The organism is Rhizobium sp. G21, assembly GCF_014158035.1.
Lineage (GTDB): Bacteria > Pseudomonadota > Alphaproteobacteria > Rhizobiales > Rhizobiaceae > Rhizobium_E.
Map to the genome: position 1 here is coordinate 4,095,477 of NZ_JACFXW010000001.1, position 197,747 is coordinate 4,293,223.

At 62.3% G+C, this 197,747-nt stretch carries 174 protein-coding genes, 29 pseudogenes and 2 riboswitches (1 of these 205 only partly in view); of the genes and pseudogenes, 109 read left to right on the forward strand and 94 right to left on the reverse strand.

Annotated features, from left to right (window positions below; translation table 11 throughout):
* Both H2O14_RS20315 and H2O14_RS20320 read right to left on the reverse strand, forming a co-directional pair.
* Positions 1-624, reverse strand: the 5' portion of a protein-coding gene (locus tag H2O14_RS20315) for an NUDIX hydrolase (RefSeq protein WP_312858633.1). Its footprint begins 216 nt before the window's first position; 624 of the gene's 840 nt are visible here — the first part of the coding sequence; the start codon lies at positions 622-624; its stop codon lies beyond the left edge, outside the window.
* Positions 621-1,726, reverse strand: a pseudogene (locus H2O14_RS20320) (endonuclease/exonuclease/phosphatase family protein). The gene H2O14_RS20315 and the pseudogene H2O14_RS20320 overlap by 4 nt, the downstream one beginning before the upstream one ends.
* Before the next feature lie 200 nt (positions 1,727-1,926).
* On the opposite strand from H2O14_RS20320, the gene H2O14_RS20325 reads away from it, so the two are divergent.
* Positions 1,927-2,298 (forward strand): DUF4189 domain-containing protein, encoded by a 372-nt coding sequence (locus tag H2O14_RS20325; protein ID WP_182829079.1) that lies wholly within the window; start codon positions 1,927-1,929, stop codon positions 2,296-2,298.
* Positions 2,299-2,576: 278 nt separating this feature from the next.
* A complete protein-coding gene (locus H2O14_RS20330) occupies positions 2,577-3,830 on the forward strand; it encodes an adenylate/guanylate cyclase domain-containing protein (protein WP_182829080.1) in 1,254 nt (417 codons plus the stop codon).
* A 34-nt stretch (positions 3,831-3,864) separates the two neighbouring features.
* Here H2O14_RS20330 and H2O14_RS20335 read toward each other — a convergent pair whose 3' ends face one another.
* The 6 genes and pseudogenes from H2O14_RS20335 to H2O14_RS20355 all read right to left on the reverse strand — a co-directional run bounded on the left by H2O14_RS20335 (position 3,865) and on the right by H2O14_RS20355 (position 8,529).
* Positions 3,865-4,506, reverse strand: coding sequence for a YdcF family protein (locus H2O14_RS20335; RefSeq protein WP_182829081.1), 642 nt, complete (start codon positions 4,504-4,506; stop codon positions 3,865-3,867).
* Positions 4,503-4,802 (reverse strand): hypothetical protein, encoded by a 300-nt coding sequence (locus tag H2O14_RS20340; RefSeq protein WP_182829082.1) that lies wholly within the window; start codon positions 4,800-4,802, stop codon positions 4,503-4,505. The genes H2O14_RS20335 and H2O14_RS20340 overlap by 4 nt, the downstream gene beginning before the upstream one ends.
* An 80-nt stretch (positions 4,803-4,882) precedes the next feature.
* Positions 4,883-6,142 carry an iron ABC transporter permease gene (locus H2O14_RS27810; RefSeq protein WP_312858634.1) on the reverse strand — a complete coding sequence of 420 codons (1,260 nt, stop codon included), beginning with the start codon at positions 6,140-6,142 and terminating at the stop codon, positions 4,883-4,885.
* 121 nt (positions 6,143-6,263) lie between these two features.
* Positions 6,264-6,857 (reverse strand): annotated as a pseudogene (locus tag H2O14_RS27815) (iron chelate uptake ABC transporter family permease subunit); the annotation flags it as partial.
* Complete coding sequence (locus H2O14_RS20350) at positions 6,854-7,570, reverse strand: ABC transporter substrate-binding protein (protein ID WP_182829457.1); 717 nt, start codon at positions 7,568-7,570, stop codon at positions 6,854-6,856. The gene H2O14_RS20350 and the pseudogene H2O14_RS27815, both read right to left, overlap by 4 nt.
* A 173-nt stretch (positions 7,571-7,743) precedes the next feature.
* On the reverse strand, positions 7,744-8,529 hold the full coding sequence (locus tag H2O14_RS20355) for an ATP-binding cassette domain-containing protein (RefSeq protein WP_182829083.1): 786 nt from the start codon (positions 8,527-8,529) through the stop codon (positions 7,744-7,746).
* A 138-nt stretch (positions 8,530-8,667) separates the two neighbouring features.
* On the opposite strand from H2O14_RS20355, the gene H2O14_RS20360 reads away from it, so the two are divergent.
* On the forward strand, positions 8,668-9,552 hold the full coding sequence (locus tag H2O14_RS20360) for an AraC family transcriptional regulator (RefSeq protein WP_182829084.1): 885 nt from the start codon (positions 8,668-8,670) through the stop codon (positions 9,550-9,552).
* 148 nt (positions 9,553-9,700) lie between these two features.
* A complete protein-coding gene (locus tag H2O14_RS20365; RefSeq protein WP_182829085.1) occupies positions 9,701-11,881 on the forward strand; it encodes a TonB-dependent siderophore receptor in 2,181 nt (726 codons plus the stop codon).
* Positions 11,882-11,965: 84 nt separating this feature from the next.
* Here H2O14_RS20365 and H2O14_RS20370 read toward each other — a convergent pair whose 3' ends face one another.
* The 3 genes from H2O14_RS20370 to H2O14_RS20375 form a co-directional block, all read right to left on the reverse strand.
* Complete coding sequence (locus tag H2O14_RS20370) at positions 11,966-13,129, reverse strand: AI-2E family transporter (RefSeq protein WP_182829086.1); 1,164 nt, start codon at positions 13,127-13,129, stop codon at positions 11,966-11,968.
* Between the two features lie 248 nt (positions 13,130-13,377).
* Positions 13,378-14,007: an EAL domain-containing protein gene (locus H2O14_RS27820; RefSeq protein WP_312858635.1), complete on the reverse strand. Its 630-nt coding sequence runs from the start codon at positions 14,005-14,007 to the stop codon at positions 13,378-13,380.
* Positions 13,962-15,542: a diguanylate cyclase gene (locus H2O14_RS20375; protein ID WP_246697466.1), complete on the reverse strand. Its 1,581-nt coding sequence runs from the start codon at positions 15,540-15,542 to the stop codon at positions 13,962-13,964. The genes H2O14_RS27820 and H2O14_RS20375 overlap by 46 nt, the downstream gene beginning before the upstream one ends.
* A gap of 239 nt (positions 15,543-15,781) precedes the next feature.
* Here H2O14_RS20375 and H2O14_RS20380 point away from each other — a divergent pair, with 239 nt between their 5' ends.
* Positions 15,782-16,186 (forward strand): response regulator, encoded by a 405-nt coding sequence (locus H2O14_RS20380; RefSeq protein ID WP_182829087.1) that lies wholly within the window; start codon positions 15,782-15,784, stop codon positions 16,184-16,186.
* On the opposite strand, the gene H2O14_RS20385 is transcribed toward H2O14_RS20380, so the two are convergent.
* The 5 genes and pseudogenes from H2O14_RS20385 to H2O14_RS20410 form a co-directional block, all read right to left on the reverse strand.
* A complete protein-coding gene (locus H2O14_RS20385) occupies positions 16,149-17,174 on the reverse strand; it encodes a sensor histidine kinase (protein WP_182829088.1) in 1,026 nt (341 codons plus the stop codon). The genes H2O14_RS20380 and H2O14_RS20385 overlap by 38 nt on opposite strands.
* Positions 17,167-17,619: a response regulator gene (locus tag H2O14_RS20390; protein ID WP_182829089.1), complete on the reverse strand. Its 453-nt coding sequence runs from the start codon at positions 17,617-17,619 to the stop codon at positions 17,167-17,169. Before H2O14_RS20390 ends, H2O14_RS20385 begins: the two co-directional genes overlap by 8 nt.
* Entirely contained in the window at positions 17,612-19,543 is a 1,932-nt protein-coding gene (locus H2O14_RS20395; RefSeq protein WP_312858636.1) for an ATP-binding protein, read from the reverse strand. Before H2O14_RS20395 ends, H2O14_RS20390 begins: the two co-directional genes overlap by 8 nt.
* Positions 19,544-19,701: 158 nt before the next feature.
* Positions 19,702-19,806, reverse strand: a pseudogene (locus tag H2O14_RS29555) (hypothetical protein); the annotation flags it as partial.
* Positions 19,807-19,893: 87 nt separating this feature from the next.
* The gene (locus H2O14_RS20410) at positions 19,894-20,484 is read right to left on the reverse strand and encodes a hypothetical protein (protein WP_182829091.1); all 591 of its coding nucleotides are present in this window, start codon (positions 20,482-20,484) and stop codon (positions 19,894-19,896) included.
* 347 nt (positions 20,485-20,831) lie between these two features.
* Between H2O14_RS20410 and H2O14_RS20415 the strand changes: the two genes are divergently transcribed.
* Entirely contained in the window at positions 20,832-21,173 is a 342-nt protein-coding gene (locus tag H2O14_RS20415; RefSeq protein WP_182829092.1) for a response regulator, read from the forward strand.
* Positions 21,174-21,226: 53 nt separating this feature from the next.
* Here H2O14_RS20415 and H2O14_RS20420 read toward each other — a convergent pair whose 3' ends face one another.
* Positions 21,227-21,415, reverse strand: a complete 189-nt coding sequence (locus H2O14_RS20420) for a hypothetical protein (RefSeq protein ID WP_182829093.1) — start codon at positions 21,413-21,415, stop codon at positions 21,227-21,229.
* Between the two features lie 309 nt (positions 21,416-21,724).
* Here H2O14_RS20420 and H2O14_RS20425 point away from each other — a divergent pair, with 309 nt between their 5' ends.
* The 3 genes from H2O14_RS20425 to H2O14_RS20435 all read left to right on the forward strand — a co-directional run bounded on the left by H2O14_RS20425 (position 21,725) and on the right by H2O14_RS20435 (position 25,040).
* Positions 21,725-23,227, forward strand: a complete 1,503-nt coding sequence (locus H2O14_RS20425; protein ID WP_246697467.1) for a phospholipase D-like domain-containing protein — start codon at positions 21,725-21,727, stop codon at positions 23,225-23,227.
* A 213-nt stretch (positions 23,228-23,440) separates the two neighbouring features.
* Positions 23,441-24,244 (forward strand): hypothetical protein, encoded by an 804-nt coding sequence (locus H2O14_RS28995; protein WP_312858637.1) that lies wholly within the window; start codon positions 23,441-23,443, stop codon positions 24,242-24,244.
* A 43-nt stretch (positions 24,245-24,287) separates the two neighbouring features.
* Positions 24,288-25,040, forward strand: coding sequence for an endonuclease/exonuclease/phosphatase family protein (locus H2O14_RS20435; protein WP_182829094.1), 753 nt, complete (start codon positions 24,288-24,290; stop codon positions 25,038-25,040).
* On the opposite strand, the gene H2O14_RS20440 is transcribed toward H2O14_RS20435, so the two are convergent.
* Entirely contained in the window at positions 25,033-26,799 is a 1,767-nt protein-coding gene (locus H2O14_RS20440; RefSeq protein ID WP_182829095.1) for an SLC13 family permease, read from the reverse strand. The two genes, H2O14_RS20435 and H2O14_RS20440, sit on opposite strands and share 8 nt — an antisense overlap.
* A 267-nt stretch (positions 26,800-27,066) precedes the next feature.
* On the opposite strand from H2O14_RS20440, the gene H2O14_RS20445 reads away from it, so the two are divergent.
* Positions 27,067-27,369: a DUF2934 domain-containing protein gene (locus H2O14_RS20445; RefSeq protein WP_182829096.1), complete on the forward strand. Its 303-nt coding sequence runs from the start codon at positions 27,067-27,069 to the stop codon at positions 27,367-27,369.
* A 175-nt stretch (positions 27,370-27,544) separates the two neighbouring features.
* On the opposite strand, the gene treY is transcribed toward H2O14_RS20445, so the two are convergent.
* Complete coding sequence (treY, locus tag H2O14_RS20450) at positions 27,545-29,881, reverse strand: malto-oligosyltrehalose synthase (RefSeq protein WP_246697468.1); 2,337 nt, start codon at positions 29,879-29,881, stop codon at positions 27,545-27,547.
* A complete protein-coding gene (locus H2O14_RS27830) occupies positions 29,824-30,201 on the reverse strand; it encodes an alpha-amylase family glycosyl hydrolase (RefSeq protein ID WP_246697469.1) in 378 nt (125 codons plus the stop codon). The genes treY and H2O14_RS27830 overlap by 58 nt, the downstream gene beginning before the upstream one ends.
* 496 nt (positions 30,202-30,697) lie before the next feature.
* Between H2O14_RS27830 and H2O14_RS20455 the strand changes: the two genes are divergently transcribed.
* From H2O14_RS20455 to H2O14_RS20505, 11 genes and pseudogenes are all read left to right on the forward strand, one after another.
* Positions 30,698-31,516 carry an AGE family epimerase/isomerase gene (locus H2O14_RS20455; RefSeq protein WP_312858683.1) on the forward strand — a complete coding sequence of 273 codons (819 nt, stop codon included), beginning with the start codon at positions 30,698-30,700 and terminating at the stop codon, positions 31,514-31,516.
* A gap of 75 nt (positions 31,517-31,591) precedes the next feature.
* Complete coding sequence (locus tag H2O14_RS20460; protein ID WP_182829097.1) at positions 31,592-31,954, forward strand: helix-turn-helix transcriptional regulator; 363 nt, start codon at positions 31,592-31,594, stop codon at positions 31,952-31,954.
* Entirely contained in the window at positions 31,951-32,460 is a 510-nt protein-coding gene (locus H2O14_RS20465) for an arsenate reductase ArsC (protein ID WP_182829098.1), read from the forward strand. The genes H2O14_RS20460 and H2O14_RS20465 overlap by 4 nt, the downstream gene beginning before the upstream one ends.
* Before the next feature lie 3 nt (positions 32,461-32,463).
* Positions 32,464-33,156: an MIP/aquaporin family protein gene (locus H2O14_RS20470; protein ID WP_182829099.1), complete on the forward strand. Its 693-nt coding sequence runs from the start codon at positions 32,464-32,466 to the stop codon at positions 33,154-33,156.
* Positions 33,153-33,580, forward strand: a pseudogene (gene arsC, locus H2O14_RS20475) (arsenate reductase (glutaredoxin)). The gene H2O14_RS20470 and the pseudogene arsC overlap by 4 nt, the downstream one beginning before the upstream one ends.
* A pseudogene (arsH, locus tag H2O14_RS20480) lies at positions 33,573-34,306 on the forward strand (arsenical resistance protein ArsH). Before arsC ends, arsH begins: the two co-directional pseudogenes overlap by 8 nt.
* Positions 34,303-35,514 carry an arsenite efflux MFS transporter ArsK gene (arsK, locus tag H2O14_RS20485; RefSeq protein WP_182829100.1) on the forward strand — a complete coding sequence of 404 codons (1,212 nt, stop codon included), beginning with the start codon at positions 34,303-34,305 and terminating at the stop codon, positions 35,512-35,514. The pseudogene arsH and the gene arsK overlap by 4 nt, the downstream one beginning before the upstream one ends.
* A gap of 60 nt (positions 35,515-35,574) precedes the next feature.
* The gene (locus H2O14_RS20490; protein WP_182829101.1) at positions 35,575-36,000 is read left to right on the forward strand and encodes a HEPN domain-containing protein; all 426 of its coding nucleotides are present in this window, start codon (positions 35,575-35,577) and stop codon (positions 35,998-36,000) included.
* Between the two features lie 38 nt (positions 36,001-36,038).
* Positions 36,039-36,380 (forward strand): hypothetical protein, encoded by a 342-nt coding sequence (locus H2O14_RS20495; RefSeq protein ID WP_210275483.1) that lies wholly within the window; start codon positions 36,039-36,041, stop codon positions 36,378-36,380.
* 114 nt (positions 36,381-36,494) lie between these two features.
* On the forward strand, positions 36,495-36,908 hold the full coding sequence (locus tag H2O14_RS20500; protein ID WP_182829103.1) for a HEPN domain-containing protein: 414 nt from the start codon (positions 36,495-36,497) through the stop codon (positions 36,906-36,908).
* Complete coding sequence (locus H2O14_RS20505; protein ID WP_182829104.1) at positions 36,887-37,261, forward strand: hypothetical protein; 375 nt, start codon at positions 36,887-36,889, stop codon at positions 37,259-37,261. Before H2O14_RS20500 ends, H2O14_RS20505 begins: the two co-directional genes overlap by 22 nt.
* 5 nt (positions 37,262-37,266) lie before the next feature.
* On the opposite strand, the gene H2O14_RS20510 is transcribed toward H2O14_RS20505, so the two are convergent.
* Positions 37,267-37,884 (reverse strand): helix-turn-helix domain-containing protein, encoded by a 618-nt coding sequence (locus H2O14_RS20510; protein WP_182829105.1) that lies wholly within the window; start codon positions 37,882-37,884, stop codon positions 37,267-37,269.
* A 156-nt stretch (positions 37,885-38,040) separates the two neighbouring features.
* On the opposite strand from H2O14_RS20510, the gene H2O14_RS20515 reads away from it, so the two are divergent.
* The 5 genes and pseudogenes from H2O14_RS20515 to H2O14_RS27835 all read left to right on the forward strand — a co-directional run bounded on the left by H2O14_RS20515 (position 38,041) and on the right by H2O14_RS27835 (position 45,929).
* Positions 38,041-40,488, forward strand: a complete 2,448-nt coding sequence (locus H2O14_RS20515) for an FAD-dependent oxidoreductase (protein ID WP_182829106.1) — start codon at positions 38,041-38,043, stop codon at positions 40,486-40,488.
* Positions 40,485-41,552: an alcohol dehydrogenase family protein gene (locus H2O14_RS20520; RefSeq protein ID WP_182829107.1), complete on the forward strand. Its 1,068-nt coding sequence runs from the start codon at positions 40,485-40,487 to the stop codon at positions 41,550-41,552. Before H2O14_RS20515 ends, H2O14_RS20520 begins: the two co-directional genes overlap by 4 nt.
* Positions 41,549-44,016 (forward strand): annotated as a pseudogene (locus H2O14_RS20525) (FAD-dependent oxidoreductase). The gene H2O14_RS20520 and the pseudogene H2O14_RS20525 overlap by 4 nt, the downstream one beginning before the upstream one ends.
* Positions 44,017-44,088: 72 nt before the next feature.
* The gene (locus H2O14_RS20530; protein ID WP_182829108.1) at positions 44,089-45,063 is read left to right on the forward strand and encodes a ParA family protein; all 975 of its coding nucleotides are present in this window, start codon (positions 44,089-44,091) and stop codon (positions 45,061-45,063) included.
* Positions 45,060-45,929, forward strand: coding sequence for an SIR2 family protein (locus H2O14_RS27835; protein WP_182829109.1), 870 nt, complete (start codon positions 45,060-45,062; stop codon positions 45,927-45,929). Before H2O14_RS20530 ends, H2O14_RS27835 begins: the two co-directional genes overlap by 4 nt.
* On the opposite strand, the gene H2O14_RS20540 is transcribed toward H2O14_RS27835, so the two are convergent.
* Positions 45,918-46,304 carry an Lrp/AsnC family transcriptional regulator gene (locus tag H2O14_RS20540; RefSeq protein ID WP_182829110.1) on the reverse strand — a complete coding sequence of 129 codons (387 nt, stop codon included), beginning with the start codon at positions 46,302-46,304 and terminating at the stop codon, positions 45,918-45,920. The two genes, H2O14_RS27835 and H2O14_RS20540, sit on opposite strands and share 12 nt — an antisense overlap.
* Positions 46,305-46,429: 125 nt before the next feature.
* Between H2O14_RS20540 and H2O14_RS27840 the strand changes: the two genes are divergently transcribed.
* Positions 46,430-47,215, forward strand: a complete 786-nt coding sequence (locus tag H2O14_RS27840) for a calcium-binding protein (RefSeq protein ID WP_246697471.1) — start codon at positions 46,430-46,432, stop codon at positions 47,213-47,215.
* A gap of 36 nt (positions 47,216-47,251) precedes the next feature.
* Here H2O14_RS27840 and H2O14_RS27845 read toward each other — a convergent pair whose 3' ends face one another.
* Positions 47,252-47,512, reverse strand: a complete 261-nt coding sequence (locus H2O14_RS27845) for an Lrp/AsnC ligand binding domain-containing protein (protein ID WP_312858638.1) — start codon at positions 47,510-47,512, stop codon at positions 47,252-47,254.
* Positions 47,497-47,685 carry an Lrp/AsnC family transcriptional regulator gene (locus H2O14_RS27850; protein WP_312858639.1) on the reverse strand — a complete coding sequence of 63 codons (189 nt, stop codon included), beginning with the start codon at positions 47,683-47,685 and terminating at the stop codon, positions 47,497-47,499. The genes H2O14_RS27845 and H2O14_RS27850 overlap by 16 nt, the downstream gene beginning before the upstream one ends.
* An 89-nt stretch (positions 47,686-47,774) precedes the next feature.
* Between H2O14_RS27850 and H2O14_RS20555 the strand changes: the two are divergent.
* Positions 47,775-48,718: pseudogene (locus H2O14_RS20555) on the forward strand (threonine/serine dehydratase).
* A gap of 230 nt (positions 48,719-48,948) precedes the next feature.
* Here H2O14_RS20555 and H2O14_RS29000 read toward each other — a convergent pair.
* From H2O14_RS29000 to H2O14_RS20580, 5 genes and pseudogenes are all read right to left on the reverse strand, one after another.
* Positions 48,949-51,435, reverse strand: a complete 2,487-nt coding sequence (locus tag H2O14_RS29000) for a mechanosensitive ion channel family protein (RefSeq protein ID WP_182829111.1) — start codon at positions 51,433-51,435, stop codon at positions 48,949-48,951.
* Complete coding sequence (locus H2O14_RS20565; RefSeq protein ID WP_210275484.1) at positions 51,432-51,584, reverse strand: hypothetical protein; 153 nt, start codon at positions 51,582-51,584, stop codon at positions 51,432-51,434. The genes H2O14_RS29000 and H2O14_RS20565 overlap by 4 nt, the downstream gene beginning before the upstream one ends.
* Before the next feature lie 91 nt (positions 51,585-51,675).
* Positions 51,676-52,689: an iron ABC transporter permease gene (locus H2O14_RS20570; protein ID WP_182829113.1), complete on the reverse strand. Its 1,014-nt coding sequence runs from the start codon at positions 52,687-52,689 to the stop codon at positions 51,676-51,678.
* Between the two features lie 334 nt (positions 52,690-53,023).
* Positions 53,024-53,955, reverse strand: a pseudogene (locus H2O14_RS20575) (ABC transporter substrate-binding protein).
* A 14-nt stretch (positions 53,956-53,969) separates the two neighbouring features.
* Positions 53,970-54,779, reverse strand: a complete 810-nt coding sequence (locus tag H2O14_RS20580; RefSeq protein WP_182829114.1) for an ABC transporter ATP-binding protein — start codon at positions 54,777-54,779, stop codon at positions 53,970-53,972.
* Between the two features lie 123 nt (positions 54,780-54,902).
* A riboswitch (cobalamin riboswitch) is annotated at positions 54,903-55,117 on the reverse strand.
* Positions 55,118-55,270: 153 nt separating this feature from the next.
* On the opposite strand from H2O14_RS20580, the gene H2O14_RS28550 reads away from it, so the two are divergent.
* Positions 55,271-56,590, forward strand: a complete 1,320-nt coding sequence (locus tag H2O14_RS28550) for a M10 family metallopeptidase C-terminal domain-containing protein (RefSeq protein WP_182829115.1) — start codon at positions 55,271-55,273, stop codon at positions 56,588-56,590.
* A gap of 127 nt (positions 56,591-56,717) precedes the next feature.
* The gene (locus H2O14_RS20590; protein ID WP_182829116.1) at positions 56,718-57,140 is read left to right on the forward strand and encodes a cupin domain-containing protein; all 423 of its coding nucleotides are present in this window, start codon (positions 56,718-56,720) and stop codon (positions 57,138-57,140) included.
* On the opposite strand, the gene H2O14_RS20595 is transcribed toward H2O14_RS20590, so the two are convergent.
* Positions 57,141-57,341: a hypothetical protein gene (locus H2O14_RS20595; protein ID WP_182829117.1), complete on the reverse strand. Its 201-nt coding sequence runs from the start codon at positions 57,339-57,341 to the stop codon at positions 57,141-57,143. It lies immediately after the preceding gene.
* A gap of 169 nt (positions 57,342-57,510) precedes the next feature.
* On the opposite strand from H2O14_RS20595, the gene H2O14_RS20600 reads away from it, so the two are divergent.
* Both H2O14_RS20600 and H2O14_RS20605 read left to right on the forward strand, forming a co-directional pair.
* Positions 57,511-58,155, forward strand: a complete 645-nt coding sequence (locus H2O14_RS20600; protein WP_182829118.1) for a DUF47 domain-containing protein — start codon at positions 57,511-57,513, stop codon at positions 58,153-58,155.
* Positions 58,155-59,158, forward strand: a pseudogene (locus H2O14_RS20605) (inorganic phosphate transporter). Before H2O14_RS20600 ends, H2O14_RS20605 begins: the two are co-directional and overlap by 1 nt.
* A gap of 14 nt (positions 59,159-59,172) precedes the next feature.
* Here the strand turns inward: H2O14_RS20605 and H2O14_RS20610 are convergent.
* Positions 59,173-59,937 (reverse strand): class I SAM-dependent methyltransferase, encoded by a 765-nt coding sequence (locus tag H2O14_RS20610; RefSeq protein ID WP_182829119.1) that lies wholly within the window; start codon positions 59,935-59,937, stop codon positions 59,173-59,175.
* Positions 59,938-60,022: 85 nt separating this feature from the next.
* Here H2O14_RS20610 and H2O14_RS20615 point away from each other — a divergent pair, with 85 nt between their 5' ends.
* Both H2O14_RS20615 and H2O14_RS20620 read left to right on the forward strand, forming a co-directional pair.
* Positions 60,023-60,793 (forward strand): helix-turn-helix transcriptional regulator, encoded by a 771-nt coding sequence (locus tag H2O14_RS20615; RefSeq protein ID WP_182829120.1) that lies wholly within the window; start codon positions 60,023-60,025, stop codon positions 60,791-60,793.
* Between the two features lie 79 nt (positions 60,794-60,872).
* The gene (locus H2O14_RS20620; RefSeq protein ID WP_182829121.1) at positions 60,873-61,367 is read left to right on the forward strand and encodes a hypothetical protein; all 495 of its coding nucleotides are present in this window, start codon (positions 60,873-60,875) and stop codon (positions 61,365-61,367) included.
* Between the two features lie 30 nt (positions 61,368-61,397).
* Here the strand turns inward: H2O14_RS20620 and H2O14_RS20625 are convergent, their stop codons facing one another.
* Complete coding sequence (locus tag H2O14_RS20625) at positions 61,398-61,628, reverse strand: hypothetical protein (RefSeq protein WP_312858640.1); 231 nt, start codon at positions 61,626-61,628, stop codon at positions 61,398-61,400.
* A 299-nt stretch (positions 61,629-61,927) separates the two neighbouring features.
* Here H2O14_RS20625 and H2O14_RS20630 point away from each other — a divergent pair, with 299 nt between their 5' ends.
* Positions 61,928-64,489, forward strand: a complete 2,562-nt coding sequence (locus tag H2O14_RS20630) for an FAD-dependent oxidoreductase (protein ID WP_182829123.1) — start codon at positions 61,928-61,930, stop codon at positions 64,487-64,489.
* Between the two features lie 291 nt (positions 64,490-64,780).
* Here H2O14_RS20630 and H2O14_RS20635 read toward each other — a convergent pair whose 3' ends face one another.
* Positions 64,781-65,488 (reverse strand): YafY family protein, encoded by a 708-nt coding sequence (locus tag H2O14_RS20635; RefSeq protein WP_182829124.1) that lies wholly within the window; start codon positions 65,486-65,488, stop codon positions 64,781-64,783.
* Between the two features lie 87 nt (positions 65,489-65,575).
* Between H2O14_RS20635 and H2O14_RS20640 the strand changes: the two genes are divergently transcribed.
* From H2O14_RS20640 to H2O14_RS20650, 3 genes are all read left to right on the forward strand, one after another.
* Entirely contained in the window at positions 65,576-65,977 is a 402-nt protein-coding gene (locus H2O14_RS20640; protein WP_182829125.1) for a VOC family protein, read from the forward strand.
* A gap of 335 nt (positions 65,978-66,312) precedes the next feature.
* Positions 66,313-67,143 (forward strand): response regulator, encoded by an 831-nt coding sequence (locus H2O14_RS20645; protein ID WP_182829126.1) that lies wholly within the window; start codon positions 66,313-66,315, stop codon positions 67,141-67,143.
* 383 nt (positions 67,144-67,526) lie between these two features.
* Positions 67,527-68,792, forward strand: coding sequence for a diguanylate cyclase (locus H2O14_RS20650; protein WP_182829127.1), 1,266 nt, complete (start codon positions 67,527-67,529; stop codon positions 68,790-68,792).
* A 28-nt stretch (positions 68,793-68,820) separates the two neighbouring features.
* Here the strand turns inward: H2O14_RS20650 and H2O14_RS20655 are convergent.
* From H2O14_RS20655 to H2O14_RS27875, 5 genes and pseudogenes are all read right to left on the reverse strand, one after another.
* Positions 68,821-69,869 (reverse strand): annotated as a pseudogene (locus H2O14_RS20655) (GlxA family transcriptional regulator).
* Positions 69,870-70,105: 236 nt separating this feature from the next.
* Positions 70,106-70,306 carry a hypothetical protein gene (locus H2O14_RS20660; protein WP_182829128.1) on the reverse strand — a complete coding sequence of 67 codons (201 nt, stop codon included), beginning with the start codon at positions 70,304-70,306 and terminating at the stop codon, positions 70,106-70,108.
* A 122-nt stretch (positions 70,307-70,428) separates the two neighbouring features.
* Positions 70,429-70,902, reverse strand: a complete 474-nt coding sequence (locus H2O14_RS27865) for an aldehyde dehydrogenase family protein (protein ID WP_312858641.1) — start codon at positions 70,900-70,902, stop codon at positions 70,429-70,431.
* 38 nt (positions 70,903-70,940) lie between these two features.
* On the reverse strand, positions 70,941-71,072 hold the full coding sequence (locus H2O14_RS29005) for a hypothetical protein (protein ID WP_312858686.1): 132 nt from the start codon (positions 71,070-71,072) through the stop codon (positions 70,941-70,943).
* Positions 71,073-71,863, reverse strand: a pseudogene (locus tag H2O14_RS27875) (aldehyde dehydrogenase family protein); the annotation flags it as partial.
* Positions 71,864-72,078: 215 nt separating this feature from the next.
* On the opposite strand from H2O14_RS27875, the gene H2O14_RS20670 reads away from it, so the two are divergent.
* The 3 genes from H2O14_RS20670 (at position 72,079) to H2O14_RS20680 (ending at position 75,202) form a co-directional block, all read left to right on the forward strand.
* Entirely contained in the window at positions 72,079-72,990 is a 912-nt protein-coding gene (locus H2O14_RS20670) for a LysR family transcriptional regulator (RefSeq protein WP_182829129.1), read from the forward strand.
* Positions 72,991-73,130: 140 nt separating this feature from the next.
* Entirely contained in the window at positions 73,131-74,594 is a 1,464-nt protein-coding gene (locus H2O14_RS20675; protein WP_182829130.1) for a hypothetical protein, read from the forward strand.
* A complete protein-coding gene (locus tag H2O14_RS20680; protein ID WP_182829131.1) occupies positions 74,540-75,202 on the forward strand; it encodes a calcium-binding protein in 663 nt (220 codons plus the stop codon). The genes H2O14_RS20675 and H2O14_RS20680 overlap by 55 nt, the downstream gene beginning before the upstream one ends.
* A gap of 255 nt (positions 75,203-75,457) precedes the next feature.
* Here H2O14_RS20680 and H2O14_RS29560 read toward each other — a convergent pair whose 3' ends face one another.
* The 4 genes and pseudogenes from H2O14_RS29560 to H2O14_RS29575 form a co-directional block, all read right to left on the reverse strand.
* The gene (locus H2O14_RS29560; RefSeq protein WP_409526963.1) at positions 75,458-76,453 is read right to left on the reverse strand and encodes an ASKHA domain-containing protein; all 996 of its coding nucleotides are present in this window, start codon (positions 76,451-76,453) and stop codon (positions 75,458-75,460) included.
* Positions 76,369-76,923 carry a hypothetical protein gene (locus H2O14_RS29565; RefSeq protein WP_409526964.1) on the reverse strand — a complete coding sequence of 185 codons (555 nt, stop codon included), beginning with the start codon at positions 76,921-76,923 and terminating at the stop codon, positions 76,369-76,371. Before H2O14_RS29565 ends, H2O14_RS29560 begins: the two co-directional genes overlap by 85 nt.
* 9 nt (positions 76,924-76,932) lie before the next feature.
* Positions 76,933-77,010 (reverse strand): annotated as a pseudogene (locus H2O14_RS29570) (hypothetical protein); the annotation flags it as partial.
* Positions 77,011-77,080: 70 nt separating this feature from the next.
* Positions 77,081-77,518, reverse strand: a pseudogene (locus H2O14_RS29575) (2Fe-2S iron-sulfur cluster-binding protein); the annotation flags it as partial.
* A 194-nt stretch (positions 77,519-77,712) separates the two neighbouring features.
* On the opposite strand from H2O14_RS29575, the gene H2O14_RS20690 reads away from it, so the two are divergent.
* Complete coding sequence (locus H2O14_RS20690) at positions 77,713-78,060, forward strand: hypothetical protein (protein ID WP_182829132.1); 348 nt, start codon at positions 77,713-77,715, stop codon at positions 78,058-78,060.
* A 25-nt stretch (positions 78,061-78,085) separates the two neighbouring features.
* Here H2O14_RS20690 and H2O14_RS20695 read toward each other — a convergent pair whose 3' ends face one another.
* From H2O14_RS20695 to H2O14_RS29015, 4 genes and pseudogenes are all read right to left on the reverse strand, one after another.
* On the reverse strand, positions 78,086-78,784 hold the full coding sequence (locus H2O14_RS20695; RefSeq protein ID WP_182829133.1) for an RES family NAD+ phosphorylase: 699 nt from the start codon (positions 78,782-78,784) through the stop codon (positions 78,086-78,088).
* The gene (locus H2O14_RS20700; protein ID WP_182829134.1) at positions 78,778-79,191 is read right to left on the reverse strand and encodes an MbcA/ParS/Xre antitoxin family protein; all 414 of its coding nucleotides are present in this window, start codon (positions 79,189-79,191) and stop codon (positions 78,778-78,780) included. Before H2O14_RS20700 ends, H2O14_RS20695 begins: the two co-directional genes overlap by 7 nt.
* Positions 79,192-79,371: 180 nt before the next feature.
* A pseudogene (locus H2O14_RS20705) lies at positions 79,372-80,342 on the reverse strand (methyltetrahydrofolate cobalamin methyltransferase).
* A 19-nt stretch (positions 80,343-80,361) separates the two neighbouring features.
* Entirely contained in the window at positions 80,362-80,760 is a 399-nt protein-coding gene (locus H2O14_RS29015; protein WP_312858642.1) for a hypothetical protein, read from the reverse strand.
* On the opposite strand from H2O14_RS29015, the gene H2O14_RS29020 reads away from it, so the two are divergent.
* Positions 80,747-81,235 (forward strand): hypothetical protein, encoded by a 489-nt coding sequence (locus H2O14_RS29020; RefSeq protein ID WP_312858643.1) that lies wholly within the window; start codon positions 80,747-80,749, stop codon positions 81,233-81,235. The two genes, H2O14_RS29015 and H2O14_RS29020, sit on opposite strands and share 14 nt — an antisense overlap.
* Positions 81,236-81,259: 24 nt before the next feature.
* Here the strand turns inward: H2O14_RS29020 and H2O14_RS20715 are convergent, their stop codons facing one another.
* The 3 genes from H2O14_RS20715 to H2O14_RS20725 all read right to left on the reverse strand — a co-directional run bounded on the left by H2O14_RS20715 (position 81,260) and on the right by H2O14_RS20725 (position 83,127).
* A complete protein-coding gene (locus tag H2O14_RS20715; protein ID WP_182829135.1) occupies positions 81,260-81,562 on the reverse strand; it encodes a virulence factor in 303 nt (100 codons plus the stop codon).
* Positions 81,563-81,746: 184 nt separating this feature from the next.
* Positions 81,747-82,421 carry an exopolysaccharide biosynthesis protein gene (locus H2O14_RS20720; RefSeq protein ID WP_312858644.1) on the reverse strand — a complete coding sequence of 225 codons (675 nt, stop codon included), beginning with the start codon at positions 82,419-82,421 and terminating at the stop codon, positions 81,747-81,749.
* Positions 82,422-82,512: 91 nt separating this feature from the next.
* Positions 82,513-83,127 carry a DUF1638 domain-containing protein gene (locus tag H2O14_RS20725; RefSeq protein ID WP_182829137.1) on the reverse strand — a complete coding sequence of 205 codons (615 nt, stop codon included), beginning with the start codon at positions 83,125-83,127 and terminating at the stop codon, positions 82,513-82,515.
* Positions 83,128-83,263: 136 nt separating this feature from the next.
* On the opposite strand from H2O14_RS20725, the gene H2O14_RS20730 reads away from it, so the two are divergent.
* On the forward strand, positions 83,264-83,410 hold the full coding sequence (locus H2O14_RS20730; protein ID WP_182829138.1) for an entericidin: 147 nt from the start codon (positions 83,264-83,266) through the stop codon (positions 83,408-83,410).
* A gap of 76 nt (positions 83,411-83,486) precedes the next feature.
* Here the strand turns inward: H2O14_RS20730 and H2O14_RS20735 are convergent, their stop codons facing one another.
* Positions 83,487-84,188: a corrinoid protein gene (locus H2O14_RS20735; RefSeq protein WP_182829139.1), complete on the reverse strand. Its 702-nt coding sequence runs from the start codon at positions 84,186-84,188 to the stop codon at positions 83,487-83,489.
* A gap of 208 nt (positions 84,189-84,396) precedes the next feature.
* Here H2O14_RS20735 and H2O14_RS20740 point away from each other — a divergent pair, with 208 nt between their 5' ends.
* The 5 genes and pseudogenes from H2O14_RS20740 (at position 84,397) to H2O14_RS20760 (ending at position 89,624) form a co-directional block, all read left to right on the forward strand.
* Positions 84,397-84,867 (forward strand): hypothetical protein, encoded by a 471-nt coding sequence (locus H2O14_RS20740; protein WP_182829140.1) that lies wholly within the window; start codon positions 84,397-84,399, stop codon positions 84,865-84,867.
* Positions 84,864-86,846, forward strand: a complete 1,983-nt coding sequence (locus H2O14_RS20745) for a bifunctional diguanylate cyclase/phosphodiesterase (RefSeq protein WP_182829141.1) — start codon at positions 84,864-84,866, stop codon at positions 86,844-86,846. The genes H2O14_RS20740 and H2O14_RS20745 overlap by 4 nt, the downstream gene beginning before the upstream one ends.
* A gap of 150 nt (positions 86,847-86,996) precedes the next feature.
* Positions 86,997-88,564 (forward strand): annotated as a pseudogene (locus H2O14_RS20750) (trimethylamine methyltransferase family protein).
* Positions 88,565-88,662: 98 nt separating this feature from the next.
* Positions 88,663-89,345 (forward strand): annotated as a pseudogene (locus H2O14_RS20755) (ferredoxin).
* 54 nt (positions 89,346-89,399) lie between these two features.
* Positions 89,400-89,624: a DUF433 domain-containing protein gene (locus tag H2O14_RS20760; protein WP_182829142.1), complete on the forward strand. Its 225-nt coding sequence runs from the start codon at positions 89,400-89,402 to the stop codon at positions 89,622-89,624.
* Here the strand turns inward: H2O14_RS20760 and H2O14_RS20765 are convergent, their stop codons facing one another.
* The 5 genes and pseudogenes from H2O14_RS20765 to H2O14_RS20785 all read right to left on the reverse strand — a co-directional run bounded on the left by H2O14_RS20765 (position 89,625) and on the right by H2O14_RS20785 (position 92,556).
* Positions 89,625-90,020, reverse strand: a complete 396-nt coding sequence (locus H2O14_RS20765; protein WP_182829143.1) for an EamA family transporter — start codon at positions 90,018-90,020, stop codon at positions 89,625-89,627. It lies immediately after the preceding gene.
* A 100-nt stretch (positions 90,021-90,120) separates the two neighbouring features.
* A pseudogene (locus tag H2O14_RS29580) lies at positions 90,121-90,501 on the reverse strand (EamA family transporter); the annotation flags it as partial.
* A complete protein-coding gene (locus tag H2O14_RS20775) occupies positions 90,498-91,373 on the reverse strand; it encodes a DMT family transporter (RefSeq protein WP_182829144.1) in 876 nt (291 codons plus the stop codon). The gene H2O14_RS20775 and the pseudogene H2O14_RS29580, both read right to left, overlap by 4 nt.
* 154 nt (positions 91,374-91,527) lie before the next feature.
* Positions 91,528-91,875: a hypothetical protein gene (locus H2O14_RS20780; RefSeq protein ID WP_182829145.1), complete on the reverse strand. Its 348-nt coding sequence runs from the start codon at positions 91,873-91,875 to the stop codon at positions 91,528-91,530.
* A gap of 15 nt (positions 91,876-91,890) precedes the next feature.
* Positions 91,891-92,556 (reverse strand): hypothetical protein, encoded by a 666-nt coding sequence (locus H2O14_RS20785; RefSeq protein WP_182829146.1) that lies wholly within the window; start codon positions 92,554-92,556, stop codon positions 91,891-91,893.
* A gap of 209 nt (positions 92,557-92,765) precedes the next feature.
* On the opposite strand from H2O14_RS20785, the gene H2O14_RS20790 reads away from it, so the two are divergent.
* Positions 92,766-93,521: a hypothetical protein gene (locus tag H2O14_RS20790; protein ID WP_182829147.1), complete on the forward strand. Its 756-nt coding sequence runs from the start codon at positions 92,766-92,768 to the stop codon at positions 93,519-93,521.
* Between the two features lie 199 nt (positions 93,522-93,720).
* Here the strand turns inward: H2O14_RS20790 and bmt are convergent, their stop codons facing one another.
* From bmt to H2O14_RS20825, 7 genes are all read right to left on the reverse strand, one after another.
* Positions 93,721-94,728, reverse strand: a complete 1,008-nt coding sequence (gene bmt / locus H2O14_RS20795) for a betaine--homocysteine S-methyltransferase (RefSeq protein ID WP_182829148.1) — start codon at positions 94,726-94,728, stop codon at positions 93,721-93,723.
* A 106-nt stretch (positions 94,729-94,834) separates the two neighbouring features.
* Positions 94,835-96,670: a calcium-binding protein gene (locus H2O14_RS20800; RefSeq protein WP_182829149.1), complete on the reverse strand. Its 1,836-nt coding sequence runs from the start codon at positions 96,668-96,670 to the stop codon at positions 94,835-94,837.
* A gap of 368 nt (positions 96,671-97,038) precedes the next feature.
* The gene (locus H2O14_RS20805) at positions 97,039-98,025 is read right to left on the reverse strand and encodes an aldo/keto reductase (RefSeq protein ID WP_182829150.1); all 987 of its coding nucleotides are present in this window, start codon (positions 98,023-98,025) and stop codon (positions 97,039-97,041) included.
* Positions 98,026-98,330: 305 nt separating this feature from the next.
* Positions 98,331-99,941, reverse strand: a complete 1,611-nt coding sequence (locus tag H2O14_RS20810; protein WP_182829151.1) for an ABC transporter ATP-binding protein — start codon at positions 99,939-99,941, stop codon at positions 98,331-98,333.
* A gap of 3 nt (positions 99,942-99,944) precedes the next feature.
* A complete protein-coding gene (locus tag H2O14_RS20815) occupies positions 99,945-100,778 on the reverse strand; it encodes an ABC transporter permease (RefSeq protein ID WP_182829152.1) in 834 nt (277 codons plus the stop codon).
* A gap of 1 nt (position 100,779) precedes the next feature.
* Complete coding sequence (locus H2O14_RS20820; RefSeq protein ID WP_182829153.1) at positions 100,780-101,736, reverse strand: ABC transporter permease; 957 nt, start codon at positions 101,734-101,736, stop codon at positions 100,780-100,782.
* A gap of 122 nt (positions 101,737-101,858) precedes the next feature.
* Positions 101,859-103,454, reverse strand: coding sequence for an ABC transporter substrate-binding protein (locus tag H2O14_RS20825; protein ID WP_182829154.1), 1,596 nt, complete (start codon positions 103,452-103,454; stop codon positions 101,859-101,861).
* 919 nt (positions 103,455-104,373) lie between these two features.
* Between H2O14_RS20825 and H2O14_RS20830 the strand changes: the two genes are divergently transcribed.
* From H2O14_RS20830 to cobO, 8 genes and pseudogenes are all read left to right on the forward strand, one after another.
* A complete protein-coding gene (locus H2O14_RS20830) occupies positions 104,374-105,831 on the forward strand; it encodes a cobyric acid synthase (RefSeq protein ID WP_182829155.1) in 1,458 nt (485 codons plus the stop codon).
* Positions 105,832-105,907: 76 nt separating this feature from the next.
* Positions 105,908-106,281: riboswitch (cobalamin riboswitch) on the forward strand.
* 177 nt (positions 106,282-106,458) lie between these two features.
* Positions 106,459-106,977, forward strand: coding sequence for a bifunctional adenosylcobinamide kinase/adenosylcobinamide-phosphate guanylyltransferase (gene cobU / locus H2O14_RS20835; protein ID WP_246697477.1), 519 nt, complete (start codon positions 106,459-106,461; stop codon positions 106,975-106,977).
* A gap of 3 nt (positions 106,978-106,980) precedes the next feature.
* A complete protein-coding gene (gene cobW / locus H2O14_RS20840; RefSeq protein ID WP_182829157.1) occupies positions 106,981-108,030 on the forward strand; it encodes a cobalamin biosynthesis protein CobW in 1,050 nt (349 codons plus the stop codon).
* A 408-nt stretch (positions 108,031-108,438) separates the two neighbouring features.
* Positions 108,439-109,041 carry a nucleotidyl transferase AbiEii/AbiGii toxin family protein gene (locus tag H2O14_RS20845; protein WP_246697478.1) on the forward strand — a complete coding sequence of 201 codons (603 nt, stop codon included), beginning with the start codon at positions 108,439-108,441 and terminating at the stop codon, positions 109,039-109,041.
* Between the two features lie 79 nt (positions 109,042-109,120).
* Positions 109,121-109,696 (forward strand): hypothetical protein, encoded by a 576-nt coding sequence (locus H2O14_RS20850; RefSeq protein WP_182829158.1) that lies wholly within the window; start codon positions 109,121-109,123, stop codon positions 109,694-109,696.
* 127 nt (positions 109,697-109,823) lie between these two features.
* A pseudogene (locus tag H2O14_RS29025) lies at positions 109,824-111,389 on the forward strand (cobaltochelatase subunit CobN); the annotation flags it as partial.
* Between the two features lie 182 nt (positions 111,390-111,571).
* Positions 111,572-113,192, forward strand: a pseudogene (locus H2O14_RS29030) (cobaltochelatase subunit CobN); the annotation flags it as partial.
* A gap of 85 nt (positions 113,193-113,277) precedes the next feature.
* Entirely contained in the window at positions 113,278-113,925 is a 648-nt protein-coding gene (gene cobO / locus H2O14_RS20865; protein ID WP_182829161.1) for a cob(I)yrinic acid a,c-diamide adenosyltransferase, read from the forward strand.
* Between the two features lie 49 nt (positions 113,926-113,974).
* On the opposite strand, the gene H2O14_RS20870 is transcribed toward cobO, so the two are convergent.
* Positions 113,975-114,760 carry a TSUP family transporter gene (locus H2O14_RS20870; protein WP_182829162.1) on the reverse strand — a complete coding sequence of 262 codons (786 nt, stop codon included), beginning with the start codon at positions 114,758-114,760 and terminating at the stop codon, positions 113,975-113,977.
* Between the two features lie 151 nt (positions 114,761-114,911).
* Here H2O14_RS20870 and H2O14_RS20875 point away from each other — a divergent pair, with 151 nt between their 5' ends.
* The 7 genes and pseudogenes from H2O14_RS20875 to cbiB all read left to right on the forward strand — a co-directional run bounded on the left by H2O14_RS20875 (position 114,912) and on the right by cbiB (position 121,831).
* A complete protein-coding gene (locus H2O14_RS20875) occupies positions 114,912-115,844 on the forward strand; it encodes a hypothetical protein (RefSeq protein WP_182829163.1) in 933 nt (310 codons plus the stop codon).
* Between the two features lies 1 nt (position 115,845).
* Complete coding sequence (locus H2O14_RS20880) at positions 115,846-116,235, forward strand: cobalamin biosynthesis protein (RefSeq protein ID WP_182829164.1); 390 nt, start codon at positions 115,846-115,848, stop codon at positions 116,233-116,235.
* Between the two features lie 77 nt (positions 116,236-116,312).
* Positions 116,313-117,263: a nucleoside hydrolase gene (locus H2O14_RS20885; RefSeq protein ID WP_182829165.1), complete on the forward strand. Its 951-nt coding sequence runs from the start codon at positions 116,313-116,315 to the stop codon at positions 117,261-117,263.
* Positions 117,264-117,706: 443 nt separating this feature from the next.
* Positions 117,707-118,548, forward strand: a pseudogene (gene cobA, locus H2O14_RS20890) (uroporphyrinogen-III C-methyltransferase).
* Positions 118,545-119,827, forward strand: a pseudogene (locus tag H2O14_RS20895) (cobyrinate a,c-diamide synthase). The pseudogenes cobA and H2O14_RS20895 overlap by 4 nt, the downstream one beginning before the upstream one ends.
* A 3-nt stretch (positions 119,828-119,830) precedes the next feature.
* Positions 119,831-120,850, forward strand: coding sequence for a threonine-phosphate decarboxylase CobD (gene cobD / locus H2O14_RS20900; protein WP_182829166.1), 1,020 nt, complete (start codon positions 119,831-119,833; stop codon positions 120,848-120,850).
* On the forward strand, positions 120,851-121,831 hold the full coding sequence (gene cbiB, locus H2O14_RS20905; protein WP_182829167.1) for an adenosylcobinamide-phosphate synthase CbiB: 981 nt from the start codon (positions 120,851-120,853) through the stop codon (positions 121,829-121,831). It abuts the gene before it with no gap.
* A gap of 6 nt (positions 121,832-121,837) precedes the next feature.
* Here the strand turns inward: cbiB and H2O14_RS20910 are convergent, their stop codons facing one another.
* Positions 121,838-122,566, reverse strand: a complete 729-nt coding sequence (locus H2O14_RS20910; protein ID WP_182829168.1) for a Crp/Fnr family transcriptional regulator — start codon at positions 122,564-122,566, stop codon at positions 121,838-121,840.
* A gap of 184 nt (positions 122,567-122,750) precedes the next feature.
* On the opposite strand from H2O14_RS20910, the gene hemN reads away from it, so the two are divergent.
* From hemN to H2O14_RS20925, 3 genes and pseudogenes are all read left to right on the forward strand, one after another.
* Positions 122,751-124,100, forward strand: coding sequence for an oxygen-independent coproporphyrinogen III oxidase (gene hemN, locus H2O14_RS20915; protein WP_182829169.1), 1,350 nt, complete (start codon positions 122,751-122,753; stop codon positions 124,098-124,100).
* A 233-nt stretch (positions 124,101-124,333) separates the two neighbouring features.
* Complete coding sequence (locus H2O14_RS20920) at positions 124,334-124,993, forward strand: PAS domain-containing protein (RefSeq protein WP_182829170.1); 660 nt, start codon at positions 124,334-124,336, stop codon at positions 124,991-124,993.
* A gap of 116 nt (positions 124,994-125,109) precedes the next feature.
* A pseudogene (locus tag H2O14_RS20925) lies at positions 125,110-126,032 on the forward strand (glutaminase).
* Between the two features lie 328 nt (positions 126,033-126,360).
* On the opposite strand, the gene H2O14_RS20930 reads toward H2O14_RS20925, so the two are convergent.
* On the reverse strand, positions 126,361-126,864 hold the full coding sequence (locus tag H2O14_RS20930; RefSeq protein WP_182829171.1) for a hemerythrin domain-containing protein: 504 nt from the start codon (positions 126,862-126,864) through the stop codon (positions 126,361-126,363).
* A 199-nt stretch (positions 126,865-127,063) separates the two neighbouring features.
* Here H2O14_RS20930 and ccoN point away from each other — a divergent pair, with 199 nt between their 5' ends.
* The 8 genes from ccoN to H2O14_RS20970 all read left to right on the forward strand — a co-directional run bounded on the left by ccoN (position 127,064) and on the right by H2O14_RS20970 (position 133,530).
* Positions 127,064-128,686 carry a cytochrome-c oxidase, cbb3-type subunit I gene (ccoN, locus tag H2O14_RS20935; RefSeq protein ID WP_182829172.1) on the forward strand — a complete coding sequence of 541 codons (1,623 nt, stop codon included), beginning with the start codon at positions 127,064-127,066 and terminating at the stop codon, positions 128,684-128,686.
* A 12-nt stretch (positions 128,687-128,698) separates the two neighbouring features.
* On the forward strand, positions 128,699-129,436 hold the full coding sequence (gene ccoO / locus H2O14_RS20940) for a cytochrome-c oxidase, cbb3-type subunit II (RefSeq protein WP_182829173.1): 738 nt from the start codon (positions 128,699-128,701) through the stop codon (positions 129,434-129,436).
* 12 nt (positions 129,437-129,448) lie between these two features.
* Positions 129,449-129,601, forward strand: coding sequence for a cbb3-type cytochrome c oxidase subunit 3 (locus H2O14_RS20945; protein ID WP_137157394.1), 153 nt, complete (start codon positions 129,449-129,451; stop codon positions 129,599-129,601).
* A 3-nt stretch (positions 129,602-129,604) separates the two neighbouring features.
* On the forward strand, positions 129,605-130,465 hold the full coding sequence (ccoP, locus tag H2O14_RS20950; protein WP_182829174.1) for a cytochrome-c oxidase, cbb3-type subunit III: 861 nt from the start codon (positions 129,605-129,607) through the stop codon (positions 130,463-130,465).
* Between the two features lie 355 nt (positions 130,466-130,820).
* Positions 130,821-131,384, forward strand: a complete 564-nt coding sequence (locus H2O14_RS20955) for a beta-1,6-N-acetylglucosaminyltransferase (RefSeq protein ID WP_182829175.1) — start codon at positions 130,821-130,823, stop codon at positions 131,382-131,384.
* Positions 131,321-132,571 carry a hypothetical protein gene (locus tag H2O14_RS20960; RefSeq protein WP_182829176.1) on the forward strand — a complete coding sequence of 417 codons (1,251 nt, stop codon included), beginning with the start codon at positions 131,321-131,323 and terminating at the stop codon, positions 132,569-132,571. Before H2O14_RS20955 ends, H2O14_RS20960 begins: the two co-directional genes overlap by 64 nt.
* 168 nt (positions 132,572-132,739) lie before the next feature.
* A complete protein-coding gene (locus H2O14_RS20965; protein WP_210275485.1) occupies positions 132,740-133,273 on the forward strand; it encodes a glycosyltransferase family 2 protein in 534 nt (177 codons plus the stop codon).
* Positions 133,228-133,530 carry a hypothetical protein gene (locus H2O14_RS20970; RefSeq protein WP_182829178.1) on the forward strand — a complete coding sequence of 101 codons (303 nt, stop codon included), beginning with the start codon at positions 133,228-133,230 and terminating at the stop codon, positions 133,528-133,530. The genes H2O14_RS20965 and H2O14_RS20970 overlap by 46 nt, the downstream gene beginning before the upstream one ends.
* A gap of 81 nt (positions 133,531-133,611) precedes the next feature.
* Here the strand turns inward: H2O14_RS20970 and H2O14_RS20975 are convergent, their stop codons facing one another.
* Positions 133,612-134,442 carry a sulfotransferase family protein gene (locus tag H2O14_RS20975; RefSeq protein WP_182829179.1) on the reverse strand — a complete coding sequence of 277 codons (831 nt, stop codon included), beginning with the start codon at positions 134,440-134,442 and terminating at the stop codon, positions 133,612-133,614.
* Between the two features lie 395 nt (positions 134,443-134,837).
* Here H2O14_RS20975 and H2O14_RS20980 point away from each other — a divergent pair, with 395 nt between their 5' ends.
* Positions 134,838-135,554, forward strand: coding sequence for a sulfotransferase family 2 domain-containing protein (locus H2O14_RS20980; RefSeq protein ID WP_182829180.1), 717 nt, complete (start codon positions 134,838-134,840; stop codon positions 135,552-135,554).
* A 60-nt stretch (positions 135,555-135,614) separates the two neighbouring features.
* Here the strand turns inward: H2O14_RS20980 and H2O14_RS20985 are convergent, their stop codons facing one another.
* Positions 135,615-136,772, reverse strand: coding sequence for a polysaccharide pyruvyl transferase family protein (locus H2O14_RS20985; RefSeq protein ID WP_182829181.1), 1,158 nt, complete (start codon positions 136,770-136,772; stop codon positions 135,615-135,617).
* A 218-nt stretch (positions 136,773-136,990) separates the two neighbouring features.
* Between H2O14_RS20985 and ccoG the strand changes: the two are divergent.
* From ccoG to H2O14_RS21020, 7 genes and pseudogenes are all read left to right on the forward strand, one after another.
* A pseudogene (gene ccoG, locus H2O14_RS20990) lies at positions 136,991-138,572 on the forward strand (cytochrome c oxidase accessory protein CcoG).
* Positions 138,569-138,949: a FixH family protein gene (locus H2O14_RS20995; protein WP_182829182.1), complete on the forward strand. Its 381-nt coding sequence runs from the start codon at positions 138,569-138,571 to the stop codon at positions 138,947-138,949. The pseudogene ccoG and the gene H2O14_RS20995 overlap by 4 nt, the downstream one beginning before the upstream one ends.
* Positions 138,950-139,054: 105 nt before the next feature.
* Positions 139,055-141,336, forward strand: a pseudogene (locus tag H2O14_RS21000) (cation-translocating P-type ATPase).
* Complete coding sequence (gene ccoS, locus H2O14_RS21005; RefSeq protein WP_182829183.1) at positions 141,333-141,488, forward strand: cbb3-type cytochrome oxidase assembly protein CcoS; 156 nt, start codon at positions 141,333-141,335, stop codon at positions 141,486-141,488. Before H2O14_RS21000 ends, ccoS begins: the two are co-directional and overlap by 4 nt.
* A gap of 79 nt (positions 141,489-141,567) precedes the next feature.
* Positions 141,568-143,010, forward strand: coding sequence for an NADP-dependent phosphogluconate dehydrogenase (gndA, locus tag H2O14_RS21010; protein WP_182829184.1), 1,443 nt, complete (start codon positions 141,568-141,570; stop codon positions 143,008-143,010).
* 90 nt (positions 143,011-143,100) lie between these two features.
* Positions 143,101-143,637 carry a YbhB/YbcL family Raf kinase inhibitor-like protein gene (locus H2O14_RS21015; protein WP_182829185.1) on the forward strand — a complete coding sequence of 179 codons (537 nt, stop codon included), beginning with the start codon at positions 143,101-143,103 and terminating at the stop codon, positions 143,635-143,637.
* A 52-nt stretch (positions 143,638-143,689) separates the two neighbouring features.
* Positions 143,690-144,502 carry a helix-turn-helix transcriptional regulator gene (locus H2O14_RS21020; RefSeq protein WP_182829186.1) on the forward strand — a complete coding sequence of 271 codons (813 nt, stop codon included), beginning with the start codon at positions 143,690-143,692 and terminating at the stop codon, positions 144,500-144,502.
* On the opposite strand, the gene H2O14_RS21025 is transcribed toward H2O14_RS21020, so the two are convergent.
* On the reverse strand, positions 144,490-145,539 hold the full coding sequence (locus H2O14_RS21025; RefSeq protein WP_246697479.1) for a LacI family transcriptional regulator: 1,050 nt from the start codon (positions 145,537-145,539) through the stop codon (positions 144,490-144,492). The genes H2O14_RS21020 and H2O14_RS21025 overlap by 13 nt on opposite strands.
* A 425-nt stretch (positions 145,540-145,964) precedes the next feature.
* Between H2O14_RS21025 and H2O14_RS21030 the strand changes: the two genes are divergently transcribed.
* From H2O14_RS21030 to H2O14_RS21070, 9 genes and pseudogenes are all read left to right on the forward strand, one after another.
* Positions 145,965-147,200: an ABC transporter substrate-binding protein gene (locus H2O14_RS21030; protein ID WP_182829188.1), complete on the forward strand. Its 1,236-nt coding sequence runs from the start codon at positions 145,965-145,967 to the stop codon at positions 147,198-147,200.
* Between the two features lie 154 nt (positions 147,201-147,354).
* Positions 147,355-148,257 (forward strand): carbohydrate ABC transporter permease, encoded by a 903-nt coding sequence (locus tag H2O14_RS21035; protein WP_182829189.1) that lies wholly within the window; start codon positions 147,355-147,357, stop codon positions 148,255-148,257.
* Positions 148,235-149,166 (forward strand): annotated as a pseudogene (locus H2O14_RS21040) (carbohydrate ABC transporter permease). The gene H2O14_RS21035 and the pseudogene H2O14_RS21040 overlap by 23 nt, the downstream one beginning before the upstream one ends.
* Positions 149,167-149,170: 4 nt before the next feature.
* Entirely contained in the window at positions 149,171-150,253 is a 1,083-nt protein-coding gene (locus H2O14_RS21045) for an ABC transporter ATP-binding protein (RefSeq protein WP_182829190.1), read from the forward strand.
* Positions 150,254-150,436: 183 nt separating this feature from the next.
* A complete protein-coding gene (locus tag H2O14_RS21050) occupies positions 150,437-152,875 on the forward strand; it encodes a beta-mannosidase (protein ID WP_182829191.1) in 2,439 nt (812 codons plus the stop codon).
* Between the two features lie 146 nt (positions 152,876-153,021).
* Positions 153,022-153,781, forward strand: a pseudogene (locus tag H2O14_RS21055) (sugar phosphate isomerase/epimerase family protein).
* Between the two features lie 13 nt (positions 153,782-153,794).
* Entirely contained in the window at positions 153,795-154,928 is a 1,134-nt protein-coding gene (locus tag H2O14_RS21060; protein ID WP_182829192.1) for a Gfo/Idh/MocA family protein, read from the forward strand.
* Positions 154,929-155,090: 162 nt separating this feature from the next.
* Complete coding sequence (mgrA, locus tag H2O14_RS21065) at positions 155,091-156,143, forward strand: L-glyceraldehyde 3-phosphate reductase (protein WP_182829193.1); 1,053 nt, start codon at positions 155,091-155,093, stop codon at positions 156,141-156,143.
* A gap of 202 nt (positions 156,144-156,345) precedes the next feature.
* Positions 156,346-157,960: pseudogene (locus H2O14_RS21070) on the forward strand (glycoside hydrolase family 43 protein).
* A gap of 57 nt (positions 157,961-158,017) precedes the next feature.
* Here the strand turns inward: H2O14_RS21070 and H2O14_RS21075 are convergent.
* From H2O14_RS21075 to H2O14_RS21095, 5 genes and pseudogenes are all read right to left on the reverse strand, one after another.
* Positions 158,018-158,257: a hypothetical protein gene (locus H2O14_RS21075; protein WP_182829194.1), complete on the reverse strand. Its 240-nt coding sequence runs from the start codon at positions 158,255-158,257 to the stop codon at positions 158,018-158,020.
* A 180-nt stretch (positions 158,258-158,437) separates the two neighbouring features.
* Positions 158,438-160,345: a tetratricopeptide repeat protein gene (locus H2O14_RS21080; protein ID WP_182829195.1), complete on the reverse strand. Its 1,908-nt coding sequence runs from the start codon at positions 160,343-160,345 to the stop codon at positions 158,438-158,440.
* 61 nt (positions 160,346-160,406) lie between these two features.
* Positions 160,407-160,601 (reverse strand): hypothetical protein, encoded by a 195-nt coding sequence (locus H2O14_RS21085; RefSeq protein WP_182829196.1) that lies wholly within the window; start codon positions 160,599-160,601, stop codon positions 160,407-160,409.
* Positions 160,598-161,813: pseudogene (locus H2O14_RS21090) on the reverse strand (GTP-binding protein). Before H2O14_RS21090 ends, H2O14_RS21085 begins: the two are co-directional and overlap by 4 nt.
* 71 nt (positions 161,814-161,884) lie before the next feature.
* Positions 161,885-162,946 carry a zinc ABC transporter substrate-binding protein gene (locus H2O14_RS21095; RefSeq protein WP_182829197.1) on the reverse strand — a complete coding sequence of 354 codons (1,062 nt, stop codon included), beginning with the start codon at positions 162,944-162,946 and terminating at the stop codon, positions 161,885-161,887.
* A 115-nt stretch (positions 162,947-163,061) separates the two neighbouring features.
* On the opposite strand from H2O14_RS21095, the gene H2O14_RS21100 reads away from it, so the two are divergent.
* The 5 genes from H2O14_RS21100 (at position 163,062) to H2O14_RS28560 (ending at position 168,789) form a co-directional block, all read left to right on the forward strand.
* On the forward strand, positions 163,062-163,982 hold the full coding sequence (locus H2O14_RS21100; protein WP_182829198.1) for a metal ABC transporter ATP-binding protein: 921 nt from the start codon (positions 163,062-163,064) through the stop codon (positions 163,980-163,982).
* Positions 163,975-164,787, forward strand: coding sequence for an iron chelate uptake ABC transporter family permease subunit (locus H2O14_RS21105; RefSeq protein ID WP_182829199.1), 813 nt, complete (start codon positions 163,975-163,977; stop codon positions 164,785-164,787). Before H2O14_RS21100 ends, H2O14_RS21105 begins: the two co-directional genes overlap by 8 nt.
* Complete coding sequence (locus tag H2O14_RS21110) at positions 164,787-165,188, forward strand: Fur family transcriptional regulator (protein ID WP_409526965.1); 402 nt, start codon at positions 164,787-164,789, stop codon at positions 165,186-165,188. The genes H2O14_RS21105 and H2O14_RS21110 overlap by 1 nt, the downstream gene beginning before the upstream one ends.
* Before the next feature lie 572 nt (positions 165,189-165,760).
* Positions 165,761-168,382, forward strand: coding sequence for a diguanylate cyclase domain-containing protein (locus tag H2O14_RS28555; RefSeq protein ID WP_182829201.1), 2,622 nt, complete (start codon positions 165,761-165,763; stop codon positions 168,380-168,382).
* Positions 168,334-168,789, forward strand: coding sequence for an EAL domain-containing protein (locus H2O14_RS28560; protein ID WP_182829202.1), 456 nt, complete (start codon positions 168,334-168,336; stop codon positions 168,787-168,789). The genes H2O14_RS28555 and H2O14_RS28560 overlap by 49 nt, the downstream gene beginning before the upstream one ends.
* A 131-nt stretch (positions 168,790-168,920) precedes the next feature.
* Here the strand turns inward: H2O14_RS28560 and H2O14_RS21125 are convergent, their stop codons facing one another.
* A complete protein-coding gene (locus H2O14_RS21125) occupies positions 168,921-169,322 on the reverse strand; it encodes a gamma carbonic anhydrase family protein (RefSeq protein ID WP_409526933.1) in 402 nt (133 codons plus the stop codon).
* Positions 169,323-169,474: 152 nt separating this feature from the next.
* Between H2O14_RS21125 and H2O14_RS21130 the strand changes: the two genes are divergently transcribed.
* The 3 genes from H2O14_RS21130 (at position 169,475) to H2O14_RS21140 (ending at position 171,920) form a co-directional block, all read left to right on the forward strand.
* The gene (locus H2O14_RS21130; protein WP_182829203.1) at positions 169,475-170,164 is read left to right on the forward strand and encodes a YjbE family putative metal transport protein; all 690 of its coding nucleotides are present in this window, start codon (positions 169,475-169,477) and stop codon (positions 170,162-170,164) included.
* Between the two features lie 11 nt (positions 170,165-170,175).
* Entirely contained in the window at positions 170,176-171,186 is a 1,011-nt protein-coding gene (dusA, locus tag H2O14_RS21135; protein WP_182829204.1) for a tRNA dihydrouridine(20/20a) synthase DusA, read from the forward strand.
* Positions 171,187-171,326: 140 nt separating this feature from the next.
* Positions 171,327-171,920, forward strand: coding sequence for a J domain-containing protein (locus tag H2O14_RS21140; protein WP_182829205.1), 594 nt, complete (start codon positions 171,327-171,329; stop codon positions 171,918-171,920).
* Between the two features lie 27 nt (positions 171,921-171,947).
* On the opposite strand, the gene H2O14_RS21145 is transcribed toward H2O14_RS21140, so the two are convergent.
* The 4 genes from H2O14_RS21145 to H2O14_RS21160 all read right to left on the reverse strand — a co-directional run bounded on the left by H2O14_RS21145 (position 171,948) and on the right by H2O14_RS21160 (position 177,167).
* Positions 171,948-172,946 carry a flagellin gene (locus tag H2O14_RS21145; protein ID WP_182829206.1) on the reverse strand — a complete coding sequence of 333 codons (999 nt, stop codon included), beginning with the start codon at positions 172,944-172,946 and terminating at the stop codon, positions 171,948-171,950.
* 333 nt (positions 172,947-173,279) lie between these two features.
* Entirely contained in the window at positions 173,280-173,771 is a 492-nt protein-coding gene (locus H2O14_RS21150) for a histidine kinase (RefSeq protein WP_182829207.1), read from the reverse strand.
* Between the two features lie 111 nt (positions 173,772-173,882).
* Complete coding sequence (locus H2O14_RS21155) at positions 173,883-175,220, reverse strand: M10 family metallopeptidase C-terminal domain-containing protein (RefSeq protein ID WP_182829208.1); 1,338 nt, start codon at positions 175,218-175,220, stop codon at positions 173,883-173,885.
* Between the two features lie 177 nt (positions 175,221-175,397).
* On the reverse strand, positions 175,398-177,167 hold the full coding sequence (locus H2O14_RS21160) for a hypothetical protein (protein WP_182829209.1): 1,770 nt from the start codon (positions 177,165-177,167) through the stop codon (positions 175,398-175,400).
* Positions 177,168-177,459: 292 nt separating this feature from the next.
* Between H2O14_RS21160 and H2O14_RS21165 the strand changes: the two genes are divergently transcribed.
* Positions 177,460-177,867: a hypothetical protein gene (locus tag H2O14_RS21165; protein ID WP_182829210.1), complete on the forward strand. Its 408-nt coding sequence runs from the start codon at positions 177,460-177,462 to the stop codon at positions 177,865-177,867.
* On the forward strand, positions 177,855-178,346 hold the full coding sequence (locus H2O14_RS21170) for a LytTR family DNA-binding domain-containing protein (protein ID WP_182829211.1): 492 nt from the start codon (positions 177,855-177,857) through the stop codon (positions 178,344-178,346). The genes H2O14_RS21165 and H2O14_RS21170 overlap by 13 nt, the downstream gene beginning before the upstream one ends.
* Before the next feature lie 139 nt (positions 178,347-178,485).
* Here the strand turns inward: H2O14_RS21170 and H2O14_RS21175 are convergent, their stop codons facing one another.
* From H2O14_RS21175 to moaA, 13 genes and pseudogenes are all read right to left on the reverse strand, one after another.
* Positions 178,486-178,959, reverse strand: a complete 474-nt coding sequence (locus H2O14_RS21175) for a DUF3828 domain-containing protein (protein ID WP_409526934.1) — start codon at positions 178,957-178,959, stop codon at positions 178,486-178,488.
* Positions 178,960-179,070: 111 nt separating this feature from the next.
* The gene (uvrB, locus tag H2O14_RS21180; RefSeq protein WP_182829212.1) at positions 179,071-182,010 is read right to left on the reverse strand and encodes an excinuclease ABC subunit UvrB; all 2,940 of its coding nucleotides are present in this window, start codon (positions 182,008-182,010) and stop codon (positions 179,071-179,073) included.
* A gap of 111 nt (positions 182,011-182,121) precedes the next feature.
* Positions 182,122-182,421, reverse strand: coding sequence for a PAAR domain-containing protein (locus tag H2O14_RS21185; RefSeq protein ID WP_182829213.1), 300 nt, complete (start codon positions 182,419-182,421; stop codon positions 182,122-182,124).
* A 55-nt stretch (positions 182,422-182,476) separates the two neighbouring features.
* On the reverse strand, positions 182,477-183,652 hold the full coding sequence (locus H2O14_RS21190; RefSeq protein WP_182829214.1) for a DUF1501 domain-containing protein: 1,176 nt from the start codon (positions 183,650-183,652) through the stop codon (positions 182,477-182,479).
* Positions 183,653-183,669: 17 nt separating this feature from the next.
* A complete protein-coding gene (locus H2O14_RS27895; RefSeq protein WP_246697480.1) occupies positions 183,670-183,948 on the reverse strand; it encodes a DUF1800 family protein in 279 nt (92 codons plus the stop codon).
* Between the two features lie 283 nt (positions 183,949-184,231).
* A pseudogene (locus H2O14_RS27900) lies at positions 184,232-185,209 on the reverse strand (DUF1800 family protein); the annotation flags it as partial.
* 67 nt (positions 185,210-185,276) lie between these two features.
* Entirely contained in the window at positions 185,277-185,630 is a 354-nt protein-coding gene (locus tag H2O14_RS21200; RefSeq protein ID WP_182829215.1) for a DMT family protein, read from the reverse strand.
* A 156-nt stretch (positions 185,631-185,786) separates the two neighbouring features.
* Positions 185,787-186,182, reverse strand: coding sequence for an acyl-CoA thioesterase (locus tag H2O14_RS21205; RefSeq protein WP_182829216.1), 396 nt, complete (start codon positions 186,180-186,182; stop codon positions 185,787-185,789).
* Between the two features lie 46 nt (positions 186,183-186,228).
* Entirely contained in the window at positions 186,229-186,762 is a 534-nt protein-coding gene (mobB, locus tag H2O14_RS21210) for a molybdopterin-guanine dinucleotide biosynthesis protein B (protein WP_182829217.1), read from the reverse strand.
* Entirely contained in the window at positions 186,759-187,400 is a 642-nt protein-coding gene (gene mobA / locus H2O14_RS21215; protein ID WP_182829218.1) for a molybdenum cofactor guanylyltransferase MobA, read from the reverse strand. The genes mobB and mobA overlap by 4 nt, the downstream gene beginning before the upstream one ends.
* Before the next feature lie 7 nt (positions 187,401-187,407).
* Positions 187,408-188,307 carry a DMT family transporter gene (locus tag H2O14_RS21220; protein WP_182829219.1) on the reverse strand — a complete coding sequence of 300 codons (900 nt, stop codon included), beginning with the start codon at positions 188,305-188,307 and terminating at the stop codon, positions 187,408-187,410.
* Positions 188,308-188,437: 130 nt separating this feature from the next.
* Positions 188,438-189,853, reverse strand: coding sequence for a diguanylate cyclase domain-containing protein (locus tag H2O14_RS21225; protein WP_182829220.1), 1,416 nt, complete (start codon positions 189,851-189,853; stop codon positions 188,438-188,440).
* A 246-nt stretch (positions 189,854-190,099) separates the two neighbouring features.
* The gene (gene moaA / locus H2O14_RS21230) at positions 190,100-191,137 is read right to left on the reverse strand and encodes a GTP 3',8-cyclase MoaA (protein WP_182829221.1); all 1,038 of its coding nucleotides are present in this window, start codon (positions 191,135-191,137) and stop codon (positions 190,100-190,102) included.
* A gap of 140 nt (positions 191,138-191,277) precedes the next feature.
* Here moaA and H2O14_RS21235 point away from each other — a divergent pair, with 140 nt between their 5' ends.
* Complete coding sequence (locus tag H2O14_RS21235) at positions 191,278-191,637, forward strand: gamma-butyrobetaine hydroxylase-like domain-containing protein (RefSeq protein WP_182829222.1); 360 nt, start codon at positions 191,278-191,280, stop codon at positions 191,635-191,637.
* Between the two features lie 25 nt (positions 191,638-191,662).
* Here H2O14_RS21235 and H2O14_RS21240 read toward each other — a convergent pair whose 3' ends face one another.
* Positions 191,663-192,127, reverse strand: coding sequence for a MarR family winged helix-turn-helix transcriptional regulator (locus tag H2O14_RS21240; protein WP_182829223.1), 465 nt, complete (start codon positions 192,125-192,127; stop codon positions 191,663-191,665).
* Positions 192,128-192,169: 42 nt separating this feature from the next.
* Between H2O14_RS21240 and H2O14_RS21245 the strand changes: the two genes are divergently transcribed.
* The 5 genes from H2O14_RS21245 to H2O14_RS21265 all read left to right on the forward strand — a co-directional run bounded on the left by H2O14_RS21245 (position 192,170) and on the right by H2O14_RS21265 (position 195,642).
* Positions 192,170-193,063: an alpha/beta fold hydrolase gene (locus H2O14_RS21245; protein ID WP_182829224.1), complete on the forward strand. Its 894-nt coding sequence runs from the start codon at positions 192,170-192,172 to the stop codon at positions 193,061-193,063.
* A 58-nt stretch (positions 193,064-193,121) separates the two neighbouring features.
* Entirely contained in the window at positions 193,122-193,730 is a 609-nt protein-coding gene (locus H2O14_RS21250) for a pyridoxamine 5'-phosphate oxidase family protein (RefSeq protein ID WP_182829225.1), read from the forward strand.
* Positions 193,731-193,842: 112 nt separating this feature from the next.
* Positions 193,843-194,232 carry a hypothetical protein gene (locus tag H2O14_RS21255; RefSeq protein WP_210275488.1) on the forward strand — a complete coding sequence of 130 codons (390 nt, stop codon included), beginning with the start codon at positions 193,843-193,845 and terminating at the stop codon, positions 194,230-194,232.
* Positions 194,222-195,007, forward strand: coding sequence for a M15 family metallopeptidase (locus H2O14_RS21260; RefSeq protein WP_182829226.1), 786 nt, complete (start codon positions 194,222-194,224; stop codon positions 195,005-195,007). Before H2O14_RS21255 ends, H2O14_RS21260 begins: the two co-directional genes overlap by 11 nt.
* An 11-nt stretch (positions 195,008-195,018) precedes the next feature.
* Positions 195,019-195,642 (forward strand): nucleoside 2-deoxyribosyltransferase, encoded by a 624-nt coding sequence (locus H2O14_RS21265; RefSeq protein ID WP_182829227.1) that lies wholly within the window; start codon positions 195,019-195,021, stop codon positions 195,640-195,642.
* 27 nt (positions 195,643-195,669) lie between these two features.
* Here the strand turns inward: H2O14_RS21265 and H2O14_RS21270 are convergent, their stop codons facing one another.
* Together H2O14_RS21270 and H2O14_RS21275 are read right to left on the reverse strand one after the other, a co-directional pair.
* Positions 195,670-196,734, reverse strand: coding sequence for a GGDEF domain-containing protein (locus H2O14_RS21270; protein WP_182829228.1), 1,065 nt, complete (start codon positions 196,732-196,734; stop codon positions 195,670-195,672).
* Positions 196,735-196,965: 231 nt separating this feature from the next.
* On the reverse strand, positions 196,966-197,747 hold a 782-nt coding region (locus tag H2O14_RS21275), incomplete at its 5' end, for a FumA C-terminus/TtdB family hydratase beta subunit (RefSeq protein ID WP_182829229.1).

Sequence of the window (197,747 nt, forward strand, 5' to 3'; positions counted from 1 at the left end):
GGCGGCGACATGGGCGGCGATGCGATCGAGCATCTCCTGCGCGGTCAGGTCGAAGAAGAAGCGCCGAAATACGGTGACGGTATTGTCCGATTGCACGGCGTAGGTTTGCGCATCGGCGCGGGCGGTCGCGATGTCGAAGCCGGTTTCCTCCAGCACCTCCCGGCGCATGTTGAAGTCGAGATCGCAACGGCCTGATACGACGTCGTTTTCGTCCATGGAGCCCGCCGCGCAATAAACCCTGCCCGGATTGGCGGTGTGGGCCCCCATGCGTATGGCGATCAGCGCGCCGTCCGACGAGATCGGCAAGGGCAGGGCGAAAAGGTGGTATCCGCCTGCCGGACGCGCCAGACGCCGCCAATGCAGGAAGGTGGCGAAGGGCGCCAGATAGGCTTCGCCTTCGATGCGACCGTCGACCAGGGACAAGCGGCGCTGGAAGACCATGCGGCCGTTGAACAAAGCGGGATTGGCTGCGACTTCGCGCGCCCAGTTTTCCTCGATCGCCGCCTGGTTTTCCAGAACCCAGGGATGATCGCCGTCATGCACGACGAGGGCATGGGCGGCGAGCGGAAACACCTGGCCGGCTGGCGGGAAACCGGCGTTTTCGAGATCGTGATCGATGTTCACGGCAGATGGAGCTCCATGACGACGGGGCAATGATCGGACGCCTTCGGCCGGTCCCAGCCGATGCGGGGATAGCGCTCGACCTCCTGTCCAGGCGGAAAGGGGTGCGGAACGGTTGACCGGACCTGACGATATCGGGCGCGGCCGCGGGATTGGCTTCCGACAGCGACGGCGACAGCCAGATGTAATCGAGCTGGCAGAGATGCCGTTCCTCGAGGCCCCGGGCGTGAAACAGGGTCCAGCGATCGTCGGGCGCGCGGCGCCTGACGACGTTCTCAGCGAAGCCGTCGCCGCTGAACACGTCGAGCGCGCTTTCGCGCTCTTCCGTCGGAGTGAAGGCGAAGCCCGTTCGGCGGTCGCCGGAGATCAGCAGCTTTTCCTGGTAGTCGTTCATGTCGCCGCAAATGACGAAGTTGCGATGGGTGACGCCCTGGCCGAACCGCGTCTCGATGATGCGCCTGACGGCGCGCGCCTCGGCGCGGCGCAGCGCCATGGTGGCCGTGCGGCCGTCCATTCCGTTGCGCGGGCTGGTCATGGACTTGAAATGGCTGACGAACACCGTCAGGCGCTTGCCGCCGATCCGGACGTCGAGCTCCAGACAGTCGCGCCGGAAGATTCGGTCGTCGGGCTTTTCCGTCGCGGTCAGAGCTTCGTCGTAGAGGCCGAAATCGCGGAAGGTCACGGCGGCGTGGCTGCGTATGTCGATGAATTCGATCGGCGCGCCGTCGCGGGTGCGTTCGCGCATCATCACCGCCACCTCGATGCCGCGGCTGTCGTTTCCCTTGATCAGATATTTCTGCCGATAGCCTTCGCCGACCATCTTGTAGAGATAGCCGTATTCAAAGGCGTTCAGCGCCTCGAGGCTTTCGACCTCCTGCAGGCAGAGAATATCGGCGTCCGCGTCGGCGATGGCCAGCGCCGAATGCTGTCGTGTGTCGTCGGTGGAGGCGATCATGCGCGCCTCCTCCAGCCGGCGATAGTCGGCTTCCGAATCGATCGTGTAGAGCCTGAGGGCGCGGTCCTGGCGGAGCTGATTGCGAAAGCCGGTGAAATCGAAGCGATTCAATAGGTTTTCGATGTTGAATGTTCCGATCCGAACGGCCATCACTGTCTCCGCTGATGCGCCGTGACGCTAGCACGGGGCCTGACGGCTAGGCAAACCGCCTTGTCCCGGCGCCTGCGCTGTAAACTTATTTTGGGTGCAGCTAAAATGTCGATTGAAGGTCTCGCGGCCGACGTGATTTACTGCCGGCCGGGTAGGGCAAGGCCCGTAAATTTTGGGAAAACAAAGGGGAGTTCTCCGCAATGAAACAGTTTCTTCTCGCTTGCGCCATCGCCTCGGCTGCGATGGCGAGCCCGGTCGCAGCGCTGGCTGACGATCTTTTCGGAGCGATCGCCTATTCCGGCAGCACGGGATCCTATGGCTGGAGCACGGGCTTCAGCACCCGCCGCGCCGCCGAGCGCGAAGCCCTGGGCAATTGCGGCGACCGCGCCAATGACTGTGAGGTCGCAACCTATTTCAAAAACGCCTGCGGTTCGCTGGCCGCCGGCGCGAATGGCGGCTGGGGCGCCAATTGGGGCGATCACATGGGCGAAGCCGAGCGCAAGGCCATGCGGGTCTGCAAGAAAAACGACAGCGGCTGCTCGGTCGTGGTCACCAAATGCGCCGACGATTGATCTGAAGATCTCGGCCTGAAACCTCTCGCCCGCCGTTCCGATCGGCGGGCTTTCCATTTCGATCGCCGATCGCATGACGACCCTCCCGCGCAATCGGGCTTGCGCCGCCGGCGGGGCGGTGTACCGTCTCGACCACAGCGAGTTTTTTTTTCAGATCCGCGGCCTTACAATCCGCTCCGAGGAAACTATGTCTGCTAAGCGATTGCCGACCCGGACTTTGGGGCTGTTTGTAGAACGGTTTTGGGCGGCGGTCGGACAGTCGAGAGGGCATACAGAGAATGACGATAGCGCAGGACGATCAAAGAGCCGCGCGACCAGACCATGACGGCGTGGGCGAACCCGTATGGCCCGTGGCGCGCAATCCGGTTTTGGACTGGCTGGTCGGCGAGACGCGCAGCGAGAGATTTCTGGACAACCTGTTTCTCGACATGTGTGAGCGCCTGAACGCCGCCGGCCTGATGATCGGTCGCGCGACCATTCACCTGAGGGTGCATCATCCGCAATGGCTCGGCGCGCGGATTCTGTGGCGGCGCGGCATGGTCGAGGCGGAAATCGACACGTTCGACTACGGCATCGAAGAGACGCCGCAATTCCAGCGCAGCCCGGCCCGGTTGCTCTATAGCGGCGTCAACGAGGTCCGGCAGATCCTCGGCGATCCCGCGCTCGACGAGCCTTTCCCATTGTATGGCGATCTCTACCGCCAGGGCCTCACCGAATATCTCGCCTGGCCGCTCGAATACACGCTGGACAAGAAGCACATCATCACCTTTTCCAGCGATCGGCCGGGCGGTTTCCGGGATTGGGAGATCGTCGCGCTCCGCGATATCCTGCCGATCTTCGCTCTGGCCTCCGAGGTCCGCGTCAAGAATCGCATGGCGCGCACGCTGCTCGAGACCTATGTCGGCCCGCACGCCAGCGAGCAGATCCTCGCCGGCGCCTCGACCCGCGGCAGCGGGGCGACGATCGAGGCGGCGATCATGATCTGCGATCTTCGCGATTTCACGTCGCTTTCCGATCTCTGGCCGCGCGACGACGTCATCGACATGCTCAACGCCTATTTCGATGCGCTGTCCGAGCCGATCGAGCGGCAAGGCGGCGAGATCCTCAAATTCATGGGCGACGGGCTGCTTGCGATATTTCCGCTGTCGGACCCGGAAGCCTGCGCCAAGCTGCTGCTCGCAATCCGCGACACTCGCCGGCGCATGGAGGCGCTGAACCTGGTTCATGAGGAGCGGGGCCTGCCCAATCTCCGCTTCGGGACCGGCGTGCATATCGGCGACGTCATGTATGGCAATATCGGCTCGCGTCGTCGGCTCGATTTCACCGCCATCGGTCCCGTGGTCAATATCGCGTCTCGGCTCGAAACCCTGACCAAGGATATCGGCCGAAGCGTTCTGCTTTCCGGTGATTTCGTCGAGCGCGCCGGTTGCCAAGACGAGGTCGACAGCGTCGGGCCGCATGTGCTGAAGGGTCTGAACCATCCGGTGGATGTCTATGCGCTGCAAACACCGACAAGGATCTCCTCGGACTGATCGAACAATCCGGCATCCTCTCGACGACACCGCTCTACCGGACCGCGAGCGATCTCGCACCGGGACGGACTCGGATGTCGATCACGAGCAGACGACCCATCCGACATTCGAACCGACCCGCATCGTGTTCGAAGGACACAACGGCTTCGGTCAGGCGCGCGGTTGAAGATGAAGGCTCAGGGGTGGGCATCAGCGTCTTGGTCCGCCCCGACAGCCAGTAACCGAAAAGGCCGATCCATTCATGGGCGGCGAGGTCGAGATTGGTCAGGCCGACCGCCGTCGAACGCGGACGGTTGAGCGGGTGGGCCAATCCCCGGGTGCGGTAGTCGACGGGGTAGGGGATGAAATCCAGCCCTTGTTCGCGAAACACCGCCACCGAACGCGGCATATGCGAGGCGGAGGTCAACAGCAGCCACCGCTCGCCGGGCTTCGGCGTGATCGCCTTCCTGGTCTCGACGGCGTTTTCGAAAGTCGTGCGGGAATTCTCCTCCATCTCGATCCGTTCGGGAGCGACGCCCATGCCGATCAGCGCCTGGCGCGCGAAGGAGGATTCGCTGACGCGACCCTTGTCGGTGTCCGAACTCCAGCCGCCCGAGAGAAAGACGCGCATGGTCGGGAAGCGATTGGCGAGCGCCGCCGTCTCGGTCACCCGTTCGGCGGCGTCGTTGAGAATCACCTGGCCCCGGGTGACGGACAGGGATGCAGGTCGACCGCGCCGCCGAGCATCACCACGCCGGTCGGCGGCTCGGTGATGTCGGGAACCGGGAAGCGATCCTCCAGCACGGCGACCGGCAGATTGCCGAGCGGGGTGAAGCCCGCGGCGAGCGGAATGGCGAGCGCCAGCGCGCCCGCGACATATCCGAGCCGGCGCCAGCCGACCAACAGCAACAACGCCGCGAGAGCGCCGAGCGCGACCATGATGTTGGACGGCAGGATCAGCGTGTCGACGAGCTTGGACAGAAAGAAGAACATGTCGGCTCCTGAATGGCGCGGGCGGTTGTGACAGCCCGACCCTATAGGCAAATCCTTTTCGAAATCGAAAGGCCGCGCCGTCAGCCGCGTCGGCGGTTCATCAGCAGAGCCAGCATCGGCGCGCCGATCATCGCCGACACCAGGCCGGCCGGGATCTGATATGGGAAGGCGAGCATGCGGCCGCACCAATCCGCCAGCGCCATCAGGGCCGCGCCGATCAGGGCCGCACCGAGCGTCTGGGCCCCGGCGTGGCGCAGGCCGGCTTCGCGGGCGAGATGCGGCGCCATTAGGCCAATAAAACTCATCGGTCCGACCGTCAGCGTCGCGGCGGCGGTGAGCAATGCCGCCAGCGCATAGAGCGCCAGTCTTATCTTCGGTAATGCGAGACCCAGCGCCTGCGCCGGCGCCGGGCCGAGCGGCAGGATCTGCAGCCAACGTCGCGCCAGGGTCGCCAGCGCGACGAGGGCGAGCATCGCGACCAGCGACACCACGGCGGTCTGAACGTCGACCGCATAGGTCGAGCCGCTCATCCAGCGCATCAGCGCCATGCCGCGCGGATCGCCCATCGCGCTCAGGGCGCCGGACAGGGCGTCCGCCATGGCGCTGATCGCCACGCCGGTCAGCAGCACCCGTTCGGCGGCGAAGCCCGATCTGCGCCCCATGGCGAGGATGCCGAGCAGCACGCAACCCGCGCCGAGGCCGGCAAAGCCGAGCTGCAGCGTCAGGACGGGAGTGGCCACCACCAACAGCGACAGCGCCATACCCATGGTCGCACCGGCGCTGATCCCCAGAACCTCCGGACTGGCCATCTCGTTGCCGGTCAGGCGTTGCAGGATGACGCCCGCGACCGCGAGCATCGCGCCCGCGCCGATGGCTGCGAAGATGCGGGGCGCGCGATAGGGCATCACATCGTAGAGCGCCTGACCCAGGGACAGCTCGAAGTCGCCGTCGAGGCCGCGGCCGACGAACAGGGCGATGACGATGATCAGGGTCGCCAGGACAATAGCCAGAACCGGCGTCCAGCCCGGGGTGGAGCGTTGCGAGGTCGTCGGAGCGGCGCCGGCGCGAAAACGCGTTTTCAGCCGCGGCAACAGCATGAGCAGCAGCGGCGAGCCGAAGACGGCGGTGACGGCTCCGGTCGGCAGCGAATCCGAGAGATCGCCGAGCATGGCCACCAGCGCCGCGTCGGTCAGAGTTAGCAGCGCCGCGCCGATCAGGCTCGACCAGACGAACAGCGACAGCGGCCGCCGCGCGCCGCTGATCCGGGCGAGCAGCGGCGCGACGAGACCGATGAAGCCGATCACGCCGACGGCTGCGGTGGCGACGGCGGCGAGCGTCACGGCGATGGCGACCGCTGCGAACCGGGCGTAAAGGATCGACAGGCCGCGGCCGGCGGCGCCCCTCCTCGCCGAGATCGAGCAGGCCGAGCGGCCGGATGACCAGAAAGGCGAGCGCCGAGAGGATTGCGAGTTTCGGCGCCAGCGCGAGCGGGACCGCCCAACTCTGCTGCGACAGCGAGCCGGCGCCCCAGACATACAGGCCGACCAGATAGCGATCGTTCATCAGAATCAGGATGGCCGACAAGGCGCCGCACCACAGGCTGATCACCATGCCCGACAGAACCAGCGAGAAAGGAGTGAGGCCGCGCCGGGCGCCGATCAGAAAGACGAGGCCCGCAGCGACGGCGCTGCCCGCCAGCGCGATCCCGTCCCGACCAAGGGAGAGGAGCGCGGGCGCATAGAGCATCGTGGCGGCGAGCGCCAGTTGCGCGCCGGCGGCGATGCCGAGCGTGGTGGGCGAAGCGAGCGGATTGCGCAGCGCCTGCTGGAGGATCGCGCCGGACAGCGACAGCGCCGCCCCGACCATCAGCGCGGTCGCGATGCGCGGCAAAGCGGCGTTCAGGAAGACGAGCCGCGCCATCTCGTAATCGACGGCGGACGGATCGAGCGCAAGAAACCGGTCGATCCTGATGAAGACCAGGAAAACTGCGAGCACCGTGAGCGTGACCGTGAGCGCAAGCGGGCTGCGGCGCGGGTCGAGAGCGGAAAGGGTCATGAGCGCGCCTCGATCGCCGATGTCAGAAGGCGCGCAAAACGCGTGGCCTCGCCCACCATCCCGAAGGCGAGCGCAGGCGGCAGGATGGACAGGCGTCCCGTGCGATTGAAGGGCAGCGCCTTCCAGATCGGGCTGTCGCCGATCCTGGTCATGACGTCCCGCGGCGTCGGCTCGAACAGGATGGCGTGGACGCCGTCGCCCGCCGCCGCGCCGAGGCCTTCGAGGCCGGTCGCGGTGAAACCCCAATAGTTGCAGGGCGATGTCCAGGCGTTGTTCAGGCCCAGGCGGTCGAGGGCGCCCTGATAGAGGCCCGGCGCGCCATAGACATAGGCGTGGCGATCGTCGATCAGATAGAACATCAGGACCTCGCGTTCCGGCAAGCGCGCGAGACGGGCGCGGCAGTCGGCGAACAGCCGATCGGACCGGTCGAGATAGGCCGACATCGAGGCGGACGCGCCGAGATAGTCTCCCATGCGCCGTGTTTCGGAAATCGCCTTCGGCAGCACCGGCTCGCCCGAACCGTCGAAGACGGAGATGCGCAGGCAGGACGCAATGTCCTTCAGCTTCGGCAGCAAGGCGTCGAGAAAAGGCGTGGTGATGATGAGATCGGGCTTCAGCGCCGCCAGCAGTTCGAAATTCACCTCCCAGGCGCTGCCGAGATTGACGACGCCGGCTGGCTGGCAAGGCAGGCGCGCCCATCCATTTGTCCCAATCGGCGGCTTCGGCGACGGCGGCGAGCGCGCCGCCCGTCTCGATCAGCGTCGAGGCGACGGCGTAATCGAGCGTGGCGATGCGGCGGAAGCGCGGCGTCTCGGCGCGAGCCGACAAAGCCAGGGGCGCGACGGCGAGGCTGGCGATCACCGCGCGGCGGCTGAGGGGAAGGCGATCAGGAAACATATGCGAGCGGAATGTCGAGGGCGGGATGCGGCATCACCGTCATGTCGACGCCGTAGATCATGCGCAGCGTGTCATCGGTCATGATGGCGCGCGCCGGACCGAAGGCGACCAGTCGGCCGCCCTTGAGGGCATGGATCTCGTCGGTGAAACGGGCGGCCATGTTGACGTCGTGCAATACGATGATCACCGACAGCGACTTTTCTCGCGACAGGCGGCGGATCAGGGCGAGAAGTTCGAGCTGGTGGGCGATGTCGAGCGCCGAAGTCGGCTCGTCCAGAAGCAGGCAGCGGCTGTCCTGGGCCATCAGCATGGCGATCCAGGCGCGTTGGCGCTCGCCGCCCGACAGGGTTTCCACCAGCCTGTCGCGCATGGCGGCGGTGTGGGTGATGTCGAGCGCCTCTTCGACCTTGGCGCGGTCGAGCGCCGTGAAGCGGCCGAGCGCGCCATGCCAGGGGTAGCGGCCCGCGGCGGCCAGTTCACCCACCGTCATGCCCGCGGCCGTCGTGAGGTCTTGCGGCAGGTAAGCCACCTCGCGGGCGAAGCGGCGGCCGCCCAACGCGGCGGCGCGTTCGCCCGAAAACAGGATGTCGCCGCCCGATGGCGCGATCTGCCGCGCCAGCAACTTGAGAAGCGTGGATTTTCCCGATCCGTTGTGGCCTATCAGCGCCGAGACGCAGCCAGTCTTAAAATCGATCGACACGTCGTCGAGGAGCTGGCGGTCCGAAACTTTGAAACTGAGGCCGCGTGTGGAGAAGACCGGCTTTGTATGGGACATGTCAGTTCCTTTCGCGCCGCCTGTTTTCCCGGTGGCCTGCGGCGTCACCCGCGTTGAAACGCCGCTATATAATATGATAAGGCAAGTCAAGTTAGCTTGCGGCCCGCGCCGCCGCCATGGAGAAGGTTTCGCGTCTCGATGAATTTCGTTCCCCGCATGAACAACCGCATCGGCGGCTACACCGTCGAGCGCTACTTCCATCGGCGATACTGGAACGGCATGGCGGCCGACCTCTGGGATGTGACCTGCGCGCCGGGGGCCGGCGGCTTCTACAGCGCCCGGGATCCTCGCCTGTTCGTGGCGCTCGCCGCGGATGGCGGCAGCGACGCGTTGTTTGAGATGCGGGAGATCGGCGGCGACAGTCGCGCGCGCAGCGTCGCGCCGTTCATCTCCTTCATTCCGGCCGGCATGGATATCGAGGCCTATTCGCACGGCATCCGCTCGGTTCGGCATCTCGATCTGCATTTCGACGCCGATACGCTGGAACGCAGATTGGGTGCGGATTACGCGGCCGCGGCCTTTCAGAGACCGCGATTGATGATGTCGGAGCCGCAGCTCTTCGCGCTGTCCGAGCTTCTCGCGCAGGAATGCCTGGCGGACGAGCCGCTGCATGATCTCTATGGCGACGGACTGGCTTTGTCGTTGCTGCTCGCCGTGATGAAACTGCCCGCTTCCGAACGGCGGATGGGCGGCAAGCTCGCGCAATGGCAACTGCGCCAGGTGACCGATTTCATCGAGGATAATTGCCTTCGGACCATCCGGCTCGATGAGCTGGCCACGATCGCCGGCCTGTCCGCCTGCTATTTCAGCCACGCCTTCAAGGCGTCCACCGGCCTGCCGCCGCATCAGTGGCAGATGCGGGCGCGGATCCGTCGCGTCAAAGCGAGGCTGATCGAGACGCGTCAGCCGCTCGCGGAGATCGCGGCGGAAATGGGGTTTTCGGACGCGGCGCACCTGACCCGGATGTTCCGCCGGCATGTCGGATCTCCGCCATCGGTCTGGCGTCGGGATCAGGCTGATTGAACGGCGCGGCCGTCAATGCTGGTGATTTTGCGCAAAAACGTTCAAGCCCGCAAAAGAATGGTCAAGCGGCTCGGAATAAGATGACTTATGGAGTCATCTTATCATCAAGCGAGAAGCAGGCGCGTGAGCGCCCGCGAAGGGGACAGGCATGACACGAAGAATCAGAAAGGCGCGTCTTGCGCCTTGGCTTGCGGCCGGCGTCGCGGCGACCGCGATCCTTTCGGCGCAAGGCGCCCTCGCGCAGGAAGCCACCCAGCTCAAGAAGCTCGTCGTCGAGACGGACAAGGCCGCCGAAGCGACCGGTCCGGTGGATGGCTACGCCGCCGAGGCGACCGAAGCCGGCACCAAGACCGCGATGCCGATCAACCGCGTGCCGCAATCGGTCAGCGTGATCGGTCGCGAGGAGATCGAGGATCGCGCCGTATCCGGCAAGATCGACGAAGCGCTGCGCTACGCCTCGGGCGTCACCGCCCAGCCGTTCGGCAGCGATCCCGACACCGACTGGGTCTATATTCGCGGTTTCGACGCCACCCAGACCGGCGGCTTTCTCGATGGCCTCAATCTCCAGAGCTATGGGTTCGGCGGTTTCCAGATCGATTCCTATTTCCTGGACCGGATCACCGTGCTCAAGGGGCCCTCGTCGGCGCTGTATGGCGGCGGCAGCCCCGGGGGCATCATCGACATGGTGCGCAAGACGCCGACCGCCGAGCCGCTCCTTTCGACGGAAGCCGGCGTCAACAATTTCGGCAACGGCTATGTCGCCTTCGACGCGTCCAACGCAATCAAGGACAGCGCTTTCAGCTATCGCCTGACGGCCAAGGTCTCGGGCGGCAACTACCAGACCGACTACGGCAACGATCTGCGCGCCGCGGTGATGCCGCAGCTGACCTGGAGCCCCGACGACGCCACCACGCTGAATGTCTTCGCCTATTATTCGACGCTCGACCAGCGCCACGGCGCCGGCAGCTTCCTGCCCTATTACGGCACGGTGAAGAACGCGCCGTTCGGCAAGATCGACCCGGACAACTTCTACAGCGAGCCCGACCTCGACGAGGGCTCCGCGCGCCAGACCCTGATCGGCTACAGCTTCAAGCACGAGCTGGAGAACGGCGTCACGCTCAAGCAGACGCTGCGCTACGGACATGTGAAGAAGTACGAAAACGCGCCTTACACCTATGGCTGCTATGACGCCGTCACCTATTTCAGCGATTGCTCGTCGGCGGATGCGGCCAATGCCGAATTCTACCGGATCGGCTTCGAGCATCGGACCAGCGTCGACTCCTTCAATGTCGATACGCATGCCGAGGGCTCCTTCGACACCGGCCCCGTCAGCCATGATCTGATGGTCGGGATCGACTATCGCTATTTCGGCATCGATCAGGTGCAGGCGTCGGGTTATGCGGCGCCGATCAGCGTGCTGGATCCCGCCTATGGGGCCGACATCGTCACCTCTCCCTACCTGGTCCAGGATCTCGTGCAGCAGCAGGTCGGTCTCTACGCGCAGAACCAGATGCGTTTCGGCTCCGGCTGGGTCGCCACGCTCAATGGTCGTTACGACTTCGTGCATACGGATTCGGATTACGACCTCGGCGGAACGGACTATGTCGCCGACAACAAGGCGCTGAGCGGCCGGGCCGGCCTCGCCTATGAATTCGCCAACGGCGTCACGCCCTATGTCAGCGCGTCGACCTTCTTCGATCCGGTGATCGGCACGACCGCGGGCGGCGATGGACTCGATCCCGAGGAAGGCTACCAGCTCGAGGCAGGCGTCAAATACCAGCCCGATTTCATCGAGGGGGTCTTCACAGCCTCGGTGTTCCAGATCGTCAAGCAGAACTGGACGCTCACCAATCCTGCAACTTACGCCAGCGAGCAGGTCGGCGAGGTGAGGTCCCGCGGGATCGAGCTGGAAGCCAAGGTCGATCTGACCGAGCAATGGCGGGCCGTGGCCGGCTTCACCTATCTCGATCTCGACATCACCAAGCACAACATCGCGACCTATGTCGGCAATTCGCCCTATCTGATCCCGGAAGTTTCCGCCTCGGCCTGGCTGGATTACAAGCTGCCGGCCGGCATGCTCGAAGGCGTCAGCCTCGGCGGCGGCCTGCGGTACCAGGGCAAGAGCTGGGCCGATATGGACAATACGCTCAGGGTGCCCGATGCGGTCGTCGCCGACGCCGCGATCCGCTATCAGAAAGACAATCTCGGCGTCTCCCTGACCGCGACCAATCTGTTCGACAAGGAGTATGTCACGGGTTGCCAGGGACCGCTGGTCTGCTCCTACGGGGCAGGGCGAACCGTGATGCTGAAGATCAACAAGCTCTGGTAAAACGAGTCCCAAACGGGCCGAGTTCGAAAAGAAAAGGCCGGCGGATCGAGCATCCGCCGGCCTTTTCAATGAGAATGCCGTCGTTCAGGGGCGATGCGGATCCGGGGTGATCTCGGGCATGGCCTCGTTGGCCTGCTTGGCCTCGTAGACCCATTCCCGCCAGATCGACACCAGCAGCGCCATCAGCACCGGGCCGACGAACAGACCGAGGAAACCCATGGTCTTGACGCCGCCGACCAGTCCGAAAAACGTCGGCAGGAACGGAAGCTTGATCGGGCCGCCCACCAACTTGGGTCGGAGCGTCTTGTCGACGATGAACAGTTCGACCGAACCCCATGTGATCAACGCCACGCCGGCCATGAAATCGCCGCTGGCGGCGAGATAGATCGACACCAGCGTGAAGGACAGCGGCGCGCCGCCCGGTATGAGCGCCATGACGCCGGTGATGAGCCCGAGCGTCACCGGGGAGGGAACCCCGGCCAGCCAATAGGCGACGCCGAGCACGATGCCCTCGCCGATCGCGATGATCGTCATGCCCGAAACCGTGGAGCTGATGGTCAAGGGAACGATGCGCGAGACGCGCCGCCAGCGACCGGGCAGCACCTGTTCGCCGAGCTGGTCGAGCTGGGCGACGAGATGTTCGCCGTCTCGATAGACGAAGAGCAGCGTGATCAGCATGAACAGCAGGCTGAGTATCTTCTGGAAGGCCGTGGCGCCGACGACGAGCACGCCCTGGCCGATATTGCCGATATTGGCGCCCGAGACCACCTGCACCAATTCGCCGAAGCCGCCCGGCTTGCCGAAATGCAGGGTCCATTGTTCGCTCAGGAAGTCGCCGACCAGCGGGATCTGCAGCAGCCAGGCGGGGGCGGGGGCTCCCGCGGCGTTGGCCGCCATAGCCCAGGCGCTCCAGACCTTGATTTCCTTGATGGCGGCGACGATGGCGAGCGACAAGGGCGCGATGATCACCACCATCACCAGCATCAGGGCGATGGAGGCCGCCAGCGTGCGCCGGCCATTCATGGCGGCGAGAATGCGCCTGTAGATGGGCCAGGTGGCGAAACCGATCACCAGGGCCGCCAGCACCGGGACGACGAAGCCATAGAAGAAATAGACGCCGGCAATCAGCACGAACAACAGCAACCAGCGCGCCGCCGATGTGGGGCCCACCAACGCCGAGCGCCGCGGCGTCCGCGCCGTCTGCTCCGCCGAAGGCGTGATGTCTGCCGGGTCTGTCACGATTGCCATGTCTTTGTCTCGCTAATGCCGTTCCAGCGCGATTCGCTATCCGAAGGCGGGGTGTTAGGAAAGCGTCTTAAAGGTCGCGATTGATGAAATTATTGCGAAAGACCGAATTGTGATCAGATTGAGGAACTTTGGCGACCCGGCCTGGCGTCGACGCACCTCGCCGGGGAAGCGCTTTCGCCGGTGGTGTTCGACATTGCATATGTCGGTTTCATCGGAGCAATCCGCAGCGCGGCGCTTGCAGTCCGGCGTCAGGCGACCCTGTCGGCGGGGCGCAGTTGGGGAAAATAGCGCGCGGCGATTTCCGAGGCCGTCACCGGGCGGGAGAAATGATAGCCTTGCAATTCGTCGCAGCCCGACAGTTTGGCGAAGGCGGCCTGCGTCTCTGTCTCGATCCCTTCCGCCGTCACCGCCACATTCAGCGCATTGGCCAGCGAAATCGTCGCTTTGAGCACCGCGCTGGCGTTTTCATCCGCTTCGAGATCGCTCACCAGCGAGCGGTCGATCTTCAGCCTGTCGAAGCCGAATTTTCGCAATGCCCCGATGCTGGCGTAACCGCAGCCGAAATCGTCGAGCGCGATCTTCACCCCCATCTCTCTCAAGGCGTCGAACGTCTTCTGCGCCTGTTCGGGGTCGGAAATCAGAACGCCTTCGGTGACCTCGATCGTCAGGCGGCTGGGCGAAAATCGGTTCCGCTGCATGACTTCGGCGAGATTGGCGACGAGGAAGGGATTCTTGAGCTGGATCGGCGAAATATTCAGCGCCAGCCCCGTATCGCCCCAATGAGCCGCGGCCCTGAGGGCGAGTTCGGCGATGCGCAGGCCGAGCTGGTCGATCAAGCCGGAGCGCTCCGCCGCGGGTATGAAGAGATCCGGCCGCACGAGCGATCCATCCGGTTTTTCCAGCGCGCCAGCGCCTCGACACCGCCCAGCGCGCCCGTGCGGGCATTGATCAACGGCTGGAAAGCGACGTCGATCTCTCCATCCGCCAGGCCCTGGCGAAGATCTTGCTCCATCTCCCGCTGTCGACGCGCATCGCGGTCGAGCCCCGCCTCGTAATCGACATTGACGCCGCGGCCCATTTCCTTGGCGCGATACAGCGCGAGATCGGCCCGGCGCAGCAATTCGTGAATATCGTCCGCGTTCGGGTCGGAGGAGGCGACGCCGACACTCGCGCCGATCTTGATCACGCGACCGTCGATATCGAAATGCGCCGACAGCGCTTGCTGGATCGACGCCCCGATGTCGGACGCCATGCGACGGTCGGAGAGAACGGCGAATTCATCGCCGCCGAGGCGGGCGATCGCCGCATCCGACGGGATCGTGAGAGCGATGCGGTTGGCGGCTTCGCGGATCAACTGATCGCCGACCGGATGGCCCCATATATCGTTGACGGCCTTGAAGCCATCGAGATCGACGAGATGCAGCGTCAGTGCGGGCTTGGTCGCGGCCTCGAAGCGCTTCAGCGCCGCCTCGTACAGCCCGGAGCGGTTGAGAAGACCGGTCAAAGGATCGTGCGCGGCCTGCCAGGCCAGGGATTTTTCCCGATGCCGGGCGTCACGCAGGAGCAACGCGGCCACGCCGATGATCGCCGCGACGATGGCGACGAAAACCCCGGCGGCCGTGGCCAGCATATGTTCGACCTTTTCGTAACTGGCGCTTCCGGGCTTCTGGCTCGGCCATACGAAATAGGCGATGCGCTCGCCCTTGATGTTGCGCAGTCCGATGGAGAGATTGTCCTTCACCGGCGCGTTGGCGAGTGTGAGACCGCGAATATTGAAGGTTCCGCGCACGTCCGCGATCATTCCCGGCGTCATATGCTTGGCGAACAACAACACATGCGACCGGCCGAAGGATTGTCCCGGCGTCACGACGCTCGGTTGGATGGGGGCGGCGCCGACCACGGCGACGCCGATCCTGGTGCGTATGAAACTGACGGACAAGTGATCGCGGTTGATCGCCACATCTCGGGCCCGCGCAAGGAGCGTCGACAGGGAGAGATCGAAGAACTGTTCCGCATGCGCAATCTCCACCCCCGCATGATATGCCACGACGGGTCTGTTGAAACCGTCATAGACGATAGCCGTGTCATAGAGGGGGTAATCCTCGGTGGTGGAGGCCCAGTTGTCGATGATCCACTGCCGGGCGTCAGGCGTCTTCATGACCTCGAAGGCGTCGTCCCAGAACGCGTTGTCGCGCAATGTAGCCGAGAGTCGCGAGCGCAACGCGTTGGAAGCGCCCTGGGCGGCGGTGACGGCGCGGGCGTCGTCCAGGCGGTCGGCGTTGTGATAAATGGAGGTGACGGACTGGACGACGAGGGCGGCCAGCGTCGCGCTCAGCGCCACGAGGAGAAGGCCGACGACCACCACCATGCCGGCATGGTTCAAGCCGTTTCTCTTGTCGGGCCAAATCCGCATATCGCCTCCGCGTATCCGCTGTCGTGGCGGTCGTTCTCTCCAGCTATATTACCTCCTTCGAATAATTCACAGTTAACGCGCCCGAGAAATCCAGGGGTTTTTGCGAAAAGTCTGGTTCGGCCGGGAAAAAGCCGGCATGCGGCGCAACCTCTCGGGCCGTGGGGCGTTGTGTCTCCGCCAGCGGCGGGCCCAGTGTCCGGCCGCGCCATAAACGCAAAAAGACGACATGGAGTGTGGTGATGAGTGGGTTCAACGGCGGTCTCAGGGGGCGGCGCGTGATGGTTCTCGAGGACGACGTTCTCATTGCCATGGATATGGAGGATTTTCTGCTCGGCCAGGGCTGTCAAGTCGTCGGGCCGATCTCCAACGTCGAATCCGCACTCGAGAAGGTGGAGACCGGCGGGCTCGATGGCGCCGTCGTCGATCTCAACCTGCGCGGTGAACTGTCCGTGCCCGTGATCGAAGCGCTGAAGTCGCGCGGCATCCCCGTCATCGTCTGCAGCGGCTATGCCGAGCTTTCGGGCGTCCGGGACATGCTCGCCGATGTGCCCATGGTGACCAAGCCTTGTGACTTCAACGCCCTGTCGAAAATCCTGGCCGACAGTTTCACTGCGGCCGCAGCCCCTCAGTCAGCGGAAAACTGAGCACGCAGCGCAGGCCGTCCCGGCCGAAGTCCATCATGGCGCGACCTTCCAGCTCGTATTCTATCAGGCTGCGGATCAACCGCGATCCCAGCCCGCCCTGGCCCGGCGCGGTGATGGCGGGCCCTCCCTTCTCGACCCATGTGAAGTGAAGCAGCGGCGCGTCGCCCTCGCGCGGCTCCAACGTCCAATCGACATCAACCCTGCCATGCTGCGACGACAGCGCGCCGAATTTGGCGGCATTCGCGATAAGTTCGTGAAACGCCATGGACAGCGACAGCGCGATGCGCGGGCTGATGCGCACATTCGGCGACATCTCCACCACGATCCGCTTTTCGAGATCGTCGAAGCTGGCCGCGGCGCGGGTCAGCACGTCGAGCAGTGCGGTTTCATTCCAATTGTTTTCGAACAGGAGCGCGTGCCCATCGGCGAGCGCGGTGACGCGAGCGCTCAGGCTTCTCTCGAAATCCTCGACGGTCTTGGCGACGCGCGCGGTGCGCCGCACGAGCGACAGCATCACCGCCATGTTGTTTTTCACGCGATGGCTGAGTTCACGCACCAGGATTTCGCGCTGCTGTTCGGCGTGACGCCGGCGACTGCGCTCGTTTGCTTCCGCAAGCGCGCGTTCGACGGCCGAGGGCAGTCGGTTCAGTCTCTGTTTCAGAACATAGTCGGTCGCGCCGCGGCGAAAAGCGTCGATCGCCGCGTCCTCGCCGAGCACGCCGGAGACGAAGATGAACGGTGTTTCAGGCGCCTGCGCCACCACGACGTCCAGCGCGGCCATTCCATCGAAATCCGGCAGCGAAAAATCCGACAGCACGAGGTCGTAGCGGCCGTTGGAGAGCGCATCGACGAAGGCCTGCCTCCCGGTGGCGATCGTCAGAGTCGGCCGCGGTTCGACGCGGTCGATCTGTTCGGAGATGAGTTCTGCGTCGATGACGCTGTCCTCGAGCAGCAATATGCTCGCGGTCGCGGCGGTATTCTCAGTCATGACGGCGATTTCCCGGTGGTGGTTCGTTGAGGAGCGCCCAGAAGACGCCGAGATCCTGGATCGCCTTGAAAAATTCGTTGAACTCGACCGGCTTCACCACGAAGGCGTTGACGCCGAGTTCGTAGCTGCGGATCAGGTCCTGTTCTTCGCGGGACGAGGTGAGCATGACGATGGGGATGTGGCGCAGCCGGTCGTTGCTCTTGACGCGCTCCAGCACTTCGAGACCATCGACTTTGGGAAGCTTCAGGTCGAGCAGCACCACGGTCGGATCGCCAGGCGTGCGCTCGGCTTGCACGCCTTCCCGGAACAGATAGTCGATCGCCTCGGCGCCGTCGCGCGCGATGACGATCTCGTTGGCCAGCTGACATTTTTCGAGAGCGGTCAGCGTCAGCTCAAGATCCCGCGGACTATCCTCCACGAGCAGAATGGGCCGAAGTTCAGGCAAGTTTCCTATCTCCTTTCGGATTTGTCGGCAAACGGAACTCGAATCGCGCTCCGGCGTCGGGTTCGCCGGTGGCCGATATTTCACCGCCATGCCGTTCGATGATGCGGCGTGTCAATGCCAGGCCGATGCCGGTTCCCTCGAAATCCTCTACGCGCTGCAAGCGCTGGAAGACGCCGAAGAGCTTGCCGTAATAGGCCATGTCGAAGCCCACGCCGTTGTCGCTGACGCTGAACGTGGAGATGTCGCCGATGCGCTGTCCGGAAATCTCGATAGACGCTTCGGCGCGCGGGCGGGTGTATTTCACCGCGTTTTCAATCAGGTTGAACCAGGCCTGGCGGAGGAGACCCGGATCTCCATGCGCCGGCGGCAGGTCTCCTATCGTCCAGGCGATCTTGCGATCCTCGAGGGACGGCTGCAGGCTGCGCACGACTTCGGCCACCAGCTTGTTCATGTCCACCGGTCGGGAGGCCATCGCCGTTCGCCCGAGCTGGGAGAAATTCAGGAGATCGTCGACCAGCCGTCCCGCCGCCATGGCGGAATCGGTGATCGTGGCGAGGTAGTGCCGGGACTTTTCATCGAGCCCCGGCGTTCTCTCGCGCAGCAGCTGGGCGAAGCCGACGATATGGCGAAACGGCGCACGCAGGTCGTGCGAGACCGAATAGCTGAAAGCCTCCAGCTCCTTGTTCGAGCGACGCAGTTCATCGCTCAGTTGGGCGAGCTCCTCGGCCTTCTTGAGCACGATGTTGATGATCGCGGCGCGCAACGCCCGGGCCGCCTCGATCTCCGTCATGCGCCAGGGGGCCGATTTGCCGCGCACCTGTTCTTTCCAGGCGTCGAACGAATGGCGGGGGTGGATGCGTCCGTTTTCCGACACCGTCTTGTGGGGTCGTCCGCCCCAGGTGACGGTCTGGACCACTTCCGGACGAAACCAGATCAGCCAGCTATGATGCAGTTCCGACACGCGCAGCGCCATGACGCCGCTCGCGACCTCGACCATTTTTCCGTCTGTATCGAAGATCTCCGACAAACGGTCGGTGACGACGACGTCACCGTCGTCGCGCTCCGACAGCCAGGCGATGAGGCGCTTGATGTCGCTGAGGGGCGGAACGCGGCCGACGGTCTTGACGTCGTCGCCGTCCTCGACGATCGCGGCGCCGCTCGCCGAGACGAAGGCGAGCAACTGGTCGGAAGCCCGCAACAGGCCCTCGCTCCAGGTCGCCGCCGACGTCGTGGCGCCGATCAAATGGCCGTGGACGCTGGCATGCCGGGCGCGCTGGGACGCGTTTTCGGAATCTCGTTGCGAGGCGATGCGGATCGCCAAGGATTGCACGGCGAAGTCGCAGGCGTCCCTGAGCGCCGGCGACACATAGTGAGCCGCGCGGCTGTGACAGGCCACCAGACCCCAGAGCTGGCCCGAAACCATGATCGAGATCGACATGGACGAGGCCGTGCCCATGTTGCGCATGTATTCCAGATGCACCGGCGAGACGCTGCGGATCTGCGAGAAACTCAGGTCCAACTGGTCGCCGGCGTCGGGATGCAGGGCGGCGAGATCCACCGGCGTATAGTCGATATCGGGAATGATGCGCGTGCGGTTCAGCGCGTAGAGACGACGGGCCTGCGCGGGAATATCGTCCGCCGGGAAATGAAGGCCGAGATAAGAGGGCAGGGCGCCGGAATTCCACTCCGCCAGCACCTGGCCGTTCCAGGCCTCGTCGAAGCGGTAGACGAGGGCGCGATCGAAACCGCTGAGCTGCCCGACGAACCGCGCCGTCGCCTCGAGCGCCGCATCGATATCGGCCTGGGAGGCGAGCAAAGGCGCGAAGTTTGCGAGATGCGACAGCAGTTCGTCGGTCGCATCACCCGACAGAGGTTCGAAATCGACGATCGCGACATCGCCGCTGCGATGAACGAAGCCGTGCACCCTGCCTTGGGCAGGGCCTTGCGCAGCGTCTTTTCCTCGCCGCGGCGCCAGGAGTCGATCGCGTCGCAGAGATCGGCCATGGCTCCCGTTGTGAAACTTTCCCTCTCTGGCCGGAACTTCAGTCTGGACTCGAAGTTCCGTGACGCCCAGAGCGGCGTCGAAGAGGTCATGTCGAGCGCAACCAGGGCCCCGTGAGGCTGGATTGCGCCGGGTATGTGTATGGGCTCGCGCGCACAGGCGTCGAGATCGGCTTGGGATGTCAACGTCGCCCGCTCCTTGTCGCGCCGAACGGCGCCGTATTGATCGTTTTCAGGCCGCCAGGGCCCTTCGGTGATTTCTTCATCGTCGGTTTATCGGGCCATCCAGCCATCGTTGCCGCGGGCATGGCCGCGATTGCGCATGGCCTCTGCCATATGCGCCTGCGGAGCGGAGGATTTTGCCTGTTCTGCGGCGCGATCGAACAACTGCGCCAGCCAGGCGCGATCCGGCTCGACCGCCGACAGCGCTCGTTCTATCCGTTCTACGGCCGAACTGTCGGGTTGGATGTAATCGGGCTCTTCCATCGCGACCGAAACCGCCTGGACCCGAAGCCTTGCTCCCACGCCGTCTTGATATTGCGACAGCAGCAAGCCGACCAGTTTGAGCTGCTCTCGGATGCGCGCGCGCGGCTCGTGCGCGATCAATCGCTGAAACGCTTCGATCATCTCGCGGCGCGTGGCCGGCAATTCCGCCGCGTCGAGGATGTCGTGGCCGATCGGACGGTCGCGCAAATCGGCAAGAAAACGGACGACGAGCGTTCGCGCCTCGGCCAGTTCGCTCGAAGATCTCTTTGCGCCGTGCATGTCACCGAAATAGGTCATACTCTCTGCCTGTCGTGTCATCAGGCGATCAACGCCGGATTGAGCAAATAGTTCACTGTCAGTTATTCCGCTGTTGCTCATCCGCAGCTCCCATCCGATCTTTCTTAACTGCAACGGCCTGAAGTTCAAGCGTGGCTGGGAAATGCGGTGGGTTCGTGGTCGCCACATCAATATCGACAGCAATCGAGCAAGCTTGCGCGCTGAATGTCGCCGTCATCGGATTGATTGCGCTCTGCAGAACATGCGGCGCAGGAAACGTGAGAAGGCTACAGCGCAGGTTGCCGGAGAAGACTTTTTCATGTCGTCGCGGGGGTTGAGGTCGGACCGTTCGGCGCTTAATCAGATCCCGGAGGTGTTATTTCCTTCGCCTAAGAACTGTCCGCAGCATCCAGGCGTATACGCTGTCGAGTGACTAGAAAGCATGCGCTATGGATCCCGCACGAGACGAAGCGAGAGACTTGTTCAACGGCAAGACTCTGCTGGTAATCGATCAAGACTTCTTTCTCTCCGACCAGACGCGGCGGATGGTGGAGGGCTGGGGCGGCGCCTTTGTCGTGGTCGGCTGCGTCGCCGAGGCTCACGAATTTTTGAAGAGCCGGCAGGTCGACGCCGCCGTCATCGACATCGAATTGGAAACGCGCGACGCGTTCCTTCTCTGTGAACGGCTGGACGCGCTCGGCATTCCCTTTGTATTCGCCTTCGGCGACAGCGCGCCGGACGCCGTTCGCGCTCATGGCGGCTTTTCGCTGCGGGGGCGGTCGACGCGTTGATCGATGTCGGGCATGGCCTCTTTCGTCGCAGCGCCGTTCCGCCGGTTCACTGATCAGCCGACGCCGCCGTCCGCGTCGCCGCCGACGCCATCCTTGTCGACCAGAGCGCCAGACCCGGGCGTCTTTTCATGATCGGTCAGATCCGGGCGCGCATGCGGCCCTTCCGCAGGACCTTTTTTCGACTTGTCCTTTACGCTCGCCGCCTCGTCGCGACCTTCGATGTCTTTCTGCGCCGTGCTCATCATCCGCTCCTATTCGATTGCCGCGATCAAACGTGAAGCGCTGCATTTCTGTTCCCTGGCGCCTCCGCTTCACGATCTTTTCGACAAACGGCCGGAACCGAGCGGAAGCCCTGGTGTTGTCCGTGTGCAGGAGAGAACCTCACGCGATCCTCTCGATCTCCTGCGAAAGGGCCGCTCCCCGGACGGAACGCTTGGCTGACCTCCGGAGCGTGAAGCCGGCGGAGCGGCTTCTTTGCGGAGAGACAACGGAACAAGTCGGCGGCTGCCGTGTTGATCCGCATCAGTCGCATGCGGATCAGGGGAATACACATGCCGAACCCGGACTACATTTCGCTCAACCCGGATCAGATCGTGAAAGTCGGCGTCAACGCGTGGCGCGCGGCCGTGGCCGAGCGCGTCGGCTTCATGGTCGACGGCGCGGCTTACTTCACCGCGCTCGACGAGGCGTTGCGCCAGGCGCGCCGAACGATCTGGATCGTCGGCTGGGACTTCAACCCCGACATCTATCTGCGGCCCGATCGCCCGAGCGAGACCTTGGGTGAGCTGCTTCGCTCGCTCGTGGAGTCGAACGACGACCTGGAGATCCGAATTCTCGTCTGGGCCATGGGGCCGATCTATTCCGGCAAGTCTCTCGCCTTGTTTTCCGAAAACAGTTGGTCGGCGCATCCGCGCATCCATCTGCGCTTCGACCGCCGGCATGCGATCCGCGGCTCCCATCACCAGAAATTCGTGACGATCGACGATCAACTGGCCTTCATCGGCGGCATCGATCTCACCCACAAGCGCTGGGACGACCCTCGCCACGATCCCGACAATCCGCTGCGCGTCACGCCGTCTGGCGAGACCTACGAGCCCGTTCATGATCTGCAGGCGGCGCTGTCGGGGTCTGCGGCTGCGATGATCGGCGATCTCGCCAGACGCCGCTGGCAGCACGCCAACGGCGAGGATATTTCGCCGGCGCCCATCGACAGCACCGACGCCGTCTGGCCGGGGAGCGTCTCGGACGACTTCGGCGGGTGTGAGGTGGCGCTCGCCCGCACAGAGCCCGGTATTCGCGGCCGCAGGAGTCGCCGCGAGGCGATGCGGTTGACGATGGACGCGCTCGCCTCCGCGCGGGATTCGATCTATATCGAAACGCAATATCTCGCCTCCTTCGAGGTCGGCCGACTGCTCGCCAAACGCCTTGCCGAACCCGACGGGCCCGAAGTGGTGGTGATCGTGACGCGTCTTTCGCACGGTTTTCTCGAGAAGATCATGATGGGAGCCAATCGCGACCGGTTGATCCGCCGTCTGAAACGCGCCGATCGCCATGGTCGCTTCCGCGCCCTTTATCCGGTCGTGCCGAATCGCAGGGGCGGCGAATGCGACATCCTCGTCCACGCCAAGCTCGTGGTGGTCGACGATCGTTTCATCCGGCTCGGTTCTTCCAACCTCAACAACCGTTCCGAGGGCCTGGATACGGAATCCGACATCGCCATCGAGGCCGAGAACGGCGCATGCAAGGGCGCCATCCTGTCGTTGCGCGATCGGCTGATGGCGGAACATCTGGATTGTTCGGAGCAGGACGTTCGCGCAGCCGTCACGCGGCGCGCCAGCCTGATCGGCGCGATCGAGGAGTTGAACACCAAACCGCGCGGGCTGCGCATCCTGGCGGTCGACGTCGAAAAAGGCCAGACCGGACCGGTGTTCGGGACCGGCATGGTCGATCCGCGCAAGCCCTTCACGCCCATCAAGGGCGCCCGGCGGCTCTGGGACGCGCTCACGGGGCGGCTGACCAGCCTGGTCGCGCCGCAGGCGCGCAAGGACATGTAACGGAAACGCCCCGGCGGCGATATGCGATCGGGGCGTTTGGGTGCAGGACGGATAATGGATCATTCGGCGGCGGCGGGTTGATAGCCCGCCGCCTTCTTTTTTCAGCAGAAGTTCGCTCATCGCCAGCAAGGCGAGGCCGAAGGCGAGCGGAATGAAATAGTAGACCACGCGGAAGGCGATGACGGCGGCGATCGACGAGGCGCCCGGCAGGATATGCACGATCGTGGCTTCCAACACGCCGAGGCCGCCCGGAACATGCGAAATGATCGCGGCGATATTGGCGGTGATCGAGGCGGCGGCGACTTTCAGATAGCTCGCCGGAGCAAAGGCCGTCAGCATCTGGTGCAGCGCGGCGGAGACGAAGGAGAAGTTGATCGTGCCGACCGCCACCTGCGCCAGCGCCAGCCGCATCGGCGGCAGCTTCATGCTCCAGGAGCGAATGCGCAGCGGTTTGCGCAGCACGGCGCAGAGCACGAGGTAGAGGACCGGGAAGACGGCGAAGGCCGCGGCCAGCATGCGGATCGTGCTCGTATCGAGCTTCATCATGTCGCCGGCGTCTTCGGGCCGCAAAGCCATGCCGATCGATCCCAGCGTCGACAGTCCGAGCGCGACGGTCACACCGCAGAACAGGATGATCTTGGCCACGGCTTCGCCATCGAGGCCCCAGCGGGAATAGAAGCGGTAGCGCACCGCTCCACTCGACAGCGCCGCCACGCCGACATTGTGGCCGATCGACAGGCTGACGAAAGACGCCAGCGCGGTCTGGCGGAATTTCAACGGTTTGCCGGCGTAGCGCGTCGCCAGCCAGTCGCCCACGGCGAGACAGAAATAGGAGCAGGCGGCGAAGCCCAGGCCGATCGCCAAATGGCTGACCGGTATCGAGGCGAGCGTCGTAAGGATTTCATCGAACGAATATTGCCGGAGCGTTCGCACGAGAAGGTATATCGCGCCGAGGATGGCGAGGACGAAAATGGCGCGCGCGAGATATTTAAGAAACATGGACCGCCGGTCTCCTGAAGTGTGGGAAGGGAACGAATCCGGCCGCAATGGGTTCCCCGGCATGCTTACGTCGAAGGACATTCCCGCCCGGCGCATTTTGCGCGCGCTCACCTATAATGTGCATAGCTGCCGCGGTTCGGATCGCCGACACGATCCGGAGCGCATCGCCGAGGTCATCGCCGAGAGCGGCGCCGAGGTCATCGCGTTGCAGGAACTCGATGTCGGTCGCAAGCGATCGGGCGGCATAGATCAGGCCGAGGTGATCGCGGCTCATCTGAAGATGCGGTCTCATTTCCATCCGGCGCTTCATGTCGAGGAAGAGCGCTATGGCGACGCCCTTCTGACGGCGCTGCCGTCGACGCTGCACCGCGCCGCGGCGCTGCCGTCCCGCGGAGAGCCGCGCGGCGCGCTGTGGATCGAGATCGACGTGCACGGCCGGAAGCTACAGGTGTTCAACACCCATTTCGGCCTGTCCTCGCCGGAGCGGACCTTGCAGGCCGAAACGCTTCTCGGTCCCGGATGGCTCGGCCATGAGCGCTGCCGCCGCGCGCCGACGCTGCTGCTCGGCGATTTCAACGCGGTTCCGAGTTCGCGCGCATTCCGGGTGATTTCACGTTCGATGACGGTCGCCGCGCCGCGCAGAGAGGGTCGTTGGCGGGCGACGTTTCCGGCGCGATGGCCGCTGCTGCGCCTCGATCATGTCTTTCACAACAACCGGCTGAAATTGATCGACGCGCGGGTGATCGATACGCCGCTGGCGCGAAAAGCCTCCGATCACCTGCCGATCGTCGCCGAATTCGAACTGCTCAGCTGACCGGCCAGACCCAGAGCAGCATCGGAACGCTCACGATCACCACGATGAACGACAGGGGCAGGCCGAGCCTCGGATAATCGCTGAAACGGTAGCCGCCGGGACCCATGACCAGCGTATTGCACTGGTGACCGATCGGAGTGAGGAAGTCGCAGCCCGCGCCGATCGCCACCGCCATCAGGAAGGCTTCCGGCTTGTAGCCGAGCGTGGTGGCGAAAGACGCGGCGATGGGCGCCATGACCAGCACGGTGGCGGCATTGTTGAGGAACGGCGTCACCGCCATGGCAGTCACCAGGATCAAGGTCAGCGCGCCCCAAGACGGCATGGTATGGGCGAGTTCGCCGAGATTATGGGCGAGGATTTCGCTCGCGCCCGACGTCCTCAGCGTATCGGCGACCGGGATGAGCGCCGCGAGCATGATCAGGATCGGCCCGTCGAAGGCTTTGTAGACATCGGCGAGCGGAATGACGCCGAAGACCACCATGGCCAGCGCCGAACAGAAGAAGGCGACGGGCACCGAGGCGATGCCGATCGCGGTCGCGCCCATGGCGGCCGCCAGAATGATCACCGGCAGATAGGCCTGGCGGGTGGAGCCCAGCAGAATGTCGCGCTGGGCGAGCGGCAGGCAGGCGAAATCCTGCAGCACGCTCGGCAGCGTGGCGCGGCTGCCCTGCAGCACGATGACGTCTCCTTCCTGCAGCACTAGTTCCGACAGGCGTTCCGACAGGCGGTGTCCCTGGCGGCTGACGGCCAGCAGATTGACGTTGCGCCGGTTCGACAGCGACAATTGCCGCGCCGACAGGCCGACCAACGAGGATTCCCGCGTGACGACCGCTTCGACGGAGATCAGGTCGGCGCGGTCCTTGACCAGCGCGCGGGATCCCTGCAGCTTCAGTTTCGCGCCGAGCACGGCGCGATCGAGATTGTTGGGGCTGCCTTCGAGAATGATCGTGTCGCCCGTATGCATGACCAGATCCGGAAACGGCGTCATGCGGGTATGGCCGCGTATCACGGCGGTGGCGACGATTTCGCGATCGCCATATTGCAGCAGGTCGCTCAGCGCCTTGCCGTTGATCGGCGACTCGTCGGTCACCGTCGCTTCCGTCGAATAGATCTTGCTGTCGAGCGATTCCTCGAGGGACGGGTTTTCGTTGCGCCGCTCGGGCAGGATCCAGTGGAAGAAGATCAGGAAGGCGGCGCCGACCACGGTCAGCGCCGCGCCCACCGGCGTGAAGTCGAACATGGTGAAGGTCTCGCCGGTCAACTCCTGGCGCAGCCGCGACACGACGATGTTGGGCGAGGTGCCGATCTGCGTCATGAGGCCGCCGAGCAGCGCTCCGAAACTCATCGGCATCAGATAGAGCGACGGCGATTTGCCGCTCTTGCGGGCGAACTGGAAGGCGGCCGGCATCATGATGGCGAGAGCGCCGATATTCTTGATGAAGGCGGAGAGGATCGCGACCGAAAGAATGAGCAGCGCGAGCTGCGCATGCACGGTCTGCAGGTTGGGAAAGAAGCGTTTGATGGTGAGATCGACGATGCCGGACCGTGCGACGCCGTAGCTGACCACCAGAGCCGATCCGACGATGATGACGATGTCGTCGCTAAAGCCCGAAAAGGCCTTGTCGGCGGGTACGATCCCGACGATGACGCTCAGCGCCAGAGCGCCGCAGGCCACCACGTCGTAGCGGACGCGATCCCAGATGAACACGGCCATCATGAGCGCGATGACGCCGAGAGCGAGCAGTTGGGGAGTTGTCATGCGTGTCCGATCCAGACCAATCGAGCTCAAGGCGTAAATGCGCGGGTCAACGCTGTCAATCCAGCAATGTTCCTGTCCAAAATCCGGCATTTTGCGGCGCCGCTGTTTCCATCTCGCACCTGCTAGCATATGCTCGATTCCACCTGGAGCGCATGAGTTGAGCGTGGAACAACTTCAGGCTTGAACCGTTAGCCGGCCGCGGCAGGCGGGAGCCGCCGCCGATAGCGACGACATCCTTTCAGAGCCCGACGATGGGGAGTTCACAGCATGACAGACACCAAAGAGGACCGTATCCGCAAGCGTGCTCACCAGATCTGGGAAGGCGCTGGACAGCCGGACGGCCTGCACGAAGCGCATTGGTCGCAGGCGGTCGCTGATGTAGAGGCCGAGGACGAGGCGGCGGCCAAGTCCGCCAAGCCGCGCGCCGCCAAGAAGCCGGAGGGGGCCGAAAAACCCGCGGCGAAGAAACCGGCCGCCGCCAAACCCGCCGCGGCCGCCAAGAAGTCCGACGAAGCGACGTCCACCAAAAAGCCTGCGTCTCGGAAGACCAAGGAAGCCCCCGCGACCTGATCGGATCACTTCTCAATCGCATTCCGCCGCGGCGCGCCCACGCCGCGGATCGGGCCATTTGTCGGCGCGCCGAACGATTGGCGCTCACAGCGCCGTATTCCCAACAAGACCATATCCTCACGCGAAAGGGGACCGCCCGTGACGGCGGTCCCCTTTCGTATGCATGTCGTCTTCGTCAGGGCACCGCCAGAAGCACGGCGTAGGGCGCGTCGTCGAACAGATGATTTAGCGACACCGCTCCGTTTTCGACTGCGACAGTCTCCCCTGACGTCATCGACGTGAATGTTAGGCTCGCCAAGTCGGCGGGAAGAGGCAATGTTGCCTCGCGGAACGCCCTTGCGCCGTCGCCGTCGCGCATCAGGACGAGCGGCAGGCGTGGCGCGACGACGATCAACGCCGTCTCTCCCATCATCCTGGCGAAAGCGACGGCATGGGCGCTAGCCGGCCCTTCCACCGACAGGGGCGCGTAATGACCGTCCGCAAACAGTGCCGGCGCCCGTTTGCGGAGCGACAGCATGTCGGCGACCAAGCGGTATTTCTGCGCCGCGAGATCCGCCGCCGTCCGGGGCCAGCCAGGCGGCGCGTCGGATGCCTCCAGCGCCGTCAGCGCGTCGACGTCGAGCGGACGGCGATTGTCGGGATCGACCAAAGAGAAGTCCAGCCCTTCCGATCCCTGATAGATGTCGGGAATGCCGGGGGCGGCCAGCTTGATCAAGGTCTGGGTGAGACTGTTGATCAGACCGGCGCGGGCGAAGGGCAGGAGCGTCGTCTCGAAATCGGCGCGGAAGGCGGCGGCCTCCGGTGAGAACAAGCCGGCGGCATAGGCGAGGACGGCTTTTTCATAATCGTTGCCTGCGTCGGACCAGTTGCCGCGCAGTTTGGCTTCCCGCACGGACTTCTCCACATAGGCGAGGAAACGGTCGCGGAAGGCGGAGAGGCTGGCTTCGCTTTCGCCGTCTTCACCGAGCAGCCATGCGCCGGCCAGCCCCTGATAGATCATCCATTCGACCTCGGGCTCCGGCGCAGGCCCATCCGGAAGCTGGACGACGCCGTTCGCATTCATCTTGCGCCAGCGCGAGACGGCGTCGGCCCAGACGTCGGGCGCTTCGGCGATCGCGAAGAGACGGGCGCGGGCGTCTTCGCCGCGCTTGGTGTCATGCGTCGAGGTCGCCGAAAGACCGTTCGGCTGGCGTAACGCGCGCTCCTTCATGCGGGCGTGAAAATGCTCGACGGAGCCGCCGGCGATGAAGGGGTCGCAACCGACCTCATTGAGAGCGAGCAGTCGGTGATAGCGATAGAAGAACGTATCCTCGAGCGCTTTTGCCAGCAGGGGGCCGGTGAGATGCTGAATGCGGGTGCGGAAACGGACGGCGTCTTCGAGGTTTTCCGGTCGCATGTCGCCGCGTAGAATGGCTTGGAGACAGCGCAAATTGGCCGCGTCTGTCCCGTCGGCCTGGCGATAGAGGCGCTCGAAGATCTTCAGCAGCACATCGGCGTCCTGCGCGCGAAGGCCGGACTTCGAGCCATAGGTGCGATAGACCGGAAAGGCGGCGAGCAGCTCGCGCAGAGCCCTGCTCATGCCCTCGGGGTCCGGCGTCGAACAGTCTTCCTCGCAGGCGGCGAGATCCACGGCCATGCGCTCGAGCGCCTTGACTTCGCCTTCGAAATTGACGTCGATCATCAACTGGCGCGCCGTCCGAAACTCGGCTTGCGGATCTAAATCGCGCCCAGCGAGAGCAGAGTAGGCGCGATCGAGCGGCTCGAGATCGTCGGGCGCGAGCGCCAGCGCCGTGGTGGCGATCACTTCGTATCCGGTCGTGCCCTGCACCGGCCACTGCGCCGGCAACTGCTCTTCATGTTCGAGGATCTTTTCGACCACGAGATAGGTGTTGGGGCCAATGCGCTGCCGGAGCTTGACGAGATAGGCTTCCGGATCGGCGAGCCCGTCGATATGATCGACCCGCAGCCCATCGACCACGCCTTTTTCGACCAGATCGAGAATGAGGGCGTGACTGTCCTCGAACACGGCCTCGTCCTCCACCCTGAGGCCGACGAGACCTGTGATCTCGAAGAAGCGGCGATAGCTGAGCCCGCTCGCCGCCTTCTGCCACTGGATGGGCGCCCAAGGCTGGAGCCTTACGATCTCGACCAGTCGTTCCGGCGACACCGCGCTGCGAAGCGCGGCGTTGAGATCGGTCGCCCCGGTGAGCGCCTGCCGCATCGCCTCGTGAAAGTCGTCGGAATTGTCGGGCCGGGCGGCGGCGGCGAGCGCCAGTATTTCCCGGAGGCCGGGACCCGACATGCCGGAGAGGGCGGCGGCGTAACTGCTCGGAGTGAGCGGATAGGCGCTGCCGTAAAAGGAAAAGGCCAGCACGCCCTGGTCTGCGTCGAAAGCCAGATGCGCTTCGTCGAGCCTTGCCGCCTCCTCGAGCGGCGTCGACAGGAAAGGCAGGGTCAGCCGCTGGCTCCAGTCGATGTCGAAATGACGGGCATAGGGGCTCTCGGCCCCCATTCCACGACGCTCCGCCACCAGGCGTTGTCGAGGGAAGCGGCGAGATGATTGGGCACGATGTCGAGAATGACGCCGATGTCGGCGGCGCGCAGCGCATTGGCCAAACGGTCGAAGCCGTCGCGGCCGCCGAGGTCCGGATCGATCTCATTGGGATCGGCGATGTCGTAGCCATGGGTGGAGCCGGCGGCGGCGGTGAAAATCGGCGAGCAATAGAGATGGCTGACGCCGAGCCGGTTGAGATGGGGAACGAGATCGATCGCGCGATCGAAGGTCATGCCGTTGCGAAACTGCAGGCGGTAGGTGGCGGTGGGAAACGTCATGAAGCAAGGTTCCATTTCGGAGGGGCGCGGATCGAAACTCTCAGGATCAAAGCCGGTTCCCGTTCGTCGCCGGCAGCGGATGGAATATTTTGCGTCGCACCATTCACCATGTCTCCATCCGTTCATTGTGGCGACAGGAAAGGCGGGCTAAATTCCGCCGCCGAACAATCCAGGGAAAGCCCATGTCTCTCATCCGTCTCCGCCAGGATTTCATCGACCGCGTCCTGCCCGCCTGGCTCGATGCGGCTTTTGATGAGAGGGCAGGGCAGTTCGTCGAGGGGCTGGAGCTCGACGGCGCGCAGGACAGGAGCGGCGTCGTGCGCATCCGCACGGCGGCGCGGCAGATCTATGTCTATGCGCAGGCGGCGGCCCTCGGCGTCGGCCCTGCCGACGGGTTGGAAAAGGCGGAGAAGGCCTATGAACATCTGAGACGCATAGCCTGGGTGGCGGGGGATGCGCCCGGCTTCGCTCGCGCCATCAGCCTGACGGAGGAAAAATCACCGATCCCGTCCGAGATCTCTATGATCACGCCTGCGTGCTGCTGGCGCAGGCCTGGCTCGCAGAGGCCACCGGCAAATCCGCCTATGACGAGGCGATCGCCGAGACTCTCGCGGTTATGGATGTCACGTTCAAAGCCCCTGGCGGCGGCTGGGCGGAAGATCATCTGGGGACGCTGCCGCGTCGGCAGAACCCGCATATGCATTGTTTCGAGGCGATGATCGCGCTGTGGGACACCGGCTGCGATCCTCGCCACGCCGCCCGCGCCGGCGAACTCTTCGATCTGTTCAAGACGCGGTTCTTCGACGAGGAGATGGGCGCTCTTCGCGAGTTCTTCGGCCCGCTCTGGCGGCTATCGTCCGAATTGGGCTCCGACCGTTTCGAACCGGGACATATGGCCGAATGGGTCTGGCTCATCCGGCGTTATGACGAACTGGCGGGCGGCGATCATTGCGATCTCGCGGCGCGCCTGCTGGCGACGGCGCTGAGGCTCGGCCAGGATGCGCAGAGCGGCTTTCTGATCGATGAAGTCGGTCCTGACGGTCGGCCGCGCAAGCGGACCCGCAGGCTCTGGGCGCAGGCGGAGCGCGTCAAGGCGCATCTGATGCTCGGCCTCGCCAATCCCGAAAGCGAGCACCGGGGACTGGCGGATAAGGCGGCTACGGATCTTCTCGACGTCTATATGACCGGCGGCCCGAACGGCTTCTGGCGCGATTGCTTCGATCTCGATGGCAAGATGGTGGCGACTTCCGCGCCGGGCAGCTCGCTCTATCACGTCTGGTCGGCCGTCGCCGAGCTCGTCACCCGCGAAATCTGAACAAGCGCGTCGGCTGTTGCAAAAAGCCGGCATTTCATTTATTCGATATTTCAAGAATCATAGGAATGTTGAATCATGGATGACAAGGACGCGCTTTCAGCCTTCGCCGCGCTTGCGCAGGAGACCCGGCTCGGCATCGTGCGCATGCTGGTGGTGGCCGGCAAGGACGGGCTGGCGGCCGGCGACATCGCCGAGCGCGCCGGCGTCTCCGCCTCCAACGTCTCCTTCCATCTCAAGGAACTCGATCGCGCCGGGCTGATCGTGTCGGAACGCGCCTCGCGCTCGATCATCTACACGGCCAATTATTCTGCGCTCGGCGCGCTCGTGCAGTTTCTGATGCGCGACTGCTGCGCCGGCCATCCCGACATCTGCGCGCCGGCTCTCGACGCCGCGGCCTGCTGCATTCCATCCGCAACGACCATTGGGGGAGCGTCATGACGGACAAGATCTACAATGTTCTCTTCCTCTGCACGGGCAATTCCGCCCGTTCGATCATCGCCGAGGCGCTGCTCAACCGCGCCGGCAAGGGGCGGTTTCGCGCTTATTCCGCGGGCTCTCAGCCCAAGGGCGAGGTGCATCCCTACACGCTCGATCTGCTGCGCAGCCTGAGTTACGACGTCAGCCAGGCGCGTTCGAAGAGCTGGGTGGAGTTCTCGGCCGAGGGCGCGCCGCAGATGGATTTCGTCTTCACCGTCTGCGACAGCGCCGCCGCCGAATCCTGTCCGATCTGGCCGGGTCATCCGATCACCGCGCATTGGGGCGTTCCCGATCCCGCCGCCGCGGAAGGCAGCGAAAGCGAAAAGCGTCTGGCTTTTGCCGAGGCCCATCGTATGCTCGGCAATCGCGTCAACGCATTCGTCAGCCTGCCGCTCTCCAGCCTCGACCGACTGACGACCGAAAGCCGCGTGCGCGATATCGGCCGCTCCCTGTCCGAGGCCGTGTGATCCATGACCGATCTTTCACGGCGCCTCGTCGCCGAAACGCTCGGAACGGCGCTGCTCGTCGCCACTGTCGTCGGCTCCGGCATCATGGCCGACCGTCTGAGCGATGACGTCGCCATATCGCTGCTCGGCAACACCATCCCGACAGGGGCGATCCTGTTCGTGCTGATCACGCTGCTGGGGCCGATCTCGGGGGCGCATTTCAATCCGGCCGTGACGCTGATCTTCCTCTTCAGGCGCGACATCGCCGTCCGTGACGCCGGCCTTTACATCTGCGCGCAGATCCTTGGCGGCGTCGCCGGGACTATGGTTGCGCATCTGATGTTCGATCTGCCGCTTTTGGCCGCCTCCGCCACAGTCCGCACCGGCGGCGCGCAGTGGTTCGCAGAACTGGTGGCGACGGCGGGGCTGGTGATCACCATTCTCGGCGGCTTGCGTCACAGGCCCGAACAGATCCCGACGCTGGTCGGGCTCTATATCACCGCGGCCTATTGGTTCACCGCATCCACCTCCTTCGCCAATCCGGCGGTGGCGATCGCCCGCTCGCTGACCGACACCTTCTCCGGCATCCGTCCAATCGACCTGCCGGGCTTCATCCTCGCCGAACTGATCGGCGCGCTTTTGGCGCTGGCGCTCTGCCGCTGGCTGTTCGCCGAGCGTCCCGTTCATCCTGAAAAACCCATGGGAGAAACAGTGTGAGCTTCACTGCGACCATCTATCACAACCCCGCCTGCGGCACTCGCGCAACACGCTGGCGCTGATCGAACATGCGGGCATCGTCCCCACCGTAATCGACTATCTCAAGACGCCGCCATCCCGCGACGAACTCTTGAAGATGATCGCCGATGCTGGCCTGACTGTGCGCGAAGCGATTCGCGAGAAGGGCACGCCTTATGCGGAGCTCGGTCTGGACGATCCCGAACTCACCGACGATCAATTGCTCGATGCGATGCTGGCGCATCCCATCCTGATCAACCGGCCCTTCGTCGTCACGCCGCTCGGCACGCGCCTCTGCCGTCCGTCGGAGAAGGCGCTAGACATTCTGCCCGACACCTTCACCGGCTCCTTCGCCAAGGAAGACGGCGAACTGATTCTGGACGATCAGGGGAAGCGCCTTGTCTGATCAGCCGTCCGAGCCTCACGCGTCCGATCTGCCCGCCGCGGCGTTGGACCATCTCCGCCTGCCCGATCTCGACGCGTTGCGCCGGCCGTTTTCGACGCATAAGCCGCGCATCCTGATCCTGTATGGTTCGCTGCGGCAGGTGTCTTACAGCCGCCTGCTGGCCGAGGAGGCGGGGCGACTGCTCGCGCATTTCGGCGCAGAGGTTCGTTTCTTCAATCCCGAAGGGCTGCCTTTGCCGGACGGCGCGCCTGTGTCGCATCCCAAAGTGCAGGAATTGCGCGATCTTTCTCAGTGGTCCGAAGGTCAGGTCTGGGTGAGCCCGGAGCGGCATGGCGCGATGACCGGCATCATGAAGGCGCAGATCGACTGGATACCCTTGTCGATCGGCGCCGTCAGGCCGACGCAAGGCAAGACGCTTGCGGTCATGCAGGTGTCGGGCGGCTCGCAGAGTTTCAACGCCGTCAACCAGATGCGCATTCTCGGGCGCTGGATGCGGATGATCACCATTCCCAACCAGTCCTCCGTCGCCAAGGCCTGGACCGAGTTCGATCAGAACGGACGCATGAAGCCGTCGTCCTATTACGAACGCGTGGTCGACGTATGCGAAGAATTGATGAAATTTACGCTTCTCACCCGTGATATATCCCCTTTCTCACCGATCGTTACAGCGAGCGGAAAGAAGCGGCGGATAAATTGGAGGAGCGGGTGACGCTGAAATCTCTATGAGCGTGGCGGCCGTCGGCCTTCGCGCGGAGGCCGAGGCCCTGCCGCGGCTGATCATCGCCACGCTCGGCCTGACGCAGATCGTCGGCTACGGCACGCTCTATTACAGCTTCTCGATCCTCGCGCCCGATATGGGGCGCGAATTCGGTTGGTCGGACGATGTCGTGTTCGGCCTGTTTTCCGCTGCGCTGATGGCGGGCGGCTTCGCTTCGGCCTGGATCGGCAAGCTGCTCGATCGGTTCGGCGCGAGCCGCATGATGGCCTGGGGCTCCATGCTGTCGGCGGCGTTGCTGGCGCTGACCGCGCTTGCGCCTCATCCTCTTTTGTTCGGCGTCGGCGTCGTGGCCTCACAGGTCGCCGCGGGCCTGGTGCTCTATCAGGCGGCGTTTGCGGCGCTGGTCGAGATAGCCCCGCGCGTCGCCGGCCGCAGCATCACCTATCTCACGCTGATGGCGGGTTTCGCCTCCTCGCTGTTCTGGCCCTTCACGACCTGGCTGCATCTTTATCTGGATTGGCGCGAGGTCTATCTTCTGTTCGCCGCGCTCAATCTCGGCCTCTGCGCGCCGGCGCATCTGTTCGTGGTGATCCGTCGCCGCACAGACGCCGCACGCGGCGTGACGCGGTCGGCGGCCGCCAAGGTGGTGGGCGTCCTCAAGCAGAGCGAACGTGAGGCGGGCTATCGGCTGGCGGCGGCGGCCTTCGCGCTCCAAGGCTTCACGCTCTCGGCCATGCTGGTGCATATGGTGCCGCTGTTGACGGCGCTCGGGCTGGGCGCTGCGGCGGTATCGATCGGCGTGCTGTTCGGTCCGTCGCAAGTGCTCAGCCGGCTGATCAACATGGTGTTCGGCGCGCGCCTGAGCCCACTGACCCTGTCGCTGCTCTCGGGCCTGTTCATGGCCGGCGCCGTGGTCGTGCTGCTCGTCTCGGGCGGCGGATTGATCGGGGCCGGCCTCTTCGCCATCTGCCTCGGCATCGGCTCCGGCATCAACTCCATCGCCGCCGGCGCCCTGCCGCTCTGGCTGTTCGGCTCCGACGGTTACGGCGAGATCACCGGCCGCATGTCCGGCTGGCGCCTCGGCGCCTCGGCGGCCGCGCCCTATATCTTCTCGCTCCTGATGCATTGGTCCGGCCCGACGCTGGCGCTCGGAGTCATGGCGGGAGTGGGCTTTCTGGCTGCGGGGTGTTTTTTGCAGTTGAAGCGGTTGCTTTGATAAGCGTTAAATATTCCCTTATGGGTTGTATTGGCGTGTCGTTCTGTTTAGGCTCACGCCATGCGCGGCGATGCGGATGAGTGGTGGGCCTATGCGAAAGAGGAGAAGGATACGGCCACTGTCTTGATGGCGGCCGAGCGGTGGCGCGCCTGCTATCACCATGCAGGTCAAAGCCTCGAATTCGCTCTCAAAGCGCTCTATCTCCGCCGCAACTCTCTGGCTCTGATGCCGGAACAGGCGCGCGGCGCGAAATGGCATCAGCTTGAAGTGATCGCCGAACATGCTAAACTTGAGGTCGAAATCGGTGGACTGAAGACGGACAGAATACGTTACGCGAACTGGCTGACTGCGCGCGACTGGAACAGCAATGCGAGATTTCCTGGCGTCAAAACCAGCAAAGCCGAGGCGCTCGACCTGATGTCGGCGGCCTTCAACCCGAGCAAAGGCATATTTCCATGGCTCGAAAAGATCTATCTCCGCAACTGATCGCCGACGGTCGAGCAACGCTCGAGGGGCTGGAAGAGATGCGCCTGGGCGTGCAGTCGGCCATGTGGGCCTATGATGAGGCGCTCGAAGCTTGGAAGCTTTGTCTGGTCTCAAGCCTAGTCGACAGCGCCGGACGACGAAAAGCCTATCAATTGCTGATCAGGGCGTTCGAACTGGGGGCGTTTCCGCTTTCGATGGAAGACGTTTATCTTAGGAGCGTGGACGGTGCGGTGTCGGCGGATGTCGGGTCGGCTTCCAAACCTCCTGTAATATACCGCGCATCGAGCGCTGCTCCGTCCGAGACTGAGGCGCGCGCTCTTCAGCGCGCCTTCGAACAGACCCTGACGGGTATGGAGAGGCGATCGGTTCCGGCGGAATGAATTGCTGCAGTCGCCAGCTGATGGGCTAGGGATATATTCTTATGTGCTCTTATATGTCTGATTTAATTTGAAAAATCGCATTCGTAACTCTATTTCGAAGTGGCGGAGGAGTGAATGAGAAAATCGGATTTTGAAAGTTTGTCAGACGTTAAACTTGAGGATGCTCGTATCCTGTACGAAAGCGAGAGTTACTCGAACGCTTTTTATCTCGCGGGCTACTCTGTGGAATTTGCGCTCAAGGCGTGCATCGCGTTGCAGTTTAGCCGGCACGATATTCCGGACAAAAGATTTGTATTAGCGACTTATACCCACGATCTTCGCGAACTGATAAAGCAAGCCGGACTGAGCCTAGAACTTCGAAATTTTCAAAATAGGAACGCAACAGCTGCCGCTAATTGGGCAATCGTTACTGAATGGGACGAGCAATCTCGGTACCAGACCAAAACCAAAGGTGAAGCTCAGTATCTGATTTCGGCAATTGTTGATCCAAATGATGGAGTGCTGCCATGGATCAAAACCTTTTGGTAAAGAGCGGACAGTCTCTCGTGCGCCGTCTGGATGAAACTTCCGCGTCGCCGCGTTTTGCGATGTGGGTAAAATTTTCAGATGGAAACAGTTGGCGGCTCTGGATGGTCCCAGGACATGACATGAAAGACAAACGGGAGTTCTACAGGGTGGTCTCCAGCACTATAAACTCCTACCAGGACGAAATGCCTGGGATTGATGTCGGGAGTGTTGAATTTGTTTCTGCCGATAAGCCGCTTGTTAAAGATATGGCAAAATTTATTCATGCGCCTGGCATAATAAACGCCAATCTAAGCGGGAACACGGTAAATGGCATATATGTTCCCGAAGGCGTCCTGCTTCGCTCCAATCTCTAGCCACCTCAATAATGCGGCGGCGTGATCACCCACACGGCCTTGACCGGCTCGGTTCCGGAATTGGCGCAGCGATGCGTCTCGGTGCTGTCGAAGGCGAAGCTGTCGCCGGCTTTGAGTTGGAAGAAGCGGTCGCCGACCCAGAGGTCGAGCACGCCGGAGATCACCACCCCGGCTTCGGCGCCGTTGTGGCTGTAGTCGCCGCTGTCGGCGCCGGGTTCGATGGTGGAATAGAGGAGCTCGAGCGGGCCGCCGAGATTGGGGGAGAGCAGTTCTTCCTGGATGCCGAGGCCGGTGAAGGTGAGACGGCGGCGGTTCTCCGCGCGGACGACGATGTCACGCTCCTCGGCCGGCGCATCATCGGCGGGCTGGAAGAACCAGTTCATGTGCACATCTAGCGCATCGCAGATCTTGCGCAGCACTCCGATCGGCAATTGCGACTGGTTGCGCTCGATCTGGCTGAGATAGCCGACCGAAATCCCCGCCGCATCGGCGATCTGCTGCAGCGTCTTGCCGCGCATCTTGCGCAATTCGCGGATCTGGCCGCCGATCACGCTTTCGTCGATCCCGGCGCCGCCGGCGGGTTGAAGCGCGTTTTCCTGGGAGAGCAGCGGACGTGGGGGCATGGAACCTCTTTCGATGCCGCCAACCTAATCCTCATGAAAATTTCATGCAAGATTTTCATGCTTGCATTCTGAAGAATTCGCGCTAGCTTTCTGTTCACATGAAAAATTGAATGTTAAATTTCACGGGACTTGGTCTCGGACCTGGGGGAGCGGATCATGTCGGAACTGCCAGCGACAGCGCGTGTGGTCATTATCGGCGGCGGGGCGGTGGGGGCGTCCTGCCTCTATCATCTCGCCAAAGCGGGCTGGACGGATTGCCTGCTGCTCGAAAAGAACGAGCTGACCGCCGGCTCCACTTGGCATGCGGCCGGCAATGTGCCGACCTTCTCCTCGTCCTGGTCGCTGATGAACATGCAGCGCTATTCGGCCGAACTCTACCGCAAGCTCGGCGCCGAGGTCGATTATCCCATGAATTACCATGTCACCGGTTCGGTGCGGCTAGGGCACAGCAAAGAGCGGCTGTTGGAATTCAAGCGCGTGGTCGGTATGGGTCGTTATCAGGGCATGGATCTCGACATTCTTTCGCCGGACGAGATCAAGGCGCGCTATCCCTTCGCCGAGACGCATGAGTTGGAAGGCGCGCTTTACGACCCCTATGATGGCGATATCGATCCGGCGCAGCTGACCCAGGCGCTGGCCAAGGGCGCGCGCGACATGGGCGCGAAAATCATCCGCTTCTGCCCGGTGGAGTCTGCGCGGCGCGAAAGCGGCGAATGGGTGCTGGCGACGGCCAAGGGCGAGGTGCGCTGCGAATACGTCGTCAACGCCGCCGGCTATTACGCCCGCGAAGTGGGCAAACTGTTCGGTCGCGACGTGCCGATGATGGTGATGAGCCATCAGTATATGCTGTTCGACACGATCCCGGAGCTCGAAGCCTGGTCCAAGGAGGTCGGCCACAAGCTGCCGCTGCTGCGCGACGTCGATTCCTCCTATTATCTCCGCCAGGAGAAATACGGCTTCAACCTCGGCCCCTATGAGGGCAATTGCCGGGCGCATTGGGTGACGGATGACGATCCCATGCCCAAGGATTTCTCCTTTCAGCTGTTCCCGGATGATCTCGACCGGCTGGAATGGCATATCAACGACGCGGTCGCGCGCGTGCCAATCCTGGGAACCGCAGGCCTCTCCAAGGTCATCAACGGGCCGATCCCTTACGCGCCGGATGGCAATCCGCTGATCGGGCCGATGCCCGGTGTGCCCAATGCATTCGAGGCCTGCGTCTTCACCTTCGGCATCTGCCAGGCCGGCGGCGCGGGCAAGGTGCTGGCGGAATGGGTGACCCAAGGCGAGACGGAATGGGACATGTGGTCCTGCGACCCCCGGCGCTACACCAGCTATACCGATCCTGCCTATTGCGTCGACAAGGGCATGGAGGTCTATGGCCACGAATACGCTATCCACTTCCCCAAGCATTACTGGCCGGCGGGCCGCGACCGGCGTCAATCCGCCATCCATGACCGGATCGCCGCGCTCGGCGCTGTGTTCAAGCCCTACAATGGCTGGGAGCGGGCGATGTGGTATGCCAAGCCGGGCGACGACACGTCCGAGGAGGCGAGCCAGACCTGGACGCGCAAGGGGCCGTGGAGCCCGCGCATCGAGGAGGAGTGCCTGGCGGTGCGCGATGCGGCCGGCATTCTCGATCTGCCCGGCTTTTCGCGGTACCGGTTGCAGGGGCCGGGGGCGACTGAGTGGCTTGCTGGCCTCACCACCGGCAAGATTCCCAAGCCGGGCCGTATCGGCTTGGCCTATTTCGCCGATGACAAGGGCCGCATCGTCACCGAAATGTCGGTGATGACCATCGCCGAAGACTTCTTCTTCCTGATCACGGCGGCGACGGCGCAGTGGCATGATTGGGAATGGCTTACGAGGCACAAGCCCGAGGATGCCGGTTTCACGCTGACGGATGTTTCCGACCAGTTCTCCTGCCAGATTTTGAGCGGACCGAACTCGCGGGCTATCCTGGCCGAGGTGTCGGACGCCGATCTCACGAAATCCTGGCTCAGCCATCAATCCTGCCAGATCGCGGGGCGCTGGCTTCAGCTGGTGCGCGTCTCCTTTGCGGGCGAACTCGGCTGGGAAATCCACACCAAGATCGAGGACACGGCAGAAGTCTTCGACGCCGTCTGGGCGGCGGGGCAAAAGCATGGGCTGAAGCCCTTCGGCATGGAGGCGCTCGACAGTCTCAGGCTGGAAAAGGGCTACCGCGCCTGGAAGGGCGATCTGTCGACCGATTACACCGTGCTGCAAGGCGGGCTCGAGCGCTTCGTCGATTGGGCCAAGCCCGATTTCAAGGGCAAAGCGGCGCTCGCGCGCGAGAAGCAGCAGGGGGTGACCAAGCGCTTCGTGCTCATCACCATCGAGGCCGGCGATTATGACGCGCCCTATATGTCGACGCTCTGGCATGGCGATGAGGTGGTGGGCGAGACGACCTCGGGCAATTGGGGTTACCGCATCGGCAGATCCATCGCCATCGGCATGATCAGGTCCGATCTCGCTATTCCCGGGCAGGAGCTGGACGTCGAAGTGTTCGGCGAGCGCCTGAAGGCAACAGTCCATGGCGACACGCCGCTGTATGATCCCATGAATGAAAGGCTGCGCGCATGAGCCAGCCGGCCAGAATGACCGGCGTGGAACTGCTTGGGCATGGCGGGCCTGACAGACTCCGCTATCGCGATGATATCGCGGTTCCGTCGCCTGGGCCTGGCGAGGTGCTGGTGCAAATCGCGGCCGCAGGCGTCAACAACACCGATATCGCCACACGTCTCGGATGGTATGCTCCGCAGTCGCGCGGCGCGACGGCCGAAGGCGAGACTTTCGAGGATGGCGGCTGGTCGGGCGCGATCTCGTTTCCGCGCATTCAGGGGGCCGAATTCTGTGGCCGGGTCGTTGCCTTGGGCGATGGTGTGATTGGCTGGACCCCCGGCCAGCGCGTCATCTGCCCCACCAACATGCCGGAGCCCCGCGAGGACGCGCCCACCGCCTATCGGGCGCTCGGTTCGGATATCGACGGCGCTTTCGCCGAATATTGTGTCGTTCCGGCGCGCCATCTCCATGATGTTTCGGCATCCCCGCTTTCCGACATTGAAATCGCCGCCATGCCCTGCGCATTCGGGACGGCGGAGAATCTGTTGGCGAGGGCGGGCGTAAGCGAGGGCGACCGGGTTCTCGTGACGGGCGCGTCGGGTGGCGTCGGGCTTGCCGCCGTGCAGCTTGCCAAGGTTCGCGGCGCGCGCGTGACGGGCCAATGCTGCTTGGACAAGGCTGACGCCGTGCAGGCGGCGGGCGCTTGCGACATCATCGACAGAGGCGCGGAGCCGGAGGCGAGGACATTCGACAGGGTTATCGACATTGTCGGTGGGCCGCAATGGCCGGCGCGGATCCGCTCCCTGCGGCCAGGTGGAGACTATGCGGTGGCCGGCGCCATTGCCGGACCCATCGTCGAGGCGGATCTCAGAACCCTCTATCTCAACGACATTACGTTGCATGGCTGCACCTATCAGCCGAGAGATGTGTTTGCGAACCTGGTCGCCATGATCAATTCCGGACGTGTTCGGCCGCTTGTATCAAAGACGTATGCGCTCCGTGACATTGCCGAGGCGCAGGCTGAGTTTCAGACAAAACGCCATTCCGGCAAAATCGTCCTCTTCATGCCAGGGGTAAATCCATGAAAAAGCCCATTCCGTCCAAGGCCCGCGCCGTCATCATCGGCGGCGGCGTCTCTGGCTGCTCGGTCGCCTATCATCTCGCCAAGCTCGGCTGGACGGATGTGGTGTTGCTCGAACGCAAGCAGCTCACTTGCGGCACCACCTGGCATGCGGCCGGGCTGATCGGCCAGTTGCGCGCCAGCCAGAACATGACCCGGCTCGCCAAATATTCCGCCGATCTCTACACCCGTCTTGAAGCCGAAACCGGCATCGGCACGGGCATGAAGCAGAACGGCTCGATGACCGTGGCGCTGACCGAGGCGCGCAAGCAGGAGATTTACCGCCAGGCCTCGCTGGCCCGCGCTTTCAATGTCGATGTGCGCGAGATTTCGCCCAGCGAAGTCAAGGAGATGTATCCGCATCTGAATGTCGCGGATGTGAAGGCCGCGGTGCATCTGCCGCTCGATGGCCAGTGCGATCCCGCCAATATCGCCATGGCGCTCGCCAAGGGAGCGCGGCAGAATGGCGCGCAGGTAATCGAGGGCGTCATCGTCACCGGCGTCACCACCAAAAACGGCCGCGTGACCGGCGTCACCTGCGAGCAGGACGGCGAGGTCTATACGATCGAGACCGAGAATGTCGTCAACGCCGCAGGCATGTGGGGCCGCGATTTCGCCCGTAAATCCGGCGTCACCGTGCCGCTGCATGCCTGCGAGCATTTCTACATCGTCACCGAGCCGATCGCCGGCCTCAAGCAATTGCCGGTGTTGCGCGTGCCGGACGAATGCACCTATTACAAGGAAGACGCCGGCAAGATGCTGGTGGGCGCCTTCGAGCTCAAGGCCAAGCCCTGGCCGCCGAAGGGCGAGGCGATCAGCGCCGACTTCTGCTTCGACCAGTTGCCGGAGGATTTCGATCATTTCCAGCCGATCCTGGAAATGGCGGTGAACCGCATGCCGATGCTGGAGACGGCGGGCATTCACACCTTCTTCAATGGCCCGGAAAGCTTTACCCCTGATGACCGCTATTATCTCGGCGAAGCGCCGGAACTGAAGGGCTATTGGGTCGCGGCGGGTTATAATTCCATCGGCATCGTCTCCTCCGGCGGCGCCGGCATGGCGCTGGCGCAGTGGATGAACGATGGCGAGCCGCCCTTCGATCTCTGGGAGGTGGATATCCGCCGCGCCCAACCCTTCCAGCGCAACCGCGCTTACCTCCGCGAACGCGTGTCGGAAACGCTCGGCCTGCTCTATGCCGATCACTATCCCTATCGCCAGATGGACACGGCCCGCGGCGTGCGCCGCTCGCCGCTGCATGAACATCTGAAGGCGCGGGGCGCGGTGTTCGGCGAGGTCGCCGGCAATGAGCGGGCCAACTGGTTCGCCGAACCGGGCGAGGCACGGGAATATCGCTATAGTTGGGGCCGGCAGAACTGGTTCGACAATCAGCGCCGCGAACATCTCGCCGTCCGCAACGGCGTCGGACTGTTCGACATGTCGAGCTTCGGCAAGATCCGCGTCGAGGGCCGCGACTCGATGGCCTTCCTCAACCGCCTCTGCGCCAACCAGATCGATGTGCCCACCGGCCGCATCGTCTACACCCAGATGCTGAACGCGCGGGGGGCATCGAGAGCGATCTCACCGTCACGCGTCTCTCGGAAACCGCCTTCCTGCTTGTCGTGCCGGGCGCGACGCTGCAGCGCGATCTCGCCTGGCTGCGCAAGCATCTCCGCGACGAGTTCGTCGTCATCACCGATGTCACGGCGGGCGAGGCGGTGCTCTGCGTCATGGGCCCGAAATCGCGCGATCTGCTCTCCGCCGTCAGCCCCGACGATTTCTCCAACGCCGCCCATCCGTTCGGCACGGCGCGCGAGATCGAGATCGGCATGGGGCTCGCCCGCGCCCACCGCGTCACCTATGTCGGCGAACTCGGCTGGGAGCTTTATGTCTCCTCAGATCAGGCCGCGCATGTGTTCGAGACGATCGAGGCCGCGGGCGCCGCGCACGGCCTCAAACTCTGCGGCATCCATACGCTGGATTCCTGCCGCATCGAAAAAGCCTATCGCCATTTCGGCCATGACATCACCGATGAGGACCATGTGCTGGAAGCCGGCCTCGGCTTTGCAGTGAAGACGACCAAAGCCGATTTCATCGGCCGCGACGCGGTGCTGGCCAAGCAGGACAAGGGTCTGTCCCGCCGCCTCGTGCAATTCCTGCTCGAAGACCCCGAGCCGCTGCTGTTCCACAACGAAGCGCTGGTCCGCGACGGAGAAATCGTCTCCACCATCACATCAGGCAATTACGGCCACCACCTCGGCGGCGCCGTGGGGCTGGGCTATGTGCCGTGTGAAGGCGAGAGCGAGGCGGAGGTGCTGGCGTCGAAGTATGAGGTGGAGATTGCAGGCGTCAGGGTGAAGGCGAAGGCGTCGCTTGTGGCGATGTATGATGCGCGGGCGGAGCGGGTGAGGGACGTTTCAAATCGACGATAGTGCCTAATCTGCCGATGTGCGCCCATCCGTGCACTTACATAAGAAGGCAACCACGAAGGTATGGAGGCGTTAGTGAAATCTGTCGCATTTTTTAATAACAAGGGCGGCGTTGGGAAAACCACACTCTTATGTAATGTCGCTGCATATATTTCATTGCATCACGGAAAAAAGGTTTGCGTTGTGGACTCCGATCCTCAATGCAACGCCACTCAATATTTCTTTGAGGATGATGATTTATTAAATCTTTATTCACATTCAGATATATTTACAGTTTATAAGATGCTTGAACCTCTTTCCCTTGGGGAGGGGTATAATGATAATGTTGTTGTCAAGTTTGCGGAAAGATTTGGTGTGGATGTTATTCTTGGTGATCCAAGATTGGCGCTAACCGAAGATTTGCTTGCAAACGACTGGAGCAGTGCTCGTGCCGGAGAAATACGTGGTATTCGAACCAGTTTAGCATTTTCTGAGTTGTTAAAGCAGCTTTCGGATTACGACTATGTTCTTTTTGATGTAAGCCCATCCTTGGGTGCTATCAACAGATCAATAATGCTGAGCGCTGATTTTTTCATTAGTCCAGTTTCTCTGGATATATTTTCATTGAAGGCCTTCGAAAACATAGCTGCATGGATTGATGGATGGTGGAAGGATTGGGAGAATGGTCTTACTACCACCAGACGCCCGGATCTGATCCCAAAGTTATCGTATTCTCGACCGGAGTTCATAGGCTATGTGACGCAAAGCTATCTTGCCAAAAGGGATAGAGAAGGTCAGCGTAGGGCTGTTCAAGCTTACGAAAACATACGTCAAAAGATTGATCAAGTCATAATCGATAACGGGTTAGCTGAGCATTTATACAATCGTCCATTTGAGATTGGAACGGTACCAAATCTGTTTAGCCTTGTGCCGATGTCCCAATCCAGTCATTCTCCTATTTTTGAACTTACGGCGGGTGATGGGGTTGTAGGAGCTCATTTCGCTAAAGTAAAAGAAGCTAAATACATATTTTCTGTTGTAGCTCAGGAATTTTTGGAGCGAACTCAGTGAGTATCGACTGGTCTGAAGTGGTGCCCGACCTCGCTCGGCGGCGGGTGATTTTGGTGATCGGGAGTGGAATTTCACGCCACTCTCAAAATGAAAATGGGTTGCGTCCTCCAACATGGAGAGATTTTTTAAACCAGGCCGTCATTGATTGTCCTGAAAAAGGAGATCTAGACTCTATTAAGCAAGCAATTGCTCAATATGACTATCTTCATGCGTGTGAGTGGTTGAAAAAGCGCTTCGACTCCCGTTGGACAAAATACCTTCGGGACACCTTTTCAAATCCTGGTTTTCCTGCTGCAGAGATACACCAGCAAATCCTTAATCTTGATTGCCGAATAGTATTCACTCTGAATTTCGATGATATCTATGAACGTCACGCTGACAGCGTCCATATGGGGTCATTTATTGTTAAAAATTATTATGAAGAAGATGTTGAGGAGGTTTTGCGCGGAGCAGGGCGTTATATCGTCAAGGTCCATGGAAATCTTAAATCCACAAAAAATCTTATTTTCACTCAAAAAGATTATAGTGAAGCCAGAATAAAAAATTCGTCTTTTTATCAGATGTTTGACGCTGCGTTGATGACGCATACCTTTTTGTTTTTGGGTTGTGGAATGTCTGATCCAGACGTAAATCTTCTTTTGGAAAATCAGAATTTTAGATATCAGGAGCAGGGTCCTCATTTCTTTGTGACTTCTCACGGCATTGGTGCCGATCGAAAGCTGTCTCTAAGAGAAAACCGGAATCTAAAAGTTCTTGAATATGATCCCTTTGATGAAATCCATAGTGGGCTTGTCGCGGAACTAAAAGCTCTGAATGCTTTTGTGGAAACGGAGAAATTTGATCTGACGAAGTCATTAAATTGGTGAATACAATTTATAATTGATGTTCTTCACTGCCGTCAGTTCAATAATACTCTTGTACTTCCGCACCAGCCCCTGCTGCTCGCGCATCATCCGGTCGATGAAGTCGTTATACTCGTCGAGATCCCGCACCGCGAGCTGCAGCACATAGTCCATGTCGCCGGCAGCATGCCAGCAGGCCTGCACCTGCGGCGCCTTGGCGGCCCAGGTCTGGAAGGCGTCGAGCGTGTGGCGGTGTTCCTTCAGGATGTCGAGCTCCACCAGCACGGTCATGCTGCGGCCCCGCGCCTTCGGATTGACGCGCGCCGCACTCTCTTCGATCGCGCCGTCCTGTTTCAGTCCGGCGGTGCGGCCCCTAGCGGCGGGGGCGCGAGTCTGCATTTGGCAAAGACTTGCGACGACAGGAGAGCACTCAAGAAAATTGATTTGACCTGATAACATTCAAGCATAACTTTGATGGATATTCTGGATCCTGCTTAGAATTTAAGACGATGTTGGAGGATGACATGACGTCCATATTTGTGAATAGCGAATTCGATATGACGGATTTTAGTCCGCGTTATCTCATCGATACTAGCGTAAATCCCGTTTATGGCTGGGAATTGTCCTCGCGTGATGTCGATGAGGTGGTGTTTTTTCACGGAACTGGCCACTACTATGTCGTTTTGCAGGGGACTTTCGCTTTCGAGGATGGCGACGACGGAGCCGTATCGCTTGAATCGACGGTTACGAGTTTTCAGTTTTTCTACAAGGGCTATGGGCAGACCATCGTCAATGCTGTGATTTCCGACATAAATATAAGTTGGAAAGATCTCATGCAAACAACCACGTCCCTACTCAGCAATGTGAGGCCGGTGACTTTCAAAGGCTCACCGGAAGCGGATGTCGGACACGGCTCACAGCGTTCGGATATGTTTTATATGGATGGCGGTCCCGATCAGGTGTTGGCTCGTAGTGGTGCGGACTACCTTGCGGGCGGCGCAGGAAATGACATTCTCAAGGGCGGCGCCGGGCAGGATTATCTTCTGGGCGGAAGCGGACGTGACACGCTCTATGGAGGGGCGGACAGCGATACTTTTGCTTTTGTCGGCAAATCGGGACGAGATGTGATTTGCGATTTTGAAAAATACGAGTCTGTGTGGATTGAAAGTAATGTTGTTGAAGCCCATCACAATCTCGGCAAACGATATTTTTATCAGTCCGGCGATGATGTAGTTATTGAAATACCGGGAGAAATCAATATTTTGATTGAAGATACTTTGAAGCATCAGGTGCGAGTTAGTATGATGTGATTTTATCTATAACTTCGTGGTTGATGATCGTCGCATTCACTTCACTACCTTCAACGCAATCAAACTCTTATACTTTCGCACCAACCCCTGCTGCTCGCGCATCATCCGGTCGATGAAGTCATTGTACTCGTCGAGATCCCGCAACGCGAGCTGCAGCACATAGTCCATGTCGCCGGTGACATACCAGCAGGCCTGCACTTCCGGCGCCTTGACGGCCCAGGTCTGGAAGGCGTCGAGCGTGTGGCGGTGTTCGTTCTGGATGTCGAGCTCCACCAGCACGGTCAGGCCGCGGCCCACCGCCTTGGGGTCGACGACGCGGCGATCTTCTGGATCACGCCTGTCTGCTTGAGTCTCGCGATGCGGCGCTCGACGGCGGAGGGGGAGAGGCCGACGTGGTCGGCGATGCGTTTGGCGGGCTGGTCGGCATTGTCCTGAAGCAGCTCAAGAATGGTCCGGTCGATCTCATCCACGGCGGAAAACTCCTGTTGAACGCGGAATTTCGGCGTCGATGTCCGAAACGGCGCGGTCATTCCGCGCGGGTCTTTTCTATCCTGTCTGCATGACAAAGCCGAGAGAACTTTCCGCAGACCGCATCGCCGAGGCCATGGGCCGCATCGATCCCGTCTTTCTTCAATCGCCTATTCTCACGTCGGAGGCGCTGGGGTTCCAACTCATCGCCAAGGACGAGACCGACAATCCGATCCGCAGCTTCAAGGGCCGCGGCACGGGCTATTTCCTGGCCGCGCATCCCGGCGCTGCGCCGCTGGTCACGGCTTCGGCCGGCAATTTCGGTCAGGGGCTCGCCTATAATGCAGCGCGTTCTGGCCGGGCGCTGACGGTGTTTGCCAGTGTCAACGCCAATCCCCTGAAGATCGAGGCCATGCGTCGCTTCGGCGCCGAGGTCCGACTCGAAGGCGAGGATTTCGACGCCGCCAAACAGGCGGGCCGCGCTTTCGCCCACGCTTCGGGCCATCTCTTCGTCGAGGACGGCGCCTCCGCCGAGATCGCCGAGGGCGCCGGCACGATCGCGCTGGAACTCATGGAGGCCGCAGGGCGCCTCGACCGGGTCTATCTGCCGCTCGGAAACGGCGCGCTCGCCGCCGGCATGGGCGCGTGGATCAAGGCGCGGTCGCCCGAGACGCGGGTGATCGCGGTCGCCGCCAAAGGCGCGCCCTGCATGGCGCTCTCGCATCAGGCCGGCCATCCCGTCTCGACGCGCTCGGCCAACACCATCGCCGACGGCATCGCCGTGCGCGAACCGGTGCCTGAGGCGGTCGAATGGCTGAAGGAGACGATCGACGCGGTCGTGCTGGTCGACGACGACGACGACATCCTCGCCGCCATGCGCTTCGCCCGGGATGAATGGACCCGCATCATCGAACCCGCCGGCGCGGCGGGTCTGGCGGGGGTGCTGAGGGACAAAACGTCGCTTGAGGGGCTGAGGGTGGCGACGCCGCTGTGCGGGGAAATGTCACGGCGGCGCAGGCGCGGGAGTGGTTTTGAGGGGAGGTCGTATGGTGTTCTGCGGTTTGGCGTGAATGGTCTGCCCGGCCCCTCATCCGGCTGCCGCTGCGTTCTCCCCGTATGACGGGGAGAAGGGCGATGTGGCAATGTCCGCGCTCCATCTTCCTTCTCCCCGCATGCGCGGGGAGAAGGTCCCGGCAGGGGGATGAGGGGCGGGGCGCGGCCTCGCTAAATTCGCCTCGACCTGAAAAGAACCGGTTTCCGGACCCTTAACGCCCGTCGTCGTCGCCGTCGTCATCCTCCGCATCGTCGTCCCGGTGATTGTGGTGGCTGTGGCGGGCGCCGGCGACCTGGTCGATGTCGCGGGCCGCGTCTTCGGCGCGCTTGCGCACGCCGTCGCGGGCGCGGGCCAGCGCCCGGGCCTCATCATCCGTCATGCCTTCGCCGCGCAGCGCCTCGGCCAGCTCGGCGTTGGACAGGCCGGGCTCGCGGCCGATGGTGAGAATCTGGCGGGGAACCGGCAGCTCCACGCCTTCCTCCTTGAAGCGTTCGAGAAGTTCTATGCGGATGGCGTTGCGCACGCCCATGCCGGTGAAGAGATCGGCGAGATAGAAACGCAGTTCGAAATCGAGGCCGGCATCGCCATAGCGGACGAATTCCACATGCGGTTCGGGCATGGTCAGCACCAGCGGCTGGCTGCGGGCGACCTCCAGCAGGATATCCATCACCTTGCGTGGATCCGAACCATAGGCGACGGTCACCGGGATTTCCGAGCGCGCCAGCTTGTTGCGCAGCGTCCAGTTGCCAACGGCGGCGTTGATGAGCTGGGAGTTCGGCACGATGACCGACTGGTTGCGAAACGTCTCGATCTCGGTGGCGCGCACCGAAATGCGGCGCACGAAGCCTTCGACGGTGCCGTTGACGATCCAGTCGCCGACCCGGAACGGCCGTTCGGCGAGCAGGATCAGGCCGGAGACGAAATTCTGCACGATGGTCTGCAGGCCGAAGCCGATGCCGAGGGACAGCGCCGAGGCGATCAGCGCGAGGCTCGAGAGATCGATGCCGGCGGCCGATATGCCGATGACGGCGGCGATCACCACGCCGGCGTAACCAAGCGCGGTGTTGACCGAGTTGCGCGCCCCGACATCGATCTGCGAGCGCGCCAGCACATTGCCGTCCAGCCAGCGCTGGAACCATCGGGCCCCGAACAGGCCGGCGAAGAACACCAGCACGCCGGCGAAGATGCCGAGCAAGGATATGCTGATATTGCCGATATGGATTTCGGTGAACAGTTCCACGAACATGCCGAGGATGTCGGCGGCGCGGAAGCCCCATTGCGACAGGATCAGGGGCACGCCGACCAGCACCACCAGCCCATAGCCGACGAGCCCGACCACCAGGCCGACCTGGTCGATGCGGATCTCGTCGAGATTGTGCCTCCGGGCGATGGCCGCGCCCATATTGGTCTGGGCGAAGGCGCCGCTTTCGGAAATGGCGTGGGCGGCGGAGAAGCCGATATACATCGTCACCATGATGGTGGAGGTGACGATCACCTGGCTGGAGACGAATTGCGCCAGGCCGATATAGCCCGACAGCGCCGTGACGATGAGGCCGACGCCGGTGGCCAAAAGCAGGATCCGGACATAGATCGGCCAAGCCCGGCTCGGCCTACCGTCTTCCAGCGGCAGGCGCGGCTTGATGAAGGAGGCGACGATCAGCGTGCCGCCGATCAGCAGCGCCGAGGCGATGCCCTTGACGATGCTGAGCGACACCGGCGCGCCGAACTGGGTGAAGGTCTGGGTCAGCACCGACGACAGCGCATTGATGACGGCGAGCATCATGCCGATGGTCACCAGCCAGCGTGCGCCGCGATCGGTCAGGTCCACCAGCCGCCATTGCGGCTTAAGCGGCGAGAAGATCGCCCGGGAGAGACGCCAGATGAAATAGACGCCGACGATGGCCCAGAGAGACGAGGCGAAGATGGCGTAGAGATCCTCGCGCAGGACCTTGAGATTGTAGAGAATGACCAGGCAGGTCAGCACGAAGGCGGCGGTGGCCGCCGCCGGAACGATCAGCGACAGGAAGCCCGCCGACACCCGACGGAAATAGGGCGGATCGAGGACGTCGGGATCGCGATGAGCCAGCGGCGCGAGCTTGCGCTTCAGTGGCAACATGAAGAGAATCGCGGCGAGCAGAGCGCCGAAAATTGCGCCGAGGAAGCCGCCGCGCTTGAAATTCCACATGAATTCCAGCGAGTTGGTGGTCGCGGACAACACTTGCCCCGACAGCGTCGTCGCTGCCGCCGAGGCTTCCGAGAGCAGGTCGCTGGAGATCGGCAGCCGCCGGAACAGGGTGTCGGTGAACAGCGTGCGGCGGCGCTCGGTGATATCGGCGCTGACGCGGGCGACCTCGGTCTTCAGCGCATCGACATCCGACAGCAGCGAACTCATCGAGGCCTTTTCGTCCTGCAGGCGCTTGCGATCGTCGGTGACGGCCTTGTCCTCTGCCTTGCCGTCCGTCGGCGCAGGTCCGAGTTCTTCCAGCCGCTTGGTCACCACCTCGTAGCGCGCTTCGAGATCGGCGGTGGAGCCGGCGATGTCCTCGGCCAGCACATCGGCTTCGAGCTTCAGCAGCGACAGCGCGGAATCGTCGTCGCTGGATCGCGTGGCCTTGCCGCGCAAGGCCTCCAAGTCGCCGGCGGCCTTGTTGACGCTCGCCTGCACCTCGTCGCGCAGCGTGTCCACCGCGGTCTTCACCACCGTGCGCTGGGTCGAGGGCGCGTCCGCCGGGGCTGGCTCGTCGCAGCCGGCTGCGGCGCGGTTTGCGCAAGCGCCGCGCCGCCATATGCGGCCGTCAGCGCAGCGGCGAGGAACAGGGACAGGGACAGAAAGGGCAATCTTTTCATGGCGGTCTCGTCGCGTGGTTCCGGAATCGCGCTGATCACGCGCATGGTGTCCTTTTCCTTAACGGAAAAGGCGGATGCGGCAAGCGGCGGATCAGTTTCGGCGCATGATCCAGAGAAAAGCCAGCCCGCCCACGAGCCCGGTGACCACGCCGATCGGCATGTCTTCCGGCGCCATGATGGTGCGGGCGGCGAGATCGGCCCAGATCAGCGCGACTCCGCCGCTAAAGGCCGAAAGCGGCAAAACGCGGGCATTGTCGGACCCGGCGAGCGCGCGGACGAAATGCGGGGCCATCAGGCCGACAAAGCCGATCGCGCCTGAGAAGGCCACCATCACGCCGGTGAGCAGCGCCGAAACCACGAACAGCGCGATGCGGAAAGGCTGTACCGACACGCCCAGCGTCGCCGCCGTCTCGTCGCCCATGGCGATGGCGTTGAGCGCCCGGGCATTGGGCTGCAGGAAGGCGAGAGCGACGGCGAGGGTGACGGCGGGATAGAGAAGATGCGGCCATTCGGCGAGGCCTAGGCCGCCGAGCATCCAGAAGGTCACCGATTGCGCCGCGCGGGGATCACCGAGGAAAACCAGCAGGTTGGCGAGCGCGGTAAAGACGAAGGAGACGGCGACGCCAGCGAGAACCAGCCTGTCCGCGCCATTGGCGTGGCCGACGCGCGCGGCGATCGGAACGGTGATCATGGCCACGAGCGCCCCGGCGAAGGCGAAGACCGGCACGGTCAGCGCTCCCAGCACCATGCCGACATGGATCAACGCGATCACCGCGCCGACCGCCGCGCCCGAGGAGACGCCGAGCAGATGCGGATCGGCGAGCGGATTGCGGGTCAGCGGCTGCAGCACCGCGCCGGTCAGACCGAGCCCCGCGCCGACCAGCCCGCCGAGAATGACGCGCGGCAGCCTGACATCCCAGACGATGCTTTCCCGTCCCGCCGACCAGTCGACCGCAATCATATCGGGCGCAATCTTGTTGGCCACGATCTTCCAGACGGTGAGAGCGGGAATGGAGGCCGCGCCCAGCGACACCGCCATGATCATGGTGAGGCAGAGAAGGCCGATGAGCGCCGCGGTGATCAGGAGGAGGCGGAGAGGGGGCATGGAGAGCGGTTGCTACTTGTTTTTGTTTCAGTTTTGCGTGCAAGATTTGTAGGTAGGCGTTTTGGCGCGCCCGGTTCCTGCGTTTTAGAGATGTCGGGGATCTTGGCCACCCCCTCTGTCCTGCCGGACATCTCCCCATCAAGGGGGAGATTGATGCGCGGTTGGGTCTCGCCCTTTCTTGACGCCAACAATTGCTGCAACGACGCCACCCAATGCGGCGGAAACCGGCGCCCCAGCCGATCTCCCCTTGAGGGGAGATGCCCGGCAGGGCAGATGGGGGCCGGTCCGCAGCGCTAGCGAGTCGTCCAAGTTGCCGCCGCTCAATGCGCGCTGATCACATATTGCGCGGATGAAACGCCTTGGCCAGCCGGGCGATCGCTGCGATGTTGCGCGGACCCGGCGTCGCCTCGACATAGTCCAGCACGACGAAACGATCATTCTTGACCGCGTCGACATTCTTGAAGGCCGGGTTGGTCTTCATGAAGGCGATCTTCTGCTCGGCGGTGACTTCGCCGTAATTGACGATCACCACGACCTCGGGATTGCGCTCGATCACCGGCTCCCAGGAGACTTCGGTCCAGCTTTTTCGACGTCGTCCATGATGTTCTTGCCGCCGGCGGCTTCGATCATGGCGGTGGGGATGCCGTATTCGCCCGAGGTGAAGGGCTTCTCCTCGCCGGAATCGTAGACGAAGACGCGGGTGGGACGATCGATCGGGCCGACGCCCTTGACGATTTCGGCCAACTCCTTGCGATAGCCCGCGACCAGCGCTTCGGCGCGGTCCTCGACGCGGAAGATCTTGCCGATATTGAGGAGGTCTACGAACATGTCGTCCATGGTCGGCTTGGCCTTGTTCATGATGTGAACGCAGCTTTCGGTCAGCTCATAGACCTTGATGCCGAGCGGCTGAAGCGTCTCCGGCGTCACGTCGCCGCCGACCTTCATGCCGTAGTTCCAGCCGGCGAAATAGAAGTCTGCGTCGGCGCCGAGCAGCACTTCCTTGGTCGGATATTTCGGCGACAGTTCAGGCAATTCCTTGACCCCGTCGCGGATTTTCTCGTCCAGCGTCTTCCAGCCGGACACGCCGGTATAGCCGACCATGCGGTCCTGCAGCTTCAGGACCAGCATCATTTCGGTGAGGTTGACGTCGTTGGAGATGGCGCGGCTGGGGGCGGCGTCGAAGGTGACGTCGCGGTTGCAACTCTTCACCGTGACGGGGGCGGCGAAGGCGGCGGTGGCGAAAAGCGAGAAGGTTGCGCCGACGATGAGAGAAAGGGTTTTCACAGGAAAGCTCCGGAATAGGACGAACGGGAAAAGGCGAAGCGCGCGGCGCCCTCGGCGCCGATGCGGAATTTTGCGGCCTCGACGCCGAAAGCGCCGGCGATGGCTGTTTCGGTGAGCACCGTCTCGGGCGGGCCGAAGGCCGTCAGCCGTCCGCCGTTGAGAATGGCGGCGCGCGAGGCGAAGCCGGCGGCGAGATTGATGTCGTGCAGCGTGGCGATGACCGTGACCCCCAAGCCTTCCAGCAGATGCAGGATGTCGAGCTGGTGGCGGATATCGAGATGGTTCGACGGCTCGTCGAGGATCAACAGCCGCGGCTCCTGGGCGAGCGCCCGGGCCACCAGCACACGCTGTTTTTCCCCGCCAGACAGGGTGGAAAACTGCCGCTCGGCGAGGTTTTCGAGGCCGAGATGCTCCAGCGCATGGTGGACCTTGGCGCGGTCTTCCTCCGACCAGCGGCTTAATCCCCGCCGCCAGGGGATGCGGCCCATCATGACGATGTCGCGCACGCTGAAAGGGAAGGCCGCCGGGCTTTCCTGCAGCACCACCGCCACCTTGCGGGCGAAGTTGCGCTGCGGGATCGACCAGATATCCTCGCCGCCGAGCAGCACCGAGCCTTCGCTCGGCCGGGCGCCGCGAAATAGGCAGCGCAAGAGCGTCGTCTTGCCGGCGCCATTGGGGCCGACGATCGCCAGACGTTCACCGGCGGAAATTCGCAGGGAGATGTCGGCGATGAGTTTCGGGCCGCGCGGCGGGGCGAAGCTGACGCCGCGGGCTTCGAGATCCAGACCGTCCACCGCGCAGTTCATGACGCGGCCTCGGGCAGACGCCCGGTTTTGTGGAGAAGGCGGATTGGCGCCGCCATACGCATCAGGTTATGACCGGCGAGACGCCGGCCGCCATTCGATAATCGCATCGGAACACCCCGTCCGTGGTTACTGTCGCTGAATGGCAGGTCTCCTGGCTTGCGGGTCTTCGCCGGTCTGCGCCTTCCCAGCTTTCGCCAGTGGCTCGTTGCAGACAGGCTCGCCGCATACAGTTGCGGGGGCAGCCACGGCTTCGGCCCCTTTGGGGTCGTCCTCACCGTGTTCCCTATTAAGCCGTCGCCCATTTTCGCGGCGACAGCGCCATTCCTCTCTGTCATGCCATCAACTCTCTTATCGCGCAAGCCGGATCGCGACATCCAGCTTCGTCTCTCGTTTTGTAATGGTATAACATTCGTTGACTGTCAATCGTTCACCATGGTTTTCGACGCGGTGTTTACGGGTTGCGGCTAACAATAGGGGAGAAGGAGCCGCGCATGCTGAACTGGAACACGATCGCCGAACATGACGACTACGCCGCCGAGCGCTCGGCGTTGCTGACGTTGCTGGAGGGCGCGACGACCAAGCCGTATGTCGATATCGTCGGCGTGCCGACGATCGGCATCGGCTTCAGCTTGCGCGCCAATCTCGACAAGGTGCTGCTGGCGATGGTCGGGGAGGAACATTACAGCGAGACACTTCTGTCGAAGCTCGACGCCGTGGTGGACAAGACCTATTCTTACGGCTCCAGCGCCACACTGATCTCTGCGCTCGACAAGGTGATGGCGGCGTGGAGCAAGTCGGTCGACAGCGATGTTCCCAAAACATTCGCCTTCGCCAGCAGCGACCAGATCGCCGAAGCGCTCGACCTGATTTCCCCGACCTATGACAGCTATGTCGACAAGTGGTTGTCCGGCATTCCGGACTCCGATGAGCGCATGGCGCTGTTCTCGCTGGCTTACAACAATCCGGGCCTGCTGGGCTCCGGGTTGAAGGCCGCGATCGAGGAGGGGGATCGCGCCGAAGCCTGGTTCCAGATCCGCTATTACTCCAATGGCGGCGCGAGCGCCGGCGAAGGCATCGCCAACCGGCGCTATGTCGAAGCCGATCTCTTCGGGCTCTATGACAAGGACGGCAAGGCGACATTTTCGGAAGCGGTTCAGACGGGCCAGATGCTGGCCGAGTGGCATGAGAAGATCCTGAGCTACGAGGCGGCTTACGATCCGAACGAAGCGGCCTCGGTGAAAGGCGTCGAGACGATCGGCGACATCACCGAAGAACTCGCGCCGGCGATCCGGACGGCGCTCAAGACTTTCGGCCTGTCGGCCAAAACGGAGGTCGAGGAACTGCTCGCCGCCGACAAGGGCATGACGACGGTCTATGGCGACGGAACGAGCGCCGACAGCAGCGCAAACGACGCCGACATGCTGATCGGCCGCGCGGGCGCCGACACGCTCTATGGCGGGACGGGAAACGACATTCTCGTCGGCTGCGCCGGCCGCGATCGTTTGTCTGGAGGAGCGGGAGACGATCTGTTCGTCTTCTCGACCCCAAAGGACAGCACCGCCAAGGCGTCTGATCTCATCGACGACTTCACCAAAGGCGAAGACCAGATTGCGCTGACCAAGGCGCTGGATGGAGACTACGATCTTCTCGCCCGCGGCGTCGGCTTTTCCGGCGAGGGCGCCGAAATCGGCTGGCGTTGGAAGGGCGACGACACGCTGGTGACGGTGGACCGGGATGGTGACGGCGGGGCCGATCTGACCTTTAAGCTGGACGGGAAGATTCGGCTGACCGACGCGGATTTTTTGGTTTGAGCAGCAAAGTGTGGCGACAACCGCTCTTCCCACTTCCGGGCGGATAGTCGACTTTCTTACGCGGCGATGGCTATAAAGTTGATGAAACAAAGAGCCGCCGCCCAGCGGCTACGTCAACGGAGAGCCCATGACCACCGCCCGCGACATCATCCACGCTTTGAAGCTCGAGCCGCATCCGGAAGGCGGCTGGTATGTGCAGACCTTCAAGGATAGCGAGATGCGGGACGGCAGAGCCTGCTCCACCTGCATCTATCACCTGTTGGAAGCAGGGCAGCGCTCGCATTGGCACAAGGTCGATGCGGTGGAGGTCTGGCACTACTATGCCGGCGCGCCGCTGACCTTGCGGCTCTCCAACGACGAAAAGACGATCCGCGCCGCCACGCTCGGCCCCAACGTGCTTGCGGGACAGCATCCTCAAATCGTGGTGCGCAAGGACGAATGGCAGAGCGCCGAGAGCCAGGGCGACTGGACGCTGGTGGGCTGCACCGTCGCGCCCGGCTTCGACTTCGCGGGCTTCACCATGGCCGAGCCGGGCTGGGAGCCCGGCTGATCAGGCGAGATCCGGCTGCGGCGGGCGCGGGATGCGGCTGTCGGGATCGATCCGCGCCGCATCTTCCTTTCCCTTGGCCCCGTCCTCGATCTCACGGTCCGACAACTCGCCGGAAGGCGCGATCGGGATCGCCTTTCCGGTCAATGGATCAATCTGCGGGGCGGCGTCCCGGGGAGATTGGGCGACGGGCTTGGGGTTCATCATAGCAGTCCTTTCTGTCTGATGCAGGCTGTTTTGAACCCAACGGCCCGTCACGCGCCTTGTTCCCCGGTGGATAACCTCGCGTTTGCGCAACTTAACGCCCCCGGCAGTGTTTCGGCTTCGGCCTCCGGCTTTTATGACAGATTTATGACAATCCATGGAAAGTGACATGCTGGGTCTGTTTAGGAAATTGATGCCGCGCGAGGACCGTTTCTTCGATCTGTTCGAGCGCCACTCGAAAGTGGTGATGGCGGCGGCGGAGGAATTGCGGGCGCTGCTGGCCGGCGAGGGCGATCTCGAGGCGCATTGCGACCGTATCGTCGCGCTGGAAAACGAAGCTGACGACATCACCCGCGAGGTGCTGCTGGCGGTGCGCAAGAGTTTCATCACACCCTTCGATCGCGGCGACATCAAGGATCTGATCCAGTCGATGGACGACGCCGTCGACATGATGCAGAAGACGGTGAAGACCATTCGCCTGTTCGAGCAGAAGAGTTTCGAGCCGGGCATGAAGGAAATGGGCGTCACCATCGTCGAGGCGGCCCGCCTCTGCGCGGAGGCCATTCCGCTCTTGGACCGGCTCGGCCCCAACCACACGCGCCTGACAGCGATCGCCGAGGAGGTGATGCGGGTGGAGGGGCGCTCCGACGACCTGCACGACCAGGGACTCAAGGACCTGTTTCGCAAGCATGGCCAGGGCAACGCCATGGCCTATATGATCGGCAGCGAGATCTATAGCGAGCTCGAAAAGGTCGTCGACCGCTTCGAAGACGTCGCCAACGAGATCAGCGGCATCGTGATCGAGAATGTCTGATGGATGCGACGCTCGCTCTGCCGCTTCTGATCGCGCTGGTGGGAATCGCGCTGCTGTTCGATTTCCTCAACGGTCTGCATGACGCGGCCAATTCCATCGCTACCATCGTCTCGACCCGCGTGCTGAAGCCGCAATATGCGGTGCTCTGGGCGGCCTTCTTCAATTTCATCGCCTTCCTGTTCTTCGGCCTGCATGTGGCCGAGACGCTGGGCAAGGGCATCATCGACCCTCGATCGTCTCGCCGCTGGTAATCTTCTCGGCGCTGATGGGCGCGATCATCTGGAATGTGGTGACCTGGGTGTTCGGCATTCCTTCGAGCTCCTCGCATGCGCTGGTCGGCGGTCTCGTCGGCGCCGGGCTCGCCAAGACCGGCGGCGATGCGCTGGTATTGACCGGCCTGTTGAAGACGGTGGGGGCGATCTTCCTGTCGCCGGCGATCGGCTTTTTCCTGGCGCTCATGCTGGTGCTTCTTGTGTCCTGGCTGTTCGTGCGCCAGACGCCATTTGCAGTCGACAAGACCTTCCGCTTCGCGCAATTCGTCTCGGCCTCGCTTTATTCGCTCGGCCATGGCGGCAATGATGCGCAGAAGACCATGGGCATCATCGCCGTGCTGCTCTATTCGCAGGGCTATCTCGGCGGAACCTTCCATGTGCCCTTCTGGGTGGTGATTTCCTGCCAATCGGCCATGGCCTTGGGCACGCTGATGGGCGGCTGGAAGATCGTGCACACGATGGGCTCGAAGATCACCAGGCTCAACCCGATGCAGGGCTTCTGCGCCGAAACCGGCGGCGCGCTGACCCTGTTCGGCGCCACCTGGCTCGGCATTCCCGTGTCCACCACCCACACGATCACCGGCGCGATCGTCGGCGTCGGGGCGGCCCGCCGCGTTTCCGCCGTGCGCTGGGGCCTGGCAGGCAATATCGTCATCGCCTGGATCGTGACGCTGCCGGCGGCGGCGGCGATCTCCGCAGCCTTTTACGTGATCGGCGGATTGTTCGGCTGAGGTTGGCGGGCGGCTCAGGCCGCCCGCGCTTCCAGAAGCGCCATGTCGAGCATGAAGGAGCCGTCGGGCTCGATCTCGAAATAGGCTTTCACATCGGCGCTCGCGCTCTCCTGCACCGCGCGGATCGCTGCGACCAGTTCGGGTGGCGTCGCCATGCGGCCGATCCAGCTCGAAAACTCCATCTGCATGCGCCAGCGTCTGACGCCGGTGACCTCGAAGCCCGCCTGTTCCAGCATCACGGTCCACTCGGCCAGCGAATAATCGCGGACATGCGAGGTGTCGCGGAGCGTCTCGACCACCTGCAAGTGGCTGTCATAGAGCGGATCGGCGGAGGCGACGGCATCGACGAACAGGGCGGCCGCGCCCCTCTTCAGCACGCGGCGAGCCTCGCGCAGACCGGCTTTGGCGTCGCGCCAGTGATGGGCGGTGAAGCGACAGCCGAGCATGTCGAACGTCGCAGTCTCGAAAGGCAGCTTTTCCGCCGGCGCCCGGACGGTGTCGATATTGTTGAGCCCCCGCGCCGCGGCGGTCTCCGACACGGCTTTCAGCATCTCAGTGGAGAGATCGCAGGCGGTGACGGAGCCGGCATGTTCGGCCAGCCGATAGGCGACATGGCCGCCGCCGCAGCCGAGATCGATGGCGCGGGCAGGGCGGATCGCGGCGGCGACCTCAGCGATGTAAGTGAGGTCTGCGCCCTGGGCGTGAACGCTCGAGGCGACATAGGCCTGGGCGCGCGGGCCGAACTGCCCCTCGACATGGGTCTGGTGGCTCTTTTGCATCGATTGTCTCCTGTCTTGACCCGGCGACTATGACAGGCATTTATTCTGTTACAAGATGAGGCTTTATCCTGGTATAAGATCTGCCATGACCAGCGACCACCAACGAAAACTGCTGGGCGATTTCGTCCGCGCCCATCGCGAACGACTGACGCCCGATCCGCCCCTGGGGCGACGGCGCACGCCGGGGCTCAGGCGCGAGGAACTGGCGGCGCGCGCCCAACTCTCCGCCACTTGGGTGACCTGGATCGAGCAGGGGCGCGATGCGCAGGCTTCGCCGCAGGCCTTGGCGCGGCTCGCCGAGGCGCTGCTGCTGACGCGGGCCGAACGCGCCTATCTTTTTGAGCTCGCCGGCCGCCGCGATCCCGATCATGCCCAGGCCGAGCCGAGCGAGCGGGCGCCGGACAGTCTGGCCGCAATGGTCGAGGCGCTGCCGCATCCGGCCTATGGTCTCGACCGGTTCTGGAACGCCATCGCCTGGAACGCCGCCGCCGCCGATCTCTTCTCCGGCTGGCTCGAGGAGGGGCGGGACCATAACCTATTGCGTTACATCTTCCTCGATCCCTCGGCGCGGCGCTTCATTCTCGACTGGCCCGACCGCGCCGCCCGCGCGCTCGCCGAATTCCGCGCCGATTTCGGCGCGAGCTTCAACGACCCGCCGATGCTGGCGCTGGTGCAGCGTCTGGTCGCTGAAAGCGTCGATTTCGCCGCTTTGTGGAAGGCGCAGACGGTGATGGACCGCGAAGGCGGCGACCGGGGATTTCTGCATCCAATGCGCGGATTGCTGCGCTATCGGCAGTTCACGTTTCGGCCGGCGGACAGGCCGGACTGCAAGCTGGTGATGCTGGTGAGGGAATAGTGGGCAGAATGGTTGCGGCCCGGCATCTTCGTCGCAATATGCCGGGATCACATGATGCTGGCGGCTTTGGAAGATGAAAATGCGTGGAATAAAAACAGAAGGTCGAGCTGATTTCGAACTCGTTTTCGGCGAAGGCGTTCATCCATTCTATCTCGGAATGACGGCTGATCAGGTCCTGGAAGCTGCTCTCGACTGGAAGATATGTTCGGCGGAACGCGAAGATTCGTCGCTTAAACTTGTCCTGAGCAAGCAGGGAAAAGTGATTGATGTCAGTCTCTTGAATGCGTTCTATCTTTTTCCGGGTCATGAGCCCCATTTCACCGTTTATCATATCGCGACGGAAGAAGCGGCGTTTGCGGATGGGAAACGGTTCTCGCGGTTCAAGAAAGAGAAAATTCTGGCTCGCTTCACGGGGGCGCATTCGCTTGAGTTGATGGAAACCGTCGATGATGGCGACGAAGCGTTTTGGTGGCAGTACAAGAATTCCGATACGACGCTCCTCTTCAGCGAATTCGGGAGGCCGGTTCTCATGATGGGGCGAATGCCGAGGTTGGGCTTTGACTATGATGTTTAGGGTAAGAAAGTCTTTGGACGCTGGCTTGGGTTAATCGAGACCGTGCGTCTCCGGCGAATAGCCGCTCTTGGCGCAAATCTCGCTTCGCGCCATGTCGAGATTGTTCTCGTAGTCAGCGCCAAAAGGCGCCACGAGCTGTTTTTCCAACGAGCACAGCAGGACGTCCAAGACGGCTCGCTCCGCGCCGCTTTCAAAACAAGCAGCGGGTGGCGTCGAAGGCGGCGCCGCGCCCGACCAGCGTGAAAGCAGTTCGAACAGCACGAGGGCTTCGTGGCGATCGAGGTCGATGTGGGCGCCGTTTTGGGTCGTGATTGTCATTCATCATAAGCGAAATATTGCCGAAGCGGGCGCCGTATGCAAGTTGTGCTGGCGAGAGGGTGTCGCAAAATCCTTTCCTCCCCGCGACACCCATCCCCCATATCCCGACGCCCTCAGGCGCGCCTCGTGCACAAGAGATTTTCCCTCAGTCGTGCAGTTTGGGTAGAATGTCGCATTCAGGCTTTAACGACGTCGCCTGACCCCGTAAAATCCCCGCCAACAACAATCGGGGTTGCATGCACATGGCAGAGTTTCCGCAAAAGGCAAAAGTCGTCATCATCGGGTTGGGCGGCATCGTGGGGGCCTCCATCGCCCACCATCTCATCGAGCGCGGCTGGGACGACATCGTCGGCATCGACAAGTCCGGCATCCCCACCGATATCGGCTCCACCGCGCATGCGTCGGATTTCTGCTACACCACCAGCCATGACTATCTGTCGGTCTGGACGACGCAGTATTCGATCGATTTCTACGAGAAGATGGGCCATTACGCCCGGATCGGCGGTCTCGAAGTCGCCCGCACCGGCGACGAGACCTGGATGGAAGAGATCAAGCGCAAGCTGTCCTCCGCCAAGGCCTTCGGCACCCGCGCCCATTATGTCAGCCCCGCCGAAATCAAGAAACTCTTCCCGCTGATCGAGGAAGATCAGGTGATGGGCGGCATGTTCGACCCCGACGCCGGCCTCGTGGTGCCGCGTTCGCAGACCGTCGCCGGCAAGCTGATCGACGCGGCCGAAAAGACGGGCAAGCTCTCGGTGTTCTCCAATACGCCGGCGAAATCGCTGATCGTCGAGAACGGCCGCATCAAGGGCGTCGTCACCCATCGCGGCACGATCATGGCCGATCACGTCATCGTCTGCGCCGGCCTCTGGGGCCGCCTGATCGCCGAAATGGTCGGCGAAGACCTGCCGGTGATGCCGGTCGACCATCCGCTGACCTTCTTCGGCCCCTATAACGAGTTCGAAGGCACCGGCAAGGAAATCGGCTATCCGCTGCTGCGCGACCAGGGCAACTCCGCCTATATGCGCGACACCGGCGATCCCAAGACCACCGAAGGCGGCCAGATCGAGTGGGGCTATTACGAGACCACCAATCCGCGCATGTGCCATCCGCGCGAGCTGCTCGAAAAGCACGAGGCGCGCCTGTCGCCCTCGCAGCGCGACCTGGAAATGGAGCAGATCATCGAGCCGCTCGAGCGCGCGATGGAGCTGACGCCGATCCTCGGCGAACTGGGCTATAACGAAAGCCACTCCTTCAACGGCCTCCTGCAGGTGTCGGCCGCCGGCGGCCCGTCCTGCGGCGAGAGCCAGAAGGTGCGCGGCCTGTGGTATTGCGTCGCGATCTGGGTCAAGGACGGCCCCGGCTACGGCAAGCTGATCGCCGACTGGATGACCGACGGCCGCACCGAGATCGACCACAACTCGATCGACTACGCCCGTTTCTATCCGCACCAGCTGACGGAAGAGTTCATCGCCAACCGCTGCTTCGAAGCGGCTCAGAAGATCTATTTCCCGGCCGTGCATCCGCGCGAGCCCTACGCCACCAGCCGCAACGCCAAGCGCTCGCCGATGTATGAGCGCGAAGTCGAACTCGGCGGCCACTTCATGGAGCTCGGCGGCTGGGAGCGCGCCCATGGCTACAAGGCCAATGAGCATCTCCTGGAAAAATACGCCGACCGCGTGCCGGTGCGCGCCAACGAATGGGACAACCGCCATTTCTGGCGCGTCTCCAACGCCGAACATCTGGCGATGAGCGAGGATTGCGGAATCGTCAATCTCAGCCATTTCCATATGGTCGACATCGAAGGCCCTGATCATGTCGAGCTGATGGAATGGCTCTGCGCCGCGAAGATCGGCGGCGACGCCAATATCGGCAAGGGCGTCTATACCCACTTCCTCGATGACGAGGGCATGGTGCGGGCCGACTTCACCGTGTTCCGCATGGCCGACCGCTGCCGCCTGGTGAACGGCGCCGACGCCGGCCCGCGCGACTTCCACTATATGAAGCGCGTCGCCGAAGATCGCGGTCTCGACGTGACCATCACCGATGTCAGCGAGAAGTTCATCACCATCGGCATCTGGGGCCCCAACGCCCGCGACACGCTGAAGAAGGTGGTGGCCGATCCCGCTGGTCTCGACGTCGAAAACTTCGCCTTCGCCGCCATCAAGCCGATCGAGATCGCCGGCAAGCATGTCACCGCCTTCCGCATCTCCTATGTCGGCGAGCAGGGCTGGGAACTGCATATGAAGTATGAGGATGGCCTGGCGGTCTGGGATGCGCTGCGCTCCACCGGCGTCATGGCCTTCGGCGTGGAAACCTACGCCAATTCCCGCCGCATGGAAAAGAGCCTGCGCTTGCAGAACGCCGACCTCCTGACGCAGTACAACCTGATCGAAGCCGATCTGGCTCGTCCGAAGGTGAAGGAAGCCGATTTCCGCGGCAAGGCCAAGCATCTCGAATACAAGGCCCGCGCGCATCAGCCAGCGATGCTCTGCACGCTGGTGATGACCGACAATGTCGACGCCTCGGGCGTGGCCCGCTACCCGTTCGGCACGCTGCCGGTCATGGACCCTGAAACCGGCGCCGTACTGGTGGACGAACTCGGTCGCCGCTCCTACACCACCTCGATCGCCTTCGGCCCGACGCTCGGCAAGAACATTGCGCTGGCCTATCTGCCCTGGGACTACTGCCAGGTCGGCCGCAAGCTGAATGTCGAATATTTTGCCGAGACCTATCCGGTGGAAGTGGCGGCGGTGGGCTACAAGCCGCTGTATGACCCGGAAAACCTGAAGCCGCGCACGTAAAAGGCGTCAGAGGTTTGGTGAGATTTGAGCCCGCCGGTCGGAAGACCGGCGGGTTTTCTGCAATTGAGCTGGGTCGGTTTGCGGGCGACCCAACCCGTGGGACGTAGGGTTTCAATGCGTTTCCCATCGAGATCTGCAAACTCGATGCCGTCGAGCCGCCGGCCTGCCCGACCGCCCGGCTCGCCGTCAATGTCGAGGGCGACAAGCAGTGATCCGGGTCGACAAGCTGACGGAGTGGAATTTATCGGAGCGGGGCGGACGACGCCTGAAATCTACTGTCGGCCCACCGGCTCATGGAGTGACGTGCGAACGGGAAAGTTCGATTTCACGCCAGTCGAGCCATTGCTGTCTCAGCTTATGCTTGGGAACGCCGATGTCGTCGTCGAGAACCTCAAGATCGACGATGCGCTCGGTGCGGAAATGGCGGAACGCCTGTTTTAATTCGCACCACGCAATCAACAGCGAACGCCCGTCCTCATAGCCGAGAAGCACGGGCCAAATGATACGGCGAGTTACCTCGCCACCAACGGCGCAATAGTCGATTTGTATCTTTCGGCCTTCCCTGATCGCCCGCCTGGTTGGACGGCTATCGAACATTGCGTCTTTAAGGGCCTCGCTTGGCTTCAGGCCGACTGCGGGTTCGGCGATGAGGGGAAGGAGATCGCTCGATATCGTGGAGGCGATCTTGGCGACGACATCCCTGGCGGCATTGGTGATTGCGGCATCCCCCAGCTTCGCCACCAATTGGACCCCGAGCAAGACGGCCTCGATTTCATCAGGCGTCAGCATAAGTGGCGGCATGTCGAATTGCTTGTCGAGGACGTAACCGAACCCCGCCTCCCCGTCGATGGGAACGCGTTGGCCAATCAGATGCGCGATGTCACGATAGATGGTTCGGCGCGCGACCTCGAGTTCATCCGCAAGATGCGCCGAGGTGACGGGGCGGCTCGATCTGCGGAGTATCTGGATGATCTGAAAGAGGCGTTCCGCTTTTCGCATAACTGCTGACTCCTGCTGCCACAACGCTGGCAGCAGGACTGTGTCACAAATGCAGAGAAAGAACTCGGCCGATTGCAGGAGAATATCATGAGATTTGCTTCCACCCGTCTCGTCGCCGCCGACATCAAACAGATGGTGGCCTTCTACGAGTTGGTGACACGCGTCCGCGCCGACTGGCTTGCGCCGGTCTTCGCCGAAATCGTGACGCCTGGTGGCGCCGCTTTGGCAATAGGCAGCGCGGAGACGGTCACACTGTTCAAGGAGGGCAGTGCGGAGCCGAGCGCCAACAAGACCGCCATTCTCGAGTTCATGGTGTCAGACGTCGATGCCGAATTCGCGCGGCTTAAAGATCATGTCGAGGTGGTGCACGAGCCAAAGGATTTGCCGTGGGGTAATCGCACGGTTCAGTTCTCCGACCCCGAGGGCACACGCGTCGCCCTTTATACACCGGTCACCGAGGCGGCGAAACGCCGCTTCAGCGGTCGCTGATCGGCTGTCGCGGCTGTTTGATGTGCGGCGCCAACACGTTTCATGGCCGAGGCGATCGGGTTGACGTTTTCGACCCTGGCGAACGAGGAACGGGAAGGCGAGCAGCGTTGGTGAGGGGCGGTCGCTGCGCGAGCGGCCGGACCCAGGACGCGCGTCTTCCATCGTCTACCGCTGCGCGGCCTCCGCTAACCTGCCGGTAACGTTAAATCCACGCCACGCCCACGTCTTGTCCATTCAGCATCCTTGCTCGACGCCGATGAGCCGTTGCTTAACCGAATGTCAAAAGCTTGCTGTTAAACGGTTTTAGAGGGGCGCTATCCAGACAAGGGGCTTTTATGGATTTCCTGGGTGTTTCCGGAATGCACTATTCCGGCGTGTCGTTGAAGGGCAGCCGCGTGATCGTCGCCGAGGACTCGGCGGTGTTCACCTCGATGATCAAGCAGCGGATGAAGGAACTGCTTGAGATCGATGTCGAGATCTGCCGCGACTTCGAGGAGATGCAGAAGGCCAATGAGACGTCGGATGAGGAAATCCTGCTGGCGATCTCGAATATGAACCTGCCGGGGGCGGAGAAGGGCGAGGCGCTGAACTATCTCGTCGATGTCGGCATTCCCACCATCGTGTTCACCGGCACGCTGCAGGACGCCACGCGCGACAAGCTGCTCGCCAACCAGATCGTCGACTACATCCTGAAGGACAGCGTCTTCGCCGTCGACATGCTGGTCGAAGCCGCCTGCCGTTTCCTGACCAATCACCACCACCATGTGCTGATCGTCGACGACAGCCAGACGGCGCGGGCGCTTCTGACGACGCGCCTGAAGCGCTACAACTTCAAGGTCAGCGTCGCCGACAGCGGCCAGAAGGCGCTGGAAATCCTCAAATCCAATCGCGACATCAACCTGGTGATCACCGATTACAACATGCCCGATATAGACGGCTTCGAACTGACCCGGCGCATCCGCTCCCATATCGGTTCGAACGAGATCCGCATCATCGGCGTGTCGTCGTCCACCGACCGGCTCTTGTCGGCGCGGTTCCTCAAGGCCGGCGGCAACGATTTCATGCTGCGTCCGTTCATCGACGAGGAATTCTATTGCCGCGTCAACCAGAACCTCGATACGCTGGCGCAGATGAAGTTCATGCTGGATCGCCAGAAGCGCGCCTGAGCGCGGAAATCGACTGCGGCGGCCGGGCGAATTCGATGTTCGGACGCCGTCTTTTCCATCAGCTGATATGAATATAAATTCAAGGCCGCCGCGTGTTCATGCTTCCCTCATAGGATGTGTCTCGCCTGATCATTTTTGGTGGCATTTCGCGAATATCCCGAATTTCCCCAAGGGCCCGACAGCTGCTTTACGTTGCGTTAAGAGGTGACCCCCATATTTTAATCACATGAGCAGGGGTTGCAATTATCGGATGTAGATCCGCTCGGCCCCACCGATCGCCGCTGCGATCGATGTTTTCGTTGTTTGAGGGGTGGGCCCTGTCATTGTTGTGGGATCCGACACGAAGCGCCGGAAGTGCGGCAGCGAAGCGGTCAGGCCGTATCTTGCTCGTCGAAGACACGCGCTTTTATTCCACCGCCATCCGCGATCGGCTGGAGCGGCGGCTGAACAGCGATGTTCATCACAGCCCGACGCTCGCCGGCGTCATGCGGTTGATCGAGGCCGAGGGCGACGCCTTCGACCTCGCGATCCTCGACCTCTGCCAGGCCGACGCCGCCAATGGCGAGGCGCTGGATTTCGTGATGAGCCGCGGCATCCCTTCGATCGTGTTCAGCGGCATCTCCAGCGACCGCAAACGCGACGAGTTGCTTGCCCGCGAGGTGGTGGATTATGTTCCGAAATGCTCCTCGGGCTCCATCGATCTCCTCGTCCGCGCCGTCGAGCGGTTCCTGTCCTATGCATCCGCTTCCATCCTGGTCTATGATCAGCGCGGGTCGCGTTCGCCATTGATCGAGAACCTCGAGGGTGGAGCGCATCCGTTCACCGTCGCGTCGCGCGAGAGCGAAGTCATGCGCATCCTCGATCATTCCGACGGGGTGCAACTGGCGCTGATCGATGCGGATGTCGGCATGGGCGCATGCGCCGCCTTCATCGACCGCGTCCAGCAGCGCTATCCGCAGGATCGGCTGCGGATCATCGGCTTTTCCACCCGTCAACGCGACGGCGATGTTGCGGAGTTCTTTCGCGCCGGTGGAGACGACTTCGTTCATCTGCCGGTCGTGACGTCCGAGTTGCTCGGCCGCATCGATCACATGCTGGCGATGCAGGCGCATATTCACGCGCTGCGGCGCATGGCGTCGCGCGACTACCTCACCGATCTCTACAATCGCAGGTATTTTTATGAGCTCGGACCGAAGATGGTCGAAACGGGGCTGCGCCAGGGGCAGGCGCTCGCCATGGGCCTGCTCGACATCGATCACTTCAAGCGGCTCAACGACACCTATGGGCATGAGATCGGCGACGTGGTGCTGAAGTCGGTGGCAAAGCGCCTGGTGCAACATGTCGCCAACTCGACGCATATCGCGGCGCGGCTCGGCGGCGAGGAATTCGGCGTGCTGTTCGTCGGGCTCGACATCGAACAGGCGCTCGCCTCCTGCGAGAAGCTGCGCCAGGATATCGGCGATATCCGCATCGTGGTCGGCGACGAGGAAATTTCCGTCACCGTCTCGATGGGACTGGCGGCGATCAGCGACGAGGAAAGCTTCGACAACTATTTGAACGCCGCCGACCAGTATCTTTATCTCGCCAAGAATTCCGGCCGCAATCGTGTGTTCTCGGACTATCAGGTCGCCCGCATGGCGGCGGCCTGACGCTCGAACGTCCGGATGTCCGGCGTCGTCACATGACGGCGCCGTTGACGCTCGGCATGGTGGCGAGCTGCTTGCGATCGGCGCGCTCCTGCTGCGGCGAGCGACCGTAGAGTTCACGATAGCATTTCGAGAAATGCGAGGCCGAGACGAAGCCGCAGGCGACCGCCACTTCCACGACCGGCATCGACGATTGCACCAGCAGATGGCGGGCGCGATCGAGACGGATTTCGAGATAATAGCGCGCGCCGGCGAACGGCCCATTTCCTGGCGGAACAGTCGTTCGATCTGGCGACGCGACAGGCCGGCCTTGTCGGCGATATCGACCAGCGACAAGGGCTCGGCGAGGTTGTTTTCCATGATCTCGATGATCGACAGGACCTTGGAGTTCTGCACGCCGAGGCGAGCCCTGAGCGGCAGGCGCTGGCGATCCGTCGCAGAGCGGACGCGATCGGTGAGATGCTGTTCGCAGACGCGATTGACAAGATTGTCGCCGAAATCCTCGCGGATGAAATAGAGCATCATGTCCAGCGAGGCGGTGCCGCCGGCGCAGGTGTAGACATTGCCGTCGATCTCGAACAGATCGGCATGCACATCCGCCTGCGGAAAGGCCTCGGCGAAGCCCGGAAGGTTTTCCCAGTGGATGGCGCAGCGCTTGTTGTTGAGCAGCCCCGCCTGGGCCAGCACATGCGCTCCGGTGCACAGGCTGCCGACCGCGATACCCCGGTTGAAGACTTCGCGCAGATAGGCGTTGACCGACTTGTTGCGGAAATCCTCGACATAGATGCCCGAGCACATCAGCACCATGTTGGGACGGTTTTCGCCCGTCAGGTTCTTGCGCTCGTCCATCAGCGACGTCTTGGCTTCCAGGCCGATCCCGGACGAGGAATAGACCTTCTGCCCATCGACCGAACAGAGCCGCCATTGATAGGCCTCGTAGCCCAGCATGCGGTTGGCGATGCGGAGAGTCTCCACGGCGGCGGAGAAGGGCAGCATGGTGAAATTGGGCACCAGGAAGAAGACGATCGTCCGCTTCACCTGCTGTGTCTTCTTGGAAACGGAGTAGCTTTCGGGCCGCATGGCAGGTGAATCCTCGTCTGTCGCTGAGAAACAAAGTGGTCTGAATGCGTCACTTTGCAATGGCCTTATGGCGACAGTTTATATCTTTTTTGCGGCGGCGAGATTTTGTTCCATGTTTCGGAGCTTATATTTCCGCGCAGGCAGGCGGATTTTCTCTTTTGGAAATAAGGATTCCTCAAAAGAAAAGGGACCCGGTTTTGTCGCCGGATCCCTGATATCGATGGCGTCGGGCGGCGTCACTTCTCATTCATGCGCTCCGCGCCGGGAAACCCGACGTCCTTCATGACGTCGAAAGGAACGTTTTCGAGCGACAACAAATCCTGACGGGCGCGCCAACGCTCTGAAATGCCGTACAGAAATGCTGCGACGAAGGCGCGTGTCCGATGCAGCGCGCCGTGCGAACCCGTAAAACCGGTCTCTAGACTGGACAAAGCCATGATGAAACTCCTTTCCGCTTTGCTGACAGTCGGAGTATCGCGCCGTCCAATCCATAAGACAAACGAATATATGTGAACCTAGATATCAGTAATTTTGACGTATCGCGCTGGGGTCGTCGGCCTCACGCAAACTTCTGCAGAATTGCGAGCATGCGCCGGGCCAGCGCGCCGTAAGGAGGATAGAGTAGACCGCCGGCGCCGAAGCGGGACTGAATGAAAACCGTTTTTTCCTTGCTGAGCGCCCTGAACCCATGTTCGCCGTGATAATGGCCGTAACCGGAGGCGCCTACGCCGCCGAACGGCAATCCGTCCTGGGCGAGATGCAGGATGACGTCATTGACGGTGACGCCGCCGGAGATCGTATTGGCCAGAACCTGGTCGCGAACACGGGCATCCTCGCCGAACCAGTAGAGCGCCAGCGGTCTTTCACCGTCGTTGACCTGCGAGATCGCATCCTCCACGCGGTCATAGGGCAGGATGGGCAGAAGCGGACCGAAGATCTCCTCCCGCATCACCGCCATGTCCTTCGTCGCATTCAGGATCAGGGCCGGGGGTAAGATGCGGTTCGCGTCATCGGGTTCGCCGAGCCAGATCACCTCCGCGCCCTGTTGCCGCGCCTCGGCGGCGATCTGCTTCAGCCGTTCATAATGCCGGGGGCGATGATGCTGGTGTAATCCGGATTTTGGGAGAAGGACGGATATTGTTGCAGCATCGCCGCCTTCAGCGCTTCGACCGTTTCGCCGAGGCGCGCGCGCGGGGTGAGCACATAATCGGGCGCGACGCAGGTCTGGCCGGAATTGAGGAGCTTTCCCCAGGCCAGCCGGCCGGCCGTGCGCCTCAGGTCGGCAGAGGCGTCGATGATGGCGGGGACTTGCCGCCGAGTTCGAGGGTGACGGGGGTGAGGTTGCGCCCGGCGACTTCTGCGACTTTTCGGCCGACGCCGGTCGATCCGGTGAAAATCAGGTGGTCGAAGGGCAAGGCGGTGAAGGCGGCAGCCACATCCGCACCGCCGGTGACGACAGTCACTTCGTCGTCGCGAAACGTTTCCGCAACAGCGCGGGCCAGCGCGGCGCCGAAGGCCGGGGTATATTCGGACGGCTTCAGCATGGCCCGATTGCCGGCGGCGAGCGCCCCGACCAGCGGGCTCAGAAGCAGTTGCAGCGGATAATTCCACGGCGCGATGATGCCGACCACTCCGAGCGGCTGGCGATGGATATGGGCGCGACCGGGCTGGAACGCCCAGGAAACGCCGACGCGTTCGGGCTTCATCCATGATTTGAGATGTCGCCGCGCATGGCGCAAGGCCGCGCGCACGGTCATGGTTTCGGTCAAGCCTGTCACGATGGCGTCACGACGGCCGAAGTCGGCGTCTATGGCGCGGGCGAAGGCGTCCTGGTGGGCGACGAGCAGGCTTTCTAGACGGTCGAGCCGGTCACGCCGCACAGCGAAAGACGGCGACATGTCTCCCCGATAGGCCATTTGCTGCCGGGCGAGCAGGGTGGTCAGACTCTGCATATCTGCATCCGCGACCTGCGGCGTCTCCTGATGGATCGTCATTCGTTTCCTCCCGGCTCATTCGGCGCTCTTTCAAACATGAGCATATATCAGTCTTTGCGTGCCGGACTAGGCCGTCGTCAAGAGCGCGCGTGACGAGGATTGTCGACCGGACAACGAGGTCGTCAAGACGAGGGATTGACGAAAATCTGGAATTGAGGTTCAATGAAACGCAATGAAGCAGCTTCATTTGTGAGATTTTCTGAAGGGTCGACCCGATGGCTTCGCAGATCGCCTCCACGCTCCCGACACTCGAGCTCGATATTCTCAAGACATTCGTCGCGATCGCCGACACCGGCAATTTCACCACCGCCGCCGAGCGGGTGTTCCGGACGCCGTCGGCGGTGTCGATGCAGATCAAGAAACTCGAGGATCAACTCGGCGTCAGCCTGTTTCGGCGAGACGCGCGCTCGGTGACCCTGACGCATCATGGCGAGGTGCTGCTCGGCTATGCCCGGCGCATGCTGGCGATGAATTACGAAGTGGTGTCGCGTTTCGTCACGCCGGACATGGCGGGCGTGGTCAGGCTCGGGTCTCCCGACGATATCGGCACGCTGATGCTGCCGGCGATTCTCAAGCATTTCGGCGAAATGTTTCCGTCGCTCGCCGTCGACGTGACGATCGACAATTCCGTGCCGCTGCGGAGAGCGCTGGCGGAGGGCAAGCTCGACCTGACTTTGTTCAATTTCCTCGATCCCAGCATTTCGCCCAATCCCGCCGAACGGGTGATGACCGAGCAACTGGTCTGGGTGGGCAAGAAGAACGGCCGGGCGCATCTGCGTGATCCGCTGCCCCTGTCGGTGTGGAACGAAGGCTGCATCTGGAGGAAGCGCGCCATCGAGGAATTGACCCGTTCGGCGCGGCCGTTTCGCATCGCCTATTTCTGCGGACATCATATGGGGCAACTCGCCGCGATCCAGGCCGACCTCGCCATTGCGCCGCTGGCCCGCTTCATGGTGCAATCCGACATGACCGTGCTCGGCGAGGCCGAAGGGCTCCCGAATATGGGTCATTACGATATCGGTCTCGCAGTCGGCGAAGAGGCGTCCGCGCCGGTGAGGGCGGTCGCCGATTATATCCGCATGACGCTCGCCGATCGCGGCCTGGAGCGCCTGACGGCAGCGGCGTAAACTGCCCTTGTCGCCGGGTTCGCTCCTTCCCGTGTGGACGAGGGGGCGCTTCCCGGGCCTCGGCAGTCATCAGACTGTCATCCGTCCGACATAGATGATCATCGTTTTCAAGATAACCCTTCTCAACTCATGGGTAAACGATGACCACCACCACTGTTGCCGCCTCCACGACCCTCGCCGCTCGCCTCAGCATGTCCGGCGAAGACATTTTGACCGTCGATGCCGGCGGCGTGTTCAGCGTCTCGGCCAATTCGCAGACCGTACGCTTCAACGGCGCGACCGACGGGGCTTCGATCGTCAACAACGGGCTGATCGAGAACACCGCCGAAGAAGGCCGCGCCATCCGCTTTGAAACCTCGGTCGGCGCGACGCTCGCCGCCACGATCGAGAACAATGGCCAGATCGAAAGCGACGACGACGCGATCCAGATCCAGGCGGGCGCAGTGACGGCGGGGCAGGTGACGATCACCAACACCGGCGACATCGAATCCGCCACCGGTCAGGCGATCGATTTCGCCGGCGGCGCCGGCGACTTCATCACCGCGGTGGTCAATAGCGGCGCCATCTTCGGCGCCACGAACGACGGCGTCCGCGTCGGCGGCGTCGGCAACATCGACAATTCCGGCACGATCTTCGGCGGCAGCGGCGAGGATCTGATCGAGAACGCCGACGGCATACAGTTCGAAGAGGGCGCTTCCGGTTCGGTGAACAATCTCGCCGGCGTCATTCTGGGCGACCGCCACGGCGTCAACGTCGATGAAGACACCGTCATCACCGTCGACAATGCCGAGGGCGCGGAAATCACCGGCCGCAACGGTTCGGGCGTCGGTTCCGACGGCTCCGCCACCGTCACCAATCATGGCGTGATCACCGGCAGCTACACCGAAGGCGTCGACATCAATGGTCCCGAAGGGGAAGTCGCCGACGGCGTGTTCGACGGCGACGGCGACGGCGTCGACATCGATTTCGAGGCGACGATCCACAATTACGGCGTGATCCAGGGACTGGGCGCGAATGGCAACGGCTCCGACGGCTTTGAGAACACTTCCGAAGGCATCGCGGCCGGCGGCGGCGCGATCAACAATTACGATGGCGCGACGATCAGCGGCCTCGGCCTCGGCATCCTGATCGACGACAGCTCGCGCGGCAATGCGTTCTATCTGACCACGATCGTCAACGAAGGTTCGATCACCGGGGTCGAGGACACCGGCGTCAAGATCGTCAGCGACCTCGACGACACGATCAGCAATGCCGGAACGATCACCGGCGGCAATGGAATGGCGGTGATCTTCGGATCCGGCGACAATGTCTTTATGATGACCGGGGACCATGCGCTGGTCGAAGGCAGCGTGATCGGCGGCGACGGCGTCGATACGCTGGATTACAGCGATTACGCGGGCGCGGTGACCATCAATCTAGCCGCGGGCGCGGCAACCGCGATCGATGCGATTTCCGGCTTCGAGGCCGTCGTGGGCGGCGCGCTTTCCGACACGCTGACCGGCTCGGCGAATGCCGACACGCTGCAAGGCGGTGCGGGGCTGATTCGCTGTTGGGCGGCGCCGGCAACGACGATCTGTTCGGCGGCGACGGCAAGGATACGCTGAATGGCGGCCTCGGCGACGACACGCTGCAGGGCGGGGCGGGCAACGACGTCTATATGCTGACCAACGCCGATGGCGACGTGATCCTCGAAGACGGCGACGCCGGCGTCGACATGATCGTCACCGCCTTGTCGATCGACCTCGGCGGCTACGCCAATGTCGAGAATGTGGACCTGAACGGCAAGAGGGCCTCGGACATCGAAGACAACGATCTCGACAATGTCCTGCGCGGCAACAACCGGTCGAACGACATCCACACCGGCCTCGGCAATGACAAGCTCTATGGCGAGGGCGGCAGCGACCTGTTTCACTTCGCCGCCTTCGGCGCCGAGAATTCCGATCGCCTGATGGATTTCGACGGCAACGACGCCGTTGCGCTGGACCGCTCGGTGTTTTCCGGCCTCGCGCGCACGGCCGGACATCTGGTCGCCTCCGATTTCGTCGCGGGCCCTGCAGCCAAGATCGCCGACGAAGCCGCCGTCATCTACAATTCCAAGACCGGCATTCTGTCCTATGACGCCGACGGCAAGGGCGGCGACGCCGCCGAGGCGATCGCTTTCATCGGCAGGAAGCTCGAGAATTTCGACTTCAACGACATCCTGCTGCTCTGAGGCGCAAGCTTCTGATGGCACTGACGCGACTCCCCGGCTTCCGGCCGGGGAGTTTTTCATTCGGCTGAAAGAAGTTTGAGCGCGTCGCCTGCAGCGCTCGCTGGCGCAGCGCGCGATTGAGGCTGGACGGCGCGTCATGCATCTGTCACAAGGCGCGCGGGATGCGACTGCCGTTAACTTTAGAACGGGGTCGGGCTGCTGATTGACGTCAGGCGGCTGCCGCGAGACCACGCTGGCCGTCCCGCTTTCTCCTCCCTATCGTATCCGACCGCGCCGTCTCTCAGCCGCGGCTGCGTCTGCGGCGGCGGCCGTCTTCGCCGCCATCCTGAGTGACCGCCTTTTTTCCGGCAGCGTCACCACCTTGGCGAGTTCGGGAAAGGGGTCCACCTTGTTGGGCATGGCCATGGCGTCGATGAACAGCTGCTGGAAATGCGGCTCGAGCGCGGTCTCGATCTTTTCGATCTTCTTGACGGTCGCCTCGATCTCACGACGATGATCGCGGTTGAGCAGAGCCATCAAGGCGCCGGTGCCGGCGGCGTTGCCGACCGCCTTGACCTCGGTAAGTTCGCAATCCGGGATGAGGCCCAGCACCATGGCGTATTTCGGATCGATGAACGAGCCGAAGGCGCCCGCGAAGCGGATCGTGTCGACCTTGTCGACGCCCTGCTTTTCCATGAGCAGCTTGATGCCGGCATAGAGGGCGGCCTTGGCGAGCTGAATGGCGCGGATGTCGTTCTGTGTGACGGTGATCTTCGGCTCGCCGTCGCGCAGCAGATAGGAGAACGTGCGGCCGTTTGCGATGATGCGATGGCTCTTTTCCGCCATGGCGCCATCGACGACGCCGTCTTCGGAAATCACGCCGGAGAGATACATTTCCGCGACGACCTCGATGATAGCCGAGCCGCAGATGCCGGTGACGCCGATTTTCGCCGCGTCATCTTCGAAGCCCTCTTCATCCGACCATTTGTCGACGCCGATGACCCGGTATTTCGGCTCCAACGTGACGGGATCGATGCGGACGCGCTCGATGGCGCCTGGGGCGGCGCGCTGGCCGCAGGAGATTTCGGCGCCTTCGAAGGCCGGGCCGGTGGGAGAAGAGGCCGCGACGACGCGCTCGCGATTGCCGAGCACGATTTCGGCATTGGTGCCGACATCGACCAGCAGCATCATCTTGTCCTGGCGATAGGGGCCCTCAGACAGCGTCGCGCCGGCGGCGTCTGCGCCGACATGGCCGGCGATGCAGGGCAGCATATAGAGCCGCGCGCCGCGGTTGATGTCGATGTCGATGTCCGAGGCCCAATATTGCAGCGCGCCCGACACGGCCAGCGCGAGGGGGCCTGTCCCAGTTCGGTAGGGTCGATGCCGACGAACAGGTGATGCATGATCGGATTGGCGACGAACACGGAATCGAGGATGTCGTGGCGGTCGACGCCGCCTTCTTCGCACACCTTGCCGATCAGGCCGTTCACCGCTTCGCGGACGGCCTTGGTCATGGCTTCGCGGCCATCGGGGTTCATCATCACATAGGAGACGCGGCTCATCAGATCCTCGCCGAAGCGGATCTGCGGATTGGAGGCGCCCGACGAGCCCACGATCCGTCCCGACAGCAGCGACACGAGATGCATGGCGATGGTGGTCGAGCCGATGTCGCAGGCGATGCCATAGGCCTCGTTCTTGAGGCCCGGCCACAGGCCGACGATGAAGGGGCGCGAGGAATCCATGTCGCGATGGATTGCGGCGGTGACGCCCCATTCGCCCTTGCGCAGGATCGACTGGATCTGCGGAATGAGATGCGGGGCGATCAGCAGATCCTTCCAGCCCCAATCCTTTTTCGAGCACGGCCTTCAGGCGGTCGAGATCGCCGAGCGGCTTGTGCATGTCCGGCTGTTCGACCTCGACGTAACAGAGCTGCACGGCGGCGTTGCGCTCGATGACGCGGTCGGATGCCGCCTTGCGCACCACCTGCGCATTGACCACCGTGTCCTGCGGCACGTCGATGACGAGATCGCCCTGGATTGTGGCGGAACACGACAGGCGGCGTCCTTCCGGCAGGCCGCGGACGCGGTCGTAGCGCTCTTCCTTGGGGCCGACGGGAGAAATATGGTCGTTGGAGGAGGTGATGCCATGCTTGGCGAAATTGCCCTCCTGCACCTCGACCTGGCAACGGCCGCAGGTGGCGCGTCCGCCGCAGACGCTTTCGACATAGACCCCCAATTGTCGCGCCGCCTCAAGAACCGGTGTGCCCACGGCAAAACGACCGCGCTTGCCCGAGGGCATGAAGAGGACGAGGGGATCTTTTTCGAATGTGTCTGTCATGATCTTCTTTCCGGCGTCTTCAAGGGACGGGGATTGAGGGCTGGGTCACGGCAGCATGCCCGCGACGCGGCAGTGATAGTTGTCTATTCCCGACATGAAAAGATCACGCGGCGGAAAATTGGTGGCGGTACGCCTTGCTCAAGCAGTCGGAGGAGATGATAAATGTTGGTTGAACAAATCATTAGGAGGCAGGATTGGAAGAGTTGGCGAAGTGGCTTACGGACCATGGGCCGCAAATTACAGTAGTGGTCCCGCTGATCGCGTTTGCGGGATCAGCTCTTGCATACATTATTAAACTGTTCTTGGACCTGGCCGATCGACGTAAGGCGCACTTTTTGGAGCTGGTTGCACTGCTTGATCAACAGGGGACTTTGGCAGGCAAACTGGCAGCAGTTTATCAACTAAGTACATATAGCCGCGATTCAGACAAAGAGTTTCTGATCCGCTTATTCGATAACAGAGATAAAATTATTAACGGAGCGTCTGCAGACATTCTTAAAGAAGAAATGCGAATTGCAGCCGAAAAATTGAGATCTGTTTAGAAGCAAAAACATAAAGCACTTAGGGCTAATTTACCGCAAGAATCGTCTGGATGCCATACTGCCGCACATAATCCACCCGGGAGCCGTTCCAGTGATAGCAGTAGTGCCGCCCCTGTATAGGAATGGGGATGAGATCGGGCCAGAAGACGCCTATGCAGCGTTGGTCCGCCATCCTGACGCTGTTCCACAAAAGACCGTTGCTGCCCGCCGCCCGGAGCCCGCGTCCCTCGACTTGGGAGGCAGAGTAATCGTCGGGGTGCAGGACGTCGGGCACGGCATTCACGTCATCGAGGACCTGATCGACGCTGCCCACCAGGACCCGAAAGTCGGAGGTCCATCCTGGAGATTGGGCGGTTGCACGCATGAAGCTCTGATGATGATGGATCGTCTCGGCGAGAGCGACGTCTTCGCTTTCGCCGGCATAGTAAATCCCATAGCTCCCGTCTGTGAAGCGTCCGGGGCGCGCTGTCGAGCAATGGACGAACGGCGCCATCACATAGCTGGCGCCGATTCCTGACACGCGCCGATGCGCCGGCACTTTCCCGAGATCGCCCACCTCGAACCGGATGCGCGGATTGGTCTTCGCCTCCACAGCGACGAGGAGCTCCCAGTCGCGGGGATCGGCGATGTCCTCAAACAGATTGATCGGCGGATAAATGGATCGGATGATGCGATAGGTCTTCGGCCACCGCACCTGGGTGGGGACAGAGAGACCACTCACCATGCGCTTCGCTCGGCGTCGAGCCATTCGCGCATCACGGCCAGATCAGAGAGTTCGCCGCCCAACATTACCTCCAGCGCTGATTTGCCGCCAAAGGCGGCATTGGGAGCCTTGATCCAGTCATATCCTCTGGCGGGTTCCTTGAACACATAACGCAGCCCTTTGTGGATCCCCATTAGGTGCGCCATGCGCATCTTCAGGTCTCTCGGGATGCGTCCGGCATTGCCCTCTTTCCAACGCGCCCAAGTGCGTGGCGACAGTCCGCCCAGCAGTGTGCATGCCTGCGCGTCGGTGATCTTCCATGCGTTAAAGAGGTTCACCGTCGTACGGGCGAGCGCGGCTGCCTCGCTATCCGAGATTTCGGTCGATCCGATTTCAAATGGTGTCACAGAGATTGGCTGGAGCTGCATGGCATCCTCTCTTTCTGGCATAAATATAATGCATTTCCGCCAAATGGCAAATGTGCTGCATAGGCCATATCATGGCCCAGAAAGCCGGACGCGCGTTTTCGTATGGCGCTAGATCAAGCAATAACGAAAAAAGCCCGGCGCTTTCGCAATCGGGCTTTCCAAACGTCAAAGGCCTTCCGCTTATTCCGTCGCAGCCCCACCACCCACGCGAGCGGCGCGGCCGCCGCGACGGCCGCCGCCGGTCGAGGCCGATGCCGGGGACGGAGCAGGCGCTGCGCCGCCTTCAGCGGGCTTGTAGTCGCGATAGGTCTTGATCCAGTTGTAGCAGTTCTCGTCGGTGCCGTTGAGAACGTTGGCGGCGCGCACGGCTTCCATTTCGGCCGGGCGGCAGGGGTTCATGATGGCGGAGGTCATGCCGGCGCCGATGACCATCGGGATGAAGCCGGCATTGATGCCATGGCGATGCGGCAGGCCGAAGGAGATGTTGGACAGGCCGCAGGTCGTGTTGACCTTGAGCTCCTCACGCAGGCGGCGCACCAGCGCGAAGACCTGCAGGCCGGCCGAGCCGACGGCGCCGATCGGCATCACGAGCGGGTCGACGACGATGTCATAGGGCTTGATGCCGTAATCGGCGGCGCGTTCGACGATCTTCTTGGCGACGGCGAAGCGGACGTCCGGGTCCTGCGAAATGCCGGTTTCGTCGTTGGAGATGGCGACCACGGGGACGTTGTACTTGGCGCAGAGCGGCAGGATGGCTTCGAGCTTTTCTTCCTCGCCGGTGACGGAGTTGACCAGCGGACGGCCCTTGGCGACCTTGAGGCCGGCTTCGATGGCTGCGGTCACAGAGCTGTCGATGGCGAGCGGCACATCGACCAGGCCTTGGACGATTTCGAGCGTCTGGATCAGCAGGCCCGGTTCGGTTTCGTTCGGGTTGACCGAGGTCACGCCGGCATTGATGTCCAGCATGGTGGCGCGGCGGCGGCGACCTGTTCGAGCGCGTCCTTGATGACGGTCTCGAAATTGCCGGCCTGCATTTCGGCGGCCAGCTTCTTGCGGCCGGTCGGGTTGATGCGCTCGCCGATGACGCAGAAGGGCTGGTCGAAACCGATGATGATTTCCTTGGTGGCGGAAGCAACGATGGTGCGGGTCATGTCCGTCTGATCCTCGAAATTAAGATGCGGCGCGCGCCGAAACGGCAGCGGAAGAGTTCATATCCCAAGAGCCACGCTCGACAAGCCATTCCGCGGATTTCTTGAGGCCGCCGAAGGGGAAAACGTGGATCTGCTTGATGGCAGAGTCGGGGTTGGCGAGGAAGTGCTTTTCGATCGGGCCGACCACATCCTCCGGCGAATGGCTGGTGGCGAGCGCGGTCAGCGACATTGCGTTCTTCTTGAGGAAGGAGATCGAATTGCCGACGCCGCACATGGCCGCGTATTTGATCAGCGTGGTGATCTTGGCCGGACCCGCGACGCCGAGATGGACCGGCAGGTCGACGCCGGCGGCCTTCAGGCCATCGGCCCAGGCGATGAACTTCTTGGCGTCGAAGCCGAACTGGGTGACGATGCGCACGCGCCCCGGTGCGTTCGGCGAAAGCCTGCTTGAGCTTCAGCGCTTCGATCGCCACGGCTTCGGAAAAGTCCGGCGAGCCTTCGGGGTGGCCGGCGACGGCGATGTCGAGAATGCCGTTCTGGTCGAAGAAGCCGGTTTCGAGCACCTGCATGGTGGAGCCGAATTCGCCGGCCTGCTTGTCGAGGCCGCCGCCGATGATCAGCACGTCCTTGACGCCGGCTTCGCCGACGGTGCGCTTGATGCGCTCTTCGAGCGCGACCTTGGTGGACAGGCGGCGCGAGGCGAAATGCGGCACGGCGGTGTAGCCGAGGGACGTGACGCGGCGGGCGGCGGCGACCAGCGTGTCGGTGGTGTCGGTGCCGATATCGGTGATGTAGACGCGGCTTCCGGCGGGAAACAGGCCCGGCAGGTCGGCGGATTCGATCGCCTGCTTCGGGGCGACTTCGATGGAAGCGGGAATTCTGGACATGAATGAGGGTCCTTGCGTGCTGGGCCTGGATTAGTTCTGTTCGCGACCGCCGGCTTTCACCAGCGCGACGAGCCGATCGCGGTCATAAGCGGCTTCGAGCTCGGCGGCGGCCTTGTCGGCCTCGGCTTCGAGATCGTCGGAGACCGGTACGGGGTCCGCCTTTCGCCATTCGGCGAGGTAATCATCCGTTTCCGCGGCGCCGGTGCGCATTGCGCACATGTCGATCGCCTCGGTGAAGCGCAGCGACAATTCGCGCTTGGCGTTCTGCCGCCCCTTCTTGATGATCACCTGCGCGGGGATGTCGCGCCAAAACACAATGATGCGGTCCGCCATTCCCGAATACTCCTGTCAGGACATGCTGTCGCGGACCCGCGTTGCTGTGCGCCGGTCCGCTCTCCTCCGATGGGACTACAATGGAGCGGGAAGGGGGCTCGTGGCCCGGCTAGTCACGACGTCGCTTTGGTCTTAATGCGACACGCCTGTCGGCATATTGACAAAGCGCATCCAAACCGAGGGATCAGAAGGAGAAAAACGTCTTGACGCTCGCCCAATAGGTTGGAATTTGCCGGAGGACGGCAGGCACGGCGGAGAGAATTTCATAGCCGACATAGCCGATGACCACGGTGAATGCGAGCCCGAGCGCCACGCCCGCGAGCATGGTCAACCCGTCCCGTTCCGTCAATCCGAGGCCGATCAGCGCCAAGGCATAGGCCGGCCCCATATTGCCGAGGGGAATCGGAAGAAAGATGATCAGCGCCAGCAGCAGGGCGAACAAGCCCAGAAACCGCTCATAGAGACGCATCTCGCCGACCCAGAAGCGCGGCTTGATGAAGCGTTCCGTCCAGGCGATCCAGGGAAGGAACTTGTCCAGCACCTTGGCGAAGGCGCGGTTGTCGAAGGCGTATTCGTGGAGCCGGCGGGGCAGCCAGATCGTATCCAGCCGCGAGAACGCCATCTGAAACGAGACGAACACCAGCGGCAGCCCGAGGACGAAGGTCGCTCCCGGCGGAAGCGGAATGAGATTCGGCAGACAGAAAACGACGAGAAAAGCGCCGAAGGAGCGTTGCTCCATCCCGTCGGCGATTTCACCCAAGGTTATTTTTTCACCGGCATTGTCGGAAAGTTCGCGCAACAGATGCGACAGGCTCTGCCTGGGACGGGGGTGTTGGGGCTTCGCCGCGCTCATATCCATTCGGTCACACTGTCTCCAATTCCTCGGCCGCTCCCATGTAACGGTTGCGGGCAGGCTATCAAACAACAATGTCGCTTTTTTTTCGTTACGATCAGGCTCGCTTGAGCGCGTCGGTCAGATCGCCATAGCCGGTAAAGCGGTATTCGTAATCGAGCTTGAGGTAATCGGCGGCCCATTTGGCCTTGTTCTGCAGGTCCTCGTCCTCGGTCTGGGCGAGATAGACGATTTTGGTGTAGTTGCCGAACACCATGTCGCGCAGTTCAGGATGCTTGTCGAGCTTCAGCGGCTCGATCACGAAGGCTTCGAACTGACGGGTGATCAGGTCCGTCAGGTAAAAGGCGGTGAATTCGGTCTCGCATTCGGCGAGGAATTTATCGTTGCCGGTGAAGAAGGCGTAGCAATGCGGCCCGGCAATACGTTCGACGCCTTCCTCGGCGCAAATCTTGTCCAGTTCGCCCTGGGTGCCGCATTCCGCATAGCCGATAAAGATCTTTCGAAAGCCTTCGGCGCGGGCTTCGGCGATCTTCTCCCGCATGGCCGGCGCGATCTTCTCGGGAAAGACGTGCCATATTGCGGGCAGACACTGAAGATCGATATGGTCGAGGCCATGCTGGCTGCAAATAGCCAGCACTTCGCGGGCGATGGCGCCGCAAGCGATGACGCGCAACCGATCAGGCGCGCTCTCCGACCCTCGATTTTCGCTCATCGGTGTTCTCCTTCGCATAAATGCGCTCAATCTAGCCTCCGGCGCGAACAAATCCGCTCTTCGCGCGTTAGATCGGCGGACGGCCGGTGTATCGACCGGTTTTGGGCCCGATCATACGCTTCAACGGAGAGCAGACATGACCAAGATTTCGACCCGCATCGCCTTCGCCCTCATCGCCGCGCTCGCATTGTCGTCCTGCGGCAACACCATTCGCGGCATGGGCAAGGATGCGTCCAACACCGTCGACGCCACGCAGGACGCCGCCAACGACGTCGCCAACTGATCGGCTCAGCCAAAATCGAAAATGGCCGCGCGGAGTTCCCGCTGCGGCCATTTGTGCTTGAGCCTGACGGCCGAAATCAGACGCCGGCGGCGAGCTGATTGTGCTTGCGCTTGATGAAGTCCTTGGCGGTTTCCACCGCAATCGCGGCGTCGCGGCAATAGGCGTCGGCCCCGACGGCCTTGCCGAACTCTTCGTTGAGCGGCGCGCCGCCCACGAGAACGACGTAGTCGTCGCGGATACCCTTTTCCTTCATCGTGTCGATGACCACCTTCATGTAAGGCATGGTGGTGGTCAGCAGCGCCGACATGCCGAGAATATCAGGCTTCTCGCGTTCGATCGCGTCAAGGTAATTTTCGACCGGATTGTTGATGCCGAGGTCGATCACGTCGAAGCCCGCGCCTTCCATCATCATGCCGACAAGGTTCTTGCCGATGTCGTGGATGTCGCCCTTGACGGTGCCGATGACCATCTTGCCGAGCTTCGGCGCGCCGGTGGCGGCGAGCAGCGGACGCAGGATGAACATGCCGGCCTTCATGGCGTTGGCGGACAGAAGCACTTCCGGCACGAACAGAATGCCGTCGCGGAAGTCCACGCCGACGATGCGCATGCCCTCGACGAGCGCTTCGGTCAGGATGTCGTAAGGGGCCCAGCCGCGATCCAGAAGGATCCTGGTGGCTTCCTCGATTTCTTCCTTCAGCCCGTCGTAGAGATCGTCGTGCATCTGCTGCACAAGCTCTTCGTCCGAAAGCTCGGAGAGAATGATTTCATCGTCTGCCATGGCGCTCCTCGTCATCAATCTGCGGGCGCCGGATTCGGCGAAACCCTATGTTTCACTATAGTTAGCCTTGGACGTTTGCAAAGCGTTTTCGAAAGCGACGCTCTCCCGCACGAAAGCGACGGCAGCTTGCGACAAGCCGTATAATTCTTTTTTCGAATAAGCCGTTTTTAACGCGTGTTCCGCTAGGGAAGGCTGTTGGAGGTCGCCGATGCATATGAAACGGCTGTGCAGTTTTCTTGTTTTTTTCCTATGGGCCGCAGCCTGCTGCGCCCAGGAAGCCGTGCTGGTGATCCGCACAGCCGAGAAGGTCGTCGAGATCCCGCTTTCGAAAATCGAGAAGCTGCAGCAAAGCGAATATGTCGCCATCCTGCCCGGAATGGACGACAAACCGCATCGCGCGCGGGGTCCTCTTCTCAAGGATGTCCTGGCTTTGGCCGGTATCTCGGGGACGACGTTGATGGCGATCGGGTTTGATCGCTACCAGGCCGAGATTCCGATGTCGGATCTCGACGACTTCCCGGTGCTGGCGGCCCGCGAGGTTGACGGCAAGCCATTGACGTTGCGCGACAAAGGCCCTCTTTGGATCGTCTACCCTTCCGAAGCGCATCCTCACCTGCGTCTCAATCCGATCTATGAGGCGCGAAGCGTCTGGCAGCTGAAGGAAATCTCCATCCGATGATTCCTCGCCGTGCGTTGCGAAACCTCGCCTTGTTCCGATTTCCGGCAGTGTTGCTGGCGATGGGCGTGATGCTCGTCGTCACCATCGGCAATATTTCCGCCATCGCGGATGGTTTGGGAATGCATCTGTTCAATTCCGCCCGCTACGAGGAAGCGACGCGGATGGAAATGGAGCTGTCCGATCTGTTGGTCAAGGCGCATCGCTTTTCCTATGGCGATCGCGACATCACGCGCGCCGACGTCAACCTCGCCCTGGACATTTTCTGGTCGCGCGTCAACGTGGTCGCCACCGCGAACTATCAGCGCGCTTTGCGCGAGGCCGATATCGAGGACGCCAAGGTCGCCGTCGAAATAAAGGAGCGGCTCGGCGATTACGAGGCGGCGATCCAGAAACTCGCGCCGGGCGAGCGGACCAGCATTCGCCCGCTGCTGTCGCTGATTCGCGAATTCCAGACCCGCGTCAACGATATGAGCAGCGACGCCTATAGCGCGCGGCGTTTCCAAATGCAGAAGATGATCGAGCAGGAGCTCGCGAGTCTGGCGTCGCTAAAATCCATGCAGTCGGAATTCGCGGCATTGGTCGGCGTCCTCGTGCTGTTCGTGATCGTCGAGCTCGTCATTTCGCGGCGGGTCAATGTTCGCCTGAAGAGAGCCGTCGCCGACAAGGAGGCGCTGCTGGTCACGGATGGGCTGACCGGCATCGGCAATCGGCGCGGATTCGAGACGGACCTGTCGTCGCGGCCGCCTCTCAGCGAATTCTCGCTTCTGCTCGTCGACCTCGACGGCTTCAAGGACGTCAACGACACGATGGGCCATCCGGCCGGCGACGCGCTGCTGCGTCATGTCGCGACGGCCCTTGCGGAAAACGCCTTGCCCCTCGGCGGCGTCGTGGCGCGTCTCGGCGGCGACGAATTCGCAGTCCTGTTGAAGGGATCGCGCCACAGGGCGCTGGATTACGCGGAGGCGGCGCTCGCCGACATCTCGCGGCCCATCTCGGTCGAAGGCAAGACGATTCAGGTGACGGCGTCGATCGGCGTGGCGCACTCCAGCGACGCCCGCGATGCGACGCCTTTCGTCGAGACGCTGATGAAACACGCCGATCTCGCTCTTTACGCCGCCAAGGCGGATGGACGCAATTGCGCCCGCTTCACCACGGACGACATGATCGCCGACAATGCGCGCAAGCGGTGCCTCGGCAAGGATCTGGCGAAAGCGATCGCCGATGGCGATCTCGACGCGGCGTTCCAGCCGATCGTCTCCATGAAGGAGGGACAGACGCTCAGCGTCGAGACGCTGGTTCGCTGGTCGCATCCGCGGTTCGGAGCGATTCCGGCTCCGGAGATCGTCCAGGCGGCGGAAGGCGCCGACCTCATCCTGCCGATGACCTTGCTGATGCTCGACCGCGCCTGTCTGCTCCGCGAGCGGCTTTCGGTATCGAACGACGCGCCGCGGATGGCTGTGAACCTGTCGCCGGCCTTGCTGTCGATGCCGGATCTGGCCAAGGCGATCGTCGACGTCCTCGCCAAGAGAGGATGTCCGTCGGAGAGCGTCATTCTGGAGCTGACCGAAGACGCGGCGATGTCGCTCAGCGAGCAGGTCATGGACAATCTCGAAGCGTTGCGGTCTGCGGGCCTCCGGCTCGCGGTCGATGACTTCGGAACCGGCTACTCCAATCTCAGCCGGCTGGCCGCGCTCGAATTCGCCCAGATCAAGATCGACAAATCGCTGATCCGCCGTATTTCGGTCTGCGACCGCACTTATGAAATCGTCCGGCATGTCAGTCGTATGGCGCATGATCTCGGAATGGAGGTGGTGGGCGAGGGCGTCGAGACGGAATCCGACCGCGCGCTTCTGATGGGGCTCGGCGTTCCGCTGGGGCAGGGCTATCATTTCGCCCGTCCGATGTCCGACCTGTCGCTGATGGCATGGCTGGGAGAGCGGCGTGAAGGCCAGGCGAGCGCCCGTCTTCTGGCCGGCTGAGCGCAGCCTATTTCCGCCGCCCTGTTCCATCTCCGCCGCGCTTCGCTTCCAGCGACATGGGTGGCGCTTTTAGAATGTCCCTTTTGCGGCATGGTTTAGGATCAAACCAAACACTAGGCCGCGCAGGCGGCGATCGCAGAGGACGAGACCATGGATGAGACAGTCGAACCAGTAGCCGCTCAGGGAGAAGGCGGCGGACGTCGCGGACGCGGCGCTGCGGCGCGCAGAGCGTCGCGCGCGGGCGGAGGTCCCAACCCGTCTCTTCCCTACATCACCCGCAAGATCCGCGAATATGAAGTTCTCGACGAGGAAGGCCTGGCGCTGATCGAGAAGAACGCCGACACGATTCTCGAAGAGATCGGCATCGAATTCCGCGAAGATCCGGAAGCGTTGGCGCTGTGGAAGGAAGCCGGCGCCGATGTGCGCGGCGAGCGCGTGCATTTCCCCAAGGGCCTGTGCCGCGAACTCCTGAAGACCGCGCCGTCTGAATTCACCTGGCACGCCCGCAATCCGGCCCGCAACTGCCAAATCGGCGGCAAGGCCACCGTGTTCGCCCCGGTCTACGGCCCCCCTTCGTGCGGGATCTGGACGGCAACCGCCGATACGCCACGATCGAGGATTTCCGCAATTTCGTGAAGCTGGCCTATATGGCGCCGTCGGTGCATTCGTCCGGCGGCACGGTTTGCGAGCCTGTCGACGTTCCGGTGAACAAGCGTCACCTGGACATGATCTACAGCCACATCAAATATTCCGACAAGCCGTTCATGGGCTCGGTCACCGCGCCGGAACGCGCCGAAGACACGATCGCCATGGCGAAGCTGGTGTTCGGCGACGACTTCGTCGAAAACAATTGCGTGACGCTGAACCTCATCAACGCCAATTCGCCGATGGTGTTCGACGAGACCATGGTGGGCGCGCTCAAGGTTTACGCCCGTCACAATCAGGCGACCGTCATTTCGCCGTTCATCCTGTCGGGCGCCATGAGCCCGGTGACGGTGGTCGGCACGCTGACGCAGATCTTGGCCGAAGTGCTGGCCGGCGCCTCCTTCACCCAGCTGATCCGCAAGGGCGCGCCGGTGCTGTTCGGCACCTTCGCCGCTTCGATCTCGATGCAGTCGGGCGCGCCGACCTTCGGCACGCCGGAGCCGTCGCTGGTGTCCTATGGCGCGGCTCAGCTCGCCCGTCGTCTGGGTCTGCCCTTCCGCACCGGCGGCTCGCTCTGCGCCTCCAAGGTGCCGGACGCCCAGGCCGCGCATGAAAGCGCCAACACGATCAACATGACGCTGCTCGCCGGCACCAATTTCGTGCTGCACGCCGCAGGCTGGCTCGAAGGCGGCCTCGTGTCGTCCTACGAGAAGTTCATGATCGACCAGGACCAGCTCGGCATGATGCAGAAGATGGCCGAAGGCGTCGACCTCTCGGTCGAGGCGCAGGCGCTCGATGCGATCCGCGAAGTCGGTCCAGGCAGCCACTATCTCGGCTGCGCGCATACCCAGGCCAACTTCCAGACCGCTTTCTATCGCTCCGCGCTCGCCGACAACAATTCCTACGAACAATGGGAAGTGGAAGGCGAAAAGCGCATCGAGCAGCGCGCCAATGCGCTGTGCCGTTCCTGGCTGGAACAGTATGAAGCGCCCGCGCTCGACCCCGCGATCGACGAAGCCCTGCTCGCCTATATCAAGGAGCGCAAGGACTCCATGCCCGACGCCTTCACTTGAAGGGGTCCCGTAGCCAGGGAGAGCGGCGGTCGGACGCAGGTTGAGGATATGATCCAGCGGGACGTCTGGCGTCCGCACTACAAACCCGACTGGATGCGATGACATACTCCTCGGACACACTCGAAAACCTCCGTGCGGCGCTTGCGCCGCACGGACTTTTTTGCGCGGCGTTCTGCATTTCGACGGCGACGGGCCGGAAATGGCTGCGGGCAAGATGGCGCGGACGGTCGTGCTGATCGGCAATATCGGCGGCTCGCTTTGGCCGGCCTTTTCGCAATGGTTGGAATTCGAGGGGAAGGGGCTCGCCCATCCCCTCGACGCCTGGTCGGAACGCGTGATCCGACCCTTGGCCGCCGCCGCCTCGGGCGAAGCCTGGTTTCCTTCGGAGAAGCCGTGGAAGCCGTTCCAGCAATGGGCGATGCGCGCCGAGGGGCTGAAAGCGTCGCCGCTCGGCATTCTCATCCACCCCGTTCATGGTCTCTGGCACGGCTATCGTGGCGCAATCGGCTTTGCAGAGAGGATCGGCGAGGCGACTGTCACCTTCGATCGTCATCCCTGCGATCACTGTCGCGACAAACCTTGTATGACGGCCTGTCCGGCGGGGGCGATTACCCCAGCGGGCTTCGGCTATACCGCCTGTCGTGGATTTCTCGCCTCGGATGACGGGCAGGCGAGCTGCATGACGGGAGGATGCCTGGCCCGCGCGGCATGCCCTGTCGGGCCGGAGCATCGCTATCCGTCCGAGCAATTGCGGTTTCATATGCAGGCGTTGTCGCCCTAAGGTGACTTTTTCGTCTTTGCCGATAGACTGCCCTTGAAATGTGAAGGCAAAGCGATGAGCGACCTGAACCGGATAGTAATTGATCCCGACAAAAATGGCGGACAGCCCAGCATACGCGGGCTGAGGATCCGCGTCGTTGATGTGCTTGATCTTCTCGCGAGCGGCGCTTCGAACGAAGAGATCCTCGACGACTATCCGCTTCTCGAGGCAGAGGATATAGCGGCTGCCCTGGGCTATGCGGCAAGAAACGGCATCCTGCCGACTGCAGAGCCAGAGTGATCACCTCACCGCGCGCCTGCTCCACACGATATTGCCGATCACCGCCGCCAGCACGATCGCGCCGCCGATCAAGGTTTGCAGCGTCACGTTTTCCTGAAAAGCGATCCAAACCCACAAAGGCGCGAGCGGCGTGTCGAGCGTCGAGATCAGCGCCGTCTGCATGGCGGGCAATTTGCGCGAGCCGAGCGAGAAGAGCGTCAGGCCGGCGGCGGAATTGACGAGGCCGAACAGGACAAGAAAGATCAGTTGCGGCGGTTGAGCCGCCGAGAGATCGGCGAAGGGCAGGCAGATCAACCCACTGGTCAGCGATCCCACGCAGGCGCATCCGGTGATCGAGATTTCGGGGTGACGTCGGATAAGGATGATGCAGAGCGTCATGCAGAGCGTCGACAGCACCGACAAGGCATCCCCCAAGTCCGCCGTCGGCGCCGAAGCCCACCATGATCGCCACGCCGATGAGCGCAAAGCCCGCTGCGGCGACCGAGGCTGGCGTCGGCTTTTCGCGCAGCACGAACCAGCCGAGGAACCCGGCCATCAGCGGCAGCGTGGCGAAGATGACGGCGTTGTGCGCCACCGAGGTGAGGCCGAGCGAGCCCACAAAGGCGGTCATGCCGGCAACGACGAACACGATGTACAGCAGCGACGCGCCGCGCATGTTCGTAAACAGGCGCGGCCAGTTGCGCCCTTCGGTCATGACGATGATCGCAAACAGGCCCAGGCCGCCGAAAATGCCGCGGCCCGCGATCATGGCGGCATAGTCGAGCCCGATCAGCCGCGTGAAGAAACCGGCCGTGCTCCAGGTGGCGGCGGCCAGCATGACGAAGATCACGCCGATCTGGCGGTCGCGATGGATCTGGTCGAAGGCGAGGTCGGTCATGCCGGGCTTCCCATGGGTTGACGGCGCTGGTTCCAGAGGACATGGGCGAACACGGCGGCCATGACCACGCCGCCGCCCACGAGCGTCTGCGCAGCGACGGTCTCGCCGAAGGCGATCCACACCCAGAGAGGCGCGAGCGGCGTATCGAGCGCCCCGATCAGGCCCGTTTCGATCGCCGGCAGGCGTTTCGAGCCCCAGGCGAAGCAGGCGAGGCCCATGGCGGAATTGACCGCGCCGAAGGCGGCGAGTTGCCAGAGTTCGACGGTGGTGACCGACAGGGGATCGCCCAGCGGCCAGCAGATCAGCCCGCTCAACAGCGCGCCGATGGCCGCTGCCGGCGCTGCCGCCATGGTCGGGTTCTTGCGCATCAGGATGATCGAGAAGCCCATGCACAGCGTCATGCCCAGCGCCAGCGCATCGCCGAACAGCCCGCGATCGACGCCGAAGCCGACCATGACGGCGACGCCGACAAGGGCCGCAACGCTGGCCGTGATCGCGCCGCGGTCGGGGATCTCGTCGAGGAAGATCCAGCCGAGAAAGGCGGCGATGAAGGGGATGGTGGCGTAGATGACCGCGCCATGCGCCACGGATGTGTGGGCAAACGAGGTGATGAACATGATCATGCCGCAAACGGTGAGGGCGATATAGGCGAGCTCCGCTTTGCCGATGCGCAGGAACTCCCGCGTCCAGCCGCGGCCGTGCATCAGAATCACCACAATCAGCAGACTGAGCGCGCCGAAGATGCCGCGCCAGGCCAAAAGCGTGAAGCTGTCATGCGGGATGAGACGGGTGAAAAAGCCGGCGGTGCTCCAGGCGACCGCCGAAAGCGTGACGAGCAGGAGCCCGAGTTGATAGTCGCGGCGCGGTGTCATGGGAGCCTTTGCGGAGAGTTCGAACAAAGTTAGAACAAACTTCTCTCGCTTTCTACCGCAAGCGGTTGAAAACAGCCGCTAAATTTTCTTGATCCCAGCCCCAAGGTTTTTTGAAGATCGGGCTCGGCGGTCGTCATCGGCGGCTGCGACAGGGTCACACCGGCGCGGGCGGGAAAGCGCGTTCGAGCCCTTTCGAGCGCCTCAACCCCTCGCGATAGGCGGCGTAAGCCGGGTGCTGGGAGGATTTCGCGAGCTCCAACAGGCGGAACTGAAGCCGCGCCGGGGCATTGTGACCCAGCCATTCGCCGGTCTTTTCAAGCTTGAGCGAATTCAGAAAACGCGCTTCCGCCGCGCGGTTGAGCCAGAGCGTCAAGCCTTCGATGAGATTGTCGTCCTGAACGGGATTTTCCATCAGCAGCTTGAGGAAGCTCTGGTCGGCCTCCTGAAAGGTCTGGACTTTTTCGGCGACGGCGTCGCGGTCGGGAAAAGGGGCTGCGGTCATTGGGTCTTCATCCGTTCAGTTCGTCCTGGCGACGGGCGGCGGCGGATCGATGTCTTCGGGAGGCAGTCCGGCCCGTGCGCGCATCATCATTTGCCCATACGCCGATTCGAGGTTTCGAGCGAAAAATGCGGGATCGAAAACGCTGGAGCCTGCGACTTTCCCAAGTATTTTTCGGGAGAGAGCCTGCCTCTTCTCGGCGTCGCGGGCGAGCGAAACGGCCAGATCGACATAACCGGCGTCATCCGAGACGGTCAATTCGTCTAGCCCGAGCGTATCGAGCAGGCTTTCGGTCATCCGGCCCCAGAAGGCGTCCGTGCGCATCGAAACCACGGGCAGTCCGAGTTGCAGCGCCTCGGCGATCATGGTTGTGCCATTGTGCGGGAAACTGTCGAGCGCGACATCGGCTGCCGCCAGGCGCGCCATACGTTCGGCGCGGCTGGCGGCCGGCGTCGAAAAGCGAACTCGTTCTCCCGCCACGCCCGCCTCGACCATGGCGGCCAGAAGATTGTCTCGGCTGAAGCGGTTGGCGAATTGCAGCCAGAGCACGGCCCGCTCTTCCGCCTTGAGGATAGCGGCGAGACTTGCAAAGCAGGCGGGCGACAGCCGACGCTTTTCATGAAAGAAGGCGAAAACGACGGCGTCCTCCGGCAAATCCAGCGACGCGCGGCTGCGAATTTCCATTTCTCCCGTCCACGGCGGCAGCGGGGAGAAGACGCCCGGCAGACGACAGATCTTCTCTCGATATCGGCGCGTCGCCTCGGGGGCACGACCGTGGCGTCGGCGATGACATAATCATAGTTCAAGCCGGCGCTCGGGCCGGTGACGCCGAGAAAGCCGACCGTCAAGGTCGCCAGACCGCCCGCCAACAGGTTCTGGCGGCCGTTCGGGGCGTGGCCGGCGAGATCGACGAGGATGTCGAGGCCGAGGGCGCGGATGTCGGCGGAGGCGCTGTCGTCGTTGATCCCGCCGATCGCGAGCGCCGGATAATGTGTTTCCGGCGACGTTTCCGTCTCCAGCGTGATCAGGCTGAAGGCGATCCGGGAGGCGTCATGGCGTGCGAGGACCGGCTCGATCAGCCGCATGGGAGACGATTCGGGGGTGAGCGAGGGCAGGAGATAGCCGATCCGCAACATCGTCTGCTCGGTGGAGAGCAGCGGCTTTTGCTGTTGCGGCAAGTCCTGGGGGAAGAGCCGCAAGTCGGCCGCCAGCGCCTCGTCGTCGGCCCAGTCGATATGGGTGTAGGGATCTTCCGCCGAGCGCCAGAACGGATCGCCGCCGCGAAGCCGGGCCATGAGAGCGTCGTTTTCTTCGGCGATTTCGCGGAACAGGCAGGTATGGCGCAAGGCGCGATAATAAAATCGGTGCGTTCGTGGATCCTGCGGCGCGAGATCGCGGGCGTTGAGGCCGGCCTGAAAGGCTTCGTTCACAGCGAGATGTTCGAGAAACAGATGGCCGGCGATCAGCATGAACGCGGCGTGATCGCGGCCCTCGGTTTCGGCGGCTCGCCTAAAGTGTCTGGCGGCTCTGAGTGGGGATCCGGTGCGCAAATGGCATTGCGCCAGGATCACCAGCAAGGCTTGCGGGCAATCGGGCTCCTGGGCCAATACGCCGTAATCGGCGATGACGCCCTGGTATTCCCCGCCTGATAACGCCGAAGCGCATCTTCGAGCGCCGACGTCATGGAGCCTCCGGTTTCGATCGCGACTGGAATGGAATCATCGGCGCGGTGTGTCCCCTTTGGAAAAGAGATATCGCTAGCCATGCTTGTCCGACCCTGACCCCGCGCAAGTCACGAAAAAGGGGCCTTCGCCGGGCCCCTCAAATCGAATCTCCGCTCCGTCGGTTTCAGCCGCGGCTACGGCCGCGACGTTCGCGGGGCGCGGCGGCGTCTTCGGCGGTCTTGTTGCGCAGCGCGCCGATGCGTTCGACGATGGTCTCCAGCGTCGGGCGGGGGCCGGGCGTATGGCTGTCGACGGCCTCGCGGATCGCGGCGAGGTGCTCGCAGGAGGTGCCGCAGCAGCCGCCGATGATTTTCGCGCCGGCGTCCATGGCCAGCCGCGCGTAATCGGCCATCAGGGGCGGGGTGCCGGAATAATAGATCTTCTCGCCACGGAATTCGGGGATGCCGCAATTGCCCTTGACGACGACGGTGGCGTCCGGCTTGGCCTCGGTCATGGCGAGCAGGGTGGCCAGAATGTCGGAGGCGCCGACGCCGCAATTGGCGCCGACGGCGACAGGGCCTTCGCCGATATCGGCGGCGACGCCATGGATATCCTTGGGCGCCAGACCCATCATGGTCTTGCCGGCGGTGTCGAAGGAGCCGGTATAGACATAGGGCATGCCAGTCTTCACGGCCGCTTCGCAGGCGGCGCGGATTTCTTCGGCCGAGGACATGGTCTCGATCCAGGCGACGTCTGCGCCGCCGTCCTTGAGGCCGGCCATCTGCTCTGCGAAGGACGCGACCGCGTCTTCATAGGACATCGCGCCGAGCGGAATCAGCAATTCTCCGGTCGGACCGACCGAGCCCGCGACGATCACCTTGCGCGGGGCCTTGTCGGCGACGGCGCGGGCGATCTCGGCCGCCTTCTTGTTGAGTTCGTGAACCCGGTCCTGCGCATGATGCAGTTTGAGGCGATGGCGAGTGCCGCCGAAGGAATTGGTCAGGATGATGTCGGCGCCGGCGTCGACGAAATCCTGATGCAGCTTGGTGATGTTCTCCGGCTTGTCCTCGTTCCACATTTCGGGCGCTTCGCCGGCTTCCAGGCCCATGGCGAACAACGAGGTGCCGGTGGCGCCGTCGGCAAGGAGAACGCCCTTCTGGGCGAGCAGATCTGATAGCGGATTGGCGGTCATCGGCGGGTCCTCGCGATTGCTGTTGGAAAAAGATATAAAGATATCTTTATGTGATAGCAAGGGCCGTCTTGTTCGGGCGGACGCGTTTGCTTCCGCCCGAACATAGTCAGAGGTCGAAGTGCTGTTGGGTCAGCTTGACGCTGTCGTCAAGGTGAAGGAGGAAATCGACCTTGCCGTCACCGTTCATATCTCCCTTGATCCAGGTGTCGCTCTTCTCCTTGTCGACACGCAGTTCGCCGGCATGTTTGGAGAAGCTGTCGTCGCCGATGAACGTAAAAGCCTGATTGCCTGACTTGTGGGTATTGGCGTCGATCGCGCCGAGATCGATCACGTCCTTCTGTCGGACGTTAAAATCGAGGATCGTATCGGCGGATTTGACCGTCGACCCGGTATCCGAGGCCGCGAATACGAAGACGTCCTTACCGCCGCCGCCGATCAGCGTGTCGACGCCCGCGCCGCCGATGATCCTGTCGTTTCCGCCGCCGCCGTTCAGTCGATCGTCGCCTCCGAGACCCGAAATCGTCGTCTTGTTGTCGCCGCCCGTCAGGTTGTCGTCCTCGGATGTTCCTTTCAATGTCGGCGAGTTCGAGACCGCAGACAGTTTATAATCGCCGATGGTGGAGAATGAATTGCCAGCGGCTTCCAGATAGACTTTGCCGGATATGTCGGCTTTCCAGGTGATGGTGGCGGAGTCACCGTTGTCATAGACCAGGCGGTCGCCATTCTTGTCGTGCAATGCGAGATAGACGTCATCGGCGCCATTTTTTCCGCCTGTGCCGGTCAGGTCGAACTCATAGGTGCGGCCCTTGCGAACGGTCAGTTGATGCCAGTCACTGTCCTGGTTCGCGTCGATCTTGCTTTGCGCGACGCCGCCTTCGACGATGATGCGATCCGTGTCGGTGTTGTTGACGATCGTGTCACGTCCGACATTGGTGATCTTATACTTGCCGATATCGCCGCCGCTATCGGTGACTTCAACGAAATAGACGCCGTCATCCTCCGCCGTATAGGCGTTGGCGAAGCTCGAGCTGGAATAGTTGGTTCCTGAGGATACGATATTTCCGTCGGCGTCTCTAATATTCACGTCGCCGTCCGGCAACTTGCTGGCGCCTGTCCCATCGACGCGAAACGCGTAGCTGATGCCAGCTTCGAGTTTCACCTTGAACCAATCCGAATCGCCGTTCACCTCGATGGCGCTGGTGTGGGTCTTGGTGGACCCCAGCGAAACGGTCGTCTGGTTGTTGCGTAGGATCGTATCGTTGCCGAGCCAGGACAGTTTGTAGTTTCCGGTGTCCGAGCTGTCGACGACTTCGAGGTAATAAGCGCCGGTGCGTTCCGCGGCGTCATAGATCGAGTAGCTGGAATTGCTGTAGTTGGTCCCCGACACGACGACGTTGCCGTCGGCGTCGCGCAAATTGAGATCTCCATCCGGCAAGCTGCTCTGGGAGCCGTCGCCGGAGACGTTGAAACCATAATTCAGGCCGGCTTTGAGTTCCACCTTCACCCAGTCGGAGTCGCCGGCGACGTCGATCGCGCTTTTGAATGTTTCGCCTTGGGCCAGCGTGGCGGTGGTGGTGGCGTTGCGCAGCACCGTGTCGTTGCCGAGCCAGGTGAGCTTGTAGTTGCCGAGATCGCTGCTGTCAGTGACGCCGACGTAATAAGGGCCGGACGCCGGAGCCTTATAAGTGATGCTCGTGCTGGTCTGCGAATAATTCGTTCCGCCGGTCAAGCGATTGCCCGTGCTGTCGTAGAGATAGAGATCGGCGTCGGGAAGTGACGATCCCGAACCGTCGCCTGAAACTTTGAAGCCGTAATCGAGGCCTGCGGTCATTTCCGCGCGGTACCAGTCGCTGTCGCCGGAGAATGTCAGTTCGCCGTTCAGCACTTGGCCTTGGGTGATGGTCGCGGTGGTGGACGTATCGCCTGGTATGGTCGTGGACATCTTCACTCCTTCCTCTTTCACATCTCGGCGCGCGCCGGACGGATGAGAAAAGATCGAGCGTCGATCTCCCGGCGGCGCCGCGCAGCCGCAACTCAGAAGGCAATTAAGGCATTAATAAGAAACGGAATTTTGCGCATCATCGCAAAATATCGGTATTTATTTTGGTGCGCTAATGGATGGGAGCCTCGGCGCCGGCGGATTTCGTCGAGATCACGTGCTGGATCAATGCGGACGGTGGGATGATTTCAGCGCAAGAAAGACGAGCAATTATTTGCCGCAAAAGCGCGTCAGGCACTAACAAAACGTTAAATTGCTGGACGCCGCCATTTCGGCGGCGTCCATTAGACGAATCGCAGGCTGCGATCAACTCACCACTTCTGGTGAACGTGCGGCGCGATCATCTCGTCATAGATCGCCTTCACCTCCGCCATGACCTCGTCCGAAATAGCGGGCAGGGCGGAGGCCTGGGCATTGTCTTCGGCCTGCGCCTTGTTCTTGGCGCCGGGGATGACGACGGTGACGGCGTCGTTCATGAGGATCCAGCGCAGTGCGAATTGCGCCATGGTCGCGCCGCCCGGAACCAGGGGGCGCAGGCGTTCGACGGCGGCGAGGCCGACCTCATAAGGCACGCCCGAGAAGGTTTCGCCCATGTCAAAGGCTTCGCCGTTGCGGTTGAAAGCGCGGTGGTCATCCGAAGCGAACTGGCTCGCAGCGCTCATCTTGCCGGTCAGCATGCCGGAGGAGAGGGGGACACGGATGATGGTGGCGATATTCCGCGCCTTGGCTTCGCGGAAGAACAGGTCAGCCGGGCGCTGGCGGAAGATGTTGTAGATGATCTGCACCGAAACGACATTCGGGAATTCGATCGCCTTCAACGCTTCCTCGACTTTTTCGACCGAGACGCCGTAATAGCGGATCTTGCCCTTGGCGGTGAGCTCGTCGAGCGCCGCAAACATTTCCTGGCGATAATAGACATCCGTCGGCGGACAATGGAGTTGAACGAGATCCAGCGTCTCGACGCCGAGATTGGTCAGCGAGCGATCGATGAAGGCTTCGATATTGGCTTTCGTGTAGCCGTCGGCGATATGCGGGTTCAGGCGCCGACCGGCCTTAGTGGCGACCATCGGCCGTTCGCCGCCGCGGTCCTTCAGCACGTCGCGGATTATCTTTTCCGAACGGCCGTCGCCATAGACGTCGGCGGTGTCGATGAAGGTCATGCCGGCGTCGAGCGCGGCGTTGAGCGCCGTCTTGGCGTCGCCTTCCGCGACGTCGCCCCAGGAGCCGCCGATGGCCCAGGCCCCGAAGCCGATCCCCGACACCGACCAGGGCGTGCGGCTGAACTGACGTGATTTCATGTCGTCTCTCCTCTTTGCAGGCGCATTTTTCAGCCGCGCGGCCCGGTGTCAATGCGAGAGGGCTGATGACGCCATAAAAGACCGGATGGACCGGGCGCAGGTGTGTGGATGGCGCGCGATGCGCTCTCGGTCGTCACCCTCGGGCCTGTGCCGAGGGTCTGCTGCGCGCTGCTCTTGCTCGTTTGGCGTTTGCAGAGTGGAGGCGTAGCAGGTGCTCGGGACAAGCCCGAGCAGGACGGAGATGTTGGAGAAAAAAGACCGCGCCTTGCGGGCGCGGCCGAGTTCGAGTCCCCGCTTTTTGTAACTCAGATGACCTTGCGCTTCTCCAGCACGTCTTCCAGCCAATCGGTGCGCATTTCCGGGACCGAGGAAATGAGCTTTTCCGTATAGGGATGGAAGGGTGGAGAGAAGATCTGCGCCGTCGGACCATCGGCCACCACTTCGCCGCGCAGCATCACCGTGGTGCGGTGGGCGATGCGGCGGACGATGCCGAGGTCGTGGGTGATGAACAGATAGGCGAGGCCGAGTTCGTCCTGCAGCCGCTTGAGCAGTTTGAGGATTTCCTCCGCCACCAGCTGGTCGAGCGCCGAAGTCGGCTCGTCGCAGATGATCAGATCCGGATTGGCAGCGAGCGCGCGGGCAATACAGATGCGCTGCTTCTGACCGCCCGAGAGCGCGGTCGACAGGCGACCGGCGTAATCTTCGGGAAGCCCGACCTGGCGCAGCAACTCGGCGACGCGCGCATCGACCTCGGCTTTCGACTTGTTGAAGTAGAAGGCGTAGGGTCGGCCGATGATGTCGCCGATGGTCTGGCGCGGGTTGAGCGCGACGTCCGGCAACTGGTAGATCAACTGCACCCGGCGCAGCTCTTCCTTCGAGCGGCTCTTGTAGGATGCCGACATTTCCTTGCCGCCGAACTTCACCGAGCCCGAGCTGCGCGACAGAAGACCGGTGATCAGGCGGGCGAGCGAACTCTTGCCGGATCCGGATTCGCCGACGACAGCCACGGTTTCCGCTCGGGCGACGTCGATCGACACCTTTTTGAGCACGGTGAAATCGCCGTATTTGCCGACGACATTGTCGACCTTCAGCACGATTTCGCCGCGGGTTTCCTCGATCGTGTCCTCGTCGAGCTTGTCGGCCGCCTTGCGCTCGGAAACGAGAGCGGCTGTGTAGTCCTTCTCCGGCCGCATCAGGATCTGCTCGGTCTGGCCGAGCTCGACCATCTTGCCGCCGCGCAGAACCATGATCCGGTCGGCGACCTGCGCCACGACCGCGAGGTCATGGGTGATGTAGAGTGCGGCGGTGTTGAGCTCCTTGATGAGCTTCTTGATCAGCGCCAGCACTTCGATCTGCGTGGTCACGTCGAGCGCGGTCGTCGGCTCGTCGAAGACCAGGATGTCGGGACGGCAGGAAATCGCCATCGCCGCCATGGCGCGCTGCAGCTGGCCGCCCGAAACCTGGTGGGGATAGCGCGAGCCGAAGTTGTCGGGGTCCGGCAGACCGAGGGAGCGGAAGAGATCGACGGCGTTCTTCTTGGCTTCGTCCGGCTTCATCAGACCATGCTGGATCGGCATTTCGCAGACCTGCTCCATGATCGTGTGGGCAGGGTTGAACGACGCCGCGGCGGACTGGGCGATATAGGCGATGCGCTGGCCGCGCATGTCGCGCCGGCCTTCCGGCGACAGATCGCGGACGGACACGCCGTCGATCTCGACCTTGCCGCCGGTGATGCGGCATCCGGCTCTCGCATAGACCATCGATCCCAGACCGATGGTGGATTTGCCGGCGCCGGATTCACCGATCAGGCCCAGCACTTCGCCGCGTTGCAGCTCGAGCGAGACATTGTCGACCAGCACATTGCCGGAGACCGATTCGATGCGCAGGTCGGTGACCTTGAGGATGGGATAGGCCATGGCTCACATCTCCGCCGAGGCGCCCGAGGGACGGGCATTGATGGACAGGATCCAGTCGACGACGAGGTTCACGCCGATGGTCATGATGGCGATCATCAGCGCGGGCCACAGCGGCGCCGGCAGGCCGGAAACGATCGCGCCGCGGTTTTCCCAAACCATTCCGCCCCAGTCGGCATGCGGCGGCTGAATGCCGAGACCGAGGAAGGAGAGACCGGCGACGAACAGGAAGTTGAAGCAGAAACGCAGGCCGAATTCCGAGATCATCGGCGGCAGCGCGTTCGGCAGGATCTCCTTGCGCATGATCCACCACAGGCCCTCGCCGCGCAGGCGGGCCGCCTCGACGAACTCCAGCACGGCGATGTTCATCGACACGGCGCGGGCCAGGCGGAAGACGCGGGTGGAATCGAGGATGGCGATGGTGATGACCAGCGTCGGGATCGAGGAGCCGAACATCGACAGCACGATCAGCGCGAAGACCAGGAGCGGGATCGACAGCATGATGTCGACGAAGCGCGACAGGATCTGATCGATGATCGGGCCGCCGGTGGCGGCGAGCAGGCCGGCGATCGTACCCATGGTGAAGGACAGGATCGTGGTGGCGAGAGCCACGCCGATGGTCATGCGGGCGCCGTAGATGATGCGCGAGAGCATGTCGCGACCGTTCTGGTCGGTGCCGAGCCAGTGCGCCGCGGACATGGTTTCCCAGCGCGAGCCGACCGACTCCGATTCCGAATAGGGCGCGACCCAGGGGGCGAATATCGCGATCAGCACGAAAGCCAGCACGATGGCGATGCCGATCCAGGCGGCTGCGTTTGGTTTGTAACCGAAGATCGTCATATCACTTCCCCAGAGAAGGCTTGCGCAGGCGCGGATTGACGAGAATGCTGATCACATCCGCCGTCGTGTTGAGCACGATGAATGCGCCCGCGAATACCAGACCGCAGGCCTGGACCACCGGCAGGTCGCGCTTGGTCACGCCATCGACCATGAACTGGCCGATGCCCGGATAGTTGAACACTTTCTCGATGACCACGACGCCGACGATGAGATAGGCCAGATTGAGCGCGATGACCGCGATGATCGGCGCCGCCGCATTCGGCAGCGCGTGACGGACGATGACGCGGCTGCGCGGCAGCCCCTTGAGGAAGGCCATTTCAATATAAGGCTGCGACATGATCGCCAGAACCGCCGATCGCGTCATGCGCAGCATATGCGCGGCGACCAGCAGCGTGAGGGTGATGGCGGGCAGGATCGTCGTCCAGAGTTTCGTGCCGAGCGACATGCCGGGATAGACCATCACAAGCGACGGAAGCCAGCGAAGTTCGACCGCGAAGACAAGGATCAAAACATAGGCGATGAAGAATTCCGGCACCGAGATCGTGGCGAGCGAGACGATGTTGGCGAGCTTGTCGGGCCATTTGCCCTCGTTGATGGCGGCGAGAATGCCGAGGCCAACCGAAAGCGGCACGGCGATGCAGGCTGCGAAACCGGCGAGGAAGAGGGTGTTTTCAAATCTCGGCGCGATCGATTGCAGGATATCGCGTTTGTTGGTCATGGCTTTGCCAAAATCGCCCTGCAAGGCGTTGGTGAACCACTCGAAGTAACGGACGTAAGCGGGGCGGTCGAGCCCGAGTTCGGCCCGGAACACCGCGAGCGTTTCGGGCGTTGCGCCCTGTCCCAGAACCGCCGAGGCGACGTCGCCGGGCAGGATTTCCGTCGCGGCGAAAATCAGCACGCTGACGGCAAACAAAGTCACGACTGCAAGCGCGAGCCGCGTGGTTAACAAGCGAAGCATGTCATCGCCCCCTTTTTAAGTCTTATGGGCAAATTCCGTGACCCACCCCCACATCCCCGCGCGGCTGGACATCGGATAGAATACGGGCGCGGAAAGTCCTTTCCGCGCCCGAAATCGCGCTATCAGGCGAACCAGGCCTTTTCGGCAACACGGTTGTCGTCCATGTCGTAGCGGGCATGCGGCTTGACGCCCTGGACCTTCGGCGAATAGCCGTCGAGGTAGTCGGTGATCGCGAAGCAGATCATGCCGCCGTCATCGGCGATCATTTCCTGGCACTTGCCGTAGATTTCCTTGCGCTTGGCGTCGTCGAGTTCGATGCGGGCCTCGGCGACCAGCGCGTCGAATTCCGGCTTGCGCCAGTTGGAGTCGTTCCAGTCCGAAGCTGAACCGTAGACCTGGCTGAAGGTCTGGTCGGCGGTCGGGCGACGGCCCCAATACACGGCGCAGAACGGAACCTTGAGCCAGACATTGTCCCAGTAGCCATCGGGAGAGACGCGGTTGACGCTGAGGTCGATGCCGGCCTTCTTGATGGATTCCTGGTAGATGGTGGCGCAGTCGACCGCGGTGCCCCAGGCGCCTTCCGACGTCTGCAGCTCGATCTTGGTTCCGGCGGCGAGACCGGCCTTCTTGAAGTGGAAGGCGGCCTTGTCCGGATCATAGGGACGCTGCGGCAGGTTGCTGTTGTAGTAGGGGTTGAGCGGGTCGAGGGTGTGGTCGTTGCCCTGGATGGCGTAGCCCGAATAGACCTGATCGATGATCGCCTGACGGTCGATGCCGTATTTCAGCGCCAAGCGCAGGTCCTTGTTGTCGAAAGGCTTGTCGGTGACGCGCGACACGAAGCAGAAGCGGTTGCCCGTGCCCTTGGTGCGGACGATCGCGAGGTTCGGATCCTTCATCAGACCATCGACGGTGCGCGCATCGAGACGGTTGGCCGCATCGACCTGGCCGGACTGGAGCGCCGCGGTGCGGGCGGCCGGGTCCTGGATGTAGATGATTTCGACGGCGTCGAAATTGCCGCGGTTCGGCTTCCAGTAGTCGCCACGGTTCTTGAAGGCGATGCGAACGCCCGGCTCGAAGCTTTCGAGCGTGTAGGCGCCGGTGCCCACCGGGTTGGACCAGTCGCTGAAGTCCTTGGGGACAACGAGGATGTGGTAGTCGCCGAGGATGGCCGGGAAGTCGGCGTTGCCGGCCGACAGCGTGATGCTGACCTGGCTCGGGGAAGCGGCCGTCATGTCGGCGATCTGCTCGAGGATGCCCTTGGCCGGCGACTTGGTTTCGCCGCGATGCAGGTTGATCGAGTAGATGATGTCGTCGGCGTCGAGCGTCTTGCCGTTGGAGAACTTAATGCCCTGGCGGACGTTGAACGTCCACTGCTGCGCGCCCGGCTCGACGTCCCAGCTTTCGAACAGTTCGCCGGTCGGATTGCCTTCGTTGTCGAACTCCACGAGACCGTTCATGAGCGCGAGCGAGGCGGCGATCATCACCGAGTCGGCGTAGGTGCGAGGATCGAGAGAGTCGGAGGCGGAGCCGCCTTCCATGCCAATGCGCAGCGTGCCACCCTTCTTGGGCTCGGCGGCCTGCGCCTTGGAGAACATCGAGGACGCCGCGGGAATCGCGATGCCGGTGGCCAAAGCCAACTGCATGAAGTCGCGACGCGACAGGCTTCCCTTGCGGGCGAGCTGTTCAGCCGCTTTCAGTTTGCTTTCGAAGTCATTCATGTGTGGTCTCCCTTGTTATGCTGCGAATGGCTGAAGGCCGGTTGTTCCCCAAAGGGCCTCAGCGATTGTGGTGAAACCGATCGTCGCCGCTTGTCGCGCAGCGCATCGATCCGTCAGGCGAGTGGCGAAAAATGTCGGGAAGGATTCGAAAGCAGACGCTCCGCGATCGCCGAGATTCCGCTTGCCGCTGTCATCCATACAGAGCATGTCTCCCAGTTGCCCGAAGCGAAAGCCGCTCCGGTCACAGTTGAATGATCGCCCGCGTCGCACTGGCGCATGCGAGGCGATATTCCACAAGTTTTTCGTTCCCAGGCGCGAGCAATTTTTATGATACTCTAAACGCAGCTTCCGCCCCGCTTGAGACTGTTTGCGCTCGCGAAAATGAACTGTACGGCTTCGAATGAATAAATCAACACCCTCTTCGGCGGGCGAGGTCCAGGCTTGAAAAATCCTATTCAAAATGCGACGAGCGCCGCCGCATGTGATGTCGCTTTATGCGTTCTGCGCTTGGAAATACATCAATAGGTGGTTCTCGTCGGGCCCGGCAAGGCTTTGGACGCCAATGTTATTCGTCCTGAGACCTAATGTGTCGAAAATGCGTCGTGCAATGAGCGACAAAAATTTTTTTGGCGGATCTTCAAAAAAAATCGTGTGAAGGTCTTTTCAGCTTTTTTGAAACCGATGCCGCTCATAAACCATCCGGTAAGAATGTATCGATAAATCTCTAGTCGCGGCGGGCCGAGGCACCGCTTCTCCGGATCAGGTAGTGCGTTCCGGAGCTCCTCGCGCCGCAACTTTCCCTCTTTCATCCTTCGCCGTCGTTGCAGGCATCGCGCATGACGCGGCCGCGTCGCAGGGCGCTCTTGCCTCCTCGTGCTGTGGGTGGCATGCCCTGATCGAAAGCCGAGGGAGCGACGAGATGGCCAAAGCGATCATGCTGCAGGGAACGGGTTCGGATGTGGGCAAGACGGTGCTCGTCGCCGGGCTGTGCCGGATCGCGGCGCGGCGCGGGCTCGCGGTGAGGCCGTTCAAGCCGCAGAACATGTCCAACAACGCCGCCGTCAGCGACGACGGCGGTGAGATCGGCCGGGCGCAATGGCTGCAGGCTCTGGCCTCGGGCGTGGCCTCCAGCGTCCATATGAATCCGGTGCTGCTCAAGCCGCAATCGGAGACCGGGAGCCAGATCATCGTTCAGGGCAAAGTCTACGGCCAGGCCAAGGCGCGGGACTATCAACGACTGAAGCCCGAACTGCTGGCGCATGTGCTCGACAGCTACCGTCGCATTTCCGACGGCGCCGATCTGGTCGTCGTCGAAGGCGCAGGATCTCCGGCCGAAATCAATCTGCGGCCAGGCGACATCGCCAATATGGGATTTGCCCGGGCGGCCAACATTCCCGTCGCGCTGGTGGGCGACATCGACAGGGGCGGGGTGATCGCCTCGGTCGCCGGCACGCATCTGATCCTCGATCCCGAGGATCGCGCCATGGTGACCGGTTATCTCATCAACAAGTTTCGCGGCGACGTCAGCCTGTTCGACGACGGCGTCAAGGCGATCGAGCGCTTCACGGGGTGGCCCTGCTTCGGCGTCGTGCCGTGGCTGAAGGCCGCCGCACGTCTGCCGGCCGAGGATTCGGTCACGCTGGAGCGACTGGTGAAGGGAAAGAGCGGTGCGCTGAAGGTGGCGGTGCCTGTGACGCCGCGAATCGCCAATTTCGACGATTTCGATGCGCTCGCCGCCGAGCCCGAAGTGGAACTGACCTATGTGAAGCCGGGCGAAGCGATCCCGGCGGACGCCGCACTCGTCGTTCTGGCCGGGTCGAAGTCGACGATCGGCGATCTCAAGGCTTTGAGAGCGAGCGGCTGGGAACGGGACATTCAGCAGCATGTTCGCCGCGGCGGTCGAGTCATGGGGATTTGCGGCGGCTATCAGATGCTCGGCCGCAAGATCAGGGACCCGCTGGGGCTAGAGGGTGAGGACCGCGAGATCGACGGTCTCGGCCTTCTGGATGTGGAGACGGTGATGGCCCCGGAAAAGCGGCTTGCCAACAGCGCCGCGCGCTCCCTTGCCTATGACACGCCCCTTCAAGGCTATGAAATCCATCTCGGCGAAACCGCCGGCGCGGATTGCCTGCGTCCCTATGTCGAGATCGATGGTAAATCCGACGGCGCGATGTCCGCCGACGGCCAGGTTGTCGGCACCTATCTGCATCGCATCTTCGATGCGGACGGTTTCCGGCAGGCCCTATTGGCGAGCTTCGGCGTCGCGGGCGGCGGCTTCGACTACCGCGCCGAGGTGGAGCGGGCGCTCGACGATGTCGCGATCGAACTCGAAGCGACGCTCGACCCGGCATGGCTCGACGATCTCATGCGGGTGTGATCGTCGCGATGCGCGTCTTTTGTTGAGGGCGCCGTCGTTTATGTCGCATTTGGATTGACGCGGTTCGGCGCGCTCCCTTATGATCTGCTTGTTTGGTTCCCGGAGGACGCAAAGTCCAAGGGATCAAAAGGGAACGGGAAGGGTGGACCCAAGCGGGCATCCTCATCCCGGCCGACCCCGCGACTGTAGAGCGGTAGAGGCGATTCCGGTGCATTTCTCGGCGCATGTTTCGGACTGTCGGCATCGGGCCGGCGCGGAATGTGTGGCGAAAATGTTCAAAGCCACTGGATGGCTCGAAGCGACAACACGGGCATGGACGCCTCTATTTCTACGAATCGTCCTGTCTGCGCTTCCGGCGACACATCCGGGAAGGCGAGGAATTGCCGATGCATGGGCCCGCCCATGTGAAAGCCGTGAGCCAGGAGACCTGCCAGACACACAGGGGCGCATGCCCGACCATAGCCAGCGGCACGGAGGTTGTTTTGGCGCTATCGGCTCTTTCTGTTCAGGCTCGCAAGTTGTTCCGGCGGGTCGTATGTTGATCATGTCTGGATGCGCGTGGATGCTCGCGGCCATTTGCGGTCGCGGCGCAGAATATCGTCAGTCTCGCGTCGAGGCGGATTTGCCTTGACCGAGCCTTCACATGTGTTCGTGCTGGGCGGAGCGCGGTCCGGCAAATCCCGATTTGCCGAGGGCCTGTGCTCGGCCGCCGGCCTGAAGAAACATTATATCGCCACCGGCCGCGCCTGGGATGCCGAGATGGAGGCGCGCATTGTCGCCCATCGCGCCGATCGCGGCGAGAGCTGGACGACCCACGAAGCGCCGACTGCGCTGGTAGAAACGCTCGCCGCCATCGACGACCCCGACCATGTCATTCTCGTCGATTGCCTGACGCTCTGGGTCACCAATCTGATGATGGAAGAGCGGGCGGGCGCCGCCGAATTCGAGGCGCTGGCCCAAGCCGTCGCCTCCGCCAAGGCGCATGTCGTGCTCGTCAGCAACGAAGTGGGTCTCGGCATCGTACCGGACAACAAAATGGCGCGCGATTTTCGCGACCATGCCGGGCGCTTGCACCAGCGGATGGCCGAAATCGCAAACGAAGTCTATTTCGTCGCAGCGGGACTGCCGCTGAAAATGAAGGGTTAACAAATGCAAAAGATACCGGCCACCGTTATCACGGGCTTTCTCGGCGCGGGCAAGACGACGATGATCCGTAATCTGCTGTCCAACGCGGGCGGCAAGAAGATCGCGTTGATCATCAACGAATTCGGCGATCTCGGCGTCGATGGCGACGTGCTCAAGGGCTGCGGCGCCGAGGCCTGCACCGAAGACGACATCATCGAGCTCAACAATGGCTGCATCTGCTGCACCGTCGCCGACGACTTCATCCCGACCATGGAAAAGCTGCTGGCGCGGGACGTGAAGCCCGATCATATCGTGATCGAGACCTCCGGGCTCGCGCTGCCGCAGCCGCTGGTCGCCGCCTTCAACTGGCCGGGCATCAAGACGGCCGTGACCGTCGACGGCGTGGTGACGGTGGTCGACAGCGCCGCCGTGGCCGCGGGCCGTTTCGCCGACGACCACGACGCGCTCGACGCGCAGCGCAAGGAAGACGAGGGGCTCGACCACGAAAGCCCGATCGAGGAATTGTTCGAGGATCAGCTGACGGCCGCCGACCTGATCGTGCTCAACAAGACCGATCTGCTCGACGCCGCCGGCATCCAGTCGGTGCGCGACGCCGTCAATGCCGCCACCAGCCGCAAACCGAAGATGATCGAAGCCAGGAACGGCGAGATCCCGGCTTCCGTGCTGCTCGGCCTGGGCGTCGGGACCGAAAGCGATATCGAGAACCGCAAGTCGCATCACGAGCTCGAGCATGAGGGGGCTCCGCACGACCATGATCATGACGAATTCGAGAGCTTCATCGTCGAACTCGGCGCGCTCAAGGATGCGGGCGAATTCGTAGAATCGCTGAAGCCGGTGATCGACAGACACGACATTCTGCGCCTCAAGGGATTTGCCGATGTCGCCGGCAAGCCGATGCGGCTGGTGATTCAGGCTGTGGGTTCGCGGATCGAGACCTATTTCGACCGCCCTTGGGCGCAAGGCGAGGCCCGCGCCACCCGTCTGGTGGTGATCGGCCTGCATGACGAGATGGACGATGTCGCGATCGCGGCGGAGATCAAGGCGTTGGGGTGAAGGCCACGCTTTGCCGGGTGACCAAGCTGTTGTAGGTTGGAGCCATGACACTCAACCAACACAGCATGATCACGCCGGCGGACTATCCCCAACTGGCGGCCCTGATCTGGAACGGCGACCCCCTCGCGCGCTGCCGGCGAGGGAGGTTTTTTCTCTCTATGAAAGGAATTGGCGGTTTGTGGATCATGAACAGCTGAGCCGGCCGGAAGCGGATCTGATTGCCCAACTCGCTCGTCTGTTCGGGCGGGGCGTACTGCTGGTCTCTTAACTCTCGAAAGAATCGGTTTGGTCCATGCTGAGACATTTCAACCGGCCGGAGCATGAAACAATTGCGAAACTGCTCCGGAATATGGATCAGGGCTTTTTCTCGATAGCCGCTGCTGGTTTGGTGGAGGCACGGCAATCGTCATGACGCATGGCGAATACCGGGTTTCGCTGGATGTCGATTTCCTGTGCTCCGACATGCAGGGCTATAGAGCGTTGCGCGGCATAGCCGTCGAGCATGGCGTCGAAGGGCTATTTGGAGCTGACGTCGAACCCTTGCGCGAAGTTCGTGCGGATCAATATGGAATTCGCGCCGCGGTGAAATTCAATGATCAGGCCATAAAGATCGAGATCGTTCGGGAAGGACGCATATCGCTCGATGGCGCTCTGGACGCCGAGCTGGGCGCGCCGCTGCTGTCGAGACCCGATATGTTTGCCGAAAAGCTCCTCGCCAATGCCGATCGCGGCCAAGATCCGTCGATCGGTTATCGCGACGCGATCGACCTTGGGATGCTCCTGGCGGACGACGGCGCTTTTCCTGCGGTCGCCATAGCAAAGGCGGAGTCCGCTTATGGAGTCGATATCGAACGAAAGATGCGCTGGGTGGCGAGAAAACTGTCGGATGAAGCGGAACTGAAACGCGCCGCAGAGCGGCTGATGATGGGTGAGGATCTGGCAAAGCTCGCGATGGAACGGGTGTCGCGGGCCATTGCTAATGCATGGCCAACCTCTCAGGGGACTTTCTGATGCATCTCCTTCTCGCCCAGAAAGGCTCGCTCTCCGATAGCGAAGAAGCGGTCGATCTCGGCCAGACGCCGGGGAAATCGTGTTTCTGTCGGCGGCCGACACCGAGATCGCCTCCGTGGCTCGGGCCACCGCCGAGCGCGCGGTGGATTGGCGCATCGTCAATCTCGCCAGCCTCAAACATCCGATGTCGATCGATCTCTGGATCGAGAAGACAGCGCGGCATTCGAAACTCGTCGTGCTGCGCGCGCTGGGCGGCTACGGCTATTTCACCTATCTGATCGAAGCGCTCATGGGCGCGGCGCAGCGGCACGGCTTCCAGTTCGCCACGCTGCCGGGGGACGATCGTCCCGATGCTGGTGTGGATGCGTGGTCGACGGTTGGCGCCGAAGACGTCAAGACGCTGTGGACCTATCTCGTCGAGGCGGGGGCTGAGAATGTGTCGGGGTTTTCGCGTTATTGCGAAGCCCTGATCGGACGCGGGGAAAAGCCAGCGGCGCCGGTGAAGCTCGACAAGGCGGGGATCTGGCTGCCGGGGAGAGGCGTCGTCAGTGCAGATGTTTGGGAAGAGGCGTCGGTGGGTGGGTTACCCCCTCTGTCCTGCCGGACATCTCCCCTCAGGGGGAGATCGAAGGAGGCGAGGCCTCCCCCATACTGAACGGTTGAAATTGGGGCAAGGAGAGCGCGCCCAGCCAATCTCCCCTTGAGGGGGAGATGTCCGGCAGGACAGAGGGGGTGAGCCGCAAGCACAGAGCAATGCCGAAGCATGCATGCCGCAAGCGCTTAGCTCGGATAAGGCACCGCTCGCCGTCATCACCTTCTACAAAGCCCTGGTGCAATCCGGCCAGACCGCGCCGGTCGAAGCCCTGATCGAGGCCTTGCAGGCGCGCGGCATGCGGGTGTTGCCGCTCTTCGTCTCCAGCCTCAAGGAACCGGTGTCGGCCAAAACAATCCGAACGCTGTTTCAGGCCTATGCGCCTGACGTCGTGCTGAATTCCACCAGCTTCGCCGTCGTTTCGCCGGGCGCTGAAAAGACCGGCACGGTGCTGGACGAAACCGGCGCGCAGGTGCTGCAGGTGATCTTTTCGGCGCTGACGCGCGAGGCCTGGGAAGCGTCCACCATGGGGCTGGCGACCCGCGATCTCGCCATGAATGTGGCGCTGCCGGAAGTGGATGGCCGGGTGCTGACCCGGGCGGTGTCGTTCAAGAAGGCGGCGACGTTCGATCCGCGAGCCCAGGTCAACATTGTCGGGCCGGAGCCGGAGCCGTCGCGCATCGCCTTCGTGGCGGAGCAGGCGGCGCGCTGGGCGCGGCTGCGCAAACTCGACAATGCCGACAAGAAGGTGGCGCTGGTCCTCGCCAATTACCCCAATCGCGACGGCCGTCTCGGCAATGGCGTGGGTCTCGATACGCCGGCGGGGTCGCTGGAATCGCTGAAGGCGATGAAGGCGGCCGGTTATGTGACCGGCGATCTGCCCGACAGCGGCGATGCGCTGATCAACCATCTGATGGCCGGGCCGACCAATGCCGCCACGGATGGACGCGAGATCCGCGAGACGCTGTCTTTGAGTCTTTACAACGACTTCTTCGCCCGTCTTCCCGCTCAGATTCAGGATGAGGTGACGGCGCGATGGGGTAAACCTGAAGAAGACCCCTTCTTCCTCGATGGCGTCTTCGCGCTGCCGCTCTGCCGTTTCGGGAAAGTTTTGACCGGCATCCAGCCGGCGCGCGGCTACAATATCGATCCCAAGGCAACCTATCACTCGCCCGATCTCGTGCCGCCGCATGGCTATTTCGCCTTCTACGCTTTCATCCGCGAGGCGTTCGGCGCCGATGTCGCCATCCATATGGGCAAGCATGGCAATATGGAGTGGCTGCCGGGCAAGTCGCTGGCGCTGTCGGAGACCTGTTATCCCGAAGCGGCGTTCGGGCCGTTGCCGCATCTCTATCCCTTCATCGTCAACGACCCCGGCGAGGGCACCCAGGCCAAGCGCCGGTCTTCCGCCGTCATCATCGACCATCTGACGCCGCCTTTGACGCGGGCGGAGAGCTACGGCTATCTGAAGGATCTCGAAGCCCTGGTGGACGAGTATTTTCTCGCCCAGGGTTCCGATCCGCGCCGCATCGTGCTGCTGAAGAAACAAATCCTCGATCTCGCCGCCGACACCGGCCTCGGCGAGGATGTCGGCATCGCCGGTCTCGACGAGGACGCGGCGCTGCAGAAGCTCGACGCCTGGTTGTGCGACCTCAAGGAATTGCAGATCCGCGACGGCCTGCATGTGTTTGGCTTGGCGCCGGAGGGGCGGTTGTTGACGGACCTGACGGTCGCCTTGGCCCGTGTGGCGCGCGGCGATGGCGAGGGCGGCAACGCCAGTCTGCAGCGAGCGATGGCTTTGGATATGATGGAGGAGGGGCTTCTTACGGAGATGGTGGCTCACCCCCTCTGTCCTGCCGGACATCTCCCCCTCAAGGGGGAGATTGGAGGATGTGCGATCCTCGCGACCCACTGGCATCAGCGATGAAACTGTTGAGCCTGCCGTTGAAGCGAGCGGGTTCCCCAGCCGATCTCCCCCGTGAGGGGAGATGTCCGGCAGGACAGAGGGGGTAATCCTGGCTCGACCTTCGACCCGCTCGACTGCGACATGGCCGCCCCCTGGTCCGGTCCTCGTCCGGTAATCCTCGCGGACCTGCTGGACGCTCCCTGGCGCACCAACGGCGACACGGTGGAGCGCATCGAACTCTTGGCCGCGAAATTCGTCGCCGGCGAGACGCCTTGCCCCGACACGTGGCTGCGCACCCGCGTCGTTCTCGATCAGGTCGAGACGCGACTGAAACCCTCCATCGAAGCCTGTGGCCAAGCGGAAATAGACGCGTTGATGCGTGGGCTGGCGGGTCGCTTCGTCTCCCCGGGCCCCTCCGGCGCGCCGACGCGCGGGCGGCCGGATGTGTTGCCGACGGGGAAGAATTTCTACTCCGTCGACACACGTTCGGTGCCGACGCCGACGGCCTGGGAGCTCGGGCGGAAATCGGCGGATTTGCTGGTGACGCGCTATTCGCAGGATCACGGCGACTGGCCGAAAAGCCTGGGCATCACCGCCTGGGGCACCTCCAACATGCGCACCGGCGGCGACGACATCGCCCAGGCCCTTGCCCTGATCGGCGCCAAGCCGGTCTGGGACATGGGTTCGGCGCGTGTGACCGGCTATGAGATTGTTCCGGTGTCCATGCTGGGGCGTCCGCGCGTGGATGTGACCTTGCGCATCTCCGGCTTTTTCCGCGACGCGTTTCCGGAACAGATCGCGCTGTTCGACAAGGCGGTGCGCGCCATCGGCGGGCTCGACGAAGACGAGGCCGACAATCCGATCGCGGCGCGCATGAAAGCCGAAGCGGCGGCGATTTCAGCCAAGGGCGAGGCCGACGACAAGAAGGCGGCGCGCCAGGCCGGCTACCGCGTGTTCGGCTCCAAGCCGGGCGCTTACGGCGCGGGCCTGCAGGCGCTGATGGACGAGGGTGGTTGGGAGGACAAGGCCGACCTGGCCGAGAGTTTCGTCGAATGGGGCGGTTTCGCCTATGGAGCCGAGGCAGAGGGCGAGGCTGAACGCGGCCTGTTCGAGACGCGCCTTTCGCAGATCGACGCCGTGGTGCAGAACCAGGACAATCGCGAGCACGACCTGCTCGATTCCGACGATTACTACCAGTTCCAGGGCGGCATGGCCGCGGCGGCGGAGCATCTGTCCGGCCAGAAACCCGCCATCTACCACAACGACCATTCGAGGCCGGAGAAGCCGGTGATCCGGTCGCTGGAGGAAGAGATTTCACGCGTGGTGCGCGGCCGCGTCGTCAATCCCAAATGGATCGCCGGTGCCATGCGCCACGGCTACAAGGGCGCTAGCGAATTGGCGGCTACCGTGGACTTTATGTTCGCCTATGCCGCGACCACGGGCGCAGTGAAAAGCCACCACTTCGAGGCGGCCTATCAGGCCTATCTGATGGACGAAACGGTGCGCGATTTTCTCGGTGAGAAGAACGAGGCGGCGCTGCGCGAAATGGCCCAGAAGCTGATCGAGGCGATAGACCGCAAGCTCTGGTCGCCGAAATCCAACTCGGCTCGTTTTGAGTTGGAAGAGCTGGCTGGGATCATGAATACGATATGAGATATTGAGGCCACCGCTACCAGAGAACACCTGCGGCACATGAACGACATTCGACAACGCCCGATGCCAGTGAAAGAAAATACATATGACTGAAACGCCATCAGAGACTTCCTCCGAAATTACCGCTCCCCAAGACGACGCCCGCCATGCCGAAAAAATGGCCAAGAAGAAGGCGGCGCGCGACAAGATCATGGCCGCCAAGAGCGGCGAGAAGGGACTGATCATCGTCAACACCGGCAAAGGCAAAGGCAAGTCGACCGCCGGTTTCGGGATGATCTTCCGCCACATTGCCCACAAGATGCCCTGCGCGGTCATCCAGTTCATCAAGGGCGCCTGGGCGACCGGCGAACGCGACCTGATCGAGGCGCATTTCTCCGACATCTGCGAATTCCACACCATGGGCGAAGGCTTCACCTGGGAAACCCAGGACCGCGCCCGCGACGTGGCGCATGCGCAGAGGGCCTGGGCGAAGGCCAAGGAGCTGATTTCCTCGGGCGAGAAATCCATGGTGCTGCTCGACGAGATCAACATCGCCATCCGCTACGACTATATCGACATCGCCGAGGTGGTGGAGTTCCTCACCAACGAAAAGCCGCCGATGTGCCATGTCGTGCTGACCGGCCGCAACGCCAAGGACGAGTTGATCGAGATCGCCGATCTCGTCACCGAGATGGAGCTGATCAAGCATCCGTTCCGCTCGGGCATCAAGGGGCAGCAGGGCGTGGAGTTCTGACGGTTGTCCGCAGGCCGGCCGGCGCGGGACGCCGAAGCCGTCCCGGTCGTTACAACCCCAGCCAAACCCTCACGGGATTGGCGGGGTCGGACAGGAGTTTCACCGCCAGCGCGATACAGGTGACGACGAGCAGCGGCTTGATGATTTTCGCGCCGTTCTTCATGGCGAGTTTCGAGCCGACCTGAGCGCCGAGAAACTGGCCGGCGCCCATCACCAGTCCCGTCTTCCAGGAAATGACGCCGGAGATGGTGAAGACGAGGAAGGCGCCGATATTGGAGGCGAAGTTCAGCATCTTCGTATGCGCGGTCGCCTTCAGCAAGCCGAAACCGGCCAGCGTCACGAAGGCCAGCATGAAGAAGGATCCAGTGCCGGGGCCGAACACGCCGTCATAGAAACCGATCAGCGGCACGATGGCGAGGCCGAACAGGAAGGGCGTGATGCGGCTGTGACGATCCTTGTCGCTGATCCTCGGCTTGAAACCGAAATAGAGGGCGATGGCGATCAGCAACACGGGCATCAGCGCCTTGAGCACATCGCCCGGAATGAAGGTGGTGAGCACGGCGCCGAGCGCCGCCCCCAGCGCGGACATCAGCGCCATCGGCAATTGCGTCTTCAGTTCGACATGTCCGCCGCGCGCATAAGCCAAAGTCGCCGAACCCGAGCCGAACAGCGATTGCAGCTTGTTGGTGCCGAGCGTCTCGATCGGCGGAAATCCGGCGATCAACATCGCAGGCACGGTGATCATGCCGCCGCCGCCGGCGATGGCGTCGATGAAGCCTGCGAGGAAGGCTGCGGCGAAGAGGAAGGCGAGAAGGGCAAGCGTGATTTCGGGCAAAGCGGACATCCTGTGACAGGTCGACCCATGCCACCCGCGTCGATCCGTTTCAAGCGCGTTCACCCTGACTGAGGAGGAAACCGGCTTTCTCTTGACCCCGCCGCCTGACCGGTGTCAAAAGCGCCACACTGGAATAGGAAAGACTATCTGAATGAAGGCCAGGATCATCCTGCATTGCGGGGCGCCCAAGACGGGATCCACGAGTTTCCAGCACCTGCTCTACGCCAACCGGCCGCTGCTTCTGGAAAAGGGATTCTATTGTCCCGCCGTGTCGCGCAAGAAGCGGGTCAGGGACGACGTCCGCATCCTGCTCGGCGAAATGTCGAAGCCGGAAAACGACAATCAGGCCTATCGCTTTCATATCGGCGAAGTGATCGAAAAGATCCGCGCCGAGACCGGCTGCCATACGCTGATCATCTCCAACGAGAACCTGCTCGGCAAACCCTTTATGGGGCCGAGGCGGAAATTCTATGAAAGCGCCGAGGAGCGGGCCGAGCGGCTGCATCTGGCGCTGCAGGATTACGATGTCGACGTGCGTTTCGTGATCCGCGACTACGCGGGCTTCCTGCCGTCCTGGTATGTGCAACAGGTGCGCATGGGCAGCGCCATGCGATTTTCGGATTTCCTGCACGGCTATGATTTCAAGGGCATGAACTGGGCGGCGCCCGTTTCCGCGCTGCGCCGGCATTTCGAACCGGGCCGCGTCGGAATCTACGATCATGCCGACATGATCGCCGATCCGATCGGCTTTCTCCGGGCGATGTTTCCGGATGTGATGGCGGCGCTCGGCGACAGAGGCCGCGAATTGCCCAACAAGAACATCTCCATCGGCGCCGGCATGGTGGAACGCTATCGGCGCTGGAGCGAAATCGCCACGCGCATTTCGCCGAGCCCGCGCTGGCGGGCGCGCATTCACCAGATCGGGCGGCGCTATGGGCTGCTGCCTCTCGAACGCTTCTCCCGTTCGCCGAAGCTGGTCATGCCCGACGACATGGCCAAGGCGCTGAGGGCGCGCTATCAGGCTGATCGCGACGCGTTGCGGCCGCAGCGGGTGCCGCCTGTATCGCCTGGGGCATCGGCCTGACATGGCGGCGCGGCTCTGGCTCGGTTTCGGCCTGTCGGAAGCCGCTCTCGCGGAGGACGCCGCCGGCGCTATCACCCAACTCCTCGATGGTATGGGTCTAACGCCGGCCCAAATCGCAGGCGCCGCAACCATTGATCGGCGGGCCGGGCACCCTGCCGTCGGTCGCGTCGAGGCATTGTTTGGCTATGCCGTGACGTTGTTGCCGGCCGAACGGCTGGAGCGGGAGACGTCGCGGCTCAGAAATCCTTCCGAAGCGATTTACCGGCTGATGGGCTGTCATGGCGTCGCAGAAGCGGCGGCCCTGGCTCAGGCCGGCGAAACCGGGGGCCTTCTGGTCGAAAAGCGGCTGGTGCGCCGGGTGACGTTGGCGATCGCGCAGTCTTTTGACTGATTGGTAAAAAATGCTGGCGTTTTGCCCCGCCCTTTGCCAATGCTCGCCTCGTCCACACTGAAAGAAAGAGGCGAGCCATGCATAAGGTGATTTTCGATACGGATCCGGGCGTCGACGACGCGATGGCGCTGCTCTTCCTGGAGCGGCATCCCGACATCGATTTGATCGGCGTGACCACCACTTTCGGCAACGCTTCGATCGAAACCACCACCCGCAACGCCCTTTATCTCAAGCGCGAATGGAATATCGTCGCGCCGGTGGCAAAGGGGTCTGGCGTCAAATATATGCCGGGCGAAGAGGTTCATCCCTATCCCAAGCATATCCATGGCGACGACGGGCTCGGCAATATCGGCGTTCCCGACGTCACGGACGTTCCGCTTGACCCGCGCCCGGCCGACGATTTCATTATCGAGACGATCAAGGCGCATCCCGGCGAAGTGACGCTGGTGGCGGTGGGACGCATGACCAATCTCGCCAATGCGCTGAAGAAGGCGCCGGAAATCGCCGGCCTCGTCAAGGAGGTGGTGATCATGGGCGGCGCGCTCGACGTGCCGGGCAATATCACGCCGGCCGCCGAGGCCAATATCCACGGCGACGCCGCCGCCGCCGACGCCGTGATGATCGCGCCGTGGGATGTCGTGCTCGTGCCGCTCGACGTGACGTTGAAGATGGTGATGAGCCGCAGCCAACTCGGCGACCTCGCCAGCCAGGGCGACGACGCCGTAAAGCTGCTCGATCGTCTCAGCCAGTTCTATATCGATTTCTACGACGGCCACTTCAAGGATTCGATGGTGGTGCACGACACCTGCGCCTGCCTCTATGTCGTGGCGCCTGAATTGTTCGCCACCCGCTCCGGCGTCGTCCGCGTTTTCACCGAAGGTCTCGGCGAAGGCAAGACCATGCAGAAACCCGACGGCATGGGCTTTGGCCCGAGCGCCTGGGACGGCCAGAAGAGTCAGCTCGGCTGCGTCGGCATCGATGCGGTGACCGCAATGAAACTGGTCTGCGAGACGCTGGTTCGGGGGTAGTGCAGGGGGCGGCGAAGACGCTTATAGCCGCCGCCTTTCCTTTTCGTGGCGTGCTCTGCCCCTCATCCCCTGCCGGGACCTTCTCCCCGCATCGCGGGGAGAAGGAAGATGCCGCGCCGACATCTCCACAATCGCCCTTCTCCCCGCGATGCGGGGAGAAGGTGGCGGCAGCCGGATGAGGGGCTGCGTACAACGCGCGCTAAAGCCATATTAATCAGCAGTTTACCCGAGTTTCCTTTCGTTTGGATTCACCCTCCTTCCACTCCGCCCAAAAACACCACGCCTCATCCTGTTGCGTGAACGACGAAATGACTGTCGCAAAGGGGCTAGGCGGCGCGGGCGCGAACGCGCTAGGGTGGAGAGATATGCGGGCGCGGCCCATGTGACGGTTCAATGACGGCGGCTCGATTGCAAATGGCGTCGAGGCGATCTAGGAAGCAGGGATGGACGAACTCTTTTCGCATTTGCCGGCGTTCCTGCCCGGAACCGTCTGGCTCACGGGCGCCGGACCCGGCGATCCCGGCCTGCTGACGTTGCTCGCCGTCAAGGCGCTGCGCGAGGCCGATGTCATCGTCTATGACGCGCTGGTGGATGATTCCTGCCTGAAATTCGCCCATGCCGGCGCCGAACTCGAATATGCCGGTAAACGCGGCGGCAAACCCTCGGCCAAACAGCGCGATATTTCTCTGCGGCTCGTCGATCTCGCCAAGCAGGGCAAGCGGGTGCTGCGCTTGAAAGGCGGCGATCCCTTCGTGTTCGGCCGCGCGGCGGCGAAGAGGCGCTGACGCTCGTGGATCACGGCGTTGATTTTCGGATCGTGCCGGGCGTGACTGCGGGTATCGGCGGTTTGGCCTATGCCGGCATTCCCGTGACCCATCGCGAAGTCAACCACACCGTCACCTTCCTGACCGGTCATGATTCCTCGGGCATCATTCCAGATAGAATCGACTGGGAGGCGGTCGGGCGCGGCTCGCCCGTCATCGTCATGTATATGGCGATGAAGCATATGGCCGAGATCGCCCGAAAGCTGATCGCCGCCGGCCGCAAGCCGCTGGAACCCTTGGCGATCGTCTGCAACGCCGCCACCGCCCAGCAGACCGTGTATGAAACCACGCTCGCCAATGCCGATGGCGTCATCAAGGCCAATGGTATCGAACCGCCGGCTATCATCGTCCTGGGCGAAGTCGTGCGCCTGCGCGGCGGGCTGGACTGGCTGGGCGCGCTGGCCGGACGCAGGCTCGTCGGCGATCCGCTCGGCCCTGTCGGTTTGAAAGATCCAGCATGAGTGGATTGCTGATCGCGGCGCCGTCGTCGGGATCGGGCAAGACGACGATCACCTTCGGCCTGCTCCGGGCGCTGAAGCGTCGCGGCGTCACCGTCAATGCCGGCAAGGCCGGTCCCGACTACATCGACCCGCGTTCCACGCCATCGCGTCGGGCGGTCCTTGCGTGAATTTCGATCCCTGGGCGATGCGGCCGCAGTTGCTTCGTCGACAAGCGGCGTCGGGACCGCTGATCATCGAAGCGATGATGGGCCTGTTCGACAGCGCCGCCGACGGGGTCGGCTCGCCCGCCCATCTCGCCAAACTGCTGGGACTGAATGTGGTGTTCGTGGTCGACTGCGGACGCATGTCGCAATCGGTCGGGGCGCTGGTGCGTGGTTACGCGACGCATGACCCGGACGTCAGAATTTCCGGCCTGATCCTCAACCGGGTCGGCAGTCCTCGACATGAGAGACTCCTGCGCAACGGGCTCGCGGGGCTCGACATCCCCATTCTCGGCGTCATGCCGTCCGACAAGAGGCTCAGTCTGCCGGAGCGGCATCTCGGCCTGGTGCAGGCCGGCGAAATCGGCGAAATCGACGCCTTCATGGACTATGCCGCCGAACGCGTCGCCGAGCGGATCGATGTGGACGCGCTGCTGAGGCTCGCCGCGCGGCCGACAATGGCGTCCGAGACGGTCGTCTGCCGCATCCCGCCGCTCGGACAGCGCATTGCGGTGGCGCGGGACGAGGCCTTCGCATTTTCCTATCCGCATCTTCTCGACGGCTGGCGAGCGCAAGGCGCGGAGATCAGGGTCTTCTCGCCGCTTGCAGACGAGGCGCCGGGCAAGGACGCCGACGCCGTCTATCTGCCCGGCGGCTATCCCGAACTGCATGCGGGACGGCTGGCGGACGCCTCGCGCTTCAAAGTCGGCACGGCCGCGCGTGCGGCGGCGGGCGCGGTGATCTATGGCGAGTGCGGCGGTTATATGGCCTTGGGAGATGGATTGATCGACGCCGAGGGGCGCCGGCACGAGATGCTCGGCCTGCTGCCGCTGGTCACCACCTTTGCGGAGCGCAAGCGGCATCTCGGCTATCGGCGGGCGATTGCGCTGGCAGGCCCTTTTGCGGGCGTGCGCTTCAACGCCCATGAATTTCATTATTCGAAGGCCGCGCACGAGGGCGAGGCCGACAGGCTGTTTGCGGTGAGCGACGCCGAAGGCACCGATCTCGGCGCGGTCGGGCTGGCGCGGGGCAATGTTTCCGGCTCCTATATGCATCTCATCGATCTCGGGAGCGGTTGAGCCATGGCGCGCATTCTGCATGGCGGCGCCATCGCGGCGGCGGCGCGGGTCTATGGCGGCGATCCCTGCGACTGGCTCGATCTCTCGACGGGTATCAACCCCAACCCGCCAGACATCCCAGGGATTCCGACCCGGGTCTGGAACCGGTTGCCGGATGCGGACCTGATCGACCGGGCGCGAGCGGCGGCGCGCGCCTGGTATCTGCGCGGCGTCGACGCGGATAGCGACGAGGCCGGCTTGCCGCTCGCCGTTCCGGGCACGCAGGCGCTGATCCAGATCCTGCCGCGTCTCGCGCCGGCCGGGCGTCCGATCGCCATTCTCTCGCCGACCTATGGCGAATATGGGCTGTGCTTCCGCCGCGCCGGCTTCGCGGTCGAGGCGATCGCCGACTTGGCGGAGCTGCGGCCCGAGCACGGGTTGGCGATCGTCGTCAATCCCAACAATCCTACCGGTCGTCTCCATGACGCCGGCGAACTTCGGGATCTGGCGCGCCGGCTCGAAGGGCAGGGGGCGCGGCTGCATGTCGACGAAGCCTTCGGCGACTCCTGTCCGAAGGCGACGCTCGCGGGCTTCGCGCCGAAGACGCGCAATGTCACTGTCAGTCGATCGTTTGGAAAGTTCTTCGGGCTGGCGGGGGTTAGGCTCGGCTTCGTGTTCGCCCATCCCGATACGCTTGAATTCGTCGAAGCCGAGCTCGGCCCCTGGGCGGTGTCCGGCCCGGCCCTGCATCTCGCCGCTCAGCTGATGGCGGGCGATGGCGGCGCCGTGGCGGAGGCGATTGAACAACGTTCGGCGGCGTTGTCGGCGGTTCTCGATGACGCAGGCCTCGGCCGCGTCGGCGGCACGGATCTGTTCCAGACCGTTATCCACGAAAATGCGTCCGCTCTCTTTGAACATCTCGCCCGGTCTCATATATTGGTCCGCAAGTTCGACTACGCCGCCGACTGGCTGCGGATCGGACTTGCGCCGGATGAGGAAGGGGACCGGAGGCTGGCCAAGGCGCTCGCCTCCTTCGAGGGATAGATGCTTACATTGATCATGCTGGCGGTCGCGCTGACGCTCGACCGATTGGTCGGCGATCCGCACTGGCTCTGGGCGAAGCTGCCGCATCCGGTCGTCGTCTTCGGCAAGGCGATTTCCTTTTTCGAGAAGCAGTTCAACGGCAAGGGGCTCAATGATCGCGACCGCCGCTCCTATGGCGTGCTGACCATCGTTGCGCTTCTGTTCGGCAGCGTTCTTGTCGGCTGGTTCTTTCATCGGCTGCTAATGGCGCTCAGCCCGTTCGGCGTGATCTTCGAAGTGCTAATCGTCGCCGTGCTTTTGGCGCAAAAGAGCCTGTCGGATCATGTCGCCGCCGTCGCCGTCGGCTTGCGCGCCGATGGCATCGAGGGTGGACGCAAGGCGGTGGCGATGATCGTCGGCCGCGATCCAAATCGCCTTGATCGCGCCGGCGTCTCTCGCGCGGCGATCGAAACCCTGGCGGAAAATTTCTCCGACGGCGTCATCGCGCCGGCGCTCTATTACGCCGTTTTCGGCCTGCCGGGCATCTTCGCCTACAAGATGCTCAACACCGCCGATTCGATGATCGGCCACAAGACGCCGCGATACCTGCAATTCGGCTGGGCGTCGGCCCGGCTCGACGACCTCGCCAACTGGCCGGCCGCGCGGCTGTCGGCGCTGGTGATTGCGGCCGCCGCCTTCTTCCAAGCGGGTCCGCGGGCGGCGCGGCGTTCGCTGACGACGGCCTTTTCGGATTCCGGCCTGCATCGGTCGCCCAATTCCGGCTGGCCCGAATCGGCCATGGCGGGCGCGATCGACGTGGCGCTGGCCGGACCACGCGTCTATGCCGGCGAAACCGTCTCCGAACCCCTGCAAAACGCCGCCGGTCGCCGCGATATCGACGCCAAGGAAATCGACGAGGCGCTCGGCGTTTATGCGTCTGCCTGCACATTGTTCAACGTGGCGGTCGCCGCGCTGGCGTTGCTCACAATGCTTACGGTCTGACGCCGGTCAGACATCCATGCCCGCGACTTCGGCCAGACGATCCATGTCGGGCACGGTGACATGGCGGTTGTTTTCCACCTGAATGACGCCGTCGCCGCGCAGTTTGGTCATCTGACGACTGACGGTCTCGATGGTCAGACCGAGGAAATCGGCGATGTCTGCGCGCGACAGCGGCAGGTCGAAGCTCGTCTCATCGAGGTTTTCGGGGTCGAAATGGGTGGCGATCATATAAAGGAAGCTCGCCACCTTTTCCTGCGCCGTCTTGCGCCCGAGCGTCAGCATCCAGTCGCGGGCTTCGTCGAGTTCGGCGAGCGCCTGATTGTGGAGCCGATGTTCGAGCTCGGGAGAGCCGGCGACGAGGCGGTCGAGCACCGCCTTGGGCATGGAGCAGATTTCGCTTTCTGTGGCGGCTTCGGCCGTCAGGCTGCTTTCGGTGGAAAAGGGCCGGCCGAGAAAGTCGGGGGCGAATTGTAGCCCGACGATCTGCTGGCGGCCATCCGCGAGCATTTTCGTAAGTTTCACCACGCCCTTGAGAATATTGGCGTAGGCGGCGATCTTCTCGCCCTGGCCCTGGAGTTCAGCGCCCGAAGCCAGCTTCTTGCGCGTCGTGTATTTGCTCAGTTCGGCCAGTTGCTGCGCATTCATGGCCCCGCAAACGCCGCCATGGCGCGCCTCGCAGGACCGGCAAACCACCGGAATTTCCGAATTGTGAATGTCCCTACGCGGATTGTCCATCGCCCTCGACCCGTTTGTCTTCCGAATTTATAGCGGTCCAAATATTCTCGCGAAATGCGACCAATGTTCCGTCGTTCGTTTTGTTTCTGAACTTGACGATATGTAAATTTCCGGATGCGTGAATTGATTGAGATCAAAGTTCGGCGCAAGCGACGGAACTAGGGTGAAAGTCATGGAGGACCCCATGGCCCAGCATCTTCTCAGCAAGTATTCCGGAAACGTGCCCCGCTACACGTCCTATCCAACCGCGCCGCATTTCCACGAAGGCATCGGTCCATCCACCTATGCGTCATGGCTCGGCGCGCTCGGCGAGAACGACACCGTTTCGCTCTATGTCCACATTCCCTATTGCGACAGGCTCTGTTGGTTCTGCGCCTGCCACACCAAGCAGACGCAGAAATACGAGCCCGTAAGGGCCTATCTCGACGCGCTCTATCGCGAAATCGCGATGGTGGGCGCGCTCGTCTCGCCCAAGGCGCGGGTCACCGCGCTGCATCTCGGCGGCGGCTCGCCCACCATGCTGGCGCCGGAGGACATGATCGAACTCAAGGCTCGGCTTTCCGCGGCGTTCTCTTTCGGACCGGACGCCGAGATCAGCGTCGAGATGGACCCGAACGATCTCGATCATCCGCGCTACGATGCTCTGGCGGCGATCGGCATGACGCGCGCGAGCCTGGGCGTCCAGGATTTCGCCCACAAGGTCCAGCAGGCGATCAATCGCATCCAGACCTTTGCGCAGACGCGCAGCGTGGTCGAGGAGGTCCGCAAACGCGGCGTCAGGTCGCTGAACTGCGATATCGTGTATGGCCTGCCGCATCAGACGCTGGAAACGCTTTCGGAAACCGTCGAAGACATCATCTATCTCAACCCCGAACGCATCGCGCTGTTCGGCTATGCGCATGTGCCGTGGATGAAGAAGCATCAGATGATGATCGACGAGACGTCGCTGCCGGGATCCGCCCTGCGTTACCGCCTGATGAACAAGGCGGCCGCCATGTTGCGCGAAGCGGGCTATGTTCCGATCGGCATCGACCATTTCGCCCGCCCCGGCGATCCGCTCGAGAGAGCGATGCGGGAGGGCAGGCTCGTTCGCAACTTCCAGGGCTATACCGATGAAGGGGCCACCGCTTTGATCGGTCTCGGCGCATCGTCGATCGGCAAGCTGCCGCAGGGCTATGTCCAAAACAACCCCGCCACCGGCGTCTATCAGAAACAGACGCTCGACGGAGCCTTGACGACGGTGCGCGGCGTGGCCTTCAGCGATGACGACCGCCTGCGCGCCTATGTCATCGAGCGGCTGATGTGCGACTACGCGTTGTCCTTTTCCGACCTGTCGAGGCGGTTCGGTTCGGCGGCCGGCACGATATTGGCGGAGGCGCAGGCGCTGGTCGCGGCCGATGCCGATGGACATGTGGCGCTCGACGGCGACCATTTCGTGGTGTCCGATGAGGCGCGGCCTTTCGTGCGGTCGATCGCAGCATTTTTCGACGCCTATTTGGCCCAGGGCCGCGGACGGCATTCCGCCGCTGTGTGAGAAATAGCCCCGAGGAATCGCGACGCCGCCGGTCTCCGGCGGCAAACGATCGCGAAATTTGGCGGAAATGCCGGTCCACCCAGAAAAAGTGGATTGAAAAACAACGCGGTTGATCCGGTGCGTGCAAATACCCGTATATGAAACTTTACAGACGCGTCGCGTAAAAGATAAAAAGATGCATAAGCCTGCGATTGTACCGTGTTCGCCGGAAGGATGAGATAGGGAGAGCGAAGTTGCAATCTCTGATAGATACGCTTCGTCATAAATGCAGGCAGTTGTCGCGAGCGGTCGCGCTCGGCGAGGATGACCTCGTCGAAAAACTCGACGGCGAAATTCAACCCATGATCCGCCAGGTTCTCTGGGACGTGGGCCAATGCCCGGAAGAGCACTACCAGCAGTTGCGTGCGATATGCGAATTGCTGCGCGATGACGAAGGCGACCGCGCCAGCGTGCTCGACAAGGCCAGCGCCATGATGCAGGTGCTCGACAGGATGTTCCGCGATCGCGCCCGCCAGAACGCCTCGACCGGCAAGTTTCGCGACGCCCTGCGCGCAAGCGGCAAGATCAATCAGGCGCTGCTCGATCAATTGCCGGACAGCGTGCTGCTGGTGGGCCGTGATCGTAAGCTCGTCTTCGCCAACAGAGATTTTTGCGCCCGCTACGGCTGCAAACCCGAAGAATGCGTCGGAGCGTCCTTGGCGGAGTTTTTCTGCGCCGCCGGCGATTATCATCTTTTGTCGGCCTATATCGACAAGGCCTTCAACGAGGGCGTTTCGACCGCCGGCTTCCGGCTCGACCATGTCGTCTTCGACATCAAGCCATTCGAACTGGATGGCGACAAGGCCATGGGGGTGATGGTGCTCATGCGCACCATGCCGGCAACCGAACACTGACAGCTCGTCGGCGCATCGTGAGATGCGAGTTTTCGGCAGGATCGCAAAACGCGTTCCCACTTTGCGGCAATATGCTTTAGAAGCGGAATCCGACGCTGTTTTTCGGAGAAAAGACGTTGCAGATCGACGATATTCTGTCCGCCGTGTATCGAGATGTCGCCCCTCATATCGGCGAGGGCAAGGTCGCCGATTACATTCCGGCGCTCGCCAAGGTCGATCCGAGAAAGTTCGGCATGGCCATCGTCACGTTGGACGGCTCGGTCCATACGATCGGCGACGCCGAGGACATCTTCTCCATTCAGAGCATCTCGAAGGTCTTCACCTTGACCCTGGCCTTGGGACGCGTGGGCGAGGGGCTTTGGAAGCGGGTCGGCCGCGAACCGTCGGGGACGGCCTTCAATTCGATCGTGCAACTCGAAAACGAGCATGGCATTCCCCGCAATCCCTTCATCAATGCCGGCGCGATCGTGGTTGCCGACACGCTGCTGTCCGGCCATCAGCCGCGGGAAACCCTGGGTGAGATTCTGAGCTTCGTCCGCGGCCTTGCCGATGACGAGTCGATCTATATCGACGCCGAGGTGGCGCGGTCCGAGCAGATGACCGGATTCCGTAACGCCGCCCTCGCCAACTATATGTATTCGTTCGGTAATATTCATAATCCGGTGGAGAAGACGCTGGGCGTCTATTACCATCAATGCGCTCTGGCGATGTCCTGCGTCCAGCTCGCCCGCGCCGGGCTTTACCTCGCCAGCAGCGGCCGGATGTCGCCCAGGGGGCCGAATGCGGTATCGGCCGAACGAGCCCGCCGCATCAATGCGCTGATGATGACCTGCGGCCATTACGACGCCTCGGGGATTTCGCCTTCCATGTCGGCCTTCCCGGCAAGAGCGGCGTCGGCGGCGGCATCCTCTGCATCGCGCCCGGCAAGGCGGCGATCGCGGTCTGGGCTCCGGGGCTCAACGAGAACGGCAATTCGGCCACCGGCACCCGCGCGCTGGACTATCTTGCCAGACGCACCGGCTGGTCCGTTTTCGCCTAGATCGATTGCTGTTCCGAAGAGCAAAACCCTCGACGGCCTCGTCTCGGCCGATTTGGTTCGGTGGCTATGTGAAGGCAGCGCGTCTCTGATTCAGTTGCGATCAAATTTGCTCGGTTGTACGATGGAACATGAGTATGCTAAGTAATACTCGTGACGTAGGCGAAAGGCATCCTCGCTCCATTTCCTGCGGCGTCATGCGCGGCTTATCCCTGCAAGCCTCCCGAATGTCGCCCGAGAACCTCAATACGTCATGTCCGTCTTTCCCTGGACGGTCTCAACGAAAGTCTCCGGCCTGCCCTCCAGTCGCCGGGGACTTTCATCGCCCGGATCAGCCGGCCTTTTCCAGCCCGACAGTGTCGAGTTTGTCGATGAGATGCTCGCGTTCGAAGGCGATGTGGCGCCGGACGGCTTCAAAGAAGCCCCGCAGCATATAGCCGGTGGCCTCCATGTTGATCTCGCTGCCGCCGGCCCCGAGCAGCAGCAACCGCTCCGCCAGTTCCTCGGCAAAACACTCGTCCTCGAAATGCTCGAATTTCAGACGGGCCAGGGTTTTGGCGAGATCGCCGGGCAGGCCGCGCGTCTCGAGCGCCGGAAACAGCACGTTTTCTTCGTAGTGGTGCAACCCCTTTATCATAGGTCCCAGCGCCTTTGCAGCATAGATGCATTTTTGACGATTGACGCTGGCGGGGAGGGAATCGGCGATCTGCTCCAGTTCCGCGCAAAGGTGCAATTGCTCCTGATGGGCATTCAACCACCAATCGAGAAGCAGATGCGCTACGTCCGGATTTGAGACGGCGCCGGGTCCGGCATTTTGACGGATCGTTTCGGGCATGTCGGTTATTCCTCGGGCATTGTCGCGTACATCCACAATCGCTCGAAAAAGCCGAATAAGCCTTGATTCAGATCAAGGCTGCTTTTGCCCCTACCTGAGATGTGTCGAGGGACCGCAGAGGAATCTTTGTCTTTGGGCTCCTCTGCGTCTTGGTCCGGTTGCGGACGAAGGATTTCAGGGACGTTGGGGGATGCCAACAATGAACTACACACTCGAAACGATACTTGTGGCGCTGGGCGCCTTCCTGGCGCTTCTCGCTTCCGGGTTCGCCCAGGACCACCTGTTCCAGCAACATATGTTCGTCGCGTTCATATCGCTTGCTCTGGGAACGGTACTTCTGCTCCGCCACGCGAAATTCGCGACGGCGGCGCCGGTCTCCGCCGCGCAGGCGAAAACCGAATATATGGATGGCGTGGTGCGCTACGGCGTCGTTGCCACCACCTTCTGGGGCATTGTCGGCTTTCTGGTCGGCGTCGTCGTGGCGCTGCAGCTCGCCTTTCCCGATCTCAACATCGAGCCTTGGCTGAATTTCGGCCGCACGCGCCCGCTGCACACCTCCGCCGTCATTTTCGCCTTCGGCGGCAACGCGTTGCTTGCGACTTCCTTCTACGTGGTCCAGCGCACCAACCGCGTCCGCCTGTTCGGCGGCAATCTCGCCTGGTTCGTATTCTGGGGCTACCAGCTTTTCATCGTGATGGCCGCCACCGGCTATCTGCTCGGCATCACCCAGGGTAAGGAATATGCCGAGCCCGAATGGTATGTCGATCTGTGGCTGACGATCGTCTGGGTCTGTTACCTCATCGTCTTCCTCGGCACGCTGCTGATCCGCAAGGAGCCGCATATCTATGTGGCCAACTGGTTCTATCTCTCCTTCATCGTGACGATCGCGATGCTGCATGTGGTGAACAATCTCGCCATGCCGGTGTCGTTCCTCGGCGTGAAATCCTATCCGGTCTTCGCCGGCGTGCAGGACGCGTTGACGCAATGGTGGTACGGCCATAACGCCGTGGGCTTCTTCCTCACCGCAGGCTTCCTCGGCATGATGTATTATTTCGTGCCCAAGCAGGCGAACCGTCCTGTCTATTCCTACCGGCTGTCGATCATCCACTTCTGGGCGCTGATCTTCATGTATATCTGGGCCGGCCCCCATCACCTGCACTACACGGCGCTGCCGGACTGGGCGCAGACGCTGGGCATGGTGTTCTCGATCATGCTGTGGATGCCCTCCTGGGGCGGCATGATCAACGGCCTGATGACGCTGTCGGGCGCCTGGGACAAGATCCGCACCGACCCGATCATCCGCATGATGGTCATGGCCATCGCCTTCTACGGCATGTCGACCTTCGAAGGCCCGATGATGTCGATCAAGGCGGTCAACTCGCTCAGCCACTATACCGAATGGACCATCGGCCACGTGCATTCCGGCGCGCTCGGCTGGGTCGGCATGATCACCTTCGGCGCCATCTACTATCTGACGCCCAAGCTGTGGAACCGTCAGCGCCTCTACAGCCTGCGTCTCGTCAACTGGCACTTCTGGCTGGCCACGATCGGCATCGTGATCTACGCCGCCGCCCTTTGGGTCGCCGGCATTCAGCAGGGCCTGATGTGGCGCGAGTATAACGAGCAGGGCTTCCTGGTCTATTCCTTCGCGGAATCGGTCGCCGCCATGTTCCCCTACTACGTGCTGCGCGTGCTCGCCGGCCTGCTCTATCTCGGCGGCTCGCTGCTGATGGGCTTCAACATCTTCATGACAATCAAGGGCTACGAACGCAAGGAAGCGCCGCTTCCGGGCGCCATGCCTGCGGCCGTTCCGGCCGAGTAAGGGAGCACACTCATGGCTTTGCTTGATAAACACGCAATCCTCGAGAAAAACGCCACGCTTCTCCTGGTCGGCTCGCTGCTCGTCGTCACCATCGGCGGCATCGTGGAGATCGCGCCGCTGTTCTATCTCGAGAACACGATCGAAAAGGTGGAGGGGATGCGCCCCTACACCCCGCTCGAACTGGCCGGACGCAACATCTATATCCGTGAAGGCTGCTATGTCTGTCACAGCCAGATGATCCGTCCGTTCCGCGACGAGGTCGAACGCTATGGCCATTACAGCCTGGCGGCGGAATCGATGTACGATCATCCGTTCCAGTGGGGCTCCAAGCGCACCGGGCCGGACCTGGCCCGCGTCGGCGGCCGTTACTCCAACGAATGGCATGTGCAGCATCTGACCGAACCGCGCGACGTGGTGCCGGAATCGATCATGCCGAGCTATTCCTATCTCAAGACGACCGAACTCGACGTGAAGGACCTCAACGTCACCGCAAACCTCCAGGCCAACGCGACCGTGGGCGTGCCCTATACGTCGGAAATGCTGGACAAGGCTGTGGACGACTTCAAGGCGCAAGCCGATCCCAATGCGGATACGACTGGCCTGCTGGCCCGCTATCCCAAGGCGAAGGTCGGCGATTTCGACGGCGATCCCGCCAAGCTGACCGAGATGGACGCTCTCGTCGCCTATCTCCAGATGCTCGGCTCGCTGGTCGACTTCTCCACCTACAACGACGCCTCGGGCTATCGCTGAGGAGGGGCGGACATGGAAACCTACGAAGCCATGCGCGCCTTCGCCGACAGTTGGGGAATGCTGGCCATGCTGGCCTTCTTCGCCGCGGCGATCGTCTTCATCTTTCGGCCCGGCGCGAAGAAACACGCCGACGAGGCCGCGCTTATCCCTCTCAAGGAGGATTGAACAATGGCAGAGAAACATATCGACGAACTCTCGGGCGTCGAGACCACCGGCCATGAATGGGACGGCATCAAGGAACTCAACAACCCGATGCCGCGCTGGTGGGTTTACACCTTCTACGCGACGATCGTCTGGGCCATCGGCTATACGATCGCTTTCCCGGCCTGGCCGCTGCTGAGCGACGCAACTCGCGGCGTGCTCGGCTATTCCAGCCGTGAAGACCTCGCCCAGGAAGTGAGCGTGGCGGCGGAGGGACAGAAGGTATTCCTCGACAAGATCACGGCGATGCCGGTCGCCGACATTCCGAAGGACGCCGCGCTCAACGAATTCGCCATGAACGGCGGCGGCGCCGCCTTCAAGGTGAACTGCGCCCCTTGCCATGGTTCGGGCGCCCAGGGCGGCCCGGGCTTCCCCAATCTCAACGACAATGACTGGCTGTGGGGCGGCAAGATCGACGACATCTACGCCACGATCCAGCACGGCATCCGTTCGGACGATCCGGACAGCCGCACGTCGGAAATGCCGGCCTTCGCCGAAATGCTGCAGCCTGAGGAAATCAAGCAGGTCGCCGCCTATGTGGTCAGCCTCACCGGCACGCCGGCCGATGCGGGCATGGTCGAGCCGGGCAAGCAGCTGTTCGCGGACAATTGCGCCTCATGCCACGGCGACAACGCCCAAGGCAATCGCGAATTCGGCGCGCCGAACCTCGCCGACGCGATATGGCTGAAAGGCGAAGGCGAGGACGCCATCGTCCGTCAGGTCAATGCGCCGAAACACGGCATGATGCCCGCCTGGGGCGGCCGTCTCTCGGACGCCACGATCAAGCAGCTCGCAGTCTATGTCCACGCTTTGGGCGGCGGCGAATAAAGTTTGCGCCCGGTTCCTTCCGGGCGCGACAATCTCTCCAGCATGATCAGCCGGCTCATCCGGCCATGCTCGCCTGCCGCGCCCCTGAAAAGGCGCGGCTTTTTACGTGGACGATACGCATAAGCCGGCGCCGGGCCCACCGCTTGCGCCGACGCCGGAAAGGGTGGGAGAGCAAAAAATGAAGGTCAGACGGCTTGCAACGCGCGAGGTTGAAGCGATCAGGGCAAACATCGCTTGAAATTGTCCAAAAGGATTTGAGAATAAATAGAAAAGATGTTTGCGCGGGACAGCCGATTGGCTATACCCCGCGTGTCCGAAAAATGCTCTGTGCAGCATATTTGAGTGAGTGAGGCTGATGGCGAAGCTGGCGTTTATAATCTTGGCCCATGAGAACGCTGATCAGATTGGAGATCTGGCCAGTGTCCTGATTTCAGGGAACCAGGAAGCGAATGTCGTCATTCACTACGATCTCAACTCGCCGAAGGACGAATTTGCAAAACTGACGACGCGTTTTGACGGAGAGGCGCGCGTTCATATCCTCCGCAACCGGGTCCGATGCGGTTGGGGCGATTTCAGCCTGATCGAAGCGCCCATGCGCGCCTTGCGGCATATCAAAGCCGCAAAAATCGATTGCGACCGAGTGATGTTGATCAGTGGGTCGTGCATGCCGGTTCGTCCGCTCGCCGAGTTGTCCAATTTCCTCGATTATCATCCGCATATGGAGTTCATCGAGAGCCGTGGCGAGAACTGGATCAAGGGCGGGTTGCGGCACGAACGCTACCAATACCGGCACATCTTCAACTTTCAACGAAATTATAAGTTGTTTCACTGGAGCTTTTGCTTCAGCAGAAAATCATGCCAAAACGCCGGTTTCCACGTGGGCTCGAACCGCGCTGGGGCTCACAGTGGTGGTGCCTGAGCTTCGATCTCTGCAAGAAAATTCTCGACTATGTCGACCGGCACAGGTCCGTGTACCGCTTCTTTAAGGACACCTGGATCCCCGACGAATGCTTTTTCCAGACCATGGCCTATCACTTTACGCCGCACGACAAGATATCCGACAGGACGTTGACTTTCTTCGAGTTCAACGATTGGGGAAAACCCTACGTCTTTCTCGACGAGCATAAAGATGTGCTCGAAGGCCTTCCGTTCTTTTTCGCTCGGAAGATTGGCGGACGAGCAAAGGGGTTGCGCGCTCATTTCGCGGACGTGGCGGCGCAGGCTGCGCGGCGTCCTGCCTGGGATGTGCCGGCGCGGGGCGAATTCCCCTTGCGTGTCGACCGCATTCTGAAGAGCTTGCCGAAGTCGGAAGCAAATGGTCCGACCCTGTTTCATCAACTTGGGCGCAAGGGGCTTGCGGCTACGCTGAGTTATTGTCAGCAGCCCTACGCCGTGCTGTATGGTCCTCCCGTCTTTACCCGAAGGCTGGCGTCCTATTTGCGCTCCGAGACGGATCTGACGGTGCTCGGCCGGATCATGAATCCGGAGAAGGTCGACTTCGGCCCGGGTGTGACAGAGTTCAAAGGATTGAGAAGCGATGATGTCGAAATCCGCGATTTCGATCGAGGCAACTATTTCTCCCGAATCCTGACCCGTTGCGCCACGCCACTGGTTTTCGAACTCTGCCCTGGCGAAAACCCGATTGCCGAGAGGGCGTTCTTGCAGAGCGGATCCGGCATCGTGTTGCCGATCGTCCCGTCCAATGACGCTGACGAAGCCTGGTTGTTGTATTGGCTGCTCTGCACCGGAGCTTCTGTCGACGCCATGGTGAAAGACCGCGACGAGGGTTCGGGTCTGAAGGTGCTCTGGAAGGCTATGGACAATCATGCGAAGCCTGAAGTTCGCACGGAAATCGCGAAATTCATGTCCAGATCCAGAGAGAAGCAGATTTCCTCCGCAGAACAGTTCCGGCAGATCACCGGAGGCGTCTACGGCGACATCGGCGTTGCGATCGGCGACCGGTTCTCGGATCTGGACGCAGCGCTCGCATCTGTCGATCGTGAAGAGATCATCATGTCCGCTCCAAAGACCGAGCAACATCTTGTCAGCGCATTTTTGGGCAGCGAAGGGAAGTGGGAAATACTCAGACGAGCTTTCCCCTTCTAATCCTTACCCTGTTTTCCAGACGGAACCACCGACATGAGCCGCATTCGCACGATTTTCCAAAACCAACTCGGACGCCATCTGGCCTTCATCAAATATGGCCGTCAGCTTCGCTTGATCGTCGACAACACGAAATTGATCAAGAAAAACGACATCATTCTCGTGACATGCTTGCGCAACGAATTGTTTCGGCTGCCATTTTTCACTGACTACTACAGAAAGCTCGGCGTCAGGCATTTTCTGATCGTCGACAACGACTCGACCGACGGCCTGATTGATTGGGCGCGCGGTCAGAAAGACGTGTCGGTGTGGCATACCAAGGACAGTTACAAGGCCTCAAATTTCGGGATGGAGTGGTGTAATTATCTGCTTCGAAAATTCGGTCCCGGCAAGCTGTGCGTCACGGTGGATCCGGATGAATTCCTCGTCTATCCCAACATGGAAACGCGAGATCTTCGTGACCTCGGCGAGTTCATGAAAAATGAGAAGCGCGATTCCTTTCATTGCGTCATGCTCGACGCTTACGGGAAGGGGCCTCTCAGCGAGGCGACCTGTAGCTCGGGCGAGGATCCTTTCAAAGTTTGCCCCTATTTCGATCGAGACGGGTATGTTCAGGAAGCGCAGACCGACACCGACACCTACACCCGCGGGGACCGCGGATGCGCGTCTACAATCGAAATACGCCGCATCATTCGCCGGCGTTGAACAAGGTGCCCGTGGTGTGGTGGCGGTGGACATATCGCTACACCAGCTCGATGCACGATATTCGCCCGCGGCGATTGCATCGCGTGGGGAATGACGGGCGCCCCGCGATCACGGGCGCGCTGTTTCACTTCAAGTTCCTCGCATCCCTGCAGGATAAGGCCAGGGAGGAGATGCATCGCAAGGAACATTACAACGCCAGCGCCGAGTACCGGAAATACGTGGATACCCACGATCCGATCTTCTATTGCGAGGGTTGAGCGTCGCCTATGAGAATCCCGAGCAACTGATCCGCCTCGGATTGGTGAACCGAGGCGGATGGTTCTGAGAACTGTCGGCGTTCAGAGCTGCGAGGTGAAGTCCTTGCCGAATTCTCTCTCGAGGAACGCATATTGTCCCTTGAAGCGTTCCTGCAGCATTTCCTGGACGAAGGCGGGAATTGGCGCAGACTTGGTCTTATGCACCTTGTCTTCCGTGCCGTCATAGCTCTTGGCGGCGCCGACACCGAGGAAGGTCTCCACCTGTCGCATCACGCCGTGGGGGTCCTTGTTGACCTTTCCGAACGGCAGAAACAGGAAATCCCGGTCGGCGAAGCGGCTTCTCCAGCGCGGTATGAATGTCGCGTAATCCCCACGATTGTTGACGTCCCAGTCTTCCACCATTTCGCGCCAGTCGGATTCCTGCATGTTCTCCTTGGGATGACGCTCCAGCGACATGCGCAGTTGAGACATCGCACGCGATACGGGATCGCGAATAATGTAGATGATGCGCGGCGCGCCAAGCAGACGTCGGACATAGTCGATTCCCTCTTCGGGAATCGTCGAATATTCCGGCGTGATGTCGCCGAGCATCTTTCCCTTGGCGTTCGGACGGTTGAAGGCGTTCCGATACCATGTCTCGGTAAATGGCTCGGTCATGAGGCTGCAGAGGTAATTCAAATAGTTGAAGTCAACATATTCGCCATGCTTTACGTGATGTTTGACTGCAGCCGACGTATTCGTCCTGATATGGTAATCCGTCCAAGACCGGTTCTCAGGCACAAAAAGATGATTGAAGTAATGCAATTCCTTCACTGGAGGCATCCAGATTTGTTGATGCCGCTGCAGGTTCACATATAACCATGACGTGGCTGCCTTTTGAGCGCCGATACACAGAAATTGCGGGAGTTTCATCTTTGCCTCGTCTGTTTCATGCGCCCTGATGCGGCGCGGAACGCTGCACCTTGGAGCAGTTGAACGTTTGTCCTTCCTTGGCGGTGATGTCCCCGTCGACGAAGGGCTTCTATGCGTCGCTTTTGTTCCGGGTTTATGCACAACCCAAGCAATTTGTACAGAAAAATCAGCCCTTCCCGGACGAGGCGACGAGCGCAGACATTATCGATGGATCGCCATCGGCGTCCGGCTCGCGTCGTCGGATGTTGCGAGTTTCGAAAATGCAGATTGAGCCAAAATAATTTAGTCGAATATTGTTTGCCGCGCTTGTTTCCGTTATGTCACCGCGCTTGCTCCGTCGCGACGACCTCATCCATGCCGCGACAGAACACTTAAATGGCTGTCTGGAGACCGATGTGCTTTACTTTCATAAAGAAAAACTTGTGATCCTGTGCCAACCGAAAACGGGCACGACTTCGTTGCACGAGGCGATCGGCGGCGACGCGTCGGTAGTGTTGAATACGCCTCCGCAACTCAAGCATCTGACCTACAACAAATTTGTCCAGACTTTCGGGCCATGGCTCGAGCGAGGCGTGAAGTTTCCAAGACGCAGGTACACATTCGTCGCAGTGATGCGCGAGCCGGTCGACTGGCTCAGCAGCTGGTACCGCTATGCGAGCCGCGAGTCGCTGGCCGTGGCGAAGAAAAAGAACGTCGGCCGCTACACGGGCAACATCTCGTTTGAACAGTTTCTCCAAGACACCATGCTGCCGCGCGACGAAGCTCCGGCTTACGCACGTATGGCAGGCCCCTGTTCGGTGGCGATGGATAAGAAAGGCGGCATCGGCGTCGATTATCTTTTCCGCTACACGGATTTGGACGCCATGGTCGAATTCGTATCCAAAAAACTGGATCGGTCCATAACCTTGCCGCGGCAGAACATCTCTGTGCAGAAAGAAGTCGACGCGAGCGCCGAGACGATCCGCAGGATACACGAAAAATACGCGTTCGAGTACGACGTCTATTCTAAACTTACGCCGAGCGGCGTGGTGGGCCAGGACATTCTCAGCCTGAGAAAAGCAGGAAAAATCACCGAGTCCGCGTCCGAATCCGAATCCGCGTCGGACGATTGATGGCATTCAGTATGGCGCGGACAGGACACCAAACCCATCCGCGCCATCTCGATTATGTCGTCACATGCGATAGAGGTTTTTCGCCAGCGCGATTTTGCGGTTGTGGTAATCGTTGTCCAGCGCCATCTGCTGGAAGTCGCTACCGCTCTTGAAGCGGAAGTTCCCATCGGCGTTGTACAGGGTTCCCTTCTTTCCGTCGAACTCGCGGAAGCGGGAACCTCGATCGAGTATCGACTGGTGTTTCACGTTGTAATACTCGTTGTCTTTCGCAAAAGTGCCGACGCAGCCGAGCCTCGCCAAGACGAAATGCACGTGGAAACGGCTCACGAACGCAAAATCGTGATCTCCGACGACGACACCCGAGTTCAACAGTTCGTCTACGGGAACGACTTTCATCTTCGGGAATCTTTGACCGACGAATTCGATGACCTTCTTGTCCGCCCAGGGGCAGCTTTCGAGGAACACGACCTCGTCGAACTCTTCCGACACTTTGGCCAAAGCGTCCCAATAGCTCGATGCCAGTTTCTGCATGTTGTAGGTCAGCAGCGACAGATACAGGCGTCGCTTTCCATCGTCGGGGCGGCGGAGTTTTTCTTGCGGGACGAGAAAACAATCATCCAGCCCATATGAGAAATTCGCGAACGGGAACTGTTTCGACAGTTTTCTGTAATTGTCGACATCGCGGAGTTCGAAGATCTCGAAGCGCGAGAAGATCTCGCTGATGGTCGTTTCCAGGCCGGCCGGCACCGGATCAGCAGGACCGAAACCGATCCCGGTCGCAAAGATCCTCGTTCCGTAGGCCTTGTTCAAGGCCGCGCACAATCCGAGGAAGAAGCCCTTGACGGGAAAGAGTTTGTTCAGGTAGCCGCCGCCATGGAGATGGACGGTCTCGGCATTCTGAAGTTCCTTCAGATTATGCTTCTTGTACGAATTCATGCCGTTCTTCTGGATGAATTCATATCCCCGGGCGACCTGCCCCCAAAAACTCAATTCCTTGTTGGCCTTGGCGATTGCCGCCAGATCGTCGCGGAACTCGATGTTGGCGTTTTTGGCGAAAGGACCATGCAGCTCGATTTCGTTTTTGGCGATGTTTTCGTAGATCAGGATCTTGGTCTTCGGATCGATATGCGTCGTCAGGAAATCGACCCAACCCCTGACGATGAGTTCATCCCCGTAATTCGGCGCTCCGGCGCCGCCTATCAATACGTGTTTGGCCATATATCCATTCCTCTGCATATCGGCAATTCCTGTGGCGTAGGCTCATATTCGAAACGAAAGTTGGTGTATAGACGGCTCGTCCGCCTTCCGACATGTTTAATCCCCGCCGTTGCAGGACGCATCCACTCGTGCGGCACATTGCCCGGGCTTGACTTATATCAAGGAGGGTTTGCGGGCGGGGATTAAAACGGGAAGCCTCAAGAGAAGGGGTTTCCGTCATGAATGTCCGCCCGGAAGAGCTGCCTGCCGAGGAGGCGACGATCGAGCGTCTGGAGGCGCAGCCCGTCAACGCCGCGAAAGTCCGCCAGCCGCTCTACGCCGCACGCAAGAAGATCCATCCTAAGCGCGCCGAGGGGGCATTTCGACGCTTCAAGTGGATGGTGATGGCCGTAACCCTGGGCATCTACTACCTCGCGCCGTGGATACGTTGGGATCGTGGCCCCTATGCGCCCGATCAGGCGATTCTCATCGATCTCGCCAATCGACGCTTCTATTTCTTCTTCATCGAGATCTGGCCGCAGGAATTCTATTTCGTCGCAGGTCTTCTGATGATGGCCGGTCTCGGGCTCTTTCTCGTCACGACCGCGGTCGGGCGCGCTTGGTGCGGCTACACCTGTCCTCAGACCGTATGGGTCGACCTCTTCCTGGTGGTCGAACGCGCCATCGAGGGCGATCGCAACGCCCGCATCAAGCTCGATACGGCGCCGTGGAGCCTCGACAAGATCTGGAAGCGGACCGCGAAACACGCGATCTGTTCTGATCGGAGTGCTGACCGGCGGCGCCTGGGTGTTTTATTTCGCCGACGCGCCCGTGCTGCTGCACGACCTGATCTTCTTTCATGCGCCTTCGGTTGCCTATTTCACCATCGCCATCCTGACGGCCACGACTTATGTGTTCGGCGGGCTGATGCGGGAACAGGTCTGCACCTATATGTGCCCGTGGCCGCGCATCCAGGCGGCGATGCTGGATGAGAATTCCTTGGTCGTGACTTATAACGACTGGCGCGGCGAACCACGTTCGCGCCACGCCAAGAAGGCGGCCGCGACCGGTCAGTCGGTCGGCGATTGCGTCGATTGCAACGCCTGCGTCGCGGTCTGTCCCATGGGCATCGACATCAGGGACGGGCTGCAGCTCGAATGCATTACCTGCGCGCTGTGTATCGACGCCTGCGATGGGGTGATGGACAAGCTCGGCCGCGACAAGGGGCTGATCGGCTATTCCACCCTGTTCGATTATTCCACCAATATGGCGATCGCCACCAACGAAAACACCGCGCCGATCGATCCCGCCCGGGTGCGCGATCCCGACGGCCGCTATTACGACAAGATTCGCCACTTCAACTGGCGGATCATCTTCCGACCGCGCATCATCCTCTACACGGTGCTGTGGTCGCTGATCGGCGTCGGCCTGGTGACCGCGCTGATGATGCGGGACCGGCTGCAGATGGACGTGCTGCATGACCGCAACCCGCAATATGTGATGGAATCGGACGGTTCGATCCGCAACGGCTATACGGTAAAGATCCTGAACATGGTCCCCGAACCGCGCATGGTGATGCTGTCGCTGCGCGACATGCCGGGCGCGACCATGAGCATCGCCGGCGAAACATGGTCGCAAGGCCGCTTCATCGGCGTCGAGCTCGAGCCAGATACGGTCAAGACCATGAAGATCTATGTGACCATGCCGAAGGACGCCCTGCCGTCCGAGACCCGTGATTTCACCTTCCATGTCGAGTATCGCACCTCCGGCGAAGCGGATGCATACACGGCGAGCTTCATCGTTCCGGAGAAACGCAAATGAACAATCCGGCTGAACCAAAGCATTTCACCGGCCGCCACATGTTGGCGATCATGATCGCCTTTTTCGGCGTCATCATTTCGGTGAATGTGTTCATGGCTTATATGGCCAGCAAGAGCTGGAGCGGCATTCTGGCCAAGAACACCTACGTCGCGAGCCAGGATTTCAATATGAAGGCGGCGGAAGCGCGCCACTGGGCCGAACTGGGCTTTTCAGGCGCGTTCAAAGTCGAGAGTCGCCGCCTTGAATATCGGCTGCAGGGGCCGGCCGGCGAAATCGAACGGCTCGCCGCAATCACCGCGCTGTTTCATCGGCCGGTCGGCGACAAGCAGGATTTCAGCCTGACGTTGCCGCGGGTCGCCCCGGGGTTTATGCGGTAGAGCACGATCTCGCTCCCGGGCAATGGATCGTCGATCTCGCCGCCGTCGACGACGGCGAGACCGTCTATCACCAGGCCGTCCGCATCTATCAGCCGGAGAAGTGAGATGAGTTGCTGCGCTCCCGGAACAGAAGGCGCGATCGCGGCGGATGTCGGTCTACCGCCCGCCGAGGAGATCTGGCTGTCGTCGCGCCCTCTCGGCGAGGGTCGGCGTCAAAGCGATTTCAGCGTGCCCGACGTGCATTGCGGCGCTTGCATCACAGCGGTCGAGGGCGCTTTGCGCAAGCTGCCGGAAGTCGAGCGGGCGCGGGTGAACCTCTCGACCAAACGCGTGTCGGTGGTGTGGAAGGAGGAAACCGGCGGCGTCAAAGCCGATCCCTCCCGCCTGATCGGCGCGATCCTCGGCGTCGGCTATCGGCCGCATCTGTTCCAGGATCTGGAAGCGGGCGCGGACGCGGAACGCCGCGACCACCTGCGCGCGCTGGCCGTGGCGGGCTTCGCGGCCACCAATATCATGCTGTTGTCGGTGTCGGTCTGGTCTGGGGCGGAAGCCTCGACGCGCGACCTGTTTCACTGGATCTCGGCGATGATCTGCGCGCCGGCGCTCGTCTATTCCGGCCGCTTTTACTATCGCTCGGCCTGGAATGCGCTGAGGCGCGGCCGCACCAATATGGATGTGCCGATCGCGCTCGCCATCACGCTGTCCTACCTCATGTCGCTGTGGGAGACTATTCATCACGGCGATCACGCCTGGTTCGACGCCACCGCGTCGCTGCTGTTTTTTCTGCTGATCGGCCGCACGCTCGACCATCTGATGCGCGACAGGGCGCGCTCTGCCGTCATCGGGCTCGCGCGCCTGTCGCCGAAGGGCGCGATGGCGATCGGAGCCGACGGCAAGCCGGAATACCGCCCCGTCGCCGACATCCGACGCGGCGACCGCCTGTCGGTCGCGGCCGGCGAGCGCCTGGCCGTCGACGCCGTGGTGCTTTCTGGCGAGAGCGATATCGACTGGTCGATCGTCAATGGCGAAAGCGCGCCGCAGCCGACGCGGGCAGGGGACAAATTGCTCGCCGGCACGATGAACCTGACCGGCGCGCTGACGGTCGAAGCTGCCGCAGAAGCCAAGGAATCCTTCCTGGCGGAGATCGTCAGCCTGATGGAAGCGGCGGAGGGCGGCAAAGCGCGTTATCGGCGGCTGGCGGATCGCGCCGCCCAGCTCTATTCGCCGGTCGTTCATTGCACCGCCTTCCTGTCGTTCCTCGGATGGGGGCTGATCGGCGGAGACTGGCACCAGGCGCTGCTGGTGGCGATTTCCGTGCTGATCATCACCTGCCCCTGCGCGCTCGGTCTCGCGGTGCCCGTGGTGCAGGTCATCGCCGCCGGCCGCCTGTTCCGCGAGGGCGTCATGGTCAAGGACGGCTCGGCCATGGAGCGGCTGGCGGAAGCGACGCATGCGCTGTTCGACAAGACCGGCACATTGACGCTCGGCAAACCGCGACTGGTCAATGCGGCGGATATCGCGCCGAAAGCGCTGGCGATGGCCGCCGGTCTCGCCGCCCATTCGCGGCATCCCGTCTCTCGCGCCATCCTGGCCGCTGCGCCTGTGGCGATGGCGGTCGAGACCGTAACCGAGATCCCCGGCGGCGGATTGGAAGCACGGAGAGCGGACGGCGTGTGGCGGCTCGGGGCGCGGGCTTTCGCGCTGGGAGCCTCATCGGTCGTCGATCCGAACCTGCCTTACACCGAAAGCGTGCTGTCGCTGGACGGCCGGGAACTCGCAGCCTTCCATTTCGAGGATGCGGTTCGCCCCGGCGCGGCCGAGACCATCCGGCGTCTCCACCGCCGGCGCATTCCAAGCGCGATCATTTCGGGCGACCGCGAGCCGGTGGCGGCCGCGCTCGCGGAGCGTCTTGGAGTTCCGGCATGGCGCGCAGGCTTGACTCCCGAGGGCAAGGTCCGCGCCGTGGAGGAAGCCTCCGCTCGGGGCTTCAAGGTTTTGATGGTGGGCGACGGCATCAATGACGCGCCCGCGCTGCGCTCGGCGCATGTTTCGATCGCGCCGTCCACCGCCGCCGATATATCGGCCGGCAGGCCGCGGATTTCGTGTTCATGCGCGACAATCTCGACGCGGTGTATCTGGCGGTCGACGTGTCACGACGGGCAGGACGACTGATCCGCCAGAATTTCGCGCTGGCCGTGGGCTATAACCTCATCGCGGTGCCGGTGGCGATCGCTGGGCTCGCCACGCCATTGGTCGCTTCCATCGCCATGTCGACGTCGTCGATCATCGTGGTCGCCAATTCGCTTCGTCTCAATGGTCGCCGGCGCCTGGTCGACGCGGCGCCGGCGACGAAGGCTCCGATCGGAAAGGCGGTGCTTACGCCATGAATATGCTGATCTATTTGATTCCCATGGCCCTGGGGTTGGGCGCGCTGGGACTGTTCGCCTTTCTCTGGTCCTTGAAGTCTGGCCAATATGACGACCTCGACGGCGCCGCCTGGAGGGTGCTCGACGACGGCGACGGCAAACCCGGCGAATAAACCGCCGCCCAGCCTTGTCAGCGGCGGCGAGCCGCGTATAGTCCGGCCAAAACTAAATCGTTTTGGAAGGAACATCGTCATGGAAAAGGCGGAAATCGGACTGATCGGTCTGGCGGTGATGGGCTCCAATCTGGCGCTCAACATTGCCGAGAAAGGCAACCGCATTGCGGTTTTCAACCGGTCTCCGGACAAGACCGACACCTTCTACGCCGAAGCCGGCGACCTCCAGGGCAAGCTCGTTCCCTGCAAGTCGCTCGAGGAATTCGTGGAAGCGATTCGTCCGCCGCGCCCCGTCATCATCATGGTGAAGGCCGGCGATCCGGTCGATGAACTGATCGCCACCCTGCGCGATTATCTGTCGCCGGGCGACATCATCATCGATGCAGGCAACGCCAATTTCCGCGACACGATCCGCCGGTTCGAGGGTCTGGAGGATTCTGGCCTGACCTTTATCGGCATGGGCGTGTCGGGCGGCGAAGAAGGCGCGCGCCATGGGCCGTCGATCATGGTCGGCGGCACGGAAGAGTCGTGGAAGCGAGTCGAGCCGGTGCTCACCTCCATCGCCGCCAAGTTCAAGGACGACCCTTGCGTCGCCTGGCTCGGCGAAAACGGCGCGGGCCATTTCGTCAAGACCATCCACAACGGCATCGAATATGCCGATATGCAGATGATCGCCGAAATCTACGGCATCCTGCGCGACGGCTTGGGCATGTCGGCCGCCGAATGCTCCGAGATCTTCGGCACGTGGAACGAGGGTCGCCTGAACTCCTACCTGATCGAAATTTCCGAAGCCGTGCTCAAGGCCAACGACCCGATCACCGGCAAGCCGATGGTGGACCTCATCGTCGACGCCGCCGGCCAGAAGGGCACCGGCAAATGGTCGGCGATCGAGGCCCAGAACATGGGCGTGCCGGCCACCGCGATCGAAGCGGCCGTCGCCGCGCGCAGCCTCTCGTCGTTCAAGGCGCAGCGCGAAGCCGCTGAAAAGATCCTCGGCCTGCCGGGTCAGGGCGCGATCAATCCGACAGACAAGGCCGCCTTCATCGCCGATCTCGAAATGGCGTTGCTCGCCGGCAAGATCGGCGCCTATGCGCAGGGCTTCGCCGTGATGGCGGAAGCCTCCAAGGAATTCGGCTGGTCGCTGCCGATGCCTGTTATCGCCAAGATCTGGCGCGCCGGCTGCATCATCCGGTCGCAGTTCCTCGACGAGATCACCTCGGCCTTCACCGCCATGCCGGACGCCGCCAACCTGATCGTGACGCCGGCTTTTGCGACCATGGTCAAGGAGACCGACGGACCGCTGCGTCGCGTCGTATCCGCCGCCGTGATGTCTGGTCTCCCGGTTCCGGCGCTGGCTTCGGCGCTCGGTTATTTCGACAGCTATCGCCGCGGCCGCGGCACGGCCAACCTCATCCAGGCGCAGCGCGATTTCTTCGGCGCTCATGGCTTCGACCGTCTCGACGGTGTCGACAAGCATCACGGTCCCTGGGGTTCCGGTCTCGCCGATTTCCAGAACGACTGATCGTTTCGGCGCCAAATGTGACGAGGGCGGGCCTATCGGTCCGCCCTTCGTTTTTACGCTCCTCTCGTCGCAAGCTTGAGAGGAATGTCGATGAAATCCCTGTTTTTGATGATGTTTTTGAGCGCGGCCACGGCCGCTTCGGCCGGGTCCCTGAGCGTCGAGAGTCCCGAAATGGCGACCGGCGCGCTGGCGCCGGCGCAGTTCGCCGATATGTTCGGCTGCTCGGGCGACAATGTCTCGCCCGAGGTTCGCTGGTCGGGCGCGCCCGAGGGAACAGAGAGCTTCGTGGTGACGATCTATGATCCCGACGCTCCGACCGGTTCGGGCTTCTGGCACTGGGTGGTGGCTGACATCCCCGCTGGCGTCGACTCGCTGCCCGCCGGCGCCGGCTCAGACCCCGCAAAGCTGCCAAAAGGCGCTCTTGCCGCGCGCAACGACGCCGGTGTTTCCGGCTTCCTCGGAGCCTGCCCGCCGCCCGGTTCGAAACATCGCTACATCCTGACCGTCAAGGCGCTCAAGACCGCGAAGCTGGGCGTGCCCGCAAACGCCACGCCGGCTATGATCGGCTTCGTCTCGAATATGGTCAAGCTGGATGAGGCCAGCATTGTCGCCACCGGCGCGCGTTGATAGACAATTTGCGATCCCAGCGCCCTTTGGCGTGGGAGCAATGGAGCAGGCCTTGCGTCATCTTCTGGCAGCCCGCCCGGGCATCGGCGCCACCGGCCATATCACCCAGGCAGGTCGGCTCGGCTACACCTCGATCACCAACGATCTGCCGTTGATCATCATGATCAGGCGCGGCCACAAGCTCATCCAGTCTTCCGGGACGTCGATCCGGATCGACGAGGGAGAGGCGGTCGCCATCGCCGCCGGACAGGCGATCGATTTCGAGAATGTCGCGGCCGAAGACGGCGATTACGAGGCGCGTTGGCTGGTGTTTGACCCGTCGGTCGTCGCGGGTTTCCCGCCGCCCGCGGCGGCGTTGCCGATTGCCGCCCCGCAGAGCCTCGGTCGCATGCCGCCCGGGCTTTTAAAAGCCTATGAGCAGGCCGTTGAGGCATTGACGGACGAGGATGAGGTTCCGGACCTCGTGGCCCGCCACAAACTGGGCGAACTGCTCGTCTGGCTGGCCTCGGCCGGGTGGCGTTTTCCGCCTGCGGTCCAGGAAAGCTATACGGCGCGCATACGCCGTCTCGTCGGCGCCCGACCGCATGGCGTCTGGTCGGGTGCGGAAATCTGCGCGCATCTGGCCGTGAGCAAGGCGACGCTGCGCCGGCGACTGTCGGAAGAGGGGACCAGCCTGCGGGCGGTGTTGGCCGATGTGCGCATGACGCATGCGATGCAGCTTCTGCAATGTTCTCGGCTGCCGGTGTCCGAAATCGCCGCCCGGGCCGGCTTCGAATCGCAAAGCCGTTTCGCCATCCGCTTCCGCCACCGCTTCGGCTTTCCGCCGAGCGCGATCCGCGGTCACCGCAGGGTTCAACCGGGATAGACGAGGCTGCCGTCCGGCATGCTGATGGATTGCAGCCGTTCGGGAGGGACGCCTTCGATACGGCCGAGCACCGCCTTGGCGAGTTCTCGGCCCGCGAGCCGGATGTCTTCGTTCACCGTCATGATGCCGGGATGCATGTAGCGCAGCAGGTCGGCCGGCTGCTTGGACACCATGTCAAGATCCTCGCCGATCTTCAAGCCGAGCGCTTCCGCCGCCGAAGCGATCGCCACCGCGCCGGCGCTCGAGCCGGCGATGAAGCCGTCGACGCGGCCTTTGCCGGAGAACAACTCCAAAGCCGCCTTGTGAATCTGGTTCATCGAATTGTCGAGATAGACGTCGGAGAACGGCGCCGCCTCGGCGCCGAAATCGCGAAGCCCCCGCGCAAAGCCCGACCGCATATGCCGGTGATAGGTGTAGCGCGGCATCGGCTCGAGAATGGCGATGCGCTTTCGCCCGTTCGCGGTGAGGCGCCGCACGGCTTCATAGGCATAGGAGTCGTTGTCGAAATCATGGAAGGGATGGGCGATGCCCATATCCGTGCGGCCATGCGTGACGAAGGGCAGGTTTCTCTCGGTCAACAGCCGAATGCGCGCATCGTCGGGTTCTGTGGAGGACAGGATCACGCCGTCTGCGGAGCCGGTGTCGAGGATATAGCGCACCGGCGTCATCGGATCGCGATCGGCCGAATAGGGCGTCACGATCAGATGATAGCTGGTGTTGGCGAGAATTTCCGAAATGCCGTAGACGATATGGGTCGTCAGGCCCATCAACTCTTCGGAGAGATTGAGGATAAGGCTGATGACATTCGTCTTGCCGGTGCGCAGGCGTACACCGGCGCGGTTGGGATAATAACCGATCTGGCTGGCGACCAGCCGCACCCGCTCCTTGGTCTCCTGGCTTATGTCGGGCGCGTCCTTCAACGCGCGCGACACCGTCGTGACGCCGAGCCCGGTCATGAATGCGATCGTCTTCAAAGTCGGGCGCTCCCCGGCGCCGGACCATTGCTCGCTTGCTGAGCACCCTTCATCATCGTTCATTCCTTGTATGCCCCGCCCGCGTCCTACGCCACTTTGACGCCCGGCGCCACGCCATCCTCCGGCAATCGCAAAAATCTGTAACGTTGCAGTTGTTTTGTCGAGAGACATTCGTTGCGGCGGCGCACAACCTGGTATTGCTGCAGTCGCGAGCGGTGGGCAAATTCTTTTCGCGGGCGCCAAAGAAAGTCGAGGGCGCGCCGTGTCTTTGCGATGAGTAATAGAACAATAAATACAATTACTTAAAGTCATTTTTCATGTCTTGAATACGTGCCGTTCGACAGCCTACTAAAGAGTAGGCATAAGCCGGATAAATCGTTTGAAAGGGGTTTACATCGAGCCTCGAAAAAAATAGCATCTTGATGGTTGCAGGGTTGGAGACTTTCGAATAAGTTTTTCCGGCAACGTTTCAGTGAGGGAGGAGACTCATGAACATTCGCCTTTTCGCAGGGGCCCTGGCGGCTTCCGTTTCGCTGTCCTTCGGCATCGCTCACGCAGCGGATCTCGAAGTGACCCATTGGTGGACATCCGGCGGTGAAGCCGCCGCCGTGCAGGAGCTCGCCAAGGCGTTCGACGCCACCGGCAACAAGTGGGTCGACGGCGCCATCGCCGGTTCGGGCGGCACCGCCCGTCCGATCATGATCAGCCGCATCACCGGCGGCGACCCGATGGGCGCAACCCAGTTCAACCATGGTCGTCAGGCCGAGGAACTGGTTCAGGCCGGTCTGATGCGCGACCTGACCGACGTCGCCACCAAGGAAAAGTGGAAGGATGTCATCAAGCCGGCGAGCCTGCTCGACAGCTGCACGATCGACGGCAAGATCTATTGCGCCCCGGTCAACATCCACTCCTGGCAGTGGCTGTGGCTGTCCAACGCCGCATTCAAGACTGCTGGCGTGGCTGTTCCGAAGAACTGGGATGAATTCGTCGCCGCCGCCCCGGCTCTCGAAAAAGCCGGCATCGTTCCGCTCGCCGTGGGCGGTCAGCCCTGGCAGGCCGCCGGCGCCTTCGACGTGCTGATGGTCGCCATCGCCGGCAAGGACACCTTCTACAAGGTGTTCAAGGACAAGGACGCCGAAATGGCTGCCGGACCTGACATCGCCAAGGTGTTCAAGGCCGCCGACGACGCGCGTCGCATGTCCAAGGGCACCAATGTGCAGGATTGGAACCAGGCCACCAATATGGTCATCACCGGCAAGGCCGGCGGCCAGATCATGGGTGACTGGGCGCAGGGCGAATTCGCTCTGGCTGGCCAGAAGGCGGGCGTCGACTATTCCTGCCTTCCGGGCCTCGGCGTCAACGAAATCATCTCGACCGGTGGCGACGCCTTCTACTTCCCGGTGCTCAAGGATGAAGAGAAGTCCAAGGCGCAGGACGTGCTGGCCGCGACGCTGCTCGCCCCGGCAACCCAGGTCGCCTTCAATCTCAAGAAGGGCTCGCTGCCGGTGCGCGGCGACGTGGACCTGTCCGCCGCCAACGACTGCATGAAGAAGGGTCTCGACATTCTCGCCAAGGGCAATGTCATCGAGGGCACCGACCAGCTGCTTTCGGCCGACAGCCAGAAGCAGAAGGAAGATCTATTCTCCGAATTCTTCGCCAACCCCTCCATCACCCCTGAAGACGCTCAGAAGCGCTTCGCGGATATCATCGCGAACGCCGACTAAGAGCCGAAAGGTCGCCTGCGGGCCTGGCGGGAGACAGTCTCTCGCCAGGCCCGCGACAACCGGATCACGGGGAAAGCGACCGGGCGTCGCAGCGGAAGGCAACGCCTTCCATGCGCGCCCGTCGGCGTGATCCTGACAGAGGAGAGTTGTTCTGATGACGGGCCAAGCGCATGCCAGTCGACCCAGCAAACTGTTTCGCAATCTGAATTCCAAGATCGCTTCGATCCCGATGATCCTGACCGCCCTGGTGATTTTTCTGGGCGGCACGATCTGGACGGTCGTCTATTCCTTCACAAACTCCAAGCTGCTGCCGCGGCTGAAATTCGTGGGACTGGACCAGTATGAGCGGCTCTGGGATGCGCCGCGTTGGCAGATCTCGATCGAAAACCTCGCGATCTACGGCGTCCTGTCGCTGATCTTCAGTCTCGTGATCGGTTTCGTGCTGGCGGCGTTGATGGATCAGAAGATCCGTTTCGAAAACGCCTTCCGCACCATTTTCCTCTATCCTTTCGCTCTGTCCTTCATCGTGACCGGTCTGGTCTGGCAGTGGATCCTCAACCCGGAATTCGGGGTGCAGTCGATCGTGCGCAGCCTGGGTTGGGACACCTTCACCTTCAATCCGCTCTATGAGCCCGACATCGTCATCTACGGCATCCTGATCGCGGGTCTCTGGCAGGGAACGGGGCTGATCATGTGCCTGATGCTCGCCGGCCTGCGCGGCATCGACGAAGACATCTGGAAGGCGGCGCGCGTCGACGGCATTCCGATGTGGAAGACCTATGTGTTCATCATCATTCCGATGATGCGGCCCGTCTTCATCACCACGCTGGTCATCATCACGTCCGGCATCGTCCGCCTCTACGATCTCGTCGTCGCCCAGACGTCGGGTGGTCCCGGCATCGCCTCGGAAGTGCCGGCGAAATATGTCTACGACTACATGTTCCAGGCGCAGAATCTCGGCCAAGGCTTCGCCGCATCGACCATGATGCTGCTCACCGTCGCCATCATCATCATTCCCTGGGCCTATCTCGAATTTGGAGGAAAGAAGCGTGTCTGACACCGCCATCACCGCTCGCTCCGCCGCCTCCGCAGAACCGCGCGGGCCCAAGCCGCGACGCGCTCTCTCGCGCCGCAACATCATCCTCTACGGGCTTCTGATCTTCGCCGCCGTCTACTATCTGCTGCCGCTCTACGTGATGTTCGTCACGTCGCTGAAGGGCATGCCCGAGATCCGGCTCGGCAACATCTTCTCGCCGCCGGTGGAAATCACCTTCGAACCCTGGGTCAAGGCCTGGGCCACCGCCTGCACGGGGCTGAATTGCGACGGCCTGTCGCGCGGCTTCTGGAACTCAGTGCGCATCACCGTGCCGTCGACGGTGATCTCGATCCTGATCGCCTCGATCAACGGTTACGCGCTCGCCAATTGGCGCTTCAAGGGTTCGGAAGTGTTCTTCACGATCCTGATCGTCGGGGCCTTCATCCCCTATCAGGTGATGATCTATCCGATCGTCATCGTGCTCCGGGAGATGGGCGTCTACGGCACGTTGACGGGTCTGGTGATCGTGCACACCATCTTCGGCATGCCGATCCTGACGCTGCTCTTCCGCAATTACTTCACGTCCTTGCCGGAGGAACTGTTCAAGGCGGCGCGCATCGACGGCGCCGGCTTCTGGCAGATCTATTTCCGCATCATGGCGCCGATGTCGTTGCCGATCTTCGTGGTCGCGATGATCCTGCAGATCACCGGCATCTGGAACGACTTCCTGTTCGGCGTCGTCTTCACCCGGCCGGAATATTACCCGATGACGGTTCAGCTCAACAACATCTCAATTCGGTGCAGGGCGTGAAGGAATACAATGTCAACATGGCCGCCACGCTGCTGACCGGCGCGGTGCCGCTGATCGTCTACTTCGTCTCCGGGCGTCTGTTCGTGCGCGGCATCGCCGCCGGCGCAGTCAAGGGATAAACTCATGAAAAGCGTAGAAGTCAAAGACCTGACCCTTGCATTCGGCGCGGTGAAAGTTCTCGATCACCTCAATATCGACATCGAAGACGGCGAGTTCCTGGTGTTGCTCGGCGCCTCCGGCAGCGGCAAGTCGACCTTGCTCAACTGCATCGCCGGTCTGCTCGAGCCCACCGACGGGCAGATCTTCATCAAGGGCAAGAACGTCACCTGGCTCGAGCCCAAGGATCGCGGCATCGGCATGGTGTTCCAGTCCTATGCGCTTTATCCGCAGATGACGGTGCGCAAGAACCTGTCCTTCGGCCTGCAGATCGCGGGTATGGCGCAGGCGGAAATCGACAAACGCGTCGCCCGCGCCGCCGAAATCCTGCAGATCCAGCCGCTGCTCGATCGCAAGCCGGCCCAACTCTCCGGCGGGCAGCGCCAGCGTGTCGCCATCGGCCGAGCTCTGGTGCGCGACGTCGATGTCTTCCTGTTCGACGAGCCCTTGTCGAACCTGGACGCCAAGCTGCGTTCCGAACTGCGCGTGGAGATCAAGCGGCTGCACCAGGCGCTCAAGAACACGATGATCTATGTCACCCATGACCAGATCGAGGCGCTGACGCTCGCCGACCGCATCGCGATCATGAAGGACGGTATCATCGTGCAGCTCGACGACCCCATGACCATCTACAACCGGCCCAAGAACCTGTTCGTAGCCGGTTTCATCGGTTCCCCGGCGATGACGTTCCTCAAGGGCGTGATCGAGGCGGGTGAGGGCGGTCCCGTCGTCAATGTCGATGGCGTTCGCATCCCGCTCGATGGATACGAAACCGAGGCGGCTCTGCCGGCTGGCCGGAAGGTCGTTCTCGGCCTGCGTCCGGAATATATCGGCGTCGATGACGCTTCTGCGGGACAATCTTTCGACGCGGTCGTGGATATCGAGGAACCGATGGGCGCCGACAATCTGCTCTGGCTGAAGTTCGCCGGCCACACCATGTCCGTCCGCATTGCAGGCTCGCGCCGCTATGCGGCCGGGACGCATCTGAAGCTGTCCTTCAACATGGCGCTCGCATCGCTGTTCGATGCGGAGAGTGAGTTGAGGATCTGACGGGCAGCAGCCGAGCCGCCGCTCATCCGGCTGCCGCCACCTTCTCCCCGCAGTCGGGGAGCACGGCGATGGGGCAGGGATGGCGCTCCAACCTCCTTTTCCCCGTGGTCACGAGGAAAAGGTCCCGGCAGGGGGATGAGGGGCGGAGTTCGCCCTATCCGGCCATTTCAAAGGAATGAACGCATGACCCATCTGATCGATTTGTCCGGCTCCTGGTCTCTGGCCGCCGAGGGGCAGCCAGAGGGGTTGACCATCGCGCTGCCCGGCGATGTCCATTCGGCGCTCCAGGCGCAGGATATCATTCCCGATCCCTATTTCGGCAAGAATGAAGAACTGGTGCAGTGGGTCGCCCGTAAGGATTGGACCGTGTCGCGCCGGTTCGACCTGCCGATGGGCGTGGTCGAGGGCGACTGGTATCTCGATCTCGACTATGTCGACACGGTCGCCACGATCCGCGTCAACGGCGTTGTCGTCGCCCGCACCGACAATTGCTTCCGCCGCTACCGCCCCGACGTGACGGGAGCGCTGAGACCAGGCGCCAACGAAATCGCGATCACGCTGCATTCGCCAGTCGCCGAAGGCAAGAAGATCTACGACACGCAGCCCTTCGAAGTGCCGTGGAGCGCCAATTGCCCGATCCCCTACGGCAATATGCTGCGCAAGCCGCAATGCCATTTCGGCTGGGACTGGAATATCGCGCTCGCGCCTTCCGGTCTCTACGGCACGATGGCGCTCAAGAAGATCGAGACGGCGCGGATCGAGCATGTCACCGTGTCCCAGAAGCACAAGAAGGATGGGAGTGTCGAGCTCGACGTGGCCGTGACGCTCTACGCGCGCGATCCGGGAACCGCGCCTGTCCAATTCGAACTCGACGGATGGTCCTTGAGCCGCGATTGCGGCGTCAGCGCGGGCGAAACCGTGCTGCATCATGTCTTTGTCGTGGAAAAGCCGAGGCTCTGGCAGCCGGCGGGTTCCGGCGCGCAGGAACTCTACACGCTCAAAGTCTCGGTCGGCGAGGAGACGGTCGTCAAGTCGATCGGCTTGCGCACCGTCGAACTTTTGACCGATCCGGACGAGGCGGGCAGCCGCTTCGCCTTCCGCGTCAACGGACAGGAGGTGTTCTGCAAGGGCGCCAACTGGATTCCGGCCGATGCGCTGTTCTCCCGCATGAGCCCGGAGAAGACCGAGGCGCTGCTGCAATCCGCCGTCGACGCCAATATGAACATGATCCGCATCTGGGGCGGCGGTTTCTACGAGCATGACTGGTTCTACGACATCTGCGACCGGCTGGGGCTGATGGTGTGGCAGGACTTCATGTTCGCCTGCAATCTCTATCCCTCGACGCCCGCGTTTCTCGACAATGTCGCCCATGAAGTCGATTATCAGGTCAAGCGGCTGGGGCATCACGCCTCTATCGTTCTCTGGTGCGGCGACAACGAGTTGGTCGGCGCGCTCACCTGGTTCGACTGCTCGCGCAAGGATCGCGACCGCTATCTCGTCGCCTATGACCGGCTCAACCGCACCATCGAGACGGCGATGCAGAAGGCTGCGCCCGACCTGATCTGGTGGCCGTCGAGCCCGTCATGCGGCTATTTGAATTTCGGCGACGCCTGGCATGCCGACGGCGCGGGCGACATGCATTTCTGGTCGGTCTGGCACGAGAACAAGTCCTTCGACCACTACCGCACGGTCAAGCCGCGCTTCTGCTCGGAATTCGGCTTCCAGTCCTATACGTCGAACCTCTTGATCAATCAGTTCGCCGACAAGAAGGACGTCAACATCGCCTCGCCGGTGATGGAGGTGCATCAGAAAAATCCCGGCGGCAACGAGCGGATCGCGGGCACGATGTTCCGCTATTTCCGCTTTCCCAAGGACTTCGCCAATTTCGTCTATCTCAGCCAGATCCAGCAGGGCCTGGCGATCAAGACGGCGGTGGATTACTGGCGTTCGCTCAAGCCGCATTGCATGGGCACGATCATCTGGCAGCTCAACGACACATGGCCGGTGGCCTCCTGGGCGAGCCTCGATTACGGCGGCAACTGGAAGGCCATGCATTACCAGGCGCGGCGTTTCTTCGAGCCGGTGACGATGGTCGCCATTCCCTCGGCGGATGGCGCCGAGATCGAGATGCGCATGGTCAACGACCTCACCGACAATATCGAGATTTCTGCAGACTTCTACACCGTCGATCTCACCGGCGCCCGTCACCCGCTTCGGTCCGCCAAAGCAACCTGCCGCCCCGACAAGGCGATGACGCTGGAGACGATCGCGGCGACGGAGATTCCGGCGGACCATTTGCTGTTCTGGGATTTCCGCACCTCCGCCGGCAATGAAGGGCGCGGTCACCATGTGGTGACGACCTACAAGGCGCTGGATCTCGCGCCGGCGGGTCTGATCCACGACGTCAGACCGGCGGGCGAGGGGCGCTGGCATATTTCGCTCCATGCGGCGGGGCTGGCGCTGTTCGTGATGCTGGAGGCGGATGTCGCCGGCCGGTTCTCCGACAACGCCTTCGACTTGCTTTCGGGAGAAAGCCGCACCATCACCTTCACCGCGGAGGATTCGTCGGCGACGCCGCGTTTCGTGGTGCGGGACCTCGAATCCTGTCAGGCGGTGGAGTGAAGATTTGATGTTGCGCGCTGTGCGCAACGCCGGCGACAAGCACGAGACAACTTGAGCGGTTCGGCGGGCAAAGACTCCTGACCGCCGCACCAAAAAGCTTTCGGGCGCACCCGATTTCCGCCTTCGGGCGATCAATGGAGGAAACCATGACAAACGTCTCTTTTCAGCTCTACAGCGCGCGCAATTTTCCGCCGCTCTCGGATATCTTCAAGCTGTTGGGTTCGCTCGGCTATAAGGAAGTCGAAGGTTTCGGCGGCATTTACGGGCCGATGGACACTGACGCCGTCAAGGCGCTGAAGGCGGATCTTGACGTCAATGGCCTGACGATGGCGACCGGCCATTTCGGCCTCGACCAGCTCGAAAACGAGACGAGCCGCATGCTCGACATCGCCCGCACGCTGGGGATGGACGCCGTTTATTGCCCCTTTGTGATGCCCGACGACCGGCCCACGGATGCGGAAGGCTGGACGGCCTTCGGCGCGCGGCTCGAAAAGGCCGGCAAACCGTTCCGTGACGCCGGCTTCGATTTCGGCTGGCACAATCACGATTTCGAATTTGTCGCTCTGTCGGACGGCTCGTTGCCGCATGACCGGATTTTTGAGGGCGGCCCGTCGCTCTCCTGGGAAATGGACGTCGCCTGGGTGGTGCGCGGGCGCCGATCCCCTGAAGTTCATCGACGCCTATAAGGACCGCATCACGTCCGCCCATATCAAGGACATCGCGCCGGCAGGCGAGAATGCCGACGAAGGCGGCTGGGCCGATGTCGGCCACGGCACGGTGGACTGGCCGGCGCTCTGGACGGCGCTGAAGGCCACCAAGGCGCGCCATTTCGTCGTCGAGCACGACAACCCCTCCGACATCACCCGTTGCGCGACGCGCTCCATCCAGACCATCCAATCCTTCTGAGGACGAGAAAACCATGACCAAGGAATATGGCGTTGGCGTCATCGGCTGCGGAAATATTTCCGAAGCCTATTTCCGCCTGATCCCGATGTTCAACAATCTCAAGGTCGTCGCCTGCGCCGACCTGCATATGGCCGCGGCCCAGGCGAAAGCCGAGCAGTTCGGCATCCTGGCCCAGGATGTCGACGCGCTGCTCGCCAATCCCGATGTGGATGTGGTCGTCAACCTGACCATCCCGGAAGCGCATTATCCGGTGTCGAAGAAGGCGCTCGAAGCCGGCAAGCATGTCTATTCGGAAAAGCCCTTCGTGCTCTCGATCGAGCAGGGCGAGGATCTTCGCCGCATCGCCGATGAAAAGGGCCTGCGCGTGGGTTCCGCGCCCGACACCTATCTCGGCGGCGCGCACCAGTTCGCCCGCAACCTGATCGACAGCGGCAAACTCGGCAAGATCATGTCCGGCACCTGCCATGTGCTCGGGCCCGGCATGGAAATGTGGCATCCGAATCCGGACTTCTTCTTCCAGCCGGGCGGCGGCCCGATCCTCGACATGGGTCCCTATTACGTCAACAATCTCGTCAATCTCATCGGCCCGGTGAAGCGCGTCGTGGCGCTGGCCAACAAGGCCAAGGAAGAGCGCACCATCACCAATGGTCCGCGCAACGGCGAGAATGTGCCGGTGATCGTCGCCACCAATATTCATGCCGTGCTGGAATTCGCTTCCGGCGCGCAAGTTGCGCTGATGGCGAGCTGGGACGTCTGGGCGCATCGCCACCAGAATATGGAGCTCTATGGCACCGACGGCGCGATCTTCGTGCCCGACCCCAACTTCTTCGGCGGCAAGGTCGAAGTGGCGGGCACCGACCGCGAGCCGAAGGACGTGGAGGTCTGGGACCACCCGATGACCGCCAAGAACTACGAGTTCGCCTGGGGCACGCAGGCCAATTACCGCGGCGTCGGCCTGTCGGACATGATGGCGAGCATTGCCACCGGCGGCGATTATCGCTGCTCGCTCGACCGCTCGCTGCACACGATCGACGTGCTCACCTCGATCCTCAAAAGCGCGGAAGAGGGCAAGGCGGTCGATATCCGCACCACCTGCACCCAGCCGGCCGCCTTCGGCATCGACGAAGCAAAAGCGCTTCTGCGCTGAGGCGTGCGCCTTTCGTCTCCCCGGTCCGCCGGGGAGACCTCGACGCCGGGCGTTCGAGACGCTGCTTTTGAGGTACGTGAGGCAAACTCGCCAATTGCCGCTTGCCTCTGCAAAGCCATGAAGGGCATAGTCCCGCCGCACAAGAAGAATGGAGGATTCCCCATGGCATGGCGCCCCGCAGACAATCGCTATGAAAAGATGAAATACAACCGCGTCGGCAAGAGCGGCCTGAAGCTGCCGGCGATTTCGCTCGGCCTGTGGCACAATTTCGGCCATGACGCCAAGCACCAAACCAAGCTGGAGATCTGCCGCACCGCCTTCGATCTCGGCATCACCCATTTCGATCTCGCCAACAATTACGGCCCGCCTCCGGGCAGCGCCGAGGAAGCCTTTGGCGAGATCCTGCGCACCGACTTCAAAGGCTATCGCGACGAGCTGATCATCTCGTCCAAGGCCGGTTACCTGATGTGGCCCGGTCCCTATGGCGAATGGGGCAGCCGCAAATATGTCATCGCCTCCTGCGATCAGAGCCTGAAGCGGATGGGCCTCGACTATGTCGACATCTTCTATTCCCATCGCTTCGATCCCGACACGCCGCTCGAGGAAACCTGCGGCGCGCTCGATCATATCGTCCGCTCGGGCCGAGCGCTTTATGTCGGCATTTCCTCCTACAACACCAAGCGCACCCGCGAGGCGCACAAGATCCTTCAGGATCTCGGCACGCCCTGCATCATCCACCAGCCCAGCTATTCGATGATCAATCGCTGGATCGAGGAAGACGGACTGGTCGACGCCTGGGAAGAGCTCGGCATGGGCTCGATCGTGTTCTCGCCGCTCGCCCAGGGCATGCTGACGTCGAAATATCTGAACGGCATTCCGGAAGGCGCCCGCGCGAGCCTGGACAAGTCGCTCAATCCCGACTTCCTCAACGAGAAGAATGTCGAGAACATCCGCGCGCTCAACCGCATCGCCGAAAAGCGCGGCCAGACGCTGGCGCAGATGGCGATCGCCTGGGTGTTGCGAGGCGGTCGGGTGACATCGGCGCTGATCGGCGCGTCGCGCGCGAGCCAGGTGGAGGATTGCGTCAAGGCGATCGACAATCTCGATTTCACGGCGGAAGAACTCGCCGAGATCGACGTCTACGCCAAGGAGGCCGACATCAACATCTGGGCGGCCTCCGCCGAGCGCAACGGCCCGGCGCGGAAGAAGAAGTAAGAGAGGTTTGAAGCCGGCCGGTTGCAGCCCCTCATCCGGCTGCCGCCACCTTCTCCCCGCTTGCGGGGAGAAGGGCGATGGAGCGCCGTCCTTGCCACATCGTCCTTCTCCCCGCTTGCGCGGGGAGAAGGTCCCGGCAGGGGGATGAGGGGCGTCCCTCCGGCGGATGATATTACCGAGAATTTTCGAGGAGGAGACCATCATGATCCGCAACCCCATCCTGCCGGGCTTCAATCCGGATCCCTCCATCGTCCGGGTCGGCGAGGATTATTACATCGCCACCTCCACCTTCGAATGGTATCCCGGCGTGCAGATCCATCATTCGCGCGATCTCGCCAATTGGGAGCTGGTCTGCCGGCCGCTCAATCGCAAGAGCCAGCTCGACATGCGCGGCAATCCGGACAGCTGTGGCGTCTGGGCGCCGTGTCTGTCCTATGCCGACGGACTGTTCTGGCTCGTCTACACCGATGTGAAGCGCTTCGACGGCTCGTTCAAGGATGCCCATAACTATATCGTCACCGCGCCGTCGATCGAGGGGCCGTGGTCCGATCCCGTCTATGTCAATTCCTCGGGCTTCGATCCCTCGCTGTTTCATGATGACGACGGGCGGAAGTGGTTTCTGCAGATGCTGTGGAACCACCGTCCGGAGGCGCACAACACGATCGGCGGCAACAGCCATTTCGACGGCATTCTCTGCCAGGAATATGACGCGGCGGCGGGCAAGCTGATCGGACCGACCTGCAACATCTTCGGCGGCACCGAGCTCGGCCTCGTCGAGGGCGCGCATATCTTCAAGAAGAACGGCTTTTACTACATCACCGCCGCCGAAGGCGGCACGGGCTATGAGCACGCCATCGCATTCGCTCGCGCCGAACAGGTGCTCGGCCCCTATGAATTGCATCCCGACCAATATCTGCTGACCTCGAAGGATGCGCCTGATGCTCCTTTGCAGCGCGCTGGCCATGGCCAATATGTCGAGACGCCCGAAGGCGACGCCTATTGCGTGCATCTCACCGGCCGTCCCTTGCCGCCGCTCCGGCGCTGTACGCTGGGCCGGGAAACTGCGATCCAAAGATGCGTCTGGGGCGAGGATGGATGGCTCAGGCTCGCCCATGGCGGCCTCGCGCCAGCTGTCGAGGTCGAGGCGCCGGGGGGGCGCCATGCAGCGGCCCGAGCCGGAGCGCGTCGAGGCGGAATTCGACAGCGTCGATCTGCCCAGGGAATTCCAGTGGCTGCGGACGCCGGAGCCGGACAGGCTGTTTTCGCTCACCGCCCGCGCCAGCCATCTCCGTCTTTACGGCCGGGAGAGCATCGGCTCCTGGTTCGAGTTTTCACTCGTGGCGCGCCGGCAGGAGCATCACCGCTTCCGCGCCGAGACGATCATCGAGTTCGATCCGCAGACCTATCAGCAGGTCGCGGGCCTTACCCATTACTACAACCGCTACAAGTTCCATGCGCTGGCGGTGACCTGGCATGAGACGCTCGGGCGCTGCATCACCATCCAGTCCTGCCCCGGCGATTATCCCGGCGGACGGCTGACCTTCCCGGTGGGCTCCGGCGAGGCGTTGCCGGCGGGCCGCATCCGCCTGGCCGCCGACGTGCGCGACAATGCCCTGCAATTCTCGTGGAGGGCGGAGGGCGAGGACGCCTGGCGCCCGATCGGCCCGGTTCTCGACGCCGGCGTGGTGTCCGACGAGGGCGGCGCCGGCGAACACGGCTCCTTCACCGGCGCTTTCGTCGGCATGTTCGCCTATGACATCACCGGCGGCGCCATGGCGGCGGATTTCGACCGTTTCAGCTATCGGCGCCAATCGTAAGGGCAAGCAAAAACCCGGCCGCGCGAGCAGCCGGGTTCTTTGTGATATCGAATTCGATCAGTTTGCGAAGCGAATGCCGGCGCGAACTTCCTGGATCGCCAGGCTGATCAGCGAACGAGCCTTCATCTTGTGACCACCCTTGTTGTCGGCCGCCTTGGCGAGGAAGGCGTCGGCAGCCATCAGATGATCCAGCGCGCTCTTCATGTTGGGCTGAGCGGCGATGGCGGTGACGCTGGCGCCGGTTGCAATGCCGATGGCCATGGAGATGGCGACGATCGTCGGAGTCTTGAGTTTCATGGACGTTCCTTTCCCTCTAAAATGCCCCTTTGCCACAGCAGCATTCGCAACACGAGGCGCGAGCCGCTGCGTGACGTCGAGAAGTCGATGTGTACGCGAGAACAAAGTCCGAGACCGAATCCAGTCGCGGAACTGAGGCGACGTTACGGTTGGCGCGGGCGCTTCGTCAACCCGGATAGCCTATGAGTTTCCCGACGTTTCAAAATAGATCGAGATGGATGGGATCGAGGTTTTGCCGCGCCCGTTCCGCCGCAAGCGCATAGGCTTTTTCGAGACCGACGCAGAAGCGCTCCGCATTGAACAAAGGCGCCGTTTCGCGGCTCGACGCCAGGTGTCGACGCACAGCGGAGAGATGGTCGGGGACCGGGCGAGGCGCACGGCCTGGGCCACGAAGGCCGCGCTGTCGGCCGCCACGAAATCCGGCAGTCCGACGGCGTTCAAAAGACTTTCGGAGACGCGAGAAGCGAAGTTCGAGCCCTTTTTGGTCAAGGTCGGGACCCCGGCCCAGAGCATGTCGGACGTGGTCGTATGGCCGTTATAGGGGAACGTGTCGAGATGCAGGTCGGCAGCGGCGGCGCGGGCGAGATGAGCTTCGTAATCGGCGGTCGCGGCGAAGATCAACCGGTCGCGCGCGACGCCTTCCTTCTCCATTCGCGCAGCGAAATTCTCGCGCATCAGCGGAGCTTCGAGGAGCGTCCAGAGACGGCTTTCGGGCGTGTCGCGTAAGATCTCGGCCCAGAGTTTCAGCGTCTCGAGCGTGATCTTGCGGTTGGCGTTGAAGCTCGCGAACAGGAAGCGGTCATCAGGCAGGCCCAGCGTCGCTCGGTCGATCCGCGCGGGAAGGGGGCGTGTTCGCGCGTCGTTCGGCTGATAACTGTCGGGCAGGCGTATGAACTTCTCGTGGTAATGCGGCCTTGCGCTGTCCGGCAGTACGAAACGGTCGCCGATCACATAATCCAGGTCGATCATCTGGGTGGAGCCGGGATAGCCGAGCCAGGCGACGTGAACCGGCGCGATCGGATGATTGAGCACATGGCTGCGCGAGCCGCCGGTGTGCCCCTTGAGATCGACGAGAATGTCGACGCCGTCGTCGCGCATGCGCTGGGCGATCTCGCTGTCGCTGAGAGCGCCGACGCTGACGATCCGGCCCCATTGGGAGCGGCCGCCGTCGTCGCGGCGGATCAGCTCCTCGGGTGTGTAGCAATAGAGCGTCACGTCGAAACGGCGGCGGTCGTGGCGCTCCAGCACCTCGCGCATCAACCGCATCGTTGCGTGCGTGCTGCTGAAATCGTTGGAGAAATAGCCGATGCGCAGGCGCGCGCCCCAACTGTGCGCCATGGCGCGACGGGCAGCGGTGCGGTCGGCGGAACAGCCGGGCCCGAGGGTCGGGCGATTGGCGGCAAGCCGGTTCAGTCTCTCGTCGGCGCAATGCAGAAGATTGGCGTAGGGCGTCTCGCCGTCATGAGCAGCGGCGTCGCCGAGGCGCGTTCGTCGCTCTTGCATCCGGCGCTCCTGCGCCTCGATCGTGTCGTAGTCGCAGAATTCGCGCGCCACCGCCATCAGCTTGGCCTGGGCGATGTCGTCGTCGGGCCTAAGCGCCGCCAGTTTCTTGAACAAGGGCAGCGTGAAGGGATTGCGGATTTCACCGGCGATCAGCTCGGCGGCGAGATTGAGGTGGTCGGGATTGTCGCTGGCCGTCAACCGGTTCTTGAACAGGCCGAGCAGTTCGCGCTCGCCGCGGGCGTGAAATTCACGCGCGAGCAGATAAATGATGTCCGGATCGCCGTCATGGATTTTTTGCGCCTTGATCGCCGCCGCCAGCGCCTGGTCGGGGTCCCCGGCCCGGTCATGGGCGAAAGCGGCTTTCTTCCAGTATGGGAAGGCGTTTGCGCCCGCGGCGTTGGCGGCCGTTTCGAAGGCGCCGGCGGCGTCGCGGGTCATGGCGGCGGCGCTTAGGGCGTCGCCGAACAGGCCGATCATGTCCGCGCCGGCGTCGCCTTGCGAGAGCGCATCGTTGATCAGGCGGAACGCCGTGTCGAGGTCGCCCGCGTCCAACGCGGCGCGGGCGGGTGTAAGCCGGTCTTGCATAATCGGGGCGCTCCCTACGAATCGAGAGATTATGCAGGATCGTGGCTGGCGCGGAGGTCGCTCAGACCATGCGCTTCAAGGTCTGGATGACTATTTCTCCGCGATCCCTGAACATCAAGGCTCCCGCTTCGCCCGGCGGAACGACTGAAGCACCCTGCCAATCGGGCTCATGGGGCCGTAATGTGGGTTTGATGATCTTGCCGTCGCCATCGACCTCGAAGCAGTGATAGCGGCGGCGGGGTCTCTCTTCGCTCATGCCGCCTTCGCGCTCCAGTCCGGGAAGGGATCGGCGAGATCGCGCCAGCGCTCCGGGCGGAAGTCGGTTTCGGGAGCAAGGCAGGCGTCGAGTTCGGCGCGGATGGCCGCTTCGTTCATCGGATCGGCGCCGATGAACACCATCTCCTGCCGACGGTCGCCCCAGACCGGATCGAAGCGGTCATAGATCGCCGAGCGGCTGGCCTGATCGGTCGGCCAGCGCTCCTGCGGCACGGCCGCCCACCACAGGCCGATCTTCTGTGTCCGGACGATCGCGCCGGCATGGCTGAGTTCGCCGACATAATGCGGTCGCGTCGCCAGCCAGAAGAAACCCTTGGCGCGCACCACGCCCGGCCAGGAGCGGTCGATGAAAGCCTTGAACTTGGCGGGATCGAAGGGCCGGAGTGCCCGATAGACGAAGGAGCGCACGCCGTATTCGTCGGTTTCCGGCGTGTGCTCGGCATAGCCGTAGAGTTCCTTGTACCAGAGCGGATGGGTATGGGCCTTGTCGAAATCGAAGCGGCCCGAGCCGAGGATCTCGGTGGGATCGACGCGGGCGAAATCGGTTTCGATGATGCGGGCGTCGGGATTGAGCGCGGCGACGATCTTGCGCGCCGCGTCGAGATCGGCGGGGTTGGCGTCGGAGACCTTGTTGATGATCACCACGTCGGCGAATTCTATCTGCTCGACCAGCAGGTCCACCAACAAGCGCGCATCGCCTTCGCCGGCGGTCTCGCCGCGATCGGCGAGAAAGTCGTCGGAGGCGTAGTCCTTCAAGAGCGAGGCGGCGTCGACAACCGTCGCCATCGTGTCGAGACGGGCGAGTTCGGACAGGCTGAAGCCCGCCTCGTCGCGAAATTCGAAGGTGGCGGCGACCGGCAACGGCTCCGAAATGCCGGAGCTCTCGATCAACAGATAGTCGAAGCTTTTCGCGGGCGAGGCGGCTGACTTCGTTGAGCAGATCGTCGCGCAGCGTGCAACAGATGCAGCCATTGGTCATTTCGACCAATTGCTCATCGGTGGAGAGATCGGCGCCGCCTTCGCGAATGAGTTCGGCGTCGATGTTCACCTCGCTCATGTCGTTGACGATGACCGCGACCTTCAGCCCCTGGCGATTGTTGAGCACGTGGTTCATCAGGGTCGTCTTGCCGGCGCCGAGGAAGCCTGAGAGGACGGTGACCGGGAGACGCTGATCTGCGATTTCAATTTTCATAATGTTATACCATTACATGCAGTTGTCTGGAAAAGGCGGGCGCACCGGCCCGCCTCGGTTGTCCGGCCTCGTCACCTGGCGGCGAGGCAATCCTTGAGGGAGCGGGCGATGCCGAGCATGAGATCGCCGTAGAGCGCTTCGCCCTTCTCATAGGAACCACCCTCGGGATCGAGAACGCCGCTCTTGGCGTCGGCGCCTTCCAGCACGACCCGCACCAGCTTCGGTTCGAATTGCGGCTCTGCAAAGACGCAGGTGGAGCCGAGTTCGGCCACTTTCGCCCGGATCTGTTTCAGGCGCGCCGCGCCCGGCATCGTCTCGGGAGAAACCGTGATCGATCCAGCGACTTTCACGCCGAATTCCTTTTCGAAATACTGGTAGGCGTCGTGGAACACGATGAAAGGTTTATCCTTGACGGGAGCGACCTCCGCCTTGATTTCAGCCGAAAGCGCATCGAGGCTGGCGTTGAGATCGGCGAGGTTCTTCTCATAGGTCTGGGTGTGTTCGGGATCGGCCAGGACGAGAGTCTTGGTCATCGCCGCCGCCATCAGCTTGGCGTTGCCGGTGTTGAGCCAGAGATGCAGGTCGACTTCTTCGCCATGATCGTGCTCATGGGTTTCAGCGGCATGGTCATGGCCTTCATGCGTTTCCCCGGCATGATCGTGGTCATGGCCGGCGTCCGGCTTTTCGTCGGCGTCATGGTGATGGTCGCCGTCTTCATGACCGGCTTTGTCGTGTTCATGACCTTCCTCGCCATGGTCATGGGCCTCGAAAGCGCCGCCTTCGCGGGTGTGCAGCTTCAACAAGCCTTCGACCTGGTCGAGTTCGAGGATGCGCGCCTTGCCGCCGAGCGCCTCCAGCGGTTTCTCCATAAACTTCTCCATGTCGTGGCCGACCCAGAAGATCACATCCGCTTCCTGCAGCCGGGATGCGTCGGAAGGCTTCATCTGGTAGGTATGCGGAGAGGCGACGCCATCCACGAGCAATTCCGGTTCGCCGACGCCCTTCATCAGCGAGGCGGCCAGCGAGTGAATCGGTTTGATCGTCACGACCACTTTCGGCGCGGCCTGTGCGGCCAAGGCGGAAAACGCCAGAAGCGAAACGGAAGCGAAGGCGGTGGCGAGCGTGAAACGCATGGGAGATCCTTTTTATGCGTTACGGCTGGATAATTGCCGTAATGTTATTACATAAATTGCGTTACGCTATAACGTATGACATAACCGCTGCCAAGTCCCGACTCTGGAAAATTCTATGCTCGACAGAAATCCGCAACCTGATCAATTGGTTGGTCTCGATGGCGCCGGCGTTTCGCGCAATGGCCGCTGGCTGGTGCGCGGCGTCAGCTTCGCGGTGCGCAAAAGCGAGATCGTTACGCTGATCGGGCCCAATGGTTCTGGAAAGTCCACATCGGCGCGCATGGCGTTGGGGCTGATCAAGCCTGACGAGGGCAAGGTGTCGCAGCGTCATGGTCTCAGGGTCGGCTATGTGCCGCAGAAGATGAGCATCGATCGCACCATGCCGCTGACCGTCGAGCGGCTGATGACGCTGACGGGTCCGTTGCCTCGCCGTGATATCGCCGATGCGCTCGCCGAGACCGGCGTTTCGCATCTCGCCAAGGCCGAGGTGCAGCATCTCTCGGGCGGCGAATTCCAGCGCGCGCTGCTCGCCCGCGCCATCGCCCGCCGACCCGATCTTCTCGTCCTCGACGAGCCGGTGCAGGGCGTCGACTTCTCGGGCGAAATCGCGCTCTACGAATTGATCGGCGAGATCCGCGACCGTATCGGCTGCGGCGTGCTGCTGATCTCGCATGATCTTCATGTGGTGATGGCGGCGACCGACACGGTGATCTGCCTCAACGGCCATGTCTGCTGCACCGGAACGCCGCAGACCGTGTCGCAGAGTCCTGAATATCAGCGGCTGTTCGGCCAGCGGGGCGCCGGGGCGCTGGCTATCTACGCCCACCATCACGACCACACCCATCTGCCGGATGGGCGGGTGCTGCATGACGACGGCTCGGTGACCGACCATTGCCATCCTGACGACGGCCATCACCACGATCATGACGACGAGGTCGATCATGACCATGAACATGGCCCTGATTGCGGCTGCGGCCATGAGCGCAACCGGCTGGTTATGCCCAGGGCCATGACTTCGGGAGGCCGCGATGCTTGACGACTTCTTCATTCGAGCGCTGATCGGCGGCACAGGGCTGGCTTTGACCACGGGTCCCCTCGGCTGCTTCATCGTCTGGCGGCGCATGGCTTATTTCGGCGACACGATGGCGCATTCGGCGCTTCTCGGCGTGGCGTTGTCGCTGCTGTTCAATCTCAACATCATGATCGCGGTCTTCGTGGTCGCTGCGGCGGTGTCGTTGCTGCTGCTGCTGTTGCAGAAAGTGCAGTCGCTGTCGGCGGATTCGCTGCTCGGCATTCTCTCGCACGCCTCGCTGTCGGTCGGGCTGGTCATCCTCGCCTTCATGTCCTGGGTGCGCGTCGATCTCGTCAGCTTCCTGTTCGGCGATATTCTGGCCATCGGCGAGGGCGATATCGACCTGATCTGGGGCGGCGGCATTCTGGTGCTGCTGACGCTGGTTTATCTCTGGCGGCCGCTGGTCGCCTCCACCGTCTCGGAGGATCTGGCCGAGGCCGAGGGGTTGCAGCCGAAAAAGGCGCGGCTGATCTTCATGCTCCTTTTGGCGGTGGTGATCGCCATCGCCATGAAGATCGTGGGCATTCTGCTGATCACCTCGCTTCTCATCATTCCAGCCGCCGCCGCCCGTCGCTTTTCGACATCGCCGGAGATCATGGCGGCGTTGTCGGCGCTGATCGGCGTCGTCGCCGTATGGGGCGGACTTTATGGATCACTGCAATTCGACACGCCGTCGGGGCCGTCTATTGTGGTGGCGGCGCTGGCGCTGTTCGTCGTCAGCCTGCTTCCGCTCGGACGCGGCCGGCTGGCCGAGGAAGGTAGAACATGATGAAACCGGAACAGACTCTCACCAAGAACCAGGCGCTGGTGCTTGGGGCGTTGAACGGCGCGGCTGCGCCGCTGAGCGCCTACGACATTCTCGACCGGCTGCGCGGCGACGGCTTTCGTGCGCCGCTGCAGGTGTATCGCGCGCTCGAAAAGCTCGTCGAGCAGCGTCTCGTGCATCGTCTGGAAAGTCTGAACGCCTTCGTCGCCTGTGCGCATCCGCATGATCACCACGATCATCATCACGGCGTCATCGCTTTCGCGATCTGCGAGACCTGCGGGCAGGTGAGCGAATTTCACGACCACACGATCGAGGGCCAACTCAAGCAATGGCAGGCGGCCACCCAGTTCAAGGCCGAAAAGACCACGATCGAAATTCGCGGCGCCTGCAAGAACTGCGTTTGATTGCGCCGAAACCCAGCCCGCCCCGTCAGCCCGAGGTCGCCATCGAGCCCGTCCGCGGGGTGACATTGCCGCTCGACGTCCGCCAGGCGCCGTCGGGTAGTGCCTGCCATCTGACGAGAATGACGCTCGTCGATATGCGGCTGCGCCGGTTTCCCGGCGGGGCATACAGCGTTTCTGGTTGAGAGTGGGGGCGGCAGGACGTGTCGATTCTTTCACCGAGCCGCTGCTGGCGCCGATAGTGGTCGCGGCGGCCATGAGTCCGTCGTCCGTGTCCATTCCGGCAGCGAACGACGAGGCGACGAATGTCCCAAAATAGAACATTAACACAAATTCAATCTTCAGGCACCGAGTCGCGGCCGTGATGCAGCCTGAACGAGCCACGGATTTTAACCATCGATCTCTTTATTCATACGGCGGTTTTGCGGTCGCGCCGGATGAGGATGGGAAGATTAGCGCACTCTACGATAGATTTGACTTACTCGAAATCGCGTGAAAGTTTTCTCTCCGCTTAATTCATTTTCAAGTAGTGGCGCATAGGATGCCGCTACGTGAGAGATGAGGATGCGCGGTTGATGAAACGCTCTTTTGGGAAGAGGTTTCTGAATATTTCCCTGGAGTCGAACATACGCTTTCGCAAGAAGGTGCTGTTCGGCGTCGGCCTGAGTGTGATCGCCTCGCTCGCCGGCGGCGTCAACGCCGTCTACAACATCAACAAGGTCGAGGACGCGGTGAAGTTTTCGTCCGCCGCAGCGTCTCCCTTGCTGATCGGCGTGATTTCTCTTTCTGAGAGCTATCAGAAGCTTCAAAGCGTGTTCGACCCGGTGATGAAGAATTGCGCGGGGCTGGAAGGCGCCGAGCGCTATCTCAAGCAGTCCTCGGAAAACCAGACTCGCAAGCTGAAATTCCTGACCGCCATGGCGGAGCAGGCCGACGCTGCGCAGGAATTGCGGCGCTACGAATTTTCCGGCTCGAAGATCTTCAAGACGCGCAGCGCGCTGCTCGACGTCTGTCATCGCGTCACCTCCGCGAAGGCGCGGGTCGCCGTCGGTGAGAATACGTTGCGAAGCGTCGTCAACCTGATCGAGGTCGAAGTCTCGAGCGAGATCATGGAGATCGAAAAGGCGGCGGTGCAAAAGGCGGAAGCCGGTCTGAGCTATGACGACGCGGTTCGCAATCCCGCCGTCGGCCCAATCCAGACGTCGCCCGCGCCCCGCAGGACTCCCGGCGCCCTGCGCAACTTCTACAAGCTCAAGATTCTGGCGATCGAGCTGGACGGCTTGAACACGAAATTCGCCAATGCGCCGCGGCTCTACGATCTTCAGCGACTTCGGAAGGCCTATTGGGGTCGGCTGGAAGCGATCGGACGCATCCTGGCCGAGGCGAAAGTTCATTTCGATCGCGTCCAGAGAGCTGATGAATATGTCCGCCTGCAGGCGCTGGTCGACGAGGCCAAGAGGATCTCGCACACGGCCCCGCAGTCCATCTTCAATGCGCAAACCAGCGTGGTGCAGAACGAAACCGCCAAACAGGCGCTGGTCTCTCGTCTCGAACGCGAGCAGGGCCAATATTCGGTGGCGCTGCTCAACATCATGGACGTCGCGCAACGCATCAACCGCAATGCGCAACTGCGCACCGAACGGCAGTCGATTTCCGCATCCTGGGAAATCGCCATCAGCGTTTTCCTGAGCGCGACCCTGCTGTTGTTGACCGGCATGTATTTCCGCAGGGCCGTCACCGAACCGCTCGAAGCGTTGACGGCAGACGTCAGCGAACTCGCGAAAAACGAGAATTTCGACGACGATCCGATCGATCCGGCGCTTCTGGCGCGCGCCGACGAAATCGGCGATCTCGCGAAACAGTTCTCCTCCACCTTCCAGGCGCTGGGCAAGGCGCGCAGCCAGTTGCAGGAGGCGAGCCGGCAGGAATTGTCGATCCAGCGAGACCGTCTCTACGGCGCGGTCGAAAACATGCCTCAGGCGCTGTTCATGCTCGATCGCGATGGCAAGATCATCGTCGCCAACCGCCGCCTCTACCAGTTCTATCTGAAAGACGAGGAGATCGATCTCGTCGGCATGCCCGTCGGCGACTTCATCGCGATCTGCCGTCGCAACGGCGTCGGCATCAAGCGAACTCTGTCCGACGACGTGTTCGGCGAGGAGGAGGCTCGCGGCGAGGGCTATCAGCATTCCCAACGCATGGTCGAGCTCGAGGACGGGCGCATCATGACCATGACGGTGACGCGACTCCCCGACGGCGGCCATGTGGTCACGCATGAAGACATTACCGAAAAGCAGGCGGCGCAGCAGAAAATCACCCATATGGCGTTGCATGACGCGCTGACCAATCTCGCCAATCGCACGCTGTTTCGCAGCCATGTCATGGCGCAGAAACTCGACGCCGCCGATGCTCGGGATGCGGCGCTGCTCTATCTCGATCTCGATCGCTTCAAGATCGTCAACGACACGCTGGGGCACCCGGTGGGCGACGTCCTCCTCGTCCAGGTGGCGGAGAGATTGCGCGGCGCTCTCGGCGGCGGCTGTTTCGCCGCCCGGCTCGGCGGCGACGAATTCGCCATTCTGCAGACCGGGGTGGCCCAGCCCGAGGGTGCGCTCGCCTTGGCCGAACGGATCATCGGCGTCATCAATGCGCCCTTCGACATCGAAGGTCATCACATCGTCATCGGAACATCGGTCGGCATCGCGCTCGCGCCTCGCGACGGCGTGGATGCCGATGAGCTCGCGAAAAACGCCGATCTAGCGCTCTATTGCGCAAAGCAGGAAGGGCGGGGCAAGCATCGCTTCTTCGAGCCCGACATGGACCGCAGGATGCGCGACTGGCGCGAGATGGAGCATGATCTGCGCGAGGCGATCAACGCCCGCCAGTTCGAACTGCATTATCAGCCTCTGGTGATGCTGCAGGGAGAAAAGGTCGTCGGCTTCGAGGCGCTGGCGCGCTGGAAACATCCTCGCCGCGGCTTCGTGTCTCCGGCCGAGTTCATTCCGGTCGCCGAAGAGACCGGCATGATCTGCGAACTCGGAGCCTGGATTCTGGAGGCGGCGTGCGAGATGGCGACGCGCTGGCCCGACGACGTGGTGGTGGCCGTCAACATTTCCCCCTGCAGTTCGACGCCGGCGATCTTCCGGCCGTGGTCGCCGCAGCGCTCGACCGCGCCGGCCTGGCGCCCAGCCGGCTGATGCTCGAAATCACCGAAGGCGTGTTCCTCAACGACACCGACAGCACCATGGCGGTGCTCAACGAACTCAAGGCGCTGGGCGTCGCCTTCGCCATGGACGATTTCGGCACCGGTTATTCGTCGCTCAGCTATATTCGCAAGTTTCCGTTCCAAAAGATCAAGATCGACCAGAGTTTCGTGCGCGGCATGGACGCCGATCCGGAATCGATCGCCATCATCAGGGCCGTCACCAATCTCTGCCGCGATCTCGGCATGATGACGACGGCCGAGGGCGTCGAGACGGCCGAACAGGCGGCGATGCTGCGCTCGATCGGCTGCGAGATGGCGCAGGGTTATTTCTTCGGCCGGCCGACGCCGGGCGAAGCGACCTTCGGTCTCGTGGAGCCGGACAAGCGCAAGATCGCCTGAACCGGTTCAGAGCGGGCGAAGGCTTTTCGAAAAGCGTTTCCAGTTCTCGACATAGCTGTCTGCGGAGCGGCGCAGGCCGTCTTCCGCCTTCTCGTCGAGCGTCCTGATGGCGCGGGCGGGCGAGCCGACGATCAGCGAATTGTCGGGAACTCCTTGCCTTCGGTCACCAAGGCATTGGCGCCCACCAGGCAGTTGCGGCCGATCCTGGCCCCGTTGAGAATTGTCGCGCCCATGCCGACCAGCGAATTGTCGCCGATCTCGGCGCCATGGACGATGGCGTGATGGCCGATGGTGCAGCCTTCGCCGATGGTCGCGGGGTATCCCCAATCGGTGTGGACCATCGCGCCTTCCTGGATATTGCTGCGCGCGCCCACCGTGATGCGCTCATTGTCGCCGCGCAGCACCGCGCCGAACCAGACGCCGACATCCTCGCCCAGCGTCACCCGGCCGATGACATGCGCGTCGGGCGCGATCCAGTAGCGTCCCGGCTCGGGCGTGACGGGCGTTTCGTCGTCCAGCGCATAAAGGGGCATGTCGTCCTCCGATTCCTTTTGAACCCATGGCCGCAGTTTTTCGTTAGGTGGCGGGTATTGCAAGCCTTTGAACGCGGCCGAGGTTGACAGTCCAGCCGTTTGCGTTCAATCAGCGAGCCATTCCTCTCATGTTTTTCGAAACCGGAGTTCAGATGTTTGGCATCGACTACGCGGCGCTTGCCGCCTTCGCCCAGGTCGTGATGATAGACCTCGTTCTCGCCGCCGACAACGCCATCGTCATCGGCATGGCGGCGGCAGGGCTTGCGCCCGATCTGCGCAAGAAGGCGATCCTGATCGGCATTCTCGCCGCAACGGTGCTCCGCATCGTCTTCGCGCTCGCCACCACCTGGCTGCTGCAGCTGATCGGCCTCATCCTGATCGGCGGCATTCTGCTGCTCTGGGTAAGCTGGAAGATGTATCGCGAGCTCACTGTCAAGGAGGAAGAGGTCGTCGACGCCGAGGAAGCGCTGACCGACACCGACCAGAACGCCGACGGCGTGGTGGCCGGCAAGCCGCGCAAGACGCTGCGCGACGCGGTGTTCCAGATCATCGTCGCCGACGTGTCGATGTCGCTCGACAATGTGCTCGCCGTCGCCGGCGCGGCGCGCGACCACATGACAGCGCTCATCTTCGGCCTGGGCTTGTCTGTCGTGCTGATGGGCGCGGCCTCCGCAGCCATCGCCAAGCTCCTGCATCGCTTCCGCTGGATCGCCTGGGTCGGCCTGCTGGTCATCCTGTTCGTCGCCATCCGCATGATCTATGAAGGCGCCGATCAGGTGCTGGGCCATACGCTGCCGAACATCCCGCTGCTCAAGAGCGGCGCGCCGGCCGGCGCGCACTGAGGCGCCGACCGATGTATGCCGCAGCGCTCGTCGATAGGGAGAAGATCTTTTCAGTCGCGCCTATGCTCGACTGGACGGATCGGCATTGCCGCTACCTGCTGCGGCTGCTGTCCTCGCGTGCGCTGCTCTACACGGAAATGGTGGTGGCCGACGCCGCCATTCACGGCAAGCGTGACAGGCTGTTGGGCTTCGACGCGACCGAACATCCCGTCGCGCTTCAGCTGGGCGGTTCCGATCCCGCCAAGCTCGCCGAGGCCGCGCGCATCGGAGCGGATTGGGGCTATGACGAGATCAATCTCAATGTCGGCTGCCCTTCCGATCGTGTGCAATCCGGAACCTTCGGCGCCTGCCTGATGCGGACTCCCGACGTGGTGGCCGCGGGCGTGGCGGCGATGAAGGCGGCGGTGTCTATTCCCGTGACGGTAAAATGCCGGATCGGCGTCGACGATCAGGATCCGGACGAGGCGCTGGATCGCCTCGCCGAGGCGGCGCTGGCCGCCGGAGCGGATGCATTGTGGGTGCATGCGCGCAAGGCCTGGCTTCAGGGACTGAGCCCGCGCGAAAACCGCGATATCCCGCCGCTGGATTACGATCGCGTCTACCGGCTGAAGCAGCGCTATCCCGACGTGTTCATCGGCATCAACGGGGGCATTCAGACGCTCGACCAGGCCGAGGCGCATCTCGCTCATGTCGACGGCGTGATGCTCGGCCGCGCCGCCTATCACGACATGGCTTTGATGGGCGAAGTCGACGCCCGGATCTACGGCGCCGCGTCGAGCCCGGTCGACTGGATCGTCATCCGCGACGCCATGATGGCCTATGCCGAGGCGCATATCGCCCAGGGCGGCAAGCTCGGCAACATCACCCGCCACATGATCGGACTGTTCTCCGGCGTCGACGGCGCGCGGCGTTTCCGACAGATCCTGTCGTCGGACGCCGTCAAGGCGGGAGCGGGGCCGGAAGTGATCGCGCGAGCCTTCGCCGCAGTGGGAGTCGGCGTCTCTCTGGCCGTCTCCGCTTGAGTTTTCATCGCCTTTCGACGCCGCCGTCCACAATTTCGTCGCCTGCCGGTGGAAAAAGGGAGGTTGGCTGCTTCGCGCTTGAAGCGGCGCGGGCGAGGGGATAGGCCTTGGATCGGCGAGACGGAAAAGGAAGACGAAGCGTGATCGATCCCTATAGCGTGTTGGGCGTGGACCGCGACGCGGGCGAACAGGCCATTCGCGACGCCTGGCGCAAGGCGGCCAAGACCGCGCATCCGGATGCGGGCGGCGACACGGAGAATTTCGCCCGGCTGCAGACCGCCTACGACGTGCTGAAGGACCCGGTGCGCCGCCGCGTGTTCGACGACACCGGCTATGATCCCGAACTCGCCGATCCCCGGGATCTGCAGGGCGTGATGATGCTGGAGAAGCTGGTCAACGACGTCATTCTCGACGAGCGCGAACCCGGCAGTTTCGATCCGGTCGCGGCCATGCGGCGGAAACTGTCGGACGATATCGTCAAGAACCGCATGCATATTCTCGAACTCGAGCGGCATCGCAATCGGGTGCGCCAGCACATCGATCGTTTGGGCCGGCGGCCGGAGACCGATGTGCTCGGCTCCATGCTGCGCGCCCGCAGCCAGTCGATCACCGAGGCCATCCGCAAATCCGAAGAGCAGATCGGCACGATCGAGCGCGCCTACGCCATGCTCGAAGGCTATAGCTACGAGTTGGAGGCGCTGGTGGAAGCGATCCGGGAAGAGGCGGCGGAGTAGATCTGCGCCGCCCGGGCGCGACAACGCCTACTGCAACAGCCGCAGCATCGATTGCGGTTCGGCGTTGGCGATCGACAACGCCTCGTAACCGAGCGATTCCTGACCCTGCAGGGCTTTCAGTCGCGTCGATTCCTGATTGAGGTCCGCATCAACGAGGTTTCCTACGCCTTTCTTCAGCGTATCGGACAGCCGATTTGCGAATTCGTTCTGCATCGTCACGCGTGTGTCCAGCGCGCCGAGCGTGCCGGCCACGTCGGTGACGTCGAGCAGCATGGAATCGATGACCTGCAGCATTTCGTCGAGTTCGAGGTCGGTGGTGGCGTTGGACAACGTCATTTCCTGCGGCGTAAGCGAAGGCGCCGAATAGGAGTTGGACCTCGCGACGTCGAACAGGACATAGCCGGTCGAATAACCGAGCGTGACGGCGTATTTCTCCGAGGTGAGAACGCCAAATTCGCCGCCGGTGGCTTCGGAGAGATCGAGAATGGCGTAGGGGCCGTCGGTGGCGGAATTGGAGCCGAAATAGAGGCTCTGCACGCGCACGGAATTGTCGGTGCTGCGGACGAAACCGCCGATGATCTCTTTCTCGCCGGTCAGCCAGGGACTGTCATAGGTCGAGAACTGCACCCAGTTTTCGGCGTTGAACGTGGCCGATTCGCCGATGCTGAGGATCTGCGCCTTCAACTGTTCGACTTCGACGCCGAGCTTGTCCTTGTCGACGCCGGGCTCACGTGCGGCGACGAAGCGCGCCTTGATCTCGGCCATGAGGTCGGCCACCTGGCTCACGCCGGTATAGGCTGTGTCGGCGGTCGCCGCGCCCAGCGCCAGCGCGTCCATCACCGAGGACATCGCGTCGGTGTCGGAGCGCATGGTGGTGGCGATAGACCAGTAGGCGGCATTGTCGGACGCGACCTGCACGCGGTAGCCCGAGGAGACCTTGTTCTGCGTTTCGGCGAGATCGCCGTGAATGTTGCGAATGACCTGAAGAGCCTTGGTGGCGCTGTTGTTGGTGATGATGCTCGGCATGACCTGACATTTGACAAAAAAGGCGGGTTCAAAATGCCTTTCCCGGCAAGGAGAGGCGGCTCCAAAACGCGAACTATGGCAAAGTTTGTGAACGATCATGGTTAATGCGGGGTAAATGGCCGGCGTCAAATTTCGCCGTCGTTAACGCCTGTGGCCGGAAAGGCGCGTAGGGATCAGCGCGAAGGCGCCGAAAAACAAGAAAAATCTAAAATGAACCTCTCCGGCGGTCGCTCCAGAGGTTAATCGCCGCGCCGCGCCGCTATGTGGGTCGAGCAAAAGAAATGGCCGGGACGAACCCGGCCATTTGCCTGAAGGCTCATGTCCGAGCGCCGTTCAATCCGCCTTGCGGATCGACTGGATGATCGAGGCGACATCGCCGTCATACTTGTCTTCGGCGCCCTGGGTGCCCCAATAGGTGAGCACGAGAATATGGCTCGCGTCGATGACGACCGCGGCGAGACCGATCGAAGCGGCGCCGTCCTTGTCCTTGCCCGTCCAGTCGATCAGCGAGATCGGCATGCCGTTGATCTCGGTGTCCTGACGCTTGGCGCTGTCCGGATTGATCTCGACGCCGTTGTCCATCAGGAACTTGATGGCGTCTTCGACCGCGCCATCGACGCTCTTGCCGTCAGCGACGTCGGCGGAGAGATAGATCGCGTCTTCCGGCGAGGTGGCCTGCACGCCGGTTTCGGTTTCTTCAGCGCTCCACGGTTCGGGGAAGGTGATGACGGCGATCGGCGCATCCGACGGAAAAGCGATGTCGCCGGCATGGGCGAAGCCGCCGATGGAAAGAGCGGCGAGCGCCGCGATGATAAGGCGTTTCATGATGGGGTCCCCCTGATGGAAAGACCCATTGCTTAGCGGAAATTCATGTCGCCCGCGCGAGAAAAGCCGGTATTCCCCCAAAAATGATGGGAAGCGCCCGTCCGCAAGGGCTTAGAGATCGAAATCGTCCGCTGTGAGATTATGCTTTCCGCTCAGGCGGACCATCAGGTCGGCGGTGCCGTCGCCATCGGTGTCGCCCTGAATGACCGTGTCCGATCCGGATTTCGCGATCCGCAATTCTCCGGCCTTGTCATGAAAGGCGGATCCGCCGATGAACGTGAAATCCTGATCGCCCGCTTTGTTGGCGTTGGCGTCGATGGCGTCGAGTATGATCCGATCCGCTTCGGTGAAATCAGCGATCACGTCTGCCCGTGCGGCGTTGGCGGCGGTGTCTCCGCGGGCGAAGACGAAGTGGTCCGCCCCGCCGCCGCCGGTCAGACGATCCTTGCCGCCGCCTCCGTCGAGAATGTCGTCTCCGCCCTTGCCGTTCAGGGCGTTGGCGGCGTCGTTGCCGAACAGAGACTGAATTCCTGCTCCGCCGGCGAGATCGACGGCGGCGATGCCCAGCGCATGGATCTGCCGGACATTGGTGGATACGCCCGCGACATCGCCGTTGGTCCAGACCTCGACGCCGTTGACCACGTCGAGTTTCACATTCTCGTCGAAAGCGCCGAGCTGGACGGAGACTTTGCCGGACGCGAGCGAAAACGCGATGGTCCGGGCCGCGCCAGAGCCGAAGTCCAGCTCATAGCCGCCGCCTGCGCCCGTCTTGTCGCTCTCGCCGCCGCTCGAAACCACGCGCCCGACCATCTGCTCGCCGACGCTGAAGAAATCATCCTTCTTCACGGTGTCCTTGTAGACCACGCCGGTGACGAACAGCGCCGAGCCGCTTCGGGCGAAATCCTGGGAGACCATGGAGCTGTCGAATGTGCCGGTGCTGAATTCGAATTCGCCGGATTTCTGGCCCACCCCGACCTCGCTGAACAGATCGGAGAGAATGTTCAGTCGATGGCCACGTCCTTCGACGCCTTCGTCGATGAACAGATCGGCATGCTGCTGGATAATGAAACTCGTCAGCTCAGCATTGGTCAGCGGGCTGCTGTCTCCTCGCACGGAAATGTTCTCGCCCGAGGCGGAACTGCCCGAAAACGTGTAGCCGGCCGTCTCCATTCGGTCGCCGGGATTCACACCCGTAAAGCCGGATGTCTTCTGTGTTTCGAAATGGCTGAATATGTCATGCGCCAGCATCCAAGCGCTGTGCTTGTCCGCCGCCTGGGCGAGATCGTCATTGCCGGCCAGCACCTGTTTCGGCGCGGTGGAAATCCTGTCGCCAGAGGATACGCCTTCATTGAGGGCGATGCCGAAGCGCCTGGCTTCGCCCGCCGGGTCCAAGCGGGCCCGGTTGATCAACTCCAGCATCAGTTGTTCCTGCGCCGTCATGTCGGCCATCGGTCGTCTCCTCGGCTCGGCGGTTCATCCTAGGGGAGGCAGTGTAGCGCGCATTATGGCGAGGGGAAGATGGGGCGTCGTGTCAAATCTGGGTGGGAATTTCGACGGCGGATCCAGTGATGGGCCGCATGCGCCGGGCTGCTGGCAGCCCGGCGCTCCGAACGGCGGTTTACAGGTTTATAGGTCGAAGCTGTTGGCCTGCAACTGCTTTGTCGACTCCACGAACAGCGAGAAGTCGGATTTGCCGTTGCCGTCGATGTCGCCATAGACCATGTAGCCGTCTTTCGACGATACGCAGCGCAGCTCGCCGGCATGTTTGCCGAAGGCGTCGTCACCGATGAAGGTGAAGGCGTCGTTGGCCTTGGACTTCACCCGGGCATCGATGTCCGAGAGATCGATCAGGTCGTTCTGCTTGCGGTTGAAGCTATCGAGCGTATCCCCGTTCAGGTCGCGGATCGTCGAGAACAGGAATGTATCGCGGCCTGCGCCGCCATCGAGCGTGTCGCGGCCCAGGCCGCCGATCAGGGTGTCGGCTCCATTGCCGCCGAACAATTTGTCGAGGCCAGCGCCGCCCATCAGCACGTCATTGCCGGCTGCGCCATTCACGACGTCGTCGCCGGCATTGCCGTTCAGCTTGTTCGCCAGGACATTGCCGTTGATGACATTGGCGATATTGCCGCCTTCCACGCTTTCCTGATGCGTGGTGAGGGTCAGTGTCTTGCCCGATTTCGCGGTTACGAAGTTCTCGTAGGACAGGGTGAAGGTCTCGGTGGTCGAGCCCGCTTCGTAGATCGATGTGCCGTTGAACAGCTCGATCGAGAAGAGTTCGCCGACCGGTTCCGATCCTTCGAACATCGCGAAGCCGGCCTGCCACTTGTCCTGATAGACGCTCACGTCGATCGCGGCTTCCAGCTCACCGTAAAGGATCTTCCAGTCGACTTTCGAGGTGAATGTAAGGTTGGTGACCGCCTGAATGGCCATGCTGAGCTGGTAGGTGGCCGTTACCGTCATCTGACCTTCGCCTTCCGGCGTGTCGAACTCGAACTTTTCACCGAGCTCGCCCGTCAGCGTCTGGCCGAGGCTGGTCTTCATCTCGACGTCGATGTCCGGCGTGGCGATGATCTCTTGCTCGAATGCGGCTTCCCCGACGAGCTTGACATCCAGGCCGCCGGTGTCGACCGAAATCGAACCGATACCGAGATCGAGGCTTTCGTCGACGGAGAGCGGCACGGGCAGGAACTGATCGAGATCGAGTTCGGCCGTCAGGAACGGGCTGGATTCGCCGGTGATCTTGTAGGCGCCGAACTGGCCGCCCTCGACCACTTCGACATCCGAATATTCGAATTCCGGGATGCTGGCTGCGACCGTTCCGAAACCGAGATCGAGTTCATAGATCTCTCCGTCGAGGCCGCCGAGCGTTTCCGCCGTGATCTTGAACAATTCGGTGTTGGGCAGCGACACATTGATGTTCTCATCGATGACGTTGCCGGAAAATTCGCCGGAATCGAAGAACACGTCGTAGGAGAGACCAGCATCGACCTTCATGGCCGCCTGGATGCCGGCTTCCAGCTCGAGCTTGATATAGGACTCGGCGGCGCTCGGTCCGATGGCGGACAGCATGTCGGCGGTTTCGCCCGTCAGCTGGAAGGCGGACGTGTCGACGAACGACACGCCGTTCAGCAGGTCGGTCGCCGAGGTCGATGCGTTGCTTTCGAAGGAGACCGTCGATTCCAATTGGCCGAGGTCGAGATGGGCGGTGCCGAGCAATGCGAAATTGATGGCGTAGCTGGCTTCGAAGTTCACCCAGATGTCGGCGATGCCCAGCAGGTTCTGGGACAGTCTGTTCGAGGTCGTGTCGCTGTCGGAAAAGGACAGGTCGAGGAAATCGAAATCCAATCCGGTTCCGGCTGCTGCGCCGAACATACCGCCCTGAAATGATAATTGCATGTTTCTCTCCAGATGCCCGCGAACGGGGCCGGGCGCGCGTTCTCCGCGCGTCCCTCGTAAGCTTGAATTTTGTTGGCAGACGTCGAGCCCGGAAAAACGGAGCTCTCGAAATTGTCTTTAAAATTCAGCGGTGTCCCCGATCAATCGCCGGCGGGCGGCAGGCGGCCGGATTGGAGTGAATTTTTGACAAATGGTGCGAATTTTGCGTAATGGTAATATACGCCGGAGGCAGGTATCGCGTTTTGTTCGAGACCGCGTTGGGCGGAAGCAGATGCATAGGGTGCGTTAAGTCGTGTTGTTTGAGGCGCGTGAGGGTAGAGACGGCGATTTCCAGTCCTTTGATCAATTCAAAGCTCTCGGCCGACATCTCGCATCGCATCCATTCTTTCTAAGCATGCTCGTAGGCGTCGTCCTGCTGAAAGCCGTCGGCGTCGTCGTGCCGGAGTTTCCCGGAATGGACCATGTGTCGGAACTGGGTCTCATGTCCGTGAGGCTTGCCCTCTATGCGTTGGCGATCGCGGTGATATTTCCGTACTGGCTGCATTTTGCGCTGTCGCGGAACATTCCGTTCTATTTCGCGCATGTCATGCATTTCACATTCGTGCACAGCCTGAGTTTCGCCGTGACCGCCTCATTCGTCTACGATTACCCTACCGACCAGGCGGTTATTCGTTTTTGCGGCAGGAGTTGTTCAATCTGATCCTGAGCGTGCCCTATGTCTTTTACTTCAAATCGGAAATCTATCGCCGGCTTGCGAAACCCGGCTGCGAGCTGCCGATCTGGCGACCGTTACGCAGGCAATCTCCGCTCGGCGCGGAGCCGGCGGCGAACCTCGACCCCGCCGGAGAAGAAAATCCGAGTGTCGAATCGACGCGACCGAATTTCGATTGGCTCGCCGACGCCCTAACGATACAGGCGCAGAACCAATATGTGATCGTTCGGATGGAAAGCGGCTCTCAAATGGTCCGCATGACCATGAAGGAGGCGATTGCGCATTTGGATGAAAGGCAGGGGGTGCGCATACATCGGTCTTGGTGGATCCGGCGCACCATGATCAAATCGGTCCAACGCGACGGCCCCAATCTGAAGGTGGTCGCGACCAACGGCGAGATCTATCCCTTGTCCAAATCGAATCTCGGCGAGGTCCAGGCGATCATCGCGCTCACCAAGCCGGCCTAGGTCGCAAAAACCATCTGGCGGGGACACTGCGGATTTGATCCGCCGCCGGGCTCCCGGAGCACAAGTTCAACTGTTCCCGCCGGGTCATGTCGGGATCCGCGCGCCCCGGCTCGAGGACGCTCCAGATTGGATCCGGCTTTCACTGCTCGGGCTGGCTGATGAGCAGGTCGCGCAGGCTCCAGGGGAATTCCCCTTGCTGACTGGCGATGTCATCCACCTTCCAACCGCCATTTTCCCTCACCAGCGTATAGTAGAGCGTCATCGGTCCGCCGTTGGTGAAGGTCACTTCCAGCTCGGCGGTGTCGTCGATGATGATGGGAGCGCCCGGGCTTACATTTTCGGCCGCGCCATCCTGGCCGCCGATCACCGGGTCGAAATCGACAGAGCCGATCTCGTCGTCGGCTTTGCCGTCCCGATCTTTCTGGAACAGCGTATTGAGCCCCTTCGAGAAGAACACGCCATACGGCGACGGGGCGTCCGCTTCACTCTCGTTGGGGTCGTAGGCGTAAATCGCCTCGATGAGCGCTTGTGGGGTCTTATAGGTCGCGGCGTCGGCGCCGAAAGCGGAAGCGACGAGGGCGAACAGGGTGAGCATGAAGGTACCAAAGCGCACGGACAATCTCCTGAGGACAGGATGTTATCCCTATGCGAGGATGGGAGAGACGGCCACAACCTTCTTTGTGTGGATCGTCCCGATCATGCGCCGACGATCGTCCCCGACGTTTCACCGTCCCGGCTTGCCGGTCTTTCCCTTGGTCTTCTTCGCCTTGGCCGCGTCGCCCGCGTCCTCATAGCTGCCGACTCCGGCCTTGGCGCGAATGATCGGCCGGAAACCGTCGTCCTTGATGCCGGGCTTTTCCGGCACCGGCCCTGCCGCGAGCGGTTTTTCGGTGCGGCGTACGGTCATCTCGTCGAGATCGTTCTTACGAAACAGCGGTCGGGCCATGTCGGTGCCGGGGCCCATATCGTCCAGCGACGGCTTGGCGAAATAGGAAGGCTGGGCAGGGTCGGCAGGCGCGGCGTCGCGGGCGCGCAGCGATGCCGCCGTGCCGCCGCTCGCGACCTCTCGCGCCAAGGGATCGTCCATATTGGCCAGTTCGACGGCCTTGAGGCGCTTGATTTCGTCGCGCAGCCGGGCGGCGGTCTCGAAATCGAGATCGGCGGCGGCGTCGCGCATCTGTTTTTCGAGAGCGGCCAGATGGGCTGCCATGTTGCCGCCGACCAGATCATTGGCCGTGCCGCCCTTGACGCCCTTGACCTGAATGTCGGCGCGGACATGGTCGCGTTCGTAGACGCTGTCGAGAATATCGGAGATCTTGGCCTTGACCGATTCCGGCGTGATGCCGTTGGCGGCGTTCCAGGCCATCTGCTTTTCGCGACGGCGGGCGGTCTCCTCCATGGCCCGCTCCATCGAGCCGGTGACCTTGTCGGCATAGAGGATGACCTTGCCGTCGACATTGCGCGCGGCGCGGCCGATGGTCTGGATGAGCGAGGTTTCCGACCTTAGGAAGCCTTCCTTGTCGGCGTCGAGAATGGCGACGAAGCCGCATTCGGGAATGTCGAGACCTTCGCGCAGCAGGTTGATGCCGACCAGCACGTCGAAGGCGCCGAGACGGAGATCGCGCAGGATCTCGATGCGCTCGAGCGTGTCGATGTCGCTGTGCATGTAGCGGACGCGCACGCCCTGCTCATGCAGATATTCGGTGAGATCCTCGGCCATGCGCTTGGTGAGCACGGTGACCAGCGTGCGGTAACCCTTGAGCGTGGTGTCACGGATCTCTCCCAGCACGTCGTCGACCTGGCTGCGGGCCGAGCGCACCTCGACCGGCGGATCGATGAGGCCGGTGGGGCGGATTACCTGTTCGGCGAAGACGCCGCCGGATTGCTCCAGCTCCCATTCGCCCGGGGTGGCGGAGACGGCGACCGTGTCGGGCCGCATCGCGTCCCATTCCTCGAATCGCAAGGGTCGGTTGTCCATGCAAGAGGGCAGGCGGAAGCCGAATTCCGCCAGCGTCGCCTTGCGGCGGAAGTCGCCCCTGTACATGCCGCCGATCTGTGGAATGGTGACATGGCTTTCGTCGATGAACAGGATGGCGTTGTCGGGGATGTATTCGAACAGGGTGGGCGGCGGTTCGCCGGGCTTGCGGCCGGTGAGGTAGCGCGAATAATTTTCGATGCTCTGGCAGGAGCCGGTGGCTTCGAGCATCTCGATATCGTAGCGGGTGCGCTGCTCCAGCCGCTGGGCTTCCAGCAGACGGCCGGCCTTTTCGAGTTCGGCCAGGCGAAGCGTCAACTCCTCCTTGATCGACTTGATCGCAGAGTTCAATGCCGGGCGCGGCGTGACATAGTGGCTGTTGGCGTAGATCTTGACGCTCTTCATGTCGCCGGTCTTGGCGCCGGTGAGCGGATCGAATTCCGTGATCGACTCGACCTCGTCGCCGAACATGGTGATGCGCCAGGCGGCGTCCTCCAAGTGGGCGGGGAACAATTCGATCGTGTCGCCGCGGACGCGGAAGGAGCCGCGCTGGAAGTCCATCTCGCGGCGCTTGTATTGTTGCTCCACCAAGTCGGCCAGCAATTGCCGCTGGTCGATGCGGTCGCCGACTTCGATCTGGAAGGTCATGGCGGTGTAGGTTTCCACCGAGCCGATACCGTAGATGCAGGACACCGAGGCGACGATGATGCAATCGTCGCGCTCCAGGATGGCGCGCGTGGCGGCGTGGCGCATCCGGTCGATCTGCTCGTTGATGGTCGATTCCTTCTCGATATAGGTGTCCGTCCGCGGCACATAGGCTTCCGGCTGGTAATAGTCGTAGTAGGAGACGAAATACTCCACCGCGTTGTTGGGGAAGAAGTTCTTGAACTCGGAATAGAGCTGGGCGGCCAGCGTTTTGTTGGGCGCGAGGATAACGGCCGGGCGCTGGGTTTCGGCGATCACCTGCGCCATGGTGAAAGTCTTGCCCGAGCCGGTGACGCCGAGCAGAACCTGGTTGCGCTCGCCGGTATTGAGGCCGCCCGAGAGTTCGCGGATGGCGGTGGGCTGGTCGCCGGAGGGCTTGTATTCCGTCTCCATCTTGAAGGGGATGCCGCCTTCGGATTTCTGCGGCCGGGCAGGGCGGTGCGGCATCCAGATCTCGCCGTTCTTGAACAACGGATTGCCGCTCTCGATCAGCGCGGACAGCGCTTCGACGGTCGCGGTCACGGCCCCCGTCGCCAAGGCGCCGTCGGTGTCGATGGGGCCGGCGGCTTTCTTGCCCTTGGCGGCCTTCTTCTCGGCGGCGCGGGCATTGGCCTGCAGCGCCTCGGCGTCTTCGAGCGAGATTTCGAGGCCGGCGATCGGGTTGAGGCCGGCCGCAGCGCGGGTGCGGGGATCGTTGGAGCCGCCGATCGAACCTCCACGCGCCGAGCGCTTGTCGCCGATTTCCGCCGACTTGGCTTTCACGGCCTGAACTTCGGCATGCTGGCGGGCGGCGTTTTCCACCGTCTTGCGGTGCTTGCCCGCCTTGGAGCGGATTTCCCGCATGCTCTCGGCGCGGGACGCCTGTTCGGCCTCCTGCTCGAGTTGTTTCACCCAGTCGGCCACCGAGCCGGACAGGGGAGCGCCTTCGAAAGACGCCTGCGGGGCTTCCTCGAAGCCGGACGGATTTTTCGGAGCTTTTGCCATGGAGGATATATGGACCGGGAATCGGCGGAAATAAAGTCCCGCGGAGTACAAAAGGGAAACGGATCGAGTTTTCCTCGCGGCGCGTCGACGCGCTGCGTGTGGATAGAGCAGCTATTTGCGCCGACAGGACAGGTCGCCCAATCGCGCGGCCGGCTTACCCTCGACGATGACCGTCGGATCGCCGGTCGCGGCGCAGGTCGTTTCGCCAACGGCTCCAGGCTTGACATGCACCATAGGCTGTCCCTCGATACGCACAGAGGGAATGATGTCATAGAGCGAGGCGGGACACTGCGCGACATCGGACAATCTCAGCGCCGGACGACCGCCGATCATCACCGACGCCGCTCCCTTCAGCGCGCAATCCGGCAACGCCTCCGCCGACGCCGCCGTCGCGAAGAAGCAGGCCACCATGGCGAAAAACGCCCGCCGGACGCCTGCGACCGTCGTCGGCCGGAAAGGATGAGGCTCAACCGCGCAGATAAGCGGGGCGCGCGCTGGCGACGTCCAATCCAGGAAAGACCTTGGTCGAGAGGTCGCCGCCCGAAATGTCGAACTGCGCATTGAGCAGCGAGGCGGCAATTTCCCTTACGTCCATGGTCGGCATCAGATCGCGGTTCTCGAACAGCGCGTCCTCCGACAGACCGGGCCATTTGCCGTAAACCTTGCCGCCGCGGATCGCGCCGCCGGCGAGGATCGCCACCCCGCCGGTGCCATGATCGGTGCCTTTCGAGCCGTTCTGGCGGACGGTGCGGCCGAATTCCGTCATCGCCAACACGGCGGTCTTCGACCAGATGTCCGGCCCCATTTCCTTCTTGAGCGTCACGATCGCCGCTACCAGGTTCTTCAACGGATTTTTGAAGACGTTGGTCTGGGCGATGTGCGTGTCCCAACCGCCGACCGAGAAATTGGCGATGCGATACTTGTCCTTCAGCATGCCCGCCGTCAGTCGGGCGACGCTTGCGGCGTTGTCCGCGCGGGCGCCGGTGGAGAAGATCGTGTCGCTTTGCGCGTCGGCGCCGGTGGCTTCGGCGAAAGCCTGCGAGAAGGCCGGATCGTTGGCGTAGAGCCGCTTGAAGAAGGCGGCCTCGTCGGAGCCCATGTCGAGATCCGAACGCGTCGACCATGTGTCGACCGGATTCGGACCGGTCAGGATGAGTTCCGAGGATGCGCTGACATCGATGGCTTTGCGCATGTCGACATTGCGAATGCTGCTGATCGCCCGGTTCAGCCAGCCCGTCTCCTCGTCCGAAGGGCTGTCGCCGCCGGATTCGAGAATGTCCTGACCGTCGAAATGGCTGCGGGTGTCGCGATAGGGAGTGGACACGGCGTGAACGAAGCCGAGATCGCCGCTTTTCCAAAGCGGCAGCAGGTCCTTGGCGAGCGGATGCAGGCCGAAGCGGCCGTCGAGATCCAGCAGGCCCTTGGACGGATCGAGCGCCAGGTCGGGGCGGTAGCGCGCCAGAAGCGGATCGGTATAGGGTTGCACGAGGTGAAGCCCGTCCAGCGCGCCGCGCAAAACGATGGTGACCATGCGCTTGTCGCCCGGCGCGGCGGCGAAGGACAGCGGCGTAAAGGCGGGCGAGGCGGCGGCGCAGCAGGCGCCGGCGAGAAAGGTTCTCCGGCTCAGGGCGATCTTTTCCATGGTCCTCAGTCCTTTCGTCAGCGACGGTTGAATTCAGGGGAGGCGAGCGTCAGCGCCACGCCTGCGGCGCGGTTCGGCGCCTGCGACACGATGGTGATCGTGTCGTCGCGGGCGGCGTCGGCCAACACGACCTTGAGGAACTTGACCGGATCGGTCTGCCCGGCGCGGCGGCGGGCGAGCCGCTGCGCCCAGGAGATGCGGCCGGTGATCTGGCTGGCGGAAACCCAGGCGTCGAACCCTTCCGGAAAGCCTGCCGGGCTCGACGGCTGCCAGATCGGTTGACCGAGATTGCGCAAGGCGCGCACCGTGAGCGGATTGTACGGAATGCGGGCGCGCTTGGCTCGTTCGGCCTTCCTGCGTTCCGCCCGGCGTCATCTTGTCGTCTTCCGACATCATCATCTCGTCGTCGCCGTCCGCTCCCTTGGCGACGGGACCGGGCGCTGCGGTTTCGCGCTCGTCCATCTCCGGCTCCGCCATCGCTTTCGCCTTGGCCGGAGGCACGGCGAAGTCTTGTTCGTCCGCGAGCGTCGCGCGCAGGCCCGCGACCACGAAGTCGAAGGGCTGGCGCGCTTTCTCGTTTGGATTGGCCCAGGCGGCGGGATGATCGAGCATCGCCTTATAGACGGCACGCAGGTCTCCGTCGGTTTTCTCCCAGGCGCGCGTCATGGTCTCGACGAGTTCCGTCGGCGGCTTGTCGGACACGAAGTGAACGACGAGCTTGCGACAGATGTGGCGTCGGGTCTGAGGAGCGGCGGCGAGATCATCGAGCATCGCTTCGACGTCTTGAATGGTGCGGCGCGGCCCGCCATAGGATTTCCCGAGAACTTCGATCGGGCCGGGTTCGGCGCGCTGGCGCTGATAGACGGCCTCGCCACGGGCATTGACGGTGAGCCCGGTCAGCACCAGCGCTGCATTGCGCACATCGTCCTGGCCGTAACCGCCGTCGACCCCCAATGTGTGCAGCTCCAGCAATTCGCGGCCGAGATTTTCATTCAGACCCTTCTTGTCGTTCTTCTTTACGCGGGGCGAATTCGGCCCCAGCGACCGTCCTTGATCCAGAAAGGTCAACATCGCCGGATGAAGGATGGCGGCGCGCAGCAGGTCGCGGAACGGCCCCGCCAAATTAGGCCGCAGCGCTTCGGCTTCGTAGAGCGCCACATAAAATCGCGTCTTCGACTTCTGGGCGGACACCGAGAAATGATTGACCCAGAACATTGCCAGCCGCTCTGCAAAGCCGTTGGGTGACATTGCGGCCTGTTCGACGCGCGCATGCAGATCGATGTTGTACAGAATGCGCGCCTGGTCGACGATTTTGCCCCGCGCGATCGGACGTTCTTCCTTGGGTATTTTTTCAGGTCTGCATATTGTCGATTGAGCGCTTCGATGTCGGCGCGGCGTTGTTCGACGCCTCCGACCGGAAACCGCAGCGCTTCCCTCCGCGCTGCGTCGAGCTGCTTCATCAGATCCTCCGGTCCCGTCGGGCCGGTTTCCCCGGGTCGCAGGCCGTAACCGAAGCGGATGGCGCTCATCGTGGCGCGGGACAAGGACATGGGGCAGCTCCTCGACTACATGATTGACGCCGTTCTGGCCTCGAAATCAGACGAATTTGCGGATATCAGAACCGTCATGAACGGAAGATGAAGGATGCGCCGAGCGCGATCAGCGCGAAGCCGATGATCTGGTTGACGGTGACGCTCTCCTTGAGCCAAAACACCGAAAAGCCGACGAACACGACCAGCGTGATGACTTCCTGCATGGTCTTGAGTTGAGCCGTCGAATAGTGGGCGCTGCCGATGCGGTTGGCGGGCACGGCCAGACAATATTCGAAGAAGGCGATCCCCCAGGATGCGACGATTGCGAGCACGATCGACGTGGTCTTGTGTTTGAGATGTCCGTACCAGGCGAAGGTCATGAAGATGTTGGACAGGAACAGCATGCCGATCGGCAGAAGGGCGGGGAGATTGAACGGACCAGACATGGAGAATCCCTCATGGACAGCGATTTGCCGCTTTGATCTGCCTCCTCTATGGCGCGGTCAAGACGGCTGGCCGCAAAACGCGCGGATCGGCATCCGGTTGCATAGCCTCGATCGCCTGCCGCTGCGGCGCTGGCGCGCGTTGCTTGCCGAGCAAGATCACTCTTCCGGCACGGCCGTCGGTTTGCCGTCCTGATCGAGCGCCACCATCACGAAGGTGGCGTCCGTGACCTTTTCCATATGCGGAGAGAGGTAGCGCTGGGCCCAGGCTTCGACATTGAGCGTGATCGAGCTGCGGCCGACCTTGACGATATCGGTATAGATGCACAGCGTATCGCCGATCTTCACCGGCAACTGGAAGGCCATCTCCTTGACGGCGGCGGTCACCACGCGGCCATGGGCCCGTTCGGCGGCGCGAATGCCGCAGGCCAGGTCCATCTGCGCCATGACCCAGCCGCCGAAAATATCGCCCGCGGCATTGGCGTCGCCGGGCATGGCCAGCGTGCGAAGGGTGAGTTCGCCTGAAATCTCGGGGCGGGCGGGACGGTCGTTCATGGCGGTCTCTCGGTCTTTCATGAGGTTTGCGGCGGGATGGCTGTATTCACCGTCCGTGGCCGGTGTCGGGGAGTTCGAGATGGCGGAGAATGAACTCGGCGAGCCCCTGCGTGTCGTCGAGGTCGAAGCGCGGCGGGCCGTCGGTGTCCGGCGCGTGGTCCGACGCGACCGCCAGGATCTGCGGATCGAACGGCGCGAGCGGTTCCGTGCTCCTTGCGTCCCGCCGCCTCGTCTCGATTTTCGGGATTGGTTCGCGCTTGTAGCCTTCGACGAGCACGATGTCGCACGGCGCGAGCCGGGCGAGGATATCGTCGAGGCTCGGTTCCGGCGCGCCGCGCAACTCCTGCATCAGCGCAACGCGCGCGCCGGAGACCAGCGCCACTTCCTGGGCGCCGGCCTCACGATGCTGGTGGGAATCGGCGCCGGGCTTGTCGACGTCGCAATCGTGATGCGCGTGCTTGACGGTCGAGACGCGATAGCCGCGCGCCGTCAGTTCGCGCACCAGCCGCACCATCAGGCCGGTCTTGCCGGAATTCTTCCAGCCGGTGACGCCGAAGATTTTCGGTTGGTTCTTCGTCATGCGCGTTCTTCCGACGATGCCGCACCGAGATGGCGAAGCGCCTCCGAGAGGTCTTCCGGCGTGTTGATGTTGAAGAAGGGGTCGATCATTCCGGCGGCGGTCGGGACCGGATCGAAATGCACGACCTGCTTCACCTTTCCTTCGAGAAACGCGCGGACCCTGAGTGTCGGTGGCGCCGCCAGCCAGGCGTCGAGCGCAGGCAGGAGCGCGGTCGGCCAGAGGCCGGTGACAGGATGCATGCGGCCGCCCGACGCCGCGAGCGCCACGTCGTCATCGCCTTCGAGCGTCGCCGCAAGGCGATCGAACAGGTCGGGCGGGAAGAAGGGCGAGTCGACCGTGACCACCGCAACGTGGCTTGCGTCGGGATGAGCTTCGACGACGTGGGCCAAAGCCGATTGCAACCCCGCCAGCGGCCCCTGAAAATCAGGCGACAGATCCGGGACCACGAGCGCGCCGGTCAGATCGATCGCGGCGTCGTTGGCGTTGACCACGATTCCGTCGACCTGCGGCGCGAGCCGCGCCGCGACGTGATCGATGAGGCGACCCGCTCCGAAAGGCAGCAGCGCTTTCGGTCGGCCCATGCGCGACGATCGGCCGCCGCTGAGTATGACGCCCGGGCGGGGCGATGGCTTATGCATGGCATGCTCACGACAGGGGTTGGCTCGCGGCCGCTGTCAGCCGACGCAGCCTGTTTTCGCGGTAGAACATATAGACGCCGGCGGCGACGACAATCCCCGAGCCGATGATGATCCACATGTCCAGCCGCTCGCCCAGGAAGACGACGCCGAGCAGGATGGACCACAACAGGCTGGTATAGCGGAAGGGGGCGATGAAGGAGATGTCGCCGGTGCGCATGGCCATGATCAGCGTCTGGTAGGCGGTGAACAGCATCAACGCCCCGAAGCCCAACGCCGCCAGATCCGTGACATCGGGCGTGCGCCAGCCGCCCATCGGCTCGACGAGCAGCGCGCCGCTGACGGTGACGGCGACGGAGGCCGCGCCCGAGACGAGAAGCGTGGGCGCGCCCGGCATGATGCGTTTGGTGGCGAGGTCGCGGGCGGCGGCCGTCAGCACGCTGCCGATGACGATGAGCGAGGCGACGGTGAAGCCGTTTCCGCCGGGGCGGATGATCACCAGCACGCCGCAAAAGCCCGCGCTGATCGCCAGCCAGCGCCGCCAGCCCACCTTTTCACCCAGAAACAGCGCGGCTCCCATGGTGACCACGAGCGGCAGCGCTTGCATGATCGAAGCGGCGTTCGAAAGCGGCATCAGGCCGAGCGCATGGACATAGGCGATCGCCGCGAGCGCTTCGCAGAGCGTACGGAGCATCAGGGCGCGGTCGCGCAACATCGACGGCGAGAACGCCGGCTTCATGCGCCAGGCGAAAAGTCCGATGATCAGCGTCGTCATCGCTCCGCGCAGGAGCATGATCTGGCCGGTATTCATGTGAGCGGCAACCAGCCGAACCATGGCGTCGTTCAGGGAGAAGCCCGCCATGGCGAGAGCCATCAACAAGGCGCCGCGTAAATTGCGATTGTCGGGCAACGATCCACTCCAGCAGGAAACGCCTCCGTCGAGAAGACGCTTCGTCCATCGTCGCCGCGCTGTTCGGCGCGAGACGCTTCGCCTCTAGACCGAAAGAGACGATGGAGCCAGATCCGCGACGAAGTTTTCGTCAGACGGCTGCGTACCGAATATCGACATGCTGATCGGGCGAGGCGGCGAACCCGTGATGGAATCGCAGCGTATTCTTGCCCGCGGCCTTGGCTTCGTACAACGCGGCGTCGGCTGCTTTGAGCAGCCCCTGCGCGGTGACGTCGGGCTCCCAGGAGTCGGCGATGCCGATCGAGCAGCCGATATGGGCGTCCTGTCCGGTCGACAAGGCGATGGGATTGCCGATCGACAGAAGAATGCGCGCGGCGATGGCCTGGATGTAGCTGCGCTCGATCCAGCCGGTCATCAAGACGACGAATTCATCGCCGCCCAGACGCGCGACGAGATCGTTGGTCCGCAGACAGTCCTTCAATCGCCGCGCCACCTCCTGCAACAACTCGTCTCCGCAAGCATGACCGAACCGGTCGTTGACCTGTTTGAAGCCGTCGAGGTCGATATACATGACGGTGATGCCGCTGAAGCCGCGCGAGACGCGGCGCACGGCGTCTTCGAGTTCGGTGTTCAATCGCGCCCGATTGGCGAGGCCCGTCAGGCTGTCGGAGCCGGCGCGCTGTTCCCGATCGGAGATCAGCCGGCTGGAATTGCTGATGAACCGCGCCAGCAAGAGGCCGAGGGCAGCCAGCGCCAACACCAGAACAGCGAAAAACGGCATGACGATGCGCAACATCTGGTCGCCGGGACGCGACGGGTTCCAGATGAGAAATGTCTTCTGCGCATCGCCGGAATTGCCGCGGATTTCGACGGCGGAATCGGGATGCGGCGCCTCTTCGGCGATATTGGAGAGCCTGAGATCGTCGAGATCGAAATTCTGCTCGAGGCGGTCGAGAGCCGCGTCGTCGAAGCGATCGACGAATACGATGGAATAGCCGGTGGCCGGCCGTCGAACGTCCGTTACGGAAGCCACCGGGGCCACCGCGATGGTAACGGCCTGGCTTTGATACGGTATGACCGCCGCGAAGGTCTTGGTCGGATTCTTGAGCCAGGCGCGATAGGCGAAGCGGAAGGCGTGGGGAAGCCCGATGATGCGTTCGCCGTTCTGCCGGCTGCCCTTGACATAGGAATAGATTGTTTCGCCGTCGGGACCGATGACGAAGGAGAAATCCAGTCCCAGCGTCTGTTCCGGGCCGGCGCCGATCTGGGCGCGCATCCAGGCGAGATCGGGTTTGTCGACGATATTGGCGACGGCGTCGTCCCAATAGCCATAGTCGGATGCGCTCGACCCGAGGCGCTCCGCCTGGACCTGCAGCGCATGCCGCGCCAGTCGCGATTGATGACGCACGGCCACCTGCGTCTGGTAGTCCGCGATCCACAACAGACCGGCGAAGGCCAGGACGATCAAGCCTGCGATGAGGGCGCAGAGCGGCAGAATCAAACGGCGTATGAACTGACTGCCGGCATCCGCCGCGAGATCCATCATCGCAATCCCCTCGTTGTTTAATGAGAGTCCTACTCGTGATGGTTCAAGTTTTCGCTAAATTATACGGTTAACGTAGCGTCAGGTTGATATCGCGCCACACATGCAACGTGTTTGCAGGATCGGTAATCGATCTCGACCGTGGTCTGATCTGCGGGTGACGGTGGCCGATTGTCGGCATCGTCTCAAAATCCCGCCATAGGTCGAGTGCGCATTCGTAAGGGAGCGACACGCGGGATCGCACGCACGTCACCCGCCGGTGACGCTCATATGGCGCGACACCGCAGGACGGTTATGCGTTCGGTCGATGATGAAATCGTGGCCGCGCGGCTTGCGGCGGATCGCTTCGTCGATCGCGGCGGAGAGGACCGCATCGTCGTCGCTGGCGCGAAGCACGGCGCGCAAATCGGCGGCGTCTTCCTGCCCGAGACACATATAGAGCGTGCCGGTGCAGGTCAGCCGCACGCGATTGCAGCTCTCGCAGAAATTATGCGTCATCGGAGTGATGAAGCCGAGACGGCCGCCGGTCTCTTCGACCGTGACATAGCGGGCAGGGCCGCCGGTGCGGAAGGGAATGTCTTTCAGCGTGAAGCGGCTTTCGAGATCGGCGCGCAGCACGGAGAGCGGCAGGTAGCGATCGGTGCGGTCTTCTTCGATCTCGCCCATCGGCATGGTTTCGATCACGGTCATGTCCATGCCGCGGCCATGCGCCCAGCGCATGATCTCGGGCAGTTCCCGGTCGTTAAAATCCTTGAGGCCAACGGCGTTGATCTTGATCTTCAAGCCGGCCTTCTGGGCGGCGTCGACGCCTTCGAGAACCTTGGCGAGATCGCCAGTGCGGGTGATCTGGCGGAACTTGTCCGGGTCGAGCGTATCGATGGAGATATTGATGCGGCGCACGCCGTTATCGACCAGTTCGCTGGCGAAGCGCGACAGTTGCGAGCCGTTGGTGGTGAGCGTCAGTTCTTCGAGACTGCCGTCTTTGATCTTGCTGCCGAGCTCGCGGATCAGATGCATGATGTTGTGGCGCACCAGGGGCTCGCCGCCCGTCAGCCGCAGCTTCTTGACGCCCTTGTCGATGAAGGCGGAACAGAGCCGCTCCAATTCCTCGAGAGTCAGCAGATCCTTCTTGGGCAGGAACACCATTTTTTCCGCCATGCAATAGGTGCAGCGGAAATCGCATCGATCGGTGACCGACACGCGGAGATAACTCACCATGCGGCCGAACGGATCGATCATCGGCGGCGCTGCCGCCTCACGCGCGATCGGACCGGGAATGATATTCATGCGCTTGCTCCTCCGAAGCCCATCATCGGAATTTCGGCTTTTGCGTCAAGGTTCATATAGGGACAGCATAACCGATTTAAAGCCGAAATGTCTTGCTCCTGCGACATGGCTTGTCCTATTGAACGGCCGAGAGGTGACGCATGACCGAACATTGGCCGACCGAACTCCGCATTTCCACCGACCGCAAGACGCTGAACATCGTCTATGACGACGGCGCGGGATTTTCCCTTCCTGCCGAAATGCTGCGTGTCCTGTCGCCGTCCGCGGAAGTGCAGGGGCATGGCCCCGGTCAGAAGGTGACGGTGCCGGGCAAGCGCGACGTCATGATCCTCTCGGTCTCGCCGCAGGGCAATTACGCGGTGCGCATCGGCTTCGACGATCTGCATGACAGCGGCATTTATACCTGGCGCTATCTCCGCGAACTCGGGGAAACCGGCGACCGGCTGTTTGCCGCTTACGAAGCGGAACTCGCCGAAAAAGGCTTGAGCCGGGATCGGTAAGCGGCCGACGACGCAGCGCCTTGGATCAGTCTCGATCTCCCTGTGCGAGCAGCGTGGCGATAATGCCTTCCATGTGATCGGCCACATCGTTGCATCTCTCTTCCGAGGCGCCCGCCATCACCTGGTCGATGAGCCCGGTCTGCACCTCCATCGCCTGCTCGGTGATCGCCTTGCCCTCGTCTGTGAGGAACAGGCGGAGCACCCGCTTGTCCTGGCTGTCGCCGCGTCTTTCGACCAGTCCGCGCTTTTCCAATTGCGGCAGCAGCATCGACATGTTGGAGCGGCCAACCAGCAGCTTGCGCGCCAGTTCCTGTTGGGAAATGCCTTCGCGCCGATAGAGGTTGAGCATAATGTCGAGATGCGGCGGCTTGATGTCGAGATGGGCGATGTTGCGCGCCAACGTGAGTTGCATCAACTGACAGGCGCGCGCCACGGCGATCCAGGTGCGGAAGCGGGGATGATCCCAGGGTTGGGCTTGCTTTTTGTTCATTGTTGTACTTTATAGTTCATGACTGAACATTCTGGGTGCGACATGTCATCATATAGCGTCAAGGCCTTGGGGCAACTGATCAATCTCGCCGGCGTGATTTCTCCCCGATTGGGCGGCGATGCGGCGATGTGGTTGTTCTGCCGGACGTCCCGCCCCGATCCGGCAACGGACAAGGAGAAAGCGCTGTTCGCCGCCGCCCAGCCGCAGATGGCCGAGGCGCGAGTCGAGATGCTCGAAACGGCGCGCGCCCGCGTCGCCGCGCATGTCTTTCCGCCGATCGGCCCGGCCAATGGCAAACGCGTGCTGGTGGCTCACGGCTGGGGTTCGCGCATCGACTATCTGCAGGCGCTGATCACCGGCCTGAGGGAATCCGGGTTCGAAGCCGTCGGGCTCGATCTGCCCGGGCATGGCCGGTCCAGCGGCCGGACGCTCAACGTGCTCATGGCGATGGCGGCGATCAATGCGGCCTGGGATCGTTATGGCGATTTCCACGCCATGATCGGCCACTCCTTCGGCGGTTATTGTGCGGCGATGGTCGCTGCGGGACCCGGGGAGTTGGTCCGCCGGCGGACGCCGAAGAGGCTCGTCACCATCGGCTCGCCGGTGGCGGCCAAGGACGTATTCGCCGGCTTTTCCGATACGCTGGGCTTTTCCGCCCGGGTTCGCCGAGGTCTCGATGACGCGGTGGCGCGGCTGACGGGGCGGCCGATCCAGGCCTTTTCCGCCGAAACCATGCTCGCCGCCCATCCCGAACTGCCGGTGCTGGTGCTACATGCCGAGGACGACAAGGAAGTGCCGGCCGCCGCGGCGCGGCGCTATGCGTCGGCCGGGCCGCATGTACGCGTGGAATGGCTGAACGGCTGGGGCCATCGCCGCATCGTCAGTTCACCCGAAGCGATCGAACGCATCAAATCTTTTGTCGCCCAAACGTCATAAACCTCGCGGTTCTGTCATGAAGCCGGACTATGTTGCCTGTGAAACACAGGAGACGGTGATGAAGACGGTGCAGTCGGTCGAGGAATTGAACACGCTTTACGGCCAGCCCGGGGAAGCGTCCATCATTAAGGTGATCGATCGCCTGACCCCGGAATATCGCCGCATGATCGAGGCCTCGCCCTTCGTGGCGCTGGCGACGGTAGGGCCGGAAGGTCTGGATTGCTCGCCGCGCGGCGACGCCGGGCAGGTGGTGTTCGTCGAGGACGAGCGGACTGTGCTGATGCCCGACTGGCGCGGCAACAACCGGGTCGATTCGCTGTCCAACATCGTTCGCGATCCGCGCGTCGGGCTGATGTTCCTGATCCCCGGCTCCAACACCACCATGCGGCTCAACGGCAAGGCCAGCCTGGTGATCGACGAGGCGATGACGACGCGGTTCACCATGGACGGCAAGCATCCGCGCTCGGTGATCGTGATTACGATCGAGGAGGTCTACACCCAATGCGCCCGCGCCGTGATCCGCGCCGATCTCTGGAATGCGGAGAAGCATCTCGACCCCAAGAGCCTGCCGACGGTGGGACAGATGATGCAGACCATCAAACAGGGTTTCGACGGCGACGCCTATGACCGCGACTGGCCGGGCCGCGCCGCCAACACCATGTGGTGATTTTTTCAGTGAGGCTGATTCATACCAAATAAAGTCGGCCGCTGAGCCGTACTGACAAGCGACGCCAAACGCCGACGGCGCTATAGTTCGACTTCATTTGAGGAAGGGGCCCATGAAAAAACTGTTGATCCTGTCAAGCGTCGCCATCACGACGATCATGTCGATGTCCGTTGCGGCGCGCGCCGACGACGTGCTCGACGAATACAACGCCTATATCGGCGAGGACGATCTCTATAACTCCAACGGCGAGCGCCTGCGCGAGCCCTGGCAGATCATCCGTCAGGACCGCGCCAATTTTCACAAATATCGCGTGCGTCAGTCCGGCGACGAAAGCGACAGCTACTTCTCGTCTGTCGACAATCGCGCCGCCGCCGAACGCATGGTCCGCTCGGGCACGATCACCCGCGAGGCGCGACGCCTGCTCCTCAACGGCGACGTCATGATCAATGTAAAGGTCATGGAGGGCGACGACGGCGTCTATCTGAAGATCAATGTCGAGTAAAATCGGCTTCGTCCTCGGCGCGGCGGCGTTGTTCGCCGCCGCGCCCGCAAGCGCCCTGACACTGTCGGAAAAGCTCGATCTTCTGGTCGCGGCCTATCCCGACACGCTCGCCGGTTGGAAAGGCAATGCGCTGACGCTCAGAGGCGGGGAGACAATCGAGATCGACGATGGCGTCCGGCGCGACCATTTCGTCATGCTCGCCGAGGGCGATGTTGTAGACAGTCTTCGACAACTCTATGAGGCCGGTCCCTGCGATCCCAAGCCCTCCCTGAATTCCGATCCGGGGCGCATCCGTTCAGAGTTGCTGATGAAGGCCATGTATGGCGACAGTGCGAACATCGTAAAGGCGAGGTTGTCGCCGGTCGACTGGTTCGGCGAAACGTTGCGGGTCACCTCCGTCAACGGCGTCGACAATGCGCTCGCCAAGGTGCGGGACGAACTTGCGGCCCAGCCGGATCTACGCGCCTATCTCGCGCCGTCGGCGGGCGTGTTCAACTGGCGCAAGGTCTCGGGGCAGCCCAACCTTTCGGTCCACAGTTTCGGCGCGGCCATCGATCTCAACACAAAATATGCCGATTACTGGGTATGGTCGGGCGGCAAACCGGGCCGTGTGCCTGTCTACGCCAACAAATATCCCATGGAGATCGTCGAAATTTTCGAACGCCACGGTTTCATCTGGGGCGGGCGCTGGTATCACTACGACACGATGCATTTCGAATATCGTCCGGAACTGATCGCCATCGGTCGCGCTTCTGGAGTCGCCGCCTGCAAGTGAAGGAGTTTGCCATGTCGCTGAAGATCTATACCGCCGGGCCGGAAGTGTTTCTGCCCAACGCCCGCGAGGTGATGGCGAGAAAGACGGCGCTCTGCGCCCAATACGGCTTCACGGCGATCTGCCCCGGCGATCTCGACATTCCCCAGCAGCCGACGCTCTACGAATTCGGTCTGGCGATCAGCCGCGTCGACGAGGAGATGATGGACGCCGCCGACGCCATTGTCGCCAATCTCACGCCGTTTCGCGGCATCGCCGCCGATGTCGGCACCTGTTTCGAACTCGGCTATATGTGCGCCCAGGGCAAGCTGGTCACCGCCTACACCAATGTCGTCGAAAACCACTTCGAACGCACCAAGGCCTATTACAATGGCGAAATCAGCGTCGGCGAAGACGGCCACAAGCGTGGGGCGGACGGGCTGTCGCTCGAGGATTTCGACATGATCGACAATCTGATGATGCATGGCGGCGTTGTCAGGCGCGGCGGCCATGTCGCCGTGCATAAGGCGGCGGCCGATGCCCTCTACACCGATCTCACCGGCTTCGAGGCTTGTCTCAAAGCGCTTTCGGAAATGGCCAAGGGGCGGGCCGAGCATGGGCTTCGTCCCGAAGAACTCGACGCCAGCAACGACGACTGAGCCGGCGCGGCGCGTGTGGCGCGCCGCCTACTTCTTGTAGAGCAGCCAGCTCTTGGAGAGTTCCTTCTTCATGCCGTCTTCGAACACCATGACCTTGTTGCGGCCGTTGCTCTTGGCGCAATAGAGCGCAACGTCGGCTTTCTGGTAGAGCTCCTGGGGGCTTTCGGCCTCGGCCGCCAGGCAGAGACCGAGCGACAGGGTGACGGGGCCGTAATTGACGCCGGTCTTGGAATTCTTGAACGGCGTCGATTCGAGCGCGCGTCTGATGCGCTCTGACACGGCGCTTGCCTCTTCCTGGGAGGCGCCTTCGAGAATGATGGCGAATTCCTCGCCGCCGGTGCGGGCGACGAAGACGTCCTTCCGCACATTCGATCGGATGACATTGGCGACCGTCGCCAGGATCTTGTCTCCGACGGGATGGCCGAACGAGTCGTTGATGTTCTTGAAATGGTCGATATCGCCGATCACCAGCGACGTCGTGGTGCGGCCGAACTGGCTGTCGAAGATCGAGGCCAGCTTTTCGTCGAAGGCGCGGCGGTTGAAGAGACGCGTCAGCGAATCCGTATTGGCGATGCGCTTGTATTCGTCGAGTTCACGACGAATGTCCTCCATCTCGCGCGACTTGTTGGCCATGCCGACCATGGTTTCCTGACCATGGGTCATCGTGTTGTCGGTCGCTTCCGTCAGAAGCGAAATGGCGTTGGTGAGCAGTTCGGTGCTGGCCGCGCTCTTGGAATTGATGCGCTGATAGGTTTCGCCGAGCAGCTTGTTGTAGCTTTCGAGCGACGACTGCTCCTGGCGAAGCATATTCACCAGTCCTTCGAGTTCCCGGACAATCTTATGATGAGCGTGATCGACGGCGTTTCCCTGATGCCGACTGAAATACTGTGCGCCGATGGCGTCGAGTTCTTCCTGGGTGGCGCGGTTGCCGAGCGCCGCCAGATCTTTGGTCAGCTTGGGATTGGAGCCGATATAGGCTTCATAGAACAGTTCATAGTTTCGAGGCATCGGAGAGACGCCCATCTGGCGCATCGCATAGGTGACCTGCGCGGCGACATCCGGCACCTGCACCTTGCCCTGCGAACCTGTCATGGGAAACTCCTCAGTCTATTTGCATGAACTTATATTCTTGAAGTATTTGGAAAGCGTTAACGATCTTCAATACAGTCGGGCGGCCGCGGTCCTCGCGCGGATTGCCCGCCTGTCGCCCGGCGTTCGGAGCAAAAGCCCGCATCCGCAATGGGCGATGCAGAAACGCCCGGCCACTGATCGCGCGCCGGGCGTCTCCAATCTCCACTTGCGACATCTTGCCGGCGGGTGGGCCTATTCCAGATTGAGCTCTTTGAAGAAGTCGTTGCCCTTGTCGTCGATGACGATGAAGGCGGGGAAGTCCTCGACTTCGATCCACCAGATCGCTTCCATGCCGAGTTCGGGATATTCCACAACCTCGACCTTCTTGATGCAGTCCTTGGCCAGCCGCGCCGCAGGGCCGCCGATCGAGCCGAGATAGAAGCCGTGATGGGCAGCGCAGGCGTCGCGCACCTGGCGGGAGCGGTTGCCCTTGGCGAGCATCACCATCGAGCCGCCGAAGGACTGGAACTGGTCGACATAGGAATCCATGCGGCCTGCGGTCGTCGGGCCGAAGGAGCCCGAGGCATATCCCTCCGGCGTCTTGGCGGGGCCGGCATAGTAGATCGGGTGGTTCTTGAAGTAGTCCGGCATGCCTTCGCCGGCTTCGAGACGGGCGCGGATCTTGGCATGCGCCAGGTCGCGCGCCACGATGATCGGGCCGGTCAGTGACAGGCGCGTCTTGATCGGATGCTTGCTGAGCTCCGCAAGGATTTCCGCCATCGGACGGTTGAGGTCGATCTTCACCACGCCGTCGGAGAGGCGGCTCTCGTCGATGTCGGGCATGTATTTCGACGGATCGGTCTCCAGCGCCTCGAGGAAAATCCCGTCCTTGGTGATCTTGCCCTTGGCCTGACGGTCGGCGGAACAGCTGACGCCGAGGCCGATCGGCAACGACGCGCCATGGCGCGGCAGGCGGATGACGCGGACGTCGTGACAGAAATACTTGCCGCCGAACTGCGCCCCGACGCCCAGCG

Coding starts and splice junctions, on each gene's coding strand:
- H2O14_RS20325 (WP_182829079.1), top strand. CDS start 1,927: ATGAAACAGTTTCTTCTCGCTTGCGCCATCGCCTCGGCTGCGATGGCG.
- H2O14_RS20330 (WP_182829080.1), top strand. CDS start 2,577: ATGACGATAGCGCAGGACGATCAAAGAGCCGCGCGACCAGACCATGAC.
- H2O14_RS20340 (WP_182829082.1), bottom strand. CDS start 4,802: ATGTTCTTCTTTCTGTCCAAGCTCGTCGACACGCTGATCCTGCCGTCC.
- H2O14_RS20355 (WP_182829083.1), bottom strand. CDS start 8,529: ATGTCCCATACAAAGCCGGTCTTCTCCACACGCGGCCTCAGTTTCAAA.
- H2O14_RS20360 (WP_182829084.1), top strand. CDS start 8,668: ATGAATTTCGTTCCCCGCATGAACAACCGCATCGGCGGCTACACCGTC.
- H2O14_RS20365 (WP_182829085.1), top strand. CDS start 9,701: ATGACACGAAGAATCAGAAAGGCGCGTCTTGCGCCTTGGCTTGCGGCC.
- H2O14_RS20370 (WP_182829086.1), bottom strand. CDS start 13,129: ATGGCAATCGTGACAGACCCGGCAGACATCACGCCTTCGGCGGAGCAG.
- H2O14_RS20375 (WP_246697466.1), bottom strand. CDS start 15,542: ATGCGGATTTGGCCCGACAAGAGAAACGGCTTGAACCATGCCGGCATG.
- H2O14_RS20380 (WP_182829087.1), top strand. CDS start 15,782: ATGAGTGGGTTCAACGGCGGTCTCAGGGGGCGGCGCGTGATGGTTCTC.
- H2O14_RS20385 (WP_182829088.1), bottom strand. CDS start 17,174: ATGACTGAGAATACCGCCGCGACCGCGAGCATATTGCTGCTCGAGGAC.
- H2O14_RS20410 (WP_182829091.1), bottom strand. CDS start 20,484: ATGAGCAACAGCGGAATAACTGACAGTGAACTATTTGCTCAATCCGGC.
- H2O14_RS20415 (WP_182829092.1), top strand. CDS start 20,832: ATGGATCCCGCACGAGACGAAGCGAGAGACTTGTTCAACGGCAAGACT.
- H2O14_RS20420 (WP_182829093.1), bottom strand. CDS start 21,415: ATGAGCACGGCGCAGAAAGACATCGAAGGTCGCGACGAGGCGGCGAGC.
- H2O14_RS20425 (WP_246697467.1), top strand. CDS start 21,725: ATGCCGAACCCGGACTACATTTCGCTCAACCCGGATCAGATCGTGAAA.
- H2O14_RS28995 (WP_312858637.1), top strand. CDS start 23,441: ATGCACGATCGTGGCTTCCAACACGCCGAGGCCGCCCGGAACATGCGA.
- H2O14_RS20435 (WP_182829094.1), top strand. CDS start 24,288: ATGCTTACGTCGAAGGACATTCCCGCCCGGCGCATTTTGCGCGCGCTC.
- H2O14_RS20440 (WP_182829095.1), bottom strand. CDS start 26,799: ATGACAACTCCCCAACTGCTCGCTCTCGGCGTCATCGCGCTCATGATG.
- H2O14_RS20445 (WP_182829096.1), top strand. CDS start 27,067: ATGACAGACACCAAAGAGGACCGTATCCGCAAGCGTGCTCACCAGATC.
- treY (WP_246697468.1), bottom strand. CDS start 29,881: ATGGGGGCCGAGAGCCCCTATGCCCGTCATTTCGACATCGACTGGAGC.
- H2O14_RS27830 (WP_246697469.1), bottom strand. CDS start 30,201: ATGACGTTTCCCACCGCCACCTACCGCCTGCAGTTTCGCAACGGCATG.
- H2O14_RS20460 (WP_182829097.1), top strand. CDS start 31,592: ATGGATGACAAGGACGCGCTTTCAGCCTTCGCCGCGCTTGCGCAGGAG.
- H2O14_RS20465 (WP_182829098.1), top strand. CDS start 31,951: ATGACGGACAAGATCTACAATGTTCTCTTCCTCTGCACGGGCAATTCC.
- H2O14_RS20470 (WP_182829099.1), top strand. CDS start 32,464: ATGACCGATCTTTCACGGCGCCTCGTCGCCGAAACGCTCGGAACGGCG.
- arsK (WP_182829100.1), top strand. CDS start 34,303: ATGAGCGTGGCGGCCGTCGGCCTTCGCGCGGAGGCCGAGGCCCTGCCG.
- H2O14_RS20490 (WP_182829101.1), top strand. CDS start 35,575: ATGCGCGGCGATGCGGATGAGTGGTGGGCCTATGCGAAAGAGGAGAAG.
- H2O14_RS20495 (WP_210275483.1), top strand. CDS start 36,039: ATGCGCCTGGGCGTGCAGTCGGCCATGTGGGCCTATGATGAGGCGCTC.
- H2O14_RS20500 (WP_182829103.1), top strand. CDS start 36,495: ATGAGAAAATCGGATTTTGAAAGTTTGTCAGACGTTAAACTTGAGGAT.
- H2O14_RS20505 (WP_182829104.1), top strand. CDS start 36,887: ATGGATCAAAACCTTTTGGTAAAGAGCGGACAGTCTCTCGTGCGCCGT.
- H2O14_RS20510 (WP_182829105.1), bottom strand. CDS start 37,884: ATGCCCCCACGTCCGCTGCTCTCCCAGGAAAACGCGCTTCAACCCGCC.
- H2O14_RS20515 (WP_182829106.1), top strand. CDS start 38,041: ATGTCGGAACTGCCAGCGACAGCGCGTGTGGTCATTATCGGCGGCGGG.
- H2O14_RS20520 (WP_182829107.1), top strand. CDS start 40,485: ATGAGCCAGCCGGCCAGAATGACCGGCGTGGAACTGCTTGGGCATGGC.
- H2O14_RS20540 (WP_182829110.1), bottom strand. CDS start 46,304: ATGCAGACTCGCGCCCCCGCCGCTAGGGGCCGCACCGCCGGACTGAAA.
- H2O14_RS27840 (WP_246697471.1), top strand. CDS start 46,430: ATGACGTCCATATTTGTGAATAGCGAATTCGATATGACGGATTTTAGT.
- H2O14_RS20565 (WP_210275484.1), bottom strand. CDS start 51,584: ATGAAAAGATTGCCCTTTCTGTCCCTGTCCCTGTTCCTCGCCGCTGCG.
- H2O14_RS20570 (WP_182829113.1), bottom strand. CDS start 52,689: ATGCCCCCTCTCCGCCTCCTCCTGATCACCGCGGCGCTCATCGGCCTT.
- H2O14_RS20580 (WP_182829114.1), bottom strand. CDS start 54,779: ATGAACTGCGCGGTGGACGGTCTGGATCTCGAAGCCCGCGGCGTCAGC.
- H2O14_RS28550 (WP_182829115.1), top strand. CDS start 55,271: ATGCTGAACTGGAACACGATCGCCGAACATGACGACTACGCCGCCGAG.
- H2O14_RS20590 (WP_182829116.1), top strand. CDS start 56,718: ATGACCACCGCCCGCGACATCATCCACGCTTTGAAGCTCGAGCCGCAT.
- H2O14_RS20595 (WP_182829117.1), bottom strand. CDS start 57,341: ATGAACCCCAAGCCCGTCGCCCAATCTCCCCGGGACGCCGCCCCGCAG.
- H2O14_RS20600 (WP_182829118.1), top strand. CDS start 57,511: ATGCTGGGTCTGTTTAGGAAATTGATGCCGCGCGAGGACCGTTTCTTC.
- H2O14_RS20610 (WP_182829119.1), bottom strand. CDS start 59,937: ATGCAAAAGAGCCACCAGACCCATGTCGAGGGGCAGTTCGGCCCGCGC.
- H2O14_RS20615 (WP_182829120.1), top strand. CDS start 60,023: ATGACCAGCGACCACCAACGAAAACTGCTGGGCGATTTCGTCCGCGCC.
- H2O14_RS20620 (WP_182829121.1), top strand. CDS start 60,873: ATGCGTGGAATAAAAACAGAAGGTCGAGCTGATTTCGAACTCGTTTTC.
- H2O14_RS20630 (WP_182829123.1), top strand. CDS start 61,928: ATGGCAGAGTTTCCGCAAAAGGCAAAAGTCGTCATCATCGGGTTGGGC.
- H2O14_RS20635 (WP_182829124.1), bottom strand. CDS start 65,488: ATGCGAAAAGCGGAACGCCTCTTTCAGATCATCCAGATACTCCGCAGA.
- H2O14_RS20640 (WP_182829125.1), top strand. CDS start 65,576: ATGAGATTTGCTTCCACCCGTCTCGTCGCCGCCGACATCAAACAGATG.
- H2O14_RS20645 (WP_182829126.1), top strand. CDS start 66,313: ATGGATTTCCTGGGTGTTTCCGGAATGCACTATTCCGGCGTGTCGTTG.
- H2O14_RS20660 (WP_182829128.1), bottom strand. CDS start 70,306: ATGGCTTTGTCCAGTCTAGAGACCGGTTTTACGGGTTCGCACGGCGCG.
- H2O14_RS20670 (WP_182829129.1), top strand. CDS start 72,079: ATGGCTTCGCAGATCGCCTCCACGCTCCCGACACTCGAGCTCGATATT.
- H2O14_RS20675 (WP_182829130.1), top strand. CDS start 73,131: ATGACCACCACCACTGTTGCCGCCTCCACGACCCTCGCCGCTCGCCTC.
- H2O14_RS29560 (WP_409526963.1), bottom strand. CDS start 76,453: ATGCTGCCCTGCATCGCCGGCCATGTCGGCGCAGACGCCGCCGGCGCG.
- H2O14_RS29565 (WP_409526964.1), bottom strand. CDS start 76,923: ATGGATTCCTCGCGCCCCTTCATCGTCGGCCTGTGGCCGGGCCTCAAG.
- H2O14_RS20695 (WP_182829133.1), bottom strand. CDS start 78,784: ATGGTGAGTGGTCTCTCTGTCCCCACCCAGGTGCGGTGGCCGAAGACC.
- H2O14_RS20700 (WP_182829134.1), bottom strand. CDS start 79,191: ATGCAGCTCCAGCCAATCTCTGTGACACCATTTGAAATCGGATCGACC.
- H2O14_RS20715 (WP_182829135.1), bottom strand. CDS start 81,562: ATGGCGGACCGCATCATTGTGTTTTGGCGCGACATCCCCGCGCAGGTG.
- H2O14_RS20720 (WP_312858644.1), bottom strand. CDS start 82,421: ATGGATATGAGCGCGGCGAAGCCCCAACACCCCCGTCCCAGGCAGAGC.
- H2O14_RS20725 (WP_182829137.1), bottom strand. CDS start 83,127: ATGAGCGAAAATCGAGGGTCGGAGAGCGCGCCTGATCGGTTGCGCGTC.
- H2O14_RS20730 (WP_182829138.1), top strand. CDS start 83,264: ATGACCAAGATTTCGACCCGCATCGCCTTCGCCCTCATCGCCGCGCTC.
- H2O14_RS20735 (WP_182829139.1), bottom strand. CDS start 84,188: ATGGCAGACGATGAAATCATTCTCTCCGAGCTTTCGGACGAAGAGCTT.
- H2O14_RS20740 (WP_182829140.1), top strand. CDS start 84,397: ATGCATATGAAACGGCTGTGCAGTTTTCTTGTTTTTTTCCTATGGGCC.
- H2O14_RS20745 (WP_182829141.1), top strand. CDS start 84,864: ATGATTCCTCGCCGTGCGTTGCGAAACCTCGCCTTGTTCCGATTTCCG.
- H2O14_RS20760 (WP_182829142.1), top strand. CDS start 89,400: ATGAGCGACCTGAACCGGATAGTAATTGATCCCGACAAAAATGGCGGA.
- H2O14_RS20775 (WP_182829144.1), bottom strand. CDS start 91,373: ATGACACCGCGCCGCGACTATCAACTCGGGCTCCTGCTCGTCACGCTT.
- H2O14_RS20780 (WP_182829145.1), bottom strand. CDS start 91,875: ATGACCGCAGCCCCTTTTCCCGACCGCGACGCCGTCGCCGAAAAAGTC.
- H2O14_RS20785 (WP_182829146.1), bottom strand. CDS start 92,556: ATGGAAATTCGCAGCCGCGCGTCGCTGGATTTGCCGGAGGACGCCGTC.
- bmt (WP_182829148.1), bottom strand. CDS start 94,728: ATGACCGCCAATCCGCTATCAGATCTGCTCGCCCAGAAGGGCGTTCTC.
- H2O14_RS20800 (WP_182829149.1), bottom strand. CDS start 96,670: ATGTCCACGACCATACCAGGCGATACGTCCACCACCGCGACCATCACC.
- H2O14_RS20805 (WP_182829150.1), bottom strand. CDS start 98,025: ATGAAATCACGTCAGTTCAGCCGCACGCCCTGGTCGGTGTCGGGGATC.
- H2O14_RS20810 (WP_182829151.1), bottom strand. CDS start 99,941: ATGGCCTATCCCATCCTCAAGGTCACCGACCTGCGCATCGAATCGGTC.
- H2O14_RS20815 (WP_182829152.1), bottom strand. CDS start 100,778: ATGACGATCTTCGGTTACAAACCAAACGCAGCCGCCTGGATCGGCATC.
- H2O14_RS20820 (WP_182829153.1), bottom strand. CDS start 101,736: ATGCTTCGCTTGTTAACCACGCGGCTCGCGCTTGCAGTCGTGACTTTG.
- H2O14_RS20825 (WP_182829154.1), bottom strand. CDS start 103,454: ATGAATGACTTCGAAAGCAAACTGAAAGCGGCTGAACAGCTCGCCCGC.
- H2O14_RS20830 (WP_182829155.1), top strand. CDS start 104,374: ATGGCCAAAGCGATCATGCTGCAGGGAACGGGTTCGGATGTGGGCAAG.
- cobW (WP_182829157.1), top strand. CDS start 106,981: ATGCAAAAGATACCGGCCACCGTTATCACGGGCTTTCTCGGCGCGGGC.
- H2O14_RS20845 (WP_246697478.1), top strand. CDS start 108,439: ATGACGCATGGCGAATACCGGGTTTCGCTGGATGTCGATTTCCTGTGC.
- cobO (WP_182829161.1), top strand. CDS start 113,278: ATGACTGAAACGCCATCAGAGACTTCCTCCGAAATTACCGCTCCCCAA.
- H2O14_RS20875 (WP_182829163.1), top strand. CDS start 114,912: ATGAAGGCCAGGATCATCCTGCATTGCGGGGCGCCCAAGACGGGATCC.
- H2O14_RS20880 (WP_182829164.1), top strand. CDS start 115,846: ATGGCGGCGCGGCTCTGGCTCGGTTTCGGCCTGTCGGAAGCCGCTCTC.
- H2O14_RS20885 (WP_182829165.1), top strand. CDS start 116,313: ATGCATAAGGTGATTTTCGATACGGATCCGGGCGTCGACGACGCGATG.
- cobD (WP_182829166.1), top strand. CDS start 119,831: ATGGCGCGCATTCTGCATGGCGGCGCCATCGCGGCGGCGGCGCGGGTC.
- cbiB (WP_182829167.1), top strand. CDS start 120,851: ATGCTTACATTGATCATGCTGGCGGTCGCGCTGACGCTCGACCGATTG.
- H2O14_RS20910 (WP_182829168.1), bottom strand. CDS start 122,566: ATGGACAATCCGCGTAGGGACATTCACAATTCGGAAATTCCGGTGGTT.
- hemN (WP_182829169.1), top strand. CDS start 122,751: ATGGCCCAGCATCTTCTCAGCAAGTATTCCGGAAACGTGCCCCGCTAC.
- H2O14_RS20930 (WP_182829171.1), bottom strand. CDS start 126,864: ATGCCCGAAACGATCCGTCAAAATGCCGGACCCGGCGCCGTCTCAAAT.
- ccoN (WP_182829172.1), top strand. CDS start 127,064: ATGAACTACACACTCGAAACGATACTTGTGGCGCTGGGCGCCTTCCTG.
- ccoO (WP_182829173.1), top strand. CDS start 128,699: ATGGCTTTGCTTGATAAACACGCAATCCTCGAGAAAAACGCCACGCTT.
- H2O14_RS20945 (WP_137157394.1), top strand. CDS start 129,449: ATGGAAACCTACGAAGCCATGCGCGCCTTCGCCGACAGTTGGGGAATG.
- ccoP (WP_182829174.1), top strand. CDS start 129,605: ATGGCAGAGAAACATATCGACGAACTCTCGGGCGTCGAGACCACCGGC.
- H2O14_RS20955 (WP_182829175.1), top strand. CDS start 130,821: ATGGCGAAGCTGGCGTTTATAATCTTGGCCCATGAGAACGCTGATCAG.
- H2O14_RS20960 (WP_182829176.1), top strand. CDS start 131,321: ATGCCAAAACGCCGGTTTCCACGTGGGCTCGAACCGCGCTGGGGCTCA.
- H2O14_RS20970 (WP_182829178.1), top strand. CDS start 133,228: ATGCGCGTCTACAATCGAAATACGCCGCATCATTCGCCGGCGTTGAAC.
- H2O14_RS20975 (WP_182829179.1), bottom strand. CDS start 134,442: ATGAAACTCCCGCAATTTCTGTGTATCGGCGCTCAAAAGGCAGCCACG.
- H2O14_RS20985 (WP_182829181.1), bottom strand. CDS start 136,772: ATGGCCAAACACGTATTGATAGGCGGCGCCGGAGCGCCGAATTACGGG.
- H2O14_RS20995 (WP_182829182.1), top strand. CDS start 138,569: ATGAACAATCCGGCTGAACCAAAGCATTTCACCGGCCGCCACATGTTG.
- ccoS (WP_182829183.1), top strand. CDS start 141,333: ATGAATATGCTGATCTATTTGATTCCCATGGCCCTGGGGTTGGGCGCG.
- gndA (WP_182829184.1), top strand. CDS start 141,568: ATGGAAAAGGCGGAAATCGGACTGATCGGTCTGGCGGTGATGGGCTCC.
- H2O14_RS21015 (WP_182829185.1), top strand. CDS start 143,101: ATGAAATCCCTGTTTTTGATGATGTTTTTGAGCGCGGCCACGGCCGCT.
- H2O14_RS21025 (WP_246697479.1), bottom strand. CDS start 145,539: ATGAACGATGATGAAGGGTGCTCAGCAAGCGAGCAATGGTCCGGCGCC.
- H2O14_RS21030 (WP_182829188.1), top strand. CDS start 145,965: ATGAACATTCGCCTTTTCGCAGGGGCCCTGGCGGCTTCCGTTTCGCTG.
- H2O14_RS21035 (WP_182829189.1), top strand. CDS start 147,355: ATGACGGGCCAAGCGCATGCCAGTCGACCCAGCAAACTGTTTCGCAAT.
- H2O14_RS21045 (WP_182829190.1), top strand. CDS start 149,171: ATGAAAAGCGTAGAAGTCAAAGACCTGACCCTTGCATTCGGCGCGGTG.
- H2O14_RS21050 (WP_182829191.1), top strand. CDS start 150,437: ATGACCCATCTGATCGATTTGTCCGGCTCCTGGTCTCTGGCCGCCGAG.
- H2O14_RS21060 (WP_182829192.1), top strand. CDS start 153,795: ATGACCAAGGAATATGGCGTTGGCGTCATCGGCTGCGGAAATATTTCC.
- mgrA (WP_182829193.1), top strand. CDS start 155,091: ATGGCATGGCGCCCCGCAGACAATCGCTATGAAAAGATGAAATACAAC.
- H2O14_RS21075 (WP_182829194.1), bottom strand. CDS start 158,257: ATGAAACTCAAGACTCCGACGATCGTCGCCATCTCCATGGCCATCGGC.
- H2O14_RS21080 (WP_182829195.1), bottom strand. CDS start 160,345: ATGCAAGACCGGCTTACACCCGCCCGCGCCGCGTTGGACGCGGGCGAC.
- H2O14_RS21085 (WP_182829196.1), bottom strand. CDS start 160,601: ATGAGCGAAGAGAGACCCCGCCGCCGCTATCACTGCTTCGAGGTCGAT.
- H2O14_RS21095 (WP_182829197.1), bottom strand. CDS start 162,946: ATGCGTTTCACGCTCGCCACCGCCTTCGCTTCCGTTTCGCTTCTGGCG.
- H2O14_RS21100 (WP_182829198.1), top strand. CDS start 163,062: ATGCTCGACAGAAATCCGCAACCTGATCAATTGGTTGGTCTCGATGGC.
- H2O14_RS21105 (WP_182829199.1), top strand. CDS start 163,975: ATGCTTGACGACTTCTTCATTCGAGCGCTGATCGGCGGCACAGGGCTG.
- H2O14_RS21110 (WP_409526965.1), top strand. CDS start 164,787: ATGAAACCGGAACAGACTCTCACCAAGAACCAGGCGCTGGTGCTTGGG.
- H2O14_RS28555 (WP_182829201.1), top strand. CDS start 165,761: ATGAAACGCTCTTTTGGGAAGAGGTTTCTGAATATTTCCCTGGAGTCG.
- H2O14_RS21125 (WP_409526933.1), bottom strand. CDS start 169,322: ATGCCCCTTTATGCGCTGGACGACGAAACGCCCGTCACGCCCGAGCCG.
- H2O14_RS21130 (WP_182829203.1), top strand. CDS start 169,475: ATGTTTGGCATCGACTACGCGGCGCTTGCCGCCTTCGCCCAGGTCGTG.
- dusA (WP_182829204.1), top strand. CDS start 170,176: ATGTATGCCGCAGCGCTCGTCGATAGGGAGAAGATCTTTTCAGTCGCG.
- H2O14_RS21145 (WP_182829206.1), bottom strand. CDS start 172,946: ATGCCGAGCATCATCACCAACAACAGCGCCACCAAGGCTCTTCAGGTC.
- H2O14_RS21150 (WP_182829207.1), bottom strand. CDS start 173,771: ATGAAACGCCTTATCATCGCGGCGCTCGCCGCTCTTTCCATCGGCGGC.
- H2O14_RS21155 (WP_182829208.1), bottom strand. CDS start 175,220: ATGGCCGACATGACGGCGCAGGAACAACTGATGCTGGAGTTGATCAAC.
- H2O14_RS21160 (WP_182829209.1), bottom strand. CDS start 177,167: ATGCAATTATCATTTCAGGGCGGTATGTTCGGCGCAGCAGCCGGAACC.
- uvrB (WP_182829212.1), bottom strand. CDS start 182,010: ATGGCAAAAGCTCCGAAAAATCCGTCCGGCTTCGAGGAAGCCCCGCAG.
- H2O14_RS21185 (WP_182829213.1), bottom strand. CDS start 182,421: ATGGTGGCCTGCTTCTTCGCGACGGCGGCGTCGGCGGAGGCGTTGCCG.
- H2O14_RS21190 (WP_182829214.1), bottom strand. CDS start 183,652: ATGGAAAAGATCGCCCTGAGCCGGAGAACCTTTCTCGCCGGCGCCTGC.
- H2O14_RS21200 (WP_182829215.1), bottom strand. CDS start 185,630: ATGTCTGGTCCGTTCAATCTCCCCGCCCTTCTGCCGATCGGCATGCTG.
- H2O14_RS21205 (WP_182829216.1), bottom strand. CDS start 186,182: ATGAACGACCGTCCCGCCCGCCCCGAGATTTCAGGCGAACTCACCCTT.
- mobB (WP_182829217.1), bottom strand. CDS start 186,762: ATGACGAAGAACCAACCGAAAATCTTCGGCGTCACCGGCTGGAAGAAT.
- mobA (WP_182829218.1), bottom strand. CDS start 187,400: ATGCATAAGCCATCGCCCCGCCCGGGCGTCATACTCAGCGGCGGCCGA.
- H2O14_RS21225 (WP_182829220.1), bottom strand. CDS start 189,853: ATGATGGATCTCGCGGCGGATGCCGGCAGTCAGTTCATACGCCGTTTG.
- moaA (WP_182829221.1), bottom strand. CDS start 191,137: ATGAATATCATTCCCGGTCCGATCGCGCGTGAGGCGGCAGCGCCGCCG.
- H2O14_RS21235 (WP_182829222.1), top strand. CDS start 191,278: ATGACCGAACATTGGCCGACCGAACTCCGCATTTCCACCGACCGCAAG.
- H2O14_RS21240 (WP_182829223.1), bottom strand. CDS start 192,127: ATGAACAAAAAGCAAGCCCAACCCTGGGATCATCCCCGCTTCCGCACC.
- H2O14_RS21245 (WP_182829224.1), top strand. CDS start 192,170: ATGTCATCATATAGCGTCAAGGCCTTGGGGCAACTGATCAATCTCGCC.
- H2O14_RS21250 (WP_182829225.1), top strand. CDS start 193,122: ATGAAGACGGTGCAGTCGGTCGAGGAATTGAACACGCTTTACGGCCAG.
- H2O14_RS21255 (WP_210275488.1), top strand. CDS start 193,843: ATGAAAAAACTGTTGATCCTGTCAAGCGTCGCCATCACGACGATCATG.
- H2O14_RS21260 (WP_182829226.1), top strand. CDS start 194,222: ATGTCGAGTAAAATCGGCTTCGTCCTCGGCGCGGCGGCGTTGTTCGCC.
- H2O14_RS21265 (WP_182829227.1), top strand. CDS start 195,019: ATGTCGCTGAAGATCTATACCGCCGGGCCGGAAGTGTTTCTGCCCAAC.
- H2O14_RS21270 (WP_182829228.1), bottom strand. CDS start 196,734: ATGACAGGTTCGCAGGGCAAGGTGCAGGTGCCGGATGTCGCCGCGCAG.